Origin of the sequence: Mycobacterium sp. URHD0025 (assembly GCF_000426065.1) — a bacterium.
Lineage (GTDB): Bacteria > Actinomycetota > Actinomycetes > Mycobacteriales > Mycobacteriaceae > Mycobacterium.
On the sequence record NZ_AUEQ01000006.1, the window covers coordinates 170,125 to 397,383 of the forward strand.

Consider the following 227,259-nt stretch of genomic DNA (forward strand, 5'->3'; position numbering starts at 1 on the left):
GTGCTCAGGGCAGTAAGGCCGCCACGAAGAAGTCTGCCGAGACGAAGGGAGGCTCGGAGTAGTGGGCCAGAAGATCAATCCCCATGGCTTCCGGCTCGGTATCACCACCGAGTGGAAGTCCCGGTGGTACGCCGACAAGCAGTACAAGGACTACGTGAAGGAAGACGTCGCCATCCGGCGTCTGCTGGCCACTGGTCTGGAGCGCGCCGGTATCGCCGACGTGGAGATCGAGCGCACCCGTGATCGGGTTCGAGTTGACATCCACACCGCGCGTCCCGGAATCGTCATCGGCCGCCGCGGCACCGAGGCCGACCGTATCCGCGCCGACCTGGAGAAGCTGACCGGCAAGCAGGTTCAGCTCAACATCCTCGAGGTGAAGAACCCTGAGTCCGTTGCACAGTTGGTAGCCCAGGGTGTTGCCGAACAGCTGAGCAACCGTGTGGCGTTCCGCCGCGCGATGCGCAAGGCGATCCAGTCGGCCATGCGTCAGCCCAACGTCAAGGGCATCCGGGTGCAGTGCTCGGGTCGCCTCGGCGGTGCTGAGATGAGCCGCTCGGAGTTCTACCGCGAGGGTCGCGTTCCGCTGCACACGCTGCGCGCGGACATCGACTACGGCCTCTACGAGGCCAAGACCACCTTCGGCCGGATCGGCGTGAAGGTGTGGATCTACAAGGGCGACATCGTCGGTGGCAAGCGTGAGCTCACCGCCGCAGCGCCGGCCAGTGACCGGCCGCGTCGTGAGCGTCCGTCGGGCACCCGGCCGCGTCGTAGTGGCGCCTCGGGCACCACGGCGACGAGCACCGAGGCCGGCCGCGCCGCGACCGGTGACGATGCTTCGTCCGCAACCGAGGCCGCGGCTGCCAGCGCACCCGCAGCTGAGAGCACGGAGAGCTAATCATGCTGATTCCCCGCAAGGTCAAGCACCGCAAGCAGCACCACCCCCGGCAGCGCGGCATCGCCAGTGGTGGCACGCAGGTCAGCTTCGGTGACTACGGCATCCAGGCCCTCGGCCACGCCTACATCACCAACCGGCAGATCGAGTCCGCTCGTATCGCCATCAACCGGCACATCAAGCGTGGCGGCAAGGTCTGGATCAACATCTTCCCGGACCGCCCGCTGACCAAGAAGCCCGCTGAGACCCGCATGGGTTCCGGTAAGGGTTCGCCGGAGTGGTGGGTCGCCAACGTCAAGCCCGGACGCATTCTGTTCGAGATCAGCTACCCGGACGAGAAGATCGCCAAGGAAGCGCTGACTCGCGCAATCCACAAGCTGCCGATCAAGGCACGCATCGTGAGTCGAGAGGAGCAGTTCTGATGGCAGTGGGAACTACGCCTGGTGAACTGCGTGAACTGTCCGACACCGAGTTGAAGGACAAGCTCCGCGAGTCGAAGGAAGAGCTGTTCAACCTGCGCTTCCAGATGGCGACCGGTCAGCTGGCCAACAACCGTCGGCTGCGCGTCGTGCGCCAGGAGATTGCACGGGTCTACACCGTGCTGCGTGAACGTGAGTTGGGTCTGGCTTCCGGACCTGGTGGTGAGGATTCGTAATGGCAGAAACTAAAGGCCCCAAGCACACGCCGGCCACCGAAACCACGCGCGGTCGCCGCAAGACCGCCATCGGTTACGTGGTCAGCGACAAGATGCAGAAGACCATCGTGGTCGAGCTGGAAGATCGTAAGAGCCACCCGCTCTACGGCAAGATCATCCGGACCACCAAGAAGGTCAAGGCGCACGACGAGAACGGTGACGCCGGCATCGGCGACCGCGTCTCGCTGATGGAGACCCGACCGCTGTCGGCCTCCAAGCGGTGGCGCCTGGTCGAGGTTCTCGAGAAGGCGAAGTAGCGCAAACCGCAACTCGCGCGAGCAAACGACAAAGTGCCCCAGACCCCTTCGGGTTTGGGGCACTTTTGCGTCCGCTGCGGCCGTGGTGGTGATCTCCCACGAGTCGAGGTGTGGACGGAATTACTACAACGGAATGCAATTCGATCAGCGGCTCACCCATTTTGGGTGGGTCAGGTTTCCGATTGAGCTGCTTCGCTTCTCGCCCAGTCGATGGCCGTGGAATGACGACACCCTTTTGCTTGCTACGTAATTCGATTTCTCGGTAGTCGGCCGGTAGAGATGCTGGCTGCCCCCTCTGCCTGATCGCTGAGCGCTATTTGCCCGCGAATGGGTTGACGCAGCGGCATAATTCGATGCCATGGATCCGAATTCGAAGTCATATCAATCCGATAAGCCTGACGAATTGCGGGTGGGACTCCCGCGCCGGAGGATACTGGGCGGGCTGGCGGTGGCCGGCGTCGCCACGACCCTTGTCGCCGGCTGCAACGACAAGACCGGTGGTTCTTCCTCAGGCGGCGGTGGCGGTGGAGTTGTCAGCACCGACAACACCGTCAAAGGCGCTACCGAGGCGACCAAGGCCGCCAACCAGAAGCTGCTGGACACATTGCCGTTCAATGACAAGGCCGACTTCGAAGACGCGAAGCGGGGCCTGATCGCCCGCCCTGACACCCTGACCATCAAGAACGACAAAGGCGACGTCGTCTGGGACATGGAGGAGTACAAGAAGTACATCGCCGACGACAAACCGGCGCCGGACACCGTCAATCCCAGCCTGTGGCGCATGACGCAGCTGAACATGCAGTACGGCTTGTTCGAGGTGGTCAAGGACCGGATCTATCAGGTGCGTGGATACGATCTGTCCAACATCACCTTCGTCAAGGGCGATACCGGCTGGATCGTCATCGACCCCCTGGTCTCGGCCGAGACCGCCATGGCTGCGATGGATTTGACCAACCAGCATCTCGGCGCACGGCCGATCGTTGCGGTCGTCCACAGCCATTCGCACGTCGATCATTACGGCGGTGTGCGCGGTATCGTCAACCAGGCCGACGTCGATTCGGGCAAGGTGAAGATCATCGCCCCGGTCAACTTCGTCGAGGACGTGATCAGTGAGAACGTGATCGCCGGCAACGCGATGTCGCGTCGCGCGGTCTACATGTTCGGCGCGCTGCTCCCACGCAACGCCCAGGGGGGAGTGGGAGCCGGTCTGGGACAGACCAACTCGACCGGCACCGCCGGAATGATGATTCCGACCGACATCATCACCCAGACCGGTCAGAAGCTGACGATCGACGGCGTGGACATGGAGTTTCAGTACACGCCCGGTACCGAGGCGCCCACGGAGATGAATACGTTCTTCCCGCAGTTCAAGGCGATGTGGATGGCCGAGAACACCACCAACACCATGCACAACCTGTTGACGCTGCGTGGTGCCCAGGTACGCGATGCGCTGGTGTGGGCCAAGTTCATCGACGAGACGATCCGCCGCTACGGCCCGAACACCGAGGTCAAGTTCCAGAGTCACCACTGGCCTAAGTGGGGTAACGCCAACATCATCGACTACTGGAAGCGTCAACGTGACCTGTACAAGTATATGCACGATCAGTCCGTGCGGTTGATGAACAACGGGCTGGTGGGCTCCGAGATCGCCGAGGAGATCACGTTGCCGGCGGAGCTCAACAACTTCTGGCCGGACCGCGGGTATTACGGGACACTCAAGCACAATTCGCGGGCGGTTTATCAGCGCTACATGGGCTGGTACGACGGCAACCCGTCGGACCTCGACGACCTGCCGCCGGAACCCGCGGCCAAGAAGTACGTCGACTACATGGGCGGGGAGGGCGCAGTTCTGGACAAGGCGAAGAAGGATTTCGACAACGGCGAATACCGGTGGACGGCGATGGTGCTGAAGCATGTCGTGTTCGCCAACCCGGGCAACGCCGATGCCAAGAACCTGCTTGCCGACAGCTACGAACAACTCGGCTATCAGGCCGAGTCGGGCCCGTGGCGCTCGGTGTACCTGCAGGGCGCCTACGAACTGCGTAACGGCGTACCCGACTCAGGGGGAATTTCGACCGCGAGTCCCGACACCGTCAAGGCGATGCCCCCGGACATGTTGTTCGATTACTTGGCGGTGCGACTGAATGGACCGAAGGCTGCGGGCAAGACCTTGACGATGAATGTCAAGTTCAAGGACATCAACAAGGAATATGGCCTCATCGTAGAGAACGGCGTGCTCAACTACGCCGCCGACGCGCCGGTCCCCAACGCGAATTCCACTGTCACCCTGGACAAGGCGACGCTCGACGACATCCAGCTGGGCAACGTCAAGCTCGACGAAGCGATCTCGCAGAACAAGGTGACCATCGACGGAAATCGCGGGTCCTTCGACGAGTTCATGGGCCTGCTCGACAACTTCCCGTTCTGGTTCAACATCGTCACTCCGTAGCTGGGACAATGGCGTACCGCCCGGCCGGCGCCGGACAGTACTCCATGCCCGGACACTGATCGACAGGAACCAACGTGCAGCCCTCCGCAACATCGGCGATGCGGCCGGTGCCGTGGTTCCTGGCCACCACGCCGTCGTCGAGCCCGGGCATGGTGTTCCGTCAGGCCATCGGCCACAGCCTCGACGGGTACATCCCCGGCAGACGTGCCGTACTCGTTGCTGCTCCTTCGGGGTTCGGCAAGACCGTTGCGGTTGCCCAGTGGGTGACCGGGCGCCAACGTGACAAGCCCGGTTCGGTGGCGTGGCTGACGCTGACCGAACGAGTCACCGAACGCAGCGATGTGCTGCGCGGCATGTTGACCGCACTTCGCAACAGCGCGAGTGATGCCGGGGACAGGTCGTTGGGCCAGGCCCTGTCCGGGGCGTTCGACTCGGCGTCCTACGACGCCGCCGTCGCCGCGCTGATGGCCATCAATCCGCGGCGGGACGTGACCATCGTGATCGACGATTTCCAGTTCGGCCGGTCGGTGTGGGGCGATGGCGACGTTGTGGAGTTGGTCGAGAACGGGCCGCAGTGGTTGCGATTCGTCTTGATCACGACCGACCCGGTGAGCTCCGCCTGGGCAAGGCTGCGGGTTCACGACAAGGTTGCCGTCATCGGTTCGGCCGAATTGTCCTTCAGCCGTGACGATGTGACGGCGTTGGTGGCCGCAACCGGTACGTCACCTCGGCCCGAGGACACCGATCGCATCATGACGGCCACCGGGGGATGGCCCGGAGCGGTTCGGCTGCTCCTGGTCGGTGGCGCCGGCGCCCCGGCGTTCTCCGGCGATGTCGATCTCACCGATTACATCGGCACCGCGGTGTTGGGTCGGATGCGGCCCGACCTGGCCGAATTCGCGCTCAAGGCCACCGTATGTCCACGGCTGGACGCGCAATTGGCCCGTCTACTCACCGACCGGCCGGACAGTGCTGACCTGCTCAACGACTGTGTGGCCGCGGGGTTGTTCCTCGAACGTATCGGCTCCGGGGAAAGTGCGGTCTTCCAATGGCATTCGATGTTCGTGAAGAATTGCCAGGAGCTGCTGCGGCGGAGATCTCCCGAGGAGTGGAAGCGCCTGAACCGTTTGGCCGGAACCGAACTGGCGCAGCGGTACCCGCTGGAGGCGGTCGAGCACTCGATCCGGGCCGAAGACCGCTTCGGGTACGACGTCGTCGCCGACCGCTGGCTTGAGTTGTTGCTGGAATCGCGTTCGGCCGCATTGGATCAGGCTTGCCTGCGGCTCACCGAGGCGTTCGGTGAGAACCCGGAGATCTTGATGATCCGGTCCAGCTGTCGAGCCATGGCCGGTGACGATGTCACGGCATCACTGCTTTTCGACCGGGCTGCGACCATGTCGCAATCGGCGGCTACACCGCCACGACTGGACTTCATCGCCGATGTCACGCGACTTCTGATTTCCGATGACCGCGAGTCGATGGATCGTGCCGCTGACCGCGTCGAGGCCGCGTTGAGCAGACGTGAGGTGGCTCCGCGCGTATACGCGTGCGCGCTGTTCATTCTCGGTTGGGCGGATTCGCGGCTCCGTCGCAGTGCGACGCGGGGGTCGGCACTGTTGGAGGCAGCGGTGAACGAGTGCGCGGCCCTGGGGCTGCCGGAGGTGGCTCACCGCGCCCGGCAGAGCCTGGCTTTCGCTCTGGCCCATGCGGGTGAGATCGGCCGAGCGCAACAGGCACTGGATCTCGTGGTGGTGTCCGACGAGTCCGATCCCGAGCTGTGGCTCTCGCACGACGGCGACGGCATCGAGCGATTCACGGCCGGCTGGATCCGCTTCTGGCATGGTGAGATCGCGTCGGCCGTCGAGGATTTGACTCCCGCGAGCGCTGCCCCGGGCGTCGGCTACCCCGACACCGCACGGATGTTCCTGGCGTTCAGTGCGGCAACCCTGCGCGATGACGCTGTGCTCGCGACCGCCGAAGCCGCCGTATCCCGGATGCCCGACGCTGATACCCACGGAGTGCCCTGGGTCAGCTACAAGACGGCGAGTCGTGCCCGGCTCGCCGAGGCTCGTGGGGATCGTCGGCTCGCCCTGGAGCTGGCGTCGAGCGTGGCCGGCTCACAACACGTTCCGATGGTCTCGGCGGTCATGGCCGGGATGTGTCGCCGGCTCGGTGAGCCAGAGTTGGCCGACCGGCTGGCCAACCAGGCGCTGGAGCCGCAGGTTCCCGGATACATCGCGGCCTACGCGTTGCACACGCTGGCAGCGCTGGCGTGGCAGCAGGGACATGCTGAGCGGGCCCACAAGCGGATGGAAGAGATGTTGACCAGTGCCCGCCCCGAGGGGGTGCGCTACCAGTTCGTCGACAATCCCGATCCTGTCTGCCGGGAGCTGCTGGCCGCGCATCTGTCGTACACGTCGTACCCGGACTTCGTCGAGGACGCCCTGCTGGCCAGCGAACACGGCCGAGCCGATCCGCATGTTGCGGACCTCACGCGGCGTGAACGCGAGATTCTGGCCTTCTTGCGGACGGCGAAGACCATGCAGGAGATCGCCGAAGCGCTTTCCATCTCGGTGAACACGCTCAAGACCCACCAGCGGTCGATCTACCGGAAGCTCGGCGCGGCGAACCGCCGTGAGGCCATCAAGAACGCGGGCCGGTAGCGTGACGGCGTGATCGACGAACAGGTCGCGGTGTACGACGCAGACGGCAATGTGGTTGGCGCGGCGCCACGTTCACGTGTCTACGCCGAAGGCCTGTGGCATGCCAGCGCGGGTGTACTGGTGCGTTCGATGGACGGGCTGCGCATCTACGTTCACCGGCGCACCACGACCAAGGCGGTGTTCGCCGGCATGCACGACTGCCTGGCCGGTGGGGTCGTCGATCCGGGGGAGACACCGTTGCAGGCCGCAACCAGGGAATTGGCCGAGGAGCTCGGTATCAGCGGCCCACCGTTGACGGCGCTGGCCGCGGCGGCCTGGGACGGGCAGTGGGCGGGAAAGCCCATGCGCTGTCACCTGTTTGCGTATGAGGCGCGCTGGGACGGGCCGATCCGCCACCAACCCGAAGAGATCGTCGAGGGCTGGTGGTGGACCGACGAGGAACTGGCAACGCATCTGGCCGATCCTGCCTGGCTGTTCGTGCCCGATACCCGCGTGCTGATTCCGCAGCTGCTGCGCTTACGTCAACACCCTTGAGGTAGTGCGCGAGATGCTTCTTACTGGGTGGTACATCACCGTCCAGGAAGATCCCCGTGCAAACCGTGTTCGAACGCAATATCCCGTCAACCGGCCTCGTCGACCGCTCGTTGGCGGCCACCGTGCTTCAGCCCTTCTGGCTCGACGACGCGCCTGGCCACGCCCGCTATCCGGCGCTGTCCAAGCCGTTCGAACGCTACGACCTCATCGTCGTCGGCGGCGGGTACACCGGCCTGTGGTCTGCCGTGCTGGCAAAGCAGCGTGACCCGGGTATCCGGGTCGCCCTGGTCGAGGGGCAGACGATCGGTTGGGCGGCTTCGGGACGCAACGGCGGTTTCGTCGAAGCGTCGCTGACCCACGGTGCCGAGAACGGTCTCAGCCGGTGGCCCGACGAGATGGAGATCCTCGACCGGCTGGGGTTGGAGAATCTCGACGGCATCGAGAAGACCGTCGATTCGCTCGGTCTCGATTGTGACTTCGAGCGGACCGGCTCGCTCGCGGTGGCGGTCGAGCCCTATCAGGCTGACGAGCTGACCGGCGCCGCGCTGCGGCCGGATCAGGTTTACTTCGACCAACACGCGATCCGCTCCGAGGTAGGTTCACCCACCTATCTGGCCGGCGTGTGGTCGAAGAACACTGCCGCACTGGTCCACCCCGCCAAACTTGCGAGTGAACTCGCCCGCGCCGCAAGTGAACTCGGTGTGGAGATCTACGAGAACAGCAAGGTGCTCGGGGTCGGCCAGGACCGTCGGGGCGGCCCGCTGTCGATTCGCACCGAGCGCGTGACCGTGCACGCCGATCGAGTGATCCTGGCGACCAACGGTTTTCCCTCGCTGCTGAAGCGCTACCGCTACCACACGGTGCCGGTATACGACTACGCCCTGATGACCGAGCCGCTGACCGAATCGCAGCTGGCCGCCATCGGCTGGAGCAACCGGCAGGGCATCAGCGACATGTCGAATCAGTTCCATTATTACCGGCTGTCGAAAGACAACCGGATTCTGTGGGGCGGCTATGACGCCGTCTATCACTTCGGTGGCCGCATCCGGCCTCGGTACGAGGATCGCGACGCGACCTATCGTCGGCTCGCCGGTCACTTCTTCACGACCTTCCCGCAACTCGAGGACGTCGGCTTTACTCATCGCTGGGCCGGCGTGATCGACACTTCCACGCGATTCTGTGCGTTCTTCGGGTCCGCGTACGGAGATCGCGTCGGATATGCCGCTGGGTTCACCGGGCTCGGGGTGGCGGCCACGCGATTCGCGGCCGAGGTGATGCTCGACCGATTCGCCGGTGCGCAGACCGTTCGCACCGAACTCGACATGGTCAAATCCATCCCTGCGCCGTTCCCGCCAGAACCGTTGGCCTCGGCCGGGATTCAGGCAACCCGATGGTCGCTCGACCGTGCCGACCATCGTGGGGGGCGACGCAATCTGCTGTTGAAGGCGCTCGACTCCGTGGGATTGGGGTTCGACTCATGAGCAGCTGCGTCGACGCCGCGAACCTGGTACTCGACCACGTGCCACTTCCCGACGAGTTGGTCGCGGCGGGCGCTCCGACGACAGGTCATCGTGACCTGGCCTCGTTGTCAGATCTGACGATCGGGGTCTGGGAACATACGCCCGGCATATCCCGAGACGTTGAGGCCGACGAGGTATTCGTCGTGCTGAGCGGGGATGCGAGCGTGGCGTTCGATGATGGTTCGCCGACGATCGAACTTCGTCCGGGCAGCCTGGTCCGCCTGTCCGCCGGGCAGCGCACCACGTGGACCGTCCGGGAGACGCTGCGGAAAGTCTTCGTCGCCTGAGCATTGTTGTGCGCCACGCCACGGCAACCCGCAGAATGGGGCAAGGTGTTGACGTAAGCGAAGGCAGTGCGAATGGGCCGAACCTTGAAGTCTCAGTCGCCGCGGCGGCGAAGGCGGCAGACCAACCAGGGCGTTCTCCTGTCCGAACAGCTCATCGTGGAGACGGCATTGCGGGTGCTGCAGTACCACGGCGCGGCCGGCCTGACGGTGCGGCGCCTGGGTGCGGCGCTCGGCGCCGATCCGACCGCCCTGTATCGCTACTTCCACGGCATCGAGGACGTAGTGCTGGCCGTCACGGACGAACTCCTGCGGCGAGTGGTCGAGGGTTGGGAACCGACCGGCCGGTGGCGTGACGACATGCGCGAGTTCGGGCTGCGTCTGCACGGGGTCTACGTTGCGCACCCGCAGGCGGGCGTGCTGGCAGCCAGCCGGGTGACCGGCGGTGCCAACGAGATCTACATCATCGAAACGGTTCTGGGACTTCTGCATTCGGCCGGGTTTCCCGAGCGCGAGGCGGTCGAGGTCTATCACGCGTTCATCGACCAGATGCTGGGCTTCGCGGCGCTCGACGCCGCTTTCGAAGCCCTGCCTGCCGAGCATCAGAAGCGCGACGAGGACACGTGGCGCGACACCTATGCCCAGTTGCCCGCCGATACGCATCCGCACATCGCCGCCACCAGTCGGCTGCTCGGTGAGTCCATGAGGCGAAGCGCGTGTGAATCGGCGCTCGATCTCCTGCTCGACGGCGTGGCGGCGAGGCTGGACGCCTGCTCGCCGGGATCGCGTGGCTGAATCAGCGCGGTATCAGGACGACGAGGCGGTCAATCGCTCGACGCATCACTCGACGCATCAGAGGTGGCGGTGATCCGATCGATCACGGCCAACAACCCGTCGTCATCGTCGGTCTTCACCAGGTGACCGCCGAGAGCGCGGTGCAAAGCGCTGTAGTAGAGGCCGTCACCGATCAGCTTGACCGCGCGGGCGACATCGAGGTCGCCGAGTGCCTGGTGCAGCACGGTCAGCCAGTCGGCCGATACCGACTCGATGACGGTGCGCGCGTGACTGTCGCCTGCCTGCTGCAGCCGGGACACCGCCACCAGGGCCCGATCGAGCGGGGTCTCCGCGTAGTGCGATGACCGAATGTAATAGCGGGCCGGCCCCTCAGGTGCGGCGCGCATCTCCTCGACGTCCGCGGCTGCCAACGTCAGCAGGCGCTCGCACAATGCATCGGCGAGGCGGTCCTTGGACGGAAAGTGGTAGAGGAGACCGCCTTTCGACACTCCGGCCTTGGCGGCCACGGCGTCCAGGGTGGCGTAGCGCTCGCCTTCGGTGGCGAGCAGAGCCTCATAGGCGTCGAGGATGCGGTCCCGCGACGATGCCATCACCAGAGCTTACGACACCGGGCAGATAACTGTACCGTCTGGACGGTATAGTGCTCGTGACAGTTCGAGCCGGAGGAGGGGGCCGATGATCCGGGCGTATCGCGATCTGATCCGGACTCCCGGCGTGCTGAACGTGACTGCGTCCCAGTTGTTCGCCCGGCTCCCGCTCGGCATGCTCAACCTCGCGATCCTCTTGCACGTCCAGTCCAACAGCGGGTCCTACACGCTCGCGGGAGCCGCGGTGGCGTGCGTCAGCATCGGTGAAGCCATTGCGATGCCCGTGACGGCCCGGCTGGCCGGGCGCGCGATGGTGGTGACGTTGGTCCTCGCGGCCCTGACGAACGGGGCCGCCATGATCGCGCTTGCGTTCGCCGGTGCTTCACCGGTCCTGCTCCTGGTGCTCGGCATCGTGATCGGCGCCTCCGTGCCGCCGCTGATGCCGGTGGTTCGGGCGTTGTATCCACAGATGGTGCCCCGTGACGGAGTTCGCGTGTTGTTCGCGTTGGATACCACTGCGCAAGAACTGATCTGGGTGATCGGCCCGGTGGCCACCACATTCCTGGCGGCAGCGCTGTCGACCGCCGTTCCACTGCTGGCGTCGGCGGCCGTCACGGTGTGCGGGACGGGATGGTTTCTGCTCAGCGCCAAGCATCTTCGACCACATCAGACCGCGAGCCCGGCGGCGTTCGGCCGGGTGGTGGCGAACCGGACGGTGATTCTGGCCATGGCGGCGAGCCTCGCGTTGGTCGCCTCGTTCATGGCGCTCGAAGTCGGGATAGTCGCCGCGCTCGGCCGCACCGGGGTAACCGCCGGCGCGGCGATCGCGGTGGCGAGCGCGGGATCGCTCGTCGGGGGTCTGACGTTCGCGCATCGGCGCCTGGGCCTGGCCGGCCTCGTGAGCTCGCTGTCGGTGGTGGCGATCGGCACCGTCATCTTCGGGATCGTCGACAGCTTCGCCCTGCAGTTCTCGGCACTGTTCGTGTCAGGTCTGGGCTTCGCCCCTGCCATGTCCGCCCTGTACCTCATGGTCTCGCGCGAGATCGCCGAGGACTCGGCCACCGAGGCGTTCGGTTGGCTCAACAGTGCCGCGCTGGGTGGAGGTGCGATCGGTACCGCACTGGCCGGTGTGGCGACCGATGGGCACGGCGCTTCGGGGGCCATCGTGGTGTCGGCGTCGCTGGCGGTCCTCGCGGCATTGAGCCCGCTCGCCGCCCGGGTGGGCGGCCCGCTGCGCGGCCTGACCGACGCACCGAATCCCGGCGCCGAAACTGGCGATGACGCGTGCGCGCCGGCGCTGCGGTGAACCGCGAGGTTCAGCGCGCCTTGGCCGCGATGCCGTCGAGCAGTTGCTCCAGGCCCGAATGGAAATCGCTCAGTGGATCGTCGTCGGGTTGATCGAGTGCGCCCGCGGCGATCGCGGCCGCCAGTGCGGGAAACCGCGCCGGTGTCACCAGGCGGCGCAGCAGCGCCGGGTAGTCACTGTGGACGACGTCGCGGTTCTCGACGGCCAACGCCGCCGAGCCTCGCGTGAAGATCAGCACGGCGATGATCGCGGTGAGCTTGTCCCGCTCGGTCAATGCGGTGCCGGTCAGGGTGGCCAGGCCGGCGTCGAGCCAGGCCAACTGGCCGGGGTCGGCGGGCAACCCAGCTGACGCGGCCTGCAGGATCCACGGATGGCGGTGGTAGACACCCCACAGCTCATGTGCCCAATCCTCCAGTGCGGCACGCCAATCCGCACCTTCCGGAGGTGGAGGCGGTGAGCCGGGGCCGGTGGCGAGCATGAACGTCACCAGCTCGTCCTTGTTGGCCACGTGCCGGTACAGCGACATCGTGCCGCACCCGAGCCGCTCGGCCAACCGTGCCATGGACAGCGCCGCGAGGCCGTCGGTGTCGGCGAGTTCGACGGCGGCCGCAACGATCGCCTCCCGGGTCAGCCCACGCGACCGACGCGGCGCCGGGTCCGGTTGCCACAGCAGGCGCAGCACGCGGGGGAGCGGCGAATCGGAGCTGGTCATCACCCTCAGAGTAATCAGTGACATTCGGGTGCGTATGCCATACTCTTTTGCGTATGACATACGCATCCACGCGTTCCGCCCGGTTGGCCGTGGTGCTCGCGGTGATCGTCACGGTGTTTCTGGCGTATTCGTTACCGCCGTATCTGACCGGCGGCACCCGGGTGCGCTCCACGTTCGGCCTGCACTATCCGCTGCTGGTCGCGCACGTCCTCTTCGCGAGCGTGGCGATGGTCTGCGCTGTCGCGCAGATCTGGCCAGGCCTGCGGCGTCGACACCCCGCGCTGCACCGGCGTACCGGACGCGTCTATGTCGCGATGGCGATCCCGGCGGCCGTGTGCGCCATGGTGATCGGGGCGGCGACCCCGTTCGGCCCGGTGCTGAGGGTCAGCAACGTCGCTCTCGGCGCACTGTGGCTGTGGTGCACCGTCGACGGCTTCGCGGCGGCGCGGCAGCGACGGTACGGGGCGCATCGGCGCCAGACGCTGCGCAGTGCGACGCTGGCGCTGTCGATCATCACCAACAGAATCTGGACCCCGGTGCTGTACCTCGGTTTCGAGCCGTTGCGCGACAGCGCTTTCGGCGGGAACGAGGAGAGGTATGTCTGGTTCGTCGCGGGTGTCGGCGGGTGGCTGGGCTGGACCATCCCACTCCTGCTGCTGCAACTGTGGATGCGTCGCCGGCCGGGAATGGGTGGCTCGCTAACACGTCTCGGGGAGCGGGAGGCTACGCCGACGGCTCCGTCAGTTTCCCGATGAACAGCTGCGAGCAGGTGTAATCTCCGGGCGGTCAGTCTTTCCGGTGCTGAATCGCCAACCCCGGAGGAAGGTAAGCCCATGGCTACCGGCTTCAACTCAGCGTCCAACTCAGCATTCAACGGCAAAATCGAACTGGACATCAGGGATTCCGAACCTGACTGGGCGCCATACGCGGCGCCCACCGCAGACGAGAGCGCCCCGAACGTGCTGTACCTGGTGTGGGACGACACCGGTATCGCCACCTGGGACTGCTTCGGTGGCTTGGTGGACATGCCCGCGATGAGCCGTATCGCCGAACGCGGAATTCGACTGTCGCAGTTCCACACCACGGCACTGTGCTCGCCCACCCGGGCCTCGCTGCTGACCGGTCGCAACGCGACCACGGTCGGGATGGCCACCATCGAGGAGTTCACCGACGGATTCCCCAACTGCAACGGCCGGATTCCCTATGAGACCGCCGTGCTCCCGGAGGTGCTCGCCGAAAACGGCTACAACACCTACTGCGTGGGCAAGTGGCACCTGACCCCATTGGAGGAGTCCAACCTCGCTGCCACCAAACGACATTGGCCATGCTCGCGAGGGTTCGAAAGGTTCTACGGATTCATGGGCGGCGAGACCGATCAGTGGTACCCGGACCTGGTGTACGACAACCATCCGGTCGATCCGCCCGCCACGCCAGAGGAGGGCTACCACCTCTCGAAGGACCTGGCCGACAAGACCATCGAGTTCATCCGGGACGCCAAGGTGATCGCGCCGGACAAACCGTGGTTCACCTATCTGTGCCCGGGTGCCGGCCACGCCCCGCACCATGTGTTCAAGGAGTGGTCCGACCGCTATGCCGGGCGGTTCGACATGGGCTACGAGGCCTATCGCGACATCGTGCTGCAGAACCAGAAACGGCTGGGCATCGTGCCGGCGGACACCGAGCTGTCACCGGTCAACCCATATTCGGATGTCAAGGGGCCCAACGGTGAACCGTGGCCGGCGCAGGACACCGTCCGGCCATGGGAATCGTTGTCGGCCGACGAGAGGCGGCTGTTCGCCCGGATGGCAGAGGTATTCGCGGGATTTCTGTCCTACACCGACGCCCAGATCGGCCGTGTGCTGGATTTCCTGGAGGAGACGGGGCAACTCGACAACACCATCATCGTGGTGATCTCCGACAACGGGGCCAGTGGCGAGGGCGGGCCGAACGGCTCGGTCAACGAAACCGAGTTCTTCAACGGTTACATCGACACCGCCGAGGAGGGGCTGAAATTCATCGACCGGCTGGGGTCTCCGCAGACCTACAACCATTACCCCATCGGGTGGGCGATGGCGTTCAACACGCCTTACAAGCTGTTCAAACGCTACGCCTCCCATGAGGGCGGAATTGCCGACACGGCAATCATCTCCTGGCCCAAAGGTATTCGTGCCCACGGTGCGGTGCGCGACCATTACGTCAACGTCTGCGACATCACGCCGACCATCTACGACCTGCTCGAGATCACGCCCCCGGCGAGCGTTCGCGGAGTGCCGCAGAAGCCGCTGGACGGGATGAGCTTCAAAGTGGCACTGGATGATCCGGACGCGCCGACCGGCAAGGAGACCCAGTTCTACACCATGCTCGGCACCCGCGGGATCTGGCACAAGGGTTGGTTCGCCAACACCGTGCACGCCGCCACTCCGTCGGGGTGGTCGCACTTCGACGCCGACCGCTGGGAGCTGTTCCACATCGAGATCGACCGCAGCCAGTGCCACGACCTGGCCGCGGAACAGCCGGACAAACTCGCCGAACTCCAAGACCTGTGGTTCAGCGAGGCCGACAAATACAACGGACTGCCTCTGGCCGACCTCAACATTCTGGAGACCATGACCCGATGGCGGCCGTACCTGGTCGGTGAAAGGTCCCGCTACACCTACTATCCGAACACGGCGGAGGTGGGCCTGGGTGCGGCCGCCGAACTGCGCGGGCAGTCGTTCACCGTGCTCGCCGACGTCACCGTGGACGGCGCCGACATCCACGGCGTGTTGTTCAAACAGGGCGGCGCACACGGCGGTCACGTGCTGTTCATCGCCGACGGGCGGTTGCACTACGTCTACAACTTCCTCGGCGAACATGAGCAGTCGTTGGTCTCGTCAGATCCGATCCCGTTGGGACGGCATATCTTCGGTGTCCAGTACCAGCGGGCCGGCACTGTCGAGGGCACCCACACGCCACTTGGAGACACCACCCTGTACGTCGACGACGCCACGGTGGCGACCCTCGCCGGAATGCAGACCCACCCCGGCATGTTCGCCCTCGCCGGGGGCGGCATCTGCATCGGCCGCAACACCGGATCCGCAGTGTCACAGCAATACCGGGCACCGTTCACCTTTACCGGCGGCATCATCGGGCAGGTCACCGTGGACCTGTCCGGCGAGCCGTACCAGGACCTCGAGCGAGAACTCGCCATCGCGTTCGCCAAGGACTGAGAAGAACTGGAGGGCCCGTCGATGAGAGTGAACGCGATCCGAATGGGCGTCGGTACGTTGACGCTGCTCGCGCTGTCGGCCTGCGGGAGCGGCGTCGACCTCGCGGATCCGCTCGCCTCCACCACGATGGCCGCCGCGCCTGTCACGACCCTTCCCATGACAACGCCCATGCGGGAACGGCCGCCGGAGTTCGCCGTGCCGGCCTACGGGGTCGAGCCGACCACCACGAGGGCGCTGGCGGCCAGTGAGGTCACCTGCCCGCCGCCGGCCGGCGCGACTGTCACGGCAGGTAGTCAAGCGCCCGGATCGCCGTCGCTCACCGTCGCGGTGCCCGAAGGGTTCACCGAGGTGACACCACACGCGGCAGCGGTACGGCTGACCGGCCCGGCGGGGATGACCGCCGAGATCACACTCACCCCGACGACGCGGACCGCCCGGGCAGACTTCGAGCACTACGCCGACGATCGCGTCGCGAAGTACCCGATCAACAGCGTCAGCGTCTTGCCGGGCGACCTGTGCGGCTACAGCGGGCAGAAGCTGATGGGAGTCCTGGCCGAGCGCCCCGGAAAGCGCATCCGATACGCCGACCGGATCGTTCACGTGTGGACCAATGACGGCGCTTTCCTGGCTGTCGTGCGCCTGGAGGCGCCCAGCGAGACGCCGGGATTCGACGAAGCCGGTTCGGCGATGCTCGTGGACTTCGGAATCACCATGCCGGGCTGAATCGACGGCCGGCCCGACCCGACTAACCTCGGTGCCGTGGTCACCGAACTGATCGAGCTTCCCGGCGGGACCTTCCAGATGGGTTCGACGGCGTTCTATCCCGAAGAGGCCCCGGTGCACACCGTGACCGTCGCCGCATTCGGCATCGAGAAGCACCCCGTCACCACCGCCCAGTTCGGCGCCTTCGTGGAGGACACCGGATACGTCACCATCGCCGAACGACCGATGGACCCGGCGCTGTACCCCGGGGTGGCCGAGGCCGACCTGGTACCCGGTGCCCTGGTGTTCACACCCACCACCGGCCCTGTGGACCTGCGGGACTGGCGTCAGTGGTGGGACTGGGCTCCCGGCGCCAATTGGCGCCGTCCCTTCGGACCCGAGCGGGAACCCGCGGCAGCCGACCACCCCGTCGTACAGGTGGCCTACCCGGATGCCGCGGCGTACGCGGCCTGGGCCGGGCGCCGGTTGCCCACCGAAGCCGAATGGGAGTACGCGGCAGGCGGGGGAGTCGAGGGCACCTATGCCTGGGGCGATGAGGTCACCCCGGGCGGAGCGCTCATGGCCAACACCTGGCAGGGCCGATTCCCGTACCGCAACGACGGCGCGCTGGGCTGGCGCGGTACGTCTCCGGTCGGAACCTTCCCGGCGAATGCGTTCGGCCTGTCGGACATGATCGGCAACGTGTGGGAGTGGACCACCACGCGGTTCACCGGGCAGCACCGGCTGCAGGCCGACGCGCCCGGATGCTGCCCGCCTTCCGGAGCCGCCCGGCCGGCGACATCGGAGTTGGCCGCCGATCCCACGGTGAACCAGGCGCTCAAGGGCGGTTCTCACCTGTGTGCGCCGGAGTACTGTCACCGCTACCGTCCGGCCGCGCGCTCACCGCAGTCACAGGACAGCGCGACCACCCACATCGGATTCCGCTGCGTGGCTGATCTCAGCTGAATCTCGGTGCAGCCGTAGGTGTCCCGCGATCGCCACCGCGCAGGTCAGCACGGCAGCCAGACCGAGGGGTACGGCGATGTGCAGCCGCAACAGCACTGCGCCGGCCAGCGCGCCGAGGAAGATGACCAGGATGGCGGCGAACCGGCGGTTCAGCACGCCGGCGAGCCGGCCATTGGCCGATACCCCGCGTACCCTGCTCGGCCAGGTCTCTCCGGCAAGGCTGGTCAGCGTCGAGGTCACCACCACGGTGGTCATGTCCTTGACGGCCAGGGCGCGGGCCACCATCGCCTGCTGTCCCATCACCGCGGCGATCGCGGTCGCGATGACCACCTGACCGGTGGCACTCGGACTGTCCCCGGTCACGATGACCGCACCGGTCAGCACCAGCAGGATCAGCGCCCCGGTACCGAGCAGCGCGGTGACCCGGGTGTCCCAGCCCGCCGACGGCCGGCCGTGCAAGGCGAGGCCCGCGGCGAAGGCACCCACGGTGAAACCGGCAAGCGCGATCGCCGGGCCGAGCACCGGCAGGTCGTCGGCGCCGGCCACACCCATTCCGAGGATCACGATGTTGCCGGTCATGTTGCCGGTGAAGACCCGGTCCAGTCCGAGGTAGCCGACCGCGTCGACGATTCCGGTGACGAGGGTGAGTGTGATGGTCGCGAGGAGCCCGAGGCCGGCCCGGTCCATGTGCAGCATCGGTCAGAAGATGACGATCGCGACTGTGGTTGCCAGGATCAAGCCGGCCATCACGGGCAGGAAGCATTTCCGCGCCAGCCGCAGCACCGGCACCCGGGCGAACCCCGCCACCGCCACCAGCGAGGACCAGGCGACCAGCGTTCCTCCGCCGGACCAGATGTTGCCCATCTGCCCGATCGCGGCCAGCGTCGAGGGATCCATGTCGACCACTGGGGCCAGCGCACCCGACAGCGATCCGGTCAACGGCAACCCGCTGAAACCCGAGCCTTCCAGGCCCGCGATGAGGCCGACGACCAACACCGAGAACGCGGTGATCACCGGGTTCGGGGACAGGTGCGACTGGGCGGCGGTGATCAGGTCGAAGAGGAAGGCCGGCCCCTTGGTCTCGGCGGGAAGGCCCAGGATCTTGGCCGAGAAGTCACCGTTGCCGATGAAGAAGAACCCGGCGATCGGCAGCACTATCCCCATCGCCTTGAACGCGAACACCAGACCGTCGACCACATGCTCCGAGGAGGTTTCAAGAAAGTTGCGCTTGTCGTTGGTAGCCGATGCGGCGAACAGGAGCAGCGCGGCCAGTCCGCCGACGATGGCCGCGGCGTCCCCTCCTTTGAGCGGCGGCACGATATCGGTGAACTTGCCCAGCATCAGGTACCCGATGAAGCCCAGATAGACCAGTGGTACCAGCAGCGCGAACACCTTGGCCGAGAACATCTTCCGTTCCGGCTCGAATCCGTCGACCGGTTCCGGCAATACCGCTGTGGTCGTGGCCACCACGGTCGCGGTCGCAGCGGGCATGCCGCCGCCGTCGGTCGGGGGCACGGGTAGGGGCTGGGGGGCCACAGCATCGGCCGCAACGGCGCCCGAAGGCGATCCCGGACCTGAGCCCGGCTCTGACTCGGAGTCGGTGGGACGGCGGTCGGCCTCGTTCTCCCATTCCTGTAACAGCTCTTGGGACGGGGTCCGCCAGGTGTTCCGCTGCATGAAGTAGGTGATCGCGAGCGCGGTGAGCCCGACGATCAGCGAGAGCACCATCGCCTTGTCGGCGACCGCATCGGGATCTACTCCAGCGGCCTTCGCCGAGATACCCGGGGCGACTTTGATGATGTAATCAGCGGACAGGGCCATGCCCTGTCCACAGATTGCCACCACCATGCCGACGGACAGCGGTGCCAGACCGGCACGGATGGCGACCGGGATGAGTACGGCGCCGACCAGTGGAACCGCCGGGGTCGGCCAAAAGAACAGCGAGATCACGTACGTGACGATCGCCAGCACGATGAAGCTGCTGGTGCCCGAGCGCATGACGCGGCGGAACGGGGTGACCATCATCCGGTCGGCGCCCATCTGGCGTAGCGCGCCCAGCATCGCCGTCACGATCGCGATGATCAGGAAGATGTTGAAAAGTTCCCTGGCCGCGGTGAGGCTGGCGTTGAAGATCGACGACAGCCCGGTGATGAGGCTGCCGGAGAACGCCCATGCGGTCAGCAGCGTCGCGGTGACGGCCGGAACGACGATGTTCTTGCGGATCGCCATCGTCACCAGGATCACGACGATCCCGGCCAGATAGATCCAGTGCGCCGCGGTCAGTGGGGTGTCCAAAGCGGGACCTCTCGTTGAACTGCTGGTGGGCTGTGCAGTCTGATGCTGGAATGTTCGGCGCGGTCGGGACCGGGGTCAACGACTACAGTGCACATCTGCGACTGCCTCACCATGTGCAATATGCTCGAGACTTGTCGCCGGCGTAGCCCACGGTTTCCACGACGTAACGTTCTGCTGTGACATCGAACTCGCCGACCCAGTGAGCAGCGGGTTTGTGCACCTTGCACATTCGTCGCCCACGGATGCTGTGCATCAAATCCCGTTGTGACGGGCCAACTCCGGGCATCGCGATGAGACAGTGCTTGGTGGACGTGAGCTCGCACGCGCGTGACCGAGACGGTTCCCGGACGGTGGCGTGGCCGATCAGCCTCGGCAAATAGCTGAACCCACAACGTAATTCGCTGGACGATGAGGATGGTTGAGCGCAGCATGACCGACGTTCGTGGCACCGCTCAGAAGCCTGCCGTGCTGCCGGACGGGATCGGAAACGGCCATGGCGCCGGCACGCCGCTCGGGCTTGCGGCGCTGCTGGCGGGCACGCTGGTGGGAACCGTCAGCAACAACGTCGTAAATGTGCCACTCGGCGCCATCATCGACGAGTTCGACGCTCCACTGGGAAACGGAGTGTTCGTCGTGGTCGGCTTCCTGGTCTGCTTCGCCGCGACGATACCGCTGGCCGGCTGGTTCGGTGACCGATTTGGCCGCAGGCGCATCTACTGCGCGGCGCTCCTGGCGACCGCGGTCTGCGCCGTGGGCGCCGCGACTGCTCCCACACTGCCGCTGCTGATCGCCTGGCGCTCGCTGGGCGGGGTGGCCGCTGCCGCGTTCGCCCCGGCCGTCATGGGGCTGATCGCCTGGATGTTCTCCGGGCCGCGGAGGGGCCGGGCGATGGGAGCCTGGGCCTCGGTCAACGGGATAGGGCAGGCGGTCGGCCCGAGCCTGGGCGGCCTGGTCGCCGACTCCTGGGGCTGGCGCTGGGTGTTCGTCCCGCTGGTGCCGGTGGCGTTGGCGGGGTTTGTCGGGACGCTGCGATACGTGCCGCGATTCCCCGGAGTCCGGATGCCCTTCGACGTGGCCGGCGCGGCGGCGCTCACAATCGGCTCGGCGTTGCTGATGCTGGGCCTGGCACTGGTGCCCCAACCCGATGTCCCGGGTTGGCTGGTGGCCGGTGCCGTGGTGGGCGCGGTCGTCGCGCTGGTCTGGTTCGCCCGCCATTGTGCGCGGGCCAGGAACCCGTTCGTCGATGTCCGGCTGATCACCGAATCCCGGTTTGTCCGCAGCGGTCTGGCGGCATTCGCCCAGATGTTCTGCCTCGGAGCCACTTTGCTGGCGGTACCGCTGTATCTGGCGGGCCAGGGCGTGTCGATTTCGGCTGCCGGGATGATGCTGTTCGCGGTGCCGGCCACGATGGCGGTGCTCGGTCCTTTGGTGGGACGGTGGCAGGACCGGTTGGGGCCGCGGCGGGTGCTGCGTAGTGGCCTGCTGTTGCTTTTGATCGCCCAGGTCGGGATGGCTGTCGCGGTCGGGCAGAACGGTTTGGTGCTCGGCGCCCTGATCGCCGTGCTGATTATCGGGGGCGTGGGCATCTCGCTCGTGCAGACACCGGCGGCCACCGGCGCCACCCGCTCGCCGGCCGGTGAACAGGGAACCGGGCTGGGGCTGTTCAACCTGCTCCGCTTCGGCGGGTCCGCATGCGGTGCCGCGTGGGTTGCGGTAGCCCTGGACCTGGCCGCCTATCCGGCGGTGTTCATCGCCTGTGCGTTGATCGTGGCGCTGGGGCTGGCCGGTTCGTTCGTCGGTCCGGACCCGCGGCCTGCGTGATCAGCGAAAGCTCGCTTCCCGGTCGATGGCCGAGTGCACCTCGTCCAGGAGGTCCAGCCGGATCGCCAGCCACACAGTGAACTGGTTCTCCGGAACCCGGATGTCCATGCCGAGCAACCGCGAGATCCGGTCCAGTTTGGCCAGCATGGTGTTGCGGTGCACGTTGAGTACTCGTGCCGTGGCATTCACATTGCCGCCCTCGGCCAGATAGGCGCCGAGAGTCTCCAACAGATCAGGTCCGGATCGCAGCGGACCCAACACCTCCCGAACCAGCTGGCGGCTCTGGTCGGTCTCGGTCGCCTGTGCCAGCACGGTGAAACCGCGCAGTTCCTGGTAGGAGGTCGCCCCGGTGCGATGCAACCGACGGGCGATGCCGAGGGCAACGCGGGCATCCCGGTAGCTCTCCCGGACCTCACTGGCACCGCGGGCGGGCCGCCCGTAGGCCACCGGCGCGGGCAGGCCGCGGCGCCGCTCCAGCTCACGCGACATGGCCTCGGCGTATTCGGCCATCTCCCGGCGCATTTCGTCGTTGTCTTCCGCGCGCAGTGTGCGTACCACCACCAGGACGTCCCCGATCACGGTGACGTAGGCGTGTACCGACGGATGCGGCGCCAGGCCGGCCGCGTAGCGGGCCAGTCGCACCATGCTGGCCGTGGGGTTGTCCACCCGCCGCGGTAGCACGCCGGGAGCCACGAACACCGCGAAGCGGGCATCGAGCTCGATGTCGTGGTGTTCGGCGCGGGCGCGCATATCGTGCTCGCTGGAGAAACTGCCGTGCACCAGGGCCTGGACGAAGTCCCCACGGGCCCGCTCCTCGGCCTCGTCGACACTGCGTTGACGCAGCATCTCCGAGCCGACGATGGCGGTCGCCTGTTCGGTCAGCACCTCGTATCTGGCCAGGTCGTGCCTACCTGGAGTCGGGTCCGGGACCAGGATCGCCACCCAGCCCTCGAAAGACTTGCCGAGCCGGATGGCGCTCGCGACACAGGTCCAGGTGCTCTCGTGCAGTCCGGTGATCGGTTGTATCCGGGTGTCGTGGCCGTCGGAGCGTCGTTCGCCGGCGGGAACATCCGCCGTCACCATCGTCTTGATCGAAACGGAGAGTGGTGCAAGCGTTTCCGGAGGAAGCCCATTGTGTGCCACCACCTGGCCGCGGGCGTCGAGGGCGACTGCCGGGTTGCGGGCGAGATTGGAGACCTCCCGGATCAGGATCTCCATTCCGGCGCCGCGGTGGAACAGTCCGGCCAGGGAGGCGTGCACGTGCGTCGAGTACCGCATGACGTGCACCTCCTGACTGAGCGCGCGCTCGGCCAGCAGGCGGTTCAGTGCGGCGAAGCCGACCGGGATGCCGAGTTCGATGATCACCAGCCGTTCCGGCACCGGCCCCAGATCCGGTGGCACGACACCGTCCACCAGCAGTGTGGTGGCGCCCCGGGCGGCCAGGGCAGACAGTGCCGCACCGCCGGCCGCCAAGGACTCGGGGCGGGCGTACACCGCCACCGCATCGAGCGGATCATGCTGGAAGAGAAGCTCGTTGAGCGGCAACACCCAGCTCAGCTCCAAACCGAGCCGGTCGGCGCCCGCGACTACCCTGGCGCCGGACATCAGGGTCTCGTCGAGGAGACCCTGGATGGTCATCCGCCCGGTCTCGGCCGGTGGTGCTGTCATGTCAAACCCCGTGCTCTGTGGATGCTCCTGTATCGATTACCGGATAAGGCCGCCCGGCGGTTATGTGCAACTTAACCTGCATTCGCGCTCAGTTCAGGTCATATTAACCATCCCGCCTGCGAGCACGCGTTGATAGACATTCCAGCGTCAGCCGATACCGACTGCCGCGAGAGAGCGAGTCATCAATGCACCGAATTCACCGCATCAACCTCGACGACGCGTTGCCGCTGCTGGCCGCGGGTCGCGCCAAGGCCGAGGAGATCGGCGTCAAGCAAACGCTGTGCGTCTGCGACGACGGCGGCAATGTCCTTGCGCTGCACCGGTTGCCGGGGGCCCGGCTCACCGGGGTGGATATCGCGATCGCCAAAGCGTTCACCGCAGCCGGCCACGAACGCGCCACCCACTTGTTCAACGAGCCGCCCAACGGGCCCGCTCTGCCCGGCAACGAGGCCTTCGGTATCAGCCACATGCTGCCCGGCAAGTTCGCCATCTTCGTCGGCGGATTCCCCCTGGTCTTCGACGGTCAGATCGTGGGCGGCGTGGGGATCAGCGGAGGCAACGGCGAACAGGACAAGGCCGTCGGCGCGGCGATCCTGGCCGAGTTCGAAGCGCTGACCGCATCGGTTGCGCGAGCCTGACCCGCTACCGAGTGTGCACTCTGACCCGTCCGGGGGCTGATGGCCGGTGATTGTGACCATGGCCCGATCGGGCGGGATGTAACTAATCTTCTTGGCACCCAAGCTAATTCAAGAAAGGACGTATCATGACGCAACTGCTCGAACGTGATGAGTTTCGCGCCGAACTCGAGAACGCGATCAAAGGCCGAGAAGCCAAGAACGCGTCGTTCTCCAAAGCGTGGGCGGAGGGCAAGCTCAGCAAAGAGCACTTCGCCCGGTGGGCCGAGAACCACTACCACTACGTGGGCCCATTCGCGGACTACCTGGCCAACATCTACTCCAACACACCCGACGAGTTCACCGGCGCAAAGGATTTCACGCTGCAGAACATGTACGAGGAGGAGCTGGCTGACATCCGCCATACCGATCTGCTGATCAAGTTCGGTGAAGCCTGCGGGACGACCAAGGAACGCATCGAGGATCCCTCGAACATGAACGCCATCACCCGCGGGCTCCAGGCCTGGTGCTACGCGGTGTCGCAGCGCGAGCACTTCGTGGTGGCCACCGCAGCCCTGGTGGTGGGTCTGGAATCCCAGGTGCCCAGCATCTACACCAAGCAGATCGTGCCGCTGCGTGAGGTGTACGGGTTCAGCGAGGACGAGATCGAGTTTTTCGATCTGCACATCACCTCCGATGTGGTGCACGGTGAGCGCGGCTACCAGATCGTGCTCGACCACGCCGACACCCCGCAGTTGCAGCAGCGCTGCCTGCAGCTGGTGCGCTGGGGCGCCGAGATGCGCTTCTCATACACCAAGGGGCTGTACGACTACTACGTCGCACCCGACCTCGAATCGGTTTCCGCCTGACCCCTCCGCCGCCTCGGCAGAAAGGTAACGCCATGACCACGCAGTGGATCGCGGTGGCGAGCACCAAGGACCTCGCCCGGCGCCGCAAACTCCGGGTCGAAGTCGACGGCCTGGCCATCGCACTGTTCGAGGCGGCGGGACGGGTATATGCGTTCGCCGACAGCTGTATTCATCAAGACCGCTCCCTGGCCAAGGGCACCTTGCTGCACGGCAAGGTGATCTGCCCGGGCCATCAGTGGCAGTTCGACCTGGAGACGGGGTACGAGGAGGGGCAAGACCGCTGCCAACCCACCTACCCGGTCCGGGTCGAGGAGGAAATCATCTATGTCAACCCCACGGCACCGCTGGGCACCGTGGCTGCGGGAAGGGAAGCACGGGCATGACCGGCCGTACATTCGTAACCGTCGGGGCGGGGCAGGCGGCCGCCGTGGCGGCCCGCACCCTGCGCAGGCGCGGCTTCGACGGACGGATCGTCCTGGTCGGCGACGAGCCGCACGCGCCGTACCAGCGTCCGCCGCTGTCCAAGGAATTCCTCTCCGGCACAGACACATTCGAGTCGCTGCAGATCCTGCCGGAGAGCTGGCGCGCCGATTACGAGGTGGAAATCCTGACCGGGGTGGAGGTGACCCGGGTTGATCCGGGTAGCCGCCGGGTTGAACTGGCCGTGGGTGCTCCGATTCAGGCCGACGCGGTGCTGCTCGCCACCGGTGGTGAGCCCCGCGGCCTGCCTGTCCCCGGGCCCCGCCCTGACCTGGTGCACTACCTGCGCACCGTCGACGACGCGATCGCGCTGCAGCGCTCACTCACTCCGGGCGGTCGGCTGGCGATCATCGGGGCAGGCTTCATCGGGCTCGAAATAGCGGCCACTGCACGCGGTCTCGGAACCGAGGTGACCGTGCTGGAGACAGCGCCGGTACCGCTCGGAGGCATCATCGGGAAACGGCTGGGCGCAGAGGTGGCACGCATTCATCGCGACCACGGCATCGACATGCGCACCGGTGTCGCGGTCGACACCGTGCGGACCACCGCCGACGGCGTCGTCGTGGAATGCGGAGATGCGGGACCGCTCGAGGCCGACGCGGTGCTGATCGGCATCGGTATCCTCCCCAATACCGCGGTTGCTACTGCCTCGGGTCTGCACGTCGACGACGGCATCGTGGTCGATGCACAGGGACGGACCTCGATTCCGCACATCTACGCAGCGGGTGATGTCGCGCGGCGCTACTCTGCGCGGTCCGGACGCTATGTGCGATTCGAGCATTTCGACAATGCCAACAAGCAGGGCGCCGCGGTGGCCAACGCCATGCTCAGCCGTGACGCGGTCAACGACGACGCCCCATGGTTCTGGTCGGATCAATACGACCACAACTTCCAGTTCCTCGGTGAGGCTGCCGCCGAGCTGGTGATCCGCGGCAATCCCGCCGCCAACGACTTCACCGCCTTCTATCTCGACGGCGGCCTCCTGCGAGGAGTTTTCACCGCTGATCGGGGGGAAGACGTGATGGTCGGCCGAGAACTGCTCGGCCGCCGCATCGAACGTGGGGTGCTCGAAGACGAAGACACCGATCTCTGGGGACTGGCGGACACCGAGGAGGTGGCGTTGTGACCGCGCGAGCGAGGAACGGAAGTCCGTTCGAGGGAGCCAATTTCATTGACGGCCAATGGGTGCCCGCAGTCTCGGGCCGGACGTTCCAGAGGTGCAACCCCGCCGACCCCGACGACGTGATCGGCATCTTCCCGGCGTCGGGTGCCGCCGATGTCAGCGGGGCGGTCGACGCGTTGGAGAAGGCGGCCCCCGGATGGGCGCAGACCCCGCCAGAACGCCGGGCGGCGATCCTGGAATCCGCTGCCTCACAGTTGGAGTCGCAGGCGCCGGCGCTGATCACCGAGTTGATCCGGGAGGAGGGCAAGACCACCGCCGAGGCCACCATGGAGGTCAGCCGGACGCCGGCCAATCTGCGCTACTACGCCGGGGAAGCCACCCGGGCCACCGGCACCACCTATCCGACCGCAGGCGACGGCCTGGTCTACACGCTGCGCGAGCCGGTCGGCATCGTCGGCGCGATCACTCCGTGGAACTTCCCGTTCAACATCCCGTCGCGCAAGATCGGCCCCGCGCTTGCCGCAGGCAATCCGGTGCTGTTCAAGCCGTCGGAGATCACCCCGTTGATGGGGCAGCGTCTGGTCGAGGCCCTGCTGGACGGCGGCCTGCCGCCGGGTGCGATCGCGCTGGTGCAGGGCGACGGAGCTGCCGGGGCGGCCATTGCCGCCGAATCTCGGATCCCGGCAGTCACATTCACCGGATCAACGCAGGTCGGCCGGTCGATCCACACCGTGGTCGGCCCCCGGCGTCGCGTGCAACTGGAGATGGGCGGAAAGAACCCCGTCGTGGTCGCCGAGGACGCCGACATCGACGGTGCCGCGGCACTGATCGTGAAGGGTGCGTTCGGACTCAGCGGGCAGGCCTGCACCGGCACCAGCCGCGTCATCGCTGTGGATGCCGTTCACGACGCGCTGTTGGAGAAGGTGGTCGCCAAGGCCGAGAGGCTGAAGGTCGGCCCCGGGGACCAGCCCGGGGTGAACATGGGACCGCTGGCCAGCGCGGCTCAACTCGACAAGTTCCTGCACTACGTCCAAACCGGGGTGGCCGAAGGCGCCTCGCTGCGCTGCGGCGGCACCATCGTCGGTGATCGCGGATTCTTTGTCCGGCCGGCCGTTTTCGCCGATGCGATGCCCACCATGCGGATCGTCGCCGAGGAGGTGTTCGCGCCTCTGATCGCCTTCCAGAGGGCCGGCTCGCTGGACGAGGCGATAGATCTGGCGAACGCCACTGAGTTCGGGCTGAGTGCGGCGATCGTCACCGCTGACCTGGCCTCCGCCAGCCGGTTCGCGCACCGGTCCAAGACCGGTCTGGTCAAGATCAACCAGCCGACCACCGGTATGGCGATGAATGCCCCGTTCGGCGGTTACAAGGCCTCGAGCACCCAGACCTACAAGGAACAGGCCGGAGCGACCCTCATGGAGTTCTACACACTCGAGAAGACCGTCTACCTCACCCCGTCCGTTTAAACAGGAGCTGCAATGGAATTCACCCGAGTCGCCCGGTCAGGGCAGGTGCCCGAGGGGATTGTGCGCCGGTTCTTCGCCGGCGATCACGAATTCGCGGTGGCTCGTCTCAACGGCAAGGCCTACGCGACCTCCAACTACTGCACCCATCTGGACTGCATGCTCTCCTCGGGCAAACTTGTCGACGACGGTATCGGATGTTCTTGCCACGGAAGCGCATTCGACTTGGAAACCGGAGAGCCGATCTGTCCACCCGCCACCGTCGCGATCAAGACCTACCCTGTGCAGGAACGCGACGGGGAGATCTACGTCGGCGTGGAGCCAGGGGAGATCCCGGTCGGTCCGCGCCGCCGCCGCAAGGGGGCGTGATGGCCGCCGAAACCCACCCGGAGCAGCGGCCGCCGGCGCTGTCGCTGGGCGGGATGGTCAGTTCGAGTCATCCCGCCGCCAGTGCCGTCGGAGCCCGGGTGCTCGCCGCGGGCGGCAACGCCATCGACGCCACCCTGGCCATGGCGGCGCTCACCTGGCTGGTCCTGCCCGGCCAATGTGGAATCGGCGGTGACGCATTCGCGATGGTGCGTGAGCCCGACGGGCGGGTGTGGACGATCGGGGGGTCCGGCTTCGGCCCCGACGGCGGGACCATGTCGTTCTACCGCGATCAGGGCATGTCCACCATCCCGCTATATGGAGCACTGGGTGTCGCGGTCCCCGGTGCGCCCGCGGCGCTGGCCGGTCTGCACGCGCACGGTGCGAGCCTCGGCCTGCCCGAATTGTGGGAGCCCGCAGCCAGGCTCGCCGAAACCGGACTGCCGTGCTCGGCCAAGACGGCCACTGACGTGGGCGAGGCACTCACCGCGATCCGACGGGATCCCGGCCTGGCCGGGGTCTACGCGCCGGGCGGGAATGCGGCGCGGGTGGGGGACCGGTTGGTGCAGCCCGATCTCGCCCGCACCATCCGCCGGCTGGCTCATGACCCGGCCGACTTCTACACCGGCGATTTAGCCGGGCGTGCCGTCTCGATGCTTGGTGCGGCCGGCGCGCCGTTCACCGGCGACGAGTGGGCGGCCGCGGTCATCGCCGAACCCGAGACGGCGATCACCGGCCACTACGCGGGTGCCACCATCCACCAGACTCCGTTGCCCACGCCCGGCTGGATGGTGCTGCAGCAGGCTGCGCTGTGCGACGGCGTCCTCGGATCCGAGCCCTGGCTGGGCGCCGGTGCGATCGACCGGATGGCGCGGGCCGCCCGACTGGCCTTCCAGGATCGACTGGCGCTGTGTGGCAGCGACAATACTGGATGGCGTGATGTCCTGGATCCCAACCGGATTGCGCGGCAGCGCCGGGACCTGGCGAGCTCGAACGAGGACCGAATGGCGTTCTCGGTACGCGCCGGCGACACCACCTGCACCGCTGCCGTTGATGCGGAGGGGCGCGCGGTGTCCTTCATCCATTCACTCGGATTCACCTTCGGCGCCACCCTCACGGTGCCCGGTACCGGTGTGGTGCTGAACAACCGGCTGGGCCGAGGTGCCTACCTGATCCCAGGCCACCCCAACGAGGTGGCACCGCGACGGAAACCCCTCAACACACTCAACGCCTGGATTGCCACCGGCGCCCGGGACGAACTGCTGGCCCTGGGCAGCGTCCCAGGCGGCGACGGTCAGGTGCAGTGGAACATGCAGCTGCTCTCGCACTTGCTCGACCACGGATTGGATCCGGCCGCAGCGGTGGCCGCACCCCGGTTCACCGTGTTCCCCGGCTCCGACGCCGAGGTGATAGATCAGCCGACCGAGCTGCGTGTCGAGGACCGGATCGACGAGCCGACCCGGGAACAGTTGTGCGCCAACGGGCATCGGGTCGTCGTGCAGCCGGCCTATGGTGCCGGCGGTAGCGCCCAGGTGATCTGCCGGGACGAATGCGGGGTACTGAGCGGCGCCGCAGATCCGCGGCAGGAAGGTGTGGCGATCGGTGTCGACTGACCAGCCGGACGCACCCGCACCACAGGGCGACTACCGGAGCGCGTTGGTACACGACGGCGTTATCTACACCGCCGGCATGACACCGCGGGTCGACGGTGAGCTGAGTGTGCGAGGTGTCGTCGGGGCGACGCTCTCGGCGCAGCAAGCCCACGCCGCGGCTGGGATCGCGGCGGCCAATGCGTTGGCGGCGGCGCGTTCGGCGCTGCCGGCGGGTGTCGGAATCGACCGTATCCGCTGTATGCGGATGACGGTCTACATTGCTTGCGCGCCAACATTTCACGAGTTGTCAGCGGTGGCCGATGGCGCCTCGGCGCGGATCCGGGACGAACTCGGGGGCGATGCGCTGCCGGTGCGGTCGGCAATCGGGGTGCAAACTTTGCCATCGGGTTCTCCGGTCGAAATCGATTTGATCGCAGCGTTTTTCTGATGTCGAGGTGGCGTGAGTGAATGAGGTGCGCGCCGGTGGCGAATGTGTGCTAATCAATGCAGTGGGGCGTCAGTCGGAGAGAACCATTGAAAACGACTGAACACCAGAGTGTTACGGAAAAACAGCCCGAGCAGAACTACTGGATTGGATGGTGACGCCTGTGTCCGCGGCCCACTGGGTGTATCTGATCGGCCTCGCTGCACTGATAGCGACAGTGGTGGCCAAGAAGAACGTGATTGCCCCCGCGCTCATCGCCACCTTCCTCACCGGCCTGGTCTACCAGGGCAGTTTCACCATGGGACTGGGGTCGATCTTCAACGCGGCGATCGCCGGAACCCGGGAGCTGCTACCGGTGTTCATCATCATCGCGCTGGTCACCGCGATGCTCGGGGCGATGCGCGCGCTCGGTGCGGACACCTTGATGATCCGCCCGTTGAGCCGCTTCTTCCGCAACGGCCACGTCTCCTATGTACTGCTCGCGGTGGTGACCTTCCTGCTGTCGCTGGCATTCTGGCCCACCCCGGTACTGCCGCTGATTGCCGCGATCCTGCTGCCCGCCGCGCTGAGGGCCGGACTGTCACCGTTGGGTGCGGCATTGGCGATCGCCATCGCCGGGCAGGGCATGGCGCTCAGCTCGGACTACATCATGGGCGTGGCACCGGCATTGTCCGCCGAGGGCGCCCATGTCTCGGCCAGGATGATCGCCGACCGGGCTACCGTCATCGCCCTGATCGCCGGGGCGGTGGCGCTGTCGGTGGCCTACTTTCGTGATGTACGGACCAAGATGCTCGACCCGGACGCGGCCGCCGCAGTCGACCTGCCCGGCCTCGGTGCGTCCGGACCGGGCGCCGGCCCGGACCCGGCACCGGGCACCAAGGAGGCCGGCACCGAAAGCGCCCCGGCCGGGACCGGCGGGTCTGCCCACCGCGCTGTCACCGCGACCCTGACCGCCGCCCCGACGTCCGTGCCGGCCCCCGTCGCGGCGGGCCGGCCCTCGCCGAGGGCGCTGATCGTCGCGGTCGCCATCCCGGTGTTGTTCGCCGCGCTGCTGATGTTCATGCTCCTCGGCCGGTTCACCTCGCTTGTCCCCGACATCGACGAAGGGCTGGGCGCGCCCCTGGTGGGCGGCACCGCGGCACTCGCTCTGGTGGCAATCGCGTTGATCGCGAAGCGAAAAGACTGGCTGGGTGAGGTCGGGACGCACTTCACCGAGGGCATCACGTTCTCGTTTCGCACCATGGGAATGGTGATTCCCGTCGCCGGTTTCGTCTACATCGGGCTTGCCGACTATTCCGCGGGCATCCTGGGCCTGCCCGAGGGCGCCGATGCGCCGGCCTTCCTGTTCGACGCCGTCGCGCTGGTGCAACCGCACATCCCGCACGTGCCGGTGTTCGCGGCGTTCGCGATGCTGCTGATCGGGATGCTGATCGGGCTGGACGGCAACGGCTGGCCGGGGCTGCCGTTTACTGGCTCGATGGCCGGGGCACTGGGGGACGGCAGCACCGATGTGGCCACGCTGGCGGCCATCGCCCAGAACGGGGCCAGCTGGACCGGCGGCGGCACGCTGGTCATCTGGTCCTCGCTGATCGTCGTCGCCGGTCTGACCGGGGTCGGGGTGGTCGACCTGGCTCGGCGGTTGTTCATCCCGGTGGTGACCGGGTTGGTGGTGGCAACCGCCATCGCGGCGGCGGTGATGCTGTGAACGCCGCGCCGGCGGGTCGGGGCCGCACGGTGGTCGACACCGCCGCCGCCGTCAGATCGGGGGAGACCCCGGCAGTTGACATGGTCGGCGCGGCATTGGACCGGATCGAAGCCCGCGACGGCGCGATCGGCGCATTCGTTCACGTCGACGCCGAGGGCGCGATGGCCCGGGCCCTCGAGCTGGACCGGTTGGTGTCCCGCGGCGTCGATCCCGGTCCACTGGCCGGGGTTCCCTTGGGCGTCAAGGAACTTCACCCGGTCACCGGCTGGCCCTTTGCCATGGGCAGTGCGCTCTACGCCGACCGGGTCGCCGACCACACCTGCACATTGGTAACCCGGGCTGTAGCGGCCGGGGCAGTGCCGATCGGCCTCACCGCCTCACCGGAATTCGGGCGTGCCTCCTACACCGCATCCGAACTGCACGGCGTGACCCGCAATCCGTGGAACCCGCAGCTCACCCCGGGCGGCTCCAGCGGAGGCTCGGCGGCCGCAGTGGCCGCAGACATGGTGCCGATCGCCACCGGCACCGACGGTGCGGGCTCGCTGCGTATTCCGGCCTCCTACTGCGCGCTGGTCGGGTTCAAGACCACCTACGGCCTGGTGCCACGCGGCCCCCGGCACCGCGGCGCCGCCGACAACGACCACTACGGCGCGCTGACCCGCACGGTCCGCGACACCGCCAGGTTCCTGGACTGCGTCTGCGGCATCGACCCCTATGACCGCGGGTCGCTGCCGGCGCCAGGGAGCTTCGAACGCGGTCTGGACGCAGACCTGCGCGGGTTGCGTGTCGCATTCACCCCGGACCTGGGCAACGCGCCGTGTGACCCGGCGGTGGCCGAGGTAGTCCAGGGGGCTGCCGAGCGGTTCATCGCCGCGGCCGGCGCGGTGCGCGTGCGCGCCGGGCTGCAGGTGGACCCGGCCTGCGGAGTTGCTTACCGGACCCTGTCGGGGCTCGATGTATACGCCCAGGTGCGCGACGCGCCAGCGGGTCGGGCCATCCACCCCACGCTGCGCGGATACCTCGATGCCACGTCGCGGGTGGATGCCGACGCGCTCGCTGATGCGCACGAGATACGCGCCCGCCTGGTCGCCACCATGGCGGAGGCATTCGAGGGTTTCGATCTGCTGCTCACGCCGGCCACCCAGGTCCCGGCATTCCCCGCCGCGGGGCCGATGCCCACCGAGATCGCCGGGCAGCCGGTGGACCACTGGGGTGCGCTGGCCATCACCTTCCCGTTCAACCTGACCGGGCACCCAGCCGTCTCGGTGCCCGCCGGTACCGTGGGCGGTGCGCCGGTCGGTCTGCAGATCGTCGGGCATCGCCACGCCGATGCCCTGGTCTTGGCGGCTGCCGCGCTGGTAGAGGGCCTCTGCCTCTGATACCGGGTCGCCGATCTGCCGCGATTTGGCGCATTAGCCGTGCTCACCTAGTATGTAGGGGTTGCCTTGGGCAGACCTCGGTTGACTGCTGTTCTGAGTCAGCCCCGCGTGCCCTTCGGAAACAAAGACCGCGCACGTCCAGGTCGGTATCTGGCGTGCATACAAAACCAGGTCAGGAGATCGAGTGATTCAGCAGGAATCGCGGTTGAAGGTCGCCGACAACACGGGCGCCAAGGAGATCTTGTGCATCCGCGTGCTCGGCGGCTCATCGCGACGCTATGCCGGTATCGGCGACATCATCGTCGCGACCGTCAAAGACGCCATCCCGGGCGGCAACGTCAAGCGTGGCGATGTCGTCAAGGCCGTTGTGGTTCGCACCGTCAAGGAGCGCCGCCGCGCTGACGGCAGCTACATCAAGTTCGACGAGAACGCGGCCGTCATCATCAAGGCCGACAACGACCCCCGCGGTACCCGCATCTTCGGGCCGGTCGGTCGCGAACTGCGCGAGAAGAAGTTCATGAAGATCGTCTCGCTGGCCCCGGAGGTTTTGTAAATGAAGGTCCACAAGGGCGACACCGTGCTGGTGGTGTCTGGCAAGGACAAGGGCGCGAAGGGCAAGGTCATCGAGGCCTACCCGACCCGCGACAAGGTCCTGGTCGAGGGAGTCAACCGGATCAAGAAGCACACCGCGCAGTCTCAGAACGAGCGCGGCGCATCGTCGGGCGGCATCGTGACCCAGGAGGCCGCGATCCACGTGTCCAACGTGATGGTCGTCGACTCCGACGGCAAGCCGACCCGCGTGGGTTACCGCGTCGATGAGGAGACCGGCAAGAAGGTCCGCATCGCCAAGACCAATGGCAAGGACATCTGATGACTGCACCAGAGAAGGTTCAGCCCCGGCTGAAGCAGCGCTACCGCGAAGAGATCCGTGAGTCGCTGCAGAAGCAGTTCGAGTTCGACAACGTCATGCAGATCCCGGGTGTCGTCAAGGTTGTCGTCAACATGGGCGTCGGCGACGCCGCCCGTGACGCCAAGCTGATCAACGGCGCCGTCGCGGACCTGGCCCTGATCACCGGCCAGAAGCCGGAGATCCGCAAGGCCCGCAAGTCCATCGCACAGTTCAAGCTGCGCGAGGGCATGCCCATCGGTGCCCGCGTGACCCTGCGCGGCGACCGGATGTGGGAATTCCTCGACCGGCTGATCTCCATCGCGCTGCCCCGTATCCGCGACTTCCGCGGCCTGAACGCCAAGCAATTCGACGGCACCGGCAACTACACCTTCGGCCTCAACGAGCAGTCGATGTTCCACGAGATCGACGTGGATTCCATCGACCGTCCCCGCGGCATGGACATCACTGTGGTCACCTCGGCGACCAACGACGACGAAGGCCGTGCGCTGCTGAAGGCGCTGGGCTTCCCCTTCAAGGAGAACTGAGCACATGGCAAAGAAGGCGCTGGTCCACAAGGCCAACAAGAAGCCCAAGTTTGCGGTTCGCGCGTACACGCGGTGCAACAAGTGCGGTCGCCCGCACTCGGTTTACCGCAAGTTCGGGCTGTGCCGTATCTGCCTGCGCGAGATGGCGCACGCGGGTGAGCTGCCCGGCGTGCAGAAGTCGAGCTGGTAACAGCACGACACGCGCACCGCGCGCAGCAGACCACAGACCCAATCCAACAGGTTGCGGAAGGCCCTGAAAGGGGAACCGCCGCGAGAAAGGTGAGCCGGTTGTCATGACGATGACTGACCCGATCGCAGACTTTTTGACACGTCTGCGCAACGCCAATTCGGCGTATCACGACGAGGTGACTCTGCCCCACTCGAAGATCAAGGCGAACATCGCCGAGATCCTCAAGAAAGAGGGCTACATCTCCGATTACCGCACCGAGGATGCCCGCGTCGGCAAGTCCCTGGTGGTGTCGCTCAAGTACGGCCCCAGCCGTGAGCGCAGCATCGCCGGCCTGCGTCGCGTGAGCAAGCCCGGTCTGCGGGTTTACGCAAAGTCCACCAATCTGCCTCGGGTGCTCGGCGGCCTGGGCGTGGCGATCATCTCCACGTCCTCGGGCCTGCTCACCGACCGTCAGGCGGCACGAAGCGGCGTGGGCGGCGAAGTCCTCGCCTACGTGTGGTGAGGGGATAGAAGACATGTCGCGTATTGGTAAGCAGCCGGTCCTGGTTCCCGCCGGGGTCGATGTGACGATTGACGGCCGCAATGTCTCGGTCAAGGGGCCCAAGGGCACCCTGACCCTCGACATCGCCGAGCCGATCACCGTCGAGCGCAACGACGACGGCGCCATTGTGGTCAGCCGTCCCGATGACGAGCGGCGCAGCCGCTCCCTGCACGGGCTCTCCCGCACCCTGGTGGCCAACCTGGTCACCGGTGTCACCGAGGGCTACACCCGCAAGATGGAGATCTTCGGCGTCGGCTACCGCGTGCAGCTCAAGGGTTCCAACCTGGAGTTCGCACTCGGTTACAGCCATCCCGTGGTGATCGAGGCGCCCGAGGGCATCACGTTCGCCGTCGAGACGCCCACCAAGTTCTCGATCACAGGTATCGACAAGCAGAAGGTCGGTCAGATCTCCGCGGTCATCCGCCGCCTGCGCCGCCCCGACCCGTACAAGGGCAAGGGCGTGCGTTACGAGGGTGAGCAGATCCGCCGCAAGGTCGGAAAGACAGGTAAGTAACCATGGCTAGCAAAACAGAAGCCACGGCAGCGGCGCAGCGTAAGCCGGTGGGGCAGAACATCTCCGAGACCCGTCGTAACTCTCGGCTGCGTCGGCACGCCCGGTTGCGCAAGAAGGTCTCCGGCACCGCCCAGACCCCGCGCCTGGTGGTCAACCGCTCGGCACGGCACATCCACGTCCAGCTCGTCGACGACCTGGAAGGCGTCACTCTGGCGGCTGCCTCGTCGATCGAGCCCGACGTGCGTGCCGTCGAGGGCGACAAGAAGGCGCACAGTGTTCGGGTCGGTCAGCTGATCGCCGAGCGCGCCAAGGCCGCAGGTGTCGACACCGTCGTGTTCGACCGTGGTGGCTACACCTATGGCGGCCGGATCGCCGCGCTGGCGGACGCCGCGCGCGAGGGCGGGCTGAAATTCTGATGACTGTCAACGAGAGGATTGCATGATGGCCGAGCAGGCAACTGGTGCCGGCGGCCCGGGCGCTTCCGACAACCGTGGTGGCCGCGGCCGCCGCGACGACCGCGGTGGCCGTGGTGGCCGCGACAGCGGTGAGAAGAGCAACTACATCGAGCGCGTGGTGTCGATCAACCGCGTCTCCAAGGTGGTCAAGGGTGGTCGGCGCTTCAGCTTCACCGCGCTGGTCATCGTCGGTGACGGCAAGGGCATGGTCGGCGTCGGCTACGGCAAGGCCAAGGAAGTTCCCGCCGCCATTGCCAAGGGCGTCGAGGAGGCTCGCAAGAGCTTCTTCCGGGTTCCGCTGATCGGCGGCACCATCGTCCATCCGGTTCAGGGTGAGGCCGCTGCGGGTGTGGTGATGCTGCGTCCGGCCAGCCCCGGTACCGGTGTGATCGCCGGCGGTGCGGCTCGCGCGGTGCTGGAGTGCGCCGGCGTGCACGACATCCTGGCCAAGTCGCTGGGCAGCGACAACGCGATCAACGTGGTGCATGCCACCGTTGCCGCGCTGAAGATGATCCAGCGGCCGGAAGAGGTGGCGGCCCGTCGCGGTCTGCCCCTCGAGGACGTTGCGCCGGCCGGCATGCTGAAGGCCCGGCGTGAGAGCGAAGCGCTGGCTGCCGCAGCAGCGCGTGAGGGATCGGCATAACCATGGCAGAGCTCAAGATCACCCAGGTGCGCGGAACCATCGGCGCACGTTGGAAGCAGCGCGAAAGCCTGCGGACCCTGGGGCTGAAGAAGATTCGTCAGTCCGTGGTTCGTGAGGACAACGCGCAGACCCGCGGTCTGATCAAGGCCGTTCATCACCTTATCGAGGTGGAAGAGGTGAAGTCCTGATGTCTGTTATCAAGCTTCACGACCTGCGGCCCGCCCCCGGAGAGAAGAAGGCCAAGACCCGCGTCGGTCGTGGTGAGGGCTCCAAGGGTAAGACCGCCGGTCGTGGTACCAAGGGCACCAAGGCCCGCAAGAACGTCCCCGCGACGTTCGAGGGTGGCCAGATGCCGATCCACATGCGGCTCCCGAAGCTCAAGGGCTTCAAGAACCGCTTCCGTACCGAGTACGAGGTCGTCAATGTCGGCGACATCGCCAAGGTCTTCCCGCAGGGTGGCACCATCGGTGTCGACGAGCTGGTGGCCAAGGGCCTGGTTCGCAAGAACTCCCTGGTGAAGGTGCTCGGCGACGGCAAGCTGGCCGTCAAGGTCGACGTGACCGCCAACAAGTTCAGCGGTAGTGCCCGTGAGGCCATCACTGCTGCCGGCGGTTCGGCCACCGAGCTCTAACTTTTTCTGCGCGAGCAGACACAAAACTGCCCCAAGACTTCGGTTTTGGGGCAGTTTTGTGTCTGCTCGGCAAACTAGGTGAGGTGCGGAATCACGTCGGCGGCCAATCGCTCCATCTGCTCGCGATCCTCGGTGATCGTCGCGCCCGTGGGATTGAGCAGGATGGTCTGCGCGCCTGCGTCCAGAACCTCGCGCAGGCCCCGCACCACCTCGTCCGCTGTACCGGCCACCGCCACATCCGCCAGTCCCGGCCGGTCTCCGTAGATCCGCGCCAGGCCCGCGTCCACCCGCTCTCTGGCGCGGGCGCCGTCGTCGTCGACGATCAGGTACACCCGCTTGCCGATCCGGAATGCGCTCGGGTCCTTGCCCTGTTCGTCGATCTCCCGGCGCACCGTGCGCACCGATTCGGCGAAGGCCGCGGTGGTTGAGGAGCCGGCGCCCAGAAATGCGTCACCATGCCTCACGGCCCGGGCCAGTGCTGCCGGGGCATTGGCTCCGAACCAGATCGGCGGATGCGGACGCTGAACGGGTTTGGGACTGATGGCCAGGTCGTCGACATCGCGGAACCGGCCGTGGAAGGTGATGCGGGGCTCGTCCGACCAGGCGGCCTTCATCAACTCGAGGCCTTCGGTGAAGCTGGAGACGAAGGTCGAGGGGTCCACCCCGAAGGCCGGGAACTGCCGGAAGCCTCCGCCGGGCGCCACGCCGACGTCGAGGCGGCCGTGGCTGAGCCGGTCCGCGGCGGTGATCGCAGAAGCCAGCTGCAGCGGATCGTGCAGTGAGGTGACGAGGACCGCCACCCCCAACCGCAGCGTCGTGGTGACCGCAGCGGCGTAGGACAGCAGCTCCAGCGGGGCGATCGTCGGTGCCGGTCCCACGGTCTGCTCGATCGTCCAACCGCCCTCGAATCCGAGTTCCTCGGCGCGGGCCAGATATGCCTTGAAACCCGCGTCGTCGAAGCCGTCGTGGTCGAGTTGCGGGAGCGAGATGGAAAACGTCACCCGTATCACGGTACGACGGTGCGCCCGGACCGGACCGATTTCTCGTCGGCGCGCGCAGAATCCACCGATCGGTAGGCTCGTTCCATGTTCGCCTTTCTCCCACGAATTCCCGGCCAGGACGATCTGAAGACATTGGTCCGGCGCGTTGACACGGCCCGGCACAACGGAGTTCCCAGCGGGTGCGTACTGGAGTTGGACCTGCAGTCCACACCGGCGGAGACCAGCGGCTTCGATCCGCTGGCCGTGATCGCGGGTGGGGGTCGCCCGCTGCTCCTGCGGCAGACCGTCGCGGCGATCCACCGCGCCGCCGAGGACGATCGGGTCGCCGGGCTGATTGCACGGGTGCAACTGCCCGCTGCCGCACCGGGCGCCGTGCAGGAATTGCGCGATGCCATCGCAGCGTTCAGCGACGTCAAGCCCACGTTGGCCTGGGCGGAGACGTACCCGGGCACGCTGTCCTACTACCTGGCATCGGCGTTTCGCGAGGTGTGGATGCAGCCGTCGGGCTCGGTCGGTCTGGTCGGTTTCGCCACCAACGCGACGTTCCTGCGTGATGCGCTCGACAAGGCGGGTATCGAGGCACAGTTCGTGGCACGCGGTGAATACAAGTCCGCCGCAAACGTTTTCACCGAGGACCGCTACACCGATGCCCAACGCGAGGCTGACGGCCGCATGATCGAGAGCCTGCAGTCGCAGGTGTGGCAGGCCATCGCCGAATCACGGCAACTTCCCGTCGACACGATCAACGCGCTGGCCGACAGAGCCCCGGTGCTGCGCGACGATGCGGTCACCGCCGGCCTGGTCGACCGGATCGGTTTCCGTGACGAGGCCTATTCGCGGATCGGTGAACTGTCCGGCGGCCCGGTCGAGGCCGGCGCGGATGCCGACAGTCACCCGGATGCTCTTCCGCGCCTTTACCTTTCGCGTTACGCGCGGACTGCTCCCAAAGTGCCGGTACCGCCGATACCCGGTCGCAAGGCCAAGCCCACCGTCGCCGTGGTGACCCTGCACGGGCCTATCGTGAGCGGCCGCGGCGGCCCACAGATTCTGCCGTTCGGTGGCTCCAATGCCGGTGGTGACACGATCGCGGCCGCCCTGCGTGAGGCCGCAGCCGACGACGACGTGTCGGCGATCGTGCTTCGGGTGGACAGCCCCGGCGGCTCGGTCACCGGGTCGGAAACCATTTGGCGCGAGGTGGTTCGGGCCCGTGAGCGCGGCAAGCCGGTCGTCGCCTCGATGGGTTCGGTCGCGGCGTCGGGCGGTTACTACGTGTCGATGGCGGCCGACGAGATCGTGGCCAACGCGGGCACCATCACCGGATCCATCGGCGTGATCACCGGCAAGTTGATATCGCGCGAGCTCAAGGACAAGCTCGGGGTCGGATCGGATTCCCTGCGTACCAACCCCAATGCCGATGCCTGGTCGTCGAACTCGCCGTTCACCGATGAGCAGCGCGCCCAGATCGAAGCCGAGACCGATCTGTGCTACACCGATTTCATCTCGCGGGTGGCCGAGGGCCGCAAACTGTCGGTCGAACAGGTCGACGGTGTGGCCCGGGGACGGATCTGGACCGGGGCCGACGCCAAGGAGCGCGGTCTCGTCGACGAACTCGGTGGGCTGCGAACCGCGATCATCCGGGCCAAGGTCCTGGCCGGGCTGGAACCCGACACCAAGGTGCGGGTGCTGAACTACCCGGGCTCCTCCTGGCTGGACATGTTGCGGCCCAAGCCTTCCTCGCAGCCGGCAGCGGCGTCGTTGCCGCAGGCGGTCGGCAGCCTGCTCGGCCAGTCGGTCGCGGGCGCGCTCGAAAGTGCCGGGCGGACGTTCACCGGGGCCAACGCGCTCTGGCTGGGCGAATACCGATTTTGACGCAGGAGATAATTGCGACAGGGTAACTCCGCGGTGCACAGCCCACAGGGGAGATGTAACGTCAGATCTTGGCAACTGATGAATTGTCGACGAAACGACGGCCTGGCCCTGCGGTGTTCAACCCAGTCAGAGCAGCCGTAACAGATTGCGCGGCGGGGAACGGTGTCGTCAGACACATGGAGGACTCGTGCCCGCGCATAAAAGCCCGATCAGGGGCTTTGGAGACAAACCCGAGATCGACTATCGCGAACCTGCCGAGACTTCGCCGGACCCTGGCGTACTGAAGCGGGCGATCGCCGCATCGGCGATCGGTAACGCCACCGAATGGTTCGACTACGGCATTTACGCATATGGCGTGGGCTACATCTCCGCTGCCATATTCCCCGGAGACGCCCAACAGGCCACATTGCTGGCCCTTGCGACGTTCGCGGTGTCGTTCCTCGTCCGCCCACTCGGCGGCTTCGTCTGGGGACCCCTCGGCGACCGGCTCGGCCGCAAACACGTGCTTGCGATCACCATCGTGCTGATGGCGGGCGCGACGTTCTGCGCCGGGCTGATTCCGTCCTACGCCGCGATCGGGATGTGGGCCCCGGTTCTCATGGTCGGGCTGCGGATGATCCAGGGTTTCTCCACCGGAGGAGAATACGGCGGAGCCGCGACATTCATGGCCGAGTACGCGCCGTCGCGCCGGCGCGGTTTCCTCGGCAGTTTCCTGGAATTCGGCACTCTCGCGGGCTTTTCGCTTGGTGCGCTGTTGATGCTCGGATTCTCCGCGCTGCTGTCCGATGACCAGATGGGGCAATGGGGTTGGCGGCTGCCATTTCTCGTGGCAGCCCCGCTCGGCCTGGTCGGTGTCTACCTGCGTTCGAAGCTGGAGGACACCCCGATCTTCCGCGAGCTCGAAGCGAAGGGGGAGCGGGAAGGCGGACCCGCGTCTGAGCTCAAGGATCTGGTGGTCGAATACTGGGGGCCCATCCTGCGATTGGGCGGTTTGGTCGTCGCGCTCAACGTGGTCAATTACACGCTGCTCACCTACATGCCGACGTACCTGGAACAGACGATCGGTTTGTCGAGCAGCCACTCCTTGGTGGTACCCATCATCGGCATGCTGTCGATGATGGTGTTCCTGCCGTTGTCGGGCCACATCTCCGACCGGGTGGGCCGTAAACCGATGTGGTGGTTCTCGCTGATCGGCCTCTTCATCGCCGGTATCCCGATGTTCCTGTTGATGGCGACGAACATGGTCGGTGCGATCATCGCCTTCGCGGTGCTGGGCCTGCTCTATGTGCCCCAGCTGTCCACCATCTCCGCGACTTTCCCGGCGATGTTCCCCACCCAGGTGCGTTACGCCGGTTTTGCCATCGCCTACAACGTGTCGACATCGCTGTTCGGCGGTACGGCTCCGGCGGTCAATGATTGGGTAGTCGGGAAGACCGGTGACCAACTGGTGCCTGCCTACTACATGATGATCGCCTGCGTGATCGGGATGATCGCGTTGATCAAGGTGCCGGAGACGGCGCGTTGCCCGATCAGCGGCACCGAGATACCCGGAACGCCGGAAGCGCCGGCGCAGCTCGATTACGAGACCGAGCCCGAGGTGGAGAGTCAGACCGATCCCGGACCCGGACCCGGAACCGAGCCCGGCACCGACGCCGGCACATCGACGACGTCAGCCGGCCGGTAGCCGGGCGATCAACCGCTCGACGGCGTCCTCCATGTGGGCCAGCATCAGCTTGTCGGTGAGTGCGACGTCCCCGGATCGGATGGCGCAGGCGAGGGCCTGATGTTCGTTCACGCGGTCGGTGGGGTCGTCGTAGGTGTCGGCCAGCGCATGAACGCACATCCTGGTCTCCACCAGGAACGTCTGCTGTAGACGGGAAAGCCGTGGACTGCCGGCGAGTTCGACGAGTAGCTCGTGGAACCGCATGTCCGCCTCGCTCACGTCGTCAAGGTCGCCCGCCGCGGCCATTTCGTCGACCACGGCGAGCAGCGCATCACCGGCCGCGGCGTAGTCACCCTGCAGGACCTGACGGCTCGCGGTCCGTTCGATGGCCTCGCGGGCCAGGTACATGTCGCGGATCTCGTCGGCGTCCATGGAGTTGACGAACACTCCGCGATTGCGGATCGCGATCAGCAGCCCCTCCTGGGCGAGACGTTGCATGCCCTCTCGGACCGGGCCTCGGCTCACCCCGAACCTGCGGGCCAACTCGACCTCGCCGAGTTGCGTGCCGGGTACGAGTTCGCCGTATGCGATGGCCTGCCGGAGCTTGTCGGCGACGATGCTCGGTGTCGACACCTGCTCGACGGGCGTGATGAAGTCGGTCATCGCACCGCTCCGAACAGCCTGCCGAGTCCGGCTATGGGCGGTAGCAGGCCCAGCAGTTGCAGGCCCTTCCATACGGTCACCTGGTTGGCGGTGAGCACGGGCTTGCCGATAGCGGATTCCAGCTGGTCGATGAATTCCAGTGTGTGCATGGCGGTGTCGGGAACCAGCACCGCCTCGGCATCGGGATGGTCGGCGGCACGGACCATGTCGATGACATGTGTCCGTCCGAGCCGGCCCACCTCGGCCGCCGTGACGATGCCGTGGCTTCCCATCGACACCACATCAACGCCGCCGCCCGACAGGAATGAGGCGAAGTGTGCCGCCACTTCCGCGGGATAGGACGCCGCCACCGAAACCCGATGTATACCCATGTGCTGCAACGCATCTACGAAGGCGATGGATGTGGATGACGCGGGGACGCCGGAGGCGTCGGCCACGTCGGCGGCTTGACGCCGCGCACCGTCACGGCCGAAGACGAAACTGCCGGACGTGCAGGCCCACATCATCGAGTCCGGACGTGCCGTGCCCAATCGTGCGGCACCTTCGGCGAGGCGCTCGGTCCGGCCGAGGTCGAGAAGGGCATCGACACGATGCGCGTCCTCGCCGACGGACGTGATCGCGACCGGCAACCGGACTGTGGGTACCCGCGCTTCCACCACGGCGAAGTCGTCCTCGGCGCTGTGCCCGGGATAGAGGATGCCCACCGTGGCCATGCTTCTTCCTTTCAATGGCCGCCTTGTCACTTGCACGCGCTCAGAGTTCCAGCAGCCGCTGCCCGGCGCCGACGGCCTTGCGTCCCGCGACCGCCAGGGCGGCCCACATGGTCACCTGATTGGCGGTGACCACGGGCTTGCCGAGCTCGTGCTCCAGTCGGCAGATCAGATCGTAGGTAGGCAGATTCGTGCAACTGATGACGATGGCCTCCGCGTCCGGGCAGTCGGTGGAGCGCACGAGTTCGGCCGTGGTCTCGTAAGGCACGGCCCAGATCCGCGAGGTCATCCCCAGGCCCGCGGTGGCGGCCACCTCCACCCCGGCCTCCATGAGGTAACTGGTCAGCCCGCTGGTCAGATCCGTGGTGTAGGGAGTGACGGTGGCGACCGTCTTGACCCCGAGGTGCCGCAGTGCGGCCAGCATCGAACCGCTCGTGGTCACCGCTGCGGGGGCGCCCGCCGCACGCATGGCCGCCACCAGTGCGGCCTCACCGGCCATGCCCTTGACGAAGCTTCCCGAGGTGCATGCGTATGCCGTGACCAGTGGCGACACCGCGAGCACATTCGCGGCACCGGCCTCGACCTGCTCGGGTTCGGAGACGTGCACCGCCATGTCGACAGTCACCTGCATCGGCACGTACCGCAACCGGGTGACATAGAGGCTGACGTCATCGGGCACCCAGCGCCACAGTTCGCGGTCGAGAGCGAAGTCGTGTGGCGTCACGACACCTATCCCCACCTGCTGCAATGGCGGGGGAGGAACGACTTCCTCGAGTGTCATGTCCATAGTGTGAGGCCGACAGGCCCAACCGGCAACAGATTGTTGACAATCCTACGAACGCGTTCCTAGCCTCGAATGGTGCCGCCCCACGCAACCCGCCCGGTGATCGCGGTTTTGTGCGAGCGTGAGACCGACCGGGTACCCGGCCTGAGCGGACTAGACGCCGAATTCCGGTACTGCGACGCGGAGGGGCTGGCGCAGGCTGTCGCGGGTGCACGCGCTCTGCTGCTGTGGGACTACTTCTCGACCGCCCTGCGTGAGGTGTGGGCAGACGCACACGCGCTGGAGTGGGTTCACGTCGCGGCGGCCGGTGTCGACACCCTGCTGTTCGACGGGTTGCGTGAGTCCGACGTCGTGGTCACCAATGCCCGAGGCGTATTCGACCGTCCCATAGCCGAATACGTGCTCGGCGCGGTGATCGCGTATGCCAAGGGCAGTCAGACCAGCTTCGATTTCCAACGTCGCCATGAGTGGCGCCATCGTGAGACCCGGAGCGTCGCCGGTGCGCACGTACTCGTGGTCGGCACCGGCAGCATCGGCCGCGAGATCGCCCGCTTGCTGCGCGCGGCCGGTCTGGCGGTGCGCGGCGCCGGACGCATTGCGGTCGAACAGGATCCGGATTTCGGCACGGTGGTGGACAGCGGCGACCTGGCCGCGGCCGTCGGCTGGTGCGATCACCTGGTGCTGGCCGCGCCGCTCACTCCGGCCACGCGAGGACTTGTCGATGCGGGCGTGCTGGAGGCGATGAAACCCGATGCGCACCTTGTCAATATCGCGCGCGGACCGATCCTCGACGAGGATGCGCTGCTTGCCGCGCTGACCGAACGCCGTATCGGTGGCGCGACCCTCGATGTGTTCGGCACCGAGCCGCTGCCCGCCGATCACCCGTTGTGGGACGCGCCGGGTGCCGTCATCACCGCGCACATGTCCGGTGACGTCATCGGGTTCCGCGACACCCTGGCCGCTCAGTTCGCCGACAATGCGCGACGGTGGCTGCGCGGGCAACCGTTGGTCAATGTGGTGGACAAGAAGCTGGGTTACGTCTCCGGAGCGACATCGTGATCCCGCAGGCTGTCGAATTGCTCGCGGCCTACCGGGACAAGAGGATCTCGCCGGTGGAGGCGACCGACGCGGCCCTGTCCGCCATCGATCGCCACAACGACGCGGTCAACGCGTTTGTGCTCGTCGACTCCGACGGTGCGATGGCCGCCGCGTGTGAATCCGAAAAGCGTTGGTATCAAGGGAATCCGCTCGGCCCTGCCGATGGCATCCCGACGTCGATCAAGGATGCGCTCTGGACCCGGGGCTGGCCGACGTTGCGGGGCAGCTGGCAGATCGACGATGCGGGCCCGTGGCAGGAGGATGCGCCCAGTGTGGCGCGGTTGCGGGAATCCGGCGCGGTCCTGCTGGGCAAGACCACCACGCCGGAGTACTCGTGGAAGGGCGTGACCGACTCGCCTCGCTACGGAGTGACCGGAAACCCGTGGAACCCGGGGATGACGGCAGGCGGGTCCAGTGGCGGCAGCGCGGCGGCGGTGGCGATCGGCATGGGGGCGTGGTCGGTGGGCACCGATGGCGGTGGTTCGGTGCGCATCCCTGCCGCGTTCACCGGCACCGTAGCGCTCAAACCGACCTACGGTCTGATCCCGCTGTATCCACCGAGCCCGTTCGGCACCCTCTCGCATGCCGGCCCCATGGCGCGGACGGTCGCCGACGTCGCCGCGTTGCTGGACGTCATCACCGGATTCGATGCCCGTGACTGGTCGGCCATGCCTTCTCCGAGTTCGCCCTTCACCGCGGCTCTCGGCCAACCGATCACAGGATTGCGGGTCGCCTACTCGCCGAATTGCGGCTTCGGCGCCAACGATCCCGAGGTGGACATCGCGGTGCGAGCCGCGGTGGAGGTGCTCGCCGCCGCCGGGGCATGCGTCGAGGAAGTCGACCCCGGCTTCGCCGATCCGGTCCATGCCTTCCACGTCCTGTGGTTCGCCGGTGAGGCAAAGGTGTTGGAAGGCAAGCTGAGTGGCCCTGACGCCGGGCGGATCGATCCGGGTCTGCGACGCACAGCCGAAATCGGGACGACCTTCACCGCATCGGACTATCTGGACGCGACCGCCGTCCGGATGAAGCTCGGAGAACTGATGGGCCGGTTCCACCAGACCTACGATGTCCTGATCACACCGACGCTGCCGCTGACCGCATTCGCCACGGGCCGCGACGTCCCCGCTGGTTCGCCCTCGCCGGACTGGACGAGCTGGACGCCGTACACCTACCCGTTCAATCTGACGCAGCAGCCAGCACTTTCGGTGCCGTGCGGGTTCAGCTCGAGCGGCCTGCCCATCGGGATGCAGATCGTCGGTCCCCGGCACGCGGATGCCTTGGTACTGCGGGTGGGGGACGCCTACCAGGGCGTCACGGACTGGCATCGCCACGCGCCGGCGATGCTCACAAAGGAGGATGCATGAGCCGGTTGATCACCGTATCGCTGGACAAACACGGCGTCAGTTGCGTTGCCCGGCTGCTCGACGGACAGGCGCCGCGAACATGTGCCGCCGTGTGGGAGGCCTTACCGCTGGCCGCGCAGGTGTATCACGGCAAGTACGCCCGCAACGAGATCTACACTCTGCTACCGGCATTCGGTGCCGATCCCGGTAAAGAGAACACCACGGTCACGCCGATCCCCGGAGACCTGTGCTGGTTCTCGTTCGACTCCGATGATCTGGGCAACCCCGCATACGGTTACGAGGACAGCGCAGGTACCGGGACCACCGGTGCGATCGTCGACCTCGCACTGTTCTACGGCCGCAACAATCTGCTGATCAACGGGGATCAGGGCTGGGTGCCCGGCAACGTGTTCGGCGAGATCGTCGAGGGGCTCGAGGACATGACCGCGGCCTGTCAGGACCTGTGGATGGGCGGAGCCAGAGGCGAGACGTTGCGCTTCGCCCGGCTGTCGTGATTCAGGCGGCATGTACGCGGCGGATCGGTGCTCGATACTGACTGTAATCCGCCGCGTAACGCCGGATCGCCCGGTGTTCAGCCCAAAGTACCGCTGACGTAGACGATCTCGCCCATCGGGTCGTTGTCGTCGCGGGCCGGTACCGGCAGGCCGTGACGGACGAACAGCTCCGAGCGGACCACCCCGGTCATCTGCCAGCCCTTGGCGCTCAGATAGTCGGCGGCCGAATGCCTTTCGCCGTGGTAGATCAGCGACGGCATGTCCAAGTTCAAACCCATCTGGCTGAACGCCGCGGTAGCGGCGCGCGCCTTCTCCGGGTCGAAATCCTTGAGCGCTGGTACGAACTCCGTGGCCACCGCGCTACCGGCTGCGCTGAGCGCGGCGATGTTGTCGAACAACCGGTCCTGTGCCTCGGGCGGCAGGTAGATCAGCAGACCCTCGGCACACCACGCGGTCGGTTTGGCCGGATCGAATCCCGCCGCCTGCAGGGCGGCCGGCCAATCGTCGCGCAGGTCGACCGGTACGGTGCGGCGTTCGGCGGTCGGTGCGGCGCCCAGGTCCGCGAGCGTGCGGGTCTTGAACTCGATCACCTCGGGCTGGTCGATCTCGTAGACGACGGTTCCCTCGGGCCAGGGCAGGCGGTACGCGCGCGAGTCCAGGCCCGAGGCCAAGATCACCGCCTGCCGGATGCCCGCCTTGCCCGCGGCGATGAAGTAGTCATCGAAAAAGCGCGTACGCACCGCCATTTCGTCGATGTTGGCGCGGGCCCGCTCGGCGGCGTCCGGGGCGAATTGCCCCAGCGCCTCCAGGCTCAGCTCGCCATCGACCATCTTGGTGAACACGTCGATGCCCACCGCACGAACCAACGGCGCGGCGAACGGATCGTCGATCAGTCCGTGTGAGTCCAGGCTGGCGACCGCCCGCCCGGCCGCCACCATCGTTGCGGTCGCTCCGACGCTGGAGGCCAGATCCCAGCTGTCACCCTCGGTACGTGCCATGGTGCGTCCCCCGGTCGTCTAGTTCGATGTCTTGAATGTTGCCGACAGATAACCAGAATCGCCGGCTATCTCCTCAAGTTCGTCGGGATAGGCGAAACCGTGCGATTCGTAGGCGGCCCGGGTGGACTGCACCGTGACGTCCCACCCCTGCGCGGAGAGGTAATCGCGGGCGGAGGCTCGGTCGCCGGAGTAGAACAGGTCCAGCAGATCGACGTCGGTGCCGACTTTCTTGGACCATTCACTGACCCGCGCCGACCAGTCCTTCGACATTGCGGCGGTGTCCATGTGCTCAGTGGCGAGCCGGCTACCCGGAGCGCTGAGCGCGGTGATGTTGTCGAACAGCCGGTCCTGGGCTTCGGGCGGCAGGTAGATCAGCAGACCCTCGGCGATCCAGGCGGTCGGGCTCTGAGGATCGAAGCCGTTGTCACGCAGGGCTTTCGGCCAGTCGTCGCGCAGGTCGACCGGCACAGTGTGAAGCTCGGCGGCCGGCTGGGCCCCGAGATCGGTCAGCGTGCCGGTCTTGAACTCCAGGACCGCGGGCTGGTCCACCTCGAACACCACGCTGCCCGCCGGCCAGGGCAGCCGGTAACTGCGGGTGTCCAGACCGGAGGCCAGGATCACCGCCTGCCGGATACCCGCGTCACTGGCGGTGGTGAAGAAGTCGTCGAAAAACCGGGTGCGGACGGCGATCTGCTCACACATCCGCTGCCGGTCGAGCATCAGATCGCCCTCGATGCACACCTCGCCGTCGGCGATCCGGATGCTGTGTTCGAGGCCAACCGCACGGACCAGGGCGTCCGCGTACGGGTCGTTGATCAGGGGCTCGGATTGCTTGGTGGCCAGCGCGCGCGAGGCCGCGACGCCCGTCGCGGTCGCCCCGACGCTGGTGGCCAGATCCCAGGTGTCGCCTTCTGTGCGTGCCATGGTTCTCCTAGTTTCGTATCGCGATGACGGCCTGCGAGTTGCGTTGCGGCGCAGCGGCTTCTCCGGTGGGGAACTCGCGGCCGTACTCGGCGAACAGCTCGGGCCGTCGGCGTGCTGTCACCGTCCATCCGCTGTCGGTGAGATAGTCGACCACCGAATTACGCTCTCCGTCGTACCAGAGGTTGGCCAGATCGAGGTCGAGACCGTGCTGCCGCCACTGCTCGCTCATCGCGTTGCCCCGCTCGCGCAGGTTCGCCGCGATGTCGGGATGGAACTCGGTGGCCAGCCGGCTGCCGGGGGCGCTGAGCGCGGTGATGTTGTCGAACAACCGGTCCTGCGCCTCGGGCGGCAGATAGGCCAGCAGGCCCTCGGCACTCCATGCGCTCGGTGCGGCCGGATCGAACCCGGCGGCCCGAAGCGCCGCCGGCCAGTCGTCACGCAGATCGATGGCCACGGTGCGGCGTTCGGCCGTGGGAGTGGCTCCGATCTGGGCCATGGTGGCCGTCTTGGCGCCGATCACCTCAGGCTGGTCGATCTCATAGACCACCGTGCCGTCCGGCCACGGCAGTCGGTAGGCGCGTGAATCCAGCCCCGAGGCCAGGATCACTGCCTGGCGGATCCCGCCGCCTCCGGCGGCACCTGTGGAATTGCCGCCTCCGGCGGCGGAAGTGAAGAAGTCGTCGAAGAACTTCGTCCGCACCGCCATGATGCCGATCATCATCTCGGCGCCTTCGGCCAGTTCGCCGTCGAGGGCGATCTCGCCGTCGACGAGCTTGGTGAAGAACTCGACGCCGACGGCGCGGACCAGGTCCGCGGCGTAGGGGTCGTTGATCAGTGGATCCGGTTCAGCACTGGCGATCGCTCGGGCTGCGGCGACCATCGTCGCCGTCGCACCCACGCTGGAAGCCAGATCCCAACTGTCGGTGTCGGACCGTGCCATCGAGTTCCCCTGACTTCTCGGCTGTTATTTCTCGGCAGTGATGTAGAGCACAGAGGCCGCGTGGGCCTCGTCTTCGACCGGTGGCAGACCCGTGCGGATCAGCAGATCGTTCGATGAGATGCCGACGGTCCGCCAGGCATGGCCTTCCAGATACGTCGTCACATCGGCACGATCACCGAGGAAGATCAGTTCGTTGAGGTCCATGTCGAGGCCGTGGGCACGCCAGCGATCGGTGAACTCCTGCATCCGGGCCCGGATGGTCTCCTCGTCGTTCGTCTCGGTGGCCGGCACGCCTTCGACACCGAAACGGCTACCGGGGGCGCTCAGCTCAGTGACCTGATCGAGCAAACGGTCCTGGGCGTCTCCCGGCAGGTAACCCAGCAATCCCTCGGCGATCCATGCCGTCGGCGCCGACGGGTCGAAGCCGGCCTCGGCCAGCGCTGCGGGCCAGTCGAACCGCAGATCGATGGCGACGGTGCGCCGATCGGTCGTCGGGACGGCCCCGAGCTTCGCCAGGGTCTCGGTCTTGAACTCGATGACCTGTGGCTGGTCGATCTCGTAGACGACGGTGCCGTCCGGCCACGGCAGCCGATAGGCCCGTGAGTCCAGCCCGGCCGCCAGGATCACCGCCTGCCGGATGCCGGCCCGGCAGGCGTCCAAGAAGAAGTCGTCGAAGAAGCGGGTGCGGGCGGCCATGCCGTTGGCGAAGCGCGTCAGTCCGGTCGCGGCCTCCTCGTCGAGGCCTTCGGTGCTGAAGTTCTCGTCGGCCAGTGTGGTGAAGAAGTCCATTCCGACGGCACGAACCAGGGGAGCGGCGAACGGGTCGTCGATCACCGGATCATCGGCGTTGGTTGCCATCGCGCGCGCCGCCGCGACCATTGTCGCCGTGGCGCCCACACTGGAGGCCAGGTCCCAGGTGTCGTCAGCCGTGCGGGCCATGAATTCCCCCTTTTGTTCAGTGAATGTCAACGTGTTAGTTAGGTGGTGTAATGAGCTGCCGCCGACTGTACGCTCCGATTCTGAAGGGAAGCTCCGCTCGTTTTCGGGGCGGATCTTCGGGCGCACACCGACCGATCGAGGCCGATCGACGCGGGTGCGTGGAGGGCCGTCTTCGGGGCAACTGTTACTCTCGTAGACTGATTTGACGGCTGAGTTCGCAGGCTGCGCGCCTGCAGGGCGGCCGTACACGATTTGACCATTGACGCTGGCTCCACCAGCCCCGTTTGGCACGCCGCGCTGAGAGGTCGGCTGCGCAGGAGGAAGAGTGCTTTCGGCTTTCATCTCATCGCTGCGGACGGCCGACCTCAGACGCAAGATCCTGTTCACGTTGGGCTTGGTGATTCTGTACCGAGCCGGCGCGTCGATCCCGTCTCCGGGGGTTAACTACCCGAACGTCCAGAAGTGCATCGAGCAGGTCAGCGGCGGAGATTCGGCGCAGATCTATTCATTGATCAACCTGTTCTCAGGTGGCGCGCTACTGCAGCTGACCGTCTTCGCCGTGGGCGTCATGCCCTACATCACCGCCAGCATCATCGTGCAGCTGCTGGTCGTGGTGATCCCGCGGTTCGAACAGCTGCAGAAGGAAGGTCAGGCCGGTCAGGCCAAGATGACGCAGTACACGCGTTATCTGTCGATCGCGCTGGCCGTCCTGCAGGCCACCAGCATCGTGGCGCTCGCCGCCAATGGCGGGCTGTTGCAGGGCTGCAGCCTCGACATCATCCAGGACAGCTCCATCTTCGGTCTGATCGTCATCGTGCTGGTGCTGACCGCAGGCGCGGCGCTGGTGATGTGGATGGGCGAGCTGATCACCGAACGCGGCATCGGCAACGGCATGTCGCTGCTGATCTTCGCCGGCATCGCGGCTCGGATCCCGTCCGAAGGCCAGACCATCCTGGAGAGCCGCGGCGGATTGGTGTTCACCGCCGTGGTCGCCGCGACACTGGCCATCATCGTGGGCGTGGTGTTCGTCGAGCAGGGCCAGCGCCGCATCCCGGTCCAGTACGCCAAGCGCATGGTGGGCCGCAAGATGTACGGCGGCACCTCGACCTACCTGCCGCTCAAGGTCAACCAGGCCGGTGTCATCCCGGTGATCTTCGCGTCGTCGCTGATCTACATCCCGCACTTGATCACCCAGCTGATCCAGAGCGGCAGTTCCAACCCGGGCAACAGTTGGTGGGACAAGTTCGTCGCCGACTATCTGACCAACCCGGCGGATCCGGTGTACATCGCGCTGTACTTCGGCCTGATCATCTTCTTCACGTACTTCTACGTGTCCATCACCTTCAACCCCGACGAGCGCGCCGATGAGATGAAGAAGTTCGGCGGATTCATCCCGGGAATCCGGCCCGGCAAGCCGACCGCGGACTACCTGCGGTACGTGCTCAGCCGGATCACCCTGCCCGGCTCGATCTACCTGGGCGTGATCGCCGTTCTGCCCAACCTGTTCCTGCAGATCGGAAACACCGGATCGGTACAGAACCTGCCGTTCGGCGGTACCGCGGTTCTCATCATGATCGGTGTCGGCCTGGATACCGTCAAACAAATCGAGAGCCAGCTCATGCAACGTAACTACGAAGGGTTCCTGAAGTGAGAGTCGTTCTACTCGGACCGCCCGGTGCGGGCAAAGGCACGCAGGCAGAGAAGCTGTCCGAGAAGCTCGGCATCCCGCAAATCTCCACCGGAGACCTGTTCCGCAAGAACATCGGTGACGGCACCCCCCTCGGCCTGGAGGCCAAGCGCTACCTTGACGCCGGCGATCTGGTTCCCGCCGAGCTGACGAATCGTCTGGTCGAGGACCGCATCGACCAACCCGACGCGGCCGACGGATTCATCCTCGACGGCTACCCGCGCTCGGTCGAGCAGGCGGGCGCGCTGAAGGACATGCTTGCCGCGCGCAACACCCAACTCGATGCGGTCGTGGAGTTCCAGGTGTCCGAGGACGAGTTGCTGACCCGCCTCAAGGGCCGCGGCCGCGCCGACGACACCGACGAGGTCATCCGCAACCGCATGAAGGTCTACCGCGAAGAGACCGAGCCGCTGCTCGAGTACTACCGCGACGAACTGAAGACCGTGAATGCGGTGGGCGGCCTCGACGAGGTGTTCGCCCGCGCATTGCACGCACTGGGTAAGTGATCAGGATGCCGGGGTTGCGCAGGCGCAAGGTCGTTGCGCAGCGCAGCGCCGGAGAGTTGGACGCGATGGCTGTGGCCGGCGCTTTGGTCGCGTCGGCACTGCGCGCGGTGCGCGCCGCTGCGGCACCCGGCGTTTCCACCCTGGAATTGGATCAGATCGCGGAATCCGTGATCCGCGACGGTGGCGGCACCCCGTCGTTCCTCGGCTACCACGGATTCCCGGCCAGTATCTGCTCGTCTGTCAATGACCGTGTGGTGCATGGCATTCCGTCGGCGGACGAAAAACTGGCCGCCGGAGATCTGGTGTCCATCGACTGCGGTGCGATCGTCGACGGCTGGCATGGCGACTCGGCCGTCACCTTCGGGATCGGCGCGATCATCGCCGCGGACGAAGCTCTTTCTGCCGCAACGAAATCGGCCATGGAGGCCGGCATCGCCGCGATGCTGCCCGGCAATCGGCTGACCGACGTCTCGCACGCGATAGAGGTCGAAACCCACGCCGCCGAGGCTCGCCACGACCGCAAGTACGGCATCGTCGACGGCTACGGCGGCCACGGCATCGGCCGGCAGATGCACATGGACCCGTTCCTGCCCAACGAGGGCGCACCCGGACGCGGTCCGTATCTGGAGCCGGGCTCGGTACTGGCGATCGAACCCATGCTCACCCTCGGCACCACCGAGACCGTCATCCTCGACGACGAGTGGACCGTCGTCACCGCCGACGGCACCCGTGCGGCGCACTGGGAGCACACCGTCGCCGTCACCGAAGACGGTCCCAGAATCCTCACCTTGTAATTGACGCCAGCAATCACTACCTGAATCTCGCGTCCGCGCTGGTGCAAGTCCTCGCGCAAAGGTAGTAATTGAACCGGATCGCCCCCAACGTCGTATCAATGACGGAGGTAGGGAATGGATGATCCGGAGGCCGCCATGATGCGGGTGCTCTACGACGAGCATGCTGCCGCGCTGTGGCGCTACGCCCTGCGACTGACGGGCGACCGCGCCCGTGCGGAGGACGTGGTGCAGGAAACGCTGCTGCGTGCGTGGCGTCACCCCGACGTCACCGCCGACACCGATCGATCGGCACGAGCCTGGTTGTTCACCGTGGCCCGCAATATGATCATCGATGAACGCAGGAGTGCCCGGTTTCGCAACGAAACCGGCGTGCCCGACCCCGAACAGGTGGCAGACCATGCCGGGACTGCTGGTATCCCCGACCAAGTGGACAACGCCTTGGATCGAATCCTGCTGAGCACGGCGCTGAGCCAGCTTTCCGACGAACACCGGGCCGTGGTCCGCCGGGCGTACTACCAGGGCTGGACGACCGGTCAGATTGCCGAAGACCTGCACATACCCGAGGGCACCGTGAAATCACGGTTGCACTACGCGGTACGTGCCCTACGACTGAACCTGCAAGAGATGGGGGTGACACGATGACACAGTTCGGTGTGCCCCACACCCCTGATCCGGTCGAGTTCGATCGTTACCGGACCTGGGATGCGGCCTACGTTCTGGGATCGCTCGAGAGCAACGAGCGACGCGAATACGAGGCCCATCTGGAGGTCTGCGCGCAGTGCCGTTCCGCGGTGGCCGAATTGAGCGGTATGCCCGCGCTGCTGGCCATGCTCGACCTCGAGGACGTGCTTTCCCTCGAATCCGAACAGCCCGATCCTCCGTTGCGGCCCGAAGTGCTGCAGTCCGTGCTGGCCAAGGTGAGCTGGAGGCGCCGCCGTTCGCGATGGGTGACGACGGCAGCCGTGGGGCTGGCCGCGGCACTGCTCGCGGTCGGTGTCGTGCTCGGAGTCCGGCCCGAGACGTTCGGCATGCAGCGCGGCACCGAGCAGCAGAGCGCCCAGATGCTGGCGATGTCCAAGATGGCCGACACCCCGATCAACGCCAGCATCGCGATGACCAGTTACTCCTGGGGCACCAGGATCGACATGGCCTGCAGTTACGGCAGTTGGGGCAAGCAGGATGCGCCTCCGCAGAACCTCGGCATGGTCGTGATCGGCCGCGACGGCAGCCGCGACGAGATCGCGACGTGGCTGGGTCTGTCCGGCGCCACCGCGCTGCCCAGCGGCAACACCCAGATGCCCCAGTCGGATATCGCTGCGGTGCAACTGGTTACGTCCCCCGATGGCAAGGTGCTGCTGGAAAAGCAGCTCTGAGCGGCTTCGTCACGCTGGGGTGGCCTTCGGACTCGAGGGCCACCCCAGCGTGATGTTCGGCGCGGCGGCGGCCTTCCGGTCTCCTGTGAGATCGCAGGGAGTTCGCACCAATCCGTTCTCACGGTGAACCGAGACCACCCACGTGTCGTGTCACTGGCAGAGCACGGAAGTAGGTGACACATGGTCAAGTCGCACAGGGTGGTGGACCACATCGCCGGCCATCTGGCTGCGAACGGCATCACGCACATCTTCGGCGTGGACGGTGCCAACATCGAGGACCTCTACGACGCGGCGTACTTCCGGGACGACATCACCGCGGTGCTCGCCAAACACGAATTCTCCGCTGCCACAATGGCAGACGGCTACAGCCGCAGCGGCGCGGGGATCGGCGTGGTGGCCGCGACCTCTGGCGGCGGCTGCCTGAACACCGTGCCCGGACTGGCGGAATCGCTGGCCAGCCGGGTTCCCGTGCTGGCCCTGATCGGTCAGGCGCCGACAACCCTCGACGGCCGCGGCGCGTTCCAGGACACCAGCGGGGCCAATGGAAGCCTGGACGGGCATGCCTTGTTCTCGGCGGTCTCGCTGTACTGCCGCAGGGTGCTGACCCCGGCCGAGATTCTCACCGCCCTTCCGGAGGCGCTGGCCGCGGCACGTGCCGGTGGACCCGCGGTGTTGTTGCTGCCCAAGGACATTCAACAGGCCGAACTTGAAATGCCGCCCGGGACAGGCAACGGCCGGGCCGTCGCCGCCGCGACGGACGTCCGCCATGCCGACCTCGGCCCGCTCGAGCAGGCGCTGCGCCGCGTCGACGGCCCGATCACGATCATCGCCGGTGAACAGGTGGCCCGCGACGATGCCCGTGGCGAACTGGAACGACTGCGGGCCACCCTGCGGGCGCGGATCGCCACGGTGCCCGACGCCAAGGATGTGGCGGGCACCCCGGGTTTCGGCTCGTCCTCCGCATTGGGCGTAGCCGGTGTGATGGGCCATCCCGGGGTGTCCGTTGCCGCAGCGCAGAGCGCACTGTGCCTCGTGGTGGGCACCCGCATGACGGTGACCGCCCGGGCCGGGCTCGACGGCTCGCTGGGCTCGGTCCCGACCTATTCGATCGGTGCGCATGTGCCCCACGTGCCGTGCACCCACGTCCACTCGGACGACCTGCGCGTATCGCTGTCGCTGCTGGCCGGGGCGCTCTCGGGGCCCGGCCGGCCGACTCAGGTTCGGGTGGCGGACATGGCGCCGCGGACCGAACTGCGGCCGCCGGCCCATGACGGCCCCGGCATCAGGTACCGCGACGCGATGGCGGTCCTCGACCAAACCCTGCCCGACGGCACCGACATCGTCGTCGACGCGGGCAACATCGGGGCCTCGGCCATCCACTATCTGCCGGCCCGGCGCGACGGCCGGTTCATGGTGGCGCTAGGTATGGGCGGGATGGGCTACAGCTTCGGCGCAGGCATCGGAATGACGTTTCACCGGGCATCGGCGACTGCCGCCGTGACGGCGTCCGGCCGCCCGCGGCGCACCGCGGTGATCGCGGGTGACGGCTCATTTTTCATGCACGGCATGGAGATTCACACCGCGCTGCACTACCGGCTGCCGATCACCTTCGTGCTGTTCGACAACCACGCGCACGCCATGTGCGTCACCCGTGAACAGCTGTTCTACGAAGATCGCTACTCCTACAACAGGTTCGGCGCGAGCCGACTGGGCGCCGGGCTGGCCGCGATGTTTCCCGGTCTGCCCGCATACGACGTCGCCGACATCCGGCAACTACCCGGGGCGCTGGGCATGGCACTGGACACCGAGGGCCCGTCGGTGCTCAGCATCGAGTGTTCAGCCGACGAAATCCCGCCTTTCGCAGCATTTCTGGCAACCGACAGCACACCTTCCATCTCAGAGGAGAACAAGTCCCATGTCACTGCCCGCGCTTGAAGACATCACAGCCCAGCGAGGCACCGGAAGTCCGCTGGAGGGACTCATCCGGATCGAGACCTCACCCAAGGAGCAGGCCACGCCGATCATCATGGACATGATGCGGTCGGTCTATCCACACGACCAGGTGTTCGGTCAATACTGCACCGTCAACGACTACATCGAGTGCCCGCCCGATGAGTTGTTCGACTACCTGTCCGACACCCGGTGTCTGGAGGAGTGGACCTACAGCCTGCGCGGCTTCACCCCGACCGAGGAACCAGGCCTGTGGCTGGCCCACGACCGCCTCGGTGCCGGGCCGTCAGGACCGGGCAGCGAGATCTACACCCGCACCGTGGCCAACCGTGACGCACTCACCGTCGACTACCACTGTGCCTGGGATCAGGGAAAGCACCTGTGGATGGTCTACCTGATGCGCATCGTGGATGCGCAGGTGGTCTTGGACAAGCCGGGATCGGTTGTGTTGTGGACGAATTGCCACCACCCGTTCTATGACGAGAACCCCTATCCGGAGACCGCGCCGCCGGCGCGACCGGTCTGGGTGGGCGACTTCTGGGACATGTTCGGTCCCGGCCATCTGCTGGAGTTGCGAAACCTCAAGGCAATCGCCGAATACCGGCACCTCAACGGTCTGCCGGTCACCCCGGCCTGGATGAAATGAGCCCGGCAATGACTACCGATATGTCCGCGAAGAATCCCGTCAGCCTCATCGACGTGTCCACCTATCTGCCCGGTGATCCGATCGGCGCCGACTATTACGCCGGGTTCGCCGAGACCGACGAGCTCGCCGACAATGTCATGTTCCGGGCGCCGCGGTTCCGTCATCATGTGGCGCCCGAGGAATCCGCGATCGACATGGTGGAGCGGGCCGCCGCCGGATTGATCGAGCGGCATGGTTCCGACGTCATCGCCGGGGCCGATGTGTTGATCACCCACACGCAGCTGCCCGACATGCCGTTCTACGGTGGCGGCGGCGGCATGGCGCACCGGCTCGGCATGAAACCCAACTGGGTGATCGACCTGCACAACGGCGGCTGCGCGGCATTCATCCTGGGGCTCAAGGTGGCCCGCACACTGCTGAGCGCGGGGGAGGGCCGGACCGCGGTGATCGCGATCGCCCAGAACTCGGCCGGCCAGGTCTTCGATCAGCAGACCATTCGGCGTAAGTCCCAGGCCGCGGTGCCCGGCGACGGGGCCGCCGTTGGCCTGGTGACACTGTCCGACCAGTCACCCGTCCTCGACATCGAATGCCGTACCTACGGCGAGTATGCGGGGGACATGACCATCGTCATGGATCCGCCGCGAAAATGGTGGCAAGCCGGCCCCGGCGAGGCGTCCATCGGCTTCACCGAGAGCAAGATCACCAAGGTGCTGGCCCGCGGCAACCGCCAGGTGCCTGAGGTGTCCTACGCCGTCTGCGACCGGATCGGTATGCAGCCCAAGGACATCGACCTGTTGGTGACCAATCAGCCCAACCGGGTGTTCCTGCGCAACTGGCGCGATGCGCTGGAGTTGCCGGAATCGAGACACGTCGACACCTTTGATGAATGTGGAAACCTCTTCGCCGCAGGCATTCCCGTCAATCTGGACCGAGCCGTCACCGGCGGCCGGGTGAAGGCAGGCGATACCGTGCTGATGGCCGCCTTCGCCCACGCCGGTGACTTCGCCGCTGCCGCCGCAGTGCGGTGGGGTGGCCGCGCCGGCTTCGGGAACGTGTGATGGTGGCACCGCGCACCGCGCTGTCCGACGTCGTCGGCGCACTGCCACAGGCGGTCAATCCGTTGGCGCTGTCGCTCAACGAGTGCCCGTTTCCGCCCCTGCCCGCGGTGCGCTCAGCGCTGCGCGCGTGCGACGAGGCCGCCAACCGGTATCCGGAATTCCTGCCACAGCGGTTGCGATCGCTGATCGCCGACCACGACGGAGTGGCCGAGGAGCAGGTGATCGTCGGTGCCGGCGCGACCGGGGTGATCATGCAGGTGCTGCACGCGGTGACCAGTCCCGGCGACACCATGGTGACCGCGGAACCCACCTTCGACGGGTATCCGATCTTCGCGCAGATGGCGCGACTGCGGAGGGTGACCATTCCGCTCGACGCACACGGTCACCATGATCTGGATGCGATGGCCGAGGCCGGGCGCGACGCGAGGGTGGTGGTGGTCTGCCGGCCGCACAACCCCACGGGCACCATCGAACCGGCGGCCCAGATCGAGCGCTTCCTGAACCGGCTTTCCGCGGACACCGTCGTGCTGCTGGACGAGGCATACGTGGAGTTCCTGGCCGCCGAACAGCGCATCGACGGTCCTAGCCTGGTGGCGCGCTTCGGCAATGTCGTGGTGGTGCGCACCTTTTCGAAGGCCTACGGTCTGGCCGGGCTCCGGATCGGCTACGGATTCTGCGCTCCCGATCTCGGCCGTCAGCTGTGGCGCATGCAGTTGCCGTTCGGAATCGGACTCAGCGCCCAGGTGGCTGTCGCGGCGTCCTACGATGCGGAAAATCAACTGCGTCAACGTATCCGGATGATCGCTGCGGAACGGCACTACATGCAGAAGCGGTTGCGGGCGCTCGGCGTCTACAGCACAGACGGACACGCCAACTTCCTGTATCTGCCCGGCGGGACGTTGCCGTGGCCGGAGGTGTTCGACGGCACCGGACTTCAGCTCCGCCACTACGCCGATGGCGGTGTGCGGATCACCATCGGATCGCGACAGTCCACCCAGGCCGTGCTGGGCGCGGTGACGGCAGCCGCCTGAAGCACAGGAATGCGCGCATCGTTGCGCGGGCCCGCCCGGCGATGCGGTAAGAAGAGGCGTGCCCTCACCACCGGACAAACGCGATCCCATCGCGCAGGCCCGCGCGAACTGGGAAGCCGCCGGGTGGGGCGACGTGGCGGGCGGCATGGTCGCGGTGACGTCGGTGATGCGGGCCCACCAGATCCTGCTGGCCCGGGTGGAGTCCGCGCTGCGGCCTTACGATCTGAGCTTCTCGCGGTTCGAGTTGCTGCGCCTGCTGGCGTTCAGCCGCGCCGGTGCACTGCCGATCACCAAGGCCTCCGATCGCCTCCAGGTCCACGTCACCAGCGTCACGCACGCCATCCGTCGCCTGGAAGCCAGTGGTCTGGTGGAGCGCGTCCCGCACCCCACCGACGGACGTACGACGCTGGTGCAGATCACCAAGCTGGGTCGTTCGACGGTCGAGGACGCCACGGTGACGCTGAACCGGCAAGTGTTCGCCGACGTCGGGATGTCGGACGAGGAATCTCAAGCGCTGGTGGCCTCGATCGAGACGCTGCGCCGACACTCCGGGGATTTCTGAGGCGCGTTTCCGGCCGAGAACGCCACTACCCTCGAACGTAGTTGAGGGGAGCGAGCATGCAAGCCAAGCGGGTAGCCGCGGCGCTGGGCTCCGCCGCCGTCGTGTTGATGGCGGCCTGCAGCACCACGACCACAGGGGTCGCCACCGCCCCCGATGACGTCACGCCGTTCACGTCGTCGTCGAAGGCGCCCAGACCATCTGCCACAAGAAGTCCCAAGCCGACGGCGGCAGGGCCACGTGGTTCTGCGGGGTTGCCGCCGGAGGCGTTCGACGAGGTACGCGCCGCCGGCATCGAAGGGTCCGACCGCGCGATCGGGAACCAGCTGATGATGGCCTGCATCATGGCCGGGGGCAGCTTCAACAAGACCAAGCAGGATGTCGTCAACGTGCTGATCCAGATGGGCAGCAAGCTTCCGCCCGATGCGCTCATGACGATCGTGAACGTGGCGCTCAAGTATGAGTGCCCGGAACTGGCCGGGAGGCTCGGGGGCTAGCTCAGCGTGGCGAGCCCCTTGAGGAGCGCCGCATGGAACACCGCCGGATCCTGCATCTGCGGTGCATGCCCGAGGTCGGGAAACTCGACGAGCGTCGCGTGCGGAATGGCCCGCTGTGTGGCCTTGGCCAGCTCCGGATAGTGGCCGATCTTCGACTGCACCTCGGGCGGCGCGGCGTCCTTCCCGATCGCGGTCGTGTCCTTGAGGCCGATGAGCAACAGTGTCGGTACCTGAAGCTGGTCGAATTCGTACAGCACCGGCTGCGTGTAGATCATGTCGTAGAGCAGCGCTGAGTTCCACGCCACTTGGGCCTTGTCGGGGCCCCGGTACATACCGGCCAGCATCTGCACCCACGGCTCATATGACGGGTTCCACTGTCCGGCGTAATACGTGGCCTGCTCGTAGCGGCGGATGCTGTCCGCCGTGGTCTTCAGTTCCCGGGCGTACCAGTCGTCGACGGATAGCGCGGGCACGCCCTTCGCCTTCCAATCCTCGAGTCCGATCGGGTTCACCAGCGCGAGCTGCTCCGTCTCCTGCGGATACATCAGCCCGTAGCGCACCGCGAGCATGCCGCCCGTCGAATGGCCGATCACCGTCGCGCGGTCGATACCGAGCGACTTGAGCAGCGCGTGGGTGTTGCGCGCGAGCTGGTGGAAGCTGAACTGATAGGACGCGGGTTTGCTCGATTTGCAGAACCCGATCTGATCCGGCGCGATCACGCGATAGCCGGCGGCGGTGAGTTCGTCGATCGTCTGCTCCCACGTTGCCGCGCAGAAGTTCTTGCCATGCATCAACACGGCCGTGCGGCCGTTGGGTTTCGCAGGCTGCACGTCCATGTAGCTCATCTGCAGCGATTTCTGTTGCGAGGAGAAGGTGAACTCGTGGACCGGGTGCGGGTAGTCGAAACCCTGCAGGTCGGCACCGTAGGCGGGACTGCGATCCGAGGACTGGCATCCGGCGACCGCGGCGGTCGTGACGAGGACAGTGATGGCGGCGGCGAGCGTGCGAATCAAGGTCATCGGCGGCGACTTTACCGCGATGACAGACCTAGCTCGCGATCTGCAGGCTGAGGAATTGAGGAGTTGGTGGCCACCGCTGATCGCCCGCGCGGTGCCCGCCGTGCGCGCACACCTAGAGGAACGGTGAGCGCTGCGTCACGGGTCCATGACCGAGGGCAGCGGGATGGTCGCGATCACCGTGGTACCCGCGCCCGGCCGGGACCGGATGTTGAGCCGGCCTCCGACGATCTCAGCCCGTTCGGCCATGGACAGCAAGCCGTAACCGCCCATCTCGTCACTGCCCAGCGGATGCTCGAAGGTGTCGAAACCCTTTCCGTCGTCGACGATTTCGAGCCGCGCCACACCCTCTTCGACGGTGAAGGTGAGCCGCGCCCGGTCGGCCTCGGCATGTTTGACCACATTCTGAAGGCATTCCTGGGCTATCCGGTACAACGCCAGCTCGATGTGGTCGGGCACCCGCGTCTCGGCGAGGTCCACGTCGATCTCGATCCGCGGGATCGACCGCGCCAGGCTGGCCAGCCCACCGGACAAGCCGAGATCGTCGAGCACCGGCGGGCGCAATCCGCCGATCGCGGCCCGGGCCTCCTGCAGCGTCAGCGCAACCAGTTCGCGGGCAGCCGCCAACTGCTCGGCGACGGTCTCGGGCTCGACCGCGCGGGCCGCCGCATCGAGCCGGTAGGACAGCGTCACCAACCGCTGCGAGATGCCGTCGTGAATGTCGCCGGCCAACCGGCGCCGCTCGATCTCCTGCGCCTGGATCACCTGTTCGACGAAGTTCTCGTGGGCCCGCTCGCGTGCCACCAGCTGACGGTGCAGCCGGGCCTGGTGCAGCGCGCCGGCGATCAGCCTGCCGATCACCAACAGCAGCTCTACGTCACGCGGCGTGAACTCGCGGCGATCGACGGTGTGCACATTGAGCACGCCGACCAGCCCGCCCGGCCCCGTCTCCATCGGCACCGACACCATCGAGGTGAAGTCGCGCCCGCGCAACGACTCGAAGGGCATGTAGCGGGGATCGGATTCCTTGTTGTGGCTGATCACCACCGGTTGGCGGTGGCTGGCCACCCAGCCGGAGATGCCCTGACCCAGCGGCAGCCGGATCTTGCCGATCTCTGCATCGAACGGCGGCGTAGCCCCGGCCAGCGTCAGCGCACGATCCGAATCGTCGAGGACGTGTACGAAGCACACGTCGGTGGCGGTGGCCTCGGTGATCATCCGGGCCGCCGCGGCAGCCAGCGGCTCCACACCGGGACCGCTCGATGCGGCCCGGATGAGCTCGCGCAGCAGGGCCAGCTCACGGTCGGCAGTCAGGTCGACAGGGCCGAGTTCGCGCCCCGGCTTGTCGCCCGTCACTGGTAGATGCCTTCGCGCAGCGCCGTGGCCACCGCACCTGCCCGGTCGCTGACCCCGAGCTTGCGGTAGATGGAGCGCAGGTGGGTCTTCACCGTTTCCTCGCCGATCACCAGCTTGTTGGCGATTCCACGGTTGGACAGGCCGGTGACGACGAAGGACAGGATCTCGCTCTCGCGTTGGGTCAGCCCCTGCCGCACGCCCGGCCAGAACTCGTCGCGCTGCAGCCGCGCCGCGGTGCCGGCGGCGCGGGCCGCCATCCCCGGATCGATCGCGGTCTGGCCGCTGTGGGCGAACTCGATCTGGCGCACGAGCTCGTCGCTGCTGATGCTCTTGAGCAGGTATCCCGCGGCACCGACCCGCAGCGCCTGGAACAAGTACTGCTCGTCGTCGTAGACCGACAGCATGACCACCTTGCGGTCCGGGTCCCGCTCACGCAGCACCCGGCACAGGTCCAGTCCGCTGGAACCCTCCATGCGTACGTCGCACAACACGATGTCGGGGTTGAGGGTCTCGATCACGCTGACCGCCCGCTCCGCGCCGACGGCCTGGCCGACCACCTCGACCCGGTCGTTGAACGCAGCAAGCATGGCCTTGAGACCCTCGATGACCATTTCATGGTCATCGACCAGCACAAGGCGCACCGGATTGGAGGGCGCCATGGCATCACCCTAGAGGTGGTGACGGCCTTCCGAGGGCAGGAGCAGCTCAACTTCAACTCCCCAAATCCCCCTTAGGGGGGACGCGCCCCGGATGTGACGTGGGCCACTGTCATGGGGTGTCCACACCACAAGAGAAGTCATGGCGTGCCGGGCGGTTCTGGTGGGACTGTGCCCGGGCCGAAACGAGCGCCCATCCGCTACGTGCGGTGATCCTGGACCTCGACGCGTTGTCGGATCTCGACGTGGACGGCCATCGCGTCGTCTTCAACGCCGCATTCGCCGCGCACGGTCTGCCCATCCAATGGGGGGTCGCCCGTTACCAGCAGCTTCTCGCGCTGCATGACGAACGCCAGCGGGTCGCCGCCGAGTTGCGCAAGCGGTGCGTGGGGCCGGAATGCGATGTGCTCACCGAGGTGCTCGCCGACGAGATCTGCATGACCAAGGACATGATGTTCGACGAGATGATCCTCGACGCCGGCCTGACGCCGCGGCCGGGCCTGGAGGATCTGATGAACGACGCGTTCCTGGCCGGGCTTCCCGTCGGTGTGGTGGCCGCGGGTCGTCGACGCTGGGCCGAACCACTGGTGCGCCAGCTGGTCGGTGAGGGCCTGGTGGAAACCGTCGTCACCACCGATGACGTGAGCGCGACCGGGACCGAGCTGTACCGGCATGCCCTGGTCGAGCTGGGAGTCGCCGGCCACGACGCACTGGCCTTGGTGGGTTCTGCCCCGGGCCTGCGGGCCGCCAGCGGGGCGGGGATGGCCAGTGTGTTGATCGAGCCCGACGCCGGCGCATACGCGAGCAACCTGCGCGGCACCGCTGCGGCCGTCGCCGTACGCCCCGACTTCGCCGGCGCCGACGCACTGCGGCTGTCGGTGTGCCAACGGCTGCACACTCAGTGGTGGGCCCAGCGCAGCCCGTCCGCCGCGTAGAACTTCCGCAATCAGCCGCGCAGCGTCTCGATCACCGCGCTGAAGTCCTTGTCGGCGTGCTCGTCGGCGAAGGCAGCATAGATCTGGGCCGCGTGGGTTCCCAGCGGAGCTGAGGAGCCGGTCGACATCACCGCAGCCATCGCCAAGCCCAGGTCCTTGTTCATCAGTGCGGTGGCAAACCCCGGCTTGAAGTCGTTGTTGGCCGGAGACGTCGGAACGGGCCCTGGCACCGGGCAGTTCGTGTGGACTGCCCAGCAGTTTCCGGTCGCGCCGGTGACCACATCGAACAGTGCCTGCGCGGACAGGCCCAGCTTCTCGGCCAGGACGAAAGCCTCGCCGACCGCGATCTGCTGCACCGCCAGCACCATGTTGTTGCAGAGCTTGGCAGCCTGGCCGGTGCCCGATCCGCCGCAGTGGATGATCTTGCCCGCCATGGGATCCAGCACCGGGCGGGCACGCTCGACAGCGTCATCCTCGCCGCCGACCATGAACGCCAACGTGCCCGCGGTCGCACCCTTCACGCCGCCGGACACCGGGGCGTCGAGCTGGGCGTGGCCGTGTTCGCCTGCCTTCGCGTGAATCTCGCGGGCATCGTCGACCGAGATGGTGGAGGTGTCGATGAACAACGTGCCTGCCGCCGCAACCGGCAGCACCTCGGCATAGCACGCTTTGACGATGTTGCCGTTGGGCAGTGACGTGATCACCACTTCGGCTCCGGCCACAGCCTCGGCGCCGGTGTCGAAGACCTTGGCGCCCTTGGCTTCAGCGGCGGTCTTCGATGCCGGCACGGGATCGAAGCCGTGCACCGTGTGGCCTGCTGCGACCAGGTTGGCCGCCATCGGGCCGCCCATGTGTCCCAAGCCGAGGAACGCGATCGTGCTCACTCAAGTCTCCCTATCCGATTGAGGTGGACACGGACGCTCCTGCTGGATTGCGGGCTCCGCCCGCGGCAGAACGCCCGATGACCACCCGCATGATTTCGTTGGTTCCCTCAAGGATGCGGTGCACCCGCAGATCCCGGACGATTTTCTCCAGACCGTACTCACGAAGATAGCCGTAGCCGCCGTGCAATTGCAGCGCCTGATCGGCCACCTCATAGCAGGTGTCGGTGACATACCGCTTGGCCATCGCGCACAACGTCACCTTGTCGGGGTGGTCGGCGTCCAGCGCCGAAGCCGCCCGCCACAACATGTTTCGCGACGTCTCCAGGCCGGTGGCCATGTCGGCCAAAGTGAATCGGATGGTTGGTTCATCGAGCAGGGCCCCGCCGAACGCCTGGCGGTCGGCCAGATAGCTCACCGTCTTGTCGTAGGCAGCCTGGGCGCCGCCGAGCGAGCATGCGGCGATGTTGATCCGTCCGCCGTTCAAGCCGTTCATCGCGATCCCGAACCCGGTGCCCTCGGTGCGGCCGAGCAGGGCCTCTGCCGGAACCCGCACGCCTTCGAAGATCACCTGTGCGGTCGGTTGGGCGTTCCAGCCCATCTTCTGTTCCTGCGCGCCGAAACTGAGCCCTGCCGCATCCTTTTCGACGACGAACGCGGAGATGCCCTTCGGTCCGTCAGCCCCGGTTCGGGCCATCACCACATACACGTCCGAGCTGCCGGCCCCCGAGATGAACTGCTTGACCCCGTCCAGAACGTAATCGTTGCCGTCCCGTACGGCCCTCGTGCGCAACGCCGCCGCGTCCGAGCCGGCGCCCGGCTCGGTCAGGCAGTAGCTGGCGATGGCCTCCATCGAGGCCAGCCTGGGCACCCAGGTCTTGCGCTGCTCCTCGGTGCCGAAGCTGTCCACCATCCAGGCACACATGTTGTGGATGGACAGGAACGCCGCCAGGGTGGGATCGGCGGCGGCGAGAGCGGTGAAGATGCGTACCGCATCGAGGCGCCGCAGCCCGCTGCCACCGGCGTCCTCACCGCAATAGATGGCGCCCATGCCGAGTTCGGCCGCTTCGCGCAATACGTCGGTGGGGAAGTGGTGGGTCTCGTCCCATTCCAACGCATATGGCGCGATGCGCTTTTCGGCGAACGCGGCGGCCGTGTCGGTGATGACACGGTCGTCCTCGCTCAGGCTGTAGGGGTCGTTCAGGTCCACGGAGTCAACTACTTCATGGTCGGGATGACGAACTCGGCGCCATCCTTGATGCCCGACGGCCACCGCTCGGTGACGGTCTTGGTCTTGGTGTAGAACAGGATCGAATGCGGTCCGTGCTGGTTGAGATCGCCGAAACCGGACCGCTTCCAGCCGCCGAAGGTGTGGTAGGCCACCGGAACCGGGATCGGGACGTTGACACCCACCATGCCGACCTGGACACGGGAGACGAAATCGCGTGCGGCATCGCCGTCGCGGGTGAAGATCGCCACGCCGTTCCCGTACTCGTGCTCGGAGGGCAGCTTCAGAGCCTCCTCGTAATCGTGCGCTCTGACGATGCACAGCACCGGACCGAAGATCTCGTCGGTGTAGATCGACATGTCGGTGGTGACGTTGTCGAACAGGGTGGGGCCGATGAAGTAGCCGCCCTCCAGGCTGGCGTCGCCGAAAGTCAGCTCGTTGCTTGCCCGTTCGCGGCCATCGACCACCAGATCGGCGCCCGCCTCGACGCCCTGGCCGATGTAGTCGCGGACCCGCTCGAGTGCCGCGCCGGTGACCAGTGGCCCGTAATCGGCCTTGGGATCGAGGCTGTGTCCGACCCGCAGCTGGTTGACCCGCTCAACGAGCCTGGCGCGCAACCGGTTCGCAGTCTCTTCACCGACCGGCACCGCGACACTGATGGCCATGCAGCGCTCGCCGGCGCTGCCATAGCCGGCGCCGATCAGTGCATCGACGGCCTGGTCCAGATCGGCGTCGGGCATCACGATCATGTGGTTCTTGGCGCCGCCGAAGCACTGGGCGCGCTTGCCGTGCGCGGCCGCGCCCGAGTAGATGTACTGCGCGATGTCGGAGCTACCGACGAAACCGACGGCCTTGATCTCGGGGTGCTCGAGGATTGCGTCGACGGCTTCCTTGTCGCCCTGCACCACCTGGAACACGCCGGCCGGCAGACCGGCCTCGATGAACAGTTCAGCCAGCCGCAGTGGCACGGAGGGATCGCGCTCGGAAGGCTTGAGCACGAACGCATTTCCACATGCCAGCGCGGGGCCGGCCTTCCAGAGCGGGATCATCGCCGGGAAGTTGAACGGGGTGATGCCGGCGACCACGCCCAGGGGCTGACGGATCGAGTACACGTCGATGCCGGTGCCCGCGCCTTCGGTGAACTCGCCCTTGAGGAGGTGTGGGATGCCGACCGAGAACTCGATGACCTCCAGGCCGCGCTGGATGTCGCCGTGCGAGTCGGCGACGGTCTTGCCGTGCTCCAGGGAGAGCATTTCGGCCAGCTCGTCGGCGTGCTTGGTGACGAGTTCGATGAACTTCATCAGGATGCGGGCGCGGCGCTGCGGGTTGTAGGCAGCCCATTCCTTCTGCGCCTCGGCGGCGCCTGCGACGGCGGTGTCGACGTCGGCGGCGGAGGCCAGGGCCACCTGTGCCTGCACCTCGCCGGTGCTGGGGTTGAGCACATCGGCGGTACGGGTCGACGCGGCGGTGGTGCGCCGGCCGTTGATGAAGTGGGGAATTTGAGTGGTCATGGCGTTCCGTCCAAGAGAGATGCGCAGTTGGTCGCTCGGGGCGTACCCGAGATACTTGCATATCCTAGTAATTGCCGTCGGCCTTAGCAAGGGCTGACGGAAAATCGGTCACCATGCGTCCGCGCCGCGACTCCGGTGACGATTACCCCGATCGCTGCCAGGTCTGAGTATCGGAACCCAATCGCTTTGCCGCCGCTTGCAGTTGCCTTGTGTGCGAACGGCTTTCCCGGCCGACGGCGGCGAGTGGCCGAACGCGGTTGTCGGCACCCGGGAGTTCGCCACGTCAACAATTGGAACGTGTTACAGAATGTGAATGTTCCTCAGCGTCTTCTCAGATACGTTCACGCGGTCAGCGGTCGCTGGCATCTCGGAGAACAGAAGGAGAACGAGTTGAGACTCGCTCTGCGGCCCTATGTAACGGCCGGCATTGCACTGGTCGGTGCCAGTGTCATCGCCGTAACCCCGGTGGCGGCCCCACCACCCGACGTCCACACGCATGCGGTGCAACTCAGCGCCACCGCCATCGACAACCCCATCGAGGTCTTCAGCCCGGTCTTCGAGAAAGCCGGCGCTGCCGTGCGGGACGCCATTCAGGCCAAGGTCGACGACCCCTTCCCGATCGTCTTCGGTTTGATCGGCAAGGCGATGGCCGATGGTGAGACGCTGGGCGGAATCGCCAGCGCGCTCGGCGAGCTCGGCGCGGGCATTGCCACCGACTTCCCTCCAGCGTTGGCGGCTTTCTTCGAGAAGGCCGCGGCCGGTGATTTCACCGGCGCCATCGGGTCATTCACGCCGGTCTTCATGGGGCCGTTCTTTGGCGCGTTCATGCAATTCATCGCCCTCCAGAACTATGTGGAACATCAGTTCGAGGTGGCGGGCGATGTGACGAAGGTGGTCATGAACATGGCCTGGTCAATGGGCCCGGGTCAGTTGCTGGGGGTTTTCCAGGTGATGAACGCGGCGGCGGGTGCGCTGGACGGGCTGGCGGAGGCGATCCCGGAGGGTGATCCGGCCAAGGCCTTCAACGCGGTCCAACACGGTGTCGCCAATATTGCCAGCGCGTTGGTCGGAATCGCCGACACCATCCGATGGTCGAACGATTCCTACATGAAGGACATCGCCAACATCCTCAATCCGCCACCGGCGGAGCCTGAAGAGCCGCTCGGTGCTGCGGACCTGCCTGGTTCGACGCCCCTCGCGCTTCCGGCCGCGGAGGCACACACCATCGAAACGCCGGCCGGGAAAATCGCTGGGGAGACCGCGGCTCCGGTGTCCCCGGTGTCGCTGACAACCTCCACTGACTCCGGCACAGTGCCCGCGTCGGGGACCACAGCTGTGGAAGGCCCCGAAACTGAAGTGACAGAGGTGGAGTCGGCGGCGAAGCCCCTGGTTCGTGACAGCCTCATCGCGATTCCCGGTAAGCGCGTGGGCAAGAATGGAACGAGCCAGCCTGCGGCCAGGCTGGTTTCCGAAGTGAGTGGGAAGATCACAGCCACCGTCGACAAGATCGGTGACGGCGTCAAGAAGGCGTTCGCAAAACCTGACGCAAAACCCGAAAAGAAGGCATCGGCCGGATCTGATGGCGGCAGCACCGGTTCACCCGGCGCTTCGGGCGGCGGCGAGTAACACCTGGGCCGCGGCCCACATGTCGAGCCTGTAGTCACCGACGGATCGTTGCCAGGGAATGACACGGTGACTGCAGGCTCGATCGGTCTCGGCGCACGTTCGAGAGTCGGCCTTTTCATTACGAAACCGTTTCGTTAATATAATCGGCATGGCTGGTATCGATACGGACGTCATCGTGGTGGGCGCCGGGCCGACAGGCCTGACCCTCGCTTGTTCCCTGCGGCTGCACGGGCTTTCGGTGCGCGTCGTCGACCGGGCGCCGAGACCCGCCACCACCTCCAGGGCCAACTTCCTGCACGCCCGCGGATCTGAGGTGCTCGGCCGGATCGGCGCTCTGGGCGACCTGCCGAACCAGTCGTTGCCGGCCATGCGGATCACGAACTATCTGGGCGACCGACCGGTGATGACGTTGGAGTTCGGCGATCCCGGCAAGGGCACGGCCGCGCCGCCCATGGTGGTGTCACAAGCCAAGGTCGAGGCGGCGCTGCGGGACCGGCTGGCTCAACTCGGGGTCCAGCCGGAATGGGGCCGGGCGCTTGTCGGTATGCGGCAAGAGGACGGCTCCGTTGTGGCCGAACTCGGGGACGGTGCCCAGATCCGCGCACAGTGGATGGTGGGATGCGACGGCTCCACCAGCGTGACCCGGCAGCAGGTCGGTATCGCGTTTCCGGGGGTCAAGCTCTCCGAACGTTTCCTGCTGGCTGATGTGCACTTGGACTGGGATGTCGACCGTGGCGGGACGAGCGGTTGGATCCACCCCGACGGAGTGGTCGGCGCGATGCCCATGCCTGATTCGACAGGTCGTGACGATCTCTGGCGCCTGTTCATCTACGATCCGACGCTCGGTCAAAAGCCAAGCGAGAGTGAGATTCTGGAGAGGGTCGAAAAGGTCGTGCCACAGCGCACCGGCCGCGCGGTTGGCATCGGTGACGCCGAGTGGCTGTCGGTGTTCACCGTGCACCGCCGGCTTGCCGACAGGTACCGGCAGGGGCGGGTCCTGATTGCCGGAGATGCCGCGCACGTTCATGCGCCGTTCGGCGGGCAGGGCATGTTGACCGGCATCGGCGACGCCGAGAACCTGGCATTCAAACTTGCCCTGGTGGTCCGAGATCGTGCTTCGGACAAGCTCATCGACACCTATGAGGCTGAGCGTCGACCCTTGGCCACCGAAGTGCTGCGCGGGACCAGCGCGGTCACCCGTGTCAACGTGGCGAGCAACCCGATCGGCCGGTTCCTGCGCGATCATGTGGCCACGCGGCTCTTCGGCCTGGCGTTCATCCAGCGGTGGACGACGTACACCGCATCGCAACTGTGGGTGAGCTATCGCAAAGGCCCGCTCGGTGGCCGCGGCCGGAAGCCCCGTCCCGGCGACCGAATCGAGAACCTGCCCTGCACGCGTTTGGACGGCTCCGCCACCCGATTGCATCACGAGCTCGGCGGGCGGTGGGCGCTACTGCTGCCCGACGGCGTGCCTGACGACATCCAGCCTGTGCGGCAGCGCCTCGGCGACTTCGTCACGAGCCTGCATCATGACGGCAAGGACATCATGCTGATCCGTCCGGATGCTCATCTGGCCTGGCGCGGTAAACCGGAAGAGGCCGCAGGGCTGGACCGTTGGCTGACAGCCGCTTTGGACTCAGGGGCGGTGCGGTGACGACGCCCAGTCGTGGCCGGCCACGGGACGCGGCGACCGATCGTGCAATCCTGCAGGCGGCGTTGGACCTGTTCATCGAACGCGGGGTCGAAGGGTCGAGTATCGAGCAGATCGCCAAGCGCGCGATGGTGGGCAAGCCCACCATCTACCGCCGGTGGGCGACAAAGGAAGAGCTGATCGCCGCCGCAATGGAGACACTGGTCGCCGAGGAAGTGGGCTGGGCCTCGCGGGAGGCGATCGATAACGAGTCCCCGTATGAATTGGTGGAAGCCGCGATCGAGAGCGCGGCACTTACCACCACCACACCGCACTACCGGGCACTCGTCGCACGAGTCTACGGATCAGCGGTCAGCCATCCGGCGCTCATGGCGGTGTACTGGAATCGTTACATCCTCCCGCGACGTGAGCTGGCCGCACGCCTGCTCGAGCGAGCCCGCGAGTACGGAACTGTCGCTGACGACACCGATTTCGACGTGGCCATCGACATGATGGTCGGTGCCATCACTTTCCGCGTCCTACAGCCCGGCCCGCCCGACACCGACGAGATGCGGCGCTATCTGCGGGCCGTCTACCACCAAATGGGTCTTCTGCCGTAAAGGATCTGCTGCTAACGTCGCCCTTGGTGTGCCGGGAAGTCTGGTCGGCAGATGTGTAGATCTGCGACGGTGAGGTGCACACGTGAGCGTTGGAGTTGAGCGGACCGCACTGGGGCCGACATTGATCGTGGCGATAGACCAGTACGATCACCCGCCACTGGTCTTGGATCCGTGGGCCGCCGGAATTCTTCCCCGCCCATGGTGTGCGTTGACAGTTCTCAGCCGATCTCACGCAGTGCGGCGGGCCATGATCGCCGGGACCGAGAAGTCGGTGCCGGGCGGCTGGGCCAGCCTGCTGTGTCGCAAGCGGTATATCGATGACCTGCTCCGGGACGCCATGACGCGGGGGCTTGAAGCCGTGGTGATTCTCGGAGCAGGCTATGACACCCGTGCGTATCGCGTGTCCGAGATTGCCGGTGTCCGGATATGGGAGGCCGATCTCCCGGCAAACATCGTGATCAAATCCCGAGCGCTGCGCCGGTGTTTCGGAGGTATTCCCGACAACGTCACGCTTGTGCCGATCGACCTCGCGACTGACGATGTGTTAGAGCGATTGACCGACAACGGATTCGATGCCGGTATGCGCACGTTCTTTGTCTGGGAGTCCGTGACGATGTACCTACCGGAGGCTGTTGTACGGCAAACGTTGAGGAGTCTGGGCGGCTCCGTTGCGGGCAGCCGCTTGGCATTCACGCATTTCCGGAGAGACTTCGTCGACGGCACTGCCTTGTACGGTGCCGAACGCGCTCATCAGAAGTTCGTGACCGAAGAGCGGCTGTGGAAGTTCGGCATGGACCCAGCCGAGGTCGACGACCTGCTTGCCGAATACGGTTGGCGGGTAATCGAACAGCCCGGACCAGCCGAGTACCGTGAGCGCTACCTGCGGCCGGCCGGCCGCGATCATCCGGTGTCGGAGATTGAGCGTGCGGTGTATGCCGGCCGCTGAGTCACTCCGTTGTCCCCCCGCTGCGAACGTCGTCGGACGCTTGATGCCACCGCTCCAGGATTGCGGGAATCTCAGCCATGAGAAACGCGTAGAAGTCACGCATCTGGGTAAGCCGCTGGTGCGCGGAGCTGTTGCGGTCGGTAGCCGCAATCCCGATGTCGGCCGCGGCTTGCATGGCTGAGATGGTCGCGTTCTGGTTGGTGAACAGGACCGCCCAGGCGTTGTCGCGCAAGCGAAAGTGATCACGCCGGCTGGCCGGGACCGGTACGCGCTCGGCCAGGCCGACTGATGTCAACATCTTGAGTGAGCCTGAGATCGATCCGGCACTCGCCTGCAGTGTGTCGGCCAACTCGGCCATGGTGACGTGGGGTCGTTCGGTGAACAGCAGGGTGGCGAGCACGCGGGCGGTCATCCGCTGCATGCCGTGGCTGCTGAGTACCAGGGCGAGTTGCTCGGCTTCCTGCTGCATATCTGCCGATTTCACCACCGCGAATCCTCCTCGCCGGAAATAACCTTCAATTATTACTGAAAGTTTAGTACAGTCATGACCGGTGTTCCGGGAAGTCTGGTCGGAGATGGAATTTTCGTCTGCACGGAAGGGCACTGATGCTTACAGCGACCGATGTCATCGACGTTCGGGGCTTGACATTCACCTATCCCCGCTCAACCGAGCCGGCGGTCAGGGGAATGGACTTCACCGTCGGCAATGGGGAGATCTTCGGATTCCTCGGCCCCAGCGGTGCCGGGAAATCCACCACGCAGAAGCTGCTCATCGGCCTTCTGCGTGGGCACGGTGGCCAAGCAACGGTGTGGGGCCGCGACCCGGTGGACTGGGGGCCGGACTACTACCAACGTGTCGGCGTGTCCTTCGAACTGCCGAACCACTATCACAAGCTCACCGGTCTGGAGAACCTCAAGTTCTTCGGTTCTCTCTACGACGGCCCGACCGCCGACCCGCTCGAACTCCTGGATGCGGTCGGTCTGGCTGACGCTGCCAAGACCCGGGTTTCCAAGTACTCCAAGGGAATGCAGATGCGCTTGACGTTCGCGCGGTCACTCATCAACAATCCGGATCTGCTTTTCCTCGACGAGCCGACGTCGGGGCTCGATCCCGTCACCGCCCGCAAGGTCAAAGACATCATCCTGGACTTGAAGGCCCGCGGTCGCACGATCTTTCTCACCACCCACGACATGTCCACCGCCGACGAGCTGTGTGACCGGGTGGCTTTCGTCGTCGACGGCACCATCGTTGCACTGGACACCCCGGCCGAATTGAAAATCGCCCGGAGCCAACGTCAGGTCCGGGTGCAGTACCGCACACCCGACGGGCTGGCCGCGACCGCGTTCGGGATGGATGGCCTGGCCGATGATCCCGATTTCCACGCGATTCTGCGCAATCACCACGTCGAGACGATTCACAGTCGCGAAGCCAGTCTCGACGACGTCTTCGTCGAAGTCACCGGACGGCAGCTGTCATGACCCGGTTGCTCACCGCGATCCGGCTGGAGTTCACCGTCGCGGCCAGGCAGAAGTTTCTGCATGCGGGTGTGTTCTCCGGTCTGATCTGGCTGGCGGTGCTGTTGCCCATGCCGCATGACCTACGCCCGGTAGCCGAACCCTATGTGCTGGCCGGGGACATCGCGATCATCGGCTTCTTCTTCGTCGGCGGCTCGGTGTTCTTCGAGAAGCAGGAACGCACGCTCGGCGCGATCATTTCCACCCCGCTGCGGTTCTGGGAGTATCTCGTCGCCAAACTCCTCATACTGGTGGCCATCTCGTTGTTCGTGGCGATCGTCGTGGCGACCGTTGCCGATGGATTCACCTATCATCCGGCGCCGCTGATCGGTGGGGTGTTGCTCGGGACATTGCTGATGCTGCTGGTCGGGTTCATCACCTCGCTGCCGTTCGCGTCGGTCACCGACTGGTTTCTCACCGCAACCGTCCCGCTGGCGGTCATGCTCGTCCCGCCGCTGATCTACTACTCGGGATTGTGGCCGCACCCCGTGCTCTACGTCGTTCCGACACAGGGGCCACTGCTGTTGCTCGGCGCCGCATTCGACCAATTGACCTTGACGGGCTGGCAGGTGCTCTACTCGGTGCTGTATCCCGTGGTGTGCCTGGTCGTCCTTTGGCGGGCGGCCCATGTGCTCTTCGGCCGCTACGTCGTCGAAAGGTCGGGTGTGTTGTGAACGCGATTCTCACGCCCGCCACCCGAAAGGCGCTGACTGCCTTTGGTCGCAACGATATTCGTGGCACCTACCGGGATCCGCTGCTGGTCATGCTGGTGCTCGCGCCGGTGATCTGGACCAGCGGTGTCGCGATCCTGACGCCGATGGTCACCGAGATGCTTTCGCGTCGTTACGAATTCGACCTCGTCCCGTACTACCCGCTGGTGCTCACCGCGTTCCTCCTGCTGACGAGCATCATCATCGCCGGCGGTCTTGGCGCGTTCCTTGTGCTCGATGAGGTCGACGCAGGCACCATGGCCGCGTTGCGGGTGACCCCGGTACCGATGTCGACGTTCTTCGGCTACCGCGCGGGAACCGTGATGGTGGTGACCACCGTGTATGTGATCGCCACGTTGTCGTTCAGCGGCATTCTCGAGCCGGGACTGATCCCGGCACTGATACCGATCGGGATGGTCGCCGGGTTGTCCGCCGTGGTGACGCTGCTGCTCATACTGGCCATGGCCGGAAACAAGATCCAGGGCATCGCGATGCTGCGCGCACTGGGCATGCTCATCGCCGGGCTGCCGTGCCTGCCCTGGTTCATCGACTCGCCATGGAATCTGGCCTTCGGCGTGCTGCCGCCCTATTGGGCGGCCAAGGCGTTCTGGGTCGCCAGCGCACATGGCATCTGGTGGCCCTATCTGGTCGGTGGGGTGCTCTTCAATGTGGCCGTCGCGTGGCTGTTGTTCCGCCGGTTCCTGGCCAAGAACAGCTAACCGAGCGGCTCGGCCGGTCCGGCATGCCCGGATCGCACCGCACCGACGCTCGCGACGGTCACGAGTCCGACGCCCAGATAGCCGAGCACGCCGATCTGCTGACCCAGAACCACGAGCCCGGCCAGTGCCGCAGTCACCGGTGACAGGCAGGTCAGCACGGCGAACGTGGCAGGCGGCAGCCGGCGCAGGGAGATCAGCTCCAACGAGTAGGGGATCACCGACGACATCAGTCCTACGGCCGCACCCACGCCGAGCACCTGCCAGTTGAGCGCAGCCAGGTCTACCGACGTCGCCGCGAACGGGGCGATGACGAGCGCGCCCATGGCGGTGGCGAGTGCCAAACCGTCGACCCGGCGGAACTCCGCGGCGGTACGTGCAGACGCCAGGATGTAGCCGGCCCAGGCGACGCCCGCAAAAGCCGCGAAGGCGAATCCCGCGGGCTCGAAACGTGCACCGCCGCCGCCTGGAAGGCCCAGCAGCGCAACGCCTGCGAAGGCCAGTGCAGCCCACAGCCAAGCCGCCCGTCGCGCGCCCGTCACCACCGAAAGAATCAGGGGACCAAGGGCTTCGACGGTCACCGCGACACCGAGCGGGATCCGGGCGATGGCAAGGTAAAAGCAGAGGTTCATCGTGCCGAGTGTCACGGCCAAGGAGATCGCCGCACCCCAGGCCTGTCGCGACAGACCCCGCACGGACGGGCGGACCGCCGCGCACAGGATGACGCCGGCCACCGCAAAGCGCGCGAACAACGCCCCGACGGCGCCGACGGCGGCGAACAGGCCGACCGCGAACGCCGCACCCATTTCCTGGCTGGCCGCGGCGATCACCACCAGGAGTGCAGCCCCGAGTGGGGCGCGCGTGGTCACGCTGGCACCGGAAGCGCAGCCCCCGTCGTCATTTCCGCGTAGTTCCGCATCAGCCGTAGCGCGGTGGCGCGGTCCAGGTCCGGATCCCGCGCCACGATGCGATATCCGAGATAGTCCTCCATGGTCATCAGTGTCATGGCGATATCGCGTGCGGGAGCGGCCAGTGCGAAAGTACCTGCGGTGAAGCCGGTTTCGAGGATCCGGGCGTAGAGACCCACCTGCCGGTGAAAGATATGCTGAATATCGCGGCGCTCGTCGAGCACGAACCCGGCGGCCAGCACGGCCCGCCAGATGGCTCGCCACTCGGCGTCCTCGGGTCCGGACGGCAGGCCCGCGGCGATCATGAACGCGATCTGATCCCGTGGATCCGGCGTGCGTTCCACCACCGCGAGCCGATCGTCGTAGAACTTGCGGTCCGAGCGCTGCGCGAGTGCGGAGAGCAGCTGGTCCATCTCCCGGAAGTAGTAGCGGACGGCGTTGGGCGTCAGCCGAAGCTCAGCGGCCACATCGGCGATCCGCAGCGTCGTCAGGTCGTTGCGTTCGATCAGTGCGATCGCAGCGTCGAGGATTTCCTCGCGTCGTTGAGCCTGTCGGTTCGGCCGTCCCACCGGTCCCATCCTTCACGAATTCGTCACTTCGGTTGACGCCGGTGGTTACCCGCCGCCATTATTTTCCAATCTTGAAAAGAATTTGGCCACAACTTTCCGGAGGACGCATGCTGGACTGCTCTTCGCGGCGTCCGCGCGCCCGCGACATCGGCGTTGTCATCGGTGAACACCCGACGGGCCCGAACAACGCCATCACCGACGTGGCAGGCGTGCGCGTCGGGCACGCCACGATCCAGCGGCCGGGGGCCACTCCGGTGAACACCGGCGTCACGGTAGTGGTGCCGCACCCCGGAATCTTCACCGAGCCCGTGTTCGCGGGCGCGCACCGGCTCAACGGCAGTGGCGAACTCACAGGACTCGAGTGGATCCGTGAGTCCGGCGAACTCACCACGCCCATCGGCCTGACCAACACCCACAGCGTCGGCGTCGTGCGCGACACACTCGTGCAAGCCCAGGTCCGGGCCCGCGGTGACGGGCTCTACTGGTCCCTTCCCGTCGTGGGGGAGACCTACGACGGGCTGCTCAACGACATCAACGGCTACCACGTCCATCCTGAGCACGTCGCAGCCGCGCTGGCCGATGCGACGGGCGGTCCGGTTGCCGAAGGCAACGTCGGTGGCGGCACAGGCATGATCTGCCACGGCTTCAAAGGCGGCGTGGGAACGGCGTCGAGAGTCACCGAGACGGTGGCCGGGCCGTACACCGTCGGCGTGCTCGTGCAGGCGAATCAAGGCCGGCGCGAACGTCTTCGGGTCAACGGGGTGCCCGTCGGGGAGATGGTCGGTCCCGAGCTGGTGCCCACTCCGGACCTTCCGATGCCCTATCCGGCGGGGTCGGGTTCGATCATCGTCGTGATCGCCACCGACGCGCCGTTGCTGCCGCATCAGTGCACCCGGCTCGCGCAGCGTTCTGCGCTGGCCGTCGGCCGGGTCGGCGGAACAGGGGAGCAGTACAGCGGCGATCTGATGGTGGCCTTCTCGACAGGTAACCGTGGAATCCCGCCGTACGGGTGGGACGAGAACCCCGACGCGAACCGCCCGGAGATCGCGGTGCGGATGGTGGCGCCGCAACTGATGACCCGGCTGTTCGACCTGGTGATCGAGGCCACCGAGGAAGCCATCGTCAACGCGTTGGTGGCCGCCGAGACCATGACGGGCCGCGGTGGGTTGACCGCCCATTCACTTGACCACAAGCTGCTGCACTCGGCTCTGGTGCTGGAAGGCGGTCACTGACCTGATTCGTGACCGGTGGGCGCGGTACTACGGCTGACGGGTCACCGCCGCGGCGAAATGGAGCAGCCGGTGCATCTGCGCATCACCGTCGGAGAATGTCTTGGTGAATCGGATCTTCGACATCTGATGTTCGCTCTCGGTCACCGTGGTGCGGAAAGAGCGCCGCGGCGTACTGCCGATGAGCGTCAGATCAACCGACCGCAGGAGTCGCGACTCGTCGGGCTCGACGTCGTATTCGCAGTACAGGTTGTGGTCGCCGAAATCGGACAGTCGCACACTGCGCACCGACGCGGTGAAGGTCGGGTGGCTGGGCCTGCCGTCGTGGCCGGCGCAGTGGCCGTCCGAACCGTGCCAGAGCACCAGACGCACCCCGTCGGTGACGGCGACTTCCTGCCACAACGAAATGCCCCACTCGTACTCGACCGTGTCGCGGGTCAGCACGAACGCGCGGATGCGGTCGAAGTCGATCGTGGCGCTCAGCTGGGCAAGCGCGTCATCCGAATCGCGGATACCCATGGTCACCGCGCTGGGCAGATCCGGGTAGTTGGCCCAGTCGAGGACATCAGACATGTGCGCCGACCGCCTTGCCGAATTGGATCAGCCGTTGCGCCTGGGCGCGTCCCCCGTCGGTGGGCGATTTGGAGAATTTGAGCTGTTCGGGGAAGACGTCGGATTTCTCCGGGGTCCGAGCGATGGTCTCGCTCGCGATACCGAGGTAGATCACCAACTCGACGCTGTGCAGCTCTCGACGGTCCTGAGTGGTGCGGTAATCGATCTGAAGCGCGACGTCGTACACCCACGACAGCGGGATGACCCGGACCGTCGAGGTGAACCGCGGCGAACCCTCGTCATCGGTGCCAGAGTCACCGATCCACAGGATCAGCCGGCCACCATCGGTGACCACCACCTCTTGGTACAACGATTCGCCATCACCATCGCCCTCGTTGACGATGCGCTCCATGGTGAACGACACCACCGCGTCGAAATCGATGACTCCGCGCAACGCCTCGAGAGCTGTGACGGAATCGCGCAGGTACACGGCGGCGGCCTCATCCAGGCGCGTGTACGGGGCCCAGTCGTCAGCGTTGTGCATGATGGGGCCCGAATCTACAGCAAACTAAATTCATCCGCCATGTCAGCTGATCTCAGGGGAATCGGTGGTATCCGCAAGGGAATTGATGTTCGCGCGTTGTTCAGTGGCAAATGCCGGCTCGGTGTCCGGTCAGCAGGGCCGGGTTACCTCAGTTCAGCCCCGGACCCGGCCGCGCAGGTCGTCGACGAAGGCGCGGGCCTCGTCCCACGTCGGCAGCAACCCTGCTGCGCGTACCTGCTCCAGCGTCGGGGCGGCCGCGTCGCGCTCCGAGAGCACCGGCTCGCCCTCGATCGGCCAGTCAATCCCGAGGGTGGTGGCGAGGATGGTGTGCTCGCGATCGGGGCTGTAGGGCGCCGAACACAGGTACATCACCGTCGAGTTGTCCTCCAGCGAGAGAAAGGCGTGACCCAAACCCTCCGACAGATAGATCGAGCGCCGAGAGTGATCGTCGAGCAGCACCGAGTCCCACTGCCCGAACGTCGGAGAGCCCACCCGGATGTCCACCACGACATCGAGCACGGCGCCGCGGACGCAGGTCACGTACTTGGCCTGGCTGGGCGGTAACTGGGCGAAGTGCACGCCGCGCAGCACTCCCGCCGCCGACACCGAGCAGTTGGCCTGGCGCAGGTCGAACTGGTGCCCCGTCATCTCGGCGAACCCCGCTTCGGTGAACCACTCGAAAAACAGCCCGCGTGAATCACCGTGCAGCCGGGGCGTGATCTCCCAGGCGCCGGGGATCGTGAGTTCGCGCGCGGTCACTGGCCACGCTCCGCATATGCGACTTCGACCGTATTTTTCAATGGGCCCCACCAGGACTCGTTGTCGCGATACCAGTCGATGGTCGCCTGCAGCCCCTCCTCGAAATCGGTGTGTTTGGGAGCCCAGCCCAATTCGTCCTGCAGGGCCGACGGATCGATCGCGTAGCGCAGATCATGCCCGGCCCGGTCGGTGACATGGTCGAAGTCGTCTGGGTCGCGGCCCATCAACCGCAGCAGGGTGCGCATCACCGTGAGGTTGTTGCGCTCGCATTCGGCGCCGATCAAGTAGGTCTGGCCGATGCGTCCGTCGGTGAGGATCTGCCAGACCGCACGGTTGTGGTCGTCGACGTGGATCCAGTCGCGCACATTGGCGCCCGTGCCGTAGAGCTTCGGGCGCCTGCCGGTGAGGACGTTGGTGATCTGGCGTGGGATGAACTTCTCCACATGCTGATAGGGCCCGTAGTTGTTGGAGCAGTTCGAGATCGTCGCGCGCACGCCATAGGACCGGACCCAGGCGCGCACCAGTAGATCGGCAGCGGCCTTGGTGGACGAGTATGGACTCGACGGGTTGTACGGCGTTCCCGGGGTGAACCGGGCGGGACTGTCCAGCTCGAGATCGCCGTACACCTCGTCGGTGGAGATGTGGTGCAACCGGACCCCGTGTGCGCGTACGGCTTCCAGGATCGCGAAGGTGCCGATGACGTTGCTGTGCAGGAATGGCTGCGGATTCGCGACCGAGTTGTCGACGTGGGTCTCGGCGGCGAAGTGCACGACGGCGTCCGCCTCGCCGACCAACGTGCTCACCAACTCGGCGTCGGCGACATCGCCCTGCACCAGCCGGATACGGTCGGCCACCGGTGCCAACGACTCCTGGCTGCCCGCGTACGTCATCGCATCGAGCACGGTCACCGATGTGGTGAGTGCCTCACGAAGCGCGAGATGCACGAAGTTCGCCCCGATGAACCCGGCGCCGCCGGTGACCAGTAGCCGCATGTGCCAAGCTTAATGGGCAAACCGCTCAGCTTTTGAGACCCAGCGGTCCGGCCAACTCCGTCAACGTCGGGATCAGCTTGTCTTTGCCGCCGAGCACCTGAATCGCGACATGGTCGGCACCGTTGGCGACATGTTGCTGCAAACGCGCCGCGATGGCATCTGCCGTGCCGTGCGCGACGACCGCGTCGATCAGCTTGTCGCTGCCGGGCTTGGCAATGTCGTTCTCGGTGAACCCGAGCCGGCGCCAGTTGTTCAGGTAATTGCTCAGATTCAGATAGAAGTCGACCGTGTCGCGGCCGATCGCGCGGGCCGCGGCGCCGTCGGTACTCAGCACCACCTTGTGTTCGGGTGCCAGGAACACCGCCTCGCCCAGCACGTCACGGGCGTGCGCGGTGTGCTCGGGTGTCGTGAGGTAGGGGTGAGCGCCGGCGCTGCGGCTTGCCGACAGCTTGAGCACCTTGTCGCCCAGCGCGGCGATCACCAGCCGGCTGGTCGGCACCTTGGCCGCGTCCAGCACATCGAGATACTCGACCAACGCGTCATAGGGTTTGCGGTACTCACCGGTGTGCTCGGGATGCCCGACCCCGACGCCGAGCAGGAACCGGCCCGGGTGCGCGGCCTCGATGCGGTGGAACGATTCGGCGACCGTATTGGCATCAGCCGTCCAGATGTTGACGATGCCGGTGGCCAGCTGAAGTGACTCCGTGCGCTCGAGGATGGGTTCGGCGAACGAGAGATCTGCGGCCGGCGATCCACCCACCCACAGTGCGCCATAACCCAGATCCTCGATCTCGGCCGCTTGCTCAGGCTGGACAGCCCCGAACGTCCACACGCCGTAGCGACCCAGATCCGGCTTGAGCGAGAGCGATTCGGTCATCTGCGAGTCCTTGTCTGTGGTCCTCTAGGCCAGGCCGAGCGGCCCGGCGAGTTCGGCCAGTGCAGGTACCAGTTTGTCCGGTGAGGTCAGCACTTGTACAGGCACATGGTCGGCGCCCGCATCGACGTGCCGGCGCAGCCGGGCGGCCACCTCGTCCACCGTGCCATGCGCGACGACGGCGTCGATGAACCGGTCGCTGCCGGGTTTGGCCAGGTCCTCGTCGGTGAAGCCCAGCCGCTTGAAGTTGTTGAGGTAGTTGGTCAAACCGAGGTAGATGTCGAGAGCCTTGCGGCCCACGGCCCGGGCCTTGTCTGTGCCAGCTGGGTCGTCCGTGGTGAGCACGGCCTTGTGTTCCGGGGCCAGGAACGCGTCGGGGCCGATCAGCTCGCGGGCCTGCGCGGTGTGTTCCGGTGTGGTCAGGTACGGGTGCGCGCCGGCCGAACGTGCCGCCGACAACTGCAGGACCTTCGGGCCGAGCGCGGCGACGACCCGGCGGTGTCGCGGTACGCCGTACTCGTCGAGCTTGTCGAGGTACTCGGTGAGCGCGTCGAGCGGCTTGCGGTATTCGCCGGTCGCCTCCCGATGGCCGACGCCGATGCCGAGCAGGAACCGTCCCGGGTAAGCCGCCTCGATGCGGTGGAACGACTCGGCGACCGGACCGGCCGCCGCGCTCCAGATGTTCACGATGCCGGTGGCCAGCTGCAAGGTGGTGGTGGCGGCCAGGATCGGATCGATCCACTCCAGCTCGGCGGGCGGCGATCCGCCGGCCCAGATGGCGCCGTAACCGAGCTCTTCGATGTCCCGCAGCTGCTGCGGCGACAACTGCTGGAACTGCGAATAGTGGCCGAATGCACCGAACGTGCCGAGATCGGGCTTGGGTCCAGCTGTGGTCTGGGTCATGAACCTCACAACCCGGCTCTCGCGGGCGGGTATTCCGAACCGATCACGCTGATTCTGGAACTGGCCGAGACCATGGGCGTCACTCCGATGCCGAGGACTCCGACGTCTCCGACGGATTCCACGCTTCCGGGGCGGGGGCCTGCAGCGGCAACAGCACGATGAAGCGGGTGTCGCCCGGCTTGGACTGCACCCGCAGATCCCCATGGTGCTTTTCCACCACGATGCGCCACGCCAGATCCAAGCCCAGACCCGTGCCCTCACCGAACGGTTTGGTGGTGAAGAACGGTGTGAAGATCCGGCTGATGTCTTCGGCGGGGATGCCCGGCCCGTCGTCGCCGATCTCCACGCGGATCATCTCGTCGGTTTCGCGGCGGGTGCGGATGGTCAGTGTGCCGTGGCCGTTCATCGCCTGGATGGCGTTGTCGATGATGTTGGTCCACACCTGATTGAGATCACCTGGGTAGCAATGCAATTCGGGCAGCGATTTGTCGAGGTCCTTGCACAGGCTGACCGGCTTGTCCTTGCCGACCTTGTCGCCGAACATCATCATCGTGCTGCGCAGACCTTCATGGACGTCGGCGCTCTGATAGGAGCCCCGGTCCATCTGCGAGTACTGCTTGGCGCCGGCGAGCAGCGCCGAGATCCGCTTGCTGGCCTCGGCGATCTCGTTCATCCGAAGCTCGGTGTCGATGGTGTATTTCAGCCAGCCGAGCGCGGCCTGCAGGGTCGCCGAGGCCTCGCCGTCGCGCAGCGCGTCGTCGACCGACGCCGAGATGCGTTCCAGCCAATCGATGTCGAGCCCTGCCTCGACGAACGTCGGCGCGTAGTCCCAGGCACCCACGATGTCGTGGTCTTCGAGCCAGTCGCCCATCTCGTCTTCGCGGTCCGAGGTCTCCAGCGCGGTGAGCTCGAGCCCCTTGTTCTTGGCGACCTGCTCGGCGACCTCGTCCTGGATGGTCACCAGCATCCGCAGCGCCTGCGGGGTGAACTTGCCGTCGGCCAGCATCGCCAGCTTGTGCCGCATCTTGCCGACGCCCTCGCGCAGATCCGCCACGGCCCGGGCGGTGGCCGCGGCCGGGTTGTTGAGCTGATGGGTCAGCCCGGCGGTGATGTTGCCGAGGGCCAGCAGCTTCTCGCGCTGTCCGATGATCTGGCTCTGCCGCCGGCCGCCCACCTTGTGGCCTTCGAGCAGGTGCACCGCCATCGGGAACTCGGACTGCATGAACCCGGCGAACGCGTTGGCGTCGAGCACGAACACCCGCGACGGTTTCGTCAGGCGCACCGACGCCTCGTAGATGTGCTCCTCACCGGGGATGTAGGCCGACCAGGCGCCGAAATACACGCCGCGCATCGAGGTGCGGTTGGTCTGGATGTCGACGCCGCCGGAGCGCTTCGACATCACCAGCTCACCGTCGAGCATCACGTAGAAACACGTGGCCGGATCGCCCTCGGTGACGATCGGGCCGGCCGGGAACTTCTCGATGCTGCCCGCCTGGCACAACGTGTCGAGCTGCTCGTCGGAAAGGTCCTCGAACAGGAACAGCGTCCGAAGTTCGTCCCGTACGCAGGTCTCGCCCATATCCGTCCTCAACTCCTCAGGCCTCGCGGCCGTCACGCTTCTGCCAGGTAGCGGTGCACGAGCATCACGGCCATCGACCCTTCGCCGACGGCGGCAGCCACCCGCTTGGCGGACTCGGCGCGCACGTCCCCTGCAACAAACACACCGGGCACACTTGTTTCCAAGTGGTGCGGCGGACGCTCCAGGGACCAGCCGCACACGTCGCGCAGGTCCGGTCCGGCCAGGATGAAGCCGTGGTCGTCGCGGGCCACCACGCCGTCGAGCCAATCGGTACGCGGCGTGGCGCCGATGAAGCAGCACAGGCGCGTCGCGCGCACCTCCTCGTGCTCCCCGGACTGCCGATTCACCAGCTCCAGGCCCACCAAGTGCTCGTCCTCGCCGATGGCGCCGACCACCTCGGTACAGGTGCGCACGAAGATGTTGGGCGTCTGCTCGATCTGCTGGATCAGGTAATACGACATCGACGCCTCCAGGGAGGGGCCGCGCACCAGCAAGGTCACCGATTTCGCCTCGCGCGACATGAACATCGCGGCCTGCCCAGCCGAGTTCGCGCCGCCGACGATGTAGACGTCCTCGCCCCGGCACTCTGAGGCGTCCGACACCGAGGCGCCGTAGTAGACGCCGCGGCCGACATAGTTGTTCGGATTGTCGGGATCGGCGAAACAACCCGGCACCGGGAGCTGGCGGTACTCGACGCCGGTGGCCAGGATCACCGCGCGGGCGCCGATGGTCTCGCCATCGGCGAAGGTGATGGTGCGGGCTGCGCCCGCGATGTCGAGGGCGACGGCTTCGCGGGTCGTGATGACCTCGGCGCCGAACCGCTCCGCCTGCCTGCGGGCCGAAGTGGCCAGTTCGGCCCCCGACACCCCGGTCGGGAAGCCCAGGTAGTTCTCGATCCGCGAACTGCGGCCGGCCTGCCCGCCCGTCGTGGTGCCCTCGATCAGCACGGTCTTGAGACCTTCGGAGGCCCCGTACACCGCGGCCGCCAGGCCCGCCGGGCCGCCGCCGATCACCGCGAGGTCGTACATGGTCAGCGACGGGGTGGTGGACAGGCCCAGCATGTCGGCCAGCTCACCGTCGCTGGGCTCGACCAGTGTCTCGCCGCCCTCGGTGATCACCACCGGCAGTTGCAGACCGTCCAGTCCGGCGGCTTCCAGGAGCTGACGGCCCGTGGGCTCGTCGGTGGTGAACGCGCGGAAGGTGTGCTGGTTGCGGGCCAGGAACTGACGCACCTCCCAGGAGCGCGAACTCCACTGGTGCCCGATCACCTTGGTGTGCGGGATCGCCCGATCGCCGACGGCGTGCCAGGCCTCCAACAGACCGTCGACCACCGGGTACAGCTTCTCCTCGGGCGGGTCCCACGGCTTGAGCAGATAGTGGTCGAGGTCCACGACATTGATGGCGTCGATGGCCGCGGTGGTGTCGGCGTACGCCGTCAACAGCACGCGCCGCGCCATCGGGTAGAGGTCCATCGCCGATTCGAGGAACTCGATGCCGCTCATCTGCGGCATCCGGTAGTCGGCGACGAACACCGCGACCGTGTCGCCGCGCAGCTTCAACTCGTTGAGGGTTTCCAGGGCGTCCGGGCCCGATTCGGCACGAACGATGCGGTAGCGCTCGCCGTAGTGGCGGCGTAGATCGCGGGCGACGGCACGCGAGACTGCGGGATCGTCGTCCACCGTCAGGATTACGGGTTTACGGGGCTGGGAGGCGGGGCCGGTCATCGCTAACAAGTATGCGCCGCCGGTCCAGCGGATATCGGGTCAGGTCGCTACGTTCTGCCACGTCACCACCGCGTCAATCGAGCGGATTCCCGCCGGCTCCTAGAATCCGGTCCGTGACTGTTCTCGAATTCTCCGATTCGGTTGTTGTTGCACGTGATCCGGAATCGACCTACGCGCTGGTCTCAGACATCTCCCGAATGGGGGAGTGGAGTCCGATCTGTAAGTCGTGTTGGTGGGACGACCCCGCCGCGGGTGCGGTCGTCGGTGCCTGGTTCACCGGCCGCAACGTCACGCCCGAGCGCACCTGGGACACCCGCAGTCAGGTGGTCGTCGCCGAACCCGGCCGTCAGTTCACCTGGGAGGTCAACGACGGTTGGGTCCGGTGGGGCTTCCATCTCGAACCTGCTGAGGGCGGTACCAGGGTCACCCAGGCCTGGACCTTCTTGCCGAAGGGCATCGCCGGCTTCCGTGACCGCTTCGGTGAGCGGGCCGACGAGGAAATCGCGATACGCAGTGAGGCGGCACTGACCGGTATCCCGGAAACCCTCGCGGCGATCAAACTCACCGCAGAGGTCGATTGACCGTCAGTTGTCGGCCGGTTGCCCGTCGCGATTCAGCATGGCCGCCACGTCGATACCGGAAGCCTTGAGCGCCTCCAGGATGTTGGCCACTGCCAGCGGGCTGACGCCGAGCAAACCGCCGACGGCATCCTGCGTATCCCGCGACCCGCCGATGATCGAAAGGCGTTCGATCTCGGCCAGCGGTGAGGCGGCCGCCTCGGTCGCCTTGACCACCGAGGCCAGCACATCGGGCAGCATCAACAGACGCGCGGCCTCGGCCGAGTAACCGTTGAGCGCTGCGGCGATCTCTTTCTTACCGTTGGCCTCGGCCAGCAGTTTGGCCTCGATACCGGCGGCCTCGGCCTGCTGCTCGACGCGCAGCGCATCGGCCAGTTCCTTCTTACCTGCGGCCTCCGCGACCAGCTTGGCCTGAAGACTGTCCGCCTCGGCCTGCTTCTCGACGCGCAGGGCATCGGCTGCGGCCTTGCGGGCATCGGCGTCGGCCTGCCCTTTGCGCCGCTCGGACTCGGCCGCGGCCTCGGCGGCCAGGATCGTGGACTGCCGCTGGCCTTCGGCGAGCGCGATGTCAGCCTGACGTTTCGCCTCGGCCGGCGCGATCACGTCGGCCTGCAGTGCCGCCTGGGCCTGCTCGGCGCGGCGCTGCTCCACCTCGATGCGGGCCTGCACCCGGGCCGCCTCGGCCTGCTCGGTGGCAATGCCGACGTCCTTCTGGGCGCGGGCGTTGGCCAGCGGGCCGGCCTGGTCGGCCTGGGCGTTCTCGGCCTCGGTCTGCGCACGCAGCCGCGCCAGTTCGACATCGCGCCTCTGGTTGGCGGTGGCGATCGCGGTGTCGGCCTCGGCCTGCGCGATGGACCCCTCCTGGCGGGCCTTGGCCGACTGGATCTGGGCGTCGCGCTCGGCCTCGGCGGTACCGACCGTGGCGTCCCGCTTGACCTCGGCGATGCGGCGCTGGCCCAGGGACTTCAGGTAGTCGTTGGCGTCGGAGATGCCGGCGATCTTGAGGACGTCGACCTCCATGCCGATGCGGGCCAGGTCGCCGCCGGCCTCCTCGACCACGCTGCGGGCCAGGCTGTCGCGGTTGGAGTTGAGGTCCTCGACGGTCATGGTGGCGGTGATGCCGCGAAGGCTGCCGGCCAGGATCTCGTTGATCTGCCGCTGCAGCTCGTTCAGGTCGGAGGTCAGGAAGCGCTGCACCGCGGTCTGCACGGCCTCATCCGCCGAGCCGATCCGGACCAGCCCGACCGCCTCGACGTTGACGGGCACACCGTTGTTGGACAGTGCGTTCTGCAGGTTGATGCTGACGTTGAACGGTTCCAGGCTCATGATGTCCACCCGTTCGATGCCGGGCATCCGGAACCGGGCCCCGCCGCGGACCACCTTGGGAGTGCCGCGGCCGGTGAACACGGCCACCTCGTTGGGCGGGACCTTGATGTAGTTCTTGACGTAGACCATCGGCAGCACCACCAGGATGAGGATGGCGGCGATGGCGGCGAGGATGACTATGAGCAGCAGGGACACGGTTGTGCCTTTCTCGGAGGGGCAGTGCTCGGGTGGCTCAGGTTTCTGGCACAGCTCGGGTTTCTGGAACTGCTCAGGTTTCTGGAACAGCGACGACATGGACGAAGTCGGGATCGATATCGGCGATGTAGACACGGGTGGCCTTGGGCAGTGCGTCGGCCTCGTCGCTCTTGGCGCGGGAGAAGACCCGGTTACCGTCGGCGTCGACGAAAGAGACCTCGCCCCAGCCGCCGGGCGGAACCTCGAGGGTGACGGTGCCGAGCAGGCCGACATAGGAGGACCTGCCCCGGTGCGAGTTGGACTGCTGGCGACGCATGTAGGGCAGCAGCAGCCCGTTGAGGGCGAACACCAGCACGATGGCGCAAGCCGCCGCCAGCACCGCGCTCCATCCGGTGCCCAGCCCCAGCCAGGTGCCGATCAGGCCTCCGGTCCCGGCCCCGAGCAGGCCGACCGACAGTCCGGTCAGGCTCAGGAAGGGCATGCCGTCCCCGTGCCCGACGTCGGCGAGCAGCAGGGCGGCCAGTACGGCGATGCCGCCGACGACGAACGCGGCCAGGTACACAGCCATCACGTGCTCGTGGTCTCCGTTCCCCGGTGCGGATCAGTCCGTACCATTCTCACCTGTGCGGAGGCTCTGCCGCGCACCAATCTGCAGCGTGGATATCGGGCAGCCTTGAGCTGATCAGCCGTGATTTTGGTACAGGCCGTCGAGCGGGTATTGTGGACCAACGGTGCGGCTATCGTGCCGACTTTTTGCGTGCCCCGTCTTGGAACTGCTGAATTTCTGCAATTTCGTCTGGATCCGGCTCACGTTTTGAAGTCGGTCGCCGGCAGCATCACGACGGGCTGCATTGCGACTGATGAAGCTACGAAACGAAAGCAAGGATCGCCGAAAAGTATGGCCAAGAAAGACGGTGCCATCGAGGTCGAGGGTCGCGTGGTCGAGCCCCTGCCCAATGCGATGTTCCGCATTGAGCTGGAGAACGGACACAAGGTCTTGGCCCACATCAGCGGCAAGATGCGGCAGCACTACATCCGCATCCTGCCCGAGGACCGGGTAGTGGTGGAGCTCTCTCCCTACGACCTGTCCCGGGGCCGCATCGTGTACCGGTACAAGTGACCCGATAGAAGCCCGACCAGTAACGACGAGAACGGTGACGTGCGGATGCGCACGCCACCTACAGAGCCAGAAGGATCGAAAAAGCCGTGAAGGTGAACCCGAGCGTCAAGCCCATCTGCGATAAGTGCAGGGTGATCCGCCGGCATGGGCGGGTCATGGTGATCTGCAGCGATCCGCGCCACAAGCAGCGGCAGGGCTGATGAGCGCTTGCGCGAAGAGCAATTAGTCGCGCTGTCGCCTCATCTCACACAACTGAATGATGAACTCCCAGCACCACTGAGCGGATAGGCCGCTCATGCGCGATGAAGGCCGAGTGCCTTCATCCACGTCCGGCACGGAGGCCGGACCCCGGAGAGTCCTGAGGGGCTGATGGGAACGGGCTGGGACCAGACCTCCGCAGAGAAAAAGGATAACCGCCACATGGCACGGCTAGTGGGCGTTGATCTTCCGCGCGACAAGCGCATGGAGATCGCGCTGACCTACATCTACGGCATCGGCCGTACCCGTTCGAACGAGATTCTCGCCGCGACGGGCATCGACAAGAACCAGCGCACCAAGGACCTGACCGACGATCAGGTGACCGTTCTGCGCGATTACATCGAAGGCAACCTCAAGGTTGAGGGTGACCTGCGCCGCGAGGTGCAGGCCGACATTCGCCGCAAGATCGAGATCGGCTGCTACCAGGGCCTGCGGCACCGCCGCGGTCTGCCGGTGCGCGGCCAGCGGACCAAGACCAACGCGCGTACCCGTAAGGGCCCGAAGCGCACCATCGCCGGCAAGAAGAAGGCTAGGTAACCCCGATGGCACCACCGAAGAAGGCCGCGGGCGCCAAGCGCGGTAAGACCACCCGGCGCAGGGAAAAGAAGAACGTCCCGCACGGCGCCGCACACATCAAGAGCACGTTCAACAACACGATCGTCTCGATCACCGATCCTCAGGGCAACGTCATCGCCTGGGCATCGTCGGGTCACGTCGGCTTCAAGGGTTCGCGTAAGTCGACCCCGTTCGCCGCACAGCTGGCCGCCGAGAACGCCGCCCGCAAGGCGCAGGAGCACGGCGTGAAGAAGGTCGACGTGTTCGTCAAGGGCCCGGGTTCGGGCCGCGAGACCGCCATCCGCTCGCTGCAGGCCGCCGGCCTGGAGGTGGGCGCGATTTCCGACGTCACCCCGCAGCCGCACAACGGTTGCCGTCCGCCCAAGCGGCGCCGGGTCTAGGTCGAGAAGGAGAAACAAGACTCATGGCTCGTTATACCGGCCCCGCCACCCGCAAGTCGCGCCGTCTCGGCGTCGACCTGATCGGCGGCGATCAGTCGTTCGAGAAGCGCCCCTACCCGCCCGGTCAGCATGGCCGCGCGCGGATCAAGGAGAGCGAATACCGCACCCAGCTGCAGGAGAAGCAGAAGGCTCGCTTCACCTACGGCGTGCTGGAGAAGCAGTTCCGCAAGTACTACGAAGAGGCCAACCGGCAGTCGGGTAAGACCGGCGAGAACCTTCTCCAGATCCTGGAGAGCCGCCTGGACAACGTGGTGTACCGCGCCGGCCTGGCGCGTACCCGCCGGATGGCCCGTCAGCTGGTCAGCCACGGCCACTTCACCGTCAACGGTGTCAAGGTGAATATCCCGAGCTACCGGGTGTCGCAGTACGACATCATCGACGTGAAGGAAAAGTCGCTCAACACCCTGCCGTTCGAGGTTGCCCGGCAGACCGCGGGTGAGCGTCCGATCCCGTCGTGGCTGCAGGTCGTCGGCGAACGCCAGCGCATCCTGGTGCACCAGCTGCCCGAGCGCGCGCAGATCCAGGTGCCGCTCGCCGAACAGCTCATCGTCGAGTTCTACTCGAAGTAGTAAGGACACCGGGCCCACACGATCGGGGCCGGGTCACCCAGACGGCATCAAATAGCGGGTGCCGAGAAGGAGAAGAAAACAATGCTGATCTCTCAGCGACCCACACTGGCCGAGGAATCCCTCGCCGAAAACCGGTCCAAGTTCGTCATCGAGCCGCTGGAGCCCGGTTTCGGCTACACCCTCGGCAACTCGCTGCGGCGCACACTGCTGTCGTCCATCCCGGGCGCGGCGGTCACGAGCATCCGCATCGACGGTGTGCTGCACGAGTTCACCACCGTCCCCGGGGTCAAGGAAGATGTCACCGACATCATCCTGAACCTCAAGGGCCTGGTCGTGTCTTCCGAGGAGGACGAGCCGGTCACCATGTACCTGCGCAAGCAGGGCCCGGGTGCCGTCACCGCCGGTGACATCGTCCCGCCCGCCGGCGTGACGGTGCACAACCCGGACATGCACATCGCCACCCTCAACGACAAGGGCAAGCTCGAGGTCGAGCTCGTCGTCGAGCGCGGTCGTGGCTACGTCCCCGCCGTGCAGAACAAGGCGTCGGGTGCCGAGATCGGCCGTATCCCGGTCGATTCCATCTACAGCCCCGTGCTGAAGGTGACCTACAAGGTCGAGGCCACCCGCGTCGAGCAGCGCACCGACTTCGACAAGCTGATTCTCGACGTCGAGACCAAGAACTCGATCAGCCCGCGCGACGCCCTGGCGTCGGCCGGTAAGACCCTGGTCGAATTGTTCGGTCTGGCACGGGAACTCAACGTCGAGGCCGAGGGCATCGAGATCGGGCCGTCGCCGGCCGAGGCAGACCACATCGCCAGCTTCGCGCTGCCGATCGACGATCTGGACCTGACCGTCCGTTCGTACAACTGCCTCAAGCGCGAAGGTGTGCACACGGTGGGCGAGCTCGTCGCCCGCACGGAGTCCGACCTGCTGGACATCCGTAACTTCGGGCAGAAGTCCATCGACGAGGTGAAGATCAAGCTGCACCAGCTGGGTCTCTCGCTCAAGGACAGCCCGGCCACGTTCGATCCGTCTGAGGTCGCCGGCTACGACGCCGCGACCGGCACCTGGACCGGCGATGCGGGCTACGACCTGGAAGACACCCAGGACTACGCCGAAACCGAGCAGCTTTAACCAATCCGTCCCGGTCCTACCTGATACGGGGACCGGCCCCAATTAGGAGATAGTCGCAATGCCCAAACCCACCAAGGGTCCTCGCCTCGGCGGGTCGTCCTCGCACCAGAAGGCGCTCCTGGCCAACCTGGCCACGTCGCTGTTCGAGCACGGCCGCATCAAGACGACCGAGCCGAAGGCCCGGGCGTTGCGTCCGTACGCCGAGAAGCTGATCACCCACGCCAAGAAGGGTGAACTGCACAACCGGCGCGAGGTGATGAAGAAGATCCGCGACAAGGACGTCGTGCACGTCCTGTTCGCCGAGATCGGCCCCTTCTTCGCCGATCGCGAGGGCGGCTACACCCGCATCATCAAGGTCGAGAACCGCAAGGGCGACAACGCCCCCATGGCTGTCATCGAGCTGGTGCGGGAGAAGACCGTGACCTCCGAGGCGGACCGCGCTCGCCGCGCCGCCGCCGCGCAGGCCAAGACGGCCGAGGAGCAGACAGCTGAGGCCGAGGCACCCAAGGCCGAAGAGGCTGAGGAAACTCCGGTTGCCGAGGCACCCAAGGCCGAGGACGCCGCTGTCGCCGACGCCGAGACGGCTGAGGTTGCGGCTGAGGATGACGCTGCCAAGTCCTAGCGACACGATGAACATGCCCGCCACCGAATCCGGTGGCGGGCATGTCGCTTTTATCCGCTTACGGCTCGACGTTGCCTATGACGGCACCGATTTCGCCGGCTGGGCGACGCAGGCCGGTCAACGCACCGTTGCCGGGGTGATTGATGAGGCGCTCTCGACGGTCTTCCGTACGCCGGTGGTGACGCGCACGGCAGGGCGGACGGACACCGGCGTGCATGCCACCGGTCAGGTGGCCCACGTGGACATCCCGGTAGACGCTGTCGCGCATTGCTATCCGCGAACCACCCGCCCGGGCGATGGTGAATTCACCCCGCTGGTAAGGCGTTTGGCGCGGCTGCTGCCTACCGACGTCCGTATCCGCGACGTCGTGCGTGCACCGGCGGGATTCGATGCCAGGTTCTCGGCGCTGCGTCGGCACTACACCTACCGGCTCAGTCTCGCGCCTTACGGGGTCGAGCCGGCCGAAGCGCGGTTCGTCACACCGTGGTCCAAGCCCCTCGACCTCGACGCGATGGCTGCCGCATCGCGGGAACTGGTCGGGCTCAACGATTTCGCGGCGTTCTGCCGTCACCGCCCCGGTGCCACCACCATCCGTGATCTACAGCGGCTGGAATGGGTGCGGGACGGCATGTACGTGACGGCCTACGTCACCGCGGATGCGTTCTGCTGGAACATGGTTCGCTCGCTGGTCGGGGCGATGCTGGCGGTGGGCGAGGGGAGGCGGTCACCTGAGTGGACCGCCGGCCTGTTGAGCGAGACGAGCCGGTCGAGTGCTTTCGCCGCTGCCCCGGCCCGCGGGCTCACGCTGGTGCAGGTCGATTACCCGGCCGATGACGAGCTCGAGGCCCGCAATCTGATCACCCGTGATGTGCGGAAGGCCGACTGAACACGTTTGTGCAGTTGAACGCCGCGGGCGACGGAGGTCCACACCCTCAGAGTCGGGCGGAGACGAACCTGGCGGCCTGGGCCACCATGCCCGACCGGATGTAGCCGGGCGCGAGGTGATCCTGCCACCCGGCCTGCCATTTGTAGGGGCTGCTCGGATTACAGATCGGGTCATCGGAGTGGCACAAGTCGATGGTGCGGTTCTGATAGGCGGGGTTCAACAGCGTGATGGGTGCGGCCCAGTTGGCCCCGTTGCCGAACAGTGCCACCGCCGCCACGTGCCGGTCGGTGCCCTTGGGAAGTGGACTGTTGAAGGTGAATGCCGAGACGGGCATCGCCAGAATCAGGTCGGTTGCGACGGCGCCGAGCGAGTAGCCGCCGAGGATGAGCCGGGTCCGAGGACAGTTGCGCATCATCCACTGCACATGACGGCTCATGTCATTTGCGGCCACGTCGGCCTGGGTATCGGCCGGGTACTTCACCGAATAGAGGGCGACGTTCGGGCCGCGCAGGGTGCGCAGTGCGTTGACGAACGCAGCACCGACCTGTCCGGGACCTGGGGGCTCCATGCGGCCGCGGGCGAACACCACCTCGGCCGGCGGGCACGTGGCGGCCATCGCGGCGCCGATCATGTTGGGCGCCACCGCCATTGGTGCCATAACGGCACCGAGGACAGTGATCAGTGCGGCCGACATCCGACGGCCAATCACGCATTAGATGGTATTGACGATCCCGTCGAGAATGGGTGCCGGTCCGGCAACGATCCGGCGTCGAAGTACTTCCGGTTCAGACCTTGGTGGCGACGAAATCGGCGGCCTGGTTGACCATCCCGGCGTCGATGTAGGCGCCCGCCAGGTGATCGGGCCAGTTGTTCTTCCAGGTGTCGGGGTCGGCCGGATTGCAGATCGGATCGGCTCCATGGCACAGCTCGATGGTCCGGTCGGCATAGACCGGGCTGAAGCGGGTGATGGGACCGACCCATGCGGCGCCGTTGCCGAACAGGGCGACCGCGGCGATGTGGCCGTCGGCGCCCGCGGCGAGTGGGGTCTTGAAGCCGAAGCCGGTGAACGGAACGGCCAGCACCACATCGGCGACTGCCGCACCCAGCGAGTACCCGCCGATCACCAACCGGGTGTCCGGGCAGTTGTTCATCATGTACTGGATGTGGCCGCTCATATCGTTGGCGCCGATGTCGACTTCGTTGTCAGCCGGGTACCGGACGGCGTATACGCCGATGTTCTTGTTGGTCTTGGAGCGCAGCGCGTTGACGAACGCGTTACCGAGGGTGCCGACGCCGGCGGGTTCCGTACGACCGCGGGCGAATACCACCTCGACCGGTGGGCACGGGGCGGCGTTGGCGACGGCCAGGGAACCGGGCAGCACGGCCGACGTGACCGGCAGGACCGCAACGGCCGCCACGATGACGGCAACCACACCGATCCAGCGCCGAAGCCGTCCGGTTACGTGGTTTTGGATGGGAAGTTCGACCACCTAAGCGATCGTAGCGGACGCGGGCTACAAGAGACCGGCAACGAAGTTTGCGGCATCGTTTGCCGGACCTTCGTAGGCACGGTGTGCCGGGACACTGTCGCCGTCGCCGCAGACCGGGTCGCCGGGGTTGCACAGGTCGATGGCGCGACCTCCGTAGACCGGGCTGGAGGTCAAAGGCAGGCCGAGTTTGGCCGACGGGTTACCGAAGACGGCGACCGCGGCGACGTGCTCGGGGACGTTCGGCGGCAGCGGCGCGTTGAAGCCGACGGCCGGGAACGGGACGGCGGCGATCACGTCGATCACCGCGGCACCCTGCGAGTAACCGCCCAGGACCAGACGGGTGTCGGGGCAGTTGTCGACCATCCACTGGATGTGGCCGGAGGCATCGTTGGCACCGCCGGCTGCCGCGAGGAAGTCGAAGCTGGCGGGGTAGTTCACCGCATACGCGCCGACGGAACGACCGCCGACCTTGTTGCGCAGCGAACCGACGAACGCATTACCGATCCGGCCGAGGCCAGGAGTGTCGTTGGTGCCCCGGGCGAAGACCACCTCGATGTCGGGGCAGGCGGCCGAGGCCACCGGAAGTACCGACGAGGAGGTGGGTATCGCGACCGGCGCGACGATGGCGACGGCAGCGGTCAGCGCCGCCGCCACGAACACGGTGCAGCGACGAACAAGATCAATGGCCACACCGAATCCTAACGTCTGCTGTGTACTAGACGATTCCCGCGACGAAGTTCGCGGCCTGATCTGCCATACCCGACGTCACGTAATCGCTGTGCGCGAACGGGTTCCGGCCACGCGAGCAGATCGGGTCCCCATCCTTGCAGAGGTCGATCGCCTTGCCTCCGAACACCGACGAGGTGATCGGGATGCCGAACTTGGCCGACGGGTTGCCGAACACGGCCACGGCAGCGACCTGGGGGACCAGCTCGCCGGCGAGCGGGGGTGCCGATCCGATCTCGCCGACCTTGTTGCCCAGCGGCGGGATGCCGGCCAGCATGTCCACCACTGCGGCGCCCTGTGAGTAGCCACCCAGCACGACCCGGGTCGACGGGCAGGAGGAGGCGAGGGTGGCAATGCGGTTGGCGGCGTCGGTTGCGCCGTCGGCGGCCGCCAGGAAGTCGTAGCTGGCCGGGTAGTTCACCGCGTACGTGCTGACGGTGCGGCCGCCGAGCCGTGAACTGAGCCCATCGGCGAAGGCCTGTCCGGGGCGGCCGAGGCCGGGTGCGTCATTGGTCCCGCGAGCGAAGATGACCTCGATGTCGGAGCACGGTGCGGCCGCGGCGGGCGCGGCGAACGTCAGCGGGAAAGCCGCGCTGACCAGGGTTGAGACGATCGCGGCCACCCGGGCCGACTTCCGGAGGAGACTCACGGGGGACATAGTCACACAAAATGGTTAGCCGCGGCTAATCGTTTGCCCGTTCGGACGTCTCCTGCAGAGCCATATCGGGCCAGGTCGCGAGCTCGACCTGAGTGGGCGCCCCGGGGTCCTGCTGCTCGCTGCGATCGCCCTGGCGGGCGACGGCCAAACCGGCCAGTACCACCGCGCCACCGATCGCCTGGCTCACCGACATGGCCTCGCCGAGCATGATCCAGGCGATCAGAACCGCGAACAGCACTTCTGACAGGCCGACCAGAGAGGCGAAGCGCGGTTTGAGTCGGGCGATGCCGACGATGCCCAGGGTGTAGGCCAGCGCGGTGGGAATGAGGCCCAGTGCGATCACCGGCACCAGCCACGCGGTGGTGTGTCCGGCGATGCTGACGGAGTTGGTGGTGAACGTCAGCGGCATGACGCCGGTGACGCCGAGGAGCGTCACGGCCGCGGTGCCGACGATCAAACCGCCGGCGGCCAGGCTGATCGGGCTGAGCCCGTCGCCATCGGCGCTGGCCTTGTTGGACATCATGAAGTAGCACGCGGCGCACACGGCAGCGGCCAGGCCCCAGCTGACCCCGGTCAGGTTGATCTGGGCGCCGCTGAATACGTCGAGCACCAGGACGATGCCTGCGACGGCGACCGCCACGCCGCCGAACGTCATGGCGCTGGGGCGACGCCGCGTGGTGGCCCACACCCAGCCGACCACCAGGATGGGCGCGGTGTATTCCAGGAGCAGGGCGACGCCGACGGAAAGGTGCGCGACGGCGTTGTAGTAGCAGAGTTGCGCGCCGGCGATGGGGAACAAGCCGTAGGCGACGACGGTTCTGGCGTGGTCGCGCACCTCGCGGACCCATCCTGGGCGGACGACGGAGGCGAAGGCGGCCATGATGAGGGCGCCGCCGGCGAGCCGGGCCGTGACGGCCGCGGTGGGACTCCAGCCGGCTTCCATCAGCGCTTTGGCGAAGGGGCCCGATGAGCCGAACGCGAGTGCGGAGCTGACGGCGAACAGTAGGCCGATCCGGAAGTGGTTGTCGGCGGTTGTGCGGTCGAGCTGGGCTCCGGCAGTCATCGGTACACCTCCCCTGGGGTATGTCATGAGTAAAACCGACTATGGTAGTGACGGTAGGGCTGACGCTACGGTGACTGGGGGTCATGAGTCAAATGCTTTTTACCTATGACACGGAGCTCACGCTCCGCGCCGCCATGGTGTTGGTGAACACCGATCGGGTAGAGGGCGAACAACTGGCCGATCAGGTGGACCTGAACGCCTATCTGGATGATTTCGGCTGGACCGGCCGGCGGGACCGCGACGACGCCGAACTGGAGGCCGTGCGTGCGCTGCGCGGGCGCATCGGGCAGATCTGGGCGGTGGCCGATGACGAGGAGGAGACGGTCCGGCGGGTCAACGCTCTCCTGAGCGACACCAAGGCCGCGCCGTGGCTGACGCGGCACAAGGAAATGCCCGAATGGCATCTGCATCTGGCCTCGGTCGACGATCCGCTGGCGCAGCGCATGGGCGCCGAGATGGCGATGGCGCTGGCTGACCTGATCCGCGGTGGCGAACTGCGCCGCCTCAAGATCTGCGCCGCGCCGGACTGTGAGGCGGTGCTGACCGACCTGTCGCGTAACCGATCCCGAATCTTCTGCGACACCGGCAACTGCGGTAACCGCCAGCATGTCGCGGCCTACCGGCAGCGCAGGCGTGCGGACTAGCTGACTCGCCGGGCTCCGAATCGGCGCGATCAACCTCCCTGTCGCCGGGTTAGGGTTGCGCACGGGGGAGATATGGCACGGCGATCGGCCACTCGGTTACAACTCAGCGGGCATCGATTTCTGTTGCGCCGCATGGCGCACGCACTGGTTCGCGGCGACGCCCGCATGCTCGACGACCCGTTGCGCGCACAAGCGACGGCCTATGGAGCGGGCTGCGTACTGGCGGCCATCGTGATCGCGGCGTGCTGGGTGCTCACGCTTGTCCGGCCCGGGTCGACTGCCGGCGACGCGAGCATCCTGATGGCGCGCGACACCGGCGCGCTGTACGTACGGATCGACGACGCGGTGCACCCGGTGCTCAACCTCGCCTCGGCCCGACTCATCGTCGGAGGCCCGGCGAATCCGGTGCTGGTCAACGATGCCGCCATCGCGAAGTTCCGGCGCGGGCCGATGGTCGGGATACCGGGTGCCCCCGTCCAGATCGGCAAACCGCTGAGCCTCGACGAATCCGGCTGGGCCGCTTGCGATGTCGCCGAACCCGCCGAGACTGTCCTGCTGGCGGACCGGTTTGACGGCGAGCTTTCGCCATTGCGTGGCGGGCAGGCGCTGTTGGTGTCGGCGCGCACGCTGGGGGCGCCGACATACCTGCTCGCCGACGGCTGGCGGGCCCGGGTGGATCTCCGCGACATCGCCGTCGTGCGCGCGCTGCATCTGGAAGGCATTTCAGCCCAACCTGTTTCGCAAATCCTGTTGGACTCCGTGCCCGAGGCCCCTGCCCTGCAGGCACCCCTGATCGCCGGGGTGGGGACACCCGGGCCGGCGGAGCTGCGAGGTCTGGCGGTGGGCACCGTGATTCGCGTGGCGCGCTCCGGTCCCGCCGAGTTCTATGTGGTGCTTGCCGACGGGCTACAACGCATCGGCCGCGTGGCGGCCGACGTCATCCGGTTCAGCGTGCCCCAGGCACATGACGAGCCTCCGGTGGTTCCCGCCGACGTGGTGGCCGACGTACCGGTCGCGGGCAGCCTGGCCGTGGCCCGGTTCCCGGAGCGGGTGCTGTCGCGGGGGCGCGCGGTGGTGTGCGCGCGCTGGGATCCGAAACAGCCTGGGCCCGATACGAATACCACTGTCACCGTGGCCGATTCCCTGCCAGGCGGCGGTGTGCAACTGGCGCAGGCCGATGGGGAAGGGCCGAACATCGATCGCGTACGAGTGCCGGTCGGGCGAAGCGTGCTGCTGCAGGCCTGCGGTGTCGTCCGCGGTGCGGCTGTCGGTGGACCGCTGTATCTGTTGAACGATCTCGGTGTGCTGTTCGGGATCCGCGACGGGGCGACCGCCGAACACCTCGGCTTGGGGACCGGCGTTGTGCCCGCGCCGTGGCCCATGCTGGCCATGCTGCCGCGTGGCCCCGAACTCAATCGCGATGCGGCCTCAGTCGTGCACGACGTGGTGCCCGGCGTCCGCGCTGCGCCGGCGTAACCGGCCGGCCGCCAGCGCCACAGCGGCCGCGAGGGTGAGCGCGACACACACGGCTGCGCCGCCGAAAGCGATGCGCCGAGGTAGCGGATCGGCCGACGTGGCGACACTCGGGGCTACCGATACCGGGGCGGTCGATGCGGATGCGGGCGACGGAGTGCTGCTGCTGACCGCGGCGAGGGCGTCGACCACGCCGTGGCCGATGTACGGATTCCAGCCGTCGGCCGGGGTGCGGGCGGTGTCCTCGATGCGGCGCATCACTTCGCGCGCGCTCAGCTGCGGGAACCGGGAGCGCACCAGCGCGGCGACGCCAGCGACCACAGGTGCGGCGTAGCTGGTCCCCGAGATCGGGCCGTCCCGTCCGATCGTGTCGATCAACTGTTCGCCGTCGGGGTGCAGCGACACAAGGTTCTCGCCGGGCGCGGCCACATCCACCCAGGGGCCGGCCAGGCTGAAATCCGATGCGGTGCCGTCGGATCCGACAGAGCCCACACACAACACCAGGTCGTCATACCAGGCCGGGCTGGACACCGAGCGCACACCGTTCCAGTCGGGTTCGCCCGGCGGTCCGGCAGGGGCTTCTTGCTGAGTGCAGCTCGCGCCCACGTTGCCCGCCGCGACGACCACGACGACGTTGCGGACGTCGACGGCATAGCTCAGCGCGGCGCCGAGCGTGCGGTCCTCCGGCGCGGCGGTGGCCGGCACGCAGGCTACCGACGAAATGTTGATCACGGTCGCGCCGAGGTCGGCCGCGGTGCGCACCGCCATGGCGAGGGTGTCGACGTTCCCGACACCGCTCACTGCACCGGCTGCTGCGAACTTGTTGCTCGACTGCCGGATGGCCAGGACAACCGCGTCGGGAGCAACCCCGCTGAAACCGTCACTGGCTGTGGCAGCGGCGATTCCGGCGACGATCGTGCCGTGCCCGTCGCAATCGGCGGTGCCGTCACCGTGGGCCACGTAGTCGCCACCACCGATGAGCCGCGGCAACAAGCGGTGTCTGGCGACGCCGGTGTCGATCACCGCGATCTTCTGGCCATCGCCGCGGGTGAGCGGCCACACCGTATCCAGACTCAGTGGTGTGTGCGCCGGAGCTCTTGCGCCGGTCGGAGATTGGTAACAGGGATCACGCTGTTCCGTGGGTTCGACGGGCGCGGGTGGCGCGGGGCGAGGCAGCAAGGAGGCGTCCACCGCGGGCGGCACCACGGCCGCCGCGGGCGCACTTGCCGGCAGCGCCAGCCCGAGGATCAGCGTCGCGGCCAACAAACCAGACCGGTTCACCGCAGTCCCAGGTCCCGGGCGAGGTCGAAGGCACCGGCCAGCCAGCAGGCCAGCGGCACCACCGCGGCCAGCGCGCCATATTCGATGACGTCGGCGATCCGAGCCGCGACGGGACTCTGGACGGTGACCGGCCAGATCACGGCGATCCCGGCGGCCACCGCCAGCATCCCGGACCAGCTGCCATAGGTCGGACACCATGCCACCACGAGAATGAAAGTGGCAGTGAGTGAAAGGAATCCGCAGACGGCTGACACGGTGCGACAGTGACCGGATGCGTACGTGCGTGAGCGCAACAGCAGCGCCACCCCGACAGCAGCGGCGAATGCGACCTCGATGACCGTGACCCGTTGGAGACCCGAGAGGGCGAGCACGGCGGTTCCCAGTGCGGCTGCGGCCGCGCAACCGGCGACCAGGCCGACGAGGTTCTGATGCCCGCGCAGCGCACGTGCATCGTCGTCGAATGCGGTGCCGCTCAGTGTGTCTTCCCCGTCATCGGGATACCCGGGCACCGGAGGTGTCAGGCCGGCCAGAGCGATGGACAACCGCGGGCTCAGCGGTAACACGCCCACCGCGAGTGCGCTCACCACTGCTCCCAATACCGGTGCAGGCAAAGGCCACAGCGCCGCGAGACCCGTCGCCGCAGCCAGCACCCCGGCCAGCGTCACCACCACGAGCAGCATCTGCCCGCTGCGATCCGATGCCCGGATCAGCGCTACACCGAGCGATCCCGCTGCCGTCGCGGCCAAGAACAGGTTCGCCGGCGCTGGACCGGCCGGAACCACCAGGAATCCGAGAACGCCCGCGGACGCCACGGCCACCACGTCGAGAGTGGACACGATGGTCGCACTCAGTCCCAGGCGCGGTGCGGACACGGCGACGGCGGTAATACTGACGGCCACCGCCGCTGCGGCGACGACGCGATCCCATCCAGCGTTGCCGAGTCCGGCCCACACCAAGGCCGCCATCCCCAGCGCGCAGGCGCCCAAGCAGGCGGCGACCCGCAAGCTGGTGGGAACGCCGTCGTCGGCCGAATCGACGGTCAGCGCACTCATCGGCGTTCGATCAGGTGTCGGCTGATCGTCCGACCCGGTCAGGATCAGGAGATCACCGTCATGAATACCGTTCTGCACCAAGTCCGCTGACTCGTCGAGGCTGCGACCACCGAGGAATGCCAGCTGCCACCGTCGTGGTGTGCCATCTCCGGCGCCGAGCGCATCGACGATCCACGGCAGCAGTTCGCCCACGGTCATCGCGGCGGGTAGTGACAGGTCGAGGCCGGTGCCGTCCGCGGCTTCGAGCGCTGTTCCGCAGTGAATCGATACATGGCGCAAGGCATCCGGCATCGCATCACCCCCGTCAGACGCCGATACACGTCACGCTAACCGACCCGGCATGCACCGCTGTGCACCAAAATTTCGGTGCGAACATGGGAACCGGATCGCCACGGCGGGCGTCCAAATGTCGATGGAGACCATCAGTACACCGCAGGGCGCCCGTGGGCTTCCGGCGGAATCGCCGACCGGGGAGATGGTGATCGACGCGCCGCCCGCGTTGCCTCGCCAGACTCCGGGCGGCGTGCTGACCAGGTTGTTGCCGCTGATGCTCGTGGTTGCGATGGCGGGAATGATCGCCGTGTACGTGACCTCGGGCGCGGCTGCCGGCCGCGGCCCGGCGTCGGCGATGTTCCCCATCATGATGGTGATGTCGGCGATCGGCACGGCCGCCTACAGTCTCAAGAGCAACGGGACGGCTCGGCAACTCCACCGGGACCGCTGCGAGTATCTGCGCTATCTCGACGGCATCGACGCCGCGGCCGCCGAAACCGGCCGCTCCCAGTGGCTGGGTCTGCACGCCGACCATCCCGCGCCCGCACGCCTGTGGACACTTTCCGGTGGCGAACAGATGTGGAAACGCCGCCTTGGTGACGCCGAGTTCTGCGCGGTGCGTATCGGACTGGGGGAGCGGCCGCTGAGCACGCGGCTGGTGGCCGGCGGCACCGACCCGGGACGCGATACCGATCCCGTGACGGCATCGGCTCTGGCCCAACTGATTCGGCGCCGGTCGACGGTGGCCGATGCGCCGTGGACGGTGAACCTGGGCAGTCTTGGCCATGTGACCGTGTCCGGGCCGCACGAGGCGGCCCGTGCCCTGGTGCGTGCCGTGATCTGTCAGCTGGCGACGGCGCACAGCCCGCGACATGTCCGCATCGCGGCCATCCTCGACGCCACGACAGTGGGCCACTGGGAGTGGCTGAAATGGCTTGCTCACCACGGGCATTCCATTGGTGCGGGTGGCATGGCGACGTTGCGGTCCCGCGCGCTCGACGGCCTGCCCGCCCCCGCACCCGGAGTGCACACCGTCGTCGTCGTCGACTCGGCTGCAGCAGCGATACCCGCGTCCGGTGCCGGTGTCACTCTGCTGGTGATCGCCGGCCCCGGTGGCACAGGCACAACCGGGACCGATCTGGAACTGGTCCTGGGCTCGGACGGTATGCGCTACGGGGGCGTCCTTGTTCGGCCCGACCAGATGACGCACGAGCAGGCCGTCACATGTGCCCGCAGGCTGGCGCGCTACCGCCCCGAGTCGGCGGCCGATGACTCCGGCTGGCCGGCACTGATCGGCATCGACGGCCCAACGGTCTTCGATCCGGTCGACACCTGGACAACAGCGGATCCACGGCGGTTTCTCCGAGTTCCGGTCGGCCGGTGTACCGACGGCACCCCACTGCACCTCGACCTCAAGGAAGCCGCGCACGACGGCATGGGACCCCACGGATTGTGCGTCGGGGCCACGGGATCGGGAAAGTCCGAGTTCCTGCGGACGTTGGTGCTCGGCCTGATCACCACCCACCCGCCCGAGGCGCTCAACCTGGTGCTCGTCGACTTCAAAGGCGGCGCAACGTTTCTCGGACTGCAGACGGCGCGTCACATCAGCGCCCTGATCACCAACCTGGCGCAGGAGGCGCCGATGGTGGCCCGAATGGCCGACGCCCTGGCTGGGGAGATGACCCGTCGCCAGGAGTTGCTCCGGGCGGCCGGGAACCTGGCCAACATCGCCGAGTACCGACGCCGCGCTGATCTCCCCGCGTTGCCGGCCCTGCTGATCGTGGTGGACGAATTCTCTGAACTGCTGCAGCAGCACCCGGATTTCGCCGAGATGTTCGTGGCGATCGGCCGGCTCGGGAGATCTCTGGGCATGCATCTGCTGTTGGCCAGTCAGCGCCTCGATGAAGGCAGACTGCGGGGACTGGAAAGCCACCTGTCCTACCGGATATGCCTCAAGACCTTCTCGCCCAGCGAATCCCGATCGGTGCTCGGCATCGCCGATGCCTACGAGCTGCCCAACACCCCGGGAGCTGCCTATCTGAAGTCGCCGTCCGGCGAGATCGTCAGGTTTCAGACCGCGTTCGTCTCAGAGGCGTGTTCAGCTCCCGAGCAGCCGCCTCAGGTACCACCGGCGGTGCTGCGGCCGCGGAGATTCACCGGGGCCTGGACGCAGAAAGAGCGCCTCCCGGCGGCACCGAAAGCGACCACTGTGCTCCAACAGGTGGTCGATCGGCTCGCGGGGTACGGCTCCCCGGCGCATCAGGTATGGCTGGCGCCGCTGCCGCGTGGCGTTCCGCTCAGCGACGTGCTGTTGTCCGATTCCGGGCCGTTGTCGATAGCGATCGGACTAGTCGACTGTCCCTTCGACCAACGCCGGGATCGGTTGGTGCTGTCGCTGGGTACCAGCCAGGGAAACATGGCGATCGTCGGCGGTCCCCAGTCCGGAAAGTCCACGGCTGCCAAGACTTTGGCAGTCGCGCTGTCGGCGACGCATGATCCCCGCGATGTGGCGATCTACTGTCTGGACTTCGGTGGTGGGGCGTTGAGTGCCCTACAGGCACTGCCGCATGTGGGTGCGGTGGCCGGACGGGCTGACGCCGACCTGGTCCGGCGGACCGTGGCCGAGCTCCATGCTCTGGTCAACATCCGCGAAGCGCGTTTCACCGCGCTGGGCGTCGGCTCCATGGCCGAATACCGGGCACGCCGTCGCGCGGGCGAGATCGACGATCCGTTCGGAGATGTGTTCCTGATCATCGACGGCTGGTCGACGTTTCGTGGGGAATTCGAATCCCTGGAGCAGTCGATCACTGCGCTTGCACTACAGGGGCTTTCGCTCGGTGTCCATGTGGTCGTGACAGCCTCTCGGTGGGCGGACTTCCGCCCGGCGCTCAAAGATCAGTTGGGAACCCGCATCGAGTTACGGCTCGGCGATCCGGCCGAATCCGAGATGGACCGTAAACGTGCCAGGCAACTGGCCCAGAGCCCACCGGGGCGAGGGCTGACCCGTGAGGGTCGCGAGCTGCTGATCGCGCTGCCGCGGTTGGACGGCACACCGAGCGATGCCGGGATCGGGGAGGCGCTGGCACGGGTCGGTGACACCCTGCGCCTCCAGTACGGGCCCGCGGCGGCGGCGCCGGCCATCCGGCTGTTGCCCGGGAGCGTCCGTCGTCACGAGCTCGGGCCGGTGCCCCTGAACCGGCCCGCCACCGAAGTGCTGCTGGGCGTCGGCGATCGCGAGCTGGCACCGGTGTTGGTCGATTTCGCGACCCAGCCAGATCTGTTGATCCTCGGTGATACCGGCTGCGGCAAGTCCACGGCGCTGCGCACCCTGTGCTCCGAACTGGTGGCCGGCAACGACGCGGCGAGCGCGCAGCTGCTGATCGTGGACTTCCGGCGGGCCCTGCTGGGAGCTGTGGAATCGGAGCATCTGGCCGGATACGCGCCCTCGGTGGGGGCGCTGGATGCCACGTTGCCGAGCGTGCTTGAGACGCTGAGGAACCGGATGCCGAATGCGGAGGTCAGCCAACGGCAACTCCGTGACCGGTCGTGGTGGAGCGGACCGGAACTGTACGTCGTGGTCGACGACTACGACCTGGTGGCCGGTAGCGGGACAAACCCACTGTCGGCGCTGTTGCCCTACCTGCCGCATGCCCGCGACCTCGGGCTGCATCTGCTGCTGGCCCGCCGTTCCGGCGGAGCGGCGCGGGCGATGTTCGATCCGGTCGTGGCTGCCGTGAGAGACCTCGGCTGCATGGGCCTGATGATGAGCGCGAACCCCGACGAGGGTGTGCTGCTGGGATCGGTGCGGCCGGTTCGGCTTCCGCCTGGGCGCGGCACACTGATCACCCGCGCGGCACCTGATCAACTGGTTCAGGTCGCGTTGCCCGGCGAAGAGACCGGGTGATGAGCTCGACCGTCGTCGAGGTGGGTCCGGTGACCGTGCGTGGACCCGGCCCAGACTCAGACCTCGCCGGCATCGCGGTGGCCGGGATCGACGACGAGATCACCCTCGTCGACGACCAACCGGTCGCGGTGGCCGACCTGTGGGTCGAGGTGCTCGACGCCGCGGCGCCCGGGGCGCGACGACTCACCCTGGTGTGCCCCACCTGGTGGACCGTCGAGCAGTGCGACCGCGTACGGGACGCCGCGATTGCCATAGGCGCTGAAGTCGTTGTGATGCAGCGTGTTCAGGCGATCGGTTCAACGCTGACGAGTGAGTCATGGGTGGTGGTCGAGATCTCCGACGAGGTCGTCGTGGTGTCGGGCGCCGGCGCGCCGGGCGTGACGCTGGCCCGCCATGCCGAGGACGATCTGGACCCGGAGGCAGTGGTACGCGCAGTGATTGCGATCGCGGGAGCATCGGCGGAGGTCGCGGTCGATGCACCGGCCGAGGTCGTCGGAGCGACGGCGTTGGGCAGCGCGGTGATGGACGGATTGCGCCGGCGCGGTACGAAGGTCAACCTGGCCGACGCCCGGACGTGGCGCGTCGCGCTCACGTGTCCGGACACCCCGGCCGTCGCCGAACCCGTCGGCAGGCGGGTCCTGGCGGGCCGGCTCGCGATCGGTGCGGCGACGACTCTGGCCATTGTGCTGGGCGGGATAGCCTTTGCCGCTCAGGGTGGAGCCGGGGACGACGGCGCGATGACGGTGCTTGTCGAGGGCCGGGTCGCGATGCAGATTCCCGCCGGGTGGACCGTTCAGCGGATCACCGACGGGCCGGGATCGGCTCGCGTGGAGGTGATTTCACCGAGCGATCCGCAGGCGGCGATCCACCTGACGCAGTCCGGGATCGCTGACGGCGCCGTGGCCGACACTCTGCAGCGGGCTCTTGAGGAGGAGCCCGAAGGGGTGTTCGTCGACTTCGATCCGGCCGCGGTTATCGCGGCGCGCCGGGTGGTCAGTTACCTGGAGGTCCGCCCCGGTCGAGAGGTTCGGTGGGCGGTGTTCGTCGACAGATCGGTGCGGATCGCGATCGGGTGCCAGAGTGCACCGGACCGCGCGGCCGCGGTGCGGGCGGCGTGTGAGGCGGCCACCCGGTCGGCACATGCAACCGGCTGAGATTTGGGTGGAACCGAATCGGCCCGCGCTGCGTCGAATTGTTATATCCCGCAAGACAAGACCGGAGGGTCAGAGGACATGTCACCAGGACTGACGGGGCCGTTGGGCACCGACTTCGAGGTAATGACGAGCGTGGCCGACCGGATCGACGTCCTCAACGACGACGTCCGGGCCATGCTGCAGACGTTCATCGGAAAAATGAGCAGTGTGCCACTGTCGGTGTGGGGCGGAGTGGCTGCCGCGCGCTTTCGCGATGTGGTCGACCGCTGGAACGGTGAATCGCTGACGCTGTACTCCACCTTGAGCCGCATTGCCGAGACCATCCGGACCAACGAGCGCACGTTGCGCGCTGCGGCTCACAACCACGCGCAGCGCCTCGGCACCGTCGGCGACGGCATCTGAGGGCCGCGACCATGGATCATGTGCTGTCCTACGACTTCGGCGAGATCGAGTACTCGGTTCGCCAGGAGATCCACACCACCTCGCGCCGATTCAACGCGGCCCTGGATGAATTGCGTTCACAGATCGCGCCTCTGCAGCAGGTCTGGACCCGTGAGGCCGCGCAGGCCTATGCCGTCGAGCAGGCCCGGTGGAACCGCGCGGCCGCGGCACTCAACGACATCCTGGTCTCTCTGGGCAATGCGGTGCGCGACGGTGCCGACGAGGTGGCCGCCACCGATCGCAGTGCCGCCAATGCCTGGGGAGTCTGAGACGGCCGACGCAGGAGGGCGGCCGGAAGAGCCGGTGCGGTCCCGTTCGGTGGAGAGGACCGAGCGGGACCGCACACTTCCGTTCTAGCGACCCGAGTTGGAGCCGTTGGACCGCTGGGGCCGACGGCCGCCGCGGTGCTGCCCGCCGGCGCCGGACCTTGCGGCCGGGGCGCCGCCGTTGCGGGAGGACCCGTTCGGGCGGCTGCGGCGCTGCTGCTGCCCCGACTTGCCCGGCTGCGCGGACTGGCGCCGCGGCGCCGCAGCCTGGGCTACCGGCTCCACACGGATCGGATCACCGAAAACCCGGTCTCCGGGCGCGATCTCGCGAAGCACGGGATGATCGATCCCGTTCACCCGGGTGATCGTCGGCTTGACGCCGGCCTTTTTGGTCAGGGTGCGTACGTCGGAAACCTGCGCATCGTGCATCAGGGTCACGACGGTGCCCTCGTTCCCGGCGCGGGCGGTGCGCCCGGACCGGTGCAGGTAGGCCTTGTGCTCGACCGGCGGGTCGGCGTGCACGACGAGGCTGACATCGTCGACGTGGATGCCACGGGCGGCGATGTCGGTGGCCACCAGTACTGCCGCCGATCCGTCGGAGAAGGCGGTCAGGTTGCGGGTGCGGGCATTCTGGGACAGGTTGCCGTGCAGCTCGACTGCCGAGACGCCACGCGAATTGAGCTGACGGGTCAGGTTTTTCGCGCCGTGCTTGGTGCGGGCGAACACGATGGTGCGGCCCGGGGCGGCGGCCAGATCGGCAACCACGTTGATCCGCGCGGCGTTGTCCACGTGGAGCACGTGGTGGACCATCGCACTCACCGGTGACTGTGCTGAGTCGACACTGTGCACCACGGGGTCGTGCAGGTAGCGCTTGACCAGCACGTCGACCCCGGCGTCAAGCGTGGCCGAGAACAGCAGGCGCTGGCAGTTTTTGGGCGTACGGTCCAGCAGCCGCTTCACACCCGGCAGGAAGCCGAGATCGGCCATGTGGTCGGCCTCGTCCAGCACGGTGACCTCGACCGCCGACAGGTCTGCGTGGCCTGACCGCATGTGGTCTTCCAGCCGGCCCGGGCAGGCGATCACGATGTCCACGCCACCCCGGAGTGCGGAGATCTGCGGGTTGGCGCCCACGCCACCGAAGATGTTGACCGAGCGCAGGCCGGTGGCTTTGGCCAACGGAGCCAGCGAGGCCTCGATCTGGGTGACCAGTTCGCGGGTCGGCGCCAGGATCAGCGCACGGGGCCGGTTGGGTGCGCGACGTGTGCCGCTGGTCGACAACCGTGCCACCAGGGGCAACAGGAATGCGTAGGTCTTGCCCGATCCGGTGCGGCCGCGGCCCAGGACGTCGCGGCCGTTCAGTGAATCGGGCAGGGTGGCGGCCTGGATCGGGAACGGGGTCTCGACCCCGCTGGCCGCAAGGGTGGCGACGATCTCGGCGGGCAGGCCGAGCTCGGCGAAAGTGGGCACAGCGGTGCCAGGGATTTCTTGGACAGACAAAATGAAAGCTCCGAAAATAGAGGGCGGTCGTCCTGCCCGGCGCGAGTGACATCTCGCGGCGCTCGGTGTGACGATCGAGAAGGCGGCAAAGGCAGAACAGGCATGCCGCTGTGGCCCAACTATACGGGTCGTGGGGCGGATTCCCCGATTCCTGGTGGTTGGGGTGCTGGTGGTATCCATCACAGGCCGGGCTGGTCAACTATCCTGGCGGTTACGCGTGAATGCCATGTCCAATGGCCCGACGCCGGGAGAGATGATCGCCGTGGCCGCATCGAGGAACGCGGGAGGCCGGGTGTCGACCCGAGCGCTGCCCGCGAAGGTGCGTGCTGTCCATGACCTGTTCATCGAAGGCCAGGTAGACGCTGATTACCTGGATTCCACCCCCGTACGCCGCATCATCGCCGAGAGCTGGCAGCGCAGCCTGGCCACCGGGGTGGACCCCGATCTGGGCGCCCGCGCGGCCGCCGCGGCCGCGGCATTGACCGAATTACGCAATACGCATCCGCTCGCCCCCACCCTGCCGCTGATCCGCCGCCTGCTGGTCGACGATGCCGTCGACGCCGGAGTGGTGGTGGCGATCACCGCGGCCGACGGCACGCTGCTGTGGGTCGAGGGCGACGCCGGCGTTCGCCGCAAGGCGGAGGCGATGAACTTCGTGCCCGGATCGGACTGGAGCGAGCAGTCGGCCGGGACGAATGCCCCTGGCACCGCGTTGGCGCTCGACCGTGAGCTGCAGATCCAGGGGACCGAGCACTTCTCCCGCATCATGCACTCGTGGAGTTGTTCGGCGGTTCCGGTGCATGATCCGGCCACCGGTGTGCTGCTGGGCGCCATCGACCTGACCGGCGGCTCAGCCGTCGCGACGCCGCAGACATTGGCGCTGGTCAGAGCCACTGCCGTCGCCGTGGAGAACCAGCTGGCTCTGCTTCGCCTGGCCGGACCCGTCACGCCGGCGGCGCCCGAGGGCGCCCGGTTGACGGTGCTGGGTGCCGACCGCCCGCGCTGGCAGACGACCGACGACGCGGGCCGTTCGCAGTCCAGTGGGCTGACCGGCCGCCATGCCGACATCCTGGTTCTGCTGATCCGCCATCCCGAGGGGCTGAGTGCCGATCACCTGGCCATGCTGCTCGACGACAAGGACCTCGACGTCGTCACCGTGCGAGCCGAGGTGTCGCGGCTGCGTCGGGTCATCGGCAGTACCTACATCGAGTCCCGGCCGTACCGGCTGTTGGCGCCGGTGGCCAGCGACATGGGCGACGTCTTCGACGCGCTGCAGGCCGGGAACCTCTCGGCCGCGCTGGACGCCTACTCAGGGGCGTTGTTGCCGCAATCGGTCTCGCCGGCCATCGCGCGGCTGCGCACCGAGCTGAGTGCCAGCCTGCGCGAAGCGGTGCTGGCCGCGGGGGACCTGCGCCTGCTGCGGCGGTGGTTGTCGCTGCCCGATGGTCGTGACGATCGCCAGGGTTGGCGGGTGCTGCACGACCATGCCGAGGCTGATCCCGTGGCCAGGGCGCAGGCCCGCGGTCACCTGGCCGGGATCGATTCCGAACTGGGCTGATCACCCGGCCCAACGTGTGCAACTGTGCTGCAACCTGCTGCTGAGTACCTTTAGTGACGACCGACACACCTGGTGTCCGAATGCAGGAGATTGCCATGACTGTTTATGCACGTCCGGGTACCGAAGGCGCCCTGATGTCGTTCGAGGCCCGCTACGACAACTACATCGGTGGACAGTGGGTCGCGCCCGCCGAGGGCCGCTACTTCGAGAACCCCACGCCGATCACCGGTCAGGTGTTCTGCGAGGTGGCCCGCTCCACCGAGGCCGATGTCGAGAAGGCGCTGGATGCCGCGCATGCCGCCGCACCGGCCTGGGGCAAGACCTCGCCGGCTGAGCGCGCCGTCATCCTCAACAAGATCGCCGACCGCATCGAGGAGAACCTCGAATCCGTGGCGCTGGCCGAGTCGTGGGACAACGGCAAGCCGATCCGCGAGACGCTCAACGCCGACATCCCGCTGGCCGTCGACCACTTCCGCTACTTCGCCGGTGTGTTGCGTGCCCAGGAAGGCTCGCTCTCGCAGATCGACGAGGACACCGTCGCCTACCACTTCCACGAACCGCTCGGCGTGGTCGGCCAGATCATCCCCTGGAACTTCCCGATTCTCATGGCGGTGTGGAAGCTGGCCCCGGCGCTGGCCGCCGGCAACGCGGTGGTGCTCAAACCTGCTGAGCAGACTCCTGTTTCGGTGCTCTATCTGATGTCGCTGATCGGTGACCTGTTGCCGGCCGGTGTGATCAACGTGGTCAACGGGTTCGGTGTCGAGTGCGGCAAGCCCCTGGCCTCGAGCAACCGGATCGCCAAGATCGCCTTCACCGGTGAGACCACCACGGGCCGGCTGATCATGCAGTACGCCAGCCAGAACCTGATCCCCGTGACGCTCGAGCTGGGCGGCAAGAGCCCCAACATCTTCTTCTCGGATGTGCTGGCCGACGCCGACGATTTCCAGGACAAGGCCCTGGAAGGGTTCACCATGTTCGCCCTCAACCAGGGTGAGGTGTGCACCTGCCCGTCGCGGTCGCTGATTCAGGCCGACATCTACGACGAGTTCCTGGAACTTGCCGCGATCCGCACCAAGGCCGTGCGCCAGGGTGACCCGCTGGACACCGAGACGATGATCGGTGCGCAGGCCTCCAACGATCAGCTGGAGAAGATCCTGTCCTACATCGAGATCGGCAAATCAGAAGGGGCCCAACTGATCACCGGTGGTGAGCGGGCCGATCTCGGCGGCGATCTCAATGGCGGCTTCTACGTGGCGCCGACGATCTTCACCGGCAACAACAAGATGCGGCTGTTCCAGGAGGAGATCTTCGGTCCCGTCGTCGCGGTCACCTCGTTCACCGATTACGACGACGCCATCTCGATCGCCAACGACACGCTGTACGGCCTCGGTGCCGGGGTGTGGAGCCGTAACGGCAACACCGCCTACCGCGCGGGCCGCGACATCAAGGCCGGCCGGGTGTGGACCAACTGCTACCACGCCTACCCCGCCCATGCGGCGTTCGGTGGCTACAAGCAGTCCGGCATCGGCCGGGAGAACCACAAGATGATGCTGGATCACTACCAGCAGACCAAGAACCTGCTGGTGAGCTACGGCAACAAGGCCCAGGGCTTTTTCTGACCCCTCGAACGTGAGCTTGTGTGCGAAAAATCCCGCAGAACTCGCATACAAGCTCACTTTCGTCCGCCCGAAAGGACTTTCGATGACGTCTCTACCCCTGGATACCGCGCACAAGGTGATCGACGCCGCCATCGCCAAAGCGGTGGAGATCGGCCAGCCGATGAACATCGCCGTGGTCGACGACGGCGGCCATCTGGTCGCGTTCGCGCGGATGGACGGTGCCATCAAGGCAAGCATCGACATCTCGATCCGCAAGGCGCGCACCTCGGTGATGATGAACCTGCCCACCAGTGCCCTGACCGCCGCGGTGCAGCCGGGCGCGGAACTCTATGGCCTGGAGCAGACTTCGGGCGGACTCGTGGTGTTCGGCGGTGGGTTACTGCTGGAGATCGACGGATCCGTGGTGGGTGCGATCGGTGTCAGCGCGGGGAGTGTCGAGCAGGACGTGTCGGTGGCGACCGCCGGGGTCGCGGCAATATAGCCGCAGCCGGGGTCGCGGCAATATAGCTGGAGCCGGGGTCGCGGCGATCTAACCGGGAGCGCTCGCGAGAACGCAGTCCCCGCAGTAGCCGCCACCCGGAATGCGGTAGTACAGACAGCAATTCCGGCGCATGAAGCGGCCATCGACGAACTCGGCCGCGCCGGACAGCGGACGCACCGCGAGCAGTGATGCGATCAACGCGCGGCCGCGCCGCTCATCGTGGGGCCTGGACATGGACAGCACCGTCACCGCGCCGTTGGCGGCCGATGCGATGTTGCCCCACAGCACCTGTGGTGAAACGCCTGTCGCCGATCGCATGATCTCGCTGAGTGGACGCAGCACGTCACCGACGAGCGAATCGGTGATGAGTGAGGCGGCGTGTTCCGAGCTGTTGACCGCCACCCAGTCGAGGCGTGTCACGCCCAGCCTCGGCCGGTGTGATGAATCCCGTTGCCAGTACACAGAATCCGCAACAAGCAGCGGGACGGCGTGCTGGCACACCGCGGCGCCGACTACCGGGGACAACAGCCGGGCCGCGATCGACAGGTGCACCGAGGATGCCGCCGCCTTGATCGATACCTCCGTTGGGTCGATGCCCATCGACGACGCGATCGCCGCCCGGGTCAGGTACGCGAAGTCGCGGATCGCCGCTGCGTCGCTCAGCAGCGAGCTGATGGGCATCCACGAGGCGTCAGCGGCGGCCGGCAGGACGAAGAACTCGCCAAGCTGTGCGAGAGAGCGGAACCCGGGAACATCCATCGTCGGCACAGGCTATCCCCTGGTCACCGCGACACTCCGACGGAGCCACTGACCTGCGGCGCAACCCTCATGCAACGTGATGCAACGCACAATCGAGTAGACGCACTGGCCGAGTCACACCAGTTGGGAGCAATGCATGACAGAACCCGTTCTCGATCCTTCGGTGGACTATCCGCTGAGCAGCAATCGCAAGGACCTCCTCTTCACGCCCAATGGCAGGCCGATCGACGCCATCACGATGGAGGCCGTGATGGCAGGTGACGTCGAGGCCTCGGATCTGCGCATCACTCCGCAGACCCTGCGGCTGCAGGCACAGATCGCCGAGAAGGTCGGCCGCAAGCAGCTCGGCGGCAATCTGCGGCGGGCCGCCGAGATGACCGCGATCAGTGACGAGCGGGTGCTGCAGATCTACAACGCGCTGCGACCCAACGCGTCGACCAAGGCCGAGCTCGAATCGATCGCCGACGAACTCGACACACAGTACGGCGCAACGTTGCTGGCCGGGCTGGTGCGTGAGGCGGCCGACGTGTACGAGCGCCGCGACATCCTGGCCACCAGCGAATAGGAGACACCTGTGACGACAGCCAGAAATCTCGGCGCCGACGGTGGACGACAGTCCGAGCGGACGAAGGTACTCGAAGACCGCCCGGTCAACCTCGACGGCTTCGTGCAGGAGTGGCCCGAGGTCGGAATGGTCGCGCTGGACAGCGAATTCGACCCGTCACCCAGCGTGCGGGTCGTCGACGGGAAGATCGTCGAGATGGACGGCCGGGACCGCGCCGATTTCGACTTCATCGACCAGTTCATCGCCGATCACGCGATCGACGTCACCACCACCGAGCAGTCCATGGCGATCCCCGCCGCAGAGATCGCGGGCATGCTGGTCGATCCCCGCGTCACCCGCGACGAGGTGATCGCGGTGACCGGAGGGCTGACGCCGGCCAAGCTGCTGGAAGTCATGAAGACGATGAACATCGTCGAGATCATGATGGGCATGCAGAAGATGAGGGCCCGCCGCACCCCGGCGAACCAGGCTCACTGCACCAGCGCGCGCGACAATCCGCTTCAGGTCGCATGTGAGGCCGCCGAGGCATCGCTGCGCGGATTCTCGGAAGTGGAAACGACTTTGGGTGTGGTGCGCTACGCCCCGTTGGTCGCGATGGCGCTGCAGATCGGCAGCCAGGTCGGCACCGGCGGGCGGCTGACCCAGTGCGCGCTGGAGGAGGCCACCGAACTCGAGTTGGGTATGCGCGGCATCACCGCTTATGCCGAGACGATTTCGGTCTACGGCACCGAGTCGGTCTTCGTCGACGGCGATGACACCCCCTGGTCGAAGGCGTTCCTCGCGGCGGCCTATGCCTCCCGTGGCATCAAGATGCGGTTCACGTCCGGAACCGGTTCCGAGGTGCAGATGGGCAACGCCGAGGGCCGGTCGATGTTGTACCTGGAGATCCGCTGCATCCTGGTGGCCAAAGGAGCGGGCGTGCAGGGACTGCAGAACGGCTCGATCTCATGTATCGGTGTGCCGGGTGCGGTGCCTGCCGGTATCCGCGCCGTGGCTGCCGAGAACCTCGTCGCCTCGGCGGTGGATCTGGAGTGCGCGTCGGGCAACGACCAGTCGTTCTCCCACTCGCCGATGCGGCGCACGGCCCGGCTGCTACCGCAGCTGATGCCGGGCACCGACTTCATCACTTCGGGTTATTCGGCAACGCCCAACTACGACAACATGTTCGCCGGATCCAACGTGGACGCGGAGGATTTCGACGACTTCAACACGATTCAGCGTGACCTGCAGATCGACGGTGGGCTGCGCCATGTCAACGAGTCCGAGATTCTCGCGGCGCGTCATCGGGCGGGCAAGGCACTGCAGGCGGTCTTCCGTTACCTGGACCTACCGTCGATCTCGGACGCCGAGATCGATGCCGCCGTCTATGCCCACGGCAGCCGCGAACTCATCCCGCGCGACGTGCTGGAAGACCTCAAGGGTGCCCAGCAGGTGATGGACCGCAATGTGACCGGCCTGGACCTGGTGAAGGCACTCGAGTCGACGGGATTCACCGATGTCGCCGAGAATCTGCTGACTGTTCTGCGGCAGAGGGTTTCGGGTGATCTGCTGCAGACCTCGGCGATCATGACGCGCGACCTGCAGCCGTTGTCGGCGGTCAATGACCGCAACGATTACGCGGGTCCCGGTACCGGATACCGGCCTTCGGGTGCCCGGTGGGAGGAGATGAAACGGTTGCGTCATGTCACGAGCGCCGAGAACCCGGAACTGGAGGTGCAGTGAGATGGCCCAACGCACATTGACTTTCACCGGCGATTCGGCGGCCGAACCGGGCACGCGATCCGATGAGGTGGTGCTGGCGATCTCGCCGGCATTCGCCGATTTCTTCAGCCAGACCATCGTCGGGCTGTCGCACGCCGACGTGATCCGGGAGATCCTGGCCGGGATCGAGGAGCAGGAGGTTACGGCGCGGTGCATCCGGATTCGGCACAGCAGTGACCTGGCGGTGGTGGCGCACACCGGGGCCAAACTCTCCGGATCGGGGATCGGCATCGGGATCCTGTCGCGCGGCACCGCGATGATCCATCAGCGCAATCTGCCCCGGTTGTCCAGCCTGGAGCTGTTCCCGCAGAGCCCGTTGATGACCTTGGAGACCTACCGCAGCATCGGTTCCAACGCCGCGCAGTACGCGAAAGGCGAGTCGCCCGAGCCGGTTCCGACACTCAACGATCAGATGGCCCGGCCGCGGTGGCAGGCGAAGGCCGCGTTGCTGCATCTGAAGGAGACCGAGCAGATCCGCAAGAACTCCCGTCCCGTCGAGGTGGTACCGGACTTCGGACAGATCGCCACGGTTCCCGGGGCGCTGGGAACCTGATGGCACGGACCGTTGTCGGTGTCGACATCGGTAACTCGACGACCGAGGCCAGCGCCGCGACGATCGAACCGGACGGAACAGTGCGGTTCATCGGTGCGGCGCTGACCTCGACCACTGGAATCAAGGGCACCACAGATAATGTCGACGGCGTCGCCGAGGCGGTGGCCCGGGCATTCGATGCCGCCGGAATGCGACTCGCGCAGCTGGATGTCGTGCTCCTCAATGAGGCCACGCCGGTGATCAGTGGCCTGGCGATGGAAACCATCACCGAAACCATCATCACCGAGTCGACCATGATCGGCCATGATCCGCGCACCCCGGGTGGTCGCGGTCTCGGCGTCGGAGTGACCGTGGCGTTCGAGGAGCTGTCCAAGACCCCGTGCGGTCCAGACATCATCGTGATCGTCCCGAAGGGCGTGGATTTCGAGGTGGCCGCACACGCGATCAATGCCGCGTGTGAGCGCGGGGTGAAGGTGACCGGCGCGATCCTGGGCAACGACGATGCAGTGCTGGTGGTGAACCGGCTGGCCACCGCCATTCCGGTCATCGACGAGGTGTCGCGCATCGAAGCGGTGCCGGTGGGCATGCTCGCGGCCGTCGAGGTCGCCGGCCCCGGCCAGTCGATCCGCACCCTGTCCAACGCCTACGGGCTGGCGACGATCTTCGCTCTCGATGCCGCCGCCACCAAGGTGGTTTCCCCGGTGGCCCGGGCGCTGACCGGCAACCGGTCTGCCGTCGTCGTCCGCACCCCGGCAGGGGATGTCGCCGACCGCACCATCCCCGCCGGTTCCCTTGCCCTGACCGGTGACCGGAAGCGGGTCGCGGTGGACGTGTCCCGCGGTGCCGCCGAAATAATGGCCGCCGTCGAGAGGGTCAGCCCACTGGTTGACGTCTCCGGTGAGGCCGGCACCAATACCGGAGGAATGATTGCCAACGTACGACAGAGTATGGCCGATCTGTCCGGACACGCACTCGCCGATGTCCGGATCCAGGACCTGCTCGCCGTAGACACCTTTGTGCCCCAGGAGGTTCGGGGCGGTGTCGCCGGGGAGGTGGCACTGGAGAACGCGGTCGCCCTGGCGGCGATGGTGCGTACCAGGGAAAGCGGCATGCGGGCAGTCGCCGACGCGGTGCAACGCCGGCTGCGCGCGGCGGGGGCGGACCACGTCGACGTGATCGTCGGCGGAGTCGAGGCCGAGATGGCCGTATTGGGAGCCCTCACCACGCCCGGTACCGACAAGCCGCTGGTGGTCCTCGATCTCGGCGGCGGATCCACCGATGCGGCCACGATCGAGGCCGACGGAACCATCGAAGCAGTGCACCTGGCCGGTGCCGGTGATCTGGTCACCAGGCTCATCGACGCAGAGTTGGGGCTGGGCAATGTGGAGCTGGCAGAGGAGATCAAGCGGTTTCCGCTGGGAAAGGCCGAGAGCTTCTTTCACGTACGACTCGAGAACGGAACGGTGCAGTTCTTCGAGAAGCCGTTACCGACAACGGCTTTCGCCAGGGTTGTCACGCTCGGTGAGTGCGCCATGAACCCGATCCCGACCCGGCATTCGCTGGACCGGATCCGGATGGTCCGCCGGGCCGCCAAGGAGCGGGTCTTCGTCGTCAACGCACTGCGGGCGCTGAGGACCATTGCCCCCGGCGGGGATTTGCGCCAGATCGGTTTCGTGGTGCTGCTCGGCGGCTGTGCCCTGGATTTCGAGATTCCCGAGCTGATCGCCGACGCGCTGGCTCCCTACGGAATCGTCTGCGGCACAGGCAACGTACGCGGCACTGACGGGCCGCGTAACGCGGTGGCCACCGGTCTGGTGGCGTCTCATGCGGCAACCCGGCGGTCGGGAGCTTCCGTTGGGGCGTGACGGTGGACAACCCGAACCGCCGGTGATCGTGGTCCTCAGCGCCGGCGGACCGCTGGAGCGCGAGGTGGCCGCGGGCATCGAAGAGGAAGGTGTTCCGTACGCGGTCCACGCCGCGCACGGCGCCGAAAGTATGCCACGTGCAACCGATCTGGCGATCGAGGCCGCGCGGCGGTCAACACTGCAGGTTGGGGTTGGGGTAGGGGAGTCCGGGGATGTCTGCGTGCACCACGCCAAGCTCGCCGGAACGCTGGCGGATCTGACGTCGGACAGTGCCGGTCGCGCAACAGCACGGGCGTTGGGCCACAACGCAGCGCGCATCGTCGTCGGCCTCCCGCTGAAACAGGTTGGAACCCAGCGACCGCATACTCCAATACCGCGTTTGGGGTAGACAGGGCGGCCATCTCCGGAGATACTTCTCCGTAAAGGTTGAGAAACAGACCTTTAGGTGGGCTAGCTGAAATAGCCGCCGCATGTCGGGTCAACCCGTGGCCGGCCAGATGTGCCACTGCCGAATGTAAAAGCATTGCCGATAAAGGAGTTTGACATGGCGGGTGTGGAAGAGCACCTGGAGAGCGCTGATTATCTGCAGAAGCGTCAGCTCAAATCCGGAAGTGCCGGGTGGTTACTCCTGGCCGGTTTGGGTGTCAGCTATGTGGTGTCCGGCGACTACTCCGGGTGGAATTTCGGCCTGGCGCAAGGTGGCTTCGGTGGCCTGGCGATCGCGGCGGTGATCATCGCCGGCATGTACCTGGCCCTCGTGCTGGGTATGGCCGAGCTGTCCTCGGCACTGCCCGCCGCCGGCGGCGGGTATACCTTCGCCCGCCGCGCGCTCGGCCCGTGGGGTGGATTCGCCACCGGCACAGCGATTCTCATCGAGTACTCGATCGCCCCGGCGGCCATCGCCACCTTCATCGGGGCCTACGTGGAATCGCTGGGATTGTTCGGGATCACCAACGGCTGGTGGGTCTATCTCGCCGCCTATGCATTGTTCATCGGCATCCACCTGTCCGGCGTCGGTGAGGCGCTCAAGGTCATGTTCGTCATCACGGCCATCGCGCTGCTGGGCCTGCTGGTCTTCGCGATCGCCGCGGTCGGGCATTTCGACCTGTCCAACCTGACCAACATCGCGGTCGACGGCGGCGCGGCCGGTGCATCGGCTCTGCTGCCGCACGGCTACCTGGGGATCTGGGCCGCGATCCCGTTCGCCATCTGGTTCTTCCTCGCGATCGAGGGCGTGCCGCTGGCCGCTGAGGAAACCGCCAACCCGGAACGCAACGTCCCACGCGGCATCATCGCCGGGATGGGCGTCCTGCTGGTCACCTGTGCGACAGTCCTGATCCTGACCACTGGTGCCGGGGGCGCCGACGAGATGTCGGCCTCGGGCAATCCGCTGGTCGAGGCGCTGGGGCAGGGCACCGCGGCCAAGCTGGTCAATTACATCGGCCTGGCCGGCCTGATCGCGAGCTTCTTCTCGATCATCTACGCGTACTCGCGGCAGCTGTTCGCCCTGTCCCGTGCGGGCTACCTGCCCACCAGGCTCTCGGTGACCAACTCGCGCAAGGCGCCGACGCTGGCGCTGATCATCCCGGGCATCATCGGCTTCCTGCTGTCGCTGACCGGTAAGGGCGATCTGCTGTTGAACATGGCGGTCTTCGGTGCCGCGCTGAGCTACGTGCTGATGATGACGAGCCACATCGTGCTCCGCGTCCGCGAGCCCGAGATGCCGCGGCCGTACCGGACCCCGGGCGGCGCGATCACCACCGGAATCGCGCTCGTCATAGCGGTTTTCGCGGTCATCGCGACCTTCCTGGTCAACCCCGTCGCGGCCGGCCTGTGTCTGGCTGTGTTCGCCGTGTTCATGCTCTACTTCGCGGTCTACAGCCGTCACCGCCTGGTGGCCAACTCGCCCGATGAAGAGTTCGCGATGCTGGCGGCAGCCGAGGACGCCCTGAAATGAAGTACCACCAGCAGGTTTCGGGGGTGACCTACAGCTTCGACGGTCTGGTCGAGGTGATGGCCAAGGCCACCCCGCTGCGGTCTGGCGATCAACTCGCCGGCTGCGCGGCCGAGCACGACGGTGAACGGGCTGCGGCCGCCTGGGTGCTCGCGGACCTGCCGTTGGACATCTTCCTCAACCAGGAACTGGTGCCGTACGAGACCGACGAGGTCACCCGGCTGATCATGGACAGCCATGACCGTCAAGCCTTTTCGGAGATCTCGCACCTGACCGTCGGCGGCCTGCGGGACTGGCTGATGGACACCTCGGCACACGATCACAGCGCCGAGCGGCTGGCCGCCGTCGCTCCCGGGCTGACGCCGGAAATGGTCGCGGCGGTCAGCAAGATCATGCGCAACCAGGATCTGATCGCGGTGTCGGCGGCCGCCGAGGTGACCGCGGCGTTCCGCACCACCGTCGGTGCCCGCGGCACGTTGGCCACCCGGTTACAGCCCAACCATCCGACCGACGATCCGCGCGGCATCGCCGCGGCGGTGCTCGACGGGCTACTGCTCGGCTGCGGTGACGCGGTGATCGGGATCAACCCGGCCACCGACTCGCCGCAGGCCACCGCGGACCTGCTCTATCTACTCGATTCGATCCGCACGCGCTACGACATCCCCGTCCAGTCCTGCGTGTTGTCCCATGTCACCACGACGATCGGGTTGGTGGAGGCCGGGGCGCCGGTGGACTTGATGTTCCAGTCCGTGGCGGGCACCGAGGGGGCCAACTCCGCATTCGGGGTGAATCTGCAATTGCTGCGCGAGGGCAACGAAGCGGCGCGCAGCCTGGGCCGCGGCACCGTCGGCAACAACGTCATGTACCTGGAGACGGGCCAGGGCTCGGTGCTCAGTTCCGGCACCCACCTGGGTGTCGGCGGCAAACCCGTGGATCAGCAGACCCTGGAGACCCGCGCCTACGCGGTGGCCCGCGATCTCGAACCACTGCTGGTGAACACGGTCGTCGGGTTCATCGGGCCGGAATACCTCTACGACGGCAAGCAGATCATCCGGGCCGGACTCGAAGACCACTTCTGCGGCAAATTGCTCGGCCTGCCGATGGGTGTCGATGTCTGCTACACCAACCACGCCGAGGCCGACCAGAACGACATGGACACCTTGCTGACGTTGTTGGCCGCGGCAGGAGTGGCATTCGTCATCACCGTCCCGGGCGCCGACGACGTGATGCTCGGCTACCAGAGCCTGTCGTTCCACGACGTGCTGACCACCCGGCGCACTCTGGGCCTGCGGCCTGCCGCCGAGTTCGAGGCGTGGCTGCGCAGCGTCGGCATGGTGGACGACTCGGGCAAGCTGACCCCGTTCGACCTGGAGCGTTCGGTGCTGCGGTCGCTGACTTCGGCGGAGCCGTCATGAGCACGAACGAGATTGCGGTTCAAGAGTTCTGGGACGAGCTGCGCAAGACGACCCAGGCCAGGATCGGGCTGGGCCGGGCCGGCAACGCGCTGCCTACCCGTCGGGTCCTCGAACTCGCCGCGGCGCATGCCGCGGCCCGCGATGCGGTGCACGTGCCGTTGGACACCGATCAACTGGTGAGCGCCGTCCGCGACGTGGGTATCGGCGAGCCGGCCGTGGTGACCAGCCGGGCCACCTCACGCGACGAGTATCTGCGCCGGCCCGATCTGGGCCGCGAACCCGCCGAGGCCATGGAAGTGCCTGCCACCCCGGCCGACATCGGTTTCGTACTCGCCGACGGGTTGTCGCCGACCGCACTGGATCGTCACGGCGCGACGCTACTCGCGGCGTTGGTGGAACAACTGCGGGACCGCTACACCCTGGCCCCGCCGGTGATCGCGACGCAGGCCCGCGTCGCGCTCGGCGATCACCTAGGAGCACAGCAGCACGTCCGAACTCTGCTCGTCGTGATCGGAGAGCGTCCCGGTCTGAGCGTTGCAGACAGCCTCGGCATCTACCTCACCCACCTGCCGATGCCCGGCCGCACCGACGCCGACCGCAACTGCATCTCCAACATCCATCCGCCAGACGGCCTCGGTTACGCCGAGGCCGCCCGGGTGGCGGCCGGACTGGTCGACGGGGCGCTGGCGCTGGGCCGCTCCGGCGTCGACCTGAAGGACACCTCACGGACCTCGGCGCTCGACCCGACCCGCATGACCCAACTCAACTGAATCAGGAGTCTCAATGACCGTGCGTGCCGCCCTGTCTCTGCTCGCCGCGATGACCGTCGCCGTCGCCGGGTGTAGCTCCGGTACCGAGTCGACGCAGTCGTCGGGCACCCCTGAGACGCCCGCCGCCGGCTGTCGGACGCTGGCCGAGAACCCGGGTTGGTATGGCGACAACCGGGACCGGATCGACGCGATGCTCGCCGAGTTGGGCACCTGCGGGGCCAACGGCTCGGTGGCCGACGGCGCCCCACTGGCACTGTTCGACTGGGACAACACCGTGGTCAAGAACGACATCGGTGACGCGACCTTCTTCTGGATGGTGCGCAACGGCAAGCTGCGGGCCCCCGCCGGCGGCGACTGGGCGACGACGAGCCCGTACCTCACCCCGCAGGCCGTGGCTGCGCTCGGCAAGGCGTGTGCCACAAGCACTCCCGGGCAGCCGATGCCGACCGATACCGACCTCGGGTGCGCTGACGAACTGCTGTCGGTCTACACCGACGGAGAGACGCGTGCGGATGAGCCGGCGTTCGCCGGGTTCAATGCCCGTCGCTTCGAGCCGTCGTACGCCTGGGCGGCGCAGATGCTGGCCGGCTGGCACGAATCCGAGCTGACCGGTTTCGCCGAGGCCGCCCGCAAGGAGAACCTCGACGCACCCGAGGGCACCGAGCAGAAGGTCGGCAGCGGTGACGAGACCGGCTGGGTGCGTTACTACCCGCAGATGCGAGATCTGGTGGAAACCTTGCGCGCCAACGGTTTCGACGTGCGCATCATCTCCGCGTCGGCGGAGCCGGTGGTCCGGGTGTGGGCGGCTGACCTCGGTTTCACCCCTGACAAGGTGATGGGTGTGCGGACCGAACGCGACGGTGATGTGCTGACCTCGAAGTTGGTGCCGTGCGGGGGTGAGACGGCCATTCCTTACATCGAGGGCAAGCGCTGCCGGGTGAACGAGGACGTCTTCGGAGTCAAGGGGCCCGCCGCGTTCGAACAGCAGGCGGAGCCCAAGCGGGCGGCCTTCGGCGCCGGGGATTCCGATACCGACGTCACGTTCCTCACCGATGCCACCGCTCTGCGCCTGGTGCTCAACCGCAACAAGACCGAACTGATGTGTTCGGCTTACGACAACTCCGACGGGCGCTGGTTGGTGAACCCGATGTTCATCGAGCCGAAGAAGAAGCAGGGCGATCCGTACGAATGCGCATCCGAGGGCTATATCGAGCCCAGCGGTAAGGAAGCGCCGCTGCACCGGGCCGACGGCAGCGTCGTGCCCGATCAGGAGGACTCAGTCTCCTAGTGCTCGGCCTCGGAAGCCGCGTTTTGACCTGCATGGATGCCCACAGGTAAGCTGCCCCGTTGGTGTGTGCTGCCCTTTTGGGCATGCGGTTCCGGGTCAACGTCGGTCGCCGGGACTCGTAGCGCGCTCACCAGACCGGCACCCGGGACATCCTGGGACCAAACCCGAGAAGAAGAGGTAAGCGCTGTGCCTACGTACACGCCGAAGGCGGGTGACACCACACATCAGTGGTACGTCATCGACGCCCAGGACGTGGTGCTCGGCCGGCTCGCCGTCGAAGCAGCCAAGTTGCTGCGCGGCAAGCACAAGCCGACATTCACGCCGAATGTCGATGGTGGCGATTTCGTCATCGTCATCAACGCCGAGAAGATCGCCGTCAGCGGCGACAAGCTCACCAAGAAGTTCGCTTACAGCCACTCGGGTTACCCGGGCGGTCTGCGCAAGCGCACCATCGGCCAACTGCTGGAGAAGCACCCGACCCGCGTCGTCGAGAACGCGATCCTCGGCATGCTGCCCCACACCAAGCTCGGTCGGCAGATCCAGAAGAAGCTCAAGGTCTACGCAGGCCCGGATCATCCGCATGCCGCGCAGCAGCCGATTCCGTACGAGATCAAGCAGGTGGCCCAGTGACCGAAACGATTGAGAACGGCAGCGAGAACACCGACGTCGTCGACACCGTGACCGAGAGCGTCGAGGTGGAGCAGGAGCACCGCGAGCCGGTCATCATCGACCGCCCGATCCAGACCGTCGGCCGCCGCAAGGAGGCCGTGGTTCGTGTGCGCCTGGTGCCCGGCACCGGCAAGTTCGATCTGGACGGCCGCAGCCTGGAGAACTATTTCCCCAACAAGGTGCACCAGCAGCTGATCAAGGCTCCGCTGGTGACCGTCGACCGTGTCGATCACTTCGACATCTACGCCCACCTCGATGGTGGCGGCCCCTCGGGACAGGCCGGCGCCCTGCGCCTGGCCATCGCCCGTGCGCTGATCTTGGTGCAGCCGGAGGACCGGCCCGCACTCAAGAAGGCAGGGTTCCTGACGCGTGACCCGCGTGCCATCGAGCGCAAGAAGTACGGCCTCAAGAAGGCCCGCAAGGCGCCTCAGTACAGCAAGCGCTGATCTGTCGCCTTACGGCCGAACGAACCCGCCGGGTGTGTCACGTACACGCCCGGCGGGTTTGTTTTTGTCTCCCTGGTGCCGCCGTACAGGGTCGGCGCCGCCGCTTTCCGTGCCAGGGTCGTTCCCCGCGCTTCTGCGCGACCCTGTGGTGGAAACCGGCGTCGGCCGGCGCCGCCTGCGGGGATTCCGACGAATTTCAGCCTGTTGACCTGCGCAGATGTAGGGTACGCAGAATTTTTTCGCGAGATGTGGTTTGAATTCGTTTGTCGAGTGGAAGCCCACGTGGTGGAGAGCAGGGGGTCGCTTTGTGTCAGCAGGGTCGTGCCCGCAGGAAATTCCTGCCACCGGTAGACGTCGTGTCGACGTCGGGGGACCGGGTGCCGCTTTCCCATCGGAAGGAGTAATTGTGGGGAACTTCGTGAAGACCGCGACCGCCGGAGCGATGCTCGGTGGGTCGCTGCTGTTTACCGTCGGCTTGGGCATGGCCCACGCGGCGCCGGAAACCGCCGGTGACGGCAAGGTGAATCTCACCCTCGGCAACGTCTCGGTTCTGCAGAACGTCGATGACGCCGCAGCCGCCCAGATCGCGGCAGGGGTGTGCGAGAACACCGACACCGCTTCGCTGACCACCGCTGTCCAGGGCGTCGACGCGAACGGTACCGACCACGTCGTCTGCACCAACAACCTCGGGACCATCTCGTTCAGCCAGAACGGCACCGCGGAGCGGCCTGGTAGCGCGCCACAGGGAGCCGGGCCGCACAGCCTGGCGCCGACGACGGCACCCACGACGGTGCCGGGAGGAACCCACTCGTCGTCCGACACTGACGGCAGCTAGAGATTTATCGCCGATCCCCGCCCGCGCAGCGTCCCGCGGGTGGGGATTCGGTGATTACGCCGTCGAGCATCACGATGGCGCATCAATTCAGCCCCAGGACGGTTGTTGACCTCGTCGGTTGTGTTTCGGGCAGCCAATTATGAGAAGTTTAAGGGCATGGGTCGACTGTTCGGCACCGATGGGGTGCGTGGGGTCGCCAATCGCGATCTGACCGCTGAACTGGCGGTTGCACTCGGTTCGGCGGCGGCGCGGCGTCTCGGCAACTCCGCGGGACGTGGCCGGCGGGTCGCCGTGGTGGGCCGTGATCCGCGGGCGAGCGGCGAGATGCTCGAAGCCGCCGTGATCGCCGGAATCACCAGCGAGGGTGTCGACGCCCTGCGGGTCGGCGTCCTGCCGACACCCGCGGTGGCCTACCTGACCAGTGCGTATGACGCCGATTTCGGGGTGATGATCTCCGCGTCGCACAACCCGATGCCCGACAACGGCATCAAGATCTTCGGCCCGGGCGGGCACAAGCTCGATGACGCCGCTGAGGACCGCATTGAGGATTTGGTCAACTCCGGCCCGGGCCTGCGTCCGACGGGAGCCGGCATCGGTCGGGTACTCGAGGCAGAGGATGCGCTGGACCGCTACCTGCGGCATGCCTCCAAGGCCGTCACCACCCGATTGGAAGGCCTCACCGTGGTTGTCGACTGCGCGCACGGTGCGGCGTCGTCGGCCGCTCCGCGGGCGTACCGGGCCGCCGGCGCCAACGTCGTCGCGATCAACGCCGAGCCCAACGGCCTCAACATCAACGACGGCTGCGGATCCACCCATATGGACGTGCTGCAGGCGGCCGTCATCGAGCACGGCGCCGATCTGGGGTTGGCCCACGACGGCGACGCCGACCGGTGCCTGGCGGTCGACGCCGCGGGCCGGGTCGTCGACGGCGACGCCATCATGGTGGTTCTGGCACTGGCGATGCAGCAGGCCGGGGAATTGGCCTCCGACACGTTGGTGGCCACGGTGATGAGCAATCTGGGCCTGCACCTGGCCATGCGGGCTGCCGGTATCGAGGTCCGGACCACCGGCGTCGGCGATCGTTACGTGCTGGAGGAACTGCGGGCCGGCGAGTTCTCGCTCGGTGGTGAGCAGTCCGGCCACATCGTGTTGCCGGGCCTGGGCACGACCGGCGACGGCATCGTCACCGGGCTGCGGCTGATGTCGCGGATGGCCCAGACCCGGGCCACCTTGGCTGACCTCGCCGAGCCCATGCGCACACTGCCGCAGGTTCTGATCAACGTTCAGGTCGATGACAAGGCCGCGGTGGCCAAGGCGCCCTCCGTACAGTCCGCAGTGGCTCAAGCCGAAGCCGAGCTCGGAGACACCGGCCGAATCCTGTTGCGGCCCTCGGGGACCGAGCAGGTGGTTCGGGTGATGGTCGAGGCTGCCGACGAGAACACGGCTCGACTGCTCGCGGTCCGGGTGGCTGAGTCGGTCAGCGGCCAGTCAGCCTGACGGAACCGGACAGCGTCCGGCTGCGTCTAAACCGGGCATGGGAGAAGTAACTGCCGCCCGCGTCGATGCCGAGGCTCTGCTGCAGGTGGCACGCCAGTACGGTGCCGCCGCCGAGATCATCGAGTCCGGTACCCAGGTGCGGTTGCGGTTTGACGGCGCGACGGCCGGCCGGGCGCACACTGGTTGTGGTGACTCGCTGCGGACCGCGCTCGACGGAATCATCGTGCCCCTTCGCCAATGGGCCCGAGCGGCAGGTGAAGTCGCCGCGGTACTGACGAGCACCACCGACCGGTACGTGGTCGCGGATGCCCGCGCGGCTGCCCGGGTGGGCTGAGGCGTGGCCCAAATCGGTGACGTAGCACGACGTTTGGATCAGGGCGAGCCTGCGGTCGCGACATTCGCCGAGTTCGTGTGGGCGTGCGCGCAGCTGGGCTACCACCATCCGGACCTCACCGCGCACGCCGGTCAGGTGCACGACTGGTACGCCGCGGAAGACGGTCTGGACCTGAGGATGCTGGACGCCGACTGTGCGGGGCTGGCAGCGACGGCGGATTCGGCCGAGCACGCACTGCGGCTGCAGAACGATCAACTGGGCGCGCTCGAGCGTGCGTGGCAGGGGCATGGCGCAAGCGCAGCACGTGACCTTCTGGATCGCCACCGTGACGCGGCCCGGCAGGCCGTCGCGGCCGTGCGCCGGGCGGCCGACACCCTGGCACCGCTGCGCGATCAACTGTGGCGGGCCATCGACACCAAGGTCGCCGTGACCGAGCGGATCGAGGCGCGGTGTGCGGCGCAGCGCCCGGCCTGGCTCGCCGCGGCCCGCGCCGTGCGAACGGGACTCGGAAACCGCGACGCAGCCAGTGAATTGATCGACACACAGGTGAAACCGTTCGTCGACAACGACATCGGTGCCGACTGGGTGCCGGCGATGCGTTCGGCGACAGCCGCGGTGGCCGATGCGTATGCCGCGGCGCTCGCCGCCCTCGCCGACGGCCCCGCTGCGGTGTTCGAGATCCCTGGCGACCTGGGGCCGTCATGGACCCCGCACATCGGCGCGGCGGTTCGTCCGGATCCGCCGATGGGCAGCGCCGCCACGGTGCCCGCCGGATTCGTACCGTCGGCCGGTGCGGGCCCCATGCCAGGCGTTACCGGCCGGGCTCCGGCGGGCTCTTCCATCATGTCGTCGCCAGTCCCTCAGATGTCTTCTGCTGCACCATCTCTCGCGTCACCGACTGATCCGGCCGGCCCGGCTGTGCCAGCTGTGCCGGCAGCCACCAACCCCGCCGCAGCGGATACGGCGGCCGGGTTCGGTTCACCGCTGGGCGGTGGATTGCCCGGGGCCGGGATGTCGGGGATGGGGTCCGGAGTTTCCGGCCTCGGCCAGCAGCTTGCGGATCTCTTCGGCGGGTTGATCGGATCGGCCGGCGACGGCTCTGCGGGAACGAGGGCCGACACCGCGCTGCCTGGGCAACTCGACCCGCCGGACATCTCCGACGTTGTCGATGACCCGGACGACCCGGACGACCCCGACGATCCGGACGATCCCGAGGACGCCGACGACCCTGAGGACGCCGACGAACCTGAGGACGCGACGGCCGAGGACACGACAGCCGAGGACGGCGAGGAGACCGACTCGGCTGCCGATGACCAGACGGCTGAACGGGATCCGGCAGATGCACCGCTGCCCGCCGACACCGCCACCGCCACCGAACCGGAGCCTGCGACGCCGGTAGCTGTCCCCGTTGCACCGCCCGGGCCAGTGGAGACGCCGGCCGGCGGGACACCGTGTGAGATCGCCGCCGACGAGCTACCGCAGGTGGGCGGTTAGTCAGCGACGCCGTTGCGCTGTAGGGATCGCGGTCCCTGCCAGTGGGATTCCTGGCGTGAGTGAGCCATCTCGGTGTTAGACCGTATTGAGACGTGGACCGCATTCGCCGAGAAAAGTCGAGGAGATCTTTCGATGACGATGGAATCCGAGTGCGAGGTTCGGGAGATAGAAGCCGAAGCACCGCCCACCCGTTTCGCTCGCGGGTGGCACTGTCTCGGTTTGACCCGGGACCTCGGCGACGGGAAACCGCACGCAATCAACGTGTTCGGCCAGAAGCTCGTCGCCTTCCGCGCCGGTGACGGCACGATCAACGTGCTCGACGGATACTGCCGGCACATGGGCGGCGACCTGGCACAAGGCGAGGTCAAGGGTGATGCGATCGCCTGCCCGTTTCACGACTGGCGGTGGGGCGGTGACGGTCGCTGCAAGAACGTGCCGTACGCCAAGCGCACTCCTCGGCTGGCGCGTACCGCGACCTGGACCACTCTTGAGCAGGATGGGATGCTGTTCATCTGGAACGACCCCGAGGGCAATCCTCCGCCGGCCGACGTGACGATTCCGCGCATCGAAGGTGCCACCAGCGATGAGTGGACCGATTGGCATTGGTACACAACGGTCGTCAATGCCAACTGCCGCGAATTGGTGGACAACGTGGTGGACATGGCGCACTTCTTCTACGTGCACGGGTCACTGCCCACGCACTTCAAGAACATCTTCGAAGGCCACGTCGCAACCCAGTACATGAACTCCGACACCCGTGCCGACCGTCAAGATGTCGGCGGACCGACGATGCTCGGCACCACATCGGTGGCGTCGTACTACGGACCGGCGTTCATGATCGATGACCTGACGTACCACTACACAGAAGCCGATCATCACAGCGTGCTGATCAACTGTCATTATCCGATCGACGCGAATTCGTTTGTCCTGCAATACGGCATCATCGTCAAGAAACCTCAAGGGGTGTCCGACGAGCTGGCTTTGCAGAGCGCCATCGCGCTGGGTGACTGGGTCAAGATCGGCTTCGAACAGGACGTGGCGATCTGGAAAACCAAGGCCCGCATCGACAACCCGCTGCTGTGCGAGGAGGACGGACCGGTATATCAGCTGCGCCGCTGGTACGAACAGTTCTATGTCGATGCCGCCGATGTGGCCGCTGACATGGTCGACCGGTTCGAATTCGAGGTCGACACGACGGGCGCGCAGCAGGCGTGGAATCAGGAGATCGAGGACAACATCGCTGCCCGCAGCGTAGGCGCGGGGGTTCGCCGGTTGCGCCGTTGACAACTGGCGTGGTCACCCGGACGTCGCGTCTCTGCGCAAAGATGGTCCGATGACCGCGACCAAGACCGCCAAAACCGGACCGGGACGGCCCGCGGGTATCGACAGCGGCGACACCCGCCAACGGGTCATCGATGCCGCCTGCCGGTGCTTTGCCCAGTTCGGCTACGGACCGGCCACCAACAATCTGATCGCTGAGATGGCCGGCGTGACCGCGGGCTCGGTCTACTACCATTTCGGCACGAAAAACAGGTTGTTCGAAGCGGTTTGCGACGACGTCTACGGCAAGATCCTGGCCAGTGCGGCACCGGCCATGGCGGGGCCGCATTCGATGCACGAGCTGCTGCGTGCGGCGCTGTCCGAGTCGATCCGGATCAACCGCGAGTATCCCGAGCTGGCCGGATTCGTGGCCACCGCGCCGATCGACGCGCGGCGGCACCAAGAGTTGAGCGCGGGCTACGCGCGGCAGGGTGCGCGGATGACGGATGCGCTCGCGCGTTCGGTCATCGCGGGGCAGCGGGGCGGGCTGATCGCCGCCGAGTACGACCCGGTTCAGGTGGCGCGGGTGATCGGCGCGATTGTCGACGGTTTCGCGCACGCGGCGGCGGTCACCGAACCGGAGGAGATGGACGGCGTGAACCGGTTGTTCGAATCGTTGCTCGTGAATGCCGCACTCGGCAAGCGTCCCGCCGCAGTACGGACTCTCTAGCCGGTGAGCGAGACGAGCTCCTCGCAGAACTTCACCGTCTCGGCGGCATCGGTGGCCATCGGGTGCACCAGCATCGTGGTCACCCCCGCCTCGGCGTAGGCGGCCAACCGTTCTTTGACGAACCCCTTGGGCCCGATCAGCGATATGTTGCGGACCAGGTCGTCGGGCACCGCCGCGATGGCTTCGGCCTTCTTGCCGGCCAGGAACAGGTCCTGGATGTGATCGGCGACTTCGCCGTAGCCGTACCGGGTGGCCAGCTTGTGGTAGAAGTTCTGGCCGCGTGCGCCCATGCCGCCGATGTACAGCGCCAGTTGGGGTTTCGCCCACGAGAGCCGCTCGTCGACGTCGTCGCCGATGGCCAGGCTGGCGCTGACCATGACATCCAGCGGGCCGAGCGCGGGATCGCGCTTGGCGGCCCCGGCGCGCAGGGCGTCGCCCCACACGTCGTCGGCCTTCTCCGGGAGGTAGAACACCGGTTGCCAGCCTTCGGCGACCTCGGCGGTCAGCTCGACGTTCTTGGGCCCCAGTGCGGCGATTGTGATCGGAATGCGTTCACGGACAGGGTGATTGATCAGGTGCAGCGATTTGCCCAGCCCGGTGCCGCGGTCGGCCGGTAGGGGCAGCTGGTAGTACTTGCCGTCGTAATCCAGGTTCTCGCGCCGCCACACCTTGCGGCAGATCTCGACCACCTCACGGGTGCGGCCCAGCGGTGCGTCGAACGGCACGCCGTGAAAACCCTCCACCACCTGCGGTCCCGAGGTGCCGAGGCCCAAGCGGAACCGGCCGTCGGAGACGTAGTCGACACCGGCGGCGCTCATCGCCATCAGGGCCGGCGTGCGGGTGTAGATCGGGACGACGCCGGTGCCGAGCTCCATGGTGGAGGTCTTGGCGGCCAGGTAGCCGAGCTGGCTGATCGCATCGTAGGAGTACGCCTCGGCGACCAAGGCGATGTCGACGCCCACCTTCTCCAGTTCGACGACTTGGTCGGCTGCTTCTTTGAAGCCGCCCGCATAACTCAGGAAGATGCCAGTGCGCATCGCAGGAGTGTAGCAACCCACCAGTTGGTTGGGAGGGGTGGTGTCGCCGGGGCGGACGAGGAACGGTGTCGCGACAATGCGGTTTGTCGACCGGCGCGTCATTGGTGAGCCGGTAGGCGCATCCCGGGTGTGATGACGATCGACTGGATGCGCCATCCGCCCGGAGTGCGCGTGTACCCGATATCGGCGCTGAGGTATGCGGCTCGCGGGTCGTCACCGTCGTTGGCGGCGACCCACATCAGCCACCGGCCGCGGGCATGGTCTCCGTCGACGGCGAGGACGGGGTTCAGGAAGGCATGCATGGCGAAGGGCACCGAAGCCGTGGCGTCGGGTAGGGCCGCCGCGATCGCCGCGGCACCGATCGTGGGGGCTGCACCGGGGTGCTCGAAGACTCCATCCGGCGTGAAGATGTCCGTAATGCTCTCGGGTTGAATGGTTTTCTCGGCCCAGCCGCGGTTGATCGCGTCGGCGTAACGCGCGGTCAGGTCGACGATGGCCGCCTGATCGTCCCACGTCGACGGCCGTGCGATGAGTGCTGCGGCGGTGCCGATCGCTGCAGCCAGGGCTGCCGCGCGGTCGGCCGGGGCCGTCACGACGCGCCATGCGATGTAGCCGTCAGGCCGCACCAGGGCAGCGCCGCTGGACCCCAACCCATATGCCGTGACGATGGCGTCGTGCAACGTCGACTCAGGCGGGAAACAGAGAAACTCGATCGACATTCCGAGCTGGCCGGTAACGGACTGCACGCTGTTTCGCCACGCTTCGGAGCCAGTGACCAGTGTCCAGCCTCGGGTGAAGTGGTCGAGAGTCGAGCGGCCCGGAGCGATCCATACATGCGGCGCCCGGGTGCCGGGCTGTCCGGCCCATTCGTGGGGTCTGCGGGCGTCCGGTAGGTCACGAGCCGCATCAGCAGGAACGACGGAGCGGTAGAGCTGGCCGAGTTCCATGGCGACGTCGTCGATGACGTCGACATCGGATGTGGGGGTGTCGATGTAGGCCTTGTAGTCGGCACGCGCGAAGATCTGCTGGTGACGTAGCCATGCGACGGGCCGCCGCTCGGCGTCGTAGGAGTCGAGGAGCGCGGGCTGACTGCGACCGGTGTGCACTGCACCGATCTTCCAAGAGAGGTTGTGGGCATCTGCGATTCCGGTGTTGGCACCGTATCCACCGCGATTGGGTGGGAGCTGATGCGCGGCGTCGCCGACGAGAAACACCCTCCCGCAACCGAAGTGATCGGCGATAAGCGCTGACAGCTCCCAGCGACCCGTGGTGATCAACTCGATCGAGAGATCGCCGATTCCAGTGGCGCGCCGAATGGCAGCACGCTGATCGTCTTCCGAGCGGTCAATGTCGTCCTTGAGCATCAGCACCCAGCGCCCGTCGGAGTATGTGGTCAAAAAGGCGTCAAATCCGGGTTGTTCGATCTCGAACTGCACGATGCCGTGGCGCAGATACTGGTCCAACTCCGGCGCGCGGAACAAGATGCTGCGCTGCACTGACAGCAGGCCCTGCCCCGTTCTGCCGATGCGGAGACTGTTCCGGATCCCGCTGTCGGCCCCGTCCGCAGCGACCAGATAGTCCGCATCGATGCGGTACTCGCTGCCGTCCAGCCGCCGGCGCACTGTGGCGGTCACACCATCACCATCGTCGACAAACGACACCAGCTCCGACCCCAATCGCAGATCGGCACCGAGTGCCTCGGCGCGTTCGCGCAGGAGTGGCTCCAGAGCGTCTTGGGCGATTGCGCTGCCGCGCACCGGTGAATGGTCGGCCGGATCTAGGGCGGAGGCGGCTGGGGGTGACCACGGGTACTCCTCTAACCATCGTCCCGTGAGACTTTCAACGCGAGCCCGGCGCGGTGGGCCGTTCTGTGTGCTCGCCGGTAGCTCGATTCCGACGCCACGAAACAATTCGATGGTGCGGGTCGTGTAGCCGATGGCGCGCGGATGTGTCGCGCTGCCGACATGCCGTTCGATGAGTGTCGTCGGTACGCCTTGCGATGCGAGGAAGACCGCCGCCGAGAGGCCGGCGAGGCTACCTCCGACGACGAGGGCGGTTGGATGATCGGTCGTCTCGTGGTGCATCAACACTCCTGACTCATTTCTTTAGTCACTAAACTAATATATCTAGTAAGTGTTTTAAGCAACTTGCCGTTGAGCTCTAGGATGTGACGGTGACGACTGATGCGCCGGGCCGCCGTGCTCGAAAGAATGCGCAGACGCGACGCGCGCTAGCCGAGGCGGCCGAGCGCCTCTTTCTGGCTCGGGGGTATGACGCTGTGGCGGTCAAAGACATCGCCGACGCGGTCGACGTCTCAGTTCCCACCCTGTTCAAACATGTTCCCGACGGGAAGCCGGCCGTGATGTTCGACGATGGTGTGGAACGACGAGAAAGTCTCCTGGCCGCGGTGCATGACCGGCCGCCGCAGACGACGGTGCTCACCGCGTTGCGAGAGTTCATGGCCGGTCGGGGCCCGTTCGAAGAGAACCCCACACGCGCGTTCGTCCGGCGTACCGAACTCATCATGACCACCCCGGCCCTGCGGGAATACTCACGAAAGCTCTGGATCCGCTGCGAGAAACCTCTTAGCGAAGCAATTGCTACGGAACTTGGTCGGCCGTCCGACGACATCACCGCTCGTGCGGTGGCCCGTTACGTCCTCGAGATCCCGCAGTTCATCGGCGACGAGTCCGACCCGCGCAACGCGCTGAACGCCATATTCGACCTCCTCGAGCACGGTCTGCAGTCGGGCGCAGTCTCACGCACGTCGGACTAGGCCACGCACCGGAACGCTCGATGATTCGCCGACGCCCATGGCGCCGTGGCCTCCCGGTTACTCGACTTGAAAGCGGATTCCTGTCACGGTCTATGTGGTTGTCACCCTCGGGTTGCGAAGCTCCCCGGTGCGTCGAGACAACGATTGAAATGCTCTGGTGGACAAGCAATTTAAACAAGGGTCGTAGCCTGCATATTCGATTTGTGCCTCTTCTGTTCGAGGCGCGGGCGAGTTCACCGCTTCATCGGCAATACCCTTGTTGTGCGGCTAGCCACCCAGGTTCGGCAGCGGCAGCGGCGCGAGCCGGTAGCTCGGCGGCTCGGTGCCGTGCAGGTGCCGGACGAAATAGTCCCAGGTGCGGCGGAAAAGTAGTCCTGTCGGCCGAGCAGTGCATGCTCGGCACCGGGGATCATGATCTGGTCGAAATCTTTGTCCGCCTTGATGAGAGCGTCGGCCAGCCGCATCGTCATATACGGGTGAGCATTGTCGTCGAGCTCGCCGTGGACGAGCAGCAGCGTGCCCTTCAGGTTCACGGCCAGCGTCGTATTCGAGATCGCCCGCTTACCTTCTGTACTCACATCGCCGTGGTAGTGCTCGGCTCACATGGCCAGGTTGACGGCGTTGCCGAGGTCGCCGTGGGAGTGATTCTGAAAGGCCTTGCTGCGCCCGGCTGTCACTCCAAGAACGGCGAATGGCCGAGGTCGGTCGATGTGGCGTGGTGAACTTGGTTGAGGTCCGCAGTTGCAAAGCGCTTGTGGGGCAGAGCACTCCGATCCACGAGGCGGCCGGCCTTGTAGATTGAGTTGATCTTGCGGAGGTTGTCGATGTCGGCCACTGGGTCGGCATCTAACACCAGCAGGTCGGCGTATTTGCCTACTTCGATGCTGCCAATCTCATCGAACTTGCCGTAAGCCTTCGCCACATTGGATGTAGCCGCGTGTATCGCTTGCATTGAGGTCATCCCCTTCTGCATGATGCCCACCGTCCAGTCGAAATGATCCGTCCCCAGCGTCCACGGCCGGTGCTGGCGACCTGCATCCCCTAGATCGTTGAGAACATCATGCGGGGTGCACCCGGCATCGGTGCCGAGGAATACGTTGGCTCCCGCGGCGATAAGGGTCTGCTCGTTCTTCGCGTGCTGACCGCCTCCATAGCCAGCCATGACCTCGCCGCGACTCTCCAGATAAGACTGGTAGGCGTCAGTCACGGTTTGAATGCCGCAGGAAATGCCCTGATCCAAGATCTTGTCGATCGTATGGTTCTCGATCGGTTGGAAAAGCGTGACGGAGGCATGCACGAGCACGTCTGCCTCGAGATCGACGGCGATGTCCAGAGCATGGGTCGACAACGTGTGAGTGAGGATGGGCACTTCCTTTGACCGTGCCTCTTCAAACATGACGCGCAGTGCTGTCTCGGAGAACGGCAGATAGGTGCGATCGACGCCGACTGTTGACAACAGGTGATCGCTGACCGCGACTTTCATCATGTCGACGCCGCGGTCGAGATAGTCGCGCACAATCGCACGGATTTCGCGTACTGGCAGTGTGCTGATCTGATGTCCGACCCCGGCTTCCCACTGCTGATTGATCCGGTTCGCGAAGCTCGACGTGATCACAGGACGGGCAGCGAGGAAAAAGTCAGCGCTGAAGGGGCCGCCCATGCCTACGATATTGCCGGCGGCAAACACTCGGGCTCCAACCTCCGCGCCAGACGCGATCCGGTCCCGTGCGGCCAGAACGGGACCCACCGCGTTGTGCGTGTCGAAGACCGTCGTGACTCCCTCGCGTAGTGCCACTTGGGCAGCCTCGATGATGACCTCTTCGAATCGGAATTCGTGGCGGGCGATGTACTCGATGCCGCCTACGCCGAGCATCATCCACGAGTCAAGTAGGTGCACGTTGCCGTTGATCAACCCTGGCAGCAGCCACTTGCCCGTAAGGTCCACTTGTTCAGCGTCATGAGGAATGTCGACTGTTCCGCGCCGTCCCACAGCAGCGATTCGGTCACCCTCGACGAGCACGGTGGCGTCGAGATTGGGCGTGTCACTCTTGCCATCGATCAGTGTCGCGCCCTCGAAGGCGATGGTGTTGGACATTCTTATCTCCTAGCTGGGGTGGTCGAGCAGGCCGCTCACTTCGGTCGCCAAAGCGCGTATCAATGATTAGTCGGCCAGTGCCTTCGCGTCATTGGTTGCGCGGCTAGGGGGACGCGCAACTGGTTGTAGCCGCCGACAGTGGCATCCCGAAACCACCCGGGACTCCCACTGGAGGAGGTTTGAGGGAAGTGCGGTGATGTACGCCTACAGGGGTGTAGTGGCTATAGCGAGGTTGGTGTTGCGCCAGTGGGATAGTCGTGTGGTCGGCGCATGAGCTGAGGCGCAACAAACGATGGAGCCGAGATGAATGGTAAATCGCGTTCGTCAACTGATCAGGCCTACTCCGAGGTGGTCAACGCGCTGGGATCCAGCGTAGACGCGATTGTTCAGCGGGTTGCTGCACGCGTCCGGGGCGAGGTACCGGTCTACGACCAGCTCGATGACAACGCGCTGGGGGAGTCCATTCGAATCAATACCGCAGTGGCCGCGCAGGTGTTGCGGTCTGGGGCGCATGCGATGGATGTCCAGCTGTGCCACGACTTGGACTGTCTCGTCCGAGACCGGATGGCGGCGGGTTTTGGCAGCAACGACATGGTCCAAGGGCACAACGTGATCATGGGTGAGATTCATGCGTTGTTTGCGCAGCTGTCGGAGCAGTGGTCACTGCCGTCGGCGCGCACGGTAGAGGCAACCCAGACTCTATGGCAGGCAAGCAATCTCGTGCTGCAGCGCGCTACAGCTGTGATGCACGACGAAGCGCTGCAGCGCGCAGTGCGCGATATCCAGGTGCGCACCCGATTTGTGCGAGAGGTGGCCGCCGGCCAGCTGAGAGGCGTTGCCTTGGAACGACAGGCGAGTGCCTACGGCATCGATCATCGCAATACGTTCTTCGCTGTGCGGGCGCGCCCGGCTCATGACTGCAACATCGACCGGCTGGTACGGAGCCTTTTGGACCGCTCATCGGATTTGCACCGGCGCGGACTGATCGTCGCCGTCGATGGGGAGTGCATCGGTGTGCTGCCGAGCAAACCCGAAGGCGATTTCGATGCGCGTGTCGCGGTGGGCACACCACAGGTGCTCAACGACATATCACTGTCGTTCGCCGCGGCCGAGAAGGTCGCGATCTGGATGGACCGCCGTGGCGAGCAGGGCATCCGAGATCTGCAGAAGCTCTCGTGGCGGCTGCTGGCCGATGAGGACACCGCTGTGGCTCAGCTTCTCACTAGCAAGTACCTGCATCCCCTCGATATGCATCTGAGCCTCAAACCGCTGATCATCGACGCGCTGGCTGCGTACTTAGATCACGACCGTAACGTCAATCGCGCCGCGGAAGCACTGGTCATTCATCCGAACACGCTGCGTTATCGGCTTCGTAAGTACACCGAGATCGCTCACATCGAACTGGAAGAAACCGATCACCTTGTGGCGCTCGCGATAGCGCTGGAGGCCCACCGCGCCGTTGTCGCGGGCTACAACGGCGATGCATAACGTTTGACAGCGTCACCGATGACACCGTGTGCCGTGACGTCGACAATCGATAGTAGGTGGCCTTTCCCAACCGCGCCTATCTGATTGCATTTCGCGGTGGCTGACCTCACATGGATCTACCAGAGGAAGCGCGCATGGGTTACCGAGTCATCGTGGGAGTAGGAATGACCCACTTCGCTTCGCGGAGGCTGGCCCGGGGCCACGTTGGGCTAGCTGAGGAAACCGCGACGCGCGCGATCCGCGACATCGGAATGTCCTGCGGCCACTTCCAACAACCCCTACTGGCTAGCGCCAGGTGGCGAGTCGCCTGCGTCGTCATCAGGTCCAGGCGAGACGACAACTGGTGTCCACGAATTGCGCACTGAGCCAGGCACTGACGATTCGACATGGGCACGGACGCCGATGGCTACAACCGAGTCGCATACATAGAACGGAGAACAAACGCGTGCGCGTCATCGATTTCTTCGACGAAGCAGCATCACTTCACCCTGAACGGATGTTCGCCTCCGATGTTACGGGGGAGAGACAGTACACATTCGCAGACGGGGTGAAGTACTCGCACGAGGTCGCATGCGGGCTCCGGGAGGCAGGCGTAAGGGTTGGTGACCCCGTCGGCATACTCGCGCCCAACTGTCCAGAGGCACTGCTCACAACCTTTGCATTGTGGCGATGCGGTGCGGCCTGGGTTCCGTTGAATCCACGTAATGCACTCACGGCGACGTCAGACTTCGCCCGCGAAGTGGGACTCAAATATATTGTGCTGCACTCAGATTTCTCTGACCACGCAGAGGACCTCCTCGCGGCGATACCCACTTTGGAACTGATTATCGGTATCGGTCAGCGATGCGATGGTCAGCAGTTCGTCGATGATGTGATCGCGCGCGGGCGCGGACGCGAACTCGACGACTGGAACGATGTGCACGGTCGGCGCGATCTGGTGTGCGTTCTCGCTCCAACTGGAGGGACCACCGGGCGCTCGAAACCAGTCATGATCACGAATGACATCTGGACAACACTCATGAATCTGACGAGTCGGCACTTTCCTCCCACCCAGCATCCCGTCAACCTGATGTCTGCACCCATCACGCATGCGGCAGGTCTTTTCGCTGCTGTAATGGCTTGTCAGGGCGCGGGTACCGTCATACTTCGCAAATTCGACGCCCATGACGTCCTCGACGCAATCGAGGATCACGGCATCACTCATATGTTCCTCCCGCCGACCGCGCTCTACGACTTGGTGGACCTGCAGCAGCAGCAGCCCCGTGTCCTCGACAGCATGAGATTGCTGTGGCTGGCCGCAGCCCCGATCTCGCCAGATCGCCTGCGGCATGCCGTCAACGTCCTTGGCGGAATCATTGGGCAGTCCTTCGGCCAAGCGGAAGCACCCGGGTTTATTACCTGGATGCCCGCTGAGGAGATCGAAGCCGCAGCTGCGAATAATGACCTTAACCGACTCGCAAGTTGCGGTCTCCCAACCTGGGGCACTCAGGTAGAGGTAATGTCCGGCGAGGGTAAACTGCTTGGGCGCAACGCGGTTGGCGAGATCGTCGTTCGAGGACACCTGGTTACGCCAGGATACTTTGGTCGACCCGAAGAAACCGAAGCTGCCCACCAACACAACTGGCTCCACACTGGAGACATCGGCAGGATTGACAGCGATGGATACATATACATCGTCGATCGCAAACGGGACATGATCATCTCGGGCGGATTCAACATCTACCCATCGGAAATCGAAACCGTGCTCCTGAAGATGCCGTCGGTCAAACAATGTGCAGTATTCGGAGCCCCAGATGAGAGATGGGGCGAGAAGGTTGTTGCCGAGATCGTCCTCCATTCCGACTCCCAGGTCAAAACGCTTGATGTAATCGACACGGCTAAAAGGGAACTCGGATCGGTAAAGGCTCCAAAAGACGTGGTGTTCGTTGAGCAGCTTCCACACACTGCCAACGGCAAGATCGACAAGAGAGCGATCAGAGGCAAGTACTGGAAGACGCACGATCGCCGGATCTGACACTTGTCACCGCAGCCTTAACCGCCTGGCCCGCAATGGATATGTCGAGACGTTCAGGGACGAGTGAGCGTCATGCAGCATCTGCCGCCGGTCGAGATCAGCGGTTGCCTGACACCGAAGGCGCCGTCTACCCGCGGGCGAATTCGACGAGTAGCGTCAGCGCGGTGGCACTCGCTCCTGGAAACTGGCCCCGTTCCCTGCTTCGCGCGGTTCGTACTTTCAACAAGTACGTGCTCAACTCTGTTATGGGCCCGCTAGCCGGCCGAAAGAACTCGTATGCTGCAGCCATCCGGCATACCGGCAGAAAGTCGGGCAAACAGTACTCGACGCCGGTCGGAGCAGAGCGTATACCGGACGGGTTCATCATTCCGCTGGCATACGGGACCCAAGTGGACTGGCTGCAGAACGTGATTGTCGCCGGCAGGGCCACAATATCGGCCAACGGCGAAACGCACGACGTGACCAAACCCGAACTGATCGACGCATCGACGGCGTTGCCGATGATCTCGCCGAAGCAACGAAGGACCTATGAGCGCGTGGGGATTTCCCAGTATCTGACAGTGACGCTCGCCGAACCGCACTCAGGAGCCGACCCCCGGAACTGAGCTCCCGCATGTACTAGCCTGGTTCGCTGGAAAGACCACCGCGGTTGGTCCGGCGGACGTGCGTTATCACGATGAGCTGCGTAGGCAGGCCGCGGACGCGGCGGCGGCGATAAAAGCGGTGACAGTGCTGCGGTGGTCGTGGGCATTGTGGGCCAGGACGATGCTGCTCGTGCCCGCGTCCCTGACGGGAACGCAGACGGTCGCCGGCGGTACCGGCGACACTAGCGAGCGCGGTAGGACCGCGACAGCGCGTCCGATCTGGACCAAGGGAACCAGTTCGGTGACATCCTCGATTTCAGGCCCCGCGCTGTGGTCGTTCGGAACGCCGACCCAGCGCGGGAAGGTCTCTGCGGCAAGGTCCTTCATGCGGATGCCAGCCCGTCCGGCCAGAGGATGGGTCTTTGGCAGGAGTGCGACGCGATCCTCGACGTGCAGGGGCACCGTCGTGAAACCGGTGAGATCATCGAACGGGGCGTAGAGCAATGCGACATCGGCCTGCCCGTCACGAAGGACCTGGGACCGGCTCGTGCCGCTGCAGAACACGATTTCCACCCGCCCCGCATACTGCTGCTCGGCATAGGCGGCGAGTAGGCCCGGCAGAAGGCCCGCATCCCCTCCTGGCTTCATCGCGAGCCGCAGATGATCGGGTTCACCGGCCTGTTGAGTTTTGTGCACGGCGATGTCCATCGCGTTGAGGGCGTGCCTGCCGTGTTCCAAAAGAGCCTGACCGGCTGCAGTCAGCGTGACGCTGCGACTGGTGCGGACGAACAGATCCACGCTCAGACGCGATTCGATGCGCTGGATCGTCTTGGACAACGCGGGCTGAGCGATGCGCAGCTGTCGCGCCGCGCGGCCAAAATGCAGCTGCTCGGCGACAGCCACGAAGTAGCGCAACTCCCGCATCTCCAGCATTTCCATTCCACTAGACTATCGATCCAGGCCAGATGTGTATTGGACGAGCGCGCTGTCGCCGGGTTGAACTATCTGCATGATCACCCATACGATGCTGGTCTCGTTTGCAGATCCCATTCCCGACGACGAACTCGAACGATTCGTCTCTGATATCGAAAAAGCGATGTCAGGCACCGGTGTAGTGCGCCGATTCCAGGCGCAGCGGCACATCGCTGTCGATGGCGAGCAGGCGATCCCGGCGTTCATCGCGACCGCCGTGCTGCAATTCGGGGTGGCGAACGAAGCCGACCTTGCGACGTTGTTCGCGGCTCCTGACGCGGGCGCGGTCATCCACACCTGGCAGGCCCGCCACCCATATCGGGTGGCGTGGGCGAACCACGAGGTGTTGGAGTGACCGGGTTGGCCGGGAAGGCGAGCCTGGTCACCGGCGCGGGGAGCGGGATCGGCCGCGCCATCGCGATCGGTCTCGCGCAGCGCGGCGTGGCGGTCGCGGTCCTCGACCTGAACCGGCCCGCTGCCGAGCAGACCGCCGAAACCATTATCGGGACAGGTGGTCAGGCCATCGCAGTTGCCGTGGACATCGCCGATGAGGACGCTGTGCGCGCCGCAGTGTGCGCAGTGGCTAACGAGTTCGGGAAGCTGGACGTCGCGGTGAACAATGCCGCCGTCCCCTCCACCAACCAGGACCTGACCGACATGTCCGGCAGACACTGGGAACGGGTGTTGCAGATCAATCTCACCGGCACGTTCTTCTGTCTCAAACACGAGATCCCGCAGATGATTCGGGCCGGCGGCGGGGCCATAGTCAACATCGCCTCCAACGGCGGACTGCATGCCATCCCGCGCGCTCCGGCGTACGTGGCCAGCAAGCACGGCGTGGTAGGGCTGACCAAGGTCGCCGCCGTCGACTACGCGCGAGACGGCATCCGCGTGAACGCCGTCGCGCCGGCGATCGCCCGCACCGCAATGTTCGACGAGGTCGCTGACGGAACCGACATGGTCGCGCAGCAGGAAGCCGTTACGCCGCTCGGCAGGCTAGCAACACCGCGGGAGATCGCCGACGCCGCGATCTGGCTGTGCTCCAACGAGGCCTCCTACATCACAGGCACTGTGCTATCTGTCGACGGCGGACGCCGAGCATGAAGTGAAAGGACATCGATGACACTGAGAGGGATCGTCGCTGTCGAGGAGCACGTCGCCACGGGCGCATTCCTGAATGCAGCGCATCGGCTCGAGGTCGATCCCGCCGACCGGCGCGAGCTCGAACTGATGCGCACAGTTGAACGCCAGGAGCGATTCCGCACTGCGCTGACCGACATCGGCGCCCGCATTGCGGCAATGGATGCCGCAGGCCAGGCGATGGCGGTTCTCAGCATCAATCCGCCCGGCGTGCAGCCTTATCCCGTCACCGACGCCGTGCCCTTGGCGCAGGCGGTCAACGACGACCTCGCCGCCATCGTGCGGTGTCATCCGGATCGTTTCGGCGCACTCGGCACCATTGCGCCGCAGGCGATAGATGCGGCTACCAAGGAGATCGAACGCATCATGGGCCCGCTCGGACTCAATGGCGTGATGATCAACTCCCACACTCATGGCAGCTACCTCGACGAGCCCGAGTTCGAGCCCATTCTGGCTGCCGCGCAAGCGCACAGTGCGCCCATCTATTTGCATCCGCGATTCCCCAGCACGCCCACCCCCTATGACGTCTACGGGCTTCAAGCCGCCATCTGGGGCTACCAGGCCGAGGCCGGCCTACATGCCATGCGCCTGATCATGAGCGGAACGTTCGACAAGTACCCGGACCTGACCATCGTCCTGGGGCATCTAGGCGAAGGAATTCCCTACTGGCTCAGGCGCATTGACAACAGGTACGCATTCGCGACCCAAGTGTCCGGGTCCGCCGGCTCGATGCCGGCACTCGAACTGACACCCAGTGAGTACTTTCGTCGCAACTTCGTCCTCACGACGAGCGGCATCGACGATCCTGCCGTGCTCGACCTCGCCCTCGACGCGGTCGGCGATGACAACATCATGTTCGCCGTCGACACCCCCTACGAAGACACCGCCACCGCGGTCCGCTTCCTGCGCGACGCGCCCCTGACTGACACGCAGCGAATCAATATCGCCCACCGCACCGCTGAACGGGTATTCGGTGTTGAGTGCTCCGCCCCCGGCAGGATCGCGCCCGACTGACCGCTACACCAACACATTTGCCTTATGCAATGCTGCACAGCATAGTCGAGCTGTCATACGCCAGCTCAGCTATCGTGCGCGCGTCCCAGCGTGGGTAGGTTGTTTTGTTGCCGGAGTATCAGTTCTTGTCGTTGAACGCGGTCAGGGTATCGATGATGTCGGCGATTGCGGTTGTGATGGCATGCGGCCGGTCCAGCGGGATGTTGTGGCCGGCATCGATCACGACGTGCCGGCCCTGGGGAGCTTGAGATGCCAGCCTTCTGTGGCTGGCGAGGATGGCGCGATGTGTCTTCGCAAGAAGTCGTGAGATGCGGTTGCCGCTGAGAACTGTCACGGGTACGTCAGGCAGTGGGCGGCGCATGTATGGGGCGGAGAGCGCCTTTATCCAGCCGCGAGTTTCGCGTGCTTGGTTTTGGGTTGCGGCGACGGTGAGCTCGTAGTGTTTGGCCTCTGCGGCATAGGTGGCCGGCAGGATCGGGTCGACGAGTTTTCCGACCATCCACCGCGTGGCGCCGATATGTGCGAGTGCCTGTGTCGCTACCGCGTAGGCCCGGAGGGCAAGTCGGTAGCTGTGGCTCCGCAGTGAGGCGACGTCAGTGCACGCACCGTCAACGAAGACCAAGCCGGCGATCCGCGCGGACGTGTCTTGAGCCGCATAGGCTTGGATGATCGACGCACCGACGCTGTGGCCGACAAGGATGACCTTGGCTCGGGGCCGAGGCGCGGTGACGGCATCGATGACTGCCCCAAGGTCACTGGCCATCCGTTCAACAGTGCGCAGTTCGAAATCGACATCGCTATTGCCATAGCCCGCCCGGCAATACACGACAGTCTGCGTTCGCTCGGCCACCTCGGGTTGGACGAGGCCCCAAAATGTGTGCGCGACACCCAAACCCGATTCGAAGACCACGATGAACTCTTGGCAGCCACCGCTCGGATGCGTGGTCATGTACTGCAGACGGCGACGGTCGGAGGTCTGGGCGAACGCAATCGTGCCAAACGGACTCGTTTCGAATGTACCTGCAGCGCGCGGCTCATTCGCCATCTGAACGAAGCTACCAAAAGTGATGGAAGATGGGCGATGGCCGCTTGCGGGCGAACTGCCAACGCGTCAGCGTCGCGGCAGCCCGATCAATTCCTCGGTCAGTGCGCGCGCGGCCGTGATGGGCTTGGTGGAGCGCTCCAGTTTGGAACCCAGCAGCGCGCCGTCGTAGAGCAGCTGGATGTTGCGGGCCAGCGTCACGGGGGAGCTGACGCCGACCTGTTTCAGCAGGGCGGTCAGCGTGACCCGTAGCCACTCGCGGTGTGCCAGTACCGGTTCGAGCTCCACGCCGGGGTATTCGGTGGCAGCGTTGGCATACAGGCAGCCGCGGTAGTCACGCCGGGTCGCCGAGCCTGAGGCGAGGTCGAAAAAGGTCAGGATTCGGCCCACCGGATCATCGACCCCGGCCACCGCCTGTTCCCAGCGGTTGCGATCAGCGTGATCCAAATCGGTGAGGTAGGCGATCACCAACGCGTCTTTCGAGCCGTAGGTGCTGTAGAGACTCGCCTTGGCGACCCCGGCCTCGCGCAGGATCTGGTCGATGCCGACGGCGCGAATGCCCTGGCTGGCGAACAGTTCTGCTGCGGTATTGAGCAATCGCTGAGCCGGCGGAACCGCGCCGACGGGCGGCGCACCCTTGGGTGCGGTGGCGGTCTGGGGCGTGCTCATGCCGTCAGCGTAGCCCGGAACGCTCAATAGACAGACCTGTCTGTCTATGCGAGTGTCGGTGCCGTTCCACCCCTGCGATGCCGAGGATTGCCACGTGACTCTGTACCTCTACGAAATCACCCCTGATGCCACCGATGCCGCTGCGGTGGGACAGCTTCTCAAGACGCTCGACGCCGAGATTGCCGGCGGCGCTGGCGAACTGATCGAAGCTCAGGTCACGGCGCAGCGCCGGAGGATCTTCGCGATCGCCGAATTCGCACAGGATGCGGCCACCCTGGACGCCACCCAGTTGGCTGCCGCCACCGTCGCGGGCCCGCATCAGGTCCGGCTGGTCGGCGCGGACCTGTCGGCTCTCAAAGCCGCCCGCCCGCAGGCCGGTTACCTGGTCGAGTGGGACCTGCCGGCCGAACTCGACATGGAGTCCTATCTGGCCCGCAAGAAGGCCAACGCCCCCAAGTACGCCGACGTGCCCGAGGTCCAGTTCCTGCGCACCTATGTCCGTGAGGACATGGACAAGTGCCTGTGTTTCTACGACGCACCCGACGAGGCTGCGGTGCGCCGGGCCCGCGACGCGGTGAGCACGCCGATCGACCGGCTGCATGGATTGGACGGGCCGCTCACGTGACCGCCGCGCTCGCGGAGTCCGCCCTGGACCGGGTGGCGCACACCGTCGCCGCTCGCGCCGCCGATCTCGATGAGCAGCGCACCGATGTCCGCACCGATCTGGCCGAACTCGGCCAGGCCGGGCTGCTCGACCTCGACTTGGCCGACATGGCTCGTGTCATCGACGAGGTGTCGGCCAACAGCCTCGCCGTCGGCTTCTCCGCATGGGCGCACCACATGACCATCCGGTACCTGCACGCCGCGCCCAGCGGTGGGTTCGGTGGGCACGTCAGCAGCCTCGCCACGGCAGACCGGATTGGCGTCACTGCAATGGCGGCCGGGCTCAAGCAGGTCGCCGGTCTCGGGCCGGTTCCGATCACCGGCGATACCGACGACGCAGACCTGATCGTCAGCGGACCGATTCGCTGGGCCTCCAACGTGTTTCCCGACGCACTGATCGTGATGCCGGTCCGTGTCGGGGAGCGGACACTGGTCGTCGCGGTGGACGCCGGTGCCGACGGTGTAACCGTCAACCCCGCCCCAGCGCTCACCGCACTCGGGGCCACCGCGTCGACATCGTTGCGCCTGGACGGGGTGCGGGTGCCGGCACATCAGGTGCTCGCCACCGACCTGGATGCGTTCGTCGCCGGGATCCGGCCGGCGTTCTTGTTGTTGCAGACCGCGTTCTGCGTCGGCGTCACTCGGGCTGCACTGACCGCGGCCACCGAGGCGCACACCGGCCCGCTGGCACGGTTCGGCATCGAACTCGACGATGCGGTCGCCCGCGCCGAGGGCGTCAGATCGCGGCTGTACAGCTGGGCTGCGGACTTCGGTGCGGCGACGGTGCCCGACCTGATCCGGCTGCGGCTGGATGCGGCGCGGGTGGCTGTCGACGTCACCAGGCTGGAGCTCTCGTTGACCGGCGGCGCCGGCTACACCCTGGGAAGTGCCGCCAACCGGCGGTTCCGGGAAGCAGCCTTCCTGCCCGTGCAATCACCTTCGGAAGGACAACTGCGGTGGGAACTCACGCGCTACGAATAGCGCACGGCACCAGGAACTTCGGTGGGGTACCGGCGCTGACCGACATCGATCTCCAGATCCGCACGGGGGAATTTCTCGCGGTGCTGGGTCCCAGTGGCAGCGGCAAGTCGACGTTGCTGCGAATCTGCGCCGGACTGGACGCCCTGAGCTCAGGCACACTGACCTGGTCGGGTGACGGTAGCCGGCCCCGTACCGGGGTGGTTTTCCAACAGCCGCTGCTGATGCCGTGGCTGAGCGTCGCGGACAACGTGGCCTTCGCCCGCCGGTTCACCGCGCAACGCAGCGGTTTCGACGCCGACGACGCCGCGAAACTCATCACCCGGTTCGGATTGGACCACCTGGCCGCGCGGTACCCCGACGAGCTGTCGGGTGGGCAGGCCCAACGGGTGGCGATTCTGCGTGCCGTCGCGACCCGCCCGCAACTGCTGCTCCTCGATGAACCGTTCAGCGCGCTGGATCCGGCCACCCGTACCGATCTGGTCGGCTGGCTCCGAGAGCTGGCACGGGAACTGGACGTCACCGTGGTGCTCGTAACCCACGATGTCGACGAGGCGTTGTCGTTGGCGCAGCGCATCGTGCTGCTGGACGCAGGCCGGATCCGCGCGGACTGGACGGTCGGCAGTGATGGAACCCCCACGCGCGGTGAGATTCTCGCGCAGTATCGAGCCGATGCCGCGGTGGAGGTGCTGTGACGGTGCTGACCCGGCGCTCCCTGCTGGCCGGAGCGGCCGGATTGACCGCTGCCGGTGGACTCTTCGGCCTCGGCGGGCTGGCGCACAGTGCCGTGAGCAGTGCACCAGGCGACGAGGGTGCGCTGCGGGTGGGCTATCTGCCCATCACCGATGCCGCGCCGCTGTTGATGGCTCACAGTGCCGGGCTGTACCCCGCCGGGGCGGTGAGTTCGGCACGGCCGGTGCTGTTCCGCAGCTGGGCTGCGCTGGCCGAGGCATTCATCACGCGGCAGGTCGACGTCGTACACCTGCTGATGCCGATGGCCGTCCAGTTGCGCTACACCCTGGGCGCCGGGGTCCGCGTGCTGGGTTGGAACCACACGAACGGATCGGCGCTGACGGTGGCGCCGCACATCCGGGAGTTGAGCGATCTGGCCGGCACTCAGGTGGCCATCCCGTTCTGGTGGTCGATCCACAACATCGTGTTGCAGCAACTACTTCGGGCCCATGGCCTGCGACCAGTGTTGCGGCGCAGCGCTTCCCGTGCGGACCGAACCGTGGAACTGATCGTGATGAGTCCGTCGGACATGGTGCCCGCCCTGGCCAACGGCACGCTGAGCGGGTACGTGGTGGCCGACCCGTTCAACGCTGTCGCGCAGATCAAGAAGATCGGCCACATCCATACCTTCCTCGGCGACGTCTGGCGCGATCACGCCTGTTGCGCCTTGGTCACGCGGGAGGACGTCATCGCGAGCCGACCGCAGGCCGTGCAGGCCGTCGCCGATGCGGTGGTGGGCGCGCAGCAGCGCATCGATGGCGACCGCGCGGCCGCGGCGACGGCGCTGACCGGCGGTAGATATCTACCGCAGCCGACACCGGCGATCGCACTCGCGCTGACCTATCCCGAACCGCCCTATGCGCTGACACATCCGGATTGGCAGCCGCAGCGTCTAGGGTTTCAGCCTTTTCCGTATCCGAGCTTCACCCGCCGCCTCGCCGAGGCCATGCACGACACCGTCGTCGACGGCGACCGCCGGTTCCTGGACCGGCTCGACCCCGATGCGGTGCACACCGACCTCGTGGAGGACCGATTCGTCCGCCGGGCTCTCACCGATCACGGCGGGCCCGGCGCCTTCGGACTGGCCGCCGATCTCACCCGAACCGAACAGGTGCAACCGCTATGACCACTGTCACCGCCAACAAAGCCCAGACATCAGAAGGTGTTTCGAGCTGGTGGGGCCGTTTCGCGCCGCCCGTCGTCGCGCTCCTGGCCGCCGTCGTGCTGTGGTGGTTCGCGACCTCAGTACTCAGCGGCCCAGAATCGGTGCTGCGTCAGACCGCGCCGCAGCGCGTCTTTCCGGCGCTGGCCGAGCTCCTCGAGCGCGGCGTGCTGCTCAGCGATCTCGGCGTCAGCCTGTGGCGGTTGTTGATCGGTCTGGCCGTCGCGGCCGTGATCGGGATGCCGCTGGGTTTGTTGGTCGGGTCTTCTGGCATCGCCGAGCGCGCCGGCGGGCCGATCATCGCCTTCCTGCGGATGATCTCTCCACTGTCATGGACACCGATTGCCCTGGCGGTGTTCGGCATCGGCAACCAACCCGTGATCTTCCTGATCGTGGTGGCCGCGGTTTGGCCGGTGCTGCTGAACACCGCGGCAGGGGTGCGCGCCGTGGACCCGGGGCTGCTCAACGTGGCGCGCTCATTTCACGCCACGCGCTGGGAGTTGCTGCTCGCCGTGGTCCTGCCTGCGATCCGTACCCACGTGCAGACCGGGATCCGGCTGGCGCTCGGCGTCGCGTGGATCGTTCTGGTGCCCGCCGAGATGCTCGGGGTGCGTTCGGGTCTGGGCTATCAGATCCTGAACGCTCGCGACCAGTTGGCCTACGACCAGGTGGTCGCGGTCATCGTCGTCATCGGTGTGCTGGGATTCCTGCTCGACGCTGCCGCGCGCTGGCTTTTGAATCCGGCCCGTCGCAGCTGACCGTGTCGAGCGCACTCATACCGGCAAAGTCGTTTTCGGCCTCAGCGCCCACCGCTGATGCTTCGCGAAATGCCTACTGACCGACGTGGTAGGCGATGTCGATCCATCCTTGGGCCCACCGGTCGTCGGGGCCGGTGGCGACGGACTGACGGCGGCAGGTTGCGGGGCCGGAACGGTGTTCGCCGGCGAGACCTTGATCTCGCGCCATGCGAGGCCTCCCGCGCGACTTCGTCGGACATCAGGTCGTTTCGTCCCGGCAGGCCAGCGCCGCCGCTACGAACTCATCCCGTACCGGGTTGTCGGTCGCCGCGTCCCAGATGAGCGTCACGCGGGACGGGGCGAGATCCTCGATCGGAACGGCGTTGACGTCGGGACGACGGTAGTACGTTGTCGTGGAGTGCGGCAGGATGACGAAACCCTCACGCGCGGCGACATGTTCGAGTTTGTCCTCCACAGTGCGGAACTCCTCGCGGGGCGGTGCCCAACGCTGACCGGGCGCAATGACTGCGGACTGCCAACCCGGAATCATCGCGGGGTCCGGCAGCAGCAACACCCGTGACGCGAGATCGGCCAGGCGCACCGACGCACGGTTCAGAAGGACATCATCCGCCGGCAGTACCGCATCCATCGGCTCTTCCAGGAGCGGGGTGCTTCCCAGCCCGCGGTGGTCGACGGGTTCCCGCGCATAGACGACGTCGACCTCGCCGGCCCGGACCAATTGTGCTTGCTCGTGCCACGGGATTTGACGCACGACCGCGCGGCGGCGAGGGTCGGCCGCTTCCCACGCCGCGGCGGCCGCTGTGGCGCGCAGCCCGGCCATCACCCCCACGGTCAACGTCACGTTGTGCCCGGCGGTCTGGGATAGCCTCTGCCGCAGTGCTTTTGCTTCATCGAGTAGCACTTTGGCGTCCCGGAGCAGCTGGGTGCCCGCCGCGGTCAGCTGGGTTCCACTCGAATTGCGGTCCAAGAGCGTCACGCCGAGTTCGCCTTCGAACGCCCGGATCTGCCGTGACAGCACCGGCTGGGCGATGTGGAGACGCTGCGCCGCCCTGCCGAAATTGAGCTCCTCGGCGACAGCGACGAAATACCGCAGTTTTCGCAGATCGAGGTCCGGCGTGCTCATGCCTTGAGGGTATCGCCGCGCGACGAAAAGGGTCTTGGACGAGCGGCCTGAGGCGAACTCACAGTGGAGGCATGAACCTCAAGAACGCACGTGTCCTGATCATCGGCGGCACCTCCGGCATCGGGCTCGGGGTGGCAGCAGTGGTGGCTGACCGTGGCGGCATCCCGATCGTGGTGTCGCGGAGCCAGTCCAACGTCGATCGAGCTGTCGCCGAACTGGGTGAGAACGCCCGGGGGATGACTGTCGACCTCGGTGACCCGGCTTCCCTCGGTCACCTCGTCGACGAGATCGGCCAGATCGAACACCTGGTGTTCAGCGCGGGTGAGCCGCTCACGATGGTTGGTCTGACCGAGCTGACCACCGCGGCGATCACCGATTTCCTCGGTACGCGCTTCGTCGGTCAACTACAAGCAGTCCGCGTTTTCGCCCCCCGCATCACTCCCGGCGGGTCGATCACGCTCACCAGCGGCACAGCCGCCGACAAGCCGGGGCTGGGGGTGCTGCCGACCGCCATCTGCGGCGCGATCAACGCGATGACCAGAGCGCTGGCTGTTGAGCTCGCGCCGTTACGCGTCAACGCCGTCGCCCCCGGACCCATCGAGACGCCGCTGTGGTCGGCGTTCGGCGAGGCCGACCGGGACGCCGTCTACGAGCAGTTCGCGAGCAACCTCCCCGCTGGGCGGATCGGTCAGCCGACCGACACCGCACTGGCGTACGCCTATCTGATGGAGCAGGAGTTCGGTACCGGGGTGGTGCTGACAGTGGATGGCGGCACGACCTTGGTGTGACGCCCGATCACGGCTTGAGTAGCGCGACGACCTTGTCTTCAAGGGCGACCGGATCGGCGTTCGGGTCGGCCGTCTCGGTATGGGGAAGTGTGGCGTCGGGATCGGCGAAGTCGCGGTAGGTCTTGTCGCCGGCCAGCGTGGCCAGCAGGTACCCGGTGAGCAGGCCGCGAACGATCTTCTGGGTGTCCTTGTCGGCGCCGGGCAGCCCGATGAACCGGGCCAGACGGCGTCCCTCGACCAGGCCGCCGGCCTGCGCCTTGCTGACCGTCCGCAGCGTCGCACCCTCCCAGGCGCGAGCCAGTTCCACCGCGTTCGACCGCAGTGTCATCGGATCGCCGGGGGCGGTCAGGACCAGGCCTGGCACCTGAAGCGTCGACGCCGGTTGTTCGGCCGGCGGCTTGGTCACCGTCGGGAACAGCGACACCACCGCCTTCGGGCGGGCCGGGTCACCTCCCATTCCCGCGGCGGCGAACACCGCGGCCGATCCGCCGAAGCCGTGCCCCACCACACCGCGCTTGCCCGGGTGCACGCTGATCTTGCCCGTCCCCAGCCGCACGCCGGTGATGATTTCCAGGGCTGCGCCCAGGTCGAAGGCGAAATTCAGCACCGACGGAGCCACGCCTGTCTCGGTATCGGGCGCCGCCGCCACGATGCCCCACGACGCCAGATGTTCGAGCGTGCCCGTGTAGTTCTCCGCCCGCGTCATCCATTCGTGGCCGAACACCACACCGGGCAGATTCAGCCCGGACTCGGGCGTGTACACCACTCCTGGCATGCCGGCGAACGCCAGGTCACCGCGCAAAACCCGGTGCGGTCCGCGGCGGGTCAACCCGGCGAAGAGCTTCTTTGTGCTGGCCACGCGTTGACCGTAGCGCAGGCCGCCGCGGTGATCTCCGTCAAACGCCGTCGCGCAGAATCGGGCCAGGGCTCCGACTGCACTACCCTGGGAGCCTATGTGTGGAATCGTCGGCTACGTCGGGGCGCGCCCGGCCCGAGACATCGTGGTCGACGCGCTGCGCCGGATGGAATACCGGGGCTACGACTCCGCGGGAATCGCGCTGATCGACGGCAACGGCGGGTTGACGGTGCGTCGCCGTGCCGGCCGGCTGGCCAACCTGGAGGCCGCTCTCGCCGAGACCGACGAGAACGTCCTGACCGGTAGCACCGGGCTGGGCCACACCCGGTGGGCCACCCACGGCCGTCCCACCGACCGCAACGCCCACCCGCACCGCGACGCGGCCGCCAAGATCGCCGTCGTCCACAACGGCATCATCGAGAACTTCGCCGTTCTGCGCGCCGAGCTCGAAGCCGACGGGGTGGAGTTCTCGAGCGACACTGACTCCGAGGTCGCCGTGCACCTCGTGGCCCGTCAGTACGCACAGGGCGACACTGCCGGCGATTTCCCGGCCTCCGTGCTCGCCGTGCTGCAGCGCCTGGAAGGCCACTTCACCCTGGTGTTCGCCAACGCCGACGATCCGGGCACGATCGTGGCCGCGCGCCGGTCCACCCCGCTGGTGGTCGGCATCGGCGAAGGCGAGATGTTCGTCGGATCCGATGTGGCGGCATTCATCGAGCACACCCGCAACGCCGTGGAACTCGGCCAGGACCAGGCCGTGGTGCTGACCGCCGAGGGTTACCGCATAACCGACTTCTTCGGCAGGGACGATCTGCAGGCCGGCCGCGACTTCCGGGAATTCCACATCGACTGGGATCTCGATGCCGCCGAAAAGGGTGGCTACGACTACTTCATGCTCAAGGAGATCGCCGAGCAGCCCGCCGCTGTCGCCGACACCCTGCTGGGGCATTTCGTCGACGGCCGCATCGTGCTCGACGAGCAGCGCCTGTCCGATCAGGAACTGCGCGAGATCGACAAGGTCTTCATCGTCGCCTGCGGTACCGCATACCACTCCGGGCTGCTGGCCAAGTACGCCATCGAGCACTGGACCCGGCTGCCCGTCGAGGTCGAGCTGGCGAGCGAGTTCCGCTACCGCGACCCGGTGCTGGACCGCAGCACGCTGGTGATCGCGATCTCGCAGTCCGGCGAGACCGCCGACACGCTGGAAGCGGTACGGCACGCCAAGACCCAGAAGGCCAAAGTGCTGGCCATCTGCAACACCAACGGCAGCCAGATCCCGCGCGAGGCCGATGCGGTGCTCTACACCCGGGCCGGGCCGGAGATCGGTGTGGCCGCGACCAAGACGTTCCTGGCTCAGATCGCCGCGAACTACCTGGTGGGGCTCGCCCTGGCGCAGGCCCGCGGTACGAAGTATCCCGACGAGGTGGAGCGCGAGTACCACGAGCTGGAAGCCATGCCCGATCAGGTCGGCCGGGTGCTGGCGGGCATCGAGCCGGTGTTCCAGTTGGCCCAGCGCTTCGCCAAGTCGCCCACGATCCTGTTCCTGGGTCGGCACGTCGGCTATCCGGTGGCGCTGGAGGGCGCGCTCAAGCTCAAGGAGCTGGCGTACATGCACGCCGAGGGCTTCGCGGCCGGCGAGCTCAAGCACGGTCCGATCGCGCTGATCGACGAGGATCTTCCGGTGATCGTGGTGATGCCGTCACCCAAGAACGCGCAGATGTTGCACGCCAAGCTGCTCTCGAACATCCGGGAGATCCAGGCGCGTGGTGCGGTCACCATCGTCATCGCCGAGGAAGGCGACGACACGGTGCGCCCGTACGCCGATCACCTGATCGAGATCCCGGCGGTGTCAACGCTTTTCCAGCCGCTGCTGTCTACCATCCCGCTGCAGGTGTTCGCCGCCGGGGTGGCCCGCGCCCGCGGATACGACGTCGACAAGCCGCGCAACCTGGCCAAGTCCGTCACCGTCGAGTAACCGCCCTGGGTGGGGGTGAACTGATGGATCTACGGGTTCCCACCGTCAACATCGCTGGGCGATGGGCCCGTGACGGGCTGGGCGCATTCGTCTCCGACGCCGCGTACGAGCACTTCCTGGACGCATACCGGGTCGGGATGGCGACGCTGCCGCCGTTCGAGTTGTTCGACGTGCCAACCACATTCGGGACCGTGCGCGCCTACCACTTCGCCGGGCCGGACACCGGCGCACCGGCGATCCTGTTGCCCGGCCGCAACGCGTCGACGCCGATGTACCGAACCAACATCGAACCCCTGCTGAAACACCGCACGGTCTATGGCCTCGACCTGCTCGGCGAGGCCGGCCTGTCGGTGCAGCACAAGCCTGTTCGCCACGCCCTGGACCAGGCGCAGTGGCTCGACGAGACGCTGGCCGGACTCGAGTTGGAAAAGGCGCACCTGCTCGGTGTGTCGATGGGCGGCTGGACCGCCGCCAACGCTGCGGTGCACCGGCCCGCGCGGATAGCGTCGATCACCTTGCTGGATCCTGTGTTCACCTTCACCAGTGTTCCGGTCAAGGCGATACTGGCCTCGGTGGCACTGTTCGCACCTGGCGTGCCGGAGCAGTGGCGCCGGAGGGTGCAGAGCTGGATAGCCGGCGGAGCGGATATCGAGGCCGCCGAGACGGAAGCCGCGCTGATCTCCGCGGGTTCAACGGATTTCACGCTGCACACACCGATGCCGAAACTGTTCACCGATGAGCAGCTGCGGGGCGTCGACGTACCGGTGCTGGCACTGATCGCGGGCCGCAGCGTCATGCTCGACCCGACGCGCGCCGTCGCGCGGGGACGAGAGTTACTGGTAAACGGTCAGATTGAACTCTGGCCCGACGCCTCTCACGCCATCAACGGGGAATACCCGGAAGAGATTGCGCAGCGGGTGGGCCAGTTCTGGGGCGCCGCGTAGCCCTTCGCCGGATTGCTCCTCAGGCGCGGATCACCGACGTCCCCAGCGCTTCGAAACGCTGTGCTTCCTCCGCGGGCAACTCGGTGCCGGTGACGATCGACTCGAAATCGGAGACGTCCGCGAACCGGCAGAAGCTCGTCTCGCCGAACTTGGAATGCGCGGCCACCAGCACGCATCGCTGTGCGACCCTCACCGCCGTCTGCTTCACCGCTGCCACGGCGGGATCCGGTGTGGTGAGGCCATGCTCGGCGGTGATCCCGTTGGTGCCCAGGAACGCGATATCGATGACAAGGCTGCTCAATCGCTCGACAGCCCAGTGGTCGACGGTGGCCAGGGTGCGCCCACGCATTCGTCCACCGATCATCAGGACGGTGACGGTCTCGCTGTGAGCCAGTGCTTCGGCGGCCAGCAGCGACGATGTCACAACAGTCAGTTCCTCATCGACGAGCTGTTCGGCGATCAGTCGCGGCGTGAAACCCTCATCCAGGTACACGGTTTCGGCGCCGTGCAACAGATGTGCCGCCGCGGCAGCGATGCGGTGCTTCTGGGCCAGATCCACCTGGCTGCGGTATTCGACGGTGGATTCGAATGCGGCGGTCTCCAGTGGAATCGCGCCGCCGTGTACACGTTTGAGCAGTCGCCTCCCGGCCAGCGCCTTGAGGTCGCGGCGGATGGTCTCGGCAGCGACGTCGAGTTCGTCGGCCAGCGTCAGGACATCGACGCGGCCGCGGCTGCGCGCGAACTCGACGATGCGGCTCTGGCGGGTATCTGAATCCACGCTTGCCATTCTGGGGCAGCCCGGGTGTGGTGACGGTTATTTGCTGTCGGACAGCACCGCGCGCACATCGTCCGCGCTGGTCGCCGCCCGCAGCCGGGCCACTTCTTCCTTGTCGAGGAAGACGTGGGCGATCTTGGTCAGCAGTGCCATATGGTCGTTGCCCAGACCGGCGATTCCGACCACGAACTCGGCCGGTTTGCCGTTCCAGTCGATGGGTTCGGGGTAGCGCACGAACGAGATCCCGGTGCGGCGGATCGCGGTCTTGGCCTCGTTGGTGCCGTGCGGGATGGCGAGACCGTTGCCCATGTAGGTCGACACCGACTTCTCGCGCTCGTGCATGGCATCCACGTAGGCCGGCTCGACGGCGTCCGCTGCGACCAGCAGGGCGCCGGCCTCGTCGATGGCCGCGTCCGCTGTGGTGGCGGTGCCGGCCAGCACGATCGAATCGAGGGGGAGTACGTCGACCCCAGCTGTCTGGTCTTCGCGCAAGCGCTCATCCGGGGCCTTCTGGTCTTCGCGCAAGCGCTCATCCGGGGCCTTCTGGTCTTCGCGCAAGCGCTCATCCGTGGAGGCATTCGTGTTCCGCAACATCTCCACGATCTCGTCGTAGCGGGGGCTACTCATGAAGTCCTCCACCGAGACATGAACGGCCGATCCGGTTTTCAGGCGAGCCCGGTCCGTGAGGTCGCGGTGGGTCACCACCATGTCGTAGGTGTCGGTGAGGTTCGCAATCGATTGGTTGGTCACCGTGACGTCGCCGAATCCCGCGGAACGGATCTTCTTGCGCAGCACCGAGGCGCCCATCGCCGAGGACCCCATGCCGGCGTCGCAGGCGAACACAATGCTGGTCACCGGACCCCGGTGCGCACCGACCAGGGCTGAAGCCACGCTGGACTTCTTGCCCTTGAGCGCCTCCATCTCCGCGGTGGCCGCGGCCAGATCGGGTTCGTCACCGGCCCGGTCGGTTTTGAGCAGCAGTGAGGCGACGGCAAACGAGACGGCGGCGGCGCCGAGCACGGACAGCGTCACGCCGAGGTAGCTGCCGCCGGCGGTCTGCGCGTAGATCGCGATGATCGAACCGGGCGCGGCCGGGGCGCGCAGCCCGGAACCGAACAGCACGTTGATGAAGACGCCGGTCATGCCGCCGAGGATGGTCGCGGCGATCAACTTGGGCTTCATCAGCACGTAAGGGAAATAGATCTCGTGGATACCGCCGAAGAACTGGATGATCGCGGCGCCCGGTGCCGAGGCGCGGGCAACGCCGCGGCCGAACACCATGAACGCCAACAGGAGTCCCACGCCGGGCCCGGGGTTGGCCTCGAGCAGGAACAGGACCGATTTGCCGGTCTCCAGTGCCTGGGTGGTGCCCAACGGTGTCAGCACCCCGTGGTTGATGGCGTTGTTGAGGAACAGCACCTTCGCCGGTTCGATGAGCAGTGAGGTCACGGGCAGCAGATCGTTGTTGACCAGGAAGTCCACCGCGTGTCCGGCGGCCCGGGTGAACGATGACACGATCGGCCCGACGCCGAAGAAGCCGAGGATCGCGAGCAGCATTCCCAGGATGCCGGCGGAGAAGTTGTCGACCAGCATTTCGAAGCCGGGCCGGATCTTGCCCTCCCACAGGGCGTCGGCCTTCTTCATCGCCCAGCCGCCCAGTGGCCCCATGATCATCGCGCCCATGAACATCGGGACATCGGCACCGGCGACGACGCCCATGGTGGCGATCGCGCCGACGACGGCACCGCGGTTGCCGTGGATCATCCGGCCACCGGTGTATCCGATCAGGACGGGCAGCAGGTACGTGATCATCGGGCCGACGATGCCGGCGCCGTCGTAGCTGCCCCAGCCGCCGATCTTGGCCACCCACCCGTCGGGGTCCTTGAGCCCGGAGAAGATGGCCTGCAGCCAGCCCTGCTCGATGAACAGGGCGGTGATCAGGCCCCAGGCGATGAAGGCGCCGATATTCGGCATCACCATGTTCGACAGCGAGGTGCCCAGCTTCTGCACATGCACCCGGACCCCGGTGCGTGGCGCTTCGACAGTGGACATCTGACGACCTCCGATCTTGCCGGCTGCTGGGTGACGCCGGTCACATGAATGCTCAGTACATCGCATAAGTGGGCATCTCCGCAAGCAATCGGGCGTAAGTGGGCGAAGAAAGTTGTGGTTTTATGACCGGATCGGCGTTAGGGTGCTGATACCGACCCGGTTTAGCGCCATTCCCTGCGAGTCGAGAGGACCCGTCATGAAAGCCCTGCGTTACTACGCCCCCGAGGACGTCCGGCTGGAGGATGTACCGGAGCCCCAGTGCGGCCCCGGCGAGGTGAAGATCCGGGTTCGCAACTGCTCCACCTGCGGCACCGATGTCAAGATCCTGCACAACGGGCACCAGAACCTGACCCCACCGCGCACCATCGGCCATGAGATCGCCGGTGACATAGTGGAGGTCGGTGCCGACGTGAATTCCACCTATGGCACCGATTGGGCCGAGGGCGACCGGGTCCAGGTGATCGCGGCGGTCCCGTGCGGAGAATGTCACGAGTGCCGCAAGGGCTGGATGGCCGTTTGCCAGAACCAGACGTCGATGGGGTACCAGTACGACGGCGGGTTCGCCGAGTACATGATCGTTCCGCGCCAGGTGCTCAAAGTCGATGGGCTGAACCGGATTCCGGACAACGTCAGTTACGACGAAGCGTCGGCGGCCGAACCGTTCGCGTGCGCGATCAATGCACAGGACCTGCTCGGTATCGAAGAGGGCGACACCGTCGTGGTGTTCGGCGCCGGACCGATCGGGTGTATGCACATCCGCATCGCGCGCGGCGTGCACAATTGCGGCCCCGTCTATCTGGTCGACGTGAACGAAAGCCGGCTCAAGATGTCGGCCGACGCCGTGCATCCCGACGGGGTGATCAACGCGGCGGAGGTGGACGTCGTCGAGAAGGTGATGGAACTGACCGGCGGCCGCGGCGCCGACGTCGTCATCACCGCCACCGCAGCCAACGTCACCCAGGAACAGGCCATCGCGATGGCCGCCCGAAACGGGCGCATCTCATTCTTCGGTGGATTGCCCAAGACCAACCCGACCATCACGTGCGATTCGAATATCGTGCACTACCGGCAGTTGCACATCCACGGTGCCAACGGTTCCGCGCCGGAGCACAACAAGCGTGCACTGCAGTACATCTCGACCGGCCAGGTGCCGGTGAAGGACCTCATCACCCGCCACATCCCGCTCGACGACGTGCTCGACGCGTTCTCGATCGTGCAGAACGGAGAGGCCATCAAGGTGACGGTCGAGCCTGCCGCTGCGACCGCGTCGGTCTGAAGTCAGTACAGCTCGTTCTCGTAGTGATCGTCGATCACCGCATGAAGCGAGCCGGCCAGATCGCCTAGTTTCTCGGCCATCTTCGCCGCGCTCTCGGTGATCGTGAGGGTGTAGAAGTCTCCGCCCAACGTCACGGCTTCGGCCAGTCCCCGGCTGTCGCCGTCCCAGAGCTTGGCCCGGATCACGGCCTTGCCGCACTGACCGAACACTTCGCGAATGCGGACGATCGTGGCCAACACTGCGGGTTTGCCGTCGGCGCTGAGCATCTCGAGCAATTCGGGATCGTCGGTGACGAACGCGTCCCCGTTCACCCGGATCACCTCGCGGATGCCCGGCACGAAGAAGACCAGCCCCACCGCGGGATGCTTGGTGATGTTCTCGTGGGTGTCGGCCAGTTTGTTTCCCGGCCGGTCCGGGATGGCGAGCGTCCACGGGTCGAGGATTCGCACCGAACCCGGTGGGTCACCCCGTGGGCTGGTGTCCAATTGGCCGTCGGCGCCCACGGTGGCCATGCAGAAGAACGGACTGTGCGCGATGAACCGGGCCGAGAATTCGCCGAGCTTCGGCTCCTTCTTCTCCGCGATGAACCGCTCCGGGTGCCCGACGATCTCCCTGACCCGCTCCATCGAGATCGGGGAGTACGAATCCGCCGCTGTACCTGTGGTTTTCACCATCGCCTCCATCACACGTCGAGAACGAGTCGGGGAGTCTGTGCCCGGGAAACGCAGATGAACATGCGATCGTTGGCGGCGCGCTCAGAGTCGGAGAGGATGTCGTCGCGATGGTCGGGTACACCGTCGACGACGGCGGTCTCGCAGGCACCGCAGATACCCGATCGGCACGACGACGGCACGTTGACCCCGGCACCATCGAGGGCGCCGAGAATGCTCTGGCCCGCTTCGACATTGACGGTTCTGCCCGAGGCTGCGCACACCACCTCGACCGGCTTGTCTTCGGCAGCGGGGGCCCGTTGGCGCGGCTTGAAGCGCTCGAGATGCAGGCTGTCGGCCGGCCAGTGTGCGGTGGCGTCCTGCAGCGCCGACAGCAGCGCCGGGGGACCGCATGCGTAAATCTTCGACCCGGGCTGAACCTGGGCGAAGTGCTCACCGACAGGGATGCGACCGTCGGCGTCAGAGGCATGGAAGCCCACGCGTGTTCCGTATCCACGGAGTTCGTCCGAGAACGGCATCGAGGTCGCGGTGTGACCGCCGTAGAGCAGTTTCCAGTCCGCGCCCCACGTTTCGGCCTGACGGATCATCGGGAGTATCGGGGTGATCCCGATGCCGCCGGCCACGAATGTGTATGAGGTGGCCGGATGCAGCTCGAAGGTGTTCCGCAGGCCGGCAACCGTAAGTTGTTGTCCCGGTCGCAGAAACGCGTGCACGTACTCGGACCCGCCGCGGCTGGTGCGTTCCCGCCGAACCCCGATGCGGTAGTACGATCGCTCGCCGACCGGCCCGCACAACGAGTATTGGCGCTGGATGCCGGTCGGCAGGACCAGGTCGATGTGTGCGCCCGGGTCCCAGGCCGGCAGTAGTTCACCGGCACGCGGCTGCAATTGCACGGATACCACGCCATCGGCTTCCCAACGCAGCTGCCGCACCGCGACGCCGATTCCGTCGGCCGGCAGTTCGTTTCTCACCCACCCTCCTTCCGCGTTAACAGTGTTAATTGCAGCTCAGAGCGTAATGATAACGTTGTTAACGTGTCAACCGCCCCGACTGGACGTGATCGCGTGGCACTGGCAAACCTGTCCTTGGACCGTGTGGTCGGTGAAGCCTTGGCGCTGGTCAACGAGGGCGGGCTGGAATCGCTGACGATGCGACGGCTGGCCGACCGGCTGCGGGCGCACCTCCCGACGATCTACCGGCTGGTCGACGGCAAGGACGCCCTGATGGACGAGATGGCCGAGACGATTCTGGCGAAGGCGCTCGAAAGCTCTGACACCGATCATCCGGAGTGGATCGATCGCGTCAAAAGCCTTGCTGCGGGCCTGCGTTCGGCTCTGCTGGCGCAGCGCGACGGAGCCCGCATCGTCGGCGGCAACTACGCCGCCAAGCGGGCCAACCTGACCTTCGTCGACACGCTCGTCGGCAGTATCCAGGCCGGCGGTCTGGTCCGGGAACATGCCTTGTGGTCTGCCAGCTCACTTTTCTGCTACGTCCTCGGTGAAGTTCTTGAGCAGCAGGGCGCCGCCGGCGGTGAGACCGAGACGCTCGAAGGTGTGGTTCGCGCCGGGGACTATCCGCACCTCGCGTCCAGTCCCGTCGAGCAGCTGCTCGATTTCGGCGCGCGATTCGAGTTCGGGCTGGGCCTGCTCATATCGGGCATGCGCTCCGGCGAAGGCTGCGCCTGACCGGCGGCGCCGTGGTCAGTCAGGCCCAGTGCCAGCCCGCAAACGATCAGCCCGATGCCGGCCCAGACCGCCAAGGTGGGCAAGGTCCCGGTGACGGGTACGCCGATTGCCGCGGCGGCAATGGGTGCCACTCCGGTCAGTAGCCCGGCCGGTCCGGCGCCCAGTGTGCGCACGCAGGTGTACCAGAGGACGAACGCGACCGCCGTCACGCAGACGGCCAGATAGCCGATCGCCAGGATCTCGCCGGCATCGAAAGTGCCTGCCGCTCTGGGTCCTTCGGTTACCAGCGCCAGCACGCCGAACATCGCGGCGGCCATCCAGGTGGTGTGCACGGACACTCCGGCAGGACCGTGTGAGTCGAGGACCGGCACGGCCAGCAGCGTGAAGCCGGCCTCGCAGCTGAAAACGACTATGGCCCAGAGCAATCCGATGGTGTCGGCACGGCCCAGCCCTTCGACGATGACGGCGCCGATGCTGACCACGCCGGCCGCGGCGATCACCCGGCGCCCTGGCCGATGGCCTTCCAGCAATGGTCCCAGCGTCGCCAGTGCCAACGGCACGCACGCGACCGCGACGGCCAGCACCGCCGGTTCGGCGTGGCGCGATCCGTACACCAGGGCCACGTTGAACAGCACCAGGCCGGTCACGGTGACGCCGAGTAGCCATAACCACTCGCTGCCGCAGGGGCGGCGCAGCGGTCGGCCGGTGAACCGGACCCAGGCCAGCAGCAGCGCGCAGGCAATGGCATAGCGCAACGCCTGCGCGGTGTGCAGTGGCGCGTTGGCAAGGACACCTGAGACGGCGACGCTGCCGCCGACGAACGTCATACCGAGGGCGCCGGACAGGCCGGCGCGGGCGGGGCTGGACATGTGACCATCGTCGGGCCAACATGGTCCAACAAATAGAACCAAGTCTGGACATCTCTAATGGACCAAATGGCGCGGGATGCGGTCGGCGCAGATTTTCTTCAGCTCGATCCGGCGACTGCCCCGGCGCGCGGACTCACCGACTGGCTCGTGGATGAGCTGCGTGGTGCGATCGCCGACGGGAGGCTGACGCCGGGCACCCGGTTCCCCGCGACCCGGGTATTGGCCGCCGACCTTGCGGTGTCCCGCGGTGTCGTCGTCGAGGCTTACCGACGGCTGGCCGACGAAGGTCTGGTCAGCGGGCATGCGGGTGGCGGCACCTATGTGCTCACGCGGCCGGCCCGGCCGCCACAGCCAGAGCCCACGTCGGCGCCTCCGGCCTCACGCCTGCCCCGCCCACGCTTGCCTGCGGGTGACGGGATCGACCTCTCGCCGGGAGTGCCCGATCTGTCGGCATTTCCACGCAGCACCTGGCTGCGCGCCGAACGGGCGGTGCTGGCCGAGGCCACGCCGGACGACCTCGGCTATGGAGATCCCCGCGGTCATCCCCGGTTGCGCGCGGCACTCGCCCTGTGGCTGGGCAGGACCCGCGGGCTGCGCATCGAGCCCGACGACATCCTGGTGGTTGCGGGCGTGGCGCAGGCCATTGCCCTGCTGGCCCAGCAGTTGCGCGGCGAAGGGCTCGACACGATCGCCGTTGAGGATCCCGGCTCGCGCGGTGCGGTCGACGAACTCGAGTACTGGGGATTGCGCCCGGTGCCGGTCCCGGTCGACGGCGACGGCATCGCCGTCACGGAGCTGTCTGCGACTGGCGCTCCCACCGTCTTCCTGACCCCGGCGCATCAGTTCCCGACGGGCGTGGTGCTCGGCCCGCAGCGGCGCCGCGAGCTGCTCGAGTGGGACGGCGAGCTGATCATCGAGGACGACTACGACGCCGAATACCGCTATGACCGCGCACCCGTACCGGCCATGCATCCGTCGGCGCCCGATCGCATCGCGTATGCCGGCAGCACCTCGAAGAGCCTCGCACCCGCACTGCGTCTGGGCTGGCTGATTGCGCCGCGGCAGCGACGGCCCGGCCTGGTGGCGGCCAAGCATGCCACCGACCTCGGCAGCCCGACTGTGCCGCAAATGGTGCTCGCGCGGTTACTGGAATCCGGTGAGTACGACCGGCATGTCCGACTGGTCCGGGCGCGGCACCGGGCCCGGCGCGATGCTCTGCTGGACGTGTTGACCGCAGCGATGCCGGGGGTGAGGGTGCGCGGAGTCGCCGCCGGCCTGCACCTGCTCGTCAGCTTGCCTGAGTGCGTCGACGACGTTGCGCTGGCCGACGATCTGCGTGAGGCCGGCGTTCTCGTGCACCCGGTGTCCTGGCACCGGCGGCTACCCGGACCGCCCGGATTGGTCCTCGGATACGCATCGCATCCACCGGACCGGTTACGCGAGGCCGCCGCCACGATCGCGCGCATCGCGCGAAAGTGACACAGGGGTCGCTGCCGAGCTTCGGTAGCAGCCGTGGTGTCACTTTCGGTGACGGCTGGCAGCAAACGCACGTAACCTGTTGGCGCGCGGCAAAGTCGACGACACATCGAGCGGAGCGGAAGCTGATGCGGTACTACTACTCGGTCGATGCGATCCGTGCGGCCGAGGCGCCACTGCTGGCATCGCTGCCCGACGGGGTGCTGATGGGCCGCGCTGCCTATGGGCTGGCGACGGCCATCGGTGCCGAACTGAAGCTGCGCACCGGTGGTGTCGCCGGCCGGCGAATCTGCGCGGTCGTGGGTTCCGGCGACAACGGCGGCGATGCCCTGTGGGCGGCGACGTTCTTACGTCGTCGCGGAGCGGCGGCCGATGCCGTCCTGCTCAACCCGGACAAAACTCACACCAAGGGCCTGGCCGCATTCCGGCGCGCCGGTGGCCGGGTGGTATCCGGCATCGCGGCCGGAACCGATCTGGTGATCGATGGCGTTGTCGGGATCTCCGGACGCGGTGCGTTGCGCCCCAACGCCGCGGCGGTATTCGAGGCCAACACGGTGCCCGTGGTGGCGGTCGACATCCCCAGCGGCCTCGACGTGCAGACCGGCGCCGCCGACGGCCCACATGTGCGTGCCGCCCTGACCGTCACGTTCGGCGGTCTCAAACCTGTTCACGCACTGGGGGAGTGCGGTCGCGTCGAACTCGTCGACATCGGACTGGACCTGGCGCCGAGCGACCTCGCCGGATTCGAGGCGGCCGATGTGCGGGCGCGGTGGCCGATTCCGGGCCCGCACGATGACAAGTACACCCAGGGCGTGACGGGCGTACTGTCCGGGTCGTCGACCTATCCCGGTGCGGCCGTGCTGAGTGCCGGTGCCGCGGTCGCCGCCACGTCGGGCATGGTCCGCTATGCGGGAAGCGCTGCACCACAGGTGCTTTCGCATTGGCCCGAGGTGATTGCCTCGCCTACCCCGCAGGAGGCGGGCCGGGTGCAGGCCTGGGCGGTGGGGCCGGGCCTGGGTACCGACGAGACCGCGAGGGCCGCATTGGTTTTCGCGCTCGAATCAGATCTTCCGGTCATCGTGGACGCCGACGGGCTCACGATGCTCGCCGCCGATCCGGGGCCGCTCACCGGCCGCGGCGCGCCGACCGTGCTGACCCCGCATGCCGGCGAATTCCAGCGGCTGGCCGGCCATCCGCCCGGAGCCGACCGAGTGGCGGCCACCCGCGAGCTGGCGCAGCGACTCGGAGTCACGGTGCTGCTCAAAGGCAATGTCACCGTCATAGCCCAGCCGGACTCCACCACCTACCTCAATCCGGCCGGCCAGTCCTGGGCTGCCACAGCGGGATCCGGTGATGTGCTGACGGGCATCATCGGCGCATTGCTGGCGGCCGGCCTGCCCGCCGGAGAGGCCGCCGCCGCGGCAGCCTTCGTCCACGCCCGCGCCGCCAACCTGTCGGCGGCCGATCCCGGCCCGAGCCCGGCGCCCACCTCGGCGTCGCGCATCCTCGCCCACGTCCGCGCCGCCATCGCCTCGCTGTAACCAGTTCGCCGCAACGAAAAGGACTTGCCATGTCGCACAAGCACCATCGCGCCCCGCACATCTCACCGGCCTACACCGGCCGGTTGGCGATGGCGCCGGTCCCGTCGCTGCGTCTGCCCGACGAGGCCATGGATCCGCAAGCGGCGTACCGGTTCATCCACGACGAGCTCATGCTCGACGGCAGCTCCCGGTTGAACTTGGCGACGTTCGTCACCACGTGGATGGACCCGGAGGCCGAGAAGCTCATGGCCGAGACGTTCGACAAGAACATGATCGACAAGGATGAGTACCCCGCCACCGCGGCGATCGAAGCGCGCTGCGTGAGCATGGTCGCCGACCTTTTCCACGCCGAAGATCTGCGGGACGACGATCCGTCCAGCGCGTGCGGAGTCTCCACGATCGGATCCAGCGAGGCGGTGATGCTGGGCGGGCTCGCGCTCAAGTGGCGGTGGCGCGAAAAGGTCGGAAAAGACTGGAAGGGGCGCACGCCCAACCTGGTGATGGGTTCCAACGTCCAGGTGGTGTGGGAGAAGTTCTGCCGCTATTTCGACGTCGAGCCGCGGTACCTCCCGATGACCGAGGACCGTTACGTCATCACCCCTGAGCAGGTGCTCGACGCGGTCGACGAGGACACCATCGGCGTGGTGGCCATCCTGGGCACCACTTACACCGGTGAACTGGAACCGATCGCCGAGATCTGCGCGGCGCTCGACACTCTCGTTCAAGACAAGGGCCTCGACATCCCCGTGCACGTCGACGCGGCCAGCGGCGGATTCGTCGTCCCGTTCCTGCACCCCGACCTGGAGTGGGACTTCCGGCTGCCGCGCGTGGTGTCGATCAACGTCAGCGGCCACAAGTACGGGTTGACCTACCCGGGCATCGGCTTCGTGGTGTGGCGTGGCAAGGAGCACCTGCCCGAGGATCTCGTGTTCCGGGTCAACTACCTGGGCGGTGACATGCCGACGTTCACGCTGAACTTCTCGCGGTCCGGCAATCAGGTGGTGGGCCAGTACTACAACTTCCTGCGGCTGGGACGGGCCGGGTACACCCAGGTGATGCAGTGCCTGTCGCAGACCGCGCGCTGGCTGGGCGACGAGCTACGGGACAGTGAGCATTTCGAGCTGATCACCGACGGTTCGGCCATCCCGGTGGTCAGCTTCCAGCTGAAGGGCAATCCGGGTTACACCGAGTTCGATGTGTCCGAGGGGTTGCGCTCCTTCGGCTGGCAGGTCCCGGCGTACACCATGCCCGAGGGCGCCACCGACGTCGTGGTGCTGCGCGTTGTCGTGCGTGAGGGTTTCTCCGCGGATCTGGCCCGGGCGCTCAAGGACGACATGATTACCGTGCTCGGCCGGCTCGACAAGCTCAAACCGCGCGGGGCGTTCGACGACCTGCAGCCGTTCGCGCACTAGCGTCGGCGGCATGCTGCTGTGGATCAATGGACCGTTCGGGGTCGGAAAGACCCAGACCGCATACGAACTCAACCGCCGCCTGGCCGGCAGCGTGGTCTGCGACCCCGAATTCGTCGGATATGGCCTGCACCGGACGATGCCGCGCGAGCTGCGCAGGGATTTTCAGGACTTTCCGGCCTGGCGGCAAGGGGTTTTCGAGGTGCTGGACCACACCTTGCGGCGGTATGACGGGCCGGTCATCGCACCGATGACCGTCTTCGAGCCGAGCTACTTTGCCGAGACAGTCGGTCGCCTGCGCGACGCGGGTCACAACGTTGTGCACTTCGCACTGTTGGCGCAGCGGGAAACGGTCTTGAGGCGGCTGTCCGACCGCGGGTTGGGTTTCGGACGGCTGCTGCGCCACGGCGGACCGCGGGACCTCCCGCGGTGGGGCGACGCATTCGCGGTCGAACGGCTCGACCGTGGTCTCGAAAGCCTGTCGAGGCCGGAGTTCGCCGAACATATCTGGACCGACACCGTCGGAATACCCCAGGTGGCCGACCGGATCGCCGCGACCGCCGGGCTGACGCTGGCGCCGAACACCGACGGCGAAATCCGGGCCCGGATGCGCCGGCTGGCGGTCACCGCGCGTCACATCCGGCTGTGATCTGCCCCGAAGCCTGCCTCTGGGACAATGGACCACGGTGATATGACATGCAGACGACCGAACTCGAGACATCGCTGACGCCACACGCCTCGCCGCAGGCAGTGGTGGATCTCGGCGCGATCGACCACAACGTCCGCCTGCTGCGTGAACATGCCGGCAGCGCCCGGGTGATGGTCGTGGTCAAAGCCGACGGGTATGGGCACGGCGCCGTCGAGGTGGGCCGGGCCGCGCTGGCCGCCGGGGCCGCCGAACTCGGGGTCGTGACGATCGCCGAGGCGGTGGCACTGCGGGCCGGCGGGATCACCGCCCCGGTGCTGTGCTGGCTGCATCCGCCGGGCACCGACTTCACGCCCGCACTCGAAGCCGATGTGCAGATCGCGGTGTCCTCGGTGCGCCAGCTCGACGACCTGGTGGCGGCCGTGCGGCAGACCGGGCGCCCCGCGACCGTCACGGTGAAGGTTGACACCGGCCTGAGCCGCAACGGTGTGAGCCCGGCCGATTACCCCGAGGTGATCGCCGCGATGGGCCGCGCCCAGGCCGAGGGCGCGATCCAGGTGCGCGGCATCATGAGTCACCTGGTTCACGGGGACGAGCCCGACAATCCGTTCAACGATCTGCAGGGCAAACGCCTCATCACGATGCGGGAGCAGGCCGCCGCCCAGGGCGTGGTGTTCGAGCTGGCGCATCTGTCCAATTCGCCTGCGGCCATGACCCGTCCGGATCTGGCGTTCGACATGGTGCGGCCCGGGATCGCGGTGTACGGCCTGAGCCCCATCCCGGAGCGCGGCGACATGGGGCTGAGACCCGCCATGACGTTGAAATGTCCTGTGGCCCTGGTGCGTTCGGTGCATGCCGGTGATGGCGTGTCCTACGGCCACCGGTGGATCGCCGACCGGGACACCACCCTGGCACTGCTGCCGGTGGGCTACGCCGACGGAATCTTCCGCTCGTTGAGCGGCAAGATCGAGGTGCTCATCAACGGCCGGCGCCGTCGGGCGGTCGGACGGATCTGTATGGACCAGTTCGTCGTCGACCTCGGACCGGACGCCAACGACGTCACCGAAGGTGACGACGCGATCCTGTTCGGTCCCGGCACCTACGGTGAACAGACCGCCCAGGATTGGGCCGAGCTGCTCGGCACCATCAACTACGAGGTGGTCACCAGCCCGCGCGGCCGGATCACCCGCAGCTATCTGCAGGCAGGTCGCGGGCGTTGAGTCGCAATGCTCAGTGGCTGGCTGGCGCCGCCGGGCTGACTGCCGTGGGCACGGTGGCGGGCCGGTCCGTGGCGCGGTCACTGACCCGGCGTCGCGCGGGCGAGGATCCCTACCTCGGTGAGGATTTCGAACGGCTCGATGCCGACCGCAGCTCGGTGGTGACCACCGAGGACGGGGTGCCACTGGCAGTGCGTGAGGTCGGCCCCAACGACGCGCCGTTGACGGTGGTGTTCGCGCACGGTTTCTGTCTGCGCATGGGCGCCTTCTACTTTCAGCGCACCCGGCTGGCCGAGCAGTGGGGTCCGCAGGTGCGGATGGTGTTCTACGACCAGCGGGGTCACGGCCAGTCCGGAGCGGCATCGCCGGACACCTACACCGTCGAGCAACTGGGCCGTGATCTGGAAGCCGTTCTGGCCGTGACGGTTCCGCGTGGACCCGCGGTGCTCGTCGGCCACTCGATGGGCGGCATGACGGTGCTCTCGCACGCACGTCAGTTCCCTCATCGCTATCCGAAACAGATCGTGGGCGCCGCGGTGATCTCGTCGGCGGTCGAAGGTGTGGCCCGCTCCCCTCTCGGGGAGATCCTGCGTAACCCGGCGCTGGAGGCGGTGCGGTTCGTGGCCCGCTATGCGCCCGGCGCAGTGCATCACACCCGCGGTGCGGCCCGCTCGGTGATCGGTCCGGTGCTGCGCGCCGCGTCCTATGGCGACGAGGCCGTCAGCCCGAGTGTGGTCGAGTTCTCCGAGCGGATGATGCACGGCACCTCGATCACCACGCTGGTCGAGTTCCTCCACGCTCTCGAGGTCCACGACGAGGCCGCGGCACTGCGGGTGCTGGTGAAGGTGCCGACCCTGATCGCCTGCGGTGACCGGGATCTGCTCACCCCAATGGAATACTCAAAGGCCATGGCCGCACAGCTACCCCGCTCCGAACTGGTGATCGTCGGGGGAGCGGGCCATCTGGTCCAGCTTGAGGAGCCCGTGGTGATCGACGATGCACTGGTCCGTCTGGTGGAGCGGGCCACTCCCTCCAAGCTGGTCTCCCTGACCCGCCGGGTCCGCGACCGGGTCCGGTTCCGTGGCTGAGCGCAGCGCCGGCACGGCTCAACTGGCCACCACCGAGGACACCATCGCCCTGGGCGCCACGCTCGGTTCCGGGCTGAAGGCCGGCGACGTGGTCGTGCTGTCGGGTCCCTTGGGCGCAGGCAAGACCGTGATGGCCAAGGGCATCGCGCAGGCCATGGATGTGGACGGTCCGGTGGTTTCGCCGACGTTCGTGCTGGCCCGGGTGCACCGCGCCCGGCAGGCCGGCCGTCCGGCGATGGTGCATGTCGACATGTACCGGCTGCTGGATCACCCCGGCGTCGATCTGTTGGGTGAGCTCGACGCGCTCGATCTCGACACCGATCTGGACGACGCCGTGGTGGTGGTCGAGTGGGGCGAGGGCTTGGCCGAACGGCTTTCCGACCATCACCTGGACATCCGCATCGAGCGTGACACCGAAACCGAGACGCGCACGGTGATCTGGCAGTGGAGCGCCCCATGAACGTGTTGACGATCGACACCGCGACGCCTGCGGTCAGCGCCGGCGTGGTCCGTCGTGCCGAGGACGGCACGGTGGAGACCCTTGCCGAACGGGTGACCGTGGACGCCCGCGCCCACGCCGAACAGCTCACGCCGAATGTGCTGGGCGCCGTGTCCGATGCCGGGATCTCGGTTGCCGATCTCGACGCCGTCGTCGTCGGGTGCGGACCGGGCCCGTTCACCGGCCTTCGGGTCGGGATGGCCAGTGCCGCGGCGTTCGGCCATGCGCTGGGCGTTCCGGTACACGGGGTGTGCAGCCTGGATGCCATCGGTATCCACACCGACGGCGACGTGTTGGTGGTCACCGACGCGCGACGCCGCGAGGTGTACTGGGCGCACTACCGCGATGGGGTCCGGGTGGACGGCCCGTCGGTCAACGCGCCCGCCGATGTGGCGTCCGTACTGCAGACTTCCGTTGCCGCGGTGGCCGGTTCGCCCGAGCACGCCGCGCTGTTCGACCTGCCCCCGATCGAGGTGGCGTATCCGACACCGGCGGGGCTGGTACGCGTCGTCACCGATTGGGGTGATCCGCAACCGCTGGTTCCGCTGTACCTGCGCCGTCCTGACGCGAAACCCTCTGCGGCGGTGCGCAAATGACCGTGTTGGACGCGCTGACCCGGGCCGACGCCACGCGGTGCGCCGAGCTTGAGGCCAAGTTGTTCGCCGGTGACGATCCGTGGCCGGCCCGGGCGTTCCTGGCCGAGCTCGACGCCAAGCACAATCGCTACATCGCGGCCCGCAGCGACGGCGTGCTGGTGGGCTATGCCGGTATCTCCCGGCTGGGCCGAATGCGCCCCTACGAGTACGAGATCCACACCATCGGCGTGGACCCCGACTTCCAGGGCCAGGGGATCGGGCGTCGGCTGCTGAGCGATCTGCTCGACTTCGCTTCCGGCGGAACGGTTTTCCTGGAAGTCCGCACCGACAACGAAGCAGCCATCGCGCTGTACGAGAGCGTCGGATTCGTCAACATCGGGCTGCGCAAGCGGTACTACCGCGCCAGCGGGGCCGATGCCTACACCATGCAACGCCTTCCCCAAGGGAACCCGACGTGATCATCCTGGCCATCGAAAGTTCTTGTGACGAAACCGGAGTCGGTATCGCCGACCTCGCGATCGATGACAGCGGCCTGCCGACTGTCTCTCTGTTGGCCGACGAAGTCGCCTCCAGTGTCGACGAGCATGCCCGCTACGGCGGCGTCGTCCCCGAGATCGCGTCGCGCGCGCACTTGGAGGCGCTCGGGCCGACCATGCGCCGGGCCCTCGACGCCGCCGGAATCGAGCGGCCCGACGTCGTCGCCGCGACCATCGGGCCGGGACTGGCCGGGGCGCTGTTGGTGGGGGTGGCCGCCGCGAAGGCCTATGCGGCCGGCTGGAACGTCCCGTTCTACGGCGTCAACCACCTGGGCGGGCATTTGGCCGCCGACGTGTACGACCATGGGCCACTGCCCGAGAGCGTGGGCCTGCTGGTCTCGGGCGGGCACACGCATCTGCTGCATGTCCGGTCGCTGGGCGAGCCGATCATCGAGCTCGGTAGCACTGTCGACGACGCCGCCGGCGAGGCCTACGACAAGGTGGCCCGGCTGCTGGGGCTGGGTTATCCGGGCGGTCGCGTGCTCGACGAGCTGGCCCGCACCGGAGACCGCGACGCCATCGTGTTCCCGCGCGGGATGACCGGGCCGCGGGATGATCCCTACGTGTTCAGCTTCTCGGGACTGAAGACCGCGGTGGCCCGCTACGTGGAAGCGAACCCGGAAGCAGCGCAGGCGGATGTGGCGGCCGGCTTCCAGGAAGCGGTCGCCGATGTGCTGACCGCGAAGGCCGTGCGCGCGGCCACCGACCTGGGCGTCTCCACCCTGCTGATCGCCGGTGGGGTGGCCGCCAACTCCCGGCTGCGCGAACTCGCCGAGGAACGCTGCGCGGCGGCCGGCCTGACCCTGCGGGTGCCGCGGCCACGGCTGTGCACCGACAACGGCGCCATGATCGCCTCGTTCGCGGCGCACCTCATCGCGGCCGGTGCGGCACCCTCACCGCTGGATGTGGCAAGCGATCCCGGCCTGCCGGTGGTCAAGGGCCAGGTGGCGTGAGCAGGTAGGAAGGCGCGCTGATCAGTGCGCCTGGTTGATCTGGTGAACCCGCACGCTGACCTCCAGCTGGAAACGGTCGGCGGGGTTCTTGAGTGACAGCCCGGTGAGTTCCTCGATGAGCTTGATCCGGTACAGCAGCGAGTGCCGGTTGAGGAACAGCGCCCGCGCCGCCGCACTGGTGTTGGTGGCCTCGTCGAGCAGGATCTCCAAGGTGTGCACGAGTTGTCCACGCCGGGTCTTGTCGTAGTCGACGAGTGGCTGCAGCGTTTGCAGGATGGTGGCCATGCTGCGCGGGTGCTGGCGGAGCACCTCGGCGAACTGCATCGGACCGGCGGGGCCTTCGGGCAGCGATGGCGATACCGGTGCGGCGACGGTGACCGAATGGCCGTGTGCGGGCGCCAGCAGCGCCCACGTCACGACACCTTCGGGAAGCGCGCTGAGCCGCTGTGCCGAATCGACCAACCCGGATACCGTCGATTCCGTTGGGGCCGAAGAGAAATGGCTCATCACGAGGTCGTCGGTGACCGACGACGTGACAGTCAGGCCGGCGGCGAGGGCCAATTCGTGCAGCGCATTGGCGAACCTGTCGGCGGCCTCGCTCCACTGCGGCTCGTCGCGCACGCGGCGCCCGATGACCATCTGCACCCGGGTGTCCCGCGGGGACGGGCTGACCAGGGGCAGCAGTGTCTTCTGGACGTCGGCGAAGGCAATCTCCCAGGGCAGCAGCACAAATGGGCACGCATGCCGATCGGCGAGGGGGATCATCAGCTCGAGGAGATCGTGCGCATCTACGTCGGGGGGAGGGCTGAGCACCACGCCGGCGGCCGGTGAGGCCACCAGGGAGACAAGGAATTCGCGCACACCCGGCTGGTGGATGTCGGCGCCGGTGGTCAGCACCAGATCGCCGGGCCGGACGAAGTCCTCGGCGGGTGCGTGGATGATGTCCACCCAGCGGACCTCGCGGGCCAGTCCGCGGTGGCCGGCGACCACCGAACCCTGATCCAAGGGTGGAATCGTCAAGACCGCCGCCACGTTCAGCGACGAGTCCTCGGACATGCCGCTTCCCTTCTGATCAACTGCTCGGCGGTGCGTCGAAGCCGACGGTATCAGCGACCAGTCGCGTCGGTGACCACCTGCCCGGCAGGTGGCCACCGACGCCGGGGGTTGTTCAGCCGACCGACGTTATCGAGGCCAGCTCCCCGGTGGACCGTCGGCTCAGCAGCATGCCGACTCCGAAGAACACCAGCGGCATCACACCGAAGATCGCCGCCAGGGTGGGAGTGCCACCGACCACCAATGTCAGGTTGGACACCACCAGCACCAGGGCCGCCGCCAGGGCGAGCGTCGCGAACGAGGCCAGCACCACCTTGCCGGTCGAGTTGCCGCGCCGGACGAAGAAGAGCACCACCGAGATCGTGGTCAGCAGCCACAGGAGTGCCAGGGCCAGGATGCCCAGGCCGCCGCCCGGTCCGAAGATCTGCAACACCGGGTCCAGCTGCAGCGCGGCGCAGATACCCATCACCACGAACGACGCCACGGTGATGACCAGCGAGGCGTTCGACGGAGAGCCGTGACGCTCGTGCACCTTGCCGATCTTCTTCGGGAACACACCGCTCTGTCCCAGCACGAACGCGTACCGCGACGCGATGTTGTGGAACGCGAGGGCACACGCGAAGACACTGACCGACCACAGGATGGTGTTCAGATCACGGCCGACCATGCCGAGGTACTTGCCCGCGGTGTTCACCATGAAGTTGTCGGGGTCGTCGGTGGCCAGCTGGATGGCATCGTGCCCGCCGTTGCCCTCGACGAGAGCCCAGCTGGTGAAGGCGTAGAAGACCGCGACGATGCCCACCGCCCAGTAGGTGGCCCGGGGCACCGTGCGATCGGGGTCCTTGGCCTCGTCCCGGAAGACCGCGGTCGCCTCGACACCCACGAATCCCCACAGGGCGTACAGCAGCGCGATGCCGAATCCACCGGCGATGCCCTGCGGCGTGAACGAGTCGCCGGTGAGGCCGTGCTCGCCGCCGCGCACCACGATGACGAGGTCGACCACCATGAGGATCGCGACCTCGGACACCAGGAAGACACCGAGCACCTTGGCGCTGAGGTCGATGTCGCGGTACCCGAGCCAGGCGACGGCCGCCAGTACCAGCCCGGTCAGCAGCCACCAGGGGAGGTCGGGACCACCGAACCGCGTGATGAGTTCGTTGAGGATGACGCCGTCGTAGGCGGCCACCGCGATCAGGGTCGCCATGTAGGCCGGCAGTGCCAGCACGGCGGCCCCGGTACCGGCCGCCCGGCCGAGCGACTCACGAATGTAGGCGTAGAAGGCGCCGGCGTCGGTGACGTACTTGGACATCGCGATGAAGCTGGCCGCGAACAGTCCGAAGATGACACCGGCGACGATGAAGGCGACCGGGATGCCGGTGGTGTTGCCCAACGCCATCGCGATCGGCACGTTGCCGCCGATGGTCGACAGCGGCGCCGAGGCGGCCACGACCATCAGCACGATGGCGGGCACACCGAGGTGCCCGCGCAGTTTGGCCGGACGGTCGTCCGATGTCGTATCAGGTGTGGGCTGGTGGCCCGCGTTGACAACCTCGGTCATTGGGTTGATTCCTCCTAACTGCCGGTCGCAGGTGGCGGCCGGGTGAAGTCCGGGGCAAGTTTGCGAGAACCACGGGCCGCTCCGCCAGCGCAGTCGATCAGTTTCCAACACCTTGTTGTAAGCCAGTTCACATCGGCCGCGCCGGTGTCACACACATTGTTGGAAGGTGCCGGGCGGGCGTTGTTTCCGTCGCCGCATTCGGTCGATGCTTGGCCGGTCACGCGACAGAGAGGTACGACGACCGCCATGAACCCGGACAGCAGCGAAACCGAGCAGGATCACCGGCTGGGGCGCATCCGGCTGCTGGATGAGCAGCGCGTCAACCTGGATGGATTCGCCCAGGCGGACCCCGAGCTGGGCATGATCTCGCACCTGTCGCCCCACGACCCGGAACCGTCGTGGAAGGTGGCCGCCGACGGCACCGTGCTGGAGATGGATTCGAAGGCGGCCGCCGACTTCGACACCATCGACGAGTTCATCGTCCGCTACGCCGTCGACCCGGCGGAGGCACCGCGGTCGATGGCGATGAGTGAGATCGAGCTGGCCCGGATGATCGTCGACTCGGCTGTGCCGCGCGAAGAGGTGCTGCGCGTCTGCGGCGGACTGACCCCGGCGAAGATGGCCCGGGTGGTGGCGATGCTGCAGCCCGTCGAGATCCAGATGGCGATGATGAAGATGCGGGCCCGCCGCACCCCCGCGAACCAGGCCCATGTCACCAACCGCCTCGACGACCCCTTGCTCATCGCGGCCGACGCCGCCACCGCCGTCGTGTACGGGTTCCGGGAACTGGAAGCCACCGTCCCGGTGCTCGACGACGCCCCGGCCGTCGCGGTGGGTCTGCTGATCGGTTCCCAGGTGCCGGCGCCGGGCGCGCTGACGCAGTGCTCCGTCGAGGAGGCACGCGAGCTGGAACTCGGGGTGCGCGGACTGGTGTCCTATGCCGAGACGGTGTCGGTGTACGGCACCGAGCAGGTCTTCACCGACGGTGACGACACTCCGTGGTCGAAGGCGTTTCTCACCTCGTCCTACGCGTCCCGCGGTATCAAGATGCGGCTGTCCAGCGGGGCGGGCTCGGAGGTGCTGATGGGCCAGGCCGAGCGCAAGTCGATGAACTACCTGGAGTCCCGCTGTGTCGCCCTGGCCAAAGGTATTGGCGCACAGGGTGTTCAGAACGGCGGTATCGACGGCGCCTCGATCACCGCGTCGGTGCCGGGCGGTGTCCGCGAGCTCATCGCCGAGAACCTGATGGTCATGCTGCGCGGGCTCGAATCCTGCAGCGGAAACGACTCGCTGGTGTCCGAGTCGACGATGCGGCGAACCAGCCGGACCTTGCCGGTGCTGTTGTCGGGGTCGGATTTCATCTTCTCCGGTTTCGGTTCGGTGGTGGCCTACGACAACATGTTCGGGCCGTCCAACTTCAATGCCGCCGACCTCGACGACTATCTCGTGATGCAGCGCGACTGGGGCGTCGACGGCGGGCTGCGGTCGGTGGACCCGACCACCCTGGAAGCCATGCGCCGCCAGGCCGCCGAAGCCACCCGGGCGGTGTTCGAATACCTGGGGCTCGCCGATTTCGACGACGACCATGTGGAAGCCGTTGTCGGGGCGGAGGGTTCCAAGGATCTACCCGCCACCGACGGGGTGAAGGTGCTCAGTGCCGCCAGGATGATCGAGCAGTCGGGCCTGACGGTGCTCGACATCGTCGCCGCGCTCGCCGAGACGGGTTTCACCGATATCGCCGAGCGGGTCCTGGGTATGGCCAAGGCGCGCGTCACCGGTGACTACCTGCAGACCGCGGCGATCTTCGACGAGCAGATGAATGTGCTGTCGGCCCTGCAGGATCCGAACGACTACCGCGGCCCCGGCACCGGATACCGGCCGACGGCGGAGCGCCAGGCCCAGATCGACGCGGTGCGGCAGGCGCGGTCGGTGACCGACCTGGTCAAGGAGCAGGCGACCTTCGCCGATCCGGATCGGATGATCGTGCGGGGCCCTGCGAGCGTGGGCGACGATCCCCGCGAAGTGGTCATCGGCGTGTCTCCCGCCTTGGGTGTCAAGCTGTTTCGCACCTTGTCGGGGATGGTGGTCTACGACGCGCTGGAACAGATCCTGGCCGGGCTGGAGGAGGAGCAGTGCGTGCCGCGCCTGGTCCGGATCGCCGACTCCGTGGATCTCGGAGTGATCGGTAAATCGGCGGCCCGGCTGTCCGGATCCGGCATCGGTGTCGGGCTGCAGGCCAAGGGCACCACGCTGATTCACCGCCGCGATCTTCCGCCGCTCGCGAACCTCGAATTGCTCAGTGTCGCACCGCTGATCACGCCGGAGATGTACCGGCTGATCGGGATCAACGCCGGCAGGCACGCCAAGGGCACGACACCTGCCCCGATGCGTAACGCGTACACCGACGAGGCGATCACCGCCCGGTACCACACCCGCGTGGTGTCGATGGTGGCCATCGAGCGGTCCGAATCGGAGCGCGACGATCGCGGCGTCAACATGGAATTGGAGCTCAAGCGATGATGGTCACCGCACACTCGGGCCGCAACCTCGCCGAGGTGACGGTCGAGGCCGCCCGCAACGGCGATCTGGTGCTCGACGACATCAGGGTGAGCCGCGAAACCCTGCTGGCACAAGCAGATATCGCGGAGCGATCCGGGTCCCTGCAGCTGGCGATGAACCTGCGGCGGGCCGCCGAGATGACCGCGCTCAGCTCGGAGGAGATGCTGACCGCGTACGAGGCGTTGCGGCCCCACCGGTCGAGCTTCGCCGAGCTCGAAGAATTGGCGCAACGCCTCGCGGAGCGCGACGCGCCGACCTGTGCGGCGCTCGTCCGGGAGGCGGCGACGGCCTACCAGCGGCGCGGCCTGCTGCGGTGACCGTCTGGGCCGGTGTCGACATCGGCAACTCCACCACCGAGGTGGTGCTCTGCCGGATGGACGACGGACTCGAGATTCTCGCCAGTGCCCGCACTCCGACCCGGGGCGGCAAGGGCTCGTCGCGGGCGGTCCAGGGTGCTGCACAGTTGGTGCGGCGCCTGGCCGAGACGCATGGGCTGGTGATCGACAGGGCGGCGTTCGCCCCGACCCCGCCCGTGCAGTCGACCGTCGAACAGGTCCAACTGGAAACACGTCGAACGGGCAGGCTGGCGATCGTCACCCGGTCGGCGGCCACCACCGCGGGTGATGCGGTGGGTGTGGGGCGGCCGGTTCCGGTCGAGTGCCTCGCTGACGTCGAGCCGGGCCGCCCGGTGATCGCCTGCGCGACGGCGCAATGGGGTTACCGTGAGGTTGCGCTGCGCGTGAATGAGGCTGTGGCACAGGGGTGCGACGTCACGGCGGTGCTGACGGCCAACGATGAGGCCGTGCTGGTGTCGAATCGGCTGAGTACGGCGCTGCCCGTTGTCGACGACGTCGACGTCACGGCGCTGCTGTCGGCGGCCCGCGTCGCAGTCGAAGTGCGCCAGGGCATCGCACCACTGCAACGGCTCACCGATCCCTTCTGGCTCGCCGATGTGTTCGGCTTGAGCGAGGCCGAGCGGGCCGACGCGCGGGTGATCGCTGATCAGCTCTTCGACAGTGCCTGCGCGGTGGTCTGCCTCGGTGATGCCGACCCGGCGGTTTCCTCGCCCGTCGTGCGGCCCGCAGGGGAGGGTGCCCACGTGGTCCGCCTTGCCGACATTGCGGCGCAGGCCAATTCACGCCGTGGATCGGTCGCCGTGGACAGCCTGGTGATGGCGAGCATGGGTGGGACGCAGGAACCGCCGGCGGGAGCCGACGAGCTGGCGCGCGCGTTGGGCGTACCGGTGACGCGGGTCGATTCGGAGGCTGCGGCGGCCCGCGTCGGCGCCCTCACCACTCCCGGGATCACCCCGGATGTCGTGGTGGTGGATGTCGGCGGCGGCACCGTCGACGTCGTGTCCGACGAAGCCCGCATCGTGCTGCCGGGGGCGGGACAGCTGCTGACCGCGGCGACGGCCACCGCGCTGGACATCTCCCGAAGCGCCGCGGAATACGCCAAACGTGCCGAGGCGGTCACGGCCGTCACTGTCCAGCTGATCGAGGACGAACACGGCCGGCGGCAGTTCTTGGACACGCCGGTCAGCGGCCGGTGCAGTGGATGGCTGCTGACGGCGGCCCCCAGCGGTTGGCTGCCCTTCACGTCCCGGCTGTCGGGCGCCGAGTGGCGCAGCTGGCGCCTGGCGGCCAAACGACAGGTCATCGGCGGCAATGTGATGCGGGGCATCGAGCAGGCGGCCCCCGGAGTGAGCGGGGTGCTGCTTGTCGGAGGCGGCGCGAGTGACGACGAACTGGTTCGTGCGGTCAGCGAACAGCTCGGTCACCACGTGAGTGTGGGACGTGGAAACGTGGCCGGTCAGCTGGGGCACCGGTTCGCGGTGGCCTACGGATTGGTGGCCATGGCGACGCGGACGGCCGACGGCTCGCAGCGGGATGAAGAGCTGGACCGGGTCGACCGGTCAGGCGGCAGCGTGAATGCGCACGACGTGGATGTCGCTGGTGAACACCTGGGCGCCGGTGGGTAGCGGCGGGGCGGTACTTCGATAGGTCCGGCCGGTCGGCGTGGTGAGTTCTGTGGTGTGCCGGCCGTAACCGTCGTAGGTGGTCGCGGTCTGCCACCCGGGGCTTTCCTTTGCGTAATTGCAGCGTTCGCAAAGCCCTTGCCCGTTGACGGAGGTGGTCGCGCCACCGTCGGCGTGCCGGGCGATGTGGTCGATGTGCCGGATGGGGGCGTCGCAATACGGCGTGCGGCACTTTTGGTCACGCATGGCGATCAGCCAGCGCAGCCCCTTGGGGAACGCCCGGGCGGTGGACTCCATGGCGACCAGGTTGCCGGTGGCCGGATTGGCGTAGAGCTTGCGCACCGCGGCCTCGGCCTGGGGGTCCAGCAGCGCCGCCAAGGCCATCTGTCGGGCCACCTCTGCCGGGATGGGGCCGTATCCCTGCAGCACCGCCGGTTCGGAACCCTGGGCCAACAAGCTCTCGTCGGAGACCACCAGATTGAGCGCGACCGGGACCGCGGCTTCGACCTCACGCCCGGTGACCCGTCGGTAGAAGGCATCGGCCATCAACGGGCCTCGCCCCTCGCATCCACCTCCGGCGGCGATCGAGGCGGCCCCGGCGGCGGCGGCCTCCGCCTGCAGCGCTTGATAGGCCGTAACGCCTTCTGCGGAGGTCAGCAGCGCCGTCACGTACGCCATGCCGTGCGGGGCCGGACGCAGCGTGACAGCGCGATCGCACTGATGGCGGCTGATGCGCGCCATCACCGCGTCGTGGTCGAGCCGAAAAGCCACCCGCCCGGCCTCAGCCTCAACCTTTTTGTCCCCCAGACCATCCAGCACGGCAGGATCCGCGCACAATTCGGCGTCCATCGCGTGTCGATCTGCTGGTGAGAGGCAGGCGGCCTGGTCCGCGATGATCATCGCCCGGTCTTCGGTAAGCACGCCGGACTGCAGAGCCGCGAGCGTGTAGGGCATGTCGTCGACCAGGATCCTGGACATCTTCAGATACCTCGCCCCGTGCCAAGGGGAGGACTTGCGGGCCAGCCCTACCTCGGATGCCAGCCCTTGAGCGCGTCTGTCGGTAGGCACACCCTCAGCGGCCTTACGGGCGAGGCGCTTGGCTTCCAGCATCGCCGTCACTCTGGCCTGTGCCGCCGCAATGCCGGCGGTCGCGCGGGTCATCGCAGCTAGCTGGTCGACCAACGCCACCTCCGTGGCGTCGGGGTCGATGTTCCAACTAGCTTCGAACATGTGTTCGAGTATAACACCGTTCACCGACTCGATCTTTTTGACAGGGGTTTCAGCCCATGGATGAGTTCGCGGGCGGCGCACAACCCACCCTTGAGTGCTAGCACTCGCATGTATAGAGTGCTAGGTGGCACGCGGCCTACCCCAGCGCCGGCACCCGCGACGACGGAGCGAGGGCACGGACGCATGCCGAACACCTGGTTAACCCGAGGGCCCCGGAGCACACCGGGACTCGATACCCAAACAAGTGGAGGGCTTCCATCGTGGCAGTCAACATCAAGCCACTCGAGGACAAGATCCTCGTTCAGGCCAATGCGGCCGAGACCACGACCGCTTCCGGTCTGGTCATCCCCGACACCGCCAAGGAAAAGCCGCAAGAAGGCACCGTCGTCGCAGTTGGCCCCGGCCGCTGGGATGAGGATGGCGAGAAGCGGATCCCCCTGGACGTTGCCGAGGGCGACACCGTCATCTACAGCAAGTACGGCGGCACCGAGATCAAGTACAACGGCGAGGAGTACCTGATCCTCTCCGCGCGCGACGTGCTGGCTGTCGTCGCCAAGTAGTTCCGTAAAGGACCTCGTGTAACCGCCCCGGAGATCCCCGTGTTCAGTGCGGGTGATGTCCGGGGCGGTATGCGTTCTCAAGCAGAAAGACATCTATGAGCAAGCAGATTGAGTTCAACGAGACTGCGCGCCGGGCCATGGAGGCCGGTGTCGACAAGCTCGCCGACGCGGTCAAGGTGACTCTGGGTCCGCGCGGTCGGAACGTGGTGCTGGCCAAGGCTTTCGGTGGACCGCAGGTCACCAATGACGGTGTGACCATCGCGCGCGAGATCGACCTGGAAGACCCGTTCGAGAACCTCGGCGCCCAGCTGGTGAAGTCGGTGGCCACCAAGACCAACGACGTCGCAGGCGACGGCACCACCACCGCCACCGTTCTGGCACAGGCAATGGTCAAGACCGGCCTGCGCAACGTCGCTGCCGGTGCCAACCCGATCGCGCTGGGACTCGGTATCGGCAAGGCCGCCGATGCGGTGTCCGAGGCCCTGCTGGCCGCGGCCATCCCGGTCAACGACAAAAAGGCCATCGCGCAGGTTGCCACGGTGTCCTCGCGCGACGAGCAGATCGGTGAGCTGGTCGGCGAGGCCATGACCAAGGTCGGTCACGACGGTGTGGTCACCATCGAGGAGTCCTCGACGCTGAACACCGAGCTTGAGGTCACCGAGGGCGTCGGCTTCGACAAGGGCTTCGTCTCGGCTTACTTCGTCACCGACTTCGATTCTCAGGAAGCGGTGCTCGAGGACGCCCTGGTGCTGCTGCACCGCGACAAGGTCAGTTCCCTGCCCGACCTGCTGCCGCTGCTGGAGAAGGTCGCCGAGGCCGGCAAGCCGCTGCTGATCATCGCCGAGGACGTCGAGGGCGAGGCCCTGTCGACGCTGGTGGTCAACGCCATCCGCAAGACGCTCAAGGCCGTCGCCGTCAAGGCACCGTTCTTCGGCGATCGCCGCAAGGCGTTCCTGGACGATCTGGCGATCGTCACCGGCGGTGAGGTCGTCAACCCCGACGTGGGCCTGGTGCTGCGCGAGGCCGGACTCGACGTGCTGGGTTCCGCCCGGCGCGTGGTGGTCACCAAGGACAGCACCGTGATCGTCGACGGCGGCGGTTCTGCCGACGCGGTCGCCGACCGAGTCAAGCAGCTCAAGGCTGAGATCGAGAGCACCGATTCCGATTGGGATCGGGAGAAGCTGCAGGAGCGGCTGGCCAAGCTGTCCGGCGGCGTCGCGGTGATCAAGGTCGGCGCGGCCACCGAGACCGACCTGAAGAAGCGCAAGGAAGCGGTCGAGGACGCCGTCTCGGCGGCCAAGGCTGCCGTCGAGGAGGGCATCGTCACCGGTGGTGGCTCCGCACTCGTGCAGGCTCGCGCCGCTCTCGACAAGCTGCGCGGCGAGGTCAAGGGTGACGAGGCCCTCGGTGTCGAGGTGTTCTCCTCGGCCCTGTCGGCCCCGCTGTACTGGATCGCCACCAACGCCGGCCTGGACGGCTCGGTCGTGGTGAACAAGGTCAGCGAGCTGTCCAACGGCCAGGGCTTCAACGCCGCCACGTTGACCTACGGTGACCTGGTCGCCGAGGGCATCGTGGACCCGGCCAAGGTGACCCGCTCAGCGGTGCTCAACGCCGCATCCGTGGCGCGCATGATCCTGACGACCGAGACGGCCGTCGTGGACAAGCCCGCCGAGGAAGAGGATCACGGGCACGGCCATCACGGCCACGCTCACTAGAAGTAGTCACGTGGAGCACCCCCGGTCTTGTTGACCGGGGGTGTTTTCGTCTAGGCGACGGTTTTGAGGTGACGTCGTCGGGTCGGGTGGCCGGCGGGTGTACTGCGTGAGTGAACCGAAACGAGTGAGCCGGTACGTACGACGCCAATCGGCCCGGGTCGAAGGAAACGTGCCATTTCAGGTGTCTGCAAGGCGATCCCGGCGTTGGCTTGACGGTAACCGATCCGTACGCCGGCCGCCCCGAAGGAGATCAGACCGCCGAGGCCGGGCAATGCCGCATAGAAGATCGACCAGAGCGACAACGTCACCAAAATCGCCGCGACGGTGTCCTTGATAACCGTGGGCACCGAGCGGTGCGGGGGTGCCGGAGCCGCGAGCGCCGTAGGTACCGGCTGCCGCCGCTGTGTGGTCAGCAGCGTGATCCCGCCGTCCACCTCGATACCGCTGCGATGGACCGCAAGGGCACTGCCGGGACTCGGCGAACCAGCCTGTGAGAGTGACGCCACCAACAGATTCAAGAGCGCGACGTTCGGGGTGGACATGAGTGCGTGGTAACCGCTGATGCCTGGTGTGATCCACGGGATGCCAAGCGCAGCACGGAATTCCGCCGGAAGTTGCAAGATGGCGTCGACGAAATTCTTGGCCGATGCCAGTATCCGCAGCAGGTAGACAACGGCCTCTCGGAACGTCGGTGTCGCGACCGCCGCCGAAGCCTCCGCTGGGACCGCCGCCGAAGCCTCCGCCGGGGCCGCAGCGCTGGTGGTCCCGACGGCCGATGTCGGCGTGTCCTCCGCCGAGGGAGTCGCCGAGGAAGTCGAAGCCAACGGCTGCGCAGATTCGGCGGTGTCCGAACTGCTCTTTGTCGCATCGGAGGTGTCAGAGGCAGCCGGGGCGACGGTCGAGGGGGCAGGCGATTCGGTCTGGGCGTCGATATTGGCCAGGATCTCACCTACCGAAGGCGTCGGGATCTGCAAGCCGGTCGTTGCGGGTGGATCCTCCGAAACCACAGATACCGCTGTCGGTTCGGCTGCGACCTTGTGCGGCGCTTCGAGCGACGCCGGCAGTGAGGTGTCCGAGGTGCTCGCGGTGCGAGCAGTACTCACGGTGTCCCAGGATGTGTTCGTCTGAGCGGAGACGGTCGAAGTGGGTTTGTCGGCGATGGACCCTGAAACTCCCGTGCTCTTGAGGCTGGGTTCTGCGGCGGTCGCAGGATCATCTACAGCAGTATCGGTCTTCGCTGTCGAGGTGGACGACGTGGTCGAGGTTCCACCGCCCTCACTGGTCGAGCTACTGGTCTTGTGGCCGGCATCCGACTTGGCATCGTTCTTGGAATCCGCGGATGCAATCGCCCCGCTCATACAGCTCACGACGAGTCCGGTCGTCAACAAGCACACACCCGTAAGTCGGTGAATGCGTGTGACCATGGCGATCTCCTCGCAGCGGAGCATCATGTTTGCCACTGATAGCGAGGACAAGTGTGACTTAACTAACAGAAGCCCCCAATATCCAGATAGAGAACAGAACTTGTCAAGACGCGAATAGGGCCATCCTGGTCTCGAAATTTGCGAAAACAACCAAGTGGCGAGCGGGCAAGTGGCAGTAGCTTCCGCCTGCCCCGAAGAAACGGGGTGCCGAGAAGGCAGTCGGTGCGTCGCCCTCGGTGTCCTGGTCTCGCGGTGCTCGGATCGCTGGATGACGGTAAGAAAAGTCGGAGTGGAGCGCACAGCTGGCTACGCCGTCCTGGGCGCCGGCCTCAGCTGAAGCCGCTATAGCGAGAGGTAGCCAGATACCGAGACCGCAGTCGTCGGCATGTCACGCCCACCGGAAGTAGTACGAAACACCCCCGGCCACCAAGCCGGGGGTGTTTTGTTTCGGCATGGACCGGATCTTTCAGCGGGTGTGGGATCGGTACGGGCCCGCGTACTCCTGGGCGATCTGCATCCTCGTCTACCTCACGGGGCTCTCGGTCCACCTCGCTTTCCCGTTGATCATCGTCGCGTTCGAGGGGTCCGATCGCTATCTGGCGGCGGCCGTCATCACCTGCGTCGCCCTGTTGGTCCGGGTGTACCTGATGGTTCTTCCGGGCTCAGAGCCGCTGCGCCTGATTGAAAGGTGGGCGGCGGGCCAGGAGGTCGATCCGATGGAGGTGCTACGCGCCACCTACACCTACGGGCGGAGGACAACAGCCCGGGTGCTCGCCACCGATGTGGTCTGGGTGCCGTGCGTCGCGGTCATCGTCGCCACGATGACCGGTGCGTCAGGTTGGCGGTTGGTGCAGTACGGCGTTGTCGGTGCCGCGTATGGAGCGGCCACCGGACTGTTCGCTGTGCACAGCTTCAGTGAGGGATCGCTGCGTCCGGTCAGGGCCGCCATCGCCGGTGACACGGGAATCGGCGATTCCCTGCCGCGCTCGCACCCCACTTTTGCGGCGTGGTCCCACATCGCCATGGTCGCGATGGCGTTCGGATTCTCGACCGGTGCCGCGCTCACGGCGTCGGTGATCGACCGCGCCCGCGAGGATCCCATCGTCTCCTTGGCGATCGGGTGTGTGTTGACGCTGATCGCCGGGCCGGTCGCGGTCATGGCGATCGCGCCCTTCCTGCGACCGATCCGGGACCTCGCAGAGGGGACCGAACGTGTTGCTGCCGGCGACTACAGCCAACGCCTGCCCGTAGTCCAGGACGACGATTTGGGTGCGCTGTCGGCGTCGTTCAACCGGATGCAGGCGGGTTTGGCTGAGCGGCAACGGCTTCAGGCTGCGTTTGGAACGTACGTCGATCCGGCATTGGCGGCGCGGCTGCTCGAGCAGGGTGATGACATTTTCACCGGCGAGCGTCGGAACGTCACGGTGATGTTCGTCGACATCCGGGATTTCACGCCGTTCGCCGAGGCCAGCAGCGCCGAGGACACCGTTGCCCGGCTCAACGCGCTTTTCGAGATCGTGGTGCCCGCGGTGGTCGATGCCGGTGGGCATGTGAACAAGTTCCTCGGCGACGGTGCGTTGGCGGTCTTCGGTGCGCCCAATGTCCTTGCGCGTCATGCCGATGCGGCGGTGAGCGCCGCCGTGCTGATTCATCGGCTTGTCGGTGAGGGATTCGGTGGTGAGCTTCGGATCGGGATCGGCATCAACACCGGTGTGGTGATCGCCGGGACCATCGGTGGCGGAGGCAAGCTGGAATTCACGCTGATCGGCGATGCCGTCAATGTCGCAGCACGTGTCGAGCAGCTCACCAAGACGACCGGCGACTCGATCCTGCTGACCCAGCCGACCCTCGACGCATTGCACGTGCGCCCAGCCGGACTCACCGACCGGGGATTTCACGCGTTGAAAGGCAAGTCGGCCGCGGTGAAGGTTTTCGGGCTCGCATAGGCGTCGATGAGTTTGGGCGCCGCCGTCAGTCGGTACGGGTATGACTGACGACACCATGAGCACCGCGTGCACCATCAACGCGCCCGCCGACACCGTGTTCGCGGTGCTGGCCGACCCGAGCACCCATCAGGCGATCGACGGCACCGGCTGGGTACGGGAGTCCCTCGACGGCAGGCAACTGAACGAGACCGGCCAGGTTTTCCGGATGGCGATGTACCACGACAACTACGGCGGCATGCACTACGAGATGGCCAACCGTGTCGAGGTTTTCGAGCCTCCCCGCACGATCGCGTGGCTGCCCGGCCAAGGCGACGACGACGCCAACCTCGAGTTCGGCGGCTGGATCTGGCGTTACGACCTCGAGCCTGTCGACGACGGCCGGACGAAGGTGACGCTGACATATGACTGGTCGGCGGTGCCGCCCGCGCTGCGCGAGCACATCGAGTTCCCGCCGTTCGACGGGCAGCACCTGGACAACTCGCTCAAGCACCTGGCCGAGCTGGCAGAGGATCGGGCGTAGCCGTCGGCTGAATCGACACCAGCCGGAACGCGTCCGGTCGGGAGTCGTCAGGGGTGAACCGGACGACGAGACTGCCGGTAGGAAACTTGGTGGCCAGGTCATTGAGGGTTCTGGGCAGGAACACTCTGGCCTTGGCGTTGCCGTACCAGTTGGGGTTGGCCGGCGAGGTGTCGAGGCCGCCGACCTTGTCGATCTCCGCGTCCCATTGCCCGACCGCGTCCGGCGGCGAATCTCCGTATCCCACGGATTTCAGGTACGCGTCTTCGGGCCCCGCGAGGGTGACCGCGGCCCCGCCACCCACCGGCGTCCCGGTGATCGTGCCGTCGATGACATCGGCCGTCACGGACGTCAGCCGGGCCGTGCAGACGTCGTCGACGACACTGGATTGCTCGCAGAATCCGGGCAATGGATCGCCGTGGGCGACTGCGAGGTTCACGACTGCCGGCAGGGCCAGCGTGACCGTGACCGCACCGGCGACCGCCATTGTGCGGCGGCGACTGTTCAGCATCGGCCTAACCCCCTTCAGACGCGCTGAACTGTATGTCGGCGCGTCCGCCACGGAAGTTACAGATCGTCAGCCGTCGATCGGCGCGTACCAGTCGGCGTTGGTGAGCAGCACCCGCGTGCCCAGATCGCGGTTCCACTCGGGTTCGATGCCGTGGCGTCGCACGATGGGGAACACGACGTCGTCGAGCATCCGGGTCACGTCGCTGAAGTACAGGTCTTCTTTGGCCTCATCGCTGAGCTGGTTGTAGGCGTCCTCGTCGAAGTTCTCCGGCTCGAACGCTCCGTAGCCGACGTAGGTCGCGCCGTCCTCGACGAGGCGGTCGGTGTCCTGGTTGTGGAAGTAGATGAATCCCGTCCAGTGGCGGCTGTCGTCGCGCTCGTCACCGATCTCGGCCGACGCGCAGGTGCCGCAGCACGAGAAGTCGGCACGGGCGACGACGCCATTGGCGTTGAGCTCCTCGAAGGCCGCCTGCGTGCGCGACCGGTAGTCGCCGATCTCGGCTTGCTGACGCAGTCTTGCCTCGCGCAGAGCGGAGAAGGCAGCCGTCAGTTGATCTTCGGTGAGTTCGTAGTCGTCGGCATAGATCTCGAGGAACTCCTCGACGTCGTCGTTGCCGGTGACCAGCATTCCCCAGATCTCGGAGGTGAGCGTGGCGCGATCCTCGTCGTCCAGCGGGAGGCCGGGAAGCGCGGCGTGGGCGGGGATCACGTTCGGGTTCGACGGTGCGCTCACGGCGCTGGCCTCCAGGTCTGCTGTCGGAACCGGGCGAATCACCCGGCGGTGGCGATCGTAGCGTCAGCTGCGAATGAGTTGCCTTGCCGGATGGCCGAAAAGCGGCCGATGACAACCACGTCGGCAAACCTCGCAATATTGCTACCGGAGTGGCGGCGTGGTACGGAATGTCGGTGACTTATCCGAACGACCCGTTTTCGCCGACGGGTGGTGCGCCGAACCCTTACCCGAACCCTTACGGCAACCAGCCTCCGCCGGCGAGTCCGTTTCAGGGTGGTGGGCATCAAGTTCCCCCGGCGAACCGGCCGTTCGGCCAATTTCCTCCTAATTATCAGGCCGGGTATCCGCAGGCATGGCCGCCGCCCGAACCTCCGCGCAAAAAGCGAAAGGTGTGGTTGGTGCTATCCGTCGTGGCCGCCGTCATCATCGCTTCCGCGGGGATCGGCACGCTCCTGTGGTGGATGAACCGGGGCGGTGAGGCCGTCGAGGTCACCGCGGCCGGCGGGGGACCGCTGCCCACGTCCGTGCCGCCACTGGGTGACCTACGGCCGCCGGCCGATGTGGCGTTGCCATCGTTGGAGCAGCCGATCGACACACCGCGCTGGACCTACGAGACCGGCATCGACGCGTTCGTGCTCGGCGGCGATGCGTACACCGTCGTGGTCGGGTCGGACCAAGGCGTGATGGCACTGGATAAAGAGACCGGCGAAGCTCGATGGTCGCAAGCGGTCAAGCCGCCCAAAGCCAATATCAACCGCTTTTCGAGCGCCAAGTGTGTGGTTACTCGCTCGGCAAAGACCATCGGCTGCGGACTCAATTTGAATCTCTGTTGTGGAGATCCTGAAGTCCTCGTGTTCTTCGATGTCGCAACCGGGCGCATACTGAGCCAACCCTCGTTGCCGTCGGCGCGGATCAGCAATGTGCAGGCAAGTGGCAACAACATCGCCGTGGTTTTCCCCGATGAGGTGGTCGCCTACGAGGCGGATGGCACTGAGACTTGGCATGTTCGGCACGACGGTGTCTCGGTGTTCGGTGATCAAGGAGTCGTCATCACCGACCGCGAGGTCCTTGACGCCAACACCGGCGATCCGATCGTGAACGAACCCAACACCTCAAATACCGCTTTCGCATCGGGATTCGCGCTGTCCTACGGAAACTCGTTCAAGTTCTACGACTTCAGCGGCAGGAACACCGCCACCGTCCCCAGCGAGGGCTACACCTTGATGGGCAATGAGGGCGCGGGCCTGTACGACCACCCGTTGGGTCGGCCTGAGAACACCCGGTACGGGTCGTCGGGGTTCTATTACCCGCTGGCCTACAACCGATCTACCGGCGACTTCCGCGCGTTCGACGGGCAATCCGGACGCGTTCTCTGGACGATTCCCAGCGGCTCAGATATGACGCTTGCCAATATGATCGGGGGGTTTGGCAGTGGCGAACTGTGCATGATCGGTGTGCAGGAGACTTCGGACGCCAAGATGAGGGCCGGCACCTGTCAGGATGTCAACACCGCGCCGTTCGCAAGTGTTTCGATGACCTTCTTCCTCGGATCCGATGGCACGCGGTTCTTGTATCGCGACCAACGTGAAGTGATCTGTATCGATGCGGCCAGCGGGAAGGAGCTGTGGCGCAAGAAGTTCGACCGTGGATCTGACCAAGCCTGGGTGGCGCAGGGAGCGTATGTCACCGATCGCAACATAGTAATTCGTCTGATTTGACGCACCGGGTTCTGTACAGGCGACCCAAGAAGCACGAGCTATCTGCCCCGGCGACACGCAGTTATAGGCGTAGTTTTCGAGGGTTCGTGGTCCACAATGCGGACATGACCGAACCGCGGGAGTCACCGCGCGGGGTCTCGCGTCAGACATTTCTGCGCGGCGCCGTCGGGGCGTTGGCCGCCGGCGCGGTGTTCGGGTCGAGCCGGGCCAGTGCCGATCCGGCCGGCTGGGGGGACCTCGCCGGCGCTATCAGAGGGCAGGTGATCCTGCCGGACAACGGTGGCCAATTCGCCTCGGCCAAGGCGGTTTTCAACACGAACTTCAACGGCCTGGCACCGGCGGCGGTCGTCACCCCGAGTTCCGCGGAGGACGTGCAGAAGGCGATGGCTTTCGCCGCTGCCCACAACCTCAAGGTCGCGCCCCGTGGTGGTGGGCATTCCTACGTGGGTGCGTCGACCGCGAACGGCACCATGGTCCTTGACCTGCGCCAATTGCCTGGCGATATCAACTACGACGCCGGGACCGGCTATGTCACGGTGACGCCCGCGACCCATCTGTACGCCATCCACCAGACCCTCGCCGGAGCCGGCCGGGGAATCCCGACGGGAACCTGCCCCAGTGTCGGCGCGGCCGGGCACGCCCTCGGCGGCGGGCTCGGCGCCCAATCTCGCCACGCAGGCCTGATGTCCGATCAGTTGGTGTCGGCCGTGGTGGTGCTGCCCGGCGGCAGGGCCCTCACGGCGTCGGCCAACGAGAATCCAGACCTGTTCTGGGCATTGCGCGGCGGAGGTGGCGGCAATTTCGGAGTGACAACCGCGCTGACCTTCGCCACCTTCCCCACCAGCGACGTGGACGCGGTCAATGTGCACTATCCGCTGCAGTCGTTCGCGCAGGTTCTGGTCGGCTGGCAGAACTGGCTGCGCACCGCCGATCGCAACAGCTGGGCACTGGCAGACACCGTGACCGACCCGGGCGGCGCGCACTGTCGCATCCTGGCGACCTGTCCGGCCGGCTCAGGTGACGCCGTGGCAGCCGCAGTCTCCAAAGCGGTAGGGCTGCAACCGATGGGCGTGGAGAAGCACACGTTCAACTATCTGGACCTGGTGCAATACCTGGCCGTCAACAACCTGAACCCTTCGCCGCTCGGCTATGTCGGCGGATCCGATGTCTTCCAGGCGATCACCCCGGCCGCCGCGCAGGGGATTGCCGCGGCTTTCAACGCCTTCCCGGCCGGCGCCGGTCGCCCTTTGGTGATCATGCATGCCCTCGACGGTGCCCTGGCCACGGTGGGGCCGGGGGACACGGCGTTTCCGTGGCGACGGCAGTCCGCATTGGTTCAGTGGTATGTGGAGACCTCCGGATCGCCTGCGGCAGCGGCCAATTGGCTCAACACCGCGCACCAAGCGGTGGCACCGTACTCGGTTGGCGGCTACGTGAACTATCTCGAAGCGAACCAGCCTGCCTCGCGCTACTTCGGCGCCAACCTGTCCAGACTGGCGGCCACTCGGCAGAAGTACGATCCGGGCCGGATCATGTTCTCGGGACTCAACTTCTGATTTGGTCCTAGCATGAGCCCTACTGTCACTTCGTGAGTTTCGGAGAGTAGGCGCCATGGACCACGTGTTCCCCCAGACCGCGGCGGCCGCCGCCGCACTGTCAGTGGCCACCCGCTTCTATTCGCCCGCGCTGCTCAATCACTGCGTCCGTTCATATCTGTGGGGTGCGCGGTACGCGGAGGCACACGGTATCGGCTTCGACGACGAGCTGTACTACGTCTCGGCGCTGCTGCACGACATCGGTCTGACCGATCCGTTCGACAGCCACCGAATATCGTTCGAGGAGGCCGGTGGGGAACTGGCCTGGGTGTTCGGTGTGGCTGCCGGATGGTCCGCCGAAAGATCCGCACGGGCGACGGAGATCATCGTGCTGCACATGCGCGACGACGTTCCGGCCGCTACCGACCCTGAGTCGCATCTCTTGCAGGTGGCCACCGCCTGGGACGTCGTCGGCCGCCGGGCAGAGGAGTTCCCAGCCGAGGCCAGGGCCGAGATTCTTGCCCGGTATCCCAGGCAGGGGTTCGGTAGCGAGTTCATCGCGTGCTTCGAGGATCAGGCGAGGCGCAAACCGGGTGGCGCCGCGGCGGCGTCCGTGGCCCACAATGGCGCCGACCGCATCAGAGCAAATCCTCTGGACACCGGGGTGTAGTCGATTTTCACGTGCGTGCCCGGCGCACCGCGATGTCGCTGAATTTAGCGAGTAATGGTCGATCCACTTCGGCCTGACCACCAGCAACGGCTACCCGTCGCCTCGCCGAGGCACCTTCGGATCGCAAGTCATACAGGCGATTTCGATGCAGGTGTTCGGGACCGGGTGTTCGTCGTGGTGGCCGATCAAGGTCACAACAGTCAGCGTGTGGATGGAAAGGTCTACACGCATCCGCGAGACTGTCCGATCGAAATCGGTTGCGATGCATCGAGAAAGCTCGCTCGCCTGCTTTCGAAGTCAAGGAGAGTGGCGGCAAATTACCGTCAAAGGCGTCAATATTCAGCATACTCGCTGGTAGTGCGGTATAAATCCGGGCATAGGGGTGGATCCCGACCAACTGACAAAAAGGGGGGCGGGCGTGCGAACACCACAGCGCTACCTGGTTTTGGGACTGCTACCGGCGATGCTCCCGTTCGGCGCCGTAACCACCATGGCGCCTCCGGCGAAGGCGGACTGCACAACTTCTGGCTATGCCACCGTCTGTGCGCAGGGTGAGGTACGCGGTGCCGATGGAGTGCCACGGGCAGCCACACCTGTCGTGCCCTATCCCTGTGATTACGACTGGTATTGCGACACCGGGTGGGATCTCGACGTCATCTGGGATCCAGGTCGTCCCGGCGGGCCCGGTGGTCCTGGCGGGCCCGGTGGTCCTGGAGGCCCCGGCCGTCCGGGTGGCGGTGGCGGTATCAGACCACGTTGAGGAACTACGTCATGAACCGTGGACAACTTGCTGAAGGAGCGAACATGTCGTCCTCTCGTCTCACACAGCGCGCGGCCGGTGCAGCGATCGGCGCCGGCGTCTTCGTAGGCCTGACACTCTTGGGTGCGGCGGCGGCCACGGCGGATCCACCTGTACCGCCGCCGTGCACAGCCGCCGAGATGGCCCGCGTGATGTCCGGCGTCTCCTTCGAGACCTCGAATTATCTGACCGCCCACCCTGAGGTCAATGACTTCTTCACAAGCCTCAAGGGGCAGCCCAAGGACCAGATCGGAAATCAGGTACGCAGCTACTTGGATGCCAATCCCTCCATTCGGCAGGATCTCGACCGCATCAGGCAACCGGGCGCTGACTTCCGCCAGCGCTGTGGACTCCCCGCGACTCCCTGATTGCCTGATGTTCGTTTGACCTGTAGCCGAGGTGAGCGATGGGTGGCTTGAGCCTGCTGGGCCTGTGGTTGTTCCTGGCCGCGGTACTCGCCGGGGTGGTCTTACTGGCTGTCGGGAGTGTGTGGATTGCCAATAAGACGGTGTACCGACCGGGCGTCGAGAGGCAGACGGGCACGCTGTCACCGTTTCTGACCACCGTTGCCCTCGTATACGGCGCGCTGCTGGGTTTCACGGTTGTCGTCGCGTGGGAGCAGTTCTCCTCGGCGGAGGAGAACGTCACCAATGAGTCATCGACTCTGGCGACGATGTACCGACAGACGGTGAGCCTGCCGGGGCCCGAACAGGTTCGAATGCGTGAGCTGCTGCGTACTTACACCGGCGCCGCGCAGGCCGAGTGGGATAGGCAGCAACGCGATGTCGCGAGTGGTTCGGCGCGAGGGGCGATCACCGACATGTACCGCGTATTGGGTCGGGAAGGGCCAGCCGCTCACCCGATCAACGCTGAGATGCGCGGTCAGCTGAATGTCTTGATATCGCAACGAAACACGAGAGTCCTGGATGCGAAGCCTCGGATACCGGGTCTGCTGTGGAGCGGACTGCTGTTCGGGGCGGTCCTTCTCATCGGCCTCATCGGTTGCACTCACCTGAGTAATGCGGTGAGTCACATGATCCTGTCGAGCGCAATTGCTATCCTGCTCGGCCTGCTGCTGTTCCTCATCTTCTGGCTGGACCATCCGTTTGGGCAGCAGCTTGGCGTTACGCCGACATTGCTCGATTACGCGGTGCAGGTCTTCGACGGGGTTGATCAAGGCAAGTAGACGGTGTGAAGGTCACAACGTGGCCGGAAGTTGTTGTCGGCTCGAGCGTGCAGTGCCGCCTGAACCACTGACCAGGGCAGTCGCGCCGCGCACCCGCTTTCAGGCCCGAGGCCTTGCCCGCGGGCCTAGCCTCTAGTCGTTGGGTCTCACCCGCCACCCGAACGAGTGAAGGAACCGAGCATGCGAGCAACCGTGATGTATGGGGCCGGCGACGTGCGCGTCGAGGACGTGCCCGACGCGGAATTGAAGGAACCGACCGACGCCATCGTGCGGGTCACCCGTGCCTGCATCTGCGGCAGTGACCTGTGGCCGTACCAGTCGATGCCGCACAAGGACGGTGGCCGGCGAATGGGCCACGAGTTCATCGGCATCGTCGAGGATGTCGGGGCCGACGTCTCCGGACTTCGGCGCGGCGATCTGGTCGTGGCGCCGTTCGTCTGGGCGGACAATACGTGTGACTTCTGCCGGCAGGGTTTGCAGACCTCGTGCCGCCACGGCGGCGGATGGGGCGCGCCAGGGGTCGATGCCGGCCAGGGCGAGGCCGTGCGCGTTCCGCAAGCGCAGGGCACGTTGGTGAAGCTTCCGGTGGCTGAGGATTCGGCGCTCATGGCCTCCCTGCTCACCCTGTCCGACGTGTTCTGCACCGGGCACCACGGTGTGGTGACGGCCGGGGTGGGCCCGGGATCGTCGGTGACCGTCATCGGTGACGGCGCGGTGGGTCTGTGCGCGGTGTTGGCTGCCAAGCGGTTGGGCGCCGAGCGGATCATCCTGAACGGCCGCCACACCGTACGGACCGACCTGGGACGCGAATTCGGCGCCACCGACGTCGTCGCCGAACGTGGCGACGAAGCCGTCGAGAAGATCCGCGAACTGACCGGCGGCGACGGGACCCACGCGGTCATCGAATGCGTCGGCACCGAGCCGTCGGTCGCCACCGCGCTTGACGCGGTCCGCGCCGGTGGCCGCGTCAGCCGACTGGGTGTCTCTCAATACACCGAGGTACCAATGGGTTTCGGGACCTTCTTCCGCAACGTCACGCTGACCGGGGGAGTGGCGCCCGCGCGGGCCTACATCGAGGAGCTCATGCCAGACGTGCTCGAAGGCAGGATCGAACCTGGCCGGGTCTTCGACCGCACCATCGGCCTCGACGAAACCCCAGGCGGCTACCGCGCCATGGCCGACCGCGAGGCCCTCAAGGTTCTGATCGAGCCATGACACTGCTTCTGCGGGAACGCGACGGCCGTGGCGTCGTCACCTTGACGCTGAACCGCCCCCAGGCCTTCAACGCCTTGTCGGAGGCGATGCTGACGGCACTCGGTGACGCCATTGCCGAACTGGCCGAGGATGATTCGGTGCGGGCCGTGGTGCTCGGGGCGTCCGGTAAGGCGTTCTGTGCCGGGCACGACCTCAAGGAGATGCGGGCCGAGCCGTCACTGGAGCACTACGAGCGGCTGTTCGCCCAGTGCACAGAGGTGATGCTGTCGATCCAACGGTTGCCGGTGCCGGTGATCGCCCGGGTCCAAGGTCTCGCGACGGCAGCGGGGTGCCAGCTTGTCGCGATGTGTGATCTCGCTGTGGCAAGTGCCGACGCGCGGTTCGCCGTCAGCGGCGTCAACGTCGGGTTGTTCTGTGCGACACCGGGGGTGGCGCTCTCACGCAACGTCCCACGCAAGGCTGCGTTCGAGATGCTGGTGACGGGCGAATTCGTTTCTGCCGACCAGGCCCTGGCGTTGGGTCTGGTGAACAGGGTGGTGCCGGCCGATTCCCTCGACGCCGAGGTCGAGACCATGATCGCGAGCATCGTGGCGAAGCCCCGCGTAGCCGTTGCCGTGGGAAAGGCGTTGTTCTACCGGCAGATCGACGTCGACATCGAGCACGCGTATGCGGACGCCGGCGCGACGATGGCCTGCAACATGATGGACCCAAGCGCCCTTGAGGGTGTCCAGGCGTTCATCGAGAAGCGCCCTCCCACATGGTCGGTGGCATCGAAGTAGCGGCCGAGCTGCCCCTCGTCAGGCGGCGCGGCGGTGGTCGGCCTGCGCTGACGACACTTCGGCGGCCATGGATTCGACGTCGCGAACCACGGCCATTGCCCGGTCGGAGGAGGCACGGTCTGCGCTGGCACCGCGGTAGTTCCGCAGATACCGATCCGTTTCATCCCGGCGCAGCGGCGTGGAGAAGATGCTCACGTTGTTGGCGGGGGCATCGGCTTTCCGGGCTTGGGCCAGTCTGCGGGCGCCGGTGCGGAAACCGCCGACGGCGCCGCCCAGGCACGCGATCAGCGCAATGCCGGCGACCGGCGCAAGCTCACTGCCCAATGCCAGGGCGCTGACGAAAAGCCCGAGCGACACAAACCCGACGAGCAGCAGAACGTACGCAATGTTGGGAACCGGAATACGGTCCACACCTTTCCGCATGTGATCACCTCACGAGAACTCGAACCTACTTAACTACGCTACGCGTAGCGTAGCGGTTGCTACGTATAGCGTAGCGCATGGCGGGGCCGAGATATTCCCGTCGACTGACGGACAGACCGGGTAGGGGACCGATGGCGCAAGGGCGGGTTGAAGACGGCATCGCTGAGTCGACGCTGTACTTGTTGCGCACCGGAGGGCCTCGGGCGGTGACCGTCGAAGCTGTTGCCGCGCACTCGGGAATCGCGAAGACGACGATCTACCGACGGCATCCCAACCGACGGGACATGTTGGCCGGCGCGCTGTCGCGACTCGCCTCACCTGGCCCACTCGATCCCCGCGCGAGCGCCCCGGATCGGCTCCGGTGGCTCATCACTCACGCGATCGCAGCGGTCGAGGGCGGCATCGGACTCGGTGGACTCGCGGCATTGCTCACCGAGGATGACCCGGAATTCACCACGCTGTTCCGGCGGATCCTGATCGACCAGCGTGCGGCGCTGGCCGCCGTGATCGACGACGCCAAAGCCGACGGTTCGATCCGTGCGGACGTCGATTCCGAGACGCTGATAGACGGGGTGGTCGGTGCGTACATCGCCGAGCACGCCCGTATCGGTGACATCGAAGACGGTTGGGAGGAGCGATTGTTCAAGCTTTTCTGGCCCGCCGTGCGGGCGGAAGAATAGCCTTCTCAACGAAAAGAGACGGGGGTTGAACCAGTGCCGTTGATCGATGTGACGTGCGGGGCACGGGTCACCGATAGCGTCCGGTCGCAGCTGGCGGAAGTGTTACCGGCGGCGGTCTCGATCGCCGTCGCATGCGGCGACGAACCCTACGATGGCAACCCCCAGCCGGGGGACGTACTGATCCGGTTCCACGACGCCGGACCGTTCGATCGGTTCGACCTCGATGTGCTGATCGAGGTCAAGTCGAAGTTTTTTGCAGACCGGGCTGAGGATCGGCAGGCCGGTGCCGACGCCATACTGGCCGCCGCGCAGACCGCGATCGGTGCGGGTTGTCAGATCGGCGTCTATCTGACCCTGCCCGTGGCGGCCTGGTCGCAGACGGCGGTCAGCTGACGGTGTCCGCTGCGCTCAGCGGCGCTGCAACTCGATGACCGGGATGACGCGGTCGGTCTTGGTCTGGTATTCGCCGAATCCCGGGGCCTTCTCGACGATGAGCGGATAGGCGGCGTCGCGCTCGGCCAGCGGCATCTCCCGCGCGTGCACGTCGTAGGCGTCAGTGCCGATCTCGATATGCGCATCCGGATGCGCCCGCAGATTGTGCAGCCACGCCGGGTCGACGTCGGCGCCCGCGTAGGACCCGACGATCGCGAGCTTCCCGTCAAGGTCGAACGCCATCACCGGATTGACGCGCTCCTTTCCGCTCTTGGCTCCGGTGGTGTGCAGCAGAAGCAGGGTCGCTCCCTCGAACGGGCCGCCGACCTTGCCTCCGTTGGCGCGGAACTCGGCGATGATCTGATCATTCCAATTGTTGGCCATGACACCTTCCTACGCTCGGACGGCGCGATTATGCGCTCAGATCAGGAAATTCCGGTGGTGGTGATGTGGACCGACGAGGTCAGGGTCTGATGTACCGGGCATCGTTCGGCGATGTCCATGAGCCGTTCCCGTTGGGTGTCGTCAAGGTCGCCGATCAACTCGATGTCGCGATCGATGTGGTCGATCATGCCTTTGGTGGTCTCGCAGTCGGCACAGTCCTTGGCATGAATTCGGGAGTGCCGCAACATCACTCGTACCTGCTCAAGCGGCCAGCCCTTGCGGTTGGCGTACATCCGCACTGTCATTGACGTACACGCGCCCAAGCCGGCCAGCACCAGGTCGTAGGGATTCGGGCCGGCATCGTCGCCCACCGGGAGGGGTTCGTCGGCGATCAGTTGATGGCGCCCGGCGGTGATCTGCTGTGTGTAGGTGCCGGCGCCTGTCTCGACCACGGTCACCACACCGACGGGCGATGCGGTGTCGCGCGCGGGTTCGTCAGATGTCATGGCAGTCTCCTCAGCAGGTGGCCGATCAGTTCGGATCGGATCGTCGCACGAGCCATCGTTTCCCAATCGGCATTTGCGGATCGCCGCGCGGCGGTCGGCAGAAATTGATCAAGTGATCAGCATTCAGTCGGTATTGGGTGCCATCCGGCCGGAGCGGGGGCACGCGATTCGCGGCCCGATGTCGGTGGTGCGACCCTTGTCGATCGTGGGAATGGCGCCTCCGTCCGTGGCCTGGGATTTCCGCGTTGTGTCCACACCTCGCTCGGGGGACGCGACGTCTCGGTGCGTAATTTGCTCAGTGTGGAATAGGGCCCCGGTTGCGCGGATGGATGTTGGTGACGATTAACCGGTAAACGTAGATTGCAGGCCTGGTTGGTGACAGCTGAACTCGGTCGACAGAGCCCATACCTTGAGCGTATTCAAGTTAGCTATATGTACCGGCGCGGCACGGTGGCGGCTTCCCGGTGAGGGTGGTCGAGGCGGATCTGTCGCTGTGCCACACGACGTCCCGTGCGTCGCGGAAAGGACTGCGGACCTCGTGGTCGGATCGCGCCGCGCAGCAGTGTACCGACTTCTGTCGTTGACAGTCCGGTGTGGCCTGTGTCACCGTTCCTGATCGATCGACCAACTTATTGCGACGTCGTAATGGGAGCCGAAGATGAGCAGCGACCGTCAACCCGTCAACCGTGTGCCCGCGCCTCTCGGCTCGGGTGCGCCGGCCGCCAGCGGACCATCGCGCAGGGCAGCCCAGACCGCGGCGAGGGTCGGCGGATACGGCGGCATGGCCGTTGCTGCGTGGTTGGTCGCCGCCGTGGCGACGGGCTACGGAATTTCGGCTGCCGAGACCGACGGCGCGTCGGCGGACTCGCCGTCGACGAGTTCGGAGGCCTCGTCCCCGACTGCAGCGTCGTCCGGCGAGGCCGGCGCCCCGACGGCGTCCGCGCCCGATGCGTCAGGCAGCGACGCTTCGACGGTGGCCCCTGGATCAGCCTCGACCAATCCGAAAGCGGGCCCGAAGAATTCGGGCACGACGTCGTCGAGCATCCAGGTCGCGCCGGGCGTGACGATCAGCAGCAGCGGGGGCGCCCACAGCATCAAGATCGGGTCACGCGACATCAAGCTCGGGCCACCGAAGTTGCCCCACCGTCCGGCGGCGGCCATCCCGGGGTCTGAGGCACAAGTGACTTCACCGGAACCGGCGACTGCAAGCGAGGTGGATGCGGCGGGCGCAACGCCCACAGCGCCGTCGATCTCACTGCCGGACATCTCACTGCCGGACATCCTGCCCACCGCACCCGTTCCGGCGAAGAACGAATCGAATTCGACCCACCTTCCGTCGGCCAACGTTGCCGAGACCCCCGTGAACACCGCGGCGTCCGCACTGAGCGGCGCAGTCGTGAAGGTGAGCACCGCGCTCGGCGTCGATGGCGCCCGTGAGGCTGTCAAGCAACTCTCGGACGCGGTCACCGAGTCGATCACCACACCCACCGCGCAGGCGTTCAATGCCGATGCGGTCGCCAAGGCGGTGCACACTCCGGTGGCCACCGCGGCGGTGACGCCGGCCAACCCGGCTGCCCAGGTTGCCCAAGTCGGTTCTGGTGTCTTCGGATTCGTGAACGACGTTGTCACCGACATTCTCAACCCGTTCCTGGCGCCTGCCCCGGATTCGCCGGAGCCGCTGACACCGATGGTGTGGGCGGTACTGGCCTGGGTGCGCCGCAACGCGTTCAACCAGGCGCCGACCGTGACCTACAACCCGACCACCACCGTGCAGGCCGGACAGACCGTCACGGGCAACATCGGCGCCTCCGACGTCGAGGGTGATCAGCTGACGTACACCATCACGCAGCAGCCCGAGCACGGCACCGTGACGATCGACCAGGCCACAGGCAACTTCACCTACACACCCGACGACATCGACTACGGCTCCATCCAAACCGACTCGTTCACAGTGTCGGTGAGTGACGGCAAGGTCAACGTGCTGAGCCTGTTCCGTCCCCACACTGCGCAGTCGGAAACTGACGTGTCGGTGCTCAACCCGACTGTCGAACGCGTGATCCTGGATCTGCCCGACGGCGTGAAGAATCCGGTCAACCCCCGGTATTCCGAAGACGGACAATCCATCTACTTCGCCGGCACGCCCTCGGCCGGTGGTCGCCAGGAGATCTATCAGATCAGCGTCGATGGCACCCATGCGGAGTGCCTGACGTGTGGTGTGTCTGTCGACGAAACCGGCAACCTGGGCAAACCCGTTCCGTTCCAGGATGGTTCGGGGCGCATCGTGGTGGTGGTCGACGTGCCCGGGCAGACGCCCCGCTATTCCGTCTTCGAGGACGGTGTCGACGGCAGGCACCTGGTTCCGATCACCACGCCGCCGGGCGGGGGATACGCCATCGACCCGCAACGCGAGATGAGGATCTCGCCGGACGGAACTCACGTGTTGTTCACGCGAATTGTGCTGGGGCCGAACAACCTTGTCCAAGCTCTTCCGATCGTCGGCACCTTGACCCGTACCGACGACGGATATGTGGTCGAGGATGCGCGGGTGGTCTATCCGACGGGTGAGGGCAAGCAATGGACTCCCGACGGCAAGGGCGTGGTCATCCTCGGCGGGGCCTACGAGGCCGGAAATGTCGATGACATCGTGGTCGACCTGGAAACCGGTGACGTGCATCGGGTGACTGCCAACCTCGACTACGACGAGGACATGGACTATTCGCCCAACCAGCAGTGGATCGCCATCGGAAGCACCCGCGGCCTCGACGCGCTGACGCCGATGACCAGGATCGTGCGGCCCAACTTCCTGCCGACCTATGTCAGCGCGCCGGTGTACTACCAATACGCGCTTCCGATCAACGTCTCGAATCAGGAATGGGTGGTCGCGGCCGAGGATGAGCTCAAGCGCGAGAACGGAATCCCGCTGTTCGACACCGGCGACGGGTGGGCCGCCCGGAGCATGCCCAGCTGGAATCCGGACGGCACCGCGGTCACCTTCTGGGAGTCCAGCGTCGAGGATCCGACGCAATCACGACTGGTCATCGCCAACCTGAAGTACACGACCAGTGTCGGCCCGGTGGCCGCCGACCGGACCACGCCGAATCCGGACTGGGCGCCCGAACTCGGCAGTTACGTTCCGGCGACCACGCCGTTGCCTGCGGCCGGTGCCTACACCGGTGCCGGAGGCGGGACCGCGGTGGTCAGCGAGGCACCGGACTCGACGGATCCGACCCGCACGATCCGCACCGTCACCTACACCGACTACGTCAACGAGGACGGGATGATCCTCAACGGCACGGAATCGGCCGATTACACCGCCAATCAAGGCAACGTGCACTATGTCGCCGACATCACCGTCTCGGGAACGCATTCCGGTTATCTGAAGGCGGATGCCACCATCAGCCCGTTCCAGCAGTCGTTGACGGGGTACATCACCTCCGATCTCGACGGCGACGTGCAGAGCATGCCCGATCTGGACGACGCGGGGGAGGCGCAGCAGAACGCGTAAGCCGTGAGAGCAGAAGTGCCCCTCCTCTTTCCATGGAAGAGGAGGGGCACTTCTCTTGTGCTGCCAGGCGATCCGGGTCAGTCCGCCAGCGCCACCTCCACGGAAGCCAAGCGCGCCGGATCGCCGATGATGTCGATGACGTGTATGCGTCCGTCGCGGATGTCAAGCCGCAGGAGGGATTTCAGCTCACCTGCCGGGGCGATGACAATGCCCGCGCGGCCGTCCAGTATCGCAACCTCGCCGCCCTGCGCTACCGCGGTGAACATCTTCGACTCCTCGATGAACTTTCGGGCGCCGCGCAGTTCGGTGGGAATCTTCTCGCCGACGAGCACGCGGTCGACGCGGCGCAGTACATCGGGGTCCAGGACTTCCAGGAGCGCCTCGAGATCGCCCTGTTGCGAGGCAGCCAGGAAAGAACGCGCGATGTCGAGGTGCTCGGCTGTGGGCCGGACGGCGATAGGCGCAGTGCCACGGATGCGTTCGCGTGCGCGGCTGGCCAGTTTCTTGGCGGCCGTCGGCGTCCGGTCGAGCAGTTCGGCGATGTCGCCGAAGGGTACGGCGAACGCGTCGTGCAGGACGAATGCCACGCGTTCGGCGGGAGAGAGCCGGTCGAGCACGACGAGCAGCGCCCGGCCCACCGACTCGGCCATGGCGACCTGCTCATCGGCTGCGGGCGAGACGGCGGCCGGAAGCAGTTCGTCGCCTCCGAGTACCTCGGCGCGCCGCTTCTGAGCCCGCAGTCGGTCGAGGCACTCGTGTGCGATCACCGTGGTGAACCAGCCCGTCGGATTGTTGACCTGGTCGAGGCCGCGCCCGCTGATCTTGAGCCATGCGGCCTGGACGGCGTCGTCGGCGTCGTGCACCGAGCCGAGGAGTCGATACGCCACCGCGCGAAGGTGGCGGCGATCCTCTTCGAATCTGGCGGCCAGAACCTGCTGGTCGTTCATGTTCGTCACCTTTCGCGCGCGGAAAGCGTCAACAAGGTGAACCCCCTCGGGACCGAACTTCGGAGGCGACAACCATGACCCTACAACTCGGCACGATTGCGACCCTGATCGTCGCGATCACCATCGCGGCCAACGCGGCGATGGCTTTGGGAGACCTGGTCGGGGCCCGCTTCGTGCTGGCCAATTCTGCAGAGGTCGGCGTCCCACGAACCTGGGTGCCGGTGCTCGGATTACTCAAAGGAGCCGGCGCTGTCGGACTGCTTGTCGGCGTGGTGGCCTTCCCGCCGCTGGGTGTCGCCGCCGCGATCGGCCTGACCGCGTTCTTCATCGGCGCGGTCATCACCCACATCCGTGCGCGGGTGTTCTACAACATCGCCTTTCCCGCCACTTTTCTTGTCCTGGCGGTGTTGTCGCTGGCAGCCTTCGCCGCTGGGTGACCCCAACTGATGGGCCCAACTGAAAGGCCCCATCCGTCGCGAGGATGGGGCCTTAGCAGCTCGACGTGTGAAGTTTGCTGTATTGGGTCAGGCGCTACGACGGATGCCCCGCTTGAGCAAGAGCTCGCGCTCCGACTCGCTCAGGCCGCCCCAAATGCCGTACGGCTCACCGACGGCCAGTGCATGCGACCGGCACTGGGTGATCACCGGGCAGCTGCGGCACATCTCTTTGGCGCGGACCTCACGCTGAGCCCGGGCGCGTCCGCGTTCACCGTCGGGGTGGAAGAACATCGACGAATCGACGCCACGGCAAAGTCCTTGCATTTGCCAATCCCAGATATCCGCATTGGGACCGGGAAGCTGCTGCGGCTGCGGCATATGGAAAACCCCTCTCTGCTCGCCCATTTCGCCAAAAGTGGGCGGTTTTGAGTCGGTGGAACCGAACTGAGCTCGTGTCGCCGATGACCGCTCGTGCACACAAACTAGGGGGACTGAATAAAGCGCGTCAATAGGCTGCACATGTGCTAAAGGGCATAAGCGCAGGTCGAGAATTTACATCACGTTCATCGTTGTGATGCCTTGGCGGAGACATGCGTGTTAGAGGGCCGGCGACGGTCGTCGTGTTTCCCCTGTTCGGGCAGGCAGGAGCGTTGTCCGCAATTCCGGGCGGCCGATAGTTGGTTGACATGCCATTAACATTCAAGCCATCAATTGTTAACTATTGACCGGGGAGCAAAGTGAATTTCCACCTATCCGCCGGCCCCGGGTTGCCCGGGGACGGGCAATGTCCTCGGGATTGATAGCGTCGCGAACCGATGAATGCAATCGCAGCGGCCGCTCCGGCCCTGGCTGACACCGCCTTCGGGCCCGACCCCGGCCGGTGGCCCTTGCCGAGTGCAACCACCCCGCACGAGAGCTGGCTGCGGGCCGTCGCCGCCGGCGGGCAGGGACGTTACGCCGCTGCCCTCACCGAGCTGGCCGCGATCTTGCGATGCCAGGACTCCGGCTCGTTGGTGTCGTTGGCGCACAGTACGCGGGCCTCGTTCCTTCGCCAGCTGGGTGGGCACGTACGGGCGCGCGGCGCCGACGGTCAGGCGTGGGCTCACCGCGGCGACGACGACGAGGCCGCCGCCGACGCGCTCGTCGGCCTCGCCGCCGATGCCCTCGGACTCGGCCGGTTCGGCCTATCCGCCCGGCTGCTCGACCGCGCGCGCGAGATCGACACGCCCGACGACTCACGTCGGCGGATCCGGCTGTCGTGGGTGAGCGCCGAACTGGCGATGGTGCAGGGTGACGGGGCCACGGCGGTAGACCATGCCCGTCGCGGTGTCGCGGCTGCCGCCGGTCACCGTTCGGCACGCCACGCGGTCAAATCCGACGTCGTGCTGGCCGCGGCGCTGTGTAGCGCCGGCGCGGTTGACGAAGCGCGGGAGATCGCCGACGCGGCACTGCAGGCCACCGAGAAATTCGGGCTGATCCCGCTGCGCTGGGCCTTGGCCTGCGTGCTGGCCGACATCGGCAGTGCCGTGCACGACGCCGCGCAAATCGGTCGGATTCGTGACCTCAGCGCCGATACAGTGCGTCGCAGAGGTGGCGTGTGGGCCGGCGCCTAGAACCGGCACTGATCACGGTTAGCCCACCCTGATCGTTATTGTTTAGCTGAGCCAATCGCCGCGAGTGTCGGTGCAACGTAACGCTGGAGAGATCGCCCACGATGACAAGTTCGGGAGACCGTCTCGACTTTGTCGTTGCTGAGGCAGTGGCAGGTGATCGGAACGCGCTCTCGGAAGTGCTGGAGATCATTCGGCCGATTGTCGTTCGGTATGTCCGGGCGAGGGTGGGGGCGACCGAGCGCAGTGGTCTCTCAGCTGATGACGTTGCGCAGGAGGTTTGCTTGGCCGCCATAACGGCGCTGCCGCGCTACAAAGATCAGGGACGCCCGTTCCTGGCCTTTGTCTACGGCATCGCTGCGCACAAGGTTGCTGACGCGCATCGCGCGGCGGCCAGGAATCGTGCCGAGCCCACCGATGTGGTGCCCGAGCGGTTCTCCCTTGACGCGGGGCCCGAGCAGTCCGCACTCGACACCGAATCGTCTGAACGAATGGCCCGGCTGCTGTCCGTGCTGCCCGAAAAGCAGCGCGAGATCCTGATCCTGCGCGTCGTGGTCGGCATGAGTGCCGAGGAGACCGCCGAGGCTGTGGGCAGTACGGCCGGTGCGGTGCGGGTGGCTCAGCACCGTGCGCTGGCCCGGCTCAAAACCGAAATCATGGCGACGGGACGTGACCATGCCTGACTTCGGCCGCTGGACCTCGAACGGTGGTGATCCGTCTCTCAACGAGATCAACCGGTCCGAGAAATTCATCGAGGCGTTGTCGCTCGAGCGGCAGGTCTATGCCACCGACCACGAAGAGGCCGAGCTGGCTGTCCTGCTGGCCGGGTGGCGCGACGATGCCCGCCAGACTCCGATGCCGGGCATCGCGACGCCCCGTGAGGCAGCGGCGGCGCTGGACAAGGCCACTTCGCGGGGACGCGTGCGCATGCCGATGGCGCTGGTGGGGTCTATGGCCGCCGCGTTGCTGTGCCTCGGCGGGTTCGGTGCGGCGGTGTACGGATCGGGCCCGGGCGATGCCCTGTACGGCGTGCGCGGACTGGTCTTCGGATCGGCACCGGTGACCCGCGACGTGGGCGTCGAGCTGGCATCCAGCGAGCTCAAGCAGGTTCAGCAGCTGATCGACGACGGGCAGTGGGAGCAGGCGCAGCAGAAGCTGCAGACTCTCAGCACCACCGTGGCCACGGTCGACGACCAGCAGCGCAAGCAGGAACTCGTCGACCAGTGGCAGCAGCTGTCGGTGAAGGTGGAGAACCGCGACCCGAACGCGACCGTGCCCCCTGATGCGCCACCGGTGGTTCTGCCCGAGGTGACGGTGACGACGCCGTCGACCTCGCCGGCCGAGAGCCCGGCGGGAGAGACCCCGACGTCGACCCCGACCACCGGGCCGTCGACCTCGCCGACGGAGACCACGCCCGGGTCGGAAACGTCCAACCCGTCGGCCACATCCGGGCCGTCGTCGCCGTCCGAAACTTCTCCGCCGACGACTTCCCAGCCGGCGACCCAGCCGTCCGCGACGTCGTCGCCTGCGACCAGCGCCGAGCCGACGACGAGCGCGCCGGCCCCGGCCACAGCGTCGTCGTCGCCGGCATCACTGCCCTCGGCGACACACACCTCGACCGCACCCGCCACCTCGGCCGCTCCGGCGGCCGAGCCGCCCGTCACCACCACGACGGTGGCTCCTGCGGTGGAGCCCACATCGGTGCCATCGGCACCGCCGGCCCGCACCACGGCAGCACCTGCCGAGACAGGCAGTGGCGCAGGTCACGAGAGCCCGTCGGGCGGGCGTAATGGTGAGGGGCCGGCGTTGCCGACGGTCGAGCTGCCCCTGTTACCGGGGCTGGGTGGCGGTCAGCGGTAGCCGTCGGTATCCGAAGTGGCCTCGTTGAGAGAAGCGTCGGCGTAACCGCGGCAGTAATCCCACGTCACGTAAGCGTCGGGTTCGGGGTCGTAAGCCGGCTCATGCGGGCGGACGGTGCCGTCGACGAGCAGTTGCAGCAGGTTGGCCCGGAGCATGTCCCAGTCGTGGTAGTGGTCCTGCTGGCATTCGTCACAGCACACGACGAGGCCACGAATTCCCTTGTGCGCCAACAACGCTTCGTACACCGCGAGATCGGCTAGATCAGCCTCGACAGCCGTCCGTTCCTGGGGGTCCAGAGGCTGGCCCGGCTCGATCGCGTCCAGCGCAGCCGACGGATCGCACGGATCGTCGGCAAAAGGATCCGGCGGCAAACCAGGGGGGAGGTGGTCACGCACGAGTCCCACACTACGCAGCCGTACTCCCATCGCGCCAGCCGTCCGGATGCGCACCGGGATGTGCGCCTGAGGTGCAAGGAGCGGCAACATCACTGTCAATATCCGAGCCGATAGAATCTTGTTACACGCCTTACTCCTGCCACTGGAGGCCCCACCCATGTCGATCGCTGAAAGCAGCGTTCCCATTGCCGTACCGGTGCCGACCGGCGGCGACGATCCCACCAAGATCGCGATGCTCGGACTCACCTTTGATGATGTGCTGCTGCTGCCGGCTGCTTCCGATGTGGTTCCCGCCGCTGCTGACACCTCGAGTCAGCTGACCCGCAACATCCGTCTGCGCGTGCCGTTGGTCAGCTCCGCCATGGACACCGTCACCGAGTCGCGCATGGCCATCGCGATGGCCCGCGCGGGCGGTATGGGTGTGCTGCACCGCAACCTCCCGGCCGCCGCGCAGGCCGCCCAGGTGGAAACAGTGAAGCGGTCCGAGGCCGGCATGGTCACCGACCCGGTCACCTGCTCGCCGACCGACACGCTGGCCGAGGTCGACGCGATGTGTGCCCGGTTCCGGATCTCCGGTCTGCCCGTTGTGGACGGCTCGGGCGAACTCGTCGGAATCATCACCAACCGCGACATGCGGTTCGAGGTGGACGAGAACAAGCCTGTCGCCGAGGTGATGACCAAGCCGCCGCTGATCACCGCGCAGGAAGGTGTCTCGGCCGAGGCCGCGCTCGGCCTGCTGCGCCGTCACAAGATCGAGAAGCTGCCGATCGTCGACGGCCAGGGCAAACTGACCGGCCTGATCACGGTCAAGGACTTCGTCAAGACCGAGCAGTTCCCGTTGGCCACCAAGGACAGCGACGGGCGGCTGCTGGTCGGCGCCGCGGTCGGCGTCGGCGACGACGCCTGGGCCCGGGCCATGACGCTGGTCGACGCGGGTGTCGACGTGCTGATCGTCGACACCGCCCACGCCCACAACCGGGGTGTGCTCGACATGGTGGCGCGCGTGAAGAAGACCGTGGGCGATCGCGTCGAGGTGGTCGGCGGCAACGTGGCGACCCGCGCGGCGGCCGCCGCACTGGTGCAGGCCGGTGCCGACGCGGTCAAGGTCGGTGTCGGCCCCGGCTCCATCTGCACCACCCGCGTGGTCGCCGGTGTCGGCGCCCCGCAGATCACCGCCATCCTTGAGGCGGTGGCGGCCTGCCGTCCGTACGGCGTGCCGGTGATCGCCGACGGCGGCCTGCAGTACTCCGGTGACATCGCCAAGGCGTTGGCCGCCGGCGCCTCGACGGCCATGCTGGGATCGCTGCTGGCCGGCACCGCCGAGTCGCCCGGTGACCTGATCTTCGTCAACGGCAAGCAGTTCAAGAGTTACCGCGGCATGGGCTCACTGGGCGCCATGCAGGGACGCGGCGGTGGCAAGTCCTACTCCAAGGACCGCTACTTCCAGGACGACGTGCTCTCCGAGGACAAGCTGGTGCCGGAGGGCATCGAGGGTCGCGTGCCGTTCCGCGGTCCGCTGGGAACCGTGATCCATCAGCTGACCGGCGGATTGCGGGCCGCGATGGGCTACACCGGCTCGGGCACCATCGAGCAGCTGCAGCAGGCGCAGTTCGTTCAGATCACGGCGGCCGGGTTGAAGGAAAGCCACCCGCACGACATCACCATGACTGTCGAGGCCCCCAACTACTACACCCGCTGAATCGGTGGGGCAGGAGACTAAGAGCAGTCATGCGCGACATGGTTGAAATCGGCATGGGCAGAACCGCCCGCCGTACTTATGAGCTCGACGACGTCACGATCGTGCCCTCGCGGCGCACCCGCTCGTCCCAGGACGTGTCGACGGCCTGGCAGCTCGATGCCTACCGCTTCGAGGTTCCGGTCGTCGCGCACCCCACCGACTCGCTGGTGTCGGTGGAGTTCGCGATCGAGATGGGTCGGCTCGGCGGGCTGGGCGTGCTCAACGGCGAGGGGCTGATCGGCCGGCACGCCGATGTCGAGGACAAGATCGCCCAGGTCCGCGATGTGGCGGCGAATGCCGAGGATGACTCTGCGGCCATCCGGCTGCTGCAGCAGCTGCACGCAGCGCCACTGGACCCCGAGCTGCTCGGTGCGGCGGTGGCCCGCATCCGCGAGGCCGGCGTCACCACGGCTGTCCGCGTCAGCCCGCAGAACGCCCAGGCGCTGACCCCGACGCTGGTGGCCGCGGGGATCGATCTGCTGGTCGTTCAAGGCACCATCATCTCCGCCGAGCGTGTCGCATCCGACGGCGAACCCCTCAATCTGAAGACGTTCATCTCCGAGCTCGACGTCCCGGTGGTGGCCGGCGGCGTGCTCGACCACCGCACCGCGCTGCACCTGATGCGCACCGGCGCGGCCGGCGTGATCGTCGGCTATGGCTCGACCGCCGGTGTCACCACGAGCGACGAGGTGCTCGGCATCAGCGTGCCGATGGCCACCGCGATCGCCGATGCGGCGGCCGCGCGCCGCGAGTACCTCGACGAGACCGGCGGGCGGTACGTGCACGTGCTGGCCGACGGCGACATCCACACGTCCGGTGATCTGGCCAAGGCCATCGCGTGCGGGGCTGACGCGGTGCTGCTGGGCACACCGCTGGCAGTGGCCGCCGAGGCGCAGGGTGGTGGCTGGTTCTGGCCCACCGCGGCCGCGCACCCGTCATTGCCGCGCGGCGCGATGCTGCAGGTGGCGGTCGGGGAGCGCCCCAGCCTGGAACAGGTGCTCACCGGGCCTTCCGACGATCCGTTCGGTTCGCTCAACCTTGTCGGTGGCCTGCGCCGGTCGATGGCCAAGGCGGGGTACTGCGATCTCAAGGAATTCCAGAAGGTCGGCTTGACGGTGGGGTCCTAGCCCCTGCGCGGGTCACCTTCGCCGGTGCGGGGCCTTTCGCCGGTTTCTACCGCTGGGTTGTGCCGACGCGGGGTTGGCGACCCTCATGTGGAAAGCGACGAGCGGCTCAAGCCCTCTTCTTTACAAGTTAGGGCTTCCTGTCTAGAAGTTACCTGTGGGTAGCGTCATACTGATCACATGAAGCCTGACTATGACGTCTTGGTGATCGGTTCGGGGTTCGGCGGCAGCGTCAGTGCGCTGCGGCTGACGGAGAAGGGCTATCGGGTAGGTGTACTCGAAGCCGGCCAGAGGTTCACCGACGCCGATTTCGCCAAGACCTCGTGGGATCTGCGCAAGTTCTTGTGGGCCCCGCAACTGGGCATGTACGGCATCCAGCGCATCCATCTGCTGCGCAACGTGATGATCCTGGCCGGTGCCGGCGTGGGCGGCGGATCGCTGAACTACGCCAACACCCTCTACGTGCCGCCGGAGCCGTTCTTCAACGATCCGCAGTGGAAGGACATCACCGACTGGCGCGCCGAGTTGATGCCGCATTACGACCAGGCGCAGCGCATGCTCGGCGTGGTCAAGAACCCGACCTTCACCGACGCGGACCGCATCGTCAAAGAGGTCGCCGACGATATGGGTTGCGGTGACACCTTCGTCGCGACGCCGGTCGGCGTGTTCTTCGGGCCCGACGGCGAGATGACGCCGGGCAAAACCGTGCCGGACCCGTACTTCGGCGGTGTCGGTCCGGCCCGCACCGGGTGTATCGAATGCGGCGAATGCATGACCGGCTGCCGGCACGGCGCCAAGAACACGCTCGTCAAGAACTACCTGGGACTGGCGGAATCCGCTGGCGCGCAAGTGCATCCGATGACCACGGTGACGAGTTTCGAGCAGCGCGCCGACGGTCTGTGGGAGGTCACCACCGTGCGTACCGGCAGCAAGCTGCGGCGCAAACGTAAGACCTTCACCGCATCGCATCTGATCCTGGCGGCCGGTACGTACAACACCCAGAAGTTGTTGTTCAAGGTGCGGGACTCGGGAAAACTCGGAAAATTGTCCTCGCGTCTCGGCGTATTGACCCGCACCAACTCCGAGTCCATCGTGGGCGCCCAGACCCTGACGGTGCCGCCGGATCTGGATCTCACCCACGGCGTGGCCATCACCTCCTCGGTGCATCCCACCGCCGACACGCACGTCGAGCCGGTGCGCTACGGCAAGGGCTCCAACGCGATGGGGCTGCTGCAGACGTTGATGACCGACGGCACCGGTCCGCAGGGCACCGATGTGCCGCGCTGGCGGCAGTTCCTGGATCAGGGCCGTGAGCGGCCAGGGCTGCTGATCCGGCTGCTGAACCCGGCCCGCTGGAGTGAACGGACCGTCATCGCCCTGGTGATGCAGCACCTGGACAACTCGATCACCACCTTCACCAAGCGCGGGCCCGGTGGTAAGCGGGTGATGACGTCGAAACAGGGGCACGGCGAGCCGAACCCGACGTGGATCCCGGTGGGCAACGAGTTCACCAGGCGCATGGCGGAGAAGGTCGAGGGCGTCGCGGGCGGCACCTGGGGCGAGCTGTTCAACATCCCGCTCACCGCACACTTCCTCGGCGGCGCGGCCATCGGTGACAGCGCGGAGCACGGCGTCATCGACCCGTATCAGCGCGTCTACAACTATCCGACGCTGTATGTCATGGACGGCGCGGCCATCTCGGCGAACCTCGGTGTGAATCCGTCGTTGTCGATCACGGCACAAGCCGAGCGTGCGGCGTCGTTGTGGCCGAACAAGGGTCAGGACGACCAGCGCCCGGCGCAGAATGAGCCGTACCGGAAACTGGCGCCGATCGCGCCGCAGCATCCCGTGGTGCCGGCCGAGGCTCCCGGTGGATTGCGGCGGCTGCCGATCGAGCCGGTCAATACCGCCGGTTAGCAACCGGCCCCTTCCGGGTACCTAGTCCTCGCCGGGCGGTGAGGTCCGGTGGTGACTGGCGGGAGGGTGGCAGATGCGCAAGGCGTTCCACGACGAGTTGACGGCACTGTGCGATCAACTCGCCGAGATGTGTGCCCTGGCGGTGAGTGCGATGCAGCGGGCGAACGAGGCCCTGCTGGATTCGGACCTGTCGCTGGCCGAGCAGGTCATCGCCGATCACGAACGCATCGCCGCATATGGCCGCCGAATCGAGGAGTCGGCGTTCCGGCTGCTGGTCCTGCAGCAGCCGGTTGCCAGCGAGCTGCGCACGGTCGTCGGTTCGATGCACATCGCCGCGGACATCGACCGGATGGGCGCGCTTGCCATGCATGTCGCAGACATCTCCCGATTGCGCCACCCCGAATGCGCCGTGCCGGACGAGGTGCGCGCGAGCTTCACCGATATGGGATCGCAGGCGGTGCGGTTGGCGCAGACCGCGCAGGAGGTGCTGGTGTCGCGGGATCCCGACGCGGCCGCGCGCCTGCGTGATGAGGACGACGCCGTCGACGCCGAGCATCGCCACCTGTTCACCCTGCTGCTGGACCGTCAGTGGGAGGACGGGGTGTGCTCGGCTGTCGACGTCGCATTGTTGGGCCGTTACTACGAGCGGTATGCCGATCACGCCGTCGAGATCGGCAAGCGGGTCATCTTCGAGGCCACCGGCGGGCGGCCGATGCACAAGAAGCTCGCCTGAGCCGTACTACCGCGTGGCAGCGGGCGAGGATTCCAGGAGCGCGGTGAAAAGCCGGGTGAGGGTGTCGATATCGATGGTGCCCGGCTGCAGCACCTCCTCGGTGGCAATGCCGGAGATGATGGTGACCACAAGTTGGGCGAGTGCCGACAGTTGGTGACCGGGCAGTGCGGTGCCGGCTTGTTCGACGATGTGCAGGGCCTGATCGGCGGCCGCGCGGCGGCGGGCGACCAACCGCTCACGGAGTTGAGGATCACGTATCGCGCGGAGCCAGTATTCGATCAACACGATCTGGTACTCCGTCTGATCGTGAATCGAGTCCAGCGTCGACCGGCTCAGGGCCTCGGCGATCGTGGCGGTATCGCCCCCGCCGCTGTCGAGTGCGGTCGCGATGAGGGCGCCGCGACTCTCGAACTGCCGGTCCAGCAGCGCCAGGAACAGCTCGTCCTTGGATTCGAAGTTCGAGTACACCGCGCCCTTGGTGAATCCCGCGGCGTGACCGATGGCGTCGATGGTGGCGCCGGCGAACCCTTCGGCCGCGAAAACCTTCAGCGCGGCATCGAGGATCCGATCGCGTACCTCGTCGCGGGTGGGGCGGGTGCGGGCGGGTTTGACAGCCGACATGACCAACACAATACTCGCTAGTATCGTATGGATACCAGCGAGTATCGAAAGGTCGCAGATGGAAGACAGGGACGACGCCGAGGATGCCGAGGTGTCCGAGGACGACGACGCGCAGGACGCGCCGCAGATCATCGCGGCCGGACTCGGGGTCGACGGCGAGCACGGGCCACTGTTCTCGGATATCGACCTCGCACTCACGCCGGGCTTCCATGCCATCCAGATGCCTGGTGGCTGGGGCCAGACCGCGCTGCTGCTGACGTTGGCCGGACGCCTGGCGCCCAGCCACGGGACCGTGACCGTCTGCGGGGAAACCAACCCTCGTGCGATCAGGCGACAATGCGCGATCGCGGCGTTCGCCGACATCGACGAGCTGGAGGACTCGGTCACCGTGCAGACCGTGCTCGCCGAGCAGCGCCGGTGGCTGGCGCCGTGGTATCGACGGGTTCCGATCGAGGCCGGCGACGCCACGCTGCGCGAGGTGTTCGGCGAGCTGGTGCCGCCCGCGCCCGGGACCTACATCAGCGAGCTGTCCGATCTCGACCTGTTCCTGTTGAAGGTCACCCTGGCGCTGTTCTCGAATCGCCCGATCCTGGTGGTCGGCGACCTCGAACAGGTCAGGGACAACTCGCGACGGGCGACGGCGGTCGAACGGCTCGGCGCCATCGCCACCCAACGCAGTGTCGTTGTCGGCGTGACCAATCCGCTCGGGGTGGAAGCCCCCGACCACGACCTGCACGATCACCGAATCCTGACCGGAAAGAACTGAGATGTTCACGTCCCCCTTCGCCAAACGTTCGTTCGGCACACCGGCTGCCGGGCTCGCCTTCGGCTCCGAAATCAAACGCTTCGGCCGCAGCCGGATGACCCGCGCCGCGATCGTGGTGCTGATGCTGCTGCCGCTCGTCTATGGCGCGCTGTACCTCTGGGCATACTGGGACCCGTTCGGTCAGGTCGACAAGATGCCCGTGGCGCTCGTCAATTCCGATCGGGGCGCGTTGGTTTCGGGCCAGCAGGTCAACGTCGGGTCTGAGATCGCCAAGAGCTTGACCGACGATGCCAGCCTGAACTGGCACGTGGTCGATGCCGACGAGGCGCGCAAAGGTGTCGACCACGGCCAGTACTACTTCATGCTGGAGCTGCCACCTGATTTCAGTGAGGCCATCGCGTCACCGCTGACCGGAAATCCCAAGCAGGCCAACCTGAACGCGGTCTACAACGACGCCAACAACTACATCTCGTCGAACATCGGCCGCACGGCGATCGACCAGGTGCTCAACGCGGTGTCGACGCGGATCTCGGGCCAGGCGGTCAACCAGGTGCTCTCGGTTGTGGTCAGCTCGGGTGCGGGGATAAAGCAGGCGGCCGACGGTGCCGGCCAACTCGCAGACGGGGCAGTGAAAGTCGACGATGGTGCGGGCCAGCTGACGGCCGGGCTGCACACGGCGCGGTCCGGGTCGGCCCAGCTGGCCACCGGCGCCAAGCAGCTCTCCGATGGAATCAACAAGGCCACCGACCCTCTGGTGGCTGTGACCTCTGCGCTGTCGAAGGTCGGCGGCGACACCGCACAACTGGAGGACGGTACCGCGGCATTGCGGCAGGCCAACGATCAGATCGGCGCCATCACCGGCGCACAGGACTCCGCCGCGACGGCGTTGAGCTCGGTGATCGATCAGCTCTCGACCAGTCCGGATCCGATCGCCAACAATGCCGCCGGAACCCTGCGCGGGGTGGCCGATGACCTTCGGGCGCACCAGTTCACCCCGCAGATTCGTCAGCAGCTCACCGACGCCGAGAATGCGGCGATCTCGATGACGTCATCGCTGCGCAACCCGGGTAGCCCGCTCAACTCCGCGCTGAACCAGGTGGGTACCAAAAACCGGGACCTCACTGCCCAGCTGAACCAGCTCCGCAGTGGTGCCCAGCAGCTGGCCTCGGGCAACGCCGAACTGGCCAGTGGCATAGCCAAACTCGATACCGGGGCCGGACAGCTGAAATCTGGCACCTCGCAGCTGCGGTCCGGCTCGGCCGAGTTGGCGACCAAGCTCGCCGACGGGGCCGGCCAGGTGCCGGACTGGACGCCTGCGCAGAAGGAGGCGATCGCCGACACCATCGGGGGTCCCGTTCACCTGCAGAACTCGTCCGAGCACGCCGCACCCAACTTCGGCACCGGGATGGCGCCGTTCTTCATCACGCTCGCCCTGTTCTTCGGTGCACTCGTGCTGTGGATGGTGTTGCGGCCGTTGCAGAACCGGCCGATCGCCGCGGAGGTGCTGGCGATCCGCGTGGTGCTCGCCAGCTACCTGCCCGCGGCGGTGATCGGGATGTTCCAGGCGATCATCTTGTATTGCGTCGTGCGGTTCGCACTCGGCATGCAGGTGGCCCATCCGGTCGCGATGCTGGGCTTCATGATCCTGGTCTCGTGCGCCTTCGTCGCCGCGACGCAGGCGATCAACGCATTCGTCGGACCCGCGGTGGGCCGGGTGCTGCTGATGGCCCTGTTGATGCTCCAGCTGGTCAGCGCAGGCGGCATGTATCCGGTGGAGACCACGTCGCGGCCGTTCCAGGCGTTCCACAACTACGACCCGATGACCTACGGCGTCAACGGATTACGTCAGCTCATCCTCGGCGGGATCGATCACCGGCTCTGGCAGGCGATCATCACACTGCTGGTGATCTGGGCCGGTGCCCTGACCATCTCGGCGTTGTCGGCCCGACGCAACCGACAGTGGAACATGACCAGGCTGATGCCCGCCATCAAGATGTGAGTCAGACCGCCTGCAGTAGAGCGGCATCCGCGAGTGGGCGACTCCGCTGCCCGTGGATGTCGACGGGTACGTCGCCGGCGAGCGTCACGCGGTGCATCACCCGGCGCTGGTTGTCGTAATCGTCGACCGCGCGGTGCTGGGTGGCCCGGTTGTCCCAGATCGCCACGTCGCCTGGAGCCCAGTTCCAGCGAACAGTGTTCTCCGGGATGGTGATTCGACGTTGCAACAACTCCAGCAGGGTATCCGATTCATGGCTGTCCAAGCCGAGGAAGCCGCGGGTGAAGTCCCCGGCCACCAGGGTGCGTTCACCGGTTTCGGGGTGTACCCGCACCACCGGGTGCTCGGTACGGAAGTCGGGCTTCTCGAACGCGGCCCGCAGCTGCTGCTGTTCCTCGCTGAGTGCGGCAGCCGCCACTGCCGCGTAGTCGAAACGGTTGCTGTGCACGGCCCAGAGATTCTCGGTGAGCCGTTTGAGCGGTTCGGGCAGTGCGTCATACGCCGCCGCGGTGGATGCCCACAGGGTGGATCCACCGTATTCGGGCAACGTCACCGCACGCAGGATCGAGATGGCGGGATAGTCCGGCACGAACGTGACGTCGGTGTGCCAGCGGGTGGCCTTGGCGTACTCGGAGTCGATCGGGGTGATCAGCGGTGCGTCGTCCGACTTGAGGGCGTGATGGCCGATGGGCCGGCCCAGCAGCCGTGCGAACGCGTTGTGCTCTTCATCGGTGAGGTGGTGCTGACCGCCGAAGAAGATCACCTTGTGTTGCAGCAGCGCGAGCCGGATCTCGGCGACCGTGGCCTCATCGAGGTCTCCGCCCAGGTGCACGCCGTCGATGCGGGCGCCGATCCGGCTCCCGAGCTTCTTGACGGTGAGAGGAGCGGTGGTGGAAGCGGTCATCGGCATGTCCTTTTCGCTGGTCGGAACAGCTGTAGTCAGGTGACTACACCTGCATGTCGGCTAGTGTAACCACATGACTACACCGACGCCAGAGGCCAAGGACATGGCGGCCCCGGTCGGCCGGGACGAGGTGGTGGCGGCCGCGCTGGCCGCCGCAGCGGAACTGTTCGCCGAACAGGGACCGGCGGCCACGTCGATCCGGGACATCGCCGCCCGGTCCAAGGTCAACCATGGGCTGATCTACCGGCACTTCGGCACCAAAGATCAATTGGTCGGAGCCGTGCTCGATCACCTCGGCGGCATGCTCACCGCCCTGTTGGACGCCGGCGGCCCGGCCGACGAAATCGACCGGACCATGGACCAGCACATGCGGTTGATGGCCAGGGCACTGCTCGACGGTTATCCCGTGGGTCGGCTGCAGACGCGGTTCCCGGGGGTGACGAGGCTGCTCGGCCAGGTGCTTCCCCGTTTCGAAGATGAACGCAGTGGCCGGCTCGCCGTCGCCAATGCCGTTGCACTGCAACTGGGTTGGCGGATGTTCGAACCGTTCCTGAGATCGGCGACCGGCCTGGACTCACTCAGCGACGATGAGATGCGCGCCGCAACGGGCGCCGAGATCGCGCGCATCCTCGAACCCGGCGCCGCCGCAGACCAGTCAGCCGCCGTTACGGACCGCTGATTCGACCTTCTCGCCGAGCTGCTTGTCCACGTTCTTCCAATACTCGAAGGCCCGTTCCAGCACGTGCTCGGAGACACCCTTCGACAGGTGGCCGGCGATATTGGAGACCAACCGGGCCCGCGCCGCGTCATCGAGCACATCGCGCACCATTGTTCCGGCCTGACCCCAGTCGTCATCCTCGGCGTGCAGGCTGTAGGCGGCGCGAACCATGTCGCCATCGGCGTGCCACAGCGATTCGCCGGTACGGGCCGGATCGGCCTGCGGGCCGCCGTACGAATTGGGGGCGTACACCGGATCGGACACATTCTTGATCCGCATGGCGCCGTCTTTCGAATAGCTGTGCACTTCGACCTTCGGCGCGTTGACCGGAATCTGCTTGTAGTTGCTGCCCAGCCGGTGACGGTGGGCATCGGCATAGGAGAAGTCGCGGGCCAACAACATCTTGTCGGGACTCAGGCCCGTGCCGGGCACCCGGTTGTTCGGTTCGAACGCGGCCTGCTCGATCTCGGTGTGGTAATCGGTGACGTTGCGGTCCAGGCGCAACGTGCCGACGTCGATCAGCGGATAGTCGCCGTGCGGCCACACCTTGGTCAGGTCGAACGGATTGAACCGATAGTCCTTGGCCTCCTCGAACGGCATGATCTGCACTTTCAGCGACCACGTCGGGAACTCGCCGCGCTCGATCGCCGAGTACAGATCGCGCTGGTGGGCGTCGCCGTCGATGCCGGCCATCTCGTCGCCTTCCTCCTGCGTGAGGAACTCGACGCCCTGGTCCGTCTTGAAGTGGTATTTCACCCAGAAGATTTCGCCGGCCGCGTTGATCCAGCTGTAGGTGTGGCTGGAGTAGCCGTTCATGTGCCGCCAATCGCGGGGGATGCCACGATCACCCATCAGCCACGTCACCTGATGCGCGGACTCGGGGGACAACGTCCAGAAATCCCACTGCATGTCGTGATCGCGCAGGTTGTTTCCGGCCCGGCGCTTCTGGGAGCGGATGAAGTGCTGGAACTTCAGCGGGTCACGCATGAAGAACACCGGCGTGTTGTTGCCGACCATGTCGAAGTTGCCGTCGGTCGTGTAGAACTTCGTGGCGAACCCACGTGGATCACGCCAGGTGTCTGGGCTGCCGCGCTCGCCGGCCACGGTCGAAAACCGGGTCAGCGTCTCGGTTTTGACGCCCGGCTGGAACAGTGCGGCCTTGGTGTATGCGCTGACGTCGTTGGTGACCTCGAAGTGACCGAACGCGCCTCCGCCCTTGGCATGTGGCTGGCGCTCCGGGATGCGTTCCCGGTTGAACATCGCCATCTGCTCGATCAGATAGTGATCTTGCAGCAGGATCGGCCCGTCGGGACCAATCGTCAGCGAGTGCTCGTCGCTGTACACCGGAATTCCGGCGTCGGTGGTTGTCGGCTTGGGCTGCATACCGGTCACCGTGCGCTCCTTTCGCTGTTCAGCGGTGGGCGCCAAGCAGCGACGCCACCGCGTGACGTACGAGAACCGGGATACCCCGCGACATCCGTACTTCAAACCCGCTGGCCGCGCGGGTTCCTACCGCTCGGAGAGACCGGCGCGACGACGTATCGGTTCCCGCCCGGGCGGCTGAGGTGGTGGCGGCAGCAGCGCAGGTCGGGTGACGACGGGGACGGTTGTCGGCCCAGTGGTTTTGATCACCACGTCGTCGCCGGCGTGCCGGATGGTCAGTGACCCGTCTGGCCCGTCGCGCAAGGTGAAGGTGACGTTGTCGTGGGTCGCCTCGACAGTCACCCGAAAACCCCTCCATCGCAACCGGAATCGCAGGCAAGAGATGCCGTCGGGCAGACGCGGGTCGAGTGATAGGACGCCCTCGTCGTCGCGCAGCCCGCCGAATCCGGCCACCAGCGCCGTCCACGCGCCGGCCAGCGACGCCATGTGCAGGCCGTCGCGGGTGTTCTGGTGCAGGTCACGCAGGTCGATCAGGGCTGCCTCGTAGGCGTAGTCGTGGGCCAGCTCGAGATGGCCCACATCGGCACACATCACCGCCTGTGTGCAGGCGGACAGCGACGAATCCCGGGTGGTGCGCCTCTCGTAGTAGTCGACGTTGCGGGCTTTTTGTTCGGGCGTGAATGCGTGGCTCTGCCACTGCATCGCCAGGACCAGATCGGCCTGCTTGAGCACCTGGGCCGGGTAGAGCCGCACATAGGGCTCGTGCAGCAGCAGCGGGTAGGCGGTGTTGGCCGAAAAGTCCCATTCGGCCAGGGTGGTGAAGCCCTGACACTGCGGGTGCACACCCAACTCCTCGTCGTAGGGAATGTGGGCGGCGTCGGCCGCGTCGCGCCAGGCGGCGGTCTCCTCGGTGGTGACACCCATCGAGTAGGACGCATCCGGATGGCGGGTGCACGCGTCGACGGCCACCCGCAGGTTGTGTGCGGCCATCAGATTGGTGAAGACGTTGTCGCGCACCACCGCGGTGTACTCGTCCGGCCCGGTCACGCCGTCCAGATGCCAGATCCCGTGCCGATCGTGGTGGCCCAACGACATCCACAGCCGGGCAGTGTCCACGAGAACCGCGAGGCCGCATTCTTGCTCAAGCGAATCATCGCCGGTGACAACGCGATAGCGCTCGAACGCAGCGGCGATGTCAGCGTTGATGTGCCACGCGGCGGTGCCCGCCGGCCAATACGCCGAGCACTCCTCGCCCCGGATGGTTCGCCACGGAAAACTGGCGCCCGACAGATCGAGCTGTTGCGCACGCTCCCGTGCCAGGTCCAGCGTGGAGGCCCGCCACCGCAGCGCGTCGGCCGCGGCCTGCGGTTTGGTGTAGGTGAGTACCGGCAGCACGAAACCCTCGGTGTCCCAGAAGGCATGGCCGTCGTAGCCGGTGCCGGTCAGTCCCTTGCCCGCGATGGCGCGCCGCTCGGCGCGGGCACTGGCCTGCAGCACGTGGAACAATCCGAATCGCACCGCCTGCTGACAGTCCGGGTCGCCCTCGACCTCGACGTCCGCACAGTCCCAGAACTCGTCGAGGTAGGCGCGTTGTGAATCCAGCAGGCCCTGCCACCCGCTGTATCGGGCGCCGGTGATGGCGGCGGCGGCTTGATCGCGCAGTGCGGGACGCGAGCGCAGGCTGGACCATCCGTAGCCGAGATACTTGACGATGCGCAGTTTCTGGCCCGGACGCAGTCCACAGATGATGGTGGTGCGGGCCAGGTCGTCGCGGGCGTCCGTGTTGACCTCGACGCGTCCGGGCACCTCGACGTCATGGTCCATCGCGGCTGCCATCATCAGTCCACTGCCGACGGTGCGGTGCACCAGAAGCGCACCGCTGTCGGTGTTTTCGTGATGTACAGCGCGAAGCGGATGTTTCAGTACGGCCGAGACGCGCGGATCGTCGGATGTCTCGGGTTGATCCTCATTGGTGACAAGTTCGGATTGCACTGTCACCCGGACGAATTCGTCGATCGCCTCGACGCTGTACTCGATCGCGGCGACGCCGCGGTGGGCGAACGACACCAGGCGGGTGGAGACCACCTTGACCTGTTTTCCGGCGGGGGAACGCCAATGGGCGCGGCGGGTCAGGGTGCCGGCGCGCATGTCCAAGGTGCGCTCATGATCGATCAGATCGCCGTAACGGACGTCGAACGGCTCGTCATCGACCAGGAGCCGCAGCAGCTTGCCGTTGGTGACATTGACGACGGTCTGCCCGGCCTCGGGGTAGCCGAATCCGGCTTCGGCGTATGGCAATGGCCGCACCTCGAAGAACCCGGCCAGGTATGTGCCCGGCAGGCCGTACGGTTCTCCCTCGTCGAGATTGCCGCGCAGACCGATGTGGCCGTTGGACAGCGCGAACAGCGATTCGGATTGCGCGAGCAGGTTGAGGTCCAAGCGGGTTTCCCGTACCTGCCACGGTTCGACCGGGTACGCGTCATGGGTGATCATCATGGTCCTAGATCAGCTCCGCCAGGTCGGTGACCACGATGTCGGCGCCGTGGCGGTGCAGTTGCTCGGCCTGCCCGACGCGGTCCACGCCGACCACGAAGCCGAACTTTCCCGCCCGGCCCGCTGCGACGCCGGCCAAGGCGTCCTCGAATACCGCGGCCTGCGCGGGGGAGACGCCCAGCAGTTCGGCAGCGCGCAGGAAGCTGTCCGGAGCCGGCTTGCCCGGCAAGTTCTCCTCCCGCATCGTCACGCCGTCCACCCGCTGCTCGATGAATGTGTCCAGTCCGGTGATCTTGAGTACCTCCTCGGTGTTGGCGCTGGAAGACACCACGGCCCGGCGCAGGCCCGCATCGGTCACGGCCCGCAGATAGCGCCGCGATCCTTCGAACACCTCGACTCCGTCGGATTGCAAGGTTCGGTGGAACATCGCGTTCTTCCGGTTGCCCAGGCCCTCGACGGTGTCGACATCGGCGGCGTCGTCCGGTGTGCCCTCGGGCAGTTCGATGCCACGGCTGATCAGAAACGACCGAACGCCATCCTCGCGGCGCTTGCCGTCGACGTAGTTCAGGTAGTCGGCGTCGATGTCGAATGCGACGAACGGTTCACCCGTGCGCTCGGCCCGCGTGCGCAGGTAGTCGTCGAACATGGCCTTCCAGGCCTTCTTGTGCACGCTCGCGGTATCGGTGAGCACGCCGTCAAGATCGAACAGGCAGGCCGTGATCTGCTCGGGCAAGCCCAGCACAGCGTCCTCGCTTTCGCCGACGTCTCCTTCATCATGCGTAATCACCACGCGAGGGGTGGGTTTAAACACGCCTTCTGTGGCGGGCGCCGGTGTGCGGCGTGCTTCTGTCTACATCAGGTCGGCGGGCAGCTTCCGTACCGAGGCGCGGCCAAGGCGCGCCGCTTGCCCATGTCAGCAAACAGCTGCGCACGCGTCCGATCGCGGCCTAGCTTCCGTGAATTCGGTGATTCAGTGGATGTGTTTGGGCTAATGTACGGGGACCAACAATGGTTCGATCGATAGCAGAGCCTTCATGTTCGGCACACTGCCACGAGTCGATTGACGACACTCAAATTCACATTCTGCTAGTGCGTGAACTGCAGTGACATCTGGCATGTCGAAACCGAAAGTTCGATTGTCTTCGGGCGTATTTTATACGTGACTTATTGCTTCCGCATTCAAACGGGGAAGTGGAGACTCGTGAACTAATTCATCGGTGTTGGAATGAAAAGCTTGGAGCATCCAATGCTCAGTGAATTGCCTCTGGATCGAGTGGATATACCAGGCACTCTTAGAGTGCGACGTTCGGGTGGCTGAAGCCGGAACGGTCAGTCCGTATAGAAGCCGAGTTGGTATGTTATCGACGCGTCGAACCTTATAGTGGCTTGACCAAAGGTGGAGAGTTCTTCGAGTGTCTTTGAATCGGGGATGTCGAAGCCGAAAGGTTCAATCGGCAAATCATCGTGAACATTTAATATTCTGCGAACATCGGGGTCTCTAAGTGCCGGAAGCGGGTGTTCGCGTATTAGAGTCTCAGAGGATCTATCGAATTCTTCGATGTACCACATGAGTTACGGTTCCACTCTTCTTGTCGGATTCGGTGGCTTAGTTTGCTGACCGGTGTTCGGGTCGAACTCGCCCTTGTGAGTTCCTCTTTTGTCGTACATCTCGACCTTTCCGTGCTGCCCATCCCATTCGTAGATGTTTCCTTTATCGTCAATCCAGCGGTTCCGCATCCGACCACCCGACGTTCGTGTCTTGCGAGGAGCGCGCGTCGCTTTTGGAAACGCGTTGAGGTTCTTTGGTGCAGGGTAGTAATTCCCGGCTGGTCCGCTGACCATCCCCTCACCGTCGGGTCTGTAGACGGAGGCGTTCGCTTGCAACAGTGGTTGTAGATCGCGGGTAATGCCGTTCGCGGCAGCGCCCGCAGCCGCGACGCCGCCGGCGACCATCCCCGTCGCGATTCCTGCCGTTACGTCGAGCGCCGCCAAGATCGGCACGATTGATGCGGCAGCTCGCGACGCGGCGGCACCGGACGCCAATGCCGCGCCGCCGACCGTGCCTTCTGGCCCGATGAGGCTTCCGACGATGGCGCCGGCGGCACCGGCGACTAACGCCCATCCGATCGTGTCTGCGAGTGTTTGTCTGATCTTCTGGTGGGCGTCATCAATTTGTTTGGCCCAGTCGTAGCAGGCGTTTCCCAGGTTCTCGAACTCTGCACAGAGCTTCTCGACGTCATCTGCCACCAGGTCCATCTGTGCCAATGCTTTGCCGAACTCCGGTGATGACAGATCTTCGACGCTCGCCCATGCGGGTCCGGCGGTACTGCTTGCATCCCGCAGCCCTTTCGCTGCTTCGGTCCATGCGAAGCCAAGTTTCTTTAGCTTGGCAGGATCACCATTTGGCCATAGATGGCCTTGCAGCCAACGAGTGAGCAAACCCCAGCCCATCGGGGCATCTGTATCACCGCCATACGATCCCTTGAATGCGTTGGCCGTGTAATTGGGTGCGAGTGCGGGAGGCGGCGTCGGTGCGCCCGGGGAAGTGGCGGCCGCATTCTCAGCGTTGGCGTGATTCACGCCCGTGAAGGCCAACAGATCGTGGAGCTTGGCGAAGGCGTTCACCGCGTCTGCGCCAGCCTTTACGGCGTTCAATGCCGCCGGATCGTAACCGTTTGCCCACGTGTGGCCAGCGTTATCGGTGCCAGCGCACCCGGAATTCGAGTCTAGAGCAGACGTCAGGGCAGTCATGGTGCCCGCGGCACGAGAGCGTGCGTTGTCGTACAGAGCACCGGCATCCAACAAGACCTTCGAGTCTGCTGTTATGGGCGCCATTGAATTTCCCCACCAATGGTGTTGCCGGATATGCGAAAGATCGGCATGCGTCAGGGCCACATAGCGGTGTTCAGGGCGACGGCACCGGCGTAGCTGCGGTGAGCGGCATCGATTTTCGTGCGCAACTGTTCTAACGCCGCACGCATCTGCGCCGCTGCTTCGGTCCATTCATCGTGTTGGCGCTTATGCGCTTCGGCGGCGTCGCCAGCCCATGTCCCGTGTAACGCGGCAACTTGTTGGTCGACTTCCACTGCAACTTGCTCT

Annotated in this window: 229 protein-coding genes and 1 pseudogene (2 of these 230 cut by a window edge); 153 read left to right on the plus strand and 77 right to left on the minus strand. The window is 66.4% G+C overall.

All coding sequences use genetic code 11. The features are described 5' to 3' along the window. From rplV to H977_RS0105270, 11 genes are all read left to right on the plus strand, one after another. Positions 1-62, plus strand: the final stretch of a protein-coding gene (gene rplV, locus H977_RS0105220) for a 50S ribosomal protein L22 (RefSeq protein WP_029106858.1). 400 nt of this gene lie to the left of the window's left edge; the window shows 62 of its 462 coding nt (coding positions 401-462); its start codon lies beyond the left edge, outside the window; it ends in the stop codon at positions 60-62. Then, positions 62-895: a 30S ribosomal protein S3 gene (gene rpsC, locus H977_RS0105225; RefSeq protein WP_029106859.1), complete on the plus strand. Its 834-nt coding sequence runs from the start codon at positions 62-64 to the stop codon at positions 893-895. The genes rplV and rpsC overlap by 1 nt, the downstream gene beginning before the upstream one ends. Positions 896-897: 2 nt before the next feature. Further along, the gene (gene rplP, locus H977_RS0105230; RefSeq protein WP_029106860.1) at positions 898-1,314 is read left to right on the plus strand and encodes a 50S ribosomal protein L16; all 417 of its coding nucleotides are present in this window, start codon (positions 898-900) and stop codon (positions 1,312-1,314) included. After that, positions 1,314-1,547, plus strand: a complete 234-nt coding sequence (gene rpmC, locus H977_RS0105235) for a 50S ribosomal protein L29 (RefSeq protein WP_029106861.1) — start codon at positions 1,314-1,316, stop codon at positions 1,545-1,547. The genes rplP and rpmC overlap by 1 nt, the downstream gene beginning before the upstream one ends. Next, positions 1,547-1,843 (plus strand): 30S ribosomal protein S17, encoded by a 297-nt coding sequence (gene rpsQ, locus H977_RS0105240; RefSeq protein WP_029106862.1) that lies wholly within the window; start codon positions 1,547-1,549, stop codon positions 1,841-1,843. Before rpmC ends, rpsQ begins: the two co-directional genes overlap by 1 nt. A 358-nt stretch (positions 1,844-2,201) precedes the next feature. Then, positions 2,202-4,292, plus strand: a complete 2,091-nt coding sequence (locus tag H977_RS0105245) for an alkyl/aryl-sulfatase (protein ID WP_081681625.1) — start codon at positions 2,202-2,204, stop codon at positions 4,290-4,292. A 74-nt stretch (positions 4,293-4,366) separates the two neighbouring features. Next, positions 4,367-6,955, plus strand: coding sequence for a helix-turn-helix transcriptional regulator (locus H977_RS0105250; RefSeq protein WP_155946528.1), 2,589 nt, complete (start codon positions 4,367-4,369; stop codon positions 6,953-6,955). A gap of 9 nt (positions 6,956-6,964) precedes the next feature. After that, positions 6,965-7,489: an NUDIX domain-containing protein gene (locus H977_RS0105255; RefSeq protein WP_155946529.1), complete on the plus strand. Its 525-nt coding sequence runs from the start codon at positions 6,965-6,967 to the stop codon at positions 7,487-7,489. A 56-nt stretch (positions 7,490-7,545) separates the two neighbouring features. Then, positions 7,546-8,970, plus strand: coding sequence for an NAD(P)/FAD-dependent oxidoreductase (locus tag H977_RS0105260; protein ID WP_029106866.1), 1,425 nt, complete (start codon positions 7,546-7,548; stop codon positions 8,968-8,970). Beyond that, positions 8,967-9,296 carry a cupin domain-containing protein gene (locus tag H977_RS0105265; protein ID WP_051288682.1) on the plus strand — a complete coding sequence of 110 codons (330 nt, stop codon included), beginning with the start codon at positions 8,967-8,969 and terminating at the stop codon, positions 9,294-9,296. Before H977_RS0105260 ends, H977_RS0105265 begins: the two co-directional genes overlap by 4 nt. Before the next feature lie 72 nt (positions 9,297-9,368). Beyond that, a complete protein-coding gene (locus tag H977_RS0105270; protein ID WP_029106867.1) occupies positions 9,369-10,088 on the plus strand; it encodes a TetR/AcrR family transcriptional regulator in 720 nt (239 codons plus the stop codon). A gap of 29 nt (positions 10,089-10,117) precedes the next feature. Here the strand turns inward: H977_RS0105270 and H977_RS0105275 are convergent, their stop codons facing one another. Continuing rightward, a complete protein-coding gene (locus H977_RS0105275; RefSeq protein ID WP_029106868.1) occupies positions 10,118-10,678 on the minus strand; it encodes a TetR/AcrR family transcriptional regulator in 561 nt (186 codons plus the stop codon). An 85-nt stretch (positions 10,679-10,763) separates the two neighbouring features. Here H977_RS0105275 and H977_RS32590 point away from each other — a divergent pair, with 85 nt between their 5' ends. Then, complete coding sequence (locus H977_RS32590) at positions 10,764-11,981, plus strand: MFS transporter (protein ID WP_231395880.1); 1,218 nt, start codon at positions 10,764-10,766, stop codon at positions 11,979-11,981. A 10-nt stretch (positions 11,982-11,991) separates the two neighbouring features. Here the strand turns inward: H977_RS32590 and H977_RS0105285 are convergent, their stop codons facing one another. After that, positions 11,992-12,693, minus strand: coding sequence for a TetR/AcrR family transcriptional regulator (locus H977_RS0105285; RefSeq protein ID WP_029106869.1), 702 nt, complete (start codon positions 12,691-12,693; stop codon positions 11,992-11,994). Positions 12,694-12,746: 53 nt separating this feature from the next. Here H977_RS0105285 and H977_RS32595 point away from each other — a divergent pair, with 53 nt between their 5' ends. The 4 genes from H977_RS32595 to H977_RS0105305 all read left to right on the plus strand — a co-directional run bounded on the left by H977_RS32595 (position 12,747) and on the right by H977_RS0105305 (position 17,570). Next, positions 12,747-13,448, plus strand: coding sequence for a DUF2306 domain-containing protein (locus H977_RS32595; RefSeq protein ID WP_051288683.1), 702 nt, complete (start codon positions 12,747-12,749; stop codon positions 13,446-13,448). 78 nt (positions 13,449-13,526) lie between these two features. Beyond that, the gene (locus tag H977_RS0105295) at positions 13,527-15,902 is read left to right on the plus strand and encodes an arylsulfatase (protein ID WP_029106870.1); all 2,376 of its coding nucleotides are present in this window, start codon (positions 13,527-13,529) and stop codon (positions 15,900-15,902) included. Positions 15,903-15,923: 21 nt separating this feature from the next. Next, a complete protein-coding gene (locus H977_RS35790) occupies positions 15,924-16,625 on the plus strand; it encodes a hypothetical protein (protein ID WP_231395881.1) in 702 nt (233 codons plus the stop codon). A 36-nt stretch (positions 16,626-16,661) separates the two neighbouring features. Then, positions 16,662-17,570: a formylglycine-generating enzyme family protein gene (locus H977_RS0105305; RefSeq protein WP_029106872.1), complete on the plus strand. Its 909-nt coding sequence runs from the start codon at positions 16,662-16,664 to the stop codon at positions 17,568-17,570. Here H977_RS0105305 and H977_RS32600 read toward each other — a convergent pair. Then, a complete protein-coding gene (locus tag H977_RS32600; protein WP_051288684.1) occupies positions 17,514-18,266 on the minus strand; it encodes a YoaK family protein in 753 nt (250 codons plus the stop codon). The genes H977_RS0105305 and H977_RS32600 overlap by 57 nt on opposite strands. Before the next feature lie 3 nt (positions 18,267-18,269). After that, the gene (locus H977_RS0105315) at positions 18,270-19,865 is read right to left on the minus strand and encodes a hypothetical protein (RefSeq protein ID WP_029106873.1); all 1,596 of its coding nucleotides are present in this window, start codon (positions 19,863-19,865) and stop codon (positions 18,270-18,272) included. Between the two features lie 429 nt (positions 19,866-20,294). Here H977_RS0105315 and H977_RS0105325 point away from each other — a divergent pair, with 429 nt between their 5' ends. After that, entirely contained in the window at positions 20,295-21,686 is a 1,392-nt protein-coding gene (locus H977_RS0105325) for an MFS transporter (RefSeq protein WP_029106874.1), read from the plus strand. On the opposite strand, the gene H977_RS0105330 is transcribed toward H977_RS0105325, so the two are convergent. Further along, the gene (locus tag H977_RS0105330) at positions 21,687-23,354 is read right to left on the minus strand and encodes a PucR family transcriptional regulator (protein ID WP_029106875.1); all 1,668 of its coding nucleotides are present in this window, start codon (positions 23,352-23,354) and stop codon (positions 21,687-21,689) included. Between the two features lie 185 nt (positions 23,355-23,539). On the opposite strand from H977_RS0105330, the gene H977_RS0105335 reads away from it, so the two are divergent. The 20 genes from H977_RS0105335 to rplO all read left to right on the plus strand — a co-directional run bounded on the left by H977_RS0105335 (position 23,540) and on the right by rplO (position 37,798). Next, positions 23,540-23,992 (plus strand): GlcG/HbpS family heme-binding protein, encoded by a 453-nt coding sequence (locus H977_RS0105335; RefSeq protein ID WP_029106876.1) that lies wholly within the window; start codon positions 23,540-23,542, stop codon positions 23,990-23,992. A gap of 125 nt (positions 23,993-24,117) precedes the next feature. Further along, on the plus strand, positions 24,118-24,837 hold the full coding sequence (locus H977_RS0105340; protein ID WP_029106877.1) for an iron-containing redox enzyme family protein: 720 nt from the start codon (positions 24,118-24,120) through the stop codon (positions 24,835-24,837). Between the two features lie 32 nt (positions 24,838-24,869). Further along, a complete protein-coding gene (locus tag H977_RS0105345; RefSeq protein WP_029106878.1) occupies positions 24,870-25,220 on the plus strand; it encodes a Rieske (2Fe-2S) protein in 351 nt (116 codons plus the stop codon). Then, positions 25,217-26,443: an NAD(P)/FAD-dependent oxidoreductase gene (locus H977_RS0105350; RefSeq protein WP_029106879.1), complete on the plus strand. Its 1,227-nt coding sequence runs from the start codon at positions 25,217-25,219 to the stop codon at positions 26,441-26,443. Before H977_RS0105345 ends, H977_RS0105350 begins: the two co-directional genes overlap by 4 nt. Further along, on the plus strand, positions 26,440-27,906 hold the full coding sequence (locus H977_RS0105355; RefSeq protein WP_051288685.1) for an aldehyde dehydrogenase family protein: 1,467 nt from the start codon (positions 26,440-26,442) through the stop codon (positions 27,904-27,906). Before H977_RS0105350 ends, H977_RS0105355 begins: the two co-directional genes overlap by 4 nt. Before the next feature lie 12 nt (positions 27,907-27,918). Continuing rightward, complete coding sequence (locus H977_RS0105360) at positions 27,919-28,272, plus strand: Rieske (2Fe-2S) protein (protein WP_029106881.1); 354 nt, start codon at positions 27,919-27,921, stop codon at positions 28,270-28,272. Further along, positions 28,272-29,882: a gamma-glutamyltransferase family protein gene (locus H977_RS0105365; protein WP_029106882.1), complete on the plus strand. Its 1,611-nt coding sequence runs from the start codon at positions 28,272-28,274 to the stop codon at positions 29,880-29,882. The genes H977_RS0105360 and H977_RS0105365 overlap by 1 nt, the downstream gene beginning before the upstream one ends. Continuing rightward, entirely contained in the window at positions 29,872-30,309 is a 438-nt protein-coding gene (locus H977_RS0105370) for a RidA family protein (RefSeq protein ID WP_029106883.1), read from the plus strand. The genes H977_RS0105365 and H977_RS0105370 overlap by 11 nt, the downstream gene beginning before the upstream one ends. 160 nt (positions 30,310-30,469) lie before the next feature. After that, positions 30,470-32,011 carry a hypothetical protein gene (locus H977_RS0105375; protein ID WP_051288686.1) on the plus strand — a complete coding sequence of 514 codons (1,542 nt, stop codon included), beginning with the start codon at positions 30,470-30,472 and terminating at the stop codon, positions 32,009-32,011. Next, positions 32,008-33,390 carry an amidase gene (locus H977_RS32605; RefSeq protein WP_051288687.1) on the plus strand — a complete coding sequence of 461 codons (1,383 nt, stop codon included), beginning with the start codon at positions 32,008-32,010 and terminating at the stop codon, positions 33,388-33,390. The genes H977_RS0105375 and H977_RS32605 overlap by 4 nt, the downstream gene beginning before the upstream one ends. Positions 33,391-33,574: 184 nt before the next feature. After that, positions 33,575-33,943 (plus strand): 50S ribosomal protein L14, encoded by a 369-nt coding sequence (gene rplN / locus H977_RS0105385; RefSeq protein WP_029106885.1) that lies wholly within the window; start codon positions 33,575-33,577, stop codon positions 33,941-33,943. Then, a complete protein-coding gene (gene rplX, locus H977_RS0105390) occupies positions 33,944-34,261 on the plus strand; it encodes a 50S ribosomal protein L24 (protein WP_003883431.1) in 318 nt (105 codons plus the stop codon). Then, positions 34,261-34,824 carry a 50S ribosomal protein L5 gene (gene rplE, locus H977_RS0105395; protein WP_029106886.1) on the plus strand — a complete coding sequence of 188 codons (564 nt, stop codon included), beginning with the start codon at positions 34,261-34,263 and terminating at the stop codon, positions 34,822-34,824. The genes rplX and rplE overlap by 1 nt, the downstream gene beginning before the upstream one ends. A gap of 4 nt (positions 34,825-34,828) precedes the next feature. Then, positions 34,829-35,014, plus strand: coding sequence for a type Z 30S ribosomal protein S14 (locus H977_RS0105400; protein WP_003892855.1), 186 nt, complete (start codon positions 34,829-34,831; stop codon positions 35,012-35,014). 103 nt (positions 35,015-35,117) lie between these two features. Next, positions 35,118-35,516, plus strand: a complete 399-nt coding sequence (rpsH, locus tag H977_RS0105405) for a 30S ribosomal protein S8 (protein ID WP_029106887.1) — start codon at positions 35,118-35,120, stop codon at positions 35,514-35,516. Between the two features lie 13 nt (positions 35,517-35,529). Then, positions 35,530-36,069, plus strand: coding sequence for a 50S ribosomal protein L6 (gene rplF / locus H977_RS0105410; RefSeq protein ID WP_029106888.1), 540 nt, complete (start codon positions 35,530-35,532; stop codon positions 36,067-36,069). Between the two features lie 2 nt (positions 36,070-36,071). Further along, positions 36,072-36,485 (plus strand): 50S ribosomal protein L18, encoded by a 414-nt coding sequence (gene rplR / locus H977_RS0105415; protein WP_036475169.1) that lies wholly within the window; start codon positions 36,072-36,074, stop codon positions 36,483-36,485. A 25-nt stretch (positions 36,486-36,510) separates the two neighbouring features. Then, positions 36,511-37,167 (plus strand): 30S ribosomal protein S5, encoded by a 657-nt coding sequence (gene rpsE / locus H977_RS0105420; RefSeq protein WP_081681647.1) that lies wholly within the window; start codon positions 36,511-36,513, stop codon positions 37,165-37,167. Positions 37,168-37,169: 2 nt separating this feature from the next. Further along, positions 37,170-37,355, plus strand: coding sequence for a 50S ribosomal protein L30 (gene rpmD, locus H977_RS0105425; protein ID WP_029106891.1), 186 nt, complete (start codon positions 37,170-37,172; stop codon positions 37,353-37,355). Further along, positions 37,355-37,798: a 50S ribosomal protein L15 gene (gene rplO, locus H977_RS0105430; protein ID WP_029106892.1), complete on the plus strand. Its 444-nt coding sequence runs from the start codon at positions 37,355-37,357 to the stop codon at positions 37,796-37,798. Before rpmD ends, rplO begins: the two co-directional genes overlap by 1 nt. A gap of 74 nt (positions 37,799-37,872) precedes the next feature. Here the strand turns inward: rplO and H977_RS0105435 are convergent, their stop codons facing one another. Continuing rightward, positions 37,873-38,799 (minus strand): LLM class flavin-dependent oxidoreductase, encoded by a 927-nt coding sequence (locus tag H977_RS0105435; protein WP_029106893.1) that lies wholly within the window; start codon positions 38,797-38,799, stop codon positions 37,873-37,875. An 84-nt stretch (positions 38,800-38,883) separates the two neighbouring features. Between H977_RS0105435 and sppA the strand changes: the two genes are divergently transcribed. Beyond that, positions 38,884-40,668: a signal peptide peptidase SppA gene (gene sppA, locus H977_RS0105445; RefSeq protein WP_029106894.1), complete on the plus strand. Its 1,785-nt coding sequence runs from the start codon at positions 38,884-38,886 to the stop codon at positions 40,666-40,668. A 235-nt stretch (positions 40,669-40,903) separates the two neighbouring features. Next, the gene (locus tag H977_RS32610) at positions 40,904-42,352 is read left to right on the plus strand and encodes an MFS transporter (RefSeq protein ID WP_231395897.1); all 1,449 of its coding nucleotides are present in this window, start codon (positions 40,904-40,906) and stop codon (positions 42,350-42,352) included. On the opposite strand, the gene H977_RS0105455 is transcribed toward H977_RS32610, so the two are convergent. From H977_RS0105455 to H977_RS0105465, 3 genes are read right to left on the minus strand one after another with little or no spacing between them, the layout of a single operon-like run. Then, entirely contained in the window at positions 42,338-42,994 is a 657-nt protein-coding gene (locus H977_RS0105455; RefSeq protein ID WP_029106895.1) for a GntR family transcriptional regulator, read from the minus strand. The genes H977_RS32610 and H977_RS0105455 overlap by 15 nt on opposite strands. Beyond that, positions 42,991-43,707 carry a maleate cis-trans isomerase family protein gene (locus tag H977_RS0105460; protein WP_029106896.1) on the minus strand — a complete coding sequence of 239 codons (717 nt, stop codon included), beginning with the start codon at positions 43,705-43,707 and terminating at the stop codon, positions 42,991-42,993. The genes H977_RS0105455 and H977_RS0105460 overlap by 4 nt, the downstream gene beginning before the upstream one ends. 40 nt (positions 43,708-43,747) lie before the next feature. Continuing rightward, positions 43,748-44,485 (minus strand): maleate cis-trans isomerase family protein, encoded by a 738-nt coding sequence (locus H977_RS0105465; protein WP_353587244.1) that lies wholly within the window; start codon positions 44,483-44,485, stop codon positions 43,748-43,750. A gap of 78 nt (positions 44,486-44,563) precedes the next feature. Here H977_RS0105465 and H977_RS0105470 point away from each other — a divergent pair, with 78 nt between their 5' ends. The 3 genes from H977_RS0105470 to H977_RS0105480 are packed head-to-tail and all read left to right on the plus strand — an operon-like array spanning position 44,564 to position 47,444. Next, positions 44,564-45,547, plus strand: a complete 984-nt coding sequence (locus H977_RS0105470) for a D-2-hydroxyacid dehydrogenase (protein WP_231395882.1) — start codon at positions 44,564-44,566, stop codon at positions 45,545-45,547. Then, on the plus strand, positions 45,544-46,950 hold the full coding sequence (locus H977_RS0105475) for an amidase (RefSeq protein WP_029106899.1): 1,407 nt from the start codon (positions 45,544-45,546) through the stop codon (positions 46,948-46,950). The genes H977_RS0105470 and H977_RS0105475 overlap by 4 nt, the downstream gene beginning before the upstream one ends. After that, positions 46,947-47,444, plus strand: coding sequence for a DUF3830 family protein (locus H977_RS0105480; protein WP_029106900.1), 498 nt, complete (start codon positions 46,947-46,949; stop codon positions 47,442-47,444). The genes H977_RS0105475 and H977_RS0105480 overlap by 4 nt, the downstream gene beginning before the upstream one ends. Positions 47,445-47,521: 77 nt before the next feature. Here the strand turns inward: H977_RS0105480 and H977_RS0105485 are convergent, their stop codons facing one another. The 4 genes from H977_RS0105485 to H977_RS0105500 are packed head-to-tail and all read right to left on the minus strand — an operon-like array spanning position 47,522 to position 51,245. Further along, positions 47,522-48,442 (minus strand): class I SAM-dependent methyltransferase, encoded by a 921-nt coding sequence (locus H977_RS0105485; protein WP_029106901.1) that lies wholly within the window; start codon positions 48,440-48,442, stop codon positions 47,522-47,524. An 18-nt stretch (positions 48,443-48,460) separates the two neighbouring features. Beyond that, positions 48,461-49,366, minus strand: a complete 906-nt coding sequence (locus H977_RS0105490; RefSeq protein ID WP_029106902.1) for a class I SAM-dependent methyltransferase — start codon at positions 49,364-49,366, stop codon at positions 48,461-48,463. A gap of 7 nt (positions 49,367-49,373) precedes the next feature. After that, positions 49,374-50,306, minus strand: a complete 933-nt coding sequence (locus H977_RS0105495) for a class I SAM-dependent methyltransferase (protein ID WP_029106903.1) — start codon at positions 50,304-50,306, stop codon at positions 49,374-49,376. A gap of 24 nt (positions 50,307-50,330) precedes the next feature. After that, positions 50,331-51,245, minus strand: coding sequence for a class I SAM-dependent methyltransferase (locus H977_RS0105500; RefSeq protein WP_029106904.1), 915 nt, complete (start codon positions 51,243-51,245; stop codon positions 50,331-50,333). 325 nt (positions 51,246-51,570) lie between these two features. Here H977_RS0105500 and secY point away from each other — a divergent pair, with 325 nt between their 5' ends. From secY to H977_RS0105555, 11 genes are all read left to right on the plus strand, one after another. Further along, positions 51,571-52,896, plus strand: coding sequence for a preprotein translocase subunit SecY (secY, locus tag H977_RS0105505; protein ID WP_029106905.1), 1,326 nt, complete (start codon positions 51,571-51,573; stop codon positions 52,894-52,896). Further along, positions 52,893-53,438 carry an adenylate kinase gene (locus H977_RS0105510; RefSeq protein WP_029106906.1) on the plus strand — a complete coding sequence of 182 codons (546 nt, stop codon included), beginning with the start codon at positions 52,893-52,895 and terminating at the stop codon, positions 53,436-53,438. Before secY ends, H977_RS0105510 begins: the two co-directional genes overlap by 4 nt. A 5-nt stretch (positions 53,439-53,443) precedes the next feature. Further along, entirely contained in the window at positions 53,444-54,232 is a 789-nt protein-coding gene (gene map / locus H977_RS0105515; RefSeq protein ID WP_196808180.1) for a type I methionyl aminopeptidase, read from the plus strand. A gap of 114 nt (positions 54,233-54,346) precedes the next feature. Then, positions 54,347-54,874, plus strand: a complete 528-nt coding sequence (locus H977_RS0105520; RefSeq protein ID WP_029106908.1) for a sigma-70 family RNA polymerase sigma factor — start codon at positions 54,347-54,349, stop codon at positions 54,872-54,874. Continuing rightward, positions 54,871-55,605 (plus strand): anti-sigma factor family protein, encoded by a 735-nt coding sequence (locus tag H977_RS0105525; protein WP_029106909.1) that lies wholly within the window; start codon positions 54,871-54,873, stop codon positions 55,603-55,605. The genes H977_RS0105520 and H977_RS0105525 overlap by 4 nt, the downstream gene beginning before the upstream one ends. Before the next feature lie 180 nt (positions 55,606-55,785). Continuing rightward, on the plus strand, positions 55,786-57,540 hold the full coding sequence (locus tag H977_RS0105530; RefSeq protein WP_029106910.1) for a thiamine pyrophosphate-binding protein: 1,755 nt from the start codon (positions 55,786-55,788) through the stop codon (positions 57,538-57,540). Beyond that, complete coding sequence (locus tag H977_RS0105535) at positions 57,521-58,201, plus strand: hypothetical protein (protein ID WP_029106911.1); 681 nt, start codon at positions 57,521-57,523, stop codon at positions 58,199-58,201. Before H977_RS0105530 ends, H977_RS0105535 begins: the two co-directional genes overlap by 20 nt. A gap of 20 nt (positions 58,202-58,221) precedes the next feature. Next, positions 58,222-59,259 (plus strand): 3-oxoacyl-[acyl-carrier-protein] synthase III C-terminal domain-containing protein, encoded by a 1,038-nt coding sequence (locus H977_RS0105540; RefSeq protein WP_036475174.1) that lies wholly within the window; start codon positions 58,222-58,224, stop codon positions 59,257-59,259. After that, positions 59,259-60,290 carry a pyridoxal phosphate-dependent aminotransferase gene (locus H977_RS0105545; protein ID WP_029106913.1) on the plus strand — a complete coding sequence of 344 codons (1,032 nt, stop codon included), beginning with the start codon at positions 59,259-59,261 and terminating at the stop codon, positions 60,288-60,290. The genes H977_RS0105540 and H977_RS0105545 overlap by 1 nt, the downstream gene beginning before the upstream one ends. Before the next feature lie 58 nt (positions 60,291-60,348). After that, a complete protein-coding gene (locus tag H977_RS0105550) occupies positions 60,349-60,852 on the plus strand; it encodes a MarR family transcriptional regulator (RefSeq protein WP_029106914.1) in 504 nt (167 codons plus the stop codon). 56 nt (positions 60,853-60,908) lie between these two features. After that, a complete protein-coding gene (locus H977_RS0105555; RefSeq protein WP_029106915.1) occupies positions 60,909-61,346 on the plus strand; it encodes a hypothetical protein in 438 nt (145 codons plus the stop codon). Here H977_RS0105555 and H977_RS32615 read toward each other — a convergent pair. From H977_RS32615 to H977_RS0105570, 3 genes are all read right to left on the minus strand, one after another. Continuing rightward, the gene (locus tag H977_RS32615; protein WP_081681626.1) at positions 61,343-62,365 is read right to left on the minus strand and encodes an alpha/beta fold hydrolase; all 1,023 of its coding nucleotides are present in this window, start codon (positions 62,363-62,365) and stop codon (positions 61,343-61,345) included. The two genes, H977_RS0105555 and H977_RS32615, sit on opposite strands and share 4 nt — an antisense overlap. Before the next feature lie 135 nt (positions 62,366-62,500). Continuing rightward, entirely contained in the window at positions 62,501-63,718 is a 1,218-nt protein-coding gene (locus tag H977_RS0105565; protein ID WP_051288688.1) for a GAF domain-containing sensor histidine kinase, read from the minus strand. After that, positions 63,715-64,377 carry a response regulator gene (locus H977_RS0105570; protein WP_029106917.1) on the minus strand — a complete coding sequence of 221 codons (663 nt, stop codon included), beginning with the start codon at positions 64,375-64,377 and terminating at the stop codon, positions 63,715-63,717. Before H977_RS0105570 ends, H977_RS0105565 begins: the two co-directional genes overlap by 4 nt. A 116-nt stretch (positions 64,378-64,493) precedes the next feature. Here H977_RS0105570 and H977_RS0105575 point away from each other — a divergent pair, with 116 nt between their 5' ends. Continuing rightward, the gene (locus H977_RS0105575; protein WP_029106918.1) at positions 64,494-65,309 is read left to right on the plus strand and encodes an HAD family hydrolase; all 816 of its coding nucleotides are present in this window, start codon (positions 64,494-64,496) and stop codon (positions 65,307-65,309) included. An 11-nt stretch (positions 65,310-65,320) separates the two neighbouring features. On the opposite strand, the gene mmsB is transcribed toward H977_RS0105575, so the two are convergent. The 3 genes from mmsB to H977_RS0105590 are packed head-to-tail and all read right to left on the minus strand — an operon-like array spanning position 65,321 to position 68,929. Further along, complete coding sequence (gene mmsB, locus H977_RS0105580; protein ID WP_029106919.1) at positions 65,321-66,193, minus strand: 3-hydroxyisobutyrate dehydrogenase; 873 nt, start codon at positions 66,191-66,193, stop codon at positions 65,321-65,323. A gap of 10 nt (positions 66,194-66,203) precedes the next feature. Continuing rightward, positions 66,204-67,376 carry an acyl-CoA dehydrogenase family protein gene (locus H977_RS0105585; protein WP_502691147.1) on the minus strand — a complete coding sequence of 391 codons (1,173 nt, stop codon included), beginning with the start codon at positions 67,374-67,376 and terminating at the stop codon, positions 66,204-66,206. 32 nt (positions 67,377-67,408) lie between these two features. Next, complete coding sequence (locus H977_RS0105590; RefSeq protein ID WP_029106921.1) at positions 67,409-68,929, minus strand: CoA-acylating methylmalonate-semialdehyde dehydrogenase; 1,521 nt, start codon at positions 68,927-68,929, stop codon at positions 67,409-67,411. 135 nt (positions 68,930-69,064) lie between these two features. Between H977_RS0105590 and H977_RS0105600 the strand changes: the two genes are divergently transcribed. From H977_RS0105600 to H977_RS0105615, 4 genes are all read left to right on the plus strand, one after another. After that, positions 69,065-70,555 carry a hypothetical protein gene (locus H977_RS0105600; protein WP_155946532.1) on the plus strand — a complete coding sequence of 497 codons (1,491 nt, stop codon included), beginning with the start codon at positions 69,065-69,067 and terminating at the stop codon, positions 70,553-70,555. Positions 70,556-70,703: 148 nt separating this feature from the next. Further along, entirely contained in the window at positions 70,704-72,209 is a 1,506-nt protein-coding gene (locus tag H977_RS0105605; RefSeq protein ID WP_029106924.1) for an FAD-dependent oxidoreductase, read from the plus strand. Further along, positions 72,206-72,805 (plus strand): TetR/AcrR family transcriptional regulator, encoded by a 600-nt coding sequence (locus H977_RS0105610; RefSeq protein WP_029106925.1) that lies wholly within the window; start codon positions 72,206-72,208, stop codon positions 72,803-72,805. Before H977_RS0105605 ends, H977_RS0105610 begins: the two co-directional genes overlap by 4 nt. A gap of 82 nt (positions 72,806-72,887) precedes the next feature. Then, on the plus strand, positions 72,888-73,751 hold the full coding sequence (locus H977_RS0105615) for an SAM-dependent methyltransferase (protein ID WP_029106926.1): 864 nt from the start codon (positions 72,888-72,890) through the stop codon (positions 73,749-73,751). A gap of 1 nt (position 73,752) precedes the next feature. On the opposite strand, the gene H977_RS0105620 is transcribed toward H977_RS0105615, so the two are convergent. Continuing rightward, positions 73,753-74,220: a GbsR/MarR family transcriptional regulator gene (locus H977_RS0105620; RefSeq protein ID WP_029106927.1), complete on the minus strand. Its 468-nt coding sequence runs from the start codon at positions 74,218-74,220 to the stop codon at positions 73,753-73,755. A gap of 137 nt (positions 74,221-74,357) precedes the next feature. Here H977_RS0105620 and H977_RS0105625 point away from each other — a divergent pair, with 137 nt between their 5' ends. The 3 genes from H977_RS0105625 to H977_RS0105635 are packed head-to-tail and all read left to right on the plus strand — an operon-like array spanning position 74,358 to position 76,695. Next, entirely contained in the window at positions 74,358-75,230 is an 873-nt protein-coding gene (locus H977_RS0105625) for an ABC transporter ATP-binding protein (protein WP_029106928.1), read from the plus strand. Beyond that, complete coding sequence (locus H977_RS0105630; RefSeq protein WP_029106929.1) at positions 75,227-75,940, plus strand: fluoroquinolone export ABC transporter permease subunit; 714 nt, start codon at positions 75,227-75,229, stop codon at positions 75,938-75,940. The genes H977_RS0105625 and H977_RS0105630 overlap by 4 nt, the downstream gene beginning before the upstream one ends. After that, positions 75,937-76,695, plus strand: coding sequence for an Rv2686c family ABC transporter permease subunit (locus H977_RS0105635; protein WP_029106930.1), 759 nt, complete (start codon positions 75,937-75,939; stop codon positions 76,693-76,695). The genes H977_RS0105630 and H977_RS0105635 overlap by 4 nt, the downstream gene beginning before the upstream one ends. Here the strand turns inward: H977_RS0105635 and H977_RS0105640 are convergent. Next, positions 76,692-77,561, minus strand: a complete 870-nt coding sequence (locus H977_RS0105640; protein WP_029106931.1) for an EamA family transporter — start codon at positions 77,559-77,561, stop codon at positions 76,692-76,694. The two genes, H977_RS0105635 and H977_RS0105640, sit on opposite strands and share 4 nt — an antisense overlap. Beyond that, on the minus strand, positions 77,558-78,178 hold the full coding sequence (locus tag H977_RS0105645; RefSeq protein WP_155946533.1) for a TetR/AcrR family transcriptional regulator: 621 nt from the start codon (positions 78,176-78,178) through the stop codon (positions 77,558-77,560). Before H977_RS0105645 ends, H977_RS0105640 begins: the two co-directional genes overlap by 4 nt. A 98-nt stretch (positions 78,179-78,276) precedes the next feature. Between H977_RS0105645 and H977_RS0105650 the strand changes: the two genes are divergently transcribed. After that, positions 78,277-79,401: a DmpA family aminopeptidase gene (locus H977_RS0105650; protein ID WP_029106933.1), complete on the plus strand. Its 1,125-nt coding sequence runs from the start codon at positions 78,277-78,279 to the stop codon at positions 79,399-79,401. Between the two features lie 27 nt (positions 79,402-79,428). On the opposite strand, the gene H977_RS0105655 is transcribed toward H977_RS0105650, so the two are convergent. The 8 genes from H977_RS0105655 to H977_RS0105690 all read right to left on the minus strand — a co-directional run bounded on the left by H977_RS0105655 (position 79,429) and on the right by H977_RS0105690 (position 87,325). Beyond that, the gene (locus tag H977_RS0105655; RefSeq protein WP_029106934.1) at positions 79,429-79,971 is read right to left on the minus strand and encodes a hypothetical protein; all 543 of its coding nucleotides are present in this window, start codon (positions 79,969-79,971) and stop codon (positions 79,429-79,431) included. Next, positions 79,964-80,494, minus strand: coding sequence for a hypothetical protein (locus H977_RS0105660; RefSeq protein WP_029106935.1), 531 nt, complete (start codon positions 80,492-80,494; stop codon positions 79,964-79,966). The genes H977_RS0105655 and H977_RS0105660 overlap by 8 nt, the downstream gene beginning before the upstream one ends. Positions 80,495-80,647: 153 nt before the next feature. Continuing rightward, positions 80,648-81,253: a dTDP-4-dehydrorhamnose 3,5-epimerase gene (rfbC, locus tag H977_RS0105665; RefSeq protein ID WP_029106936.1), complete on the minus strand. Its 606-nt coding sequence runs from the start codon at positions 81,251-81,253 to the stop codon at positions 80,648-80,650. After that, on the minus strand, positions 81,250-82,245 hold the full coding sequence (gene rfbB, locus H977_RS0105670; RefSeq protein ID WP_029106937.1) for a dTDP-glucose 4,6-dehydratase: 996 nt from the start codon (positions 82,243-82,245) through the stop codon (positions 81,250-81,252). Before rfbB ends, rfbC begins: the two co-directional genes overlap by 4 nt. 25 nt (positions 82,246-82,270) lie before the next feature. Then, positions 82,271-83,122 (minus strand): LLM class F420-dependent oxidoreductase, encoded by an 852-nt coding sequence (locus H977_RS0105675; RefSeq protein WP_029106938.1) that lies wholly within the window; start codon positions 83,120-83,122, stop codon positions 82,271-82,273. 24 nt (positions 83,123-83,146) lie between these two features. Then, positions 83,147-84,022 carry an LLM class F420-dependent oxidoreductase gene (locus H977_RS0105680; protein ID WP_029106939.1) on the minus strand — a complete coding sequence of 292 codons (876 nt, stop codon included), beginning with the start codon at positions 84,020-84,022 and terminating at the stop codon, positions 83,147-83,149. 79 nt (positions 84,023-84,101) lie between these two features. Then, a complete protein-coding gene (locus H977_RS0105685) occupies positions 84,102-85,601 on the minus strand; it encodes an ATP-binding protein (RefSeq protein ID WP_029106940.1) in 1,500 nt (499 codons plus the stop codon). Positions 85,602-85,633: 32 nt separating this feature from the next. After that, entirely contained in the window at positions 85,634-87,325 is a 1,692-nt protein-coding gene (locus tag H977_RS0105690) for an NAD(P)/FAD-dependent oxidoreductase (RefSeq protein WP_029106941.1), read from the minus strand. A gap of 113 nt (positions 87,326-87,438) precedes the next feature. Between H977_RS0105690 and H977_RS0105695 the strand changes: the two genes are divergently transcribed. Beyond that, positions 87,439-87,906, plus strand: a complete 468-nt coding sequence (locus tag H977_RS0105695) for an SRPBCC family protein (protein WP_029106942.1) — start codon at positions 87,439-87,441, stop codon at positions 87,904-87,906. Between the two features lie 3 nt (positions 87,907-87,909). Here the strand turns inward: H977_RS0105695 and H977_RS0105700 are convergent, their stop codons facing one another. Then, positions 87,910-89,424, minus strand: coding sequence for a flotillin family protein (locus H977_RS0105700; RefSeq protein WP_029106943.1), 1,515 nt, complete (start codon positions 89,422-89,424; stop codon positions 87,910-87,912). A gap of 73 nt (positions 89,425-89,497) precedes the next feature. Beyond that, entirely contained in the window at positions 89,498-89,992 is a 495-nt protein-coding gene (locus tag H977_RS0105705) for an NfeD family membrane protein (protein ID WP_196808170.1), read from the minus strand. 330 nt (positions 89,993-90,322) lie between these two features. On the opposite strand from H977_RS0105705, the gene infA reads away from it, so the two are divergent. From infA to truA, 8 genes are all read left to right on the plus strand, one after another. Next, positions 90,323-90,544 (plus strand): translation initiation factor IF-1, encoded by a 222-nt coding sequence (gene infA, locus H977_RS0105710; protein ID WP_003418601.1) that lies wholly within the window; start codon positions 90,323-90,325, stop codon positions 90,542-90,544. Between the two features lie 86 nt (positions 90,545-90,630). Beyond that, positions 90,631-90,744: a 50S ribosomal protein L36 gene (gene rpmJ, locus H977_RS34715; RefSeq protein ID WP_003879483.1), complete on the plus strand. Its 114-nt coding sequence runs from the start codon at positions 90,631-90,633 to the stop codon at positions 90,742-90,744. A 220-nt stretch (positions 90,745-90,964) separates the two neighbouring features. Next, positions 90,965-91,339: a 30S ribosomal protein S13 gene (gene rpsM / locus H977_RS0105720; RefSeq protein ID WP_029106945.1), complete on the plus strand. Its 375-nt coding sequence runs from the start codon at positions 90,965-90,967 to the stop codon at positions 91,337-91,339. A 5-nt stretch (positions 91,340-91,344) separates the two neighbouring features. Continuing rightward, on the plus strand, positions 91,345-91,758 hold the full coding sequence (rpsK, locus tag H977_RS0105725; protein WP_004571524.1) for a 30S ribosomal protein S11: 414 nt from the start codon (positions 91,345-91,347) through the stop codon (positions 91,756-91,758). Positions 91,759-91,781: 23 nt separating this feature from the next. Then, the gene (gene rpsD / locus H977_RS0105730) at positions 91,782-92,387 is read left to right on the plus strand and encodes a 30S ribosomal protein S4 (protein WP_029106946.1); all 606 of its coding nucleotides are present in this window, start codon (positions 91,782-91,784) and stop codon (positions 92,385-92,387) included. Between the two features lie 81 nt (positions 92,388-92,468). Next, positions 92,469-93,521: a DNA-directed RNA polymerase subunit alpha gene (locus H977_RS0105735; protein ID WP_029106947.1), complete on the plus strand. Its 1,053-nt coding sequence runs from the start codon at positions 92,469-92,471 to the stop codon at positions 93,519-93,521. 58 nt (positions 93,522-93,579) lie between these two features. Further along, positions 93,580-94,143, plus strand: coding sequence for a 50S ribosomal protein L17 (rplQ, locus tag H977_RS0105740; RefSeq protein ID WP_029106948.1), 564 nt, complete (start codon positions 93,580-93,582; stop codon positions 94,141-94,143). A 7-nt stretch (positions 94,144-94,150) separates the two neighbouring features. After that, entirely contained in the window at positions 94,151-95,029 is an 879-nt protein-coding gene (gene truA, locus H977_RS0105745) for a tRNA pseudouridine(38-40) synthase TruA (protein ID WP_029106949.1), read from the plus strand. A 46-nt stretch (positions 95,030-95,075) separates the two neighbouring features. Here the strand turns inward: truA and H977_RS0105750 are convergent, their stop codons facing one another. From H977_RS0105750 to H977_RS0105770, 5 genes are all read right to left on the minus strand, one after another. After that, positions 95,076-95,723 carry a cutinase family protein gene (locus H977_RS0105750; protein ID WP_036475180.1) on the minus strand — a complete coding sequence of 216 codons (648 nt, stop codon included), beginning with the start codon at positions 95,721-95,723 and terminating at the stop codon, positions 95,076-95,078. Between the two features lie 91 nt (positions 95,724-95,814). After that, entirely contained in the window at positions 95,815-96,450 is a 636-nt protein-coding gene (locus H977_RS0105755; protein WP_502691148.1) for a cutinase family protein, read from the minus strand. Between the two features lie 93 nt (positions 96,451-96,543). Then, positions 96,544-97,209, minus strand: a complete 666-nt coding sequence (locus tag H977_RS0105760; RefSeq protein WP_029106952.1) for a cutinase family protein — start codon at positions 97,207-97,209, stop codon at positions 96,544-96,546. Between the two features lie 25 nt (positions 97,210-97,234). Continuing rightward, positions 97,235-97,903, minus strand: a complete 669-nt coding sequence (locus H977_RS0105765; RefSeq protein ID WP_029106953.1) for a cutinase family protein — start codon at positions 97,901-97,903, stop codon at positions 97,235-97,237. 25 nt (positions 97,904-97,928) lie between these two features. Then, a complete protein-coding gene (locus tag H977_RS0105770) occupies positions 97,929-98,966 on the minus strand; it encodes an EamA family transporter (RefSeq protein WP_029106954.1) in 1,038 nt (345 codons plus the stop codon). A gap of 92 nt (positions 98,967-99,058) precedes the next feature. Between H977_RS0105770 and H977_RS0105775 the strand changes: the two genes are divergently transcribed. Further along, entirely contained in the window at positions 99,059-99,610 is a 552-nt protein-coding gene (locus H977_RS0105775; protein WP_029106955.1) for a CGNR zinc finger domain-containing protein, read from the plus strand. A gap of 72 nt (positions 99,611-99,682) precedes the next feature. After that, positions 99,683-101,086: a type VII secretion protein EccB gene (gene eccB, locus H977_RS0105780; RefSeq protein ID WP_029106956.1), complete on the plus strand. Its 1,404-nt coding sequence runs from the start codon at positions 99,683-99,685 to the stop codon at positions 101,084-101,086. On the opposite strand, the gene mycP is transcribed toward eccB, so the two are convergent. Beyond that, on the minus strand, positions 101,039-102,364 hold the full coding sequence (gene mycP / locus H977_RS0105785; RefSeq protein ID WP_029106957.1) for a type VII secretion-associated serine protease mycosin: 1,326 nt from the start codon (positions 102,362-102,364) through the stop codon (positions 101,039-101,041). The genes eccB and mycP overlap by 48 nt on opposite strands. Further along, positions 102,361-103,707 (minus strand): type VII secretion integral membrane protein EccD, encoded by a 1,347-nt coding sequence (gene eccD / locus H977_RS0105790; RefSeq protein WP_029106958.1) that lies wholly within the window; start codon positions 103,705-103,707, stop codon positions 102,361-102,363. The genes mycP and eccD overlap by 4 nt, the downstream gene beginning before the upstream one ends. Before the next feature lie 115 nt (positions 103,708-103,822). Here eccD and eccCa point away from each other — a divergent pair, with 115 nt between their 5' ends. From eccCa to H977_RS0105810, 4 genes are all read left to right on the plus strand, one after another. Then, positions 103,823-107,593: a type VII secretion protein EccCa gene (gene eccCa, locus H977_RS0105795; protein ID WP_502691138.1), complete on the plus strand. Its 3,771-nt coding sequence runs from the start codon at positions 103,823-103,825 to the stop codon at positions 107,591-107,593. Beyond that, a complete protein-coding gene (locus tag H977_RS0105800; RefSeq protein ID WP_029106960.1) occupies positions 107,593-108,747 on the plus strand; it encodes a type VII secretion-associated protein in 1,155 nt (384 codons plus the stop codon). The genes eccCa and H977_RS0105800 overlap by 1 nt, the downstream gene beginning before the upstream one ends. A 78-nt stretch (positions 108,748-108,825) precedes the next feature. Beyond that, complete coding sequence (locus H977_RS0105805; protein WP_029106961.1) at positions 108,826-109,149, plus strand: WXG100 family type VII secretion target; 324 nt, start codon at positions 108,826-108,828, stop codon at positions 109,147-109,149. Between the two features lie 11 nt (positions 109,150-109,160). Continuing rightward, positions 109,161-109,457 carry a WXG100 family type VII secretion target gene (locus H977_RS0105810; protein ID WP_029106962.1) on the plus strand — a complete coding sequence of 99 codons (297 nt, stop codon included), beginning with the start codon at positions 109,161-109,163 and terminating at the stop codon, positions 109,455-109,457. An 84-nt stretch (positions 109,458-109,541) separates the two neighbouring features. On the opposite strand, the gene H977_RS0105815 is transcribed toward H977_RS0105810, so the two are convergent. Further along, the gene (locus tag H977_RS0105815; RefSeq protein ID WP_029106963.1) at positions 109,542-110,921 is read right to left on the minus strand and encodes a DEAD/DEAH box helicase; all 1,380 of its coding nucleotides are present in this window, start codon (positions 110,919-110,921) and stop codon (positions 109,542-109,544) included. Positions 110,922-111,204: 283 nt separating this feature from the next. On the opposite strand from H977_RS0105815, the gene H977_RS0105820 reads away from it, so the two are divergent. The 3 genes from H977_RS0105820 to H977_RS0105830 all read left to right on the plus strand — a co-directional run bounded on the left by H977_RS0105820 (position 111,205) and on the right by H977_RS0105830 (position 114,609). After that, entirely contained in the window at positions 111,205-112,509 is a 1,305-nt protein-coding gene (locus tag H977_RS0105820) for a helix-turn-helix domain-containing protein (protein WP_029106964.1), read from the plus strand. 95 nt (positions 112,510-112,604) lie between these two features. Then, the gene (gene adh / locus H977_RS0105825; RefSeq protein ID WP_029106965.1) at positions 112,605-114,128 is read left to right on the plus strand and encodes an aldehyde dehydrogenase; all 1,524 of its coding nucleotides are present in this window, start codon (positions 112,605-112,607) and stop codon (positions 114,126-114,128) included. 82 nt (positions 114,129-114,210) lie between these two features. Then, the gene (locus tag H977_RS0105830) at positions 114,211-114,609 is read left to right on the plus strand and encodes a GlcG/HbpS family heme-binding protein (RefSeq protein WP_029106966.1); all 399 of its coding nucleotides are present in this window, start codon (positions 114,211-114,213) and stop codon (positions 114,607-114,609) included. Positions 114,610-114,657: 48 nt separating this feature from the next. On the opposite strand, the gene H977_RS0105835 is transcribed toward H977_RS0105830, so the two are convergent. Further along, positions 114,658-115,368, minus strand: a complete 711-nt coding sequence (locus H977_RS0105835; protein ID WP_029106967.1) for a (2Fe-2S)-binding protein — start codon at positions 115,366-115,368, stop codon at positions 114,658-114,660. A 136-nt stretch (positions 115,369-115,504) separates the two neighbouring features. On the opposite strand from H977_RS0105835, the gene H977_RS0105840 reads away from it, so the two are divergent. From H977_RS0105840 to H977_RS0105920, 17 genes are all read left to right on the plus strand, one after another. Further along, complete coding sequence (locus H977_RS0105840; RefSeq protein WP_029106968.1) at positions 115,505-115,933, plus strand: diol dehydratase small subunit; 429 nt, start codon at positions 115,505-115,507, stop codon at positions 115,931-115,933. Between the two features lie 9 nt (positions 115,934-115,942). Continuing rightward, positions 115,943-117,655, plus strand: a complete 1,713-nt coding sequence (locus tag H977_RS0105845) for a propanediol/glycerol family dehydratase large subunit (RefSeq protein WP_029106969.1) — start codon at positions 115,943-115,945, stop codon at positions 117,653-117,655. Position 117,656: 1 nt separating this feature from the next. After that, positions 117,657-118,247, plus strand: coding sequence for a propanediol/glycerol family dehydratase medium subunit (locus tag H977_RS0105850; protein WP_029106970.1), 591 nt, complete (start codon positions 117,657-117,659; stop codon positions 118,245-118,247). Further along, positions 118,247-120,112 (plus strand): diol dehydratase reactivase subunit alpha, encoded by a 1,866-nt coding sequence (locus tag H977_RS0105855; RefSeq protein WP_029106971.1) that lies wholly within the window; start codon positions 118,247-118,249, stop codon positions 120,110-120,112. The genes H977_RS0105850 and H977_RS0105855 overlap by 1 nt, the downstream gene beginning before the upstream one ends. Then, positions 120,072-120,500 (plus strand): glycerol dehydratase reactivase beta/small subunit family protein, encoded by a 429-nt coding sequence (locus H977_RS32620; RefSeq protein ID WP_081681629.1) that lies wholly within the window; start codon positions 120,072-120,074, stop codon positions 120,498-120,500. The genes H977_RS0105855 and H977_RS32620 overlap by 41 nt, the downstream gene beginning before the upstream one ends. A gap of 156 nt (positions 120,501-120,656) precedes the next feature. Further along, on the plus strand, positions 120,657-122,069 hold the full coding sequence (gene eat, locus H977_RS0105865; protein WP_029106972.1) for an ethanolamine permease: 1,413 nt from the start codon (positions 120,657-120,659) through the stop codon (positions 122,067-122,069). Beyond that, entirely contained in the window at positions 122,066-123,481 is a 1,416-nt protein-coding gene (locus tag H977_RS0105870) for an ethanolamine ammonia-lyase subunit EutB (RefSeq protein ID WP_029106973.1), read from the plus strand. Before eat ends, H977_RS0105870 begins: the two co-directional genes overlap by 4 nt. Then, positions 123,478-124,251, plus strand: coding sequence for an ethanolamine ammonia-lyase subunit EutC (gene eutC / locus H977_RS0105875; protein ID WP_029106974.1), 774 nt, complete (start codon positions 123,478-123,480; stop codon positions 124,249-124,251). The genes H977_RS0105870 and eutC overlap by 4 nt, the downstream gene beginning before the upstream one ends. Positions 124,252-124,264: 13 nt before the next feature. Beyond that, positions 124,265-125,539, plus strand: coding sequence for an HAD family hydrolase (locus H977_RS0105880; protein ID WP_029106975.1), 1,275 nt, complete (start codon positions 124,265-124,267; stop codon positions 125,537-125,539). A 186-nt stretch (positions 125,540-125,725) separates the two neighbouring features. After that, positions 125,726-126,169: a 50S ribosomal protein L13 gene (rplM, locus tag H977_RS0105885; protein WP_029106976.1), complete on the plus strand. Its 444-nt coding sequence runs from the start codon at positions 125,726-125,728 to the stop codon at positions 126,167-126,169. A 47-nt stretch (positions 126,170-126,216) separates the two neighbouring features. Continuing rightward, complete coding sequence (gene rpsI, locus H977_RS0105890; protein ID WP_155946551.1) at positions 126,217-126,654, plus strand: 30S ribosomal protein S9; 438 nt, start codon at positions 126,217-126,219, stop codon at positions 126,652-126,654. A 406-nt stretch (positions 126,655-127,060) separates the two neighbouring features. Next, a complete protein-coding gene (locus H977_RS32625; RefSeq protein ID WP_051288690.1) occupies positions 127,061-127,489 on the plus strand; it encodes a hypothetical protein in 429 nt (142 codons plus the stop codon). Between the two features lie 156 nt (positions 127,490-127,645). Next, a complete protein-coding gene (gene glmM, locus H977_RS0105900) occupies positions 127,646-128,986 on the plus strand; it encodes a phosphoglucosamine mutase (RefSeq protein WP_029106978.1) in 1,341 nt (446 codons plus the stop codon). A gap of 37 nt (positions 128,987-129,023) precedes the next feature. Next, on the plus strand, positions 129,024-129,320 hold the full coding sequence (locus tag H977_RS0105905; RefSeq protein ID WP_029106979.1) for a type VII secretion target: 297 nt from the start codon (positions 129,024-129,026) through the stop codon (positions 129,318-129,320). Between the two features lie 3 nt (positions 129,321-129,323). Next, a complete protein-coding gene (locus tag H977_RS0105910) occupies positions 129,324-130,814 on the plus strand; it encodes a hypothetical protein (protein WP_029106980.1) in 1,491 nt (496 codons plus the stop codon). 132 nt (positions 130,815-130,946) lie between these two features. Continuing rightward, the gene (locus tag H977_RS0105915) at positions 130,947-132,098 is read left to right on the plus strand and encodes a 3-ketosteroid-9-alpha-monooxygenase, oxygenase component (protein WP_036475188.1); all 1,152 of its coding nucleotides are present in this window, start codon (positions 130,947-130,949) and stop codon (positions 132,096-132,098) included. 49 nt (positions 132,099-132,147) lie between these two features. Then, positions 132,148-132,804: a TetR/AcrR family transcriptional regulator gene (locus tag H977_RS0105920; RefSeq protein WP_029106982.1), complete on the plus strand. Its 657-nt coding sequence runs from the start codon at positions 132,148-132,150 to the stop codon at positions 132,802-132,804. On the opposite strand, the gene H977_RS0105925 is transcribed toward H977_RS0105920, so the two are convergent. After that, positions 132,801-133,841, minus strand: a complete 1,041-nt coding sequence (locus H977_RS0105925) for an LLM class F420-dependent oxidoreductase (protein ID WP_029106983.1) — start codon at positions 133,839-133,841, stop codon at positions 132,801-132,803. The genes H977_RS0105920 and H977_RS0105925 overlap by 4 nt on opposite strands. 98 nt (positions 133,842-133,939) lie before the next feature. Then, a complete protein-coding gene (locus H977_RS0105930) occupies positions 133,940-135,925 on the minus strand; it encodes an FAD-dependent monooxygenase (RefSeq protein ID WP_029106984.1) in 1,986 nt (661 codons plus the stop codon). An 89-nt stretch (positions 135,926-136,014) separates the two neighbouring features. Here H977_RS0105930 and H977_RS0105935 point away from each other — a divergent pair, with 89 nt between their 5' ends. After that, on the plus strand, positions 136,015-136,617 hold the full coding sequence (locus H977_RS0105935; RefSeq protein WP_029106985.1) for a TetR/AcrR family transcriptional regulator: 603 nt from the start codon (positions 136,015-136,017) through the stop codon (positions 136,615-136,617). Between the two features lie 267 nt (positions 136,618-136,884). On the opposite strand, the pseudogene H977_RS0105940 reads toward H977_RS0105935, so the two are convergent. Next, positions 136,885-137,339, minus strand: a pseudogene (locus H977_RS0105940) (alpha/beta hydrolase family protein); the annotation flags it as partial. Next, positions 137,291-138,712 carry an amidohydrolase family protein gene (locus H977_RS0105945; protein ID WP_029106987.1) on the minus strand — a complete coding sequence of 474 codons (1,422 nt, stop codon included), beginning with the start codon at positions 138,710-138,712 and terminating at the stop codon, positions 137,291-137,293. The pseudogene H977_RS0105940 and the gene H977_RS0105945, both read right to left, overlap by 49 nt. A gap of 303 nt (positions 138,713-139,015) precedes the next feature. On the opposite strand from H977_RS0105945, the gene H977_RS0105950 reads away from it, so the two are divergent. The 3 genes from H977_RS0105950 to H977_RS0105960 all read left to right on the plus strand — a co-directional run bounded on the left by H977_RS0105950 (position 139,016) and on the right by H977_RS0105960 (position 142,819). Beyond that, positions 139,016-140,200: a PucR family transcriptional regulator gene (locus H977_RS0105950; RefSeq protein ID WP_036475191.1), complete on the plus strand. Its 1,185-nt coding sequence runs from the start codon at positions 139,016-139,018 to the stop codon at positions 140,198-140,200. 445 nt (positions 140,201-140,645) lie between these two features. Continuing rightward, positions 140,646-142,214: a class I adenylate-forming enzyme family protein gene (locus H977_RS0105955; RefSeq protein ID WP_036475194.1), complete on the plus strand. Its 1,569-nt coding sequence runs from the start codon at positions 140,646-140,648 to the stop codon at positions 142,212-142,214. Positions 142,215-142,378: 164 nt separating this feature from the next. After that, the gene (locus H977_RS0105960) at positions 142,379-142,819 is read left to right on the plus strand and encodes a PNPOx family protein (protein WP_196808172.1); all 441 of its coding nucleotides are present in this window, start codon (positions 142,379-142,381) and stop codon (positions 142,817-142,819) included. A gap of 66 nt (positions 142,820-142,885) precedes the next feature. On the opposite strand, the gene H977_RS0105965 is transcribed toward H977_RS0105960, so the two are convergent. After that, the gene (locus H977_RS0105965; protein WP_029106991.1) at positions 142,886-143,737 is read right to left on the minus strand and encodes a LysR family transcriptional regulator; all 852 of its coding nucleotides are present in this window, start codon (positions 143,735-143,737) and stop codon (positions 142,886-142,888) included. 70 nt (positions 143,738-143,807) lie between these two features. Here H977_RS0105965 and H977_RS0105970 point away from each other — a divergent pair, with 70 nt between their 5' ends. Genes H977_RS0105970 through H977_RS32630 form a run of 3 tightly spaced genes read left to right on the plus strand, consistent with a single transcriptional unit; the run spans position 143,808 to position 145,924 of the window. Next, a complete protein-coding gene (locus tag H977_RS0105970) occupies positions 143,808-144,125 on the plus strand; it encodes a hypothetical protein (RefSeq protein WP_029106992.1) in 318 nt (105 codons plus the stop codon). Further along, positions 144,122-144,874 carry an SDR family NAD(P)-dependent oxidoreductase gene (locus tag H977_RS0105975; protein ID WP_029106993.1) on the plus strand — a complete coding sequence of 251 codons (753 nt, stop codon included), beginning with the start codon at positions 144,122-144,124 and terminating at the stop codon, positions 144,872-144,874. Before H977_RS0105970 ends, H977_RS0105975 begins: the two co-directional genes overlap by 4 nt. A 15-nt stretch (positions 144,875-144,889) precedes the next feature. Next, complete coding sequence (locus H977_RS32630; protein ID WP_036475198.1) at positions 144,890-145,924, plus strand: amidohydrolase family protein; 1,035 nt, start codon at positions 144,890-144,892, stop codon at positions 145,922-145,924. Positions 145,925-146,042: 118 nt separating this feature from the next. On the opposite strand, the gene H977_RS32635 is transcribed toward H977_RS32630, so the two are convergent. Both H977_RS32635 and H977_RS0105990 read right to left on the minus strand, forming a co-directional pair. Continuing rightward, complete coding sequence (locus H977_RS32635; protein WP_051288692.1) at positions 146,043-146,969, minus strand: alpha/beta fold hydrolase; 927 nt, start codon at positions 146,967-146,969, stop codon at positions 146,043-146,045. Between the two features lie 66 nt (positions 146,970-147,035). Further along, entirely contained in the window at positions 147,036-147,635 is a 600-nt protein-coding gene (locus H977_RS0105990) for a TetR/AcrR family transcriptional regulator (RefSeq protein WP_029106994.1), read from the minus strand. 94 nt (positions 147,636-147,729) lie between these two features. Between H977_RS0105990 and H977_RS0105995 the strand changes: the two genes are divergently transcribed. From H977_RS0105995 to H977_RS0106015, 5 genes are read left to right on the plus strand one after another with little or no spacing between them, the layout of a single operon-like run. Next, positions 147,730-148,260, plus strand: a complete 531-nt coding sequence (locus H977_RS0105995) for a DUF4242 domain-containing protein (RefSeq protein WP_029106995.1) — start codon at positions 147,730-147,732, stop codon at positions 148,258-148,260. Then, positions 148,257-149,279 carry an acyl-CoA dehydrogenase family protein gene (locus H977_RS0106000; protein WP_029106996.1) on the plus strand — a complete coding sequence of 341 codons (1,023 nt, stop codon included), beginning with the start codon at positions 148,257-148,259 and terminating at the stop codon, positions 149,277-149,279. Before H977_RS0105995 ends, H977_RS0106000 begins: the two co-directional genes overlap by 4 nt. Then, the gene (locus H977_RS0106005; protein WP_029106997.1) at positions 149,255-149,971 is read left to right on the plus strand and encodes an ABC transporter ATP-binding protein; all 717 of its coding nucleotides are present in this window, start codon (positions 149,255-149,257) and stop codon (positions 149,969-149,971) included. The genes H977_RS0106000 and H977_RS0106005 overlap by 25 nt, the downstream gene beginning before the upstream one ends. Further along, positions 149,968-151,134 carry an ABC transporter substrate-binding protein gene (locus H977_RS0106010; protein WP_029106998.1) on the plus strand — a complete coding sequence of 389 codons (1,167 nt, stop codon included), beginning with the start codon at positions 149,968-149,970 and terminating at the stop codon, positions 151,132-151,134. Before H977_RS0106005 ends, H977_RS0106010 begins: the two co-directional genes overlap by 4 nt. Then, complete coding sequence (locus H977_RS0106015) at positions 151,131-151,928, plus strand: ABC transporter permease (RefSeq protein ID WP_029106999.1); 798 nt, start codon at positions 151,131-151,133, stop codon at positions 151,926-151,928. The genes H977_RS0106010 and H977_RS0106015 overlap by 4 nt, the downstream gene beginning before the upstream one ends. Before the next feature lie 73 nt (positions 151,929-152,001). Here the strand turns inward: H977_RS0106015 and H977_RS36030 are convergent, their stop codons facing one another. Together H977_RS36030 and H977_RS0106025 are read right to left on the minus strand one after the other, a co-directional pair. Then, a complete protein-coding gene (locus H977_RS36030; RefSeq protein ID WP_286162626.1) occupies positions 152,002-152,136 on the minus strand; it encodes a hypothetical protein in 135 nt (44 codons plus the stop codon). Positions 152,137-152,166: 30 nt separating this feature from the next. Further along, positions 152,167-153,051, minus strand: a complete 885-nt coding sequence (locus H977_RS0106025) for a LysR family transcriptional regulator (RefSeq protein ID WP_029107000.1) — start codon at positions 153,049-153,051, stop codon at positions 152,167-152,169. Between the two features lie 71 nt (positions 153,052-153,122). Here H977_RS0106025 and H977_RS0106030 point away from each other — a divergent pair, with 71 nt between their 5' ends. Beyond that, positions 153,123-153,839, plus strand: coding sequence for an SDR family oxidoreductase (locus tag H977_RS0106030; protein ID WP_029107001.1), 717 nt, complete (start codon positions 153,123-153,125; stop codon positions 153,837-153,839). Positions 153,840-153,846: 7 nt separating this feature from the next. Here H977_RS0106030 and H977_RS0106035 read toward each other — a convergent pair whose 3' ends face one another. Beyond that, positions 153,847-154,698 carry a dienelactone hydrolase family protein gene (locus tag H977_RS0106035; RefSeq protein ID WP_029107002.1) on the minus strand — a complete coding sequence of 284 codons (852 nt, stop codon included), beginning with the start codon at positions 154,696-154,698 and terminating at the stop codon, positions 153,847-153,849. A gap of 94 nt (positions 154,699-154,792) precedes the next feature. Here H977_RS0106035 and glmS point away from each other — a divergent pair, with 94 nt between their 5' ends. Both glmS and H977_RS0106045 read left to right on the plus strand, forming a co-directional pair. Next, on the plus strand, positions 154,793-156,670 hold the full coding sequence (gene glmS, locus H977_RS0106040) for a glutamine--fructose-6-phosphate transaminase (isomerizing) (RefSeq protein WP_029107003.1): 1,878 nt from the start codon (positions 154,793-154,795) through the stop codon (positions 156,668-156,670). 23 nt (positions 156,671-156,693) lie between these two features. Further along, the gene (locus H977_RS0106045) at positions 156,694-157,614 is read left to right on the plus strand and encodes an alpha/beta fold hydrolase (RefSeq protein ID WP_036475203.1); all 921 of its coding nucleotides are present in this window, start codon (positions 156,694-156,696) and stop codon (positions 157,612-157,614) included. 19 nt (positions 157,615-157,633) lie between these two features. Here H977_RS0106045 and H977_RS0106050 read toward each other — a convergent pair whose 3' ends face one another. Together H977_RS0106050 and H977_RS0106055 are read right to left on the minus strand one after the other, a co-directional pair. Beyond that, positions 157,634-158,392 carry a DeoR/GlpR family DNA-binding transcription regulator gene (locus tag H977_RS0106050; RefSeq protein ID WP_029107005.1) on the minus strand — a complete coding sequence of 253 codons (759 nt, stop codon included), beginning with the start codon at positions 158,390-158,392 and terminating at the stop codon, positions 157,634-157,636. Positions 158,393-158,428: 36 nt separating this feature from the next. Further along, the gene (locus H977_RS0106055; protein WP_036475206.1) at positions 158,429-160,441 is read right to left on the minus strand and encodes a PTS mannitol transporter subunit IICBA; all 2,013 of its coding nucleotides are present in this window, start codon (positions 160,439-160,441) and stop codon (positions 158,429-158,431) included. 196 nt (positions 160,442-160,637) lie between these two features. Between H977_RS0106055 and H977_RS0106060 the strand changes: the two genes are divergently transcribed. Beyond that, complete coding sequence (locus tag H977_RS0106060; protein ID WP_029107007.1) at positions 160,638-161,717, plus strand: zinc-dependent dehydrogenase; 1,080 nt, start codon at positions 160,638-160,640, stop codon at positions 161,715-161,717. Positions 161,718-161,719: 2 nt separating this feature from the next. Here the strand turns inward: H977_RS0106060 and H977_RS0106065 are convergent, their stop codons facing one another. Together H977_RS0106065 and H977_RS0106070 are read right to left on the minus strand one after the other, a co-directional pair. Beyond that, positions 161,720-162,391: an MSMEG_1061 family FMN-dependent PPOX-type flavoprotein gene (locus H977_RS0106065; RefSeq protein ID WP_029107008.1), complete on the minus strand. Its 672-nt coding sequence runs from the start codon at positions 162,389-162,391 to the stop codon at positions 161,720-161,722. An 8-nt stretch (positions 162,392-162,399) separates the two neighbouring features. Beyond that, a complete protein-coding gene (locus H977_RS0106070) occupies positions 162,400-163,359 on the minus strand; it encodes a PDR/VanB family oxidoreductase (RefSeq protein ID WP_029107009.1) in 960 nt (319 codons plus the stop codon). 63 nt (positions 163,360-163,422) lie between these two features. Between H977_RS0106070 and H977_RS34720 the strand changes: the two genes are divergently transcribed. Further along, positions 163,423-164,073, plus strand: coding sequence for a TetR/AcrR family transcriptional regulator C-terminal domain-containing protein (locus tag H977_RS34720; protein ID WP_231395885.1), 651 nt, complete (start codon positions 163,423-163,425; stop codon positions 164,071-164,073). On the opposite strand, the gene H977_RS0106080 is transcribed toward H977_RS34720, so the two are convergent. After that, positions 163,959-164,942: a DMT family transporter gene (locus H977_RS0106080; RefSeq protein WP_029107011.1), complete on the minus strand. Its 984-nt coding sequence runs from the start codon at positions 164,940-164,942 to the stop codon at positions 163,959-163,961. The genes H977_RS34720 and H977_RS0106080 overlap by 115 nt on opposite strands. Before the next feature lie 66 nt (positions 164,943-165,008). On the opposite strand from H977_RS0106080, the gene pdxR reads away from it, so the two are divergent. From pdxR to tsaD, 10 genes are all read left to right on the plus strand, one after another. Continuing rightward, positions 165,009-166,421 carry a MocR-like pyridoxine biosynthesis transcription factor PdxR gene (pdxR, locus tag H977_RS0106085; protein WP_036475210.1) on the plus strand — a complete coding sequence of 471 codons (1,413 nt, stop codon included), beginning with the start codon at positions 165,009-165,011 and terminating at the stop codon, positions 166,419-166,421. A 125-nt stretch (positions 166,422-166,546) separates the two neighbouring features. Further along, complete coding sequence (locus H977_RS0106090) at positions 166,547-167,959, plus strand: NAD(P)H-hydrate dehydratase (RefSeq protein ID WP_029107013.1); 1,413 nt, start codon at positions 166,547-166,549, stop codon at positions 167,957-167,959. Between the two features lie 29 nt (positions 167,960-167,988). Next, positions 167,989-169,371, plus strand: a complete 1,383-nt coding sequence (gad, locus tag H977_RS0106095; protein WP_029107014.1) for a glutamate decarboxylase — start codon at positions 167,989-167,991, stop codon at positions 169,369-169,371. Positions 169,372-169,381: 10 nt separating this feature from the next. After that, on the plus strand, positions 169,382-170,017 hold the full coding sequence (locus tag H977_RS0106100; RefSeq protein WP_029107015.1) for an AAA family ATPase: 636 nt from the start codon (positions 169,382-169,384) through the stop codon (positions 170,015-170,017). A 47-nt stretch (positions 170,018-170,064) separates the two neighbouring features. Then, entirely contained in the window at positions 170,065-171,234 is a 1,170-nt protein-coding gene (gene alr / locus H977_RS0106105; protein WP_029107016.1) for an alanine racemase, read from the plus strand. After that, entirely contained in the window at positions 171,231-172,319 is a 1,089-nt protein-coding gene (locus H977_RS0106110) for an alpha/beta fold hydrolase (RefSeq protein WP_029107017.1), read from the plus strand. Before alr ends, H977_RS0106110 begins: the two co-directional genes overlap by 4 nt. Beyond that, on the plus strand, positions 172,312-172,779 hold the full coding sequence (tsaE, locus tag H977_RS0106115) for a tRNA (adenosine(37)-N6)-threonylcarbamoyltransferase complex ATPase subunit type 1 TsaE (RefSeq protein WP_029107018.1): 468 nt from the start codon (positions 172,312-172,314) through the stop codon (positions 172,777-172,779). Before H977_RS0106110 ends, tsaE begins: the two co-directional genes overlap by 8 nt. Continuing rightward, positions 172,776-173,414: a tRNA (adenosine(37)-N6)-threonylcarbamoyltransferase complex dimerization subunit type 1 TsaB gene (gene tsaB / locus H977_RS0106120; protein ID WP_029107019.1), complete on the plus strand. Its 639-nt coding sequence runs from the start codon at positions 172,776-172,778 to the stop codon at positions 173,412-173,414. Before tsaE ends, tsaB begins: the two co-directional genes overlap by 4 nt. Next, on the plus strand, positions 173,411-173,872 hold the full coding sequence (gene rimI / locus H977_RS0106125) for a ribosomal protein S18-alanine N-acetyltransferase (protein ID WP_029107020.1): 462 nt from the start codon (positions 173,411-173,413) through the stop codon (positions 173,870-173,872). The genes tsaB and rimI overlap by 4 nt, the downstream gene beginning before the upstream one ends. Next, on the plus strand, positions 173,869-174,903 hold the full coding sequence (gene tsaD, locus H977_RS0106130) for a tRNA (adenosine(37)-N6)-threonylcarbamoyltransferase complex transferase subunit TsaD (protein ID WP_029107021.1): 1,035 nt from the start codon (positions 173,869-173,871) through the stop codon (positions 174,901-174,903). The genes rimI and tsaD overlap by 4 nt, the downstream gene beginning before the upstream one ends. A gap of 21 nt (positions 174,904-174,924) precedes the next feature. Here the strand turns inward: tsaD and H977_RS0106135 are convergent, their stop codons facing one another. Then, entirely contained in the window at positions 174,925-175,959 is a 1,035-nt protein-coding gene (locus H977_RS0106135; RefSeq protein WP_029107022.1) for a PucR family transcriptional regulator, read from the minus strand. 112 nt (positions 175,960-176,071) lie between these two features. Beyond that, positions 176,072-177,514 carry an APC family permease gene (locus tag H977_RS0106140; protein ID WP_029107023.1) on the minus strand — a complete coding sequence of 481 codons (1,443 nt, stop codon included), beginning with the start codon at positions 177,512-177,514 and terminating at the stop codon, positions 176,072-176,074. Positions 177,515-177,760: 246 nt separating this feature from the next. Between H977_RS0106140 and H977_RS0106145 the strand changes: the two genes are divergently transcribed. The 3 genes from H977_RS0106145 to H977_RS32640 are packed head-to-tail and all read left to right on the plus strand — an operon-like array spanning position 177,761 to position 182,054. Further along, positions 177,761-180,034 carry a propanediol/glycerol family dehydratase large subunit gene (locus H977_RS0106145; protein ID WP_051288694.1) on the plus strand — a complete coding sequence of 758 codons (2,274 nt, stop codon included), beginning with the start codon at positions 177,761-177,763 and terminating at the stop codon, positions 180,032-180,034. Next, on the plus strand, positions 180,031-180,390 hold the full coding sequence (locus tag H977_RS0106150; protein ID WP_029107025.1) for a diol dehydratase small subunit: 360 nt from the start codon (positions 180,031-180,033) through the stop codon (positions 180,388-180,390). The genes H977_RS0106145 and H977_RS0106150 overlap by 4 nt, the downstream gene beginning before the upstream one ends. Further along, the gene (locus H977_RS32640; RefSeq protein ID WP_081681631.1) at positions 180,387-182,054 is read left to right on the plus strand and encodes a diol dehydratase reactivase ATPase-like domain-containing protein; all 1,668 of its coding nucleotides are present in this window, start codon (positions 180,387-180,389) and stop codon (positions 182,052-182,054) included. The genes H977_RS0106150 and H977_RS32640 overlap by 4 nt, the downstream gene beginning before the upstream one ends. On the opposite strand, the gene H977_RS0106160 is transcribed toward H977_RS32640, so the two are convergent. Continuing rightward, on the minus strand, positions 181,989-183,281 hold the full coding sequence (locus H977_RS0106160; RefSeq protein ID WP_029107026.1) for an HNH endonuclease signature motif containing protein: 1,293 nt from the start codon (positions 183,279-183,281) through the stop codon (positions 181,989-181,991). The genes H977_RS32640 and H977_RS0106160 overlap by 66 nt on opposite strands. A 257-nt stretch (positions 183,282-183,538) precedes the next feature. Between H977_RS0106160 and groES the strand changes: the two genes are divergently transcribed. Then, on the plus strand, positions 183,539-183,841 hold the full coding sequence (groES, locus tag H977_RS0106165; RefSeq protein WP_036390082.1) for a co-chaperone GroES: 303 nt from the start codon (positions 183,539-183,541) through the stop codon (positions 183,839-183,841). Positions 183,842-183,936: 95 nt separating this feature from the next. Beyond that, positions 183,937-185,556 carry a chaperonin GroEL gene (gene groL, locus H977_RS0106170; RefSeq protein WP_029107027.1) on the plus strand — a complete coding sequence of 540 codons (1,620 nt, stop codon included), beginning with the start codon at positions 183,937-183,939 and terminating at the stop codon, positions 185,554-185,556. 50 nt (positions 185,557-185,606) lie between these two features. Here groL and H977_RS0106175 read toward each other — a convergent pair whose 3' ends face one another. Further along, positions 185,607-186,659, minus strand: a complete 1,053-nt coding sequence (locus H977_RS0106175) for a hypothetical protein (RefSeq protein WP_155946537.1) — start codon at positions 186,657-186,659, stop codon at positions 185,607-185,609. 773 nt (positions 186,660-187,432) lie between these two features. Here H977_RS0106175 and H977_RS0106180 point away from each other — a divergent pair. Both H977_RS0106180 and H977_RS0106185 read left to right on the plus strand, forming a co-directional pair. Continuing rightward, the gene (locus H977_RS0106180) at positions 187,433-188,926 is read left to right on the plus strand and encodes an adenylate/guanylate cyclase domain-containing protein (RefSeq protein WP_029107029.1); all 1,494 of its coding nucleotides are present in this window, start codon (positions 187,433-187,435) and stop codon (positions 188,924-188,926) included. A gap of 40 nt (positions 188,927-188,966) precedes the next feature. Further along, positions 188,967-189,446 carry an SRPBCC family protein gene (locus H977_RS0106185; RefSeq protein ID WP_029107030.1) on the plus strand — a complete coding sequence of 160 codons (480 nt, stop codon included), beginning with the start codon at positions 188,967-188,969 and terminating at the stop codon, positions 189,444-189,446. Here H977_RS0106185 and H977_RS0106190 read toward each other — a convergent pair. Both H977_RS0106190 and H977_RS0106195 read right to left on the minus strand, forming a co-directional pair. Then, positions 189,409-189,954 (minus strand): hypothetical protein, encoded by a 546-nt coding sequence (locus H977_RS0106190; RefSeq protein WP_051288695.1) that lies wholly within the window; start codon positions 189,952-189,954, stop codon positions 189,409-189,411. The genes H977_RS0106185 and H977_RS0106190 overlap by 38 nt on opposite strands. 66 nt (positions 189,955-190,020) lie before the next feature. Continuing rightward, positions 190,021-190,686: a DUF6891 domain-containing protein gene (locus H977_RS0106195; protein ID WP_231395886.1), complete on the minus strand. Its 666-nt coding sequence runs from the start codon at positions 190,684-190,686 to the stop codon at positions 190,021-190,023. A 575-nt stretch (positions 190,687-191,261) separates the two neighbouring features. Between H977_RS0106195 and H977_RS0106200 the strand changes: the two genes are divergently transcribed. The 8 genes from H977_RS0106200 (at position 191,262) to H977_RS0106230 (ending at position 198,588) form a co-directional block, all read left to right on the plus strand. Next, positions 191,262-192,404, plus strand: a complete 1,143-nt coding sequence (locus H977_RS0106200; RefSeq protein ID WP_196808173.1) for an outer membrane protein assembly factor BamB family protein — start codon at positions 191,262-191,264, stop codon at positions 192,402-192,404. A 104-nt stretch (positions 192,405-192,508) separates the two neighbouring features. Continuing rightward, entirely contained in the window at positions 192,509-193,960 is a 1,452-nt protein-coding gene (locus H977_RS0106205; RefSeq protein WP_029107034.1) for an FAD-dependent oxidoreductase, read from the plus strand. A gap of 55 nt (positions 193,961-194,015) precedes the next feature. Further along, positions 194,016-194,609, plus strand: coding sequence for an HD domain-containing protein (locus tag H977_RS0106210; RefSeq protein WP_036475215.1), 594 nt, complete (start codon positions 194,016-194,018; stop codon positions 194,607-194,609). A gap of 418 nt (positions 194,610-195,027) precedes the next feature. Continuing rightward, positions 195,028-195,369 (plus strand): hypothetical protein, encoded by a 342-nt coding sequence (locus H977_RS34725; RefSeq protein WP_081681633.1) that lies wholly within the window; start codon positions 195,028-195,030, stop codon positions 195,367-195,369. Positions 195,370-195,413: 44 nt separating this feature from the next. Continuing rightward, complete coding sequence (locus tag H977_RS0106215; protein ID WP_029107036.1) at positions 195,414-195,776, plus strand: heme-binding protein; 363 nt, start codon at positions 195,414-195,416, stop codon at positions 195,774-195,776. A gap of 38 nt (positions 195,777-195,814) precedes the next feature. Continuing rightward, positions 195,815-196,594 (plus strand): bestrophin-like domain, encoded by a 780-nt coding sequence (locus H977_RS0106220; RefSeq protein ID WP_029107037.1) that lies wholly within the window; start codon positions 195,815-195,817, stop codon positions 196,592-196,594. Between the two features lie 180 nt (positions 196,595-196,774). Further along, the gene (locus tag H977_RS0106225; RefSeq protein ID WP_029107038.1) at positions 196,775-197,809 is read left to right on the plus strand and encodes a zinc-binding dehydrogenase; all 1,035 of its coding nucleotides are present in this window, start codon (positions 196,775-196,777) and stop codon (positions 197,807-197,809) included. After that, entirely contained in the window at positions 197,806-198,588 is a 783-nt protein-coding gene (locus tag H977_RS0106230; RefSeq protein WP_029107039.1) for an enoyl-CoA hydratase, read from the plus strand. The genes H977_RS0106225 and H977_RS0106230 overlap by 4 nt, the downstream gene beginning before the upstream one ends. A gap of 18 nt (positions 198,589-198,606) precedes the next feature. Here H977_RS0106230 and H977_RS0106235 read toward each other — a convergent pair whose 3' ends face one another. Continuing rightward, positions 198,607-199,011, minus strand: a complete 405-nt coding sequence (locus H977_RS0106235) for a hypothetical protein (RefSeq protein ID WP_029107040.1) — start codon at positions 199,009-199,011, stop codon at positions 198,607-198,609. Between the two features lie 131 nt (positions 199,012-199,142). Between H977_RS0106235 and H977_RS0106240 the strand changes: the two genes are divergently transcribed. Both H977_RS0106240 and H977_RS0106245 read left to right on the plus strand, forming a co-directional pair. Continuing rightward, positions 199,143-199,691 carry a TetR/AcrR family transcriptional regulator gene (locus H977_RS0106240; protein ID WP_029107041.1) on the plus strand — a complete coding sequence of 183 codons (549 nt, stop codon included), beginning with the start codon at positions 199,143-199,145 and terminating at the stop codon, positions 199,689-199,691. Positions 199,692-199,724: 33 nt separating this feature from the next. Further along, a complete protein-coding gene (locus H977_RS0106245; protein ID WP_029107042.1) occupies positions 199,725-200,084 on the plus strand; it encodes a hypothetical protein in 360 nt (119 codons plus the stop codon). Positions 200,085-200,099: 15 nt separating this feature from the next. On the opposite strand, the gene H977_RS0106250 is transcribed toward H977_RS0106245, so the two are convergent. The 3 genes from H977_RS0106250 to H977_RS35575 all read right to left on the minus strand — a co-directional run bounded on the left by H977_RS0106250 (position 200,100) and on the right by H977_RS35575 (position 202,174). Beyond that, a complete protein-coding gene (locus H977_RS0106250; protein WP_029107043.1) occupies positions 200,100-200,507 on the minus strand; it encodes a nitroreductase family deazaflavin-dependent oxidoreductase in 408 nt (135 codons plus the stop codon). A 41-nt stretch (positions 200,508-200,548) separates the two neighbouring features. After that, on the minus strand, positions 200,549-201,013 hold the full coding sequence (locus H977_RS0106255; RefSeq protein WP_029107044.1) for an OsmC family protein: 465 nt from the start codon (positions 201,011-201,013) through the stop codon (positions 200,549-200,551). Positions 201,014-201,835: 822 nt separating this feature from the next. After that, complete coding sequence (locus H977_RS35575) at positions 201,836-202,174, minus strand: hypothetical protein (RefSeq protein ID WP_196808174.1); 339 nt, start codon at positions 202,172-202,174, stop codon at positions 201,836-201,838. Between the two features lie 19 nt (positions 202,175-202,193). On the opposite strand from H977_RS35575, the gene H977_RS0106265 reads away from it, so the two are divergent. Next, positions 202,194-204,518 (plus strand): cadherin-like domain-containing protein, encoded by a 2,325-nt coding sequence (locus H977_RS0106265; RefSeq protein WP_231395887.1) that lies wholly within the window; start codon positions 202,194-202,196, stop codon positions 204,516-204,518. 77 nt (positions 204,519-204,595) lie between these two features. Here H977_RS0106265 and H977_RS0106270 read toward each other — a convergent pair whose 3' ends face one another. Continuing rightward, on the minus strand, positions 204,596-205,465 hold the full coding sequence (locus tag H977_RS0106270) for a sigma-70 family RNA polymerase sigma factor (protein WP_029107047.1): 870 nt from the start codon (positions 205,463-205,465) through the stop codon (positions 204,596-204,598). Between the two features lie 74 nt (positions 205,466-205,539). On the opposite strand from H977_RS0106270, the gene H977_RS0106275 reads away from it, so the two are divergent. Continuing rightward, the gene (locus H977_RS0106275; protein ID WP_029107048.1) at positions 205,540-205,902 is read left to right on the plus strand and encodes a DoxX family protein; all 363 of its coding nucleotides are present in this window, start codon (positions 205,540-205,542) and stop codon (positions 205,900-205,902) included. 87 nt (positions 205,903-205,989) lie between these two features. On the opposite strand, the gene H977_RS0106280 is transcribed toward H977_RS0106275, so the two are convergent. Further along, positions 205,990-206,280, minus strand: coding sequence for a WhiB family transcriptional regulator (locus tag H977_RS0106280; protein ID WP_029107049.1), 291 nt, complete (start codon positions 206,278-206,280; stop codon positions 205,990-205,992). A gap of 437 nt (positions 206,281-206,717) precedes the next feature. Between H977_RS0106280 and H977_RS0106285 the strand changes: the two genes are divergently transcribed. From H977_RS0106285 to H977_RS0106295, 3 genes are all read left to right on the plus strand, one after another. After that, complete coding sequence (locus H977_RS0106285) at positions 206,718-207,515, plus strand: hypothetical protein (RefSeq protein WP_029107050.1); 798 nt, start codon at positions 206,718-206,720, stop codon at positions 207,513-207,515. Between the two features lie 101 nt (positions 207,516-207,616). After that, positions 207,617-208,195, plus strand: coding sequence for a sigma-70 family RNA polymerase sigma factor (locus tag H977_RS0106290; RefSeq protein ID WP_029107051.1), 579 nt, complete (start codon positions 207,617-207,619; stop codon positions 208,193-208,195). Next, positions 208,188-209,372, plus strand: a complete 1,185-nt coding sequence (locus tag H977_RS0106295) for an anti-sigma-D factor RsdA (protein ID WP_029107052.1) — start codon at positions 208,188-208,190, stop codon at positions 209,370-209,372. The genes H977_RS0106290 and H977_RS0106295 overlap by 8 nt, the downstream gene beginning before the upstream one ends. Here the strand turns inward: H977_RS0106295 and H977_RS0106300 are convergent. Then, positions 209,363-209,767 (minus strand): DUF5319 domain-containing protein, encoded by a 405-nt coding sequence (locus H977_RS0106300; RefSeq protein ID WP_003882245.1) that lies wholly within the window; start codon positions 209,765-209,767, stop codon positions 209,363-209,365. The two genes, H977_RS0106295 and H977_RS0106300, sit on opposite strands and share 10 nt — an antisense overlap. A gap of 157 nt (positions 209,768-209,924) precedes the next feature. Here H977_RS0106300 and guaB point away from each other — a divergent pair, with 157 nt between their 5' ends. From guaB to phoU, 4 genes are all read left to right on the plus strand, one after another. Beyond that, positions 209,925-211,466: an IMP dehydrogenase gene (guaB, locus tag H977_RS0106305; RefSeq protein WP_029107053.1), complete on the plus strand. Its 1,542-nt coding sequence runs from the start codon at positions 209,925-209,927 to the stop codon at positions 211,464-211,466. Positions 211,467-211,504: 38 nt separating this feature from the next. Further along, the gene (locus H977_RS0106310; protein ID WP_196808182.1) at positions 211,505-212,632 is read left to right on the plus strand and encodes a GuaB3 family IMP dehydrogenase-related protein; all 1,128 of its coding nucleotides are present in this window, start codon (positions 211,505-211,507) and stop codon (positions 212,630-212,632) included. A gap of 177 nt (positions 212,633-212,809) precedes the next feature. After that, positions 212,810-214,546 (plus strand): GMC oxidoreductase, encoded by a 1,737-nt coding sequence (locus H977_RS0106315; RefSeq protein ID WP_029107055.1) that lies wholly within the window; start codon positions 212,810-212,812, stop codon positions 214,544-214,546. A 73-nt stretch (positions 214,547-214,619) separates the two neighbouring features. Further along, entirely contained in the window at positions 214,620-215,279 is a 660-nt protein-coding gene (phoU, locus tag H977_RS0106320; RefSeq protein WP_029107056.1) for a phosphate signaling complex protein PhoU, read from the plus strand. 6 nt (positions 215,280-215,285) lie between these two features. Here phoU and H977_RS0106325 read toward each other — a convergent pair whose 3' ends face one another. After that, positions 215,286-215,912: a TetR/AcrR family transcriptional regulator gene (locus tag H977_RS0106325; protein WP_029107057.1), complete on the minus strand. Its 627-nt coding sequence runs from the start codon at positions 215,910-215,912 to the stop codon at positions 215,286-215,288. Between the two features lie 46 nt (positions 215,913-215,958). On the opposite strand from H977_RS0106325, the gene H977_RS0106330 reads away from it, so the two are divergent. Beyond that, positions 215,959-216,666 carry a P-loop NTPase family protein gene (locus H977_RS0106330; RefSeq protein WP_029107058.1) on the plus strand — a complete coding sequence of 236 codons (708 nt, stop codon included), beginning with the start codon at positions 215,959-215,961 and terminating at the stop codon, positions 216,664-216,666. Position 216,667: 1 nt separating this feature from the next. Continuing rightward, positions 216,668-218,665 (plus strand): YhgE/Pip domain-containing protein, encoded by a 1,998-nt coding sequence (locus H977_RS0106335; protein WP_081681634.1) that lies wholly within the window; start codon positions 216,668-216,670, stop codon positions 218,663-218,665. Between the two features lies 1 nt (position 218,666). Here the strand turns inward: H977_RS0106335 and H977_RS0106340 are convergent, their stop codons facing one another. Next, entirely contained in the window at positions 218,667-219,566 is a 900-nt protein-coding gene (locus H977_RS0106340) for a TauD/TfdA dioxygenase family protein (protein ID WP_029107060.1), read from the minus strand. A gap of 73 nt (positions 219,567-219,639) precedes the next feature. Here H977_RS0106340 and H977_RS0106345 point away from each other — a divergent pair, with 73 nt between their 5' ends. After that, positions 219,640-220,245, plus strand: coding sequence for a TetR/AcrR family transcriptional regulator (locus H977_RS0106345; protein ID WP_029107061.1), 606 nt, complete (start codon positions 219,640-219,642; stop codon positions 220,243-220,245). On the opposite strand, the gene H977_RS0106350 is transcribed toward H977_RS0106345, so the two are convergent. The 6 genes from H977_RS0106350 to H977_RS0106370 all read right to left on the minus strand — a co-directional run. Further along, complete coding sequence (locus tag H977_RS0106350; protein WP_029107062.1) at positions 220,222-221,667, minus strand: catalase; 1,446 nt, start codon at positions 221,665-221,667, stop codon at positions 220,222-220,224. The two genes, H977_RS0106345 and H977_RS0106350, sit on opposite strands and share 24 nt — an antisense overlap. A 126-nt stretch (positions 221,668-221,793) precedes the next feature. Next, the gene (locus tag H977_RS0106355; protein WP_029107063.1) at positions 221,794-224,160 is read right to left on the minus strand and encodes a glycoside hydrolase family 65 protein; all 2,367 of its coding nucleotides are present in this window, start codon (positions 224,158-224,160) and stop codon (positions 221,794-221,796) included. A 7-nt stretch (positions 224,161-224,167) separates the two neighbouring features. Further along, positions 224,168-224,902, minus strand: a complete 735-nt coding sequence (locus H977_RS0106360) for a beta-phosphoglucomutase family hydrolase (RefSeq protein WP_029107064.1) — start codon at positions 224,900-224,902, stop codon at positions 224,168-224,170. A 587-nt stretch (positions 224,903-225,489) separates the two neighbouring features. Beyond that, on the minus strand, positions 225,490-225,729 hold the full coding sequence (locus H977_RS36225) for a DUF7683 domain-containing protein (RefSeq protein WP_502691139.1): 240 nt from the start codon (positions 225,727-225,729) through the stop codon (positions 225,490-225,492). A gap of 3 nt (positions 225,730-225,732) precedes the next feature. Continuing rightward, on the minus strand, positions 225,733-226,785 hold the full coding sequence (locus H977_RS35580; RefSeq protein ID WP_231395888.1) for a colicin E3/pyocin S6 family cytotoxin: 1,053 nt from the start codon (positions 226,783-226,785) through the stop codon (positions 225,733-225,735). A gap of 260 nt (positions 226,786-227,045) precedes the next feature. Beyond that, on the minus strand, positions 227,046-227,259 hold the 3' portion of the coding sequence (locus tag H977_RS0106370; protein WP_029107066.1) for a WXG100 family type VII secretion target. 74 nt of this gene lie beyond the right edge of the window; 214 of the gene's 288 nt are visible here — the last part of the coding sequence; the start codon falls outside the window, past its right edge; its stop codon occupies positions 227,046-227,048.

What these genes read in the sequence shown, in the direction of transcription:
- rplP (WP_029106860.1), top strand. Translation starts at nt 898, where the DNA reads ATGCTGATTCCCCGCAAGGTCAAGCACCGCAAGCAGCACCACCCCCGG.
- rpmC (WP_029106861.1), top strand. Translation starts at nt 1,314, where the DNA reads ATGGCAGTGGGAACTACGCCTGGTGAACTGCGTGAACTGTCCGACACC.
- rpsQ (WP_029106862.1), top strand. Translation starts at nt 1,547, where the DNA reads ATGGCAGAAACTAAAGGCCCCAAGCACACGCCGGCCACCGAAACCACG.
- H977_RS0105245 (WP_081681625.1), top strand. Translation starts at nt 2,202, where the DNA reads ATGGATCCGAATTCGAAGTCATATCAATCCGATAAGCCTGACGAATTG.
- H977_RS0105265 (WP_051288682.1), top strand. Translation starts at nt 8,967, where the DNA reads ATGAGCAGCTGCGTCGACGCCGCGAACCTGGTACTCGACCACGTGCCA.
- H977_RS0105270 (WP_029106867.1), top strand. Translation starts at nt 9,369, where the DNA reads ATGGGCCGAACCTTGAAGTCTCAGTCGCCGCGGCGGCGAAGGCGGCAG.
- H977_RS0105275 (WP_029106868.1), bottom strand. Translation starts at nt 10,678, where the DNA reads ATGGCATCGTCGCGGGACCGCATCCTCGACGCCTATGAGGCTCTGCTC.
- H977_RS32590 (WP_231395880.1), top strand. Translation starts at nt 10,764, where the DNA reads ATGATCCGGGCGTATCGCGATCTGATCCGGACTCCCGGCGTGCTGAAC.
- H977_RS0105285 (WP_029106869.1), bottom strand. Translation starts at nt 12,693, where the DNA reads ATGACCAGCTCCGATTCGCCGCTCCCCCGCGTGCTGCGCCTGCTGTGG.
- H977_RS32595 (WP_051288683.1), top strand. Translation starts at nt 12,747, where the DNA reads ATGACATACGCATCCACGCGTTCCGCCCGGTTGGCCGTGGTGCTCGCG.
- H977_RS0105295 (WP_029106870.1), top strand. Translation starts at nt 13,527, where the DNA reads ATGGCTACCGGCTTCAACTCAGCGTCCAACTCAGCATTCAACGGCAAA.
- H977_RS35790 (WP_231395881.1), top strand. Translation starts at nt 15,924, where the DNA reads ATGAGAGTGAACGCGATCCGAATGGGCGTCGGTACGTTGACGCTGCTC.
- H977_RS32600 (WP_051288684.1), bottom strand. Translation starts at nt 18,266, where the DNA reads ATGCTGCACATGGACCGGGCCGGCCTCGGGCTCCTCGCGACCATCACA.
- H977_RS0105325 (WP_029106874.1), top strand. Translation starts at nt 20,295, where the DNA reads ATGACCGACGTTCGTGGCACCGCTCAGAAGCCTGCCGTGCTGCCGGAC.
- H977_RS0105330 (WP_029106875.1), bottom strand. Translation starts at nt 23,354, where the DNA reads ATGACAGCACCACCGGCCGAGACCGGGCGGATGACCATCCAGGGTCTC.
- H977_RS0105335 (WP_029106876.1), top strand. Translation starts at nt 23,540, where the DNA reads ATGCACCGAATTCACCGCATCAACCTCGACGACGCGTTGCCGCTGCTG.
- H977_RS0105340 (WP_029106877.1), top strand. Translation starts at nt 24,118, where the DNA reads ATGACGCAACTGCTCGAACGTGATGAGTTTCGCGCCGAACTCGAGAAC.
- H977_RS0105345 (WP_029106878.1), top strand. Translation starts at nt 24,870, where the DNA reads ATGACCACGCAGTGGATCGCGGTGGCGAGCACCAAGGACCTCGCCCGG.
- H977_RS0105350 (WP_029106879.1), top strand. Translation starts at nt 25,217, where the DNA reads ATGACCGGCCGTACATTCGTAACCGTCGGGGCGGGGCAGGCGGCCGCC.
- H977_RS0105360 (WP_029106881.1), top strand. Translation starts at nt 27,919, where the DNA reads ATGGAATTCACCCGAGTCGCCCGGTCAGGGCAGGTGCCCGAGGGGATT.
- H977_RS0105365 (WP_029106882.1), top strand. Translation starts at nt 28,272, where the DNA reads ATGGCCGCCGAAACCCACCCGGAGCAGCGGCCGCCGGCGCTGTCGCTG.
- rplX (WP_003883431.1), top strand. Translation starts at nt 33,944, where the DNA reads ATGAAGGTCCACAAGGGCGACACCGTGCTGGTGGTGTCTGGCAAGGAC.
- rplE (WP_029106886.1), top strand. Translation starts at nt 34,261, where the DNA reads ATGACTGCACCAGAGAAGGTTCAGCCCCGGCTGAAGCAGCGCTACCGC.
- H977_RS0105400 (WP_003892855.1), top strand. Translation starts at nt 34,829, where the DNA reads ATGGCAAAGAAGGCGCTGGTCCACAAGGCCAACAAGAAGCCCAAGTTT.
- rpsH (WP_029106887.1), top strand. Translation starts at nt 35,118, where the DNA reads ATGACGATGACTGACCCGATCGCAGACTTTTTGACACGTCTGCGCAAC.
- rplF (WP_029106888.1), top strand. Translation starts at nt 35,530, where the DNA reads ATGTCGCGTATTGGTAAGCAGCCGGTCCTGGTTCCCGCCGGGGTCGAT.
- rplR (WP_036475169.1), top strand. Translation starts at nt 36,072, where the DNA reads ATGGCTAGCAAAACAGAAGCCACGGCAGCGGCGCAGCGTAAGCCGGTG.
- rpsE (WP_081681647.1), top strand. Translation starts at nt 36,511, where the DNA reads ATGGCCGAGCAGGCAACTGGTGCCGGCGGCCCGGGCGCTTCCGACAAC.
- rpmD (WP_029106891.1), top strand. Translation starts at nt 37,170, where the DNA reads ATGGCAGAGCTCAAGATCACCCAGGTGCGCGGAACCATCGGCGCACGT.
- rplO (WP_029106892.1), top strand. Translation starts at nt 37,355, where the DNA reads ATGTCTGTTATCAAGCTTCACGACCTGCGGCCCGCCCCCGGAGAGAAG.
- sppA (WP_029106894.1), top strand. Translation starts at nt 38,884, where the DNA reads ATGTTCGCCTTTCTCCCACGAATTCCCGGCCAGGACGATCTGAAGACA.
- H977_RS0105455 (WP_029106895.1), bottom strand. Translation starts at nt 42,994, where the DNA reads ATGACCGACTTCATCACGCCCGTCGAGCAGGTGTCGACACCGAGCATC.
- H977_RS0105460 (WP_029106896.1), bottom strand. Translation starts at nt 43,707, where the DNA reads ATGGCCACGGTGGGCATCCTCTATCCCGGGCACAGCGCCGAGGACGAC.
- H977_RS0105465 (WP_353587244.1), bottom strand. Translation starts at nt 44,485, where the DNA reads ATGACACTCGAGGAAGTCGTTCCTCCCCCGCCATTGCAGCAGGTGGGG.
- H977_RS0105480 (WP_029106900.1), top strand. Translation starts at nt 46,947, where the DNA reads ATGAGCCGGTTGATCACCGTATCGCTGGACAAACACGGCGTCAGTTGC.
- H977_RS0105485 (WP_029106901.1), bottom strand. Translation starts at nt 48,442, where the DNA reads ATGGCACGTACCGAGGGTGACAGCTGGGATCTGGCCTCCAGCGTCGGA.
- H977_RS0105490 (WP_029106902.1), bottom strand. Translation starts at nt 49,366, where the DNA reads ATGGCACGCACAGAAGGCGACACCTGGGATCTGGCCACCAGCGTCGGG.
- H977_RS0105495 (WP_029106903.1), bottom strand. Translation starts at nt 50,306, where the DNA reads ATGGCACGGTCCGACACCGACAGTTGGGATCTGGCTTCCAGCGTGGGT.
- H977_RS0105500 (WP_029106904.1), bottom strand. Translation starts at nt 51,245, where the DNA reads ATGGCCCGCACGGCTGACGACACCTGGGACCTGGCCTCCAGTGTGGGC.
- map (WP_196808180.1), top strand. Translation starts at nt 53,444, where the DNA reads ATGCCGGGGTTGCGCAGGCGCAAGGTCGTTGCGCAGCGCAGCGCCGGA.
- H977_RS0105520 (WP_029106908.1), top strand. Translation starts at nt 54,347, where the DNA reads ATGGATGATCCGGAGGCCGCCATGATGCGGGTGCTCTACGACGAGCAT.
- H977_RS0105525 (WP_029106909.1), top strand. Translation starts at nt 54,871, where the DNA reads ATGACACAGTTCGGTGTGCCCCACACCCCTGATCCGGTCGAGTTCGAT.
- H977_RS0105530 (WP_029106910.1), top strand. Translation starts at nt 55,786, where the DNA reads ATGGTCAAGTCGCACAGGGTGGTGGACCACATCGCCGGCCATCTGGCT.
- H977_RS0105535 (WP_029106911.1), top strand. Translation starts at nt 57,521, where the DNA reads ATGTCACTGCCCGCGCTTGAAGACATCACAGCCCAGCGAGGCACCGGA.
- H977_RS0105540 (WP_036475174.1), top strand. Translation starts at nt 58,222, where the DNA reads ATGTCCGCGAAGAATCCCGTCAGCCTCATCGACGTGTCCACCTATCTG.
- H977_RS0105545 (WP_029106913.1), top strand. Translation starts at nt 59,259, where the DNA reads ATGGTGGCACCGCGCACCGCGCTGTCCGACGTCGTCGGCGCACTGCCA.
- H977_RS0105555 (WP_029106915.1), top strand. Translation starts at nt 60,909, where the DNA reads ATGCAAGCCAAGCGGGTAGCCGCGGCGCTGGGCTCCGCCGCCGTCGTG.
- H977_RS32615 (WP_081681626.1), bottom strand. Translation starts at nt 62,365, where the DNA reads ATGACCTTGATTCGCACGCTCGCCGCCGCCATCACTGTCCTCGTCACG.
- H977_RS0105570 (WP_029106917.1), bottom strand. Translation starts at nt 64,377, where the DNA reads ATGGCGCCCTCCAATCCGGTGCGCCTTGTGCTGGTCGATGACCATGAA.
- H977_RS0105590 (WP_029106921.1), bottom strand. Translation starts at nt 68,929, where the DNA reads ATGACCACTCAAATTCCCCACTTCATCAACGGCCGGCGCACCACCGCC.
- H977_RS0105605 (WP_029106924.1), top strand. Translation starts at nt 70,704, where the DNA reads ATGGCTGGTATCGATACGGACGTCATCGTGGTGGGCGCCGGGCCGACA.
- H977_RS0105620 (WP_029106927.1), bottom strand. Translation starts at nt 74,220, where the DNA reads ATGCAGCAGGAAGCCGAGCAACTCGCCCTGGTACTCAGCAGCCACGGC.
- H977_RS0105625 (WP_029106928.1), top strand. Translation starts at nt 74,358, where the DNA reads ATGCTTACAGCGACCGATGTCATCGACGTTCGGGGCTTGACATTCACC.
- H977_RS0105630 (WP_029106929.1), top strand. Translation starts at nt 75,227, where the DNA reads ATGACCCGGTTGCTCACCGCGATCCGGCTGGAGTTCACCGTCGCGGCC.
- H977_RS0105645 (WP_155946533.1), bottom strand. Translation starts at nt 78,178, where the DNA reads ATGGGACCGGTGGGACGGCCGAACCGACAGGCTCAACGACGCGAGGAA.
- H977_RS0105650 (WP_029106933.1), top strand. Translation starts at nt 78,277, where the DNA reads ATGCTGGACTGCTCTTCGCGGCGTCCGCGCGCCCGCGACATCGGCGTT.
- H977_RS0105655 (WP_029106934.1), bottom strand. Translation starts at nt 79,971, where the DNA reads ATGTCTGATGTCCTCGACTGGGCCAACTACCCGGATCTGCCCAGCGCG.
- H977_RS0105660 (WP_029106935.1), bottom strand. Translation starts at nt 80,494, where the DNA reads ATGCACAACGCTGACGACTGGGCCCCGTACACGCGCCTGGATGAGGCC.
- rfbB (WP_029106937.1), bottom strand. Translation starts at nt 82,245, where the DNA reads ATGCGGCTACTGGTCACCGGCGGCGCCGGGTTCATCGGGGCGAACTTC.
- H977_RS0105675 (WP_029106938.1), bottom strand. Translation starts at nt 83,122, where the DNA reads ATGACCGAATCGCTCTCGCTCAAGCCGGATCTGGGTCGCTACGGCGTG.
- H977_RS0105680 (WP_029106939.1), bottom strand. Translation starts at nt 84,022, where the DNA reads ATGACCCAGACCACAGCTGGACCCAAGCCCGATCTCGGCACGTTCGGT.
- H977_RS0105685 (WP_029106940.1), bottom strand. Translation starts at nt 85,601, where the DNA reads ATGGGCGAGACCTGCGTACGGGACGAACTTCGGACGCTGTTCCTGTTC.
- H977_RS0105690 (WP_029106941.1), bottom strand. Translation starts at nt 87,325, where the DNA reads ATGACCGGCCCCGCCTCCCAGCCCCGTAAACCCGTAATCCTGACGGTG.
- H977_RS0105705 (WP_196808170.1), bottom strand. Translation starts at nt 89,992, where the DNA reads ATGGCTGTGTACCTGGCCGCGTTCGTCGTCGGCGGCATCGCCGTACTG.
- infA (WP_003418601.1), top strand. Translation starts at nt 90,323, where the DNA reads ATGGCCAAGAAAGACGGTGCCATCGAGGTCGAGGGTCGCGTGGTCGAG.
- rpsM (WP_029106945.1), top strand. Translation starts at nt 90,965, where the DNA reads ATGGCACGGCTAGTGGGCGTTGATCTTCCGCGCGACAAGCGCATGGAG.
- rpsK (WP_004571524.1), top strand. Translation starts at nt 91,345, where the DNA reads ATGGCACCACCGAAGAAGGCCGCGGGCGCCAAGCGCGGTAAGACCACC.
- rpsD (WP_029106946.1), top strand. Translation starts at nt 91,782, where the DNA reads ATGGCTCGTTATACCGGCCCCGCCACCCGCAAGTCGCGCCGTCTCGGC.
- H977_RS0105735 (WP_029106947.1), top strand. Translation starts at nt 92,469, where the DNA reads ATGCTGATCTCTCAGCGACCCACACTGGCCGAGGAATCCCTCGCCGAA.
- rplQ (WP_029106948.1), top strand. Translation starts at nt 93,580, where the DNA reads ATGCCCAAACCCACCAAGGGTCCTCGCCTCGGCGGGTCGTCCTCGCAC.
- truA (WP_029106949.1), top strand. Translation starts at nt 94,151, where the DNA reads ATGAACATGCCCGCCACCGAATCCGGTGGCGGGCATGTCGCTTTTATC.
- H977_RS0105750 (WP_036475180.1), bottom strand. Translation starts at nt 95,723, where the DNA reads ATGTCGGCCGCACTGATCACTGTCCTCGGTGCCGTTATGGCACCAATG.
- H977_RS0105765 (WP_029106953.1), bottom strand. Translation starts at nt 97,903, where the DNA reads ATGTCCCCCGTGAGTCTCCTCCGGAAGTCGGCCCGGGTGGCCGCGATC.
- H977_RS0105770 (WP_029106954.1), bottom strand. Translation starts at nt 98,966, where the DNA reads ATGACTGCCGGAGCCCAGCTCGACCGCACAACCGCCGACAACCACTTC.
- H977_RS0105775 (WP_029106955.1), top strand. Translation starts at nt 99,059, where the DNA reads ATGCTTTTTACCTATGACACGGAGCTCACGCTCCGCGCCGCCATGGTG.
- eccB (WP_029106956.1), top strand. Translation starts at nt 99,683, where the DNA reads ATGGCACGGCGATCGGCCACTCGGTTACAACTCAGCGGGCATCGATTT.
- eccD (WP_029106958.1), bottom strand. Translation starts at nt 103,707, where the DNA reads ATGCCGGATGCCTTGCGCCATGTATCGATTCACTGCGGAACAGCGCTC.
- eccCa (WP_502691138.1), top strand. Translation starts at nt 103,823, where the DNA reads ATGTCGATGGAGACCATCAGTACACCGCAGGGCGCCCGTGGGCTTCCG.
- H977_RS0105800 (WP_029106960.1), top strand. Translation starts at nt 107,593, where the DNA reads ATGAGCTCGACCGTCGTCGAGGTGGGTCCGGTGACCGTGCGTGGACCC.
- H977_RS0105805 (WP_029106961.1), top strand. Translation starts at nt 108,826, where the DNA reads ATGTCACCAGGACTGACGGGGCCGTTGGGCACCGACTTCGAGGTAATG.
- H977_RS0105810 (WP_029106962.1), top strand. Translation starts at nt 109,161, where the DNA reads ATGGATCATGTGCTGTCCTACGACTTCGGCGAGATCGAGTACTCGGTT.
- H977_RS0105820 (WP_029106964.1), top strand. Translation starts at nt 111,205, where the DNA reads ATGATCGCCGTGGCCGCATCGAGGAACGCGGGAGGCCGGGTGTCGACC.
- adh (WP_029106965.1), top strand. Translation starts at nt 112,605, where the DNA reads ATGACTGTTTATGCACGTCCGGGTACCGAAGGCGCCCTGATGTCGTTC.
- H977_RS0105830 (WP_029106966.1), top strand. Translation starts at nt 114,211, where the DNA reads ATGACGTCTCTACCCCTGGATACCGCGCACAAGGTGATCGACGCCGCC.
- H977_RS0105835 (WP_029106967.1), bottom strand. Translation starts at nt 115,368, where the DNA reads ATGGATGTTCCCGGGTTCCGCTCTCTCGCACAGCTTGGCGAGTTCTTC.
- H977_RS0105840 (WP_029106968.1), top strand. Translation starts at nt 115,505, where the DNA reads ATGACAGAACCCGTTCTCGATCCTTCGGTGGACTATCCGCTGAGCAGC.
- H977_RS0105850 (WP_029106970.1), top strand. Translation starts at nt 117,657, where the DNA reads ATGGCCCAACGCACATTGACTTTCACCGGCGATTCGGCGGCCGAACCG.
- H977_RS0105855 (WP_029106971.1), top strand. Translation starts at nt 118,247, where the DNA reads ATGGCACGGACCGTTGTCGGTGTCGACATCGGTAACTCGACGACCGAG.
- H977_RS32620 (WP_081681629.1), top strand. Translation starts at nt 120,072, where the DNA reads ATGCGGCAACCCGGCGGTCGGGAGCTTCCGTTGGGGCGTGACGGTGGA.
- eat (WP_029106972.1), top strand. Translation starts at nt 120,657, where the DNA reads ATGGCGGGTGTGGAAGAGCACCTGGAGAGCGCTGATTATCTGCAGAAG.
- H977_RS0105870 (WP_029106973.1), top strand. Translation starts at nt 122,066, where the DNA reads ATGAAGTACCACCAGCAGGTTTCGGGGGTGACCTACAGCTTCGACGGT.
- eutC (WP_029106974.1), top strand. Translation starts at nt 123,478, where the DNA reads ATGAGCACGAACGAGATTGCGGTTCAAGAGTTCTGGGACGAGCTGCGC.
- H977_RS0105880 (WP_029106975.1), top strand. Translation starts at nt 124,265, where the DNA reads ATGACCGTGCGTGCCGCCCTGTCTCTGCTCGCCGCGATGACCGTCGCC.
- glmM (WP_029106978.1), top strand. Translation starts at nt 127,646, where the DNA reads ATGGGTCGACTGTTCGGCACCGATGGGGTGCGTGGGGTCGCCAATCGC.
- H977_RS0105905 (WP_029106979.1), top strand. Translation starts at nt 129,024, where the DNA reads ATGGGAGAAGTAACTGCCGCCCGCGTCGATGCCGAGGCTCTGCTGCAG.
- H977_RS0105915 (WP_036475188.1), top strand. Translation starts at nt 130,947, where the DNA reads ATGACGATGGAATCCGAGTGCGAGGTTCGGGAGATAGAAGCCGAAGCA.
- H977_RS0105920 (WP_029106982.1), top strand. Translation starts at nt 132,148, where the DNA reads ATGACCGCGACCAAGACCGCCAAAACCGGACCGGGACGGCCCGCGGGT.
- H977_RS0105925 (WP_029106983.1), bottom strand. Translation starts at nt 133,841, where the DNA reads ATGCGCACTGGCATCTTCCTGAGTTATGCGGGCGGCTTCAAAGAAGCA.
- H977_RS0105930 (WP_029106984.1), bottom strand. Translation starts at nt 135,925, where the DNA reads ATGCACCACGAGACGACCGATCATCCAACCGCCCTCGTCGTCGGAGGT.
- H977_RS0105945 (WP_029106987.1), bottom strand. Translation starts at nt 138,712, where the DNA reads ATGTCCAACACCATCGCCTTCGAGGGCGCGACACTGATCGATGGCAAG.
- H977_RS0105950 (WP_036475191.1), top strand. Translation starts at nt 139,016, where the DNA reads ATGAATGGTAAATCGCGTTCGTCAACTGATCAGGCCTACTCCGAGGTG.
- H977_RS0105965 (WP_029106991.1), bottom strand. Translation starts at nt 143,737, where the DNA reads ATGGAAATGCTGGAGATGCGGGAGTTGCGCTACTTCGTGGCTGTCGCC.
- H977_RS0105970 (WP_029106992.1), top strand. Translation starts at nt 143,808, where the DNA reads ATGATCACCCATACGATGCTGGTCTCGTTTGCAGATCCCATTCCCGAC.
- H977_RS32630 (WP_036475198.1), top strand. Translation starts at nt 144,890, where the DNA reads ATGACACTGAGAGGGATCGTCGCTGTCGAGGAGCACGTCGCCACGGGC.
- H977_RS32635 (WP_051288692.1), bottom strand. Translation starts at nt 146,969, where the DNA reads ATGGCGAATGAGCCGCGCGCTGCAGGTACATTCGAAACGAGTCCGTTT.
- H977_RS0105990 (WP_029106994.1), bottom strand. Translation starts at nt 147,635, where the DNA reads ATGAGCACGCCCCAGACCGCCACCGCACCCAAGGGTGCGCCGCCCGTC.
- H977_RS0106015 (WP_029106999.1), top strand. Translation starts at nt 151,131, where the DNA reads ATGACCACTGTCACCGCCAACAAAGCCCAGACATCAGAAGGTGTTTCG.
- H977_RS36030 (WP_286162626.1), bottom strand. Translation starts at nt 152,136, where the DNA reads ATGGCGCGAGATCAAGGTCTCGCCGGCGAACACCGTTCCGGCCCCGCA.
- H977_RS0106025 (WP_029107000.1), bottom strand. Translation starts at nt 153,051, where the DNA reads ATGAGCACGCCGGACCTCGATCTGCGAAAACTGCGGTATTTCGTCGCT.
- H977_RS0106030 (WP_029107001.1), top strand. Translation starts at nt 153,123, where the DNA reads ATGAACCTCAAGAACGCACGTGTCCTGATCATCGGCGGCACCTCCGGC.
- glmS (WP_029107003.1), top strand. Translation starts at nt 154,793, where the DNA reads ATGTGTGGAATCGTCGGCTACGTCGGGGCGCGCCCGGCCCGAGACATC.
- H977_RS0106045 (WP_036475203.1), top strand. Translation starts at nt 156,694, where the DNA reads ATGGATCTACGGGTTCCCACCGTCAACATCGCTGGGCGATGGGCCCGT.
- H977_RS0106055 (WP_036475206.1), bottom strand. Translation starts at nt 160,441, where the DNA reads ATGTCCACTGTCGAAGCGCCACGCACCGGGGTCCGGGTGCATGTGCAG.
- H977_RS0106060 (WP_029107007.1), top strand. Translation starts at nt 160,638, where the DNA reads ATGAAAGCCCTGCGTTACTACGCCCCCGAGGACGTCCGGCTGGAGGAT.
- H977_RS0106065 (WP_029107008.1), bottom strand. Translation starts at nt 162,391, where the DNA reads ATGGTGAAAACCACAGGTACAGCGGCGGATTCGTACTCCCCGATCTCG.
- H977_RS0106080 (WP_029107011.1), bottom strand. Translation starts at nt 164,942, where the DNA reads ATGTCCAGCCCCGCCCGCGCCGGCCTGTCCGGCGCCCTCGGTATGACG.
- pdxR (WP_036475210.1), top strand. Translation starts at nt 165,009, where the DNA reads ATGGCGCGGGATGCGGTCGGCGCAGATTTTCTTCAGCTCGATCCGGCG.
- H977_RS0106090 (WP_029107013.1), top strand. Translation starts at nt 166,547, where the DNA reads ATGCGGTACTACTACTCGGTCGATGCGATCCGTGCGGCCGAGGCGCCA.
- gad (WP_029107014.1), top strand. Translation starts at nt 167,989, where the DNA reads ATGTCGCACAAGCACCATCGCGCCCCGCACATCTCACCGGCCTACACC.
- H977_RS0106100 (WP_029107015.1), top strand. Translation starts at nt 169,382, where the DNA reads ATGCTGCTGTGGATCAATGGACCGTTCGGGGTCGGAAAGACCCAGACC.
- alr (WP_029107016.1), top strand. Translation starts at nt 170,065, where the DNA reads ATGCAGACGACCGAACTCGAGACATCGCTGACGCCACACGCCTCGCCG.
- tsaB (WP_029107019.1), top strand. Translation starts at nt 172,776, where the DNA reads ATGAACGTGTTGACGATCGACACCGCGACGCCTGCGGTCAGCGCCGGC.
- rimI (WP_029107020.1), top strand. Translation starts at nt 173,411, where the DNA reads ATGACCGTGTTGGACGCGCTGACCCGGGCCGACGCCACGCGGTGCGCC.
- H977_RS0106135 (WP_029107022.1), bottom strand. Translation starts at nt 175,959, where the DNA reads ATGTCCGAGGACTCGTCGCTGAACGTGGCGGCGGTCTTGACGATTCCA.
- H977_RS0106140 (WP_029107023.1), bottom strand. Translation starts at nt 177,514, where the DNA reads ATGACCGAGGTTGTCAACGCGGGCCACCAGCCCACACCTGATACGACA.
- H977_RS0106145 (WP_051288694.1), top strand. Translation starts at nt 177,761, where the DNA reads ATGAACCCGGACAGCAGCGAAACCGAGCAGGATCACCGGCTGGGGCGC.
- H977_RS0106150 (WP_029107025.1), top strand. Translation starts at nt 180,031, where the DNA reads ATGATGGTCACCGCACACTCGGGCCGCAACCTCGCCGAGGTGACGGTC.
- H977_RS0106160 (WP_029107026.1), bottom strand. Translation starts at nt 183,281, where the DNA reads ATGTTCGAAGCTAGTTGGAACATCGACCCCGACGCCACGGAGGTGGCG.
- groL (WP_029107027.1), top strand. Translation starts at nt 183,937, where the DNA reads ATGAGCAAGCAGATTGAGTTCAACGAGACTGCGCGCCGGGCCATGGAG.
- H977_RS0106180 (WP_029107029.1), top strand. Translation starts at nt 187,433, where the DNA reads ATGGACCGGATCTTTCAGCGGGTGTGGGATCGGTACGGGCCCGCGTAC.
- H977_RS0106185 (WP_029107030.1), top strand. Translation starts at nt 188,967, where the DNA reads ATGACTGACGACACCATGAGCACCGCGTGCACCATCAACGCGCCCGCC.
- H977_RS0106190 (WP_051288695.1), bottom strand. Translation starts at nt 189,954, where the DNA reads ATGCTGAACAGTCGCCGCCGCACAATGGCGGTCGCCGGTGCGGTCACG.
- H977_RS0106205 (WP_029107034.1), top strand. Translation starts at nt 192,509, where the DNA reads ATGACCGAACCGCGGGAGTCACCGCGCGGGGTCTCGCGTCAGACATTT.
- H977_RS0106210 (WP_036475215.1), top strand. Translation starts at nt 194,016, where the DNA reads ATGGACCACGTGTTCCCCCAGACCGCGGCGGCCGCCGCCGCACTGTCA.
- H977_RS0106215 (WP_029107036.1), top strand. Translation starts at nt 195,414, where the DNA reads ATGTCGTCCTCTCGTCTCACACAGCGCGCGGCCGGTGCAGCGATCGGC.
- H977_RS0106220 (WP_029107037.1), top strand. Translation starts at nt 195,815, where the DNA reads ATGGGTGGCTTGAGCCTGCTGGGCCTGTGGTTGTTCCTGGCCGCGGTA.
- H977_RS0106225 (WP_029107038.1), top strand. Translation starts at nt 196,775, where the DNA reads ATGCGAGCAACCGTGATGTATGGGGCCGGCGACGTGCGCGTCGAGGAC.
- H977_RS0106230 (WP_029107039.1), top strand. Translation starts at nt 197,806, where the DNA reads ATGACACTGCTTCTGCGGGAACGCGACGGCCGTGGCGTCGTCACCTTG.
- H977_RS0106235 (WP_029107040.1), bottom strand. Translation starts at nt 199,011, where the DNA reads ATGCGGAAAGGTGTGGACCGTATTCCGGTTCCCAACATTGCGTACGTT.
- H977_RS0106240 (WP_029107041.1), top strand. Translation starts at nt 199,143, where the DNA reads ATGGCGCAAGGGCGGGTTGAAGACGGCATCGCTGAGTCGACGCTGTAC.
- H977_RS0106250 (WP_029107043.1), bottom strand. Translation starts at nt 200,507, where the DNA reads ATGGCCAACAATTGGAATGATCAGATCATCGCCGAGTTCCGCGCCAAC.
- H977_RS0106255 (WP_029107044.1), bottom strand. Translation starts at nt 201,013, where the DNA reads ATGACATCTGACGAACCCGCGCGCGACACCGCATCGCCCGTCGGTGTG.
- H977_RS35575 (WP_196808174.1), bottom strand. Translation starts at nt 202,174, where the DNA reads ATGGCCGCCGCCGGACGGTGGGGCAACTTCGGTGGCCCGAGCTTGATG.
- H977_RS0106270 (WP_029107047.1), bottom strand. Translation starts at nt 205,465, where the DNA reads ATGAACGACCAGCAGGTTCTGGCCGCCAGATTCGAAGAGGATCGCCGC.
- H977_RS0106275 (WP_029107048.1), top strand. Translation starts at nt 205,540, where the DNA reads ATGACCCTACAACTCGGCACGATTGCGACCCTGATCGTCGCGATCACC.
- H977_RS0106280 (WP_029107049.1), bottom strand. Translation starts at nt 206,280, where the DNA reads ATGCCGCAGCCGCAGCAGCTTCCCGGTCCCAATGCGGATATCTGGGAT.
- H977_RS0106285 (WP_029107050.1), top strand. Translation starts at nt 206,718, where the DNA reads ATGAATGCAATCGCAGCGGCCGCTCCGGCCCTGGCTGACACCGCCTTC.
- H977_RS0106290 (WP_029107051.1), top strand. Translation starts at nt 207,617, where the DNA reads ATGACAAGTTCGGGAGACCGTCTCGACTTTGTCGTTGCTGAGGCAGTG.
- H977_RS0106295 (WP_029107052.1), top strand. Translation starts at nt 208,188, where the DNA reads ATGCCTGACTTCGGCCGCTGGACCTCGAACGGTGGTGATCCGTCTCTC.
- guaB (WP_029107053.1), top strand. Translation starts at nt 209,925, where the DNA reads ATGTCGATCGCTGAAAGCAGCGTTCCCATTGCCGTACCGGTGCCGACC.
- H977_RS0106310 (WP_196808182.1), top strand. Translation starts at nt 211,505, where the DNA reads ATGGTTGAAATCGGCATGGGCAGAACCGCCCGCCGTACTTATGAGCTC.
- H977_RS0106315 (WP_029107055.1), top strand. Translation starts at nt 212,810, where the DNA reads ATGAAGCCTGACTATGACGTCTTGGTGATCGGTTCGGGGTTCGGCGGC.
- phoU (WP_029107056.1), top strand. Translation starts at nt 214,620, where the DNA reads ATGCGCAAGGCGTTCCACGACGAGTTGACGGCACTGTGCGATCAACTC.
- H977_RS0106330 (WP_029107058.1), top strand. Translation starts at nt 215,959, where the DNA reads ATGGAAGACAGGGACGACGCCGAGGATGCCGAGGTGTCCGAGGACGAC.
- H977_RS0106335 (WP_081681634.1), top strand. Translation starts at nt 216,668, where the DNA reads ATGTTCACGTCCCCCTTCGCCAAACGTTCGTTCGGCACACCGGCTGCC.
- H977_RS0106340 (WP_029107060.1), bottom strand. Translation starts at nt 219,566, where the DNA reads ATGACCGCTTCCACCACCGCTCCTCTCACCGTCAAGAAGCTCGGGAGC.
- H977_RS0106345 (WP_029107061.1), top strand. Translation starts at nt 219,640, where the DNA reads ATGACTACACCGACGCCAGAGGCCAAGGACATGGCGGCCCCGGTCGGC.
- H977_RS0106350 (WP_029107062.1), bottom strand. Translation starts at nt 221,667, where the DNA reads ATGCAGCCCAAGCCGACAACCACCGACGCCGGAATTCCGGTGTACAGC.
- H977_RS0106355 (WP_029107063.1), bottom strand. Translation starts at nt 224,160, where the DNA reads ATGATCACCCATGACGCGTACCCGGTCGAACCGTGGCAGGTACGGGAA.
- H977_RS36225 (WP_502691139.1), bottom strand. Translation starts at nt 225,729, where the DNA reads ATGTGGTACATCGAAGAATTCGATAGATCCTCTGAGACTCTAATACGC.